209 protein-coding genes, 2 pseudogenes and 1 riboswitch (2 of these 212 cut by a window edge) are annotated in these 226,624 nt (G+C 73.5%); of the genes and pseudogenes, 101 read left to right on the top strand and 110 right to left on the bottom strand.

The window, feature by feature from the left end; translation table 11 throughout:
• The 6 genes from ABZ801_RS20375 to ABZ801_RS20400 form a co-directional block, all read right to left on the bottom strand.
• Positions 1-1,518: the 5' portion of an AMP-binding protein gene (locus ABZ801_RS20375; protein WP_360699746.1), read on the bottom strand. It extends 108 nt beyond the left edge of the window; only the first 1,518 of its 1,626 coding nucleotides appear in the window; the start codon lies at positions 1,516-1,518; its stop codon lies off the left edge, out of view.
• Positions 1,519-1,787: 269 nt separating this feature from the next.
• On the bottom strand, positions 1,788-2,237 hold the full coding sequence (locus ABZ801_RS20380; protein ID WP_360699749.1) for a nuclear transport factor 2 family protein: 450 nt from the start codon (positions 2,235-2,237) through the stop codon (positions 1,788-1,790).
• Between the two features lie 103 nt (positions 2,238-2,340).
• The gene (locus tag ABZ801_RS20385; protein WP_360699752.1) at positions 2,341-2,592 is read right to left on the bottom strand and encodes a hypothetical protein; all 252 of its coding nucleotides are present in this window, start codon (positions 2,590-2,592) and stop codon (positions 2,341-2,343) included.
• A gap of 15 nt (positions 2,593-2,607) precedes the next feature.
• Complete coding sequence (locus tag ABZ801_RS20390) at positions 2,608-4,785, bottom strand: hypothetical protein (RefSeq protein ID WP_360699755.1); 2,178 nt, start codon at positions 4,783-4,785, stop codon at positions 2,608-2,610.
• Positions 4,782-6,368: a peroxidase family protein gene (locus ABZ801_RS20395; protein WP_360699756.1), complete on the bottom strand. Its 1,587-nt coding sequence runs from the start codon at positions 6,366-6,368 to the stop codon at positions 4,782-4,784. Before ABZ801_RS20395 ends, ABZ801_RS20390 begins: the two co-directional genes overlap by 4 nt.
• Before the next feature lie 2 nt (positions 6,369-6,370).
• Positions 6,371-7,669 (bottom strand): cytochrome P450, encoded by a 1,299-nt coding sequence (locus tag ABZ801_RS20400; protein ID WP_360699759.1) that lies wholly within the window; start codon positions 7,667-7,669, stop codon positions 6,371-6,373.
• A 237-nt stretch (positions 7,670-7,906) separates the two neighbouring features.
• On the opposite strand from ABZ801_RS20400, the gene ABZ801_RS20405 reads away from it, so the two are divergent.
• On the top strand, positions 7,907-8,851 hold the full coding sequence (locus ABZ801_RS20405) for an acyl-CoA desaturase (RefSeq protein ID WP_360699762.1): 945 nt from the start codon (positions 7,907-7,909) through the stop codon (positions 8,849-8,851).
• A gap of 18 nt (positions 8,852-8,869) precedes the next feature.
• Here ABZ801_RS20405 and ABZ801_RS20410 read toward each other — a convergent pair whose 3' ends face one another.
• The 3 genes and pseudogenes from ABZ801_RS20410 to ABZ801_RS20420 all read right to left on the bottom strand — a co-directional run bounded on the left by ABZ801_RS20410 (position 8,870) and on the right by ABZ801_RS20420 (position 10,775).
• Positions 8,870-9,220, bottom strand: coding sequence for a hypothetical protein (locus ABZ801_RS20410; RefSeq protein ID WP_360700410.1), 351 nt, complete (start codon positions 9,218-9,220; stop codon positions 8,870-8,872).
• A 31-nt stretch (positions 9,221-9,251) separates the two neighbouring features.
• Positions 9,252-9,851 (bottom strand): annotated as a pseudogene (locus tag ABZ801_RS20415) (MFS transporter); the annotation flags it as partial.
• A gap of 330 nt (positions 9,852-10,181) precedes the next feature.
• Positions 10,182-10,775: a TetR/AcrR family transcriptional regulator gene (locus tag ABZ801_RS20420; protein WP_360699765.1), complete on the bottom strand. Its 594-nt coding sequence runs from the start codon at positions 10,773-10,775 to the stop codon at positions 10,182-10,184.
• A gap of 76 nt (positions 10,776-10,851) precedes the next feature.
• On the opposite strand from ABZ801_RS20420, the gene ABZ801_RS20425 reads away from it, so the two are divergent.
• Positions 10,852-11,268: a VOC family protein gene (locus ABZ801_RS20425; protein ID WP_360699768.1), complete on the top strand. Its 417-nt coding sequence runs from the start codon at positions 10,852-10,854 to the stop codon at positions 11,266-11,268.
• A 606-nt stretch (positions 11,269-11,874) separates the two neighbouring features.
• Here ABZ801_RS20425 and ABZ801_RS20430 read toward each other — a convergent pair.
• The 3 genes from ABZ801_RS20430 to ABZ801_RS20440 all read right to left on the bottom strand — a co-directional run bounded on the left by ABZ801_RS20430 (position 11,875) and on the right by ABZ801_RS20440 (position 16,207).
• Entirely contained in the window at positions 11,875-12,825 is a 951-nt protein-coding gene (locus ABZ801_RS20430; RefSeq protein ID WP_360699771.1) for a M56 family metallopeptidase, read from the bottom strand.
• Entirely contained in the window at positions 12,822-13,196 is a 375-nt protein-coding gene (locus tag ABZ801_RS20435) for a BlaI/MecI/CopY family transcriptional regulator (protein ID WP_344940052.1), read from the bottom strand. Before ABZ801_RS20435 ends, ABZ801_RS20430 begins: the two co-directional genes overlap by 4 nt.
• A 1,277-nt stretch (positions 13,197-14,473) precedes the next feature.
• Positions 14,474-16,207, bottom strand: a complete 1,734-nt coding sequence (locus ABZ801_RS20440; RefSeq protein ID WP_360699774.1) for a VanW family protein — start codon at positions 16,205-16,207, stop codon at positions 14,474-14,476.
• Between the two features lie 731 nt (positions 16,208-16,938).
• Between ABZ801_RS20440 and ABZ801_RS20445 the strand changes: the two genes are divergently transcribed.
• The 3 genes from ABZ801_RS20445 (at position 16,939) to ABZ801_RS20455 (ending at position 19,009) form a co-directional block, all read left to right on the top strand.
• Entirely contained in the window at positions 16,939-17,280 is a 342-nt protein-coding gene (locus tag ABZ801_RS20445) for a DUF5713 family protein (RefSeq protein WP_360699777.1), read from the top strand.
• Between the two features lie 314 nt (positions 17,281-17,594).
• The gene (locus tag ABZ801_RS20450) at positions 17,595-18,746 is read left to right on the top strand and encodes a serine/threonine-protein kinase (protein ID WP_360699780.1); all 1,152 of its coding nucleotides are present in this window, start codon (positions 17,595-17,597) and stop codon (positions 18,744-18,746) included.
• 5 nt (positions 18,747-18,751) lie between these two features.
• The gene (locus tag ABZ801_RS20455) at positions 18,752-19,009 is read left to right on the top strand and encodes a hypothetical protein (protein ID WP_360699782.1); all 258 of its coding nucleotides are present in this window, start codon (positions 18,752-18,754) and stop codon (positions 19,007-19,009) included.
• A 212-nt stretch (positions 19,010-19,221) separates the two neighbouring features.
• On the opposite strand, the gene ABZ801_RS20460 is transcribed toward ABZ801_RS20455, so the two are convergent.
• From ABZ801_RS20460 to ABZ801_RS20475, 4 genes are all read right to left on the bottom strand, one after another.
• The gene (locus ABZ801_RS20460; RefSeq protein ID WP_360699785.1) at positions 19,222-20,562 is read right to left on the bottom strand and encodes a helix-turn-helix transcriptional regulator; all 1,341 of its coding nucleotides are present in this window, start codon (positions 20,560-20,562) and stop codon (positions 19,222-19,224) included.
• A gap of 280 nt (positions 20,563-20,842) precedes the next feature.
• On the bottom strand, positions 20,843-22,276 hold the full coding sequence (locus ABZ801_RS20465) for a LuxR C-terminal-related transcriptional regulator (RefSeq protein ID WP_360699788.1): 1,434 nt from the start codon (positions 22,274-22,276) through the stop codon (positions 20,843-20,845).
• Positions 22,277-22,361: 85 nt separating this feature from the next.
• Positions 22,362-22,772, bottom strand: coding sequence for a cysteine/serine endopeptidase inhibitor (locus tag ABZ801_RS20470; RefSeq protein WP_360699791.1), 411 nt, complete (start codon positions 22,770-22,772; stop codon positions 22,362-22,364).
• Positions 22,773-22,868: 96 nt separating this feature from the next.
• Positions 22,869-23,093 (bottom strand): hypothetical protein, encoded by a 225-nt coding sequence (locus ABZ801_RS20475; RefSeq protein ID WP_360699794.1) that lies wholly within the window; start codon positions 23,091-23,093, stop codon positions 22,869-22,871.
• 618 nt (positions 23,094-23,711) lie between these two features.
• Between ABZ801_RS20475 and ABZ801_RS20480 the strand changes: the two genes are divergently transcribed.
• From ABZ801_RS20480 to ABZ801_RS20495, 4 genes and pseudogenes are all read left to right on the top strand, one after another.
• A complete protein-coding gene (locus tag ABZ801_RS20480; protein WP_344940077.1) occupies positions 23,712-24,317 on the top strand; it encodes an NAD(P)H-dependent oxidoreductase in 606 nt (201 codons plus the stop codon).
• 220 nt (positions 24,318-24,537) lie between these two features.
• On the top strand, positions 24,538-24,933 hold the full coding sequence (locus ABZ801_RS20485) for a hypothetical protein (RefSeq protein ID WP_360699797.1): 396 nt from the start codon (positions 24,538-24,540) through the stop codon (positions 24,931-24,933).
• Positions 24,849-25,700, top strand: a complete 852-nt coding sequence (locus ABZ801_RS20490; protein WP_360699800.1) for a hypothetical protein — start codon at positions 24,849-24,851, stop codon at positions 25,698-25,700. Before ABZ801_RS20485 ends, ABZ801_RS20490 begins: the two co-directional genes overlap by 85 nt.
• A 699-nt stretch (positions 25,701-26,399) precedes the next feature.
• Positions 26,400-26,921 (top strand): annotated as a pseudogene (locus ABZ801_RS20495) (hypothetical protein); the annotation flags it as partial.
• Between the two features lie 68 nt (positions 26,922-26,989).
• Here the strand turns inward: ABZ801_RS20495 and ABZ801_RS20500 are convergent.
• Positions 26,990-27,571, bottom strand: a complete 582-nt coding sequence (locus ABZ801_RS20500; RefSeq protein ID WP_360699802.1) for an XRE family transcriptional regulator — start codon at positions 27,569-27,571, stop codon at positions 26,990-26,992.
• Between the two features lie 80 nt (positions 27,572-27,651).
• Here ABZ801_RS20500 and ABZ801_RS20505 point away from each other — a divergent pair, with 80 nt between their 5' ends.
• On the top strand, positions 27,652-28,284 hold the full coding sequence (locus ABZ801_RS20505; protein ID WP_360699805.1) for a class I SAM-dependent methyltransferase: 633 nt from the start codon (positions 27,652-27,654) through the stop codon (positions 28,282-28,284).
• 346 nt (positions 28,285-28,630) lie between these two features.
• Positions 28,631-29,569, top strand: a complete 939-nt coding sequence (locus tag ABZ801_RS20510; RefSeq protein WP_360699807.1) for a helix-turn-helix domain-containing protein — start codon at positions 28,631-28,633, stop codon at positions 29,567-29,569.
• Positions 29,570-29,871: 302 nt separating this feature from the next.
• On the opposite strand, the gene ABZ801_RS20515 is transcribed toward ABZ801_RS20510, so the two are convergent.
• The gene (locus ABZ801_RS20515; RefSeq protein ID WP_344940095.1) at positions 29,872-30,483 is read right to left on the bottom strand and encodes a TetR/AcrR family transcriptional regulator; all 612 of its coding nucleotides are present in this window, start codon (positions 30,481-30,483) and stop codon (positions 29,872-29,874) included.
• Between the two features lie 189 nt (positions 30,484-30,672).
• On the opposite strand from ABZ801_RS20515, the gene ABZ801_RS20520 reads away from it, so the two are divergent.
• The 3 genes from ABZ801_RS20520 to ABZ801_RS20530 all read left to right on the top strand — a co-directional run bounded on the left by ABZ801_RS20520 (position 30,673) and on the right by ABZ801_RS20530 (position 34,367).
• A complete protein-coding gene (locus ABZ801_RS20520; RefSeq protein WP_360699811.1) occupies positions 30,673-31,821 on the top strand; it encodes an NAD(P)/FAD-dependent oxidoreductase in 1,149 nt (382 codons plus the stop codon).
• Positions 31,822-32,152: 331 nt separating this feature from the next.
• Entirely contained in the window at positions 32,153-32,836 is a 684-nt protein-coding gene (locus tag ABZ801_RS20525; RefSeq protein ID WP_360699814.1) for an SGNH/GDSL hydrolase family protein, read from the top strand.
• Between the two features lie 157 nt (positions 32,837-32,993).
• Positions 32,994-34,367 carry an MFS transporter gene (locus tag ABZ801_RS20530; RefSeq protein WP_360699817.1) on the top strand — a complete coding sequence of 458 codons (1,374 nt, stop codon included), beginning with the start codon at positions 32,994-32,996 and terminating at the stop codon, positions 34,365-34,367.
• 3 nt (positions 34,368-34,370) lie between these two features.
• Here ABZ801_RS20530 and ABZ801_RS20535 read toward each other — a convergent pair whose 3' ends face one another.
• Positions 34,371-35,015, bottom strand: a complete 645-nt coding sequence (locus tag ABZ801_RS20535; RefSeq protein ID WP_360699820.1) for a TetR/AcrR family transcriptional regulator — start codon at positions 35,013-35,015, stop codon at positions 34,371-34,373.
• A gap of 167 nt (positions 35,016-35,182) precedes the next feature.
• Here ABZ801_RS20535 and ABZ801_RS20540 point away from each other — a divergent pair, with 167 nt between their 5' ends.
• The 4 genes from ABZ801_RS20540 (at position 35,183) to katG (ending at position 40,692) form a co-directional block, all read left to right on the top strand.
• On the top strand, positions 35,183-36,250 hold the full coding sequence (locus tag ABZ801_RS20540) for a hypothetical protein (RefSeq protein WP_360699823.1): 1,068 nt from the start codon (positions 35,183-35,185) through the stop codon (positions 36,248-36,250).
• A 134-nt stretch (positions 36,251-36,384) separates the two neighbouring features.
• Positions 36,385-36,969, top strand: coding sequence for a hypothetical protein (locus ABZ801_RS20545; protein ID WP_360699826.1), 585 nt, complete (start codon positions 36,385-36,387; stop codon positions 36,967-36,969).
• 1,055 nt (positions 36,970-38,024) lie between these two features.
• Positions 38,025-38,423 (top strand): Fur family transcriptional regulator, encoded by a 399-nt coding sequence (locus ABZ801_RS20550; protein WP_360700389.1) that lies wholly within the window; start codon positions 38,025-38,027, stop codon positions 38,421-38,423.
• 37 nt (positions 38,424-38,460) lie between these two features.
• A complete protein-coding gene (katG, locus tag ABZ801_RS20555; RefSeq protein ID WP_360699829.1) occupies positions 38,461-40,692 on the top strand; it encodes a catalase/peroxidase HPI in 2,232 nt (743 codons plus the stop codon).
• Positions 40,693-40,831: 139 nt separating this feature from the next.
• Here katG and ABZ801_RS20560 read toward each other — a convergent pair whose 3' ends face one another.
• Positions 40,832-41,272 (bottom strand): Fur family transcriptional regulator, encoded by a 441-nt coding sequence (locus ABZ801_RS20560; RefSeq protein WP_360699831.1) that lies wholly within the window; start codon positions 41,270-41,272, stop codon positions 40,832-40,834.
• Positions 41,273-42,429: 1,157 nt separating this feature from the next.
• Here ABZ801_RS20560 and ABZ801_RS20565 point away from each other — a divergent pair.
• Entirely contained in the window at positions 42,430-42,621 is a 192-nt protein-coding gene (locus tag ABZ801_RS20565; RefSeq protein ID WP_360699834.1) for a hypothetical protein, read from the top strand.
• Positions 42,622-42,769: 148 nt separating this feature from the next.
• On the opposite strand, the gene ABZ801_RS20570 is transcribed toward ABZ801_RS20565, so the two are convergent.
• From ABZ801_RS20570 to ABZ801_RS20580, 3 genes are all read right to left on the bottom strand, one after another.
• Complete coding sequence (locus ABZ801_RS20570; protein ID WP_360699837.1) at positions 42,770-44,182, bottom strand: MFS transporter; 1,413 nt, start codon at positions 44,180-44,182, stop codon at positions 42,770-42,772.
• Positions 44,183-44,625: 443 nt separating this feature from the next.
• Positions 44,626-45,843 (bottom strand): M14 family zinc carboxypeptidase, encoded by a 1,218-nt coding sequence (locus ABZ801_RS20575; protein ID WP_344940126.1) that lies wholly within the window; start codon positions 45,841-45,843, stop codon positions 44,626-44,628.
• Positions 45,844-45,851: 8 nt separating this feature from the next.
• Positions 45,852-46,781 (bottom strand): M14 family zinc carboxypeptidase, encoded by a 930-nt coding sequence (locus ABZ801_RS20580; RefSeq protein ID WP_360699841.1) that lies wholly within the window; start codon positions 46,779-46,781, stop codon positions 45,852-45,854.
• Between the two features lie 833 nt (positions 46,782-47,614).
• On the opposite strand from ABZ801_RS20580, the gene ABZ801_RS20585 reads away from it, so the two are divergent.
• A complete protein-coding gene (locus ABZ801_RS20585; RefSeq protein WP_360699844.1) occupies positions 47,615-48,562 on the top strand; it encodes a DUF5996 family protein in 948 nt (315 codons plus the stop codon).
• Between the two features lie 44 nt (positions 48,563-48,606).
• Here the strand turns inward: ABZ801_RS20585 and ABZ801_RS20590 are convergent, their stop codons facing one another.
• Entirely contained in the window at positions 48,607-49,560 is a 954-nt protein-coding gene (locus tag ABZ801_RS20590) for a LysR family transcriptional regulator (RefSeq protein ID WP_360699847.1), read from the bottom strand.
• A 240-nt stretch (positions 49,561-49,800) separates the two neighbouring features.
• Between ABZ801_RS20590 and ABZ801_RS20595 the strand changes: the two genes are divergently transcribed.
• From ABZ801_RS20595 to ABZ801_RS20655, 13 genes are read left to right on the top strand one after another with little or no spacing between them, the layout of a single operon-like run.
• Positions 49,801-50,280, top strand: a complete 480-nt coding sequence (locus ABZ801_RS20595; RefSeq protein ID WP_360699849.1) for a cobalamin-dependent protein — start codon at positions 49,801-49,803, stop codon at positions 50,278-50,280.
• Entirely contained in the window at positions 50,270-51,577 is a 1,308-nt protein-coding gene (locus tag ABZ801_RS20600) for a methylaspartate mutase (RefSeq protein WP_360699852.1), read from the top strand. The genes ABZ801_RS20595 and ABZ801_RS20600 overlap by 11 nt, the downstream gene beginning before the upstream one ends.
• A gap of 53 nt (positions 51,578-51,630) precedes the next feature.
• Entirely contained in the window at positions 51,631-52,638 is a 1,008-nt protein-coding gene (locus ABZ801_RS20605; RefSeq protein ID WP_360699855.1) for a hypothetical protein, read from the top strand.
• Positions 52,635-54,206 carry an amino acid adenylation domain-containing protein gene (locus tag ABZ801_RS20610; RefSeq protein WP_360699858.1) on the top strand — a complete coding sequence of 524 codons (1,572 nt, stop codon included), beginning with the start codon at positions 52,635-52,637 and terminating at the stop codon, positions 54,204-54,206. Before ABZ801_RS20605 ends, ABZ801_RS20610 begins: the two co-directional genes overlap by 4 nt.
• Positions 54,203-54,484, top strand: coding sequence for an acyl carrier protein (locus ABZ801_RS20615; RefSeq protein ID WP_360699860.1), 282 nt, complete (start codon positions 54,203-54,205; stop codon positions 54,482-54,484). The genes ABZ801_RS20610 and ABZ801_RS20615 overlap by 4 nt, the downstream gene beginning before the upstream one ends.
• Positions 54,481-56,046, top strand: coding sequence for an AMP-binding protein (locus ABZ801_RS20620; protein WP_360699862.1), 1,566 nt, complete (start codon positions 54,481-54,483; stop codon positions 56,044-56,046). Before ABZ801_RS20615 ends, ABZ801_RS20620 begins: the two co-directional genes overlap by 4 nt.
• On the top strand, positions 56,043-57,383 hold the full coding sequence (locus ABZ801_RS20625) for a type III PLP-dependent enzyme (RefSeq protein WP_360699865.1): 1,341 nt from the start codon (positions 56,043-56,045) through the stop codon (positions 57,381-57,383). Before ABZ801_RS20620 ends, ABZ801_RS20625 begins: the two co-directional genes overlap by 4 nt.
• Positions 57,380-57,652, top strand: a complete 273-nt coding sequence (locus ABZ801_RS20630; protein WP_344940160.1) for a phosphopantetheine-binding protein — start codon at positions 57,380-57,382, stop codon at positions 57,650-57,652. The genes ABZ801_RS20625 and ABZ801_RS20630 overlap by 4 nt, the downstream gene beginning before the upstream one ends.
• A complete protein-coding gene (locus tag ABZ801_RS20635) occupies positions 57,649-58,836 on the top strand; it encodes an acyl-CoA dehydrogenase family protein (RefSeq protein ID WP_360699868.1) in 1,188 nt (395 codons plus the stop codon). The genes ABZ801_RS20630 and ABZ801_RS20635 overlap by 4 nt, the downstream gene beginning before the upstream one ends.
• A gap of 5 nt (positions 58,837-58,841) precedes the next feature.
• Entirely contained in the window at positions 58,842-59,873 is a 1,032-nt protein-coding gene (locus ABZ801_RS20640) for an LLM class flavin-dependent oxidoreductase (protein ID WP_360699870.1), read from the top strand.
• A complete protein-coding gene (locus tag ABZ801_RS20645; RefSeq protein WP_360699873.1) occupies positions 59,870-60,544 on the top strand; it encodes a 4'-phosphopantetheinyl transferase superfamily protein in 675 nt (224 codons plus the stop codon). The genes ABZ801_RS20640 and ABZ801_RS20645 overlap by 4 nt, the downstream gene beginning before the upstream one ends.
• Positions 60,532-61,599, top strand: coding sequence for a hypothetical protein (locus ABZ801_RS20650; RefSeq protein ID WP_360699876.1), 1,068 nt, complete (start codon positions 60,532-60,534; stop codon positions 61,597-61,599). Before ABZ801_RS20645 ends, ABZ801_RS20650 begins: the two co-directional genes overlap by 13 nt.
• Before the next feature lie 49 nt (positions 61,600-61,648).
• Positions 61,649-62,881 (top strand): MFS transporter, encoded by a 1,233-nt coding sequence (locus ABZ801_RS20655; RefSeq protein WP_360699878.1) that lies wholly within the window; start codon positions 61,649-61,651, stop codon positions 62,879-62,881.
• Positions 62,882-62,919: 38 nt separating this feature from the next.
• Here ABZ801_RS20655 and ABZ801_RS20660 read toward each other — a convergent pair whose 3' ends face one another.
• From ABZ801_RS20660 to ABZ801_RS20670, 3 genes are all read right to left on the bottom strand, one after another.
• Positions 62,920-63,876, bottom strand: a complete 957-nt coding sequence (locus ABZ801_RS20660; protein WP_360699881.1) for an aspartyl/asparaginyl beta-hydroxylase domain-containing protein — start codon at positions 63,874-63,876, stop codon at positions 62,920-62,922.
• A complete protein-coding gene (locus tag ABZ801_RS20665) occupies positions 63,873-64,640 on the bottom strand; it encodes a class I SAM-dependent methyltransferase (protein ID WP_344940179.1) in 768 nt (255 codons plus the stop codon). The genes ABZ801_RS20660 and ABZ801_RS20665 overlap by 4 nt, the downstream gene beginning before the upstream one ends.
• Positions 64,641-64,712: 72 nt before the next feature.
• Positions 64,713-65,789: a cytochrome P450 gene (locus ABZ801_RS20670; protein WP_360699884.1), complete on the bottom strand. Its 1,077-nt coding sequence runs from the start codon at positions 65,787-65,789 to the stop codon at positions 64,713-64,715.
• 486 nt (positions 65,790-66,275) lie between these two features.
• On the opposite strand from ABZ801_RS20670, the gene ABZ801_RS20675 reads away from it, so the two are divergent.
• Together ABZ801_RS20675 and ABZ801_RS20680 are read left to right on the top strand one after the other, a co-directional pair.
• Positions 66,276-67,445, top strand: a complete 1,170-nt coding sequence (locus tag ABZ801_RS20675; protein ID WP_360699887.1) for a cytochrome P450 — start codon at positions 66,276-66,278, stop codon at positions 67,443-67,445.
• Positions 67,445-67,636 (top strand): ferredoxin, encoded by a 192-nt coding sequence (locus ABZ801_RS20680; RefSeq protein ID WP_344941054.1) that lies wholly within the window; start codon positions 67,445-67,447, stop codon positions 67,634-67,636. The genes ABZ801_RS20675 and ABZ801_RS20680 overlap by 1 nt, the downstream gene beginning before the upstream one ends.
• Before the next feature lie 158 nt (positions 67,637-67,794).
• On the opposite strand, the gene ABZ801_RS20685 is transcribed toward ABZ801_RS20680, so the two are convergent.
• Positions 67,795-69,975 (bottom strand): TerD family protein, encoded by a 2,181-nt coding sequence (locus ABZ801_RS20685; RefSeq protein WP_360699890.1) that lies wholly within the window; start codon positions 69,973-69,975, stop codon positions 67,795-67,797.
• Between the two features lie 119 nt (positions 69,976-70,094).
• On the opposite strand from ABZ801_RS20685, the gene ABZ801_RS20690 reads away from it, so the two are divergent.
• The 3 genes from ABZ801_RS20690 (at position 70,095) to mptB (ending at position 73,349) form a co-directional block, all read left to right on the top strand.
• The gene (locus tag ABZ801_RS20690) at positions 70,095-70,394 is read left to right on the top strand and encodes a DUF664 domain-containing protein (protein ID WP_360699893.1); all 300 of its coding nucleotides are present in this window, start codon (positions 70,095-70,097) and stop codon (positions 70,392-70,394) included.
• Positions 70,395-70,397: 3 nt separating this feature from the next.
• Positions 70,398-71,537, top strand: coding sequence for an FAD-dependent monooxygenase (locus ABZ801_RS20695; protein WP_360699896.1), 1,140 nt, complete (start codon positions 70,398-70,400; stop codon positions 71,535-71,537).
• A gap of 306 nt (positions 71,538-71,843) precedes the next feature.
• Entirely contained in the window at positions 71,844-73,349 is a 1,506-nt protein-coding gene (gene mptB, locus ABZ801_RS20700) for a polyprenol phosphomannose-dependent alpha 1,6 mannosyltransferase MptB (protein ID WP_360699898.1), read from the top strand.
• An 82-nt stretch (positions 73,350-73,431) separates the two neighbouring features.
• On the opposite strand, the gene ABZ801_RS20705 is transcribed toward mptB, so the two are convergent.
• On the bottom strand, positions 73,432-74,199 hold the full coding sequence (locus tag ABZ801_RS20705) for a DeoR/GlpR family DNA-binding transcription regulator (RefSeq protein ID WP_360699901.1): 768 nt from the start codon (positions 74,197-74,199) through the stop codon (positions 73,432-73,434).
• A gap of 337 nt (positions 74,200-74,536) precedes the next feature.
• On the opposite strand from ABZ801_RS20705, the gene fdhA reads away from it, so the two are divergent.
• Positions 74,537-75,760 carry a formaldehyde dehydrogenase, glutathione-independent gene (gene fdhA / locus ABZ801_RS20710; RefSeq protein ID WP_360699904.1) on the top strand — a complete coding sequence of 408 codons (1,224 nt, stop codon included), beginning with the start codon at positions 74,537-74,539 and terminating at the stop codon, positions 75,758-75,760.
• Positions 75,761-75,817: 57 nt separating this feature from the next.
• A complete protein-coding gene (locus tag ABZ801_RS20715) occupies positions 75,818-77,203 on the top strand; it encodes a hypothetical protein (protein ID WP_360699907.1) in 1,386 nt (461 codons plus the stop codon).
• Here ABZ801_RS20715 and cydD read toward each other — a convergent pair.
• The 8 genes from cydD to mftA (ABZ801_RS20755) all read right to left on the bottom strand — a co-directional run bounded on the left by cydD (position 77,176) and on the right by mftA (ABZ801_RS20755) (position 85,545).
• Entirely contained in the window at positions 77,176-78,903 is a 1,728-nt protein-coding gene (gene cydD / locus ABZ801_RS20720; RefSeq protein WP_360699910.1) for a thiol reductant ABC exporter subunit CydD, read from the bottom strand. The genes ABZ801_RS20715 and cydD overlap by 28 nt on opposite strands.
• On the bottom strand, positions 78,900-79,991 hold the full coding sequence (gene cydB, locus ABZ801_RS20725; RefSeq protein ID WP_360699913.1) for a cytochrome d ubiquinol oxidase subunit II: 1,092 nt from the start codon (positions 79,989-79,991) through the stop codon (positions 78,900-78,902). Before cydB ends, cydD begins: the two co-directional genes overlap by 4 nt.
• A gap of 56 nt (positions 79,992-80,047) precedes the next feature.
• Entirely contained in the window at positions 80,048-81,436 is a 1,389-nt protein-coding gene (locus ABZ801_RS20730) for a cytochrome ubiquinol oxidase subunit I (protein ID WP_360699916.1), read from the bottom strand.
• A gap of 54 nt (positions 81,437-81,490) precedes the next feature.
• On the bottom strand, positions 81,491-82,531 hold the full coding sequence (locus ABZ801_RS20735) for a hypothetical protein (protein ID WP_360699919.1): 1,041 nt from the start codon (positions 82,529-82,531) through the stop codon (positions 81,491-81,493).
• 103 nt (positions 82,532-82,634) lie between these two features.
• Entirely contained in the window at positions 82,635-83,804 is a 1,170-nt protein-coding gene (gene mftD, locus ABZ801_RS20740) for a pre-mycofactocin synthase MftD (RefSeq protein ID WP_360699922.1), read from the bottom strand.
• Positions 83,801-85,036 carry a mycofactocin radical SAM maturase gene (gene mftC / locus ABZ801_RS20745; protein WP_360699925.1) on the bottom strand — a complete coding sequence of 412 codons (1,236 nt, stop codon included), beginning with the start codon at positions 85,034-85,036 and terminating at the stop codon, positions 83,801-83,803. The genes mftD (ABZ801_RS20740) and mftC (ABZ801_RS20745) overlap by 4 nt, the downstream gene beginning before the upstream one ends.
• A gap of 22 nt (positions 85,037-85,058) precedes the next feature.
• Entirely contained in the window at positions 85,059-85,397 is a 339-nt protein-coding gene (gene mftB, locus ABZ801_RS20750; RefSeq protein WP_360699928.1) for a mycofactocin biosynthesis chaperone MftB, read from the bottom strand.
• 10 nt (positions 85,398-85,407) lie between these two features.
• On the bottom strand, positions 85,408-85,545 hold the full coding sequence (gene mftA, locus ABZ801_RS20755; protein ID WP_344940245.1) for a mycofactocin precursor MftA: 138 nt from the start codon (positions 85,543-85,545) through the stop codon (positions 85,408-85,410).
• Between the two features lie 299 nt (positions 85,546-85,844).
• Here mftA (ABZ801_RS20755) and mdo point away from each other — a divergent pair, with 299 nt between their 5' ends.
• The 4 genes from mdo (at position 85,845) to mftM (ending at position 90,948) form a co-directional block, all read left to right on the top strand.
• Positions 85,845-87,137: an NDMA-dependent methanol dehydrogenase gene (mdo, locus tag ABZ801_RS20760; RefSeq protein ID WP_360699931.1), complete on the top strand. Its 1,293-nt coding sequence runs from the start codon at positions 85,845-85,847 to the stop codon at positions 87,135-87,137.
• Positions 87,138-87,260: 123 nt separating this feature from the next.
• Positions 87,261-88,466 carry a MoxR family ATPase gene (locus tag ABZ801_RS20765; RefSeq protein ID WP_360699934.1) on the top strand — a complete coding sequence of 402 codons (1,206 nt, stop codon included), beginning with the start codon at positions 87,261-87,263 and terminating at the stop codon, positions 88,464-88,466.
• Between the two features lie 14 nt (positions 88,467-88,480).
• Positions 88,481-90,001: a VWA domain-containing protein gene (locus ABZ801_RS20770; RefSeq protein ID WP_360699937.1), complete on the top strand. Its 1,521-nt coding sequence runs from the start codon at positions 88,481-88,483 to the stop codon at positions 89,999-90,001.
• Positions 89,998-90,948, top strand: a complete 951-nt coding sequence (mftM, locus tag ABZ801_RS20775) for a mycofactocin oligosaccharide methyltransferase MftM (protein ID WP_360699940.1) — start codon at positions 89,998-90,000, stop codon at positions 90,946-90,948. The genes ABZ801_RS20770 and mftM overlap by 4 nt, the downstream gene beginning before the upstream one ends.
• Before the next feature lie 10 nt (positions 90,949-90,958).
• Here mftM and ABZ801_RS20780 read toward each other — a convergent pair whose 3' ends face one another.
• From ABZ801_RS20780 to ABZ801_RS20790, 3 genes are read right to left on the bottom strand one after another with little or no spacing between them, the layout of a single operon-like run.
• Positions 90,959-91,651 carry a response regulator transcription factor gene (locus tag ABZ801_RS20780; protein WP_360699943.1) on the bottom strand — a complete coding sequence of 231 codons (693 nt, stop codon included), beginning with the start codon at positions 91,649-91,651 and terminating at the stop codon, positions 90,959-90,961.
• The gene (locus ABZ801_RS20785; RefSeq protein WP_360699946.1) at positions 91,641-93,008 is read right to left on the bottom strand and encodes a histidine kinase; all 1,368 of its coding nucleotides are present in this window, start codon (positions 93,006-93,008) and stop codon (positions 91,641-91,643) included. Before ABZ801_RS20785 ends, ABZ801_RS20780 begins: the two co-directional genes overlap by 11 nt.
• Positions 93,005-94,279 carry an iron-containing alcohol dehydrogenase gene (locus tag ABZ801_RS20790; RefSeq protein WP_360699948.1) on the bottom strand — a complete coding sequence of 425 codons (1,275 nt, stop codon included), beginning with the start codon at positions 94,277-94,279 and terminating at the stop codon, positions 93,005-93,007. The genes ABZ801_RS20785 and ABZ801_RS20790 overlap by 4 nt, the downstream gene beginning before the upstream one ends.
• A gap of 276 nt (positions 94,280-94,555) precedes the next feature.
• Here ABZ801_RS20790 and ABZ801_RS20795 point away from each other — a divergent pair, with 276 nt between their 5' ends.
• From ABZ801_RS20795 to ABZ801_RS20820, 6 genes are all read left to right on the top strand, one after another.
• Positions 94,556-95,587 carry a LacI family DNA-binding transcriptional regulator gene (locus ABZ801_RS20795; RefSeq protein ID WP_344940268.1) on the top strand — a complete coding sequence of 344 codons (1,032 nt, stop codon included), beginning with the start codon at positions 94,556-94,558 and terminating at the stop codon, positions 95,585-95,587.
• A gap of 173 nt (positions 95,588-95,760) precedes the next feature.
• Positions 95,761-97,143, top strand: a complete 1,383-nt coding sequence (locus ABZ801_RS20800; protein WP_360699951.1) for an extracellular solute-binding protein — start codon at positions 95,761-95,763, stop codon at positions 97,141-97,143.
• Positions 97,144-97,198: 55 nt separating this feature from the next.
• Positions 97,199-98,119: a sugar ABC transporter permease gene (locus ABZ801_RS20805; RefSeq protein WP_344940274.1), complete on the top strand. Its 921-nt coding sequence runs from the start codon at positions 97,199-97,201 to the stop codon at positions 98,117-98,119.
• A gap of 11 nt (positions 98,120-98,130) precedes the next feature.
• Positions 98,131-99,099 (top strand): carbohydrate ABC transporter permease, encoded by a 969-nt coding sequence (locus ABZ801_RS20810; RefSeq protein ID WP_360699954.1) that lies wholly within the window; start codon positions 98,131-98,133, stop codon positions 99,097-99,099.
• A 105-nt stretch (positions 99,100-99,204) separates the two neighbouring features.
• Positions 99,205-100,752, top strand: coding sequence for a glycoside hydrolase family 13 protein (locus ABZ801_RS20815; RefSeq protein WP_344941056.1), 1,548 nt, complete (start codon positions 99,205-99,207; stop codon positions 100,750-100,752).
• A 59-nt stretch (positions 100,753-100,811) separates the two neighbouring features.
• The gene (locus ABZ801_RS20820; protein WP_360699957.1) at positions 100,812-104,390 is read left to right on the top strand and encodes a discoidin domain-containing protein; all 3,579 of its coding nucleotides are present in this window, start codon (positions 100,812-100,814) and stop codon (positions 104,388-104,390) included.
• 611 nt (positions 104,391-105,001) lie between these two features.
• Here ABZ801_RS20820 and ABZ801_RS20825 read toward each other — a convergent pair.
• Positions 105,002-105,961: a hypothetical protein gene (locus ABZ801_RS20825; RefSeq protein ID WP_360699960.1), complete on the bottom strand. Its 960-nt coding sequence runs from the start codon at positions 105,959-105,961 to the stop codon at positions 105,002-105,004.
• A 139-nt stretch (positions 105,962-106,100) separates the two neighbouring features.
• On the opposite strand from ABZ801_RS20825, the gene ABZ801_RS20830 reads away from it, so the two are divergent.
• The 5 genes from ABZ801_RS20830 to ABZ801_RS20850 all read left to right on the top strand — a co-directional run bounded on the left by ABZ801_RS20830 (position 106,101) and on the right by ABZ801_RS20850 (position 111,101).
• On the top strand, positions 106,101-106,481 hold the full coding sequence (locus ABZ801_RS20830; protein ID WP_360699963.1) for a VOC family protein: 381 nt from the start codon (positions 106,101-106,103) through the stop codon (positions 106,479-106,481).
• 111 nt (positions 106,482-106,592) lie between these two features.
• Positions 106,593-108,023, top strand: a complete 1,431-nt coding sequence (locus ABZ801_RS20835) for a glutamate decarboxylase (RefSeq protein ID WP_360699965.1) — start codon at positions 106,593-106,595, stop codon at positions 108,021-108,023.
• A 27-nt stretch (positions 108,024-108,050) separates the two neighbouring features.
• Positions 108,051-108,920 (top strand): class II glutamine amidotransferase, encoded by an 870-nt coding sequence (locus ABZ801_RS20840; protein ID WP_360699968.1) that lies wholly within the window; start codon positions 108,051-108,053, stop codon positions 108,918-108,920.
• Positions 108,921-109,057: 137 nt separating this feature from the next.
• Complete coding sequence (argG, locus tag ABZ801_RS20845; RefSeq protein WP_360699971.1) at positions 109,058-110,518, top strand: argininosuccinate synthase; 1,461 nt, start codon at positions 109,058-109,060, stop codon at positions 110,516-110,518.
• Between the two features lie 394 nt (positions 110,519-110,912).
• Positions 110,913-111,101: a hypothetical protein gene (locus ABZ801_RS20850; RefSeq protein WP_360699974.1), complete on the top strand. Its 189-nt coding sequence runs from the start codon at positions 110,913-110,915 to the stop codon at positions 111,099-111,101.
• 102 nt (positions 111,102-111,203) lie between these two features.
• On the opposite strand, the gene ABZ801_RS20855 is transcribed toward ABZ801_RS20850, so the two are convergent.
• The 4 genes from ABZ801_RS20855 to ABZ801_RS20870 form a co-directional block, all read right to left on the bottom strand.
• Positions 111,204-111,710: a hypothetical protein gene (locus ABZ801_RS20855; protein WP_344940312.1), complete on the bottom strand. Its 507-nt coding sequence runs from the start codon at positions 111,708-111,710 to the stop codon at positions 111,204-111,206.
• Positions 111,710-112,039: a hypothetical protein gene (locus ABZ801_RS20860; protein WP_344940315.1), complete on the bottom strand. Its 330-nt coding sequence runs from the start codon at positions 112,037-112,039 to the stop codon at positions 111,710-111,712. The genes ABZ801_RS20855 and ABZ801_RS20860 overlap by 1 nt, the downstream gene beginning before the upstream one ends.
• Before the next feature lie 299 nt (positions 112,040-112,338).
• Positions 112,339-112,749 carry an STAS domain-containing protein gene (locus ABZ801_RS20865; RefSeq protein WP_360699978.1) on the bottom strand — a complete coding sequence of 137 codons (411 nt, stop codon included), beginning with the start codon at positions 112,747-112,749 and terminating at the stop codon, positions 112,339-112,341.
• A gap of 299 nt (positions 112,750-113,048) precedes the next feature.
• Positions 113,049-116,594 (bottom strand): indolepyruvate ferredoxin oxidoreductase family protein, encoded by a 3,546-nt coding sequence (locus tag ABZ801_RS20870; RefSeq protein WP_360699981.1) that lies wholly within the window; start codon positions 116,592-116,594, stop codon positions 113,049-113,051.
• An 8-nt stretch (positions 116,595-116,602) separates the two neighbouring features.
• Here ABZ801_RS20870 and ABZ801_RS20875 point away from each other — a divergent pair, with 8 nt between their 5' ends.
• From ABZ801_RS20875 to ABZ801_RS20895, 5 genes are all read left to right on the top strand, one after another.
• Positions 116,603-117,064: an Lrp/AsnC family transcriptional regulator gene (locus ABZ801_RS20875; protein ID WP_344940323.1), complete on the top strand. Its 462-nt coding sequence runs from the start codon at positions 116,603-116,605 to the stop codon at positions 117,062-117,064.
• Positions 117,065-117,171: 107 nt separating this feature from the next.
• Positions 117,172-117,402: a hypothetical protein gene (locus tag ABZ801_RS20880; RefSeq protein WP_360699984.1), complete on the top strand. Its 231-nt coding sequence runs from the start codon at positions 117,172-117,174 to the stop codon at positions 117,400-117,402.
• A gap of 88 nt (positions 117,403-117,490) precedes the next feature.
• Positions 117,491-117,937: a hypothetical protein gene (locus ABZ801_RS20885; RefSeq protein ID WP_344940328.1), complete on the top strand. Its 447-nt coding sequence runs from the start codon at positions 117,491-117,493 to the stop codon at positions 117,935-117,937.
• Between the two features lie 31 nt (positions 117,938-117,968).
• Positions 117,969-118,595, top strand: a complete 627-nt coding sequence (locus ABZ801_RS20890; RefSeq protein ID WP_360699987.1) for a GAP family protein — start codon at positions 117,969-117,971, stop codon at positions 118,593-118,595.
• A 102-nt stretch (positions 118,596-118,697) separates the two neighbouring features.
• Positions 118,698-119,498: a thioesterase family protein gene (locus ABZ801_RS20895; protein ID WP_360699990.1), complete on the top strand. Its 801-nt coding sequence runs from the start codon at positions 118,698-118,700 to the stop codon at positions 119,496-119,498.
• 13 nt (positions 119,499-119,511) lie between these two features.
• On the opposite strand, the gene ABZ801_RS20900 is transcribed toward ABZ801_RS20895, so the two are convergent.
• Both ABZ801_RS20900 and ABZ801_RS20905 read right to left on the bottom strand, forming a co-directional pair.
• Positions 119,512-120,399 carry a M48 family metalloprotease gene (locus ABZ801_RS20900; RefSeq protein WP_360699993.1) on the bottom strand — a complete coding sequence of 296 codons (888 nt, stop codon included), beginning with the start codon at positions 120,397-120,399 and terminating at the stop codon, positions 119,512-119,514.
• Positions 120,396-120,770, bottom strand: a complete 375-nt coding sequence (locus tag ABZ801_RS20905; RefSeq protein ID WP_360699996.1) for a BlaI/MecI/CopY family transcriptional regulator — start codon at positions 120,768-120,770, stop codon at positions 120,396-120,398. The genes ABZ801_RS20900 and ABZ801_RS20905 overlap by 4 nt, the downstream gene beginning before the upstream one ends.
• Before the next feature lie 351 nt (positions 120,771-121,121).
• On the opposite strand from ABZ801_RS20905, the gene ABZ801_RS20910 reads away from it, so the two are divergent.
• The 3 genes from ABZ801_RS20910 to ABZ801_RS20920 all read left to right on the top strand — a co-directional run bounded on the left by ABZ801_RS20910 (position 121,122) and on the right by ABZ801_RS20920 (position 125,020).
• Positions 121,122-122,252: a sporulation protein gene (locus ABZ801_RS20910; protein ID WP_360699999.1), complete on the top strand. Its 1,131-nt coding sequence runs from the start codon at positions 121,122-121,124 to the stop codon at positions 122,250-122,252.
• 133 nt (positions 122,253-122,385) lie between these two features.
• Entirely contained in the window at positions 122,386-122,784 is a 399-nt protein-coding gene (locus ABZ801_RS20915; protein WP_344940347.1) for a metalloregulator ArsR/SmtB family transcription factor, read from the top strand.
• Positions 122,785-122,869: 85 nt separating this feature from the next.
• Positions 122,870-125,020 carry a cation transporting ATPase C-terminal domain-containing protein gene (locus ABZ801_RS20920; protein ID WP_360700003.1) on the top strand — a complete coding sequence of 717 codons (2,151 nt, stop codon included), beginning with the start codon at positions 122,870-122,872 and terminating at the stop codon, positions 125,018-125,020.
• A gap of 22 nt (positions 125,021-125,042) precedes the next feature.
• Here ABZ801_RS20920 and ABZ801_RS20925 read toward each other — a convergent pair whose 3' ends face one another.
• Positions 125,043-125,612 (bottom strand): TerD family protein, encoded by a 570-nt coding sequence (locus ABZ801_RS20925; protein ID WP_344940353.1) that lies wholly within the window; start codon positions 125,610-125,612, stop codon positions 125,043-125,045.
• Between the two features lie 356 nt (positions 125,613-125,968).
• On the opposite strand from ABZ801_RS20925, the gene ABZ801_RS20930 reads away from it, so the two are divergent.
• On the top strand, positions 125,969-127,075 hold the full coding sequence (locus ABZ801_RS20930; protein WP_360700006.1) for a PQQ-dependent sugar dehydrogenase: 1,107 nt from the start codon (positions 125,969-125,971) through the stop codon (positions 127,073-127,075).
• A 61-nt stretch (positions 127,076-127,136) separates the two neighbouring features.
• Here ABZ801_RS20930 and mftR read toward each other — a convergent pair whose 3' ends face one another.
• Positions 127,137-127,739, bottom strand: a complete 603-nt coding sequence (gene mftR, locus ABZ801_RS20935; protein WP_360700009.1) for a mycofactocin system transcriptional regulator — start codon at positions 127,737-127,739, stop codon at positions 127,137-127,139.
• A 71-nt stretch (positions 127,740-127,810) separates the two neighbouring features.
• Here mftR and mftA (ABZ801_RS20940) point away from each other — a divergent pair, with 71 nt between their 5' ends.
• From mftA (ABZ801_RS20940) to ABZ801_RS20980, 9 genes are all read left to right on the top strand, one after another.
• Positions 127,811-127,936 (top strand): mycofactocin precursor MftA, encoded by a 126-nt coding sequence (gene mftA / locus ABZ801_RS20940; RefSeq protein WP_360700012.1) that lies wholly within the window; start codon positions 127,811-127,813, stop codon positions 127,934-127,936.
• A gap of 22 nt (positions 127,937-127,958) precedes the next feature.
• Positions 127,959-128,246, top strand: coding sequence for a mycofactocin biosynthesis chaperone MftB (mftB, locus tag ABZ801_RS20945; RefSeq protein WP_360700015.1), 288 nt, complete (start codon positions 127,959-127,961; stop codon positions 128,244-128,246).
• A complete protein-coding gene (gene mftC, locus ABZ801_RS20950) occupies positions 128,243-129,505 on the top strand; it encodes a mycofactocin radical SAM maturase (protein ID WP_360700018.1) in 1,263 nt (420 codons plus the stop codon). The genes mftB (ABZ801_RS20945) and mftC (ABZ801_RS20950) overlap by 4 nt, the downstream gene beginning before the upstream one ends.
• Before the next feature lie 3 nt (positions 129,506-129,508).
• The gene (gene mftD / locus ABZ801_RS20955; protein ID WP_360700021.1) at positions 129,509-130,702 is read left to right on the top strand and encodes a pre-mycofactocin synthase MftD; all 1,194 of its coding nucleotides are present in this window, start codon (positions 129,509-129,511) and stop codon (positions 130,700-130,702) included.
• On the top strand, positions 130,699-131,439 hold the full coding sequence (gene mftE, locus ABZ801_RS20960; protein ID WP_360700024.1) for a mycofactocin biosynthesis peptidyl-dipeptidase MftE: 741 nt from the start codon (positions 130,699-130,701) through the stop codon (positions 131,437-131,439). Before mftD (ABZ801_RS20955) ends, mftE begins: the two co-directional genes overlap by 4 nt.
• Entirely contained in the window at positions 131,436-132,251 is an 816-nt protein-coding gene (locus tag ABZ801_RS20965; protein ID WP_360700027.1) for a mycofactocin-coupled SDR family oxidoreductase, read from the top strand. The genes mftE and ABZ801_RS20965 overlap by 4 nt, the downstream gene beginning before the upstream one ends.
• Entirely contained in the window at positions 132,248-133,732 is a 1,485-nt protein-coding gene (mftF, locus tag ABZ801_RS20970; RefSeq protein ID WP_360700030.1) for a mycofactocin biosynthesis glycosyltransferase MftF, read from the top strand. The genes ABZ801_RS20965 and mftF overlap by 4 nt, the downstream gene beginning before the upstream one ends.
• Positions 133,733-135,004: 1,272 nt before the next feature.
• Positions 135,005-135,967 (top strand): NAD-dependent epimerase/dehydratase family protein, encoded by a 963-nt coding sequence (locus ABZ801_RS20975; RefSeq protein WP_360700033.1) that lies wholly within the window; start codon positions 135,005-135,007, stop codon positions 135,965-135,967.
• 5 nt (positions 135,968-135,972) lie between these two features.
• On the top strand, positions 135,973-136,782 hold the full coding sequence (locus ABZ801_RS20980; RefSeq protein ID WP_360700036.1) for a glycosyltransferase family 2 protein: 810 nt from the start codon (positions 135,973-135,975) through the stop codon (positions 136,780-136,782).
• Here the strand turns inward: ABZ801_RS20980 and ABZ801_RS20985 are convergent.
• The 4 genes from ABZ801_RS20985 to ABZ801_RS21000 form a co-directional block, all read right to left on the bottom strand.
• On the bottom strand, positions 136,689-137,228 hold the full coding sequence (locus ABZ801_RS20985) for a GtrA family protein (protein WP_360700039.1): 540 nt from the start codon (positions 137,226-137,228) through the stop codon (positions 136,689-136,691). The genes ABZ801_RS20980 and ABZ801_RS20985 overlap by 94 nt on opposite strands.
• 4 nt (positions 137,229-137,232) lie before the next feature.
• Entirely contained in the window at positions 137,233-137,985 is a 753-nt protein-coding gene (locus ABZ801_RS20990; protein WP_360700042.1) for a class I SAM-dependent methyltransferase, read from the bottom strand.
• Positions 137,986-138,002: 17 nt separating this feature from the next.
• Positions 138,003-139,169 carry an NAD-dependent epimerase/dehydratase family protein gene (locus ABZ801_RS20995; RefSeq protein ID WP_360700046.1) on the bottom strand — a complete coding sequence of 389 codons (1,167 nt, stop codon included), beginning with the start codon at positions 139,167-139,169 and terminating at the stop codon, positions 138,003-138,005.
• 336 nt (positions 139,170-139,505) lie between these two features.
• The gene (locus ABZ801_RS21000) at positions 139,506-139,937 is read right to left on the bottom strand and encodes a helix-turn-helix domain-containing protein (protein WP_344940402.1); all 432 of its coding nucleotides are present in this window, start codon (positions 139,935-139,937) and stop codon (positions 139,506-139,508) included.
• Positions 139,938-140,055: 118 nt separating this feature from the next.
• On the opposite strand from ABZ801_RS21000, the gene ABZ801_RS21005 reads away from it, so the two are divergent.
• Positions 140,056-140,913 (top strand): SDR family oxidoreductase, encoded by an 858-nt coding sequence (locus ABZ801_RS21005; RefSeq protein WP_360700049.1) that lies wholly within the window; start codon positions 140,056-140,058, stop codon positions 140,911-140,913.
• 14 nt (positions 140,914-140,927) lie between these two features.
• Here ABZ801_RS21005 and ABZ801_RS21010 read toward each other — a convergent pair whose 3' ends face one another.
• The 17 genes from ABZ801_RS21010 to ABZ801_RS21090 form a co-directional block, all read right to left on the bottom strand.
• The gene (locus ABZ801_RS21010) at positions 140,928-142,166 is read right to left on the bottom strand and encodes a molybdopterin dinucleotide binding domain-containing protein (protein WP_360700052.1); all 1,239 of its coding nucleotides are present in this window, start codon (positions 142,164-142,166) and stop codon (positions 140,928-140,930) included.
• Between the two features lie 60 nt (positions 142,167-142,226).
• On the bottom strand, positions 142,227-143,114 hold the full coding sequence (locus ABZ801_RS21015) for a CoA ester lyase (RefSeq protein WP_360700055.1): 888 nt from the start codon (positions 143,112-143,114) through the stop codon (positions 142,227-142,229).
• 10 nt (positions 143,115-143,124) lie between these two features.
• Positions 143,125-144,786, bottom strand: coding sequence for an AMP-binding protein (locus ABZ801_RS21020; protein ID WP_360700058.1), 1,662 nt, complete (start codon positions 144,784-144,786; stop codon positions 143,125-143,127).
• Entirely contained in the window at positions 144,783-145,625 is an 843-nt protein-coding gene (locus ABZ801_RS21025; RefSeq protein WP_360700061.1) for an enoyl-CoA hydratase/isomerase family protein, read from the bottom strand. Before ABZ801_RS21025 ends, ABZ801_RS21020 begins: the two co-directional genes overlap by 4 nt.
• An 11-nt stretch (positions 145,626-145,636) precedes the next feature.
• Positions 145,637-146,071, bottom strand: coding sequence for an OB-fold domain-containing protein (locus ABZ801_RS21030; protein ID WP_360700064.1), 435 nt, complete (start codon positions 146,069-146,071; stop codon positions 145,637-145,639).
• 28 nt (positions 146,072-146,099) lie between these two features.
• Positions 146,100-147,272 (bottom strand): thiolase family protein, encoded by a 1,173-nt coding sequence (locus tag ABZ801_RS21035; protein ID WP_360700067.1) that lies wholly within the window; start codon positions 147,270-147,272, stop codon positions 146,100-146,102.
• On the bottom strand, positions 147,269-147,739 hold the full coding sequence (locus ABZ801_RS21040; RefSeq protein WP_360700070.1) for an acyl dehydratase: 471 nt from the start codon (positions 147,737-147,739) through the stop codon (positions 147,269-147,271). The genes ABZ801_RS21035 and ABZ801_RS21040 overlap by 4 nt, the downstream gene beginning before the upstream one ends.
• Positions 147,736-148,347: a MaoC family dehydratase N-terminal domain-containing protein gene (locus tag ABZ801_RS21045; RefSeq protein WP_360700073.1), complete on the bottom strand. Its 612-nt coding sequence runs from the start codon at positions 148,345-148,347 to the stop codon at positions 147,736-147,738. The genes ABZ801_RS21040 and ABZ801_RS21045 overlap by 4 nt, the downstream gene beginning before the upstream one ends.
• On the bottom strand, positions 148,344-150,815 hold the full coding sequence (locus ABZ801_RS21050; RefSeq protein ID WP_360700076.1) for a CoA transferase: 2,472 nt from the start codon (positions 150,813-150,815) through the stop codon (positions 148,344-148,346). Before ABZ801_RS21050 ends, ABZ801_RS21045 begins: the two co-directional genes overlap by 4 nt.
• Complete coding sequence (locus ABZ801_RS21055; RefSeq protein WP_360700079.1) at positions 150,808-151,044, bottom strand: ferredoxin; 237 nt, start codon at positions 151,042-151,044, stop codon at positions 150,808-150,810. The genes ABZ801_RS21050 and ABZ801_RS21055 overlap by 8 nt, the downstream gene beginning before the upstream one ends.
• A gap of 3 nt (positions 151,045-151,047) precedes the next feature.
• The gene (locus ABZ801_RS21060) at positions 151,048-152,289 is read right to left on the bottom strand and encodes a cytochrome P450 (RefSeq protein WP_360700082.1); all 1,242 of its coding nucleotides are present in this window, start codon (positions 152,287-152,289) and stop codon (positions 151,048-151,050) included.
• A 57-nt stretch (positions 152,290-152,346) separates the two neighbouring features.
• A complete protein-coding gene (locus tag ABZ801_RS21065; RefSeq protein ID WP_360700086.1) occupies positions 152,347-153,867 on the bottom strand; it encodes a TRAP transporter large permease in 1,521 nt (506 codons plus the stop codon).
• Positions 153,864-154,484: a TRAP transporter small permease gene (locus tag ABZ801_RS21070; protein ID WP_360700089.1), complete on the bottom strand. Its 621-nt coding sequence runs from the start codon at positions 154,482-154,484 to the stop codon at positions 153,864-153,866. Before ABZ801_RS21070 ends, ABZ801_RS21065 begins: the two co-directional genes overlap by 4 nt.
• Before the next feature lie 54 nt (positions 154,485-154,538).
• Positions 154,539-155,828 (bottom strand): TRAP transporter substrate-binding protein DctP, encoded by a 1,290-nt coding sequence (dctP, locus tag ABZ801_RS21075; RefSeq protein ID WP_360700092.1) that lies wholly within the window; start codon positions 155,826-155,828, stop codon positions 154,539-154,541.
• Positions 155,829-155,945: 117 nt separating this feature from the next.
• A complete protein-coding gene (locus tag ABZ801_RS21080; RefSeq protein ID WP_360700095.1) occupies positions 155,946-156,734 on the bottom strand; it encodes an SDR family NAD(P)-dependent oxidoreductase in 789 nt (262 codons plus the stop codon).
• Between the two features lie 83 nt (positions 156,735-156,817).
• Positions 156,818-157,666 carry an SDR family oxidoreductase gene (locus ABZ801_RS21085; RefSeq protein ID WP_360700098.1) on the bottom strand — a complete coding sequence of 283 codons (849 nt, stop codon included), beginning with the start codon at positions 157,664-157,666 and terminating at the stop codon, positions 156,818-156,820.
• A 94-nt stretch (positions 157,667-157,760) separates the two neighbouring features.
• Complete coding sequence (locus ABZ801_RS21090; protein WP_360700101.1) at positions 157,761-159,218, bottom strand: aldehyde dehydrogenase; 1,458 nt, start codon at positions 159,216-159,218, stop codon at positions 157,761-157,763.
• A 165-nt stretch (positions 159,219-159,383) separates the two neighbouring features.
• On the opposite strand from ABZ801_RS21090, the gene ABZ801_RS21095 reads away from it, so the two are divergent.
• Complete coding sequence (locus ABZ801_RS21095; protein ID WP_360700104.1) at positions 159,384-159,860, top strand: nuclear transport factor 2 family protein; 477 nt, start codon at positions 159,384-159,386, stop codon at positions 159,858-159,860.
• A gap of 85 nt (positions 159,861-159,945) precedes the next feature.
• Here the strand turns inward: ABZ801_RS21095 and ABZ801_RS21100 are convergent, their stop codons facing one another.
• Complete coding sequence (locus tag ABZ801_RS21100) at positions 159,946-160,980, bottom strand: LLM class flavin-dependent oxidoreductase (RefSeq protein ID WP_360700107.1); 1,035 nt, start codon at positions 160,978-160,980, stop codon at positions 159,946-159,948.
• Between the two features lie 221 nt (positions 160,981-161,201).
• Here ABZ801_RS21100 and ABZ801_RS21105 point away from each other — a divergent pair, with 221 nt between their 5' ends.
• The 3 genes from ABZ801_RS21105 (at position 161,202) to ABZ801_RS21115 (ending at position 164,934) form a co-directional block, all read left to right on the top strand.
• Positions 161,202-162,842, top strand: coding sequence for an NAD(P)/FAD-dependent oxidoreductase (locus ABZ801_RS21105; RefSeq protein ID WP_360700110.1), 1,641 nt, complete (start codon positions 161,202-161,204; stop codon positions 162,840-162,842).
• A gap of 71 nt (positions 162,843-162,913) precedes the next feature.
• Positions 162,914-164,164, top strand: coding sequence for a CoA transferase (locus tag ABZ801_RS21110; protein ID WP_360700113.1), 1,251 nt, complete (start codon positions 162,914-162,916; stop codon positions 164,162-164,164).
• A 2-nt stretch (positions 164,165-164,166) separates the two neighbouring features.
• Positions 164,167-164,934 carry an FCD domain-containing protein gene (locus ABZ801_RS21115; RefSeq protein WP_344940470.1) on the top strand — a complete coding sequence of 256 codons (768 nt, stop codon included), beginning with the start codon at positions 164,167-164,169 and terminating at the stop codon, positions 164,932-164,934.
• A gap of 104 nt (positions 164,935-165,038) precedes the next feature.
• Here the strand turns inward: ABZ801_RS21115 and ABZ801_RS21120 are convergent, their stop codons facing one another.
• The 4 genes from ABZ801_RS21120 to ABZ801_RS21135 are packed head-to-tail and all read right to left on the bottom strand — an operon-like array spanning position 165,039 to position 168,942.
• Positions 165,039-165,842 (bottom strand): amidohydrolase family protein, encoded by an 804-nt coding sequence (locus ABZ801_RS21120; protein WP_344940472.1) that lies wholly within the window; start codon positions 165,840-165,842, stop codon positions 165,039-165,041.
• A 7-nt stretch (positions 165,843-165,849) separates the two neighbouring features.
• Positions 165,850-166,599, bottom strand: coding sequence for an SDR family oxidoreductase (locus ABZ801_RS21125; RefSeq protein WP_360700117.1), 750 nt, complete (start codon positions 166,597-166,599; stop codon positions 165,850-165,852).
• A complete protein-coding gene (locus ABZ801_RS21130; protein ID WP_360700120.1) occupies positions 166,599-167,744 on the bottom strand; it encodes an acyl-CoA dehydrogenase in 1,146 nt (381 codons plus the stop codon). The genes ABZ801_RS21125 and ABZ801_RS21130 overlap by 1 nt, the downstream gene beginning before the upstream one ends.
• Before the next feature lie 34 nt (positions 167,745-167,778).
• Positions 167,779-168,942, bottom strand: coding sequence for an acyl-CoA dehydrogenase family protein (locus tag ABZ801_RS21135; protein ID WP_360700123.1), 1,164 nt, complete (start codon positions 168,940-168,942; stop codon positions 167,779-167,781).
• Between the two features lie 102 nt (positions 168,943-169,044).
• Between ABZ801_RS21135 and ABZ801_RS21140 the strand changes: the two genes are divergently transcribed.
• The 3 genes from ABZ801_RS21140 to ABZ801_RS21150 all read left to right on the top strand — a co-directional run bounded on the left by ABZ801_RS21140 (position 169,045) and on the right by ABZ801_RS21150 (position 171,916).
• Positions 169,045-170,244, top strand: a complete 1,200-nt coding sequence (locus ABZ801_RS21140) for a thiolase family protein (RefSeq protein ID WP_360700126.1) — start codon at positions 169,045-169,047, stop codon at positions 170,242-170,244.
• A gap of 37 nt (positions 170,245-170,281) precedes the next feature.
• Positions 170,282-171,040 (top strand): SDR family NAD(P)-dependent oxidoreductase, encoded by a 759-nt coding sequence (locus ABZ801_RS21145; protein WP_360700129.1) that lies wholly within the window; start codon positions 170,282-170,284, stop codon positions 171,038-171,040.
• 93 nt (positions 171,041-171,133) lie between these two features.
• Positions 171,134-171,916, top strand: coding sequence for a crotonase/enoyl-CoA hydratase family protein (locus tag ABZ801_RS21150; protein ID WP_360700132.1), 783 nt, complete (start codon positions 171,134-171,136; stop codon positions 171,914-171,916).
• Positions 171,917-171,958: 42 nt separating this feature from the next.
• Here ABZ801_RS21150 and ABZ801_RS21155 read toward each other — a convergent pair whose 3' ends face one another.
• A complete protein-coding gene (locus ABZ801_RS21155; protein ID WP_360700135.1) occupies positions 171,959-172,687 on the bottom strand; it encodes an FCD domain-containing protein in 729 nt (242 codons plus the stop codon).
• Between the two features lie 61 nt (positions 172,688-172,748).
• The gene (locus ABZ801_RS21160; RefSeq protein WP_360700138.1) at positions 172,749-173,987 is read right to left on the bottom strand and encodes a GAF domain-containing SpoIIE family protein phosphatase; all 1,239 of its coding nucleotides are present in this window, start codon (positions 173,985-173,987) and stop codon (positions 172,749-172,751) included.
• Positions 173,988-174,085: 98 nt separating this feature from the next.
• On the opposite strand from ABZ801_RS21160, the gene ABZ801_RS21165 reads away from it, so the two are divergent.
• Positions 174,086-174,604: a MarR family transcriptional regulator gene (locus tag ABZ801_RS21165; protein WP_360700141.1), complete on the top strand. Its 519-nt coding sequence runs from the start codon at positions 174,086-174,088 to the stop codon at positions 174,602-174,604.
• A gap of 99 nt (positions 174,605-174,703) precedes the next feature.
• Here ABZ801_RS21165 and ABZ801_RS21170 read toward each other — a convergent pair whose 3' ends face one another.
• From ABZ801_RS21170 to ABZ801_RS21225, 12 genes are all read right to left on the bottom strand, one after another.
• Positions 174,704-176,491 carry a GAF domain-containing SpoIIE family protein phosphatase gene (locus ABZ801_RS21170; protein WP_360700143.1) on the bottom strand — a complete coding sequence of 596 codons (1,788 nt, stop codon included), beginning with the start codon at positions 176,489-176,491 and terminating at the stop codon, positions 174,704-174,706.
• Entirely contained in the window at positions 176,488-177,516 is a 1,029-nt protein-coding gene (locus tag ABZ801_RS21175; RefSeq protein ID WP_360700146.1) for a SpoIIE family protein phosphatase, read from the bottom strand. The genes ABZ801_RS21170 and ABZ801_RS21175 overlap by 4 nt, the downstream gene beginning before the upstream one ends.
• Before the next feature lie 8 nt (positions 177,517-177,524).
• Complete coding sequence (locus ABZ801_RS21180; RefSeq protein WP_360700393.1) at positions 177,525-177,908, bottom strand: anti-sigma regulatory factor; 384 nt, start codon at positions 177,906-177,908, stop codon at positions 177,525-177,527.
• A 41-nt stretch (positions 177,909-177,949) separates the two neighbouring features.
• Positions 177,950-178,336, bottom strand: a complete 387-nt coding sequence (locus tag ABZ801_RS21185; protein WP_360700149.1) for an STAS domain-containing protein — start codon at positions 178,334-178,336, stop codon at positions 177,950-177,952.
• Positions 178,337-178,345: 9 nt separating this feature from the next.
• Positions 178,346-179,203, bottom strand: a complete 858-nt coding sequence (locus ABZ801_RS21190) for an STAS domain-containing protein (protein ID WP_360700152.1) — start codon at positions 179,201-179,203, stop codon at positions 178,346-178,348.
• A 264-nt stretch (positions 179,204-179,467) separates the two neighbouring features.
• A complete protein-coding gene (locus ABZ801_RS21195; RefSeq protein WP_360700155.1) occupies positions 179,468-181,567 on the bottom strand; it encodes an MMPL family transporter in 2,100 nt (699 codons plus the stop codon).
• Positions 181,564-181,824 (bottom strand): hypothetical protein, encoded by a 261-nt coding sequence (locus tag ABZ801_RS21200; protein WP_344940515.1) that lies wholly within the window; start codon positions 181,822-181,824, stop codon positions 181,564-181,566. Before ABZ801_RS21200 ends, ABZ801_RS21195 begins: the two co-directional genes overlap by 4 nt.
• 122 nt (positions 181,825-181,946) lie before the next feature.
• Positions 181,947-182,606 (bottom strand): response regulator transcription factor, encoded by a 660-nt coding sequence (locus ABZ801_RS21205; RefSeq protein ID WP_360700158.1) that lies wholly within the window; start codon positions 182,604-182,606, stop codon positions 181,947-181,949.
• Positions 182,603-183,718, bottom strand: coding sequence for a sensor histidine kinase (locus tag ABZ801_RS21210; RefSeq protein ID WP_360700161.1), 1,116 nt, complete (start codon positions 183,716-183,718; stop codon positions 182,603-182,605). Before ABZ801_RS21210 ends, ABZ801_RS21205 begins: the two co-directional genes overlap by 4 nt.
• A gap of 20 nt (positions 183,719-183,738) precedes the next feature.
• Positions 183,739-184,185, bottom strand: a complete 447-nt coding sequence (locus ABZ801_RS21215; RefSeq protein WP_344940524.1) for a hypothetical protein — start codon at positions 184,183-184,185, stop codon at positions 183,739-183,741.
• Between the two features lie 79 nt (positions 184,186-184,264).
• Positions 184,265-185,173 (bottom strand): LLM class flavin-dependent oxidoreductase, encoded by a 909-nt coding sequence (locus ABZ801_RS21220; protein ID WP_360700164.1) that lies wholly within the window; start codon positions 185,171-185,173, stop codon positions 184,265-184,267.
• A 184-nt stretch (positions 185,174-185,357) separates the two neighbouring features.
• Positions 185,358-185,807: a hypothetical protein gene (locus ABZ801_RS21225; RefSeq protein ID WP_360700167.1), complete on the bottom strand. Its 450-nt coding sequence runs from the start codon at positions 185,805-185,807 to the stop codon at positions 185,358-185,360.
• 68 nt (positions 185,808-185,875) lie between these two features.
• Between ABZ801_RS21225 and ABZ801_RS21230 the strand changes: the two genes are divergently transcribed.
• Positions 185,876-186,400 (top strand): helix-turn-helix domain-containing protein, encoded by a 525-nt coding sequence (locus tag ABZ801_RS21230; protein WP_360700170.1) that lies wholly within the window; start codon positions 185,876-185,878, stop codon positions 186,398-186,400.
• An 81-nt stretch (positions 186,401-186,481) separates the two neighbouring features.
• Here ABZ801_RS21230 and ABZ801_RS21235 read toward each other — a convergent pair whose 3' ends face one another.
• Entirely contained in the window at positions 186,482-187,522 is a 1,041-nt protein-coding gene (locus ABZ801_RS21235; protein ID WP_360700173.1) for an NAD(P)-dependent alcohol dehydrogenase, read from the bottom strand.
• A gap of 276 nt (positions 187,523-187,798) precedes the next feature.
• Here ABZ801_RS21235 and ABZ801_RS21240 point away from each other — a divergent pair, with 276 nt between their 5' ends.
• The 4 genes from ABZ801_RS21240 to ABZ801_RS21255 all read left to right on the top strand — a co-directional run bounded on the left by ABZ801_RS21240 (position 187,799) and on the right by ABZ801_RS21255 (position 193,466).
• Entirely contained in the window at positions 187,799-188,047 is a 249-nt protein-coding gene (locus ABZ801_RS21240; RefSeq protein ID WP_360700176.1) for an ATP-binding protein, read from the top strand.
• A gap of 52 nt (positions 188,048-188,099) precedes the next feature.
• Positions 188,100-190,700 carry a DUF4118 domain-containing protein gene (locus tag ABZ801_RS21245; protein ID WP_360700178.1) on the top strand — a complete coding sequence of 867 codons (2,601 nt, stop codon included), beginning with the start codon at positions 188,100-188,102 and terminating at the stop codon, positions 190,698-190,700.
• Positions 190,697-191,371: a response regulator gene (locus ABZ801_RS21250; RefSeq protein WP_360700181.1), complete on the top strand. Its 675-nt coding sequence runs from the start codon at positions 190,697-190,699 to the stop codon at positions 191,369-191,371. The genes ABZ801_RS21245 and ABZ801_RS21250 overlap by 4 nt, the downstream gene beginning before the upstream one ends.
• A 79-nt stretch (positions 191,372-191,450) precedes the next feature.
• Positions 191,451-193,466 (top strand): APC family permease, encoded by a 2,016-nt coding sequence (locus tag ABZ801_RS21255; RefSeq protein WP_360700185.1) that lies wholly within the window; start codon positions 191,451-191,453, stop codon positions 193,464-193,466.
• Here the strand turns inward: ABZ801_RS21255 and ABZ801_RS21260 are convergent.
• Positions 193,456-194,403: an NAD-dependent epimerase/dehydratase family protein gene (locus tag ABZ801_RS21260; RefSeq protein WP_344940556.1), complete on the bottom strand. Its 948-nt coding sequence runs from the start codon at positions 194,401-194,403 to the stop codon at positions 193,456-193,458. The genes ABZ801_RS21255 and ABZ801_RS21260 overlap by 11 nt on opposite strands.
• 204 nt (positions 194,404-194,607) lie before the next feature.
• Here ABZ801_RS21260 and ABZ801_RS21265 point away from each other — a divergent pair, with 204 nt between their 5' ends.
• Positions 194,608-195,564 carry a histidine kinase gene (locus ABZ801_RS21265; RefSeq protein WP_360700189.1) on the top strand — a complete coding sequence of 319 codons (957 nt, stop codon included), beginning with the start codon at positions 194,608-194,610 and terminating at the stop codon, positions 195,562-195,564.
• Here ABZ801_RS21265 and ABZ801_RS21270 read toward each other — a convergent pair.
• From ABZ801_RS21270 to ABZ801_RS21315, 10 genes are all read right to left on the bottom strand, one after another.
• Positions 195,535-196,851, bottom strand: a complete 1,317-nt coding sequence (locus ABZ801_RS21270) for a beta-ketoacyl synthase N-terminal-like domain-containing protein (RefSeq protein ID WP_360700192.1) — start codon at positions 196,849-196,851, stop codon at positions 195,535-195,537. The genes ABZ801_RS21265 and ABZ801_RS21270 overlap by 30 nt on opposite strands.
• On the bottom strand, positions 196,848-198,167 hold the full coding sequence (locus tag ABZ801_RS21275) for a beta-ketoacyl-[acyl-carrier-protein] synthase family protein (protein ID WP_360700195.1): 1,320 nt from the start codon (positions 198,165-198,167) through the stop codon (positions 196,848-196,850). The genes ABZ801_RS21270 and ABZ801_RS21275 overlap by 4 nt, the downstream gene beginning before the upstream one ends.
• Positions 198,164-199,138: a cupin domain-containing protein gene (locus ABZ801_RS21280; protein ID WP_360700198.1), complete on the bottom strand. Its 975-nt coding sequence runs from the start codon at positions 199,136-199,138 to the stop codon at positions 198,164-198,166. Before ABZ801_RS21280 ends, ABZ801_RS21275 begins: the two co-directional genes overlap by 4 nt.
• A gap of 76 nt (positions 199,139-199,214) precedes the next feature.
• Positions 199,215-199,478: an acyl carrier protein gene (locus ABZ801_RS21285; protein WP_360700201.1), complete on the bottom strand. Its 264-nt coding sequence runs from the start codon at positions 199,476-199,478 to the stop codon at positions 199,215-199,217.
• Complete coding sequence (locus ABZ801_RS21290; protein WP_360700204.1) at positions 199,438-200,838, bottom strand: acetyl-CoA carboxylase biotin carboxylase subunit; 1,401 nt, start codon at positions 200,836-200,838, stop codon at positions 199,438-199,440. Before ABZ801_RS21290 ends, ABZ801_RS21285 begins: the two co-directional genes overlap by 41 nt.
• 13 nt (positions 200,839-200,851) lie before the next feature.
• Entirely contained in the window at positions 200,852-201,715 is an 864-nt protein-coding gene (gene accB / locus ABZ801_RS21295) for an acetyl-CoA carboxylase biotin carboxyl carrier protein (RefSeq protein WP_360700207.1), read from the bottom strand.
• Positions 201,708-203,381, bottom strand: coding sequence for an acetyl-CoA carboxylase carboxyltransferase subunit alpha (locus ABZ801_RS21300; RefSeq protein WP_344940580.1), 1,674 nt, complete (start codon positions 203,379-203,381; stop codon positions 201,708-201,710). Before ABZ801_RS21300 ends, accB begins: the two co-directional genes overlap by 8 nt.
• Positions 203,378-203,770: a TcmI family type II polyketide cyclase gene (locus ABZ801_RS21305; RefSeq protein ID WP_360700211.1), complete on the bottom strand. Its 393-nt coding sequence runs from the start codon at positions 203,768-203,770 to the stop codon at positions 203,378-203,380. Before ABZ801_RS21305 ends, ABZ801_RS21300 begins: the two co-directional genes overlap by 4 nt.
• 112 nt (positions 203,771-203,882) lie before the next feature.
• Complete coding sequence (locus ABZ801_RS21310; protein WP_344940587.1) at positions 203,883-204,578, bottom strand: response regulator transcription factor; 696 nt, start codon at positions 204,576-204,578, stop codon at positions 203,883-203,885.
• 291 nt (positions 204,579-204,869) lie between these two features.
• Entirely contained in the window at positions 204,870-205,259 is a 390-nt protein-coding gene (locus ABZ801_RS21315) for a SchA/CurD-like domain-containing protein (RefSeq protein WP_344940590.1), read from the bottom strand.
• Positions 205,260-205,486: 227 nt separating this feature from the next.
• On the opposite strand from ABZ801_RS21315, the gene ABZ801_RS21320 reads away from it, so the two are divergent.
• Positions 205,487-207,142 (top strand): FAD-dependent monooxygenase, encoded by a 1,656-nt coding sequence (locus ABZ801_RS21320; RefSeq protein ID WP_360700216.1) that lies wholly within the window; start codon positions 205,487-205,489, stop codon positions 207,140-207,142.
• Between the two features lie 45 nt (positions 207,143-207,187).
• Here ABZ801_RS21320 and ABZ801_RS21325 read toward each other — a convergent pair whose 3' ends face one another.
• The 5 genes from ABZ801_RS21325 to ABZ801_RS21345 all read right to left on the bottom strand — a co-directional run bounded on the left by ABZ801_RS21325 (position 207,188) and on the right by ABZ801_RS21345 (position 210,755).
• Positions 207,188-208,135 carry an EamA family transporter gene (locus ABZ801_RS21325; RefSeq protein WP_360700219.1) on the bottom strand — a complete coding sequence of 316 codons (948 nt, stop codon included), beginning with the start codon at positions 208,133-208,135 and terminating at the stop codon, positions 207,188-207,190.
• A gap of 41 nt (positions 208,136-208,176) precedes the next feature.
• On the bottom strand, positions 208,177-209,466 hold the full coding sequence (locus tag ABZ801_RS21330) for an AI-2E family transporter (protein ID WP_360700222.1): 1,290 nt from the start codon (positions 209,464-209,466) through the stop codon (positions 208,177-208,179).
• Between the two features lie 85 nt (positions 209,467-209,551).
• A complete protein-coding gene (locus ABZ801_RS21335) occupies positions 209,552-209,860 on the bottom strand; it encodes a transcriptional regulator (protein ID WP_344940602.1) in 309 nt (102 codons plus the stop codon).
• Positions 209,857-210,228, bottom strand: coding sequence for a hypothetical protein (locus ABZ801_RS21340; RefSeq protein ID WP_360700225.1), 372 nt, complete (start codon positions 210,226-210,228; stop codon positions 209,857-209,859). The genes ABZ801_RS21335 and ABZ801_RS21340 overlap by 4 nt, the downstream gene beginning before the upstream one ends.
• On the bottom strand, positions 210,207-210,755 hold the full coding sequence (locus tag ABZ801_RS21345) for a MarR family transcriptional regulator (RefSeq protein ID WP_360700228.1): 549 nt from the start codon (positions 210,753-210,755) through the stop codon (positions 210,207-210,209). Before ABZ801_RS21345 ends, ABZ801_RS21340 begins: the two co-directional genes overlap by 22 nt.
• Positions 210,756-210,859: 104 nt before the next feature.
• Between ABZ801_RS21345 and ABZ801_RS21350 the strand changes: the two genes are divergently transcribed.
• Positions 210,860-212,323: an MFS transporter gene (locus ABZ801_RS21350; RefSeq protein ID WP_360700231.1), complete on the top strand. Its 1,464-nt coding sequence runs from the start codon at positions 210,860-210,862 to the stop codon at positions 212,321-212,323.
• A 37-nt stretch (positions 212,324-212,360) separates the two neighbouring features.
• Here the strand turns inward: ABZ801_RS21350 and ABZ801_RS21355 are convergent, their stop codons facing one another.
• On the bottom strand, positions 212,361-212,930 hold the full coding sequence (locus ABZ801_RS21355; RefSeq protein ID WP_360700234.1) for a hypothetical protein: 570 nt from the start codon (positions 212,928-212,930) through the stop codon (positions 212,361-212,363).
• A gap of 4 nt (positions 212,931-212,934) precedes the next feature.
• Between ABZ801_RS21355 and ABZ801_RS21360 the strand changes: the two genes are divergently transcribed.
• From ABZ801_RS21360 to ABZ801_RS21375, 4 genes are all read left to right on the top strand, one after another.
• Positions 212,935-213,255 (top strand): hypothetical protein, encoded by a 321-nt coding sequence (locus ABZ801_RS21360; protein ID WP_360700237.1) that lies wholly within the window; start codon positions 212,935-212,937, stop codon positions 213,253-213,255.
• 313 nt (positions 213,256-213,568) lie between these two features.
• Positions 213,569-214,720 (top strand): hypothetical protein, encoded by a 1,152-nt coding sequence (locus tag ABZ801_RS21365; protein ID WP_360700240.1) that lies wholly within the window; start codon positions 213,569-213,571, stop codon positions 214,718-214,720.
• 39 nt (positions 214,721-214,759) lie between these two features.
• Positions 214,760-215,521 carry a peptidoglycan DD-metalloendopeptidase family protein gene (locus ABZ801_RS21370; protein WP_360700243.1) on the top strand — a complete coding sequence of 254 codons (762 nt, stop codon included), beginning with the start codon at positions 214,760-214,762 and terminating at the stop codon, positions 215,519-215,521.
• 170 nt (positions 215,522-215,691) lie between these two features.
• The gene (locus tag ABZ801_RS21375; protein WP_360700396.1) at positions 215,692-215,997 is read left to right on the top strand and encodes an aldo/keto reductase; all 306 of its coding nucleotides are present in this window, start codon (positions 215,692-215,694) and stop codon (positions 215,995-215,997) included.
• 9 nt (positions 215,998-216,006) lie between these two features.
• On the opposite strand, the gene ABZ801_RS21380 is transcribed toward ABZ801_RS21375, so the two are convergent.
• Positions 216,007-216,768: an SDR family oxidoreductase gene (locus ABZ801_RS21380; RefSeq protein WP_344940632.1), complete on the bottom strand. Its 762-nt coding sequence runs from the start codon at positions 216,766-216,768 to the stop codon at positions 216,007-216,009.
• 123 nt (positions 216,769-216,891) lie between these two features.
• Positions 216,892-216,955, top strand: a riboswitch (cobalamin riboswitch).
• 83 nt (positions 216,956-217,038) lie between these two features.
• Here ABZ801_RS21380 and ABZ801_RS21385 point away from each other — a divergent pair.
• The 4 genes from ABZ801_RS21385 to ABZ801_RS21400 are packed head-to-tail and all read left to right on the top strand — an operon-like array spanning position 217,039 to position 220,517.
• On the top strand, positions 217,039-217,989 hold the full coding sequence (locus tag ABZ801_RS21385) for an ABC transporter substrate-binding protein (protein WP_360700247.1): 951 nt from the start codon (positions 217,039-217,041) through the stop codon (positions 217,987-217,989).
• A 13-nt stretch (positions 217,990-218,002) separates the two neighbouring features.
• Complete coding sequence (locus tag ABZ801_RS21390) at positions 218,003-219,049, top strand: iron ABC transporter permease (RefSeq protein ID WP_360700250.1); 1,047 nt, start codon at positions 218,003-218,005, stop codon at positions 219,047-219,049.
• On the top strand, positions 219,046-219,834 hold the full coding sequence (locus ABZ801_RS21395; RefSeq protein ID WP_360700253.1) for an ABC transporter ATP-binding protein: 789 nt from the start codon (positions 219,046-219,048) through the stop codon (positions 219,832-219,834). Before ABZ801_RS21390 ends, ABZ801_RS21395 begins: the two co-directional genes overlap by 4 nt.
• The gene (locus ABZ801_RS21400) at positions 219,831-220,517 is read left to right on the top strand and encodes an adenosylcobinamide amidohydrolase (protein ID WP_360700256.1); all 687 of its coding nucleotides are present in this window, start codon (positions 219,831-219,833) and stop codon (positions 220,515-220,517) included. Before ABZ801_RS21395 ends, ABZ801_RS21400 begins: the two co-directional genes overlap by 4 nt.
• A 112-nt stretch (positions 220,518-220,629) precedes the next feature.
• Here the strand turns inward: ABZ801_RS21400 and ABZ801_RS21405 are convergent, their stop codons facing one another.
• Together ABZ801_RS21405 and ABZ801_RS21410 are read right to left on the bottom strand one after the other, a co-directional pair.
• Positions 220,630-221,856, bottom strand: a complete 1,227-nt coding sequence (locus ABZ801_RS21405; protein ID WP_360700259.1) for a chromosome segregation ATPase — start codon at positions 221,854-221,856, stop codon at positions 220,630-220,632.
• Positions 221,857-221,920: 64 nt separating this feature from the next.
• On the bottom strand, positions 221,921-222,526 hold the full coding sequence (locus ABZ801_RS21410) for a TetR/AcrR family transcriptional regulator (RefSeq protein WP_360700262.1): 606 nt from the start codon (positions 222,524-222,526) through the stop codon (positions 221,921-221,923).
• A gap of 89 nt (positions 222,527-222,615) precedes the next feature.
• On the opposite strand from ABZ801_RS21410, the gene ABZ801_RS21415 reads away from it, so the two are divergent.
• The 3 genes in view from ABZ801_RS21415 to ABZ801_RS21425 are tightly spaced (at most 7 nt apart) and all read left to right on the top strand, a layout consistent with a single transcriptional unit that may run on beyond the window.
• A complete protein-coding gene (locus ABZ801_RS21415; RefSeq protein ID WP_360700265.1) occupies positions 222,616-224,229 on the top strand; it encodes a carboxyl transferase domain-containing protein in 1,614 nt (537 codons plus the stop codon).
• A gap of 7 nt (positions 224,230-224,236) precedes the next feature.
• On the top strand, positions 224,237-226,189 hold the full coding sequence (locus tag ABZ801_RS21420) for a biotin carboxylase N-terminal domain-containing protein (protein WP_360700268.1): 1,953 nt from the start codon (positions 224,237-224,239) through the stop codon (positions 226,187-226,189).
• 2 nt (positions 226,190-226,191) lie between these two features.
• Positions 226,192-226,624, top strand: partial view of a hydroxymethylglutaryl-CoA lyase gene (locus ABZ801_RS21425; RefSeq protein ID WP_360700399.1) — the beginning only. Its footprint extends 491 nt past the window's final position; 433 of the gene's 924 nt are visible here — the first part of the coding sequence; it begins with the start codon at positions 226,192-226,194; its stop codon lies off the right edge, out of view.

Here is a 226,624-nt window from a genome sequence, read left to right on the forward strand (position 1 = left end):
CAGCGCCGGAACGACGGCCAGACGGGCGGGCAGGTCCTTGTCGCCCATGCGCCGCTGACGCAGGAACGCGCACAGCTCGTCCAGGGTCGGCCGGGCGCTGCGCGGGACGACGACGGCGCAGGCGGCTTCGTGCCCCTGCCGGTCGGGCACCCCGATCACGGCGACGTCGGCGACGGCGGGGTGGCCGAGCAACTGGCTCTCGACCTCCGCGGTCGGGATCATGGGCCCCCAACCGACCCGGTCGCAGGCGCGCGACAGGTAGTGCAGCCGCCCGTGCTCGTCGCTCCGGACCAGGTCGCCGGTGTCGTACCAGCCGTCGTCGCGGTCCGGGGTCCACGTCGTCCGGCCGGACCGGACATCGAGGATGCCGAGGCACATGCTCGGGCCGCGGACATTGAGGCTGCCCGCCCCGGAGGCGTCCTCGCCGCGTATCTCGACCTGTGTGCCTCCGACGGGCCGTCCCATGCCCAGCTCGGCGGGTTCCGACGGGTCGTCCGGCGCGGTCACGCAGAGGGGGCCGCCTTCGGTCATCCCGAATACGTTGATCAGGCCGGTGCACAGGTGAGCGCGTATGCCGACCGCTGTCGGGGCGGGGAGGGGCGCGCCGATACTGACGACGCGGCGCATGCCGGACAGGTCGCGTTCGCGTCGGCGCTGGGCGGTGACCAACTGCCCCAGGAGGGCCGGAAGGCCGACCAGACAGCTCACCTCATGGTGAGCCACCAGATCGAGCCACTGGTCGGGGCCGTGGAGGTCGTCACTGGTGAGCAGCACCGCACGCCCCCCGGTGACGAGCGGCATCAACGCCAGGTATTTCAGCCCCGACGCATGAGTCAATCCCGCGGCGCTCGTCAGGACCGGCCGGGGCGGCAGGAACGCGGCGGCCGCCCGCAGTGACGCGTACAGGGTGTTGCCGGAATGCACCACCGCTTTGGGGCTCCCGGTCGTGCCGGAAGTGAGCGCCACGTGCCGCGGGTCGTCCGGCGAGACCTGTGGTCGCTCCGTGGCGGGCAGCGGCTCGGCGGCGTGCGCGCTGTCCAGCAGTTCCCCCAGGTGGACCGTGCGGGGCGCGAGGCCCGCGGCATCCGGCGCGCACGCGTCCCCGATGACCAGCAGACGGGCCGGGATGCCGGTGAAGGCGATCTCCGCCTCGCGGGCGCCCGCCCAGGGCGACAGCGACATGGTCACCGCTCCCACCCTGCCGCACGCCAGCCACAACGCCGCGGCCTCCCACCGGTTGGGTGATCGAAGGGCCACCAGATCGCCGGGCCGCACGCCCAGCCCCCACAGCACCGCCGCCAGCCGCTCCACCTGTTCGGCCAGCTCACCGAAGGTGACCGTCGCCGACTCGGTGGCGCCTCGCAGCGACCGCACGTTCACGTAGGCGACCGACGCGGGCATCTGACGAGCACGGGCGTGCAGATCGTCGACGAAGCTCTCTCGCCGCCACCACCCCTGGCGGTAGAAGCCACCTGCCGCCGGAGGCATGGCTGACGGCAACTCGGTCACACGGCTCATAGCGTCCCCCCCGATGAGCCAGGCGACCAGCCGGCCACCATTCGCTCACCAACAGTACATGAACCATGACTCTGAGCAATGAGAGGTGTGGTCGTCAACCCCCTTGCCACCGAGATCACGACCGGTCGGCGACGCGACCTGCCGCAGGCGACCGCCCCAACGCACCTTCCGGGCCGTGGCAGGGGCCTGCGCCGAGCTCGCCGTCCGCGGTCAGGACACCGTCCTCGTCGCGGCCATCCAGTGGGTGACGCACGGGCTCACCACTGATCTCAGCCGGTCTCGTCCGGCACCGCGCAGGCGGCGGCGATCGCGGCGGTGTCCCAGTAGAAGGGGCGGACCTCGGCTATCCGCCCGTCCTTGATCGCCACCGTCTGCAGGATGGGGAAGGCGAGCTCGCGGCCGGTGGCACGCGCGCGAGCACGGACCCGGGTGAGCACCACGGCGGTCTCGCCGGTGGCGAGGAACTCCTGTTCCACCATGTCGAACGATTCCCACGTGTGGCTCATCGCGAGGAAGAACCGCTCCATGCCCGCGTGCCCACGCCAGACGCCGCCGTAGGGCAGGGCGTCGGCCTGGTGCAGCACGACATCGGACGCGAAGAACGGAGCGAGCAGATCGAACGAGGCCTCGCCCGGCCCCCCGGCGGCCAGGTACTCCGCCTCGGCCGCGTACATGCCGGTGAGGACGGTCAGCGAGTCGGTCGTCAGCGAATCGGTCATGCCGACAGCCTGGTCGGCCACGTCGCGACACGCTGGCGGCATTGCGACATCACGTTCCAGCCGGGCCGGCGGGGATGCGGGAACGCGGCCGCGGCCCGGGTGATCAGCGGGTGGGGCCGTCGGAGATCGCCGCCGCGGCGTACTCGTGCAGCCGTTCGGCGGCGTCGGCGAGGTCGGCGGAGGCCACCACGCAGGCGGTGATGTGGTCGTTCAGCGCGTGGTACAGCCAGGGCGGTGCGGCGTCGTGCGCACGGAGCCGGGCCGCGAGCCGGCGCAGCCGTGCGGCGCACTCGGCCAGCACGTCGGCGTCGGCGCCGAGGACCCGGGCGTGGGCGGAGACAGGGTTAATGGGCATGTACTGGCTCCGGGGTCAGCGGGCGGGCAGGGGGACGGCCGGCGTCCGCAGGCCGCTGCGGGCGGGCGCGGTCAGGCACAGCACCGGGCGGGCGCCGTCGAGGCCGAGCGCGTCCAGGGCCCGCGCGAGGGGGTTGGCGGAGGAGCCGACGGTGAGCCGCATGCCGGGAGACGGGTGAGCCCGCCGGCGCCCGCGTTCGCGGATGTGCGAACGCAGCGGGGCTCCGTCCCGCCGGGAGTAGACGACGACGTCCCGTCTGACGAACGGCAGCCCGCGGCCCAGCGGCCCGGCCAGCGTCAGGATCGTGCCGTCGGTGTCGACGACCGTCACGGACGCGGAACGCCCGTCGCCCGCCACGCGCACCGCGCCCACCGAGGCCGGATGCCCCCACGCCTCGCCCGCCACGGCGCACGCCAGGTCGGTCGTGAGCACCGAGTGCAGGAAGCAGGTGCCCAGGCCGCGGTGTTCACCGGACGGCAGCAGTTCCCGCCACACGCGGGACGGGCGCGGACCGTCCGGGTCGGCGACGACGACCCCCAGGTGCGCCTCACCGTAGTCACCGAGCGGTGTCCCCCGGTTCTCGAACGCGTGGAGGGCGATGAGCGCGCGGCCGCCCAGCCGCACCGCGCGCCCGTGCTCCCCCAGCAGCCGCGCGGCGACGGCCGGGTCGGCGGTGAAGTAGGCGGTGAGCGCGCGCCCCTCCGGGGAACGCAGCGGCAGTTCGACGGTGTCTCCGGCCGTGGTGACCACGGTGGTCGTCGGGGGCACGGTCGTCGGGGCCGTGGTCGTCGCGGCCGCGGGCCTGCGGTCGTACAGCCGGTACAGCTGCGACCGGACGACCGGGCCCTGGTAGGGGCTCAGCCGCTCCTCCAGGCGGGCGCGGACCTCCGGAAGGTCTTCGGCGATGTTGGCCCGGTAGTGCTCCATGCGGTGGCAGGCGGGGAACACGTGGGCGGGGTCGGTGTAGTCGACCGCGTACCAGTCGGGGTGCAGGTCGAAGCAGGAGCCGGCGCCCTGCCCGTCCAGGCTGGGGATGAGGTCGTGCTGGTTGGTGATGCTGGCCACCCACGTGTGGGGTGAGACGGGCCGCTTGAAGTCGATCGGCGACCCGACGGCCACCACGTGGGCGACGGTGTGGCGGGCGCAGAACTCCGGGTCCTGCGCCAGATTCATGATCGCGGCGCCGCCGGCGCTGTGGCCGATGAGGGCGATGTCCTCGCCGGGCGGAACGCCGTAGTCCTCGACGGCCCGGGCCAGGGCGCGGCTGAAGGGGGCGCTGTCCATCAGGGTGCTGCTGAACGCGCCGAGCAGGTCGGCGGGCGAGTCCAGGTCGGGGTTGCCGATCCGCATGCCCGGCACCTGCACGACGTGCCGGCGGACGCCGTCCGGGCCGGTCACGGTCTGCACCAGGACCCGGCCGGTGGGGCCGACGACGCAGATGTTGGTGAGGAAGTCCAGCAGCGATCCGTGCGTGCCGAGCCGCGCGAGCTCGCCGGGTTCGGGGGCGGTGCGGCGGGCGGCGCCCTCCCCCACGTCCAGCACCGCGATCGCCCGGTTGCTCAGGCCGGTGATGGGGTCGGCGGTGGCGGCGGCCTCGCCGCTGGCGATGAGCCAGGCGGTACGGTCGTTGAGCGGATTGCGGTCCAGCAGGGCGCGCAACGCCAGGAACTCGCCGAAGATCGGGGCGATCGCGGTGAGGGTGCGGGCCGTGCCCCGGTCCTTGATCAGCGCGCACAGGGCCCGGACCGCGTCCATCTCCCGCTCGGCCGCCACCGCCTCGTGCAGCCGCGCCAGCAGCGGATCGGTGACCAGTTCGGGGTTGTCCAGGCAGACGGCGGCGATGCGCAGCCGCAGCGACGTCGTCATCATCCGGACGGCCAGGCTGCGCGTCCCGGCCATGCCGCCGAGCTTGGCGCCGAGGGTGCCGATCGGCCCGCCCGCGACGGTGTAGCCGAGCCCGCGCCGGTCGGTGACCGCGCGCAGCACGGCCCGCTGCGCCCGTGCCCCGGCGGCGGGCGCCCGGCGCAGCGAACCGTAGACGGCGCCGTCCGTGGCGGCGGCGGTGGCGTGCCGGGACACCTCGCGCAGCGTGGTGGCGATGTCGGCCAGTTCCCGCGCGGCCTCGCGCAGGACCCGGGCGGCGGGCTCGGCGTCGTGCTCGGCGTCGTGCTCAGTGTCGTGCTCGGCGGTCATCGGGCGCCTCGCCAGGTCATGCTCACGAACCGGGGCCGCGGATCCTCCGGCACGTTGCGGTGCAGCACGTCCGAGACCGTCCGGGTGGTGCCGATGATCCGCATCCCGACCGGGGAGAACGTCTCGGCGTTGCACACCCGGGGCGCCAGCAGCGGATTGGTCAGGGCCTGGGAGAACGCGTCGATCGCAATGATCTTGGTGAGCAGCGGCGGGAGGATGGCCCTGGCCGAGCCCGGCTCCTCGGCGAACAGGCCCACGTACAGGTCGACGTCGTCCACGTCCCGGTACAGCTCGCGCAGGGCCCCGTGGACGCGCGGATCGCCGGAGATCTGCTCGAAGCGGCGGACGCGCGGGAAGCGGCAGTGCGCGCGGTAGTCGTTGTAGGGGGCCAGGTCCACGGCGCGCGAGCCGGCGATGCTCGCCACGTCCACCTCCCGCAGGGCCGGGTCGGTGTTGAACAGCCCGATGCGTCCGGCCCGCTGCTCGGAGGCGTCCTCGAACAGCCGTCCCAGCCCCGCCTCGGGCAGCAGCGCGCTGCCGAACAAGGTGGCCGGCAGCGGCAGCTCCCGCCCCGCGACGACCAGTTCGGACGGGACCAGGCTGTGCCAGCGGTAGACCAGGTTGAACTCGATCGACGCCCAGTTCTGCCGGTGCCAGGGCGCCCTGGCCAGCCGGGTGCTCAGCCGGGGGTCGAGCAGGAAGCGGAAATGGTAGGGGGTGATGTGGTTGATGTACTCCTCGACCACCAGCTTGATGACGATGGCGATCACGATGTTGCGGGCCGTCTGGAACAGCCGCTCGTCGTCCCATTTCGGATAGGCGTCGGCCAGCACCCGCGCCACCCGGTTGTGCTCGCGCAGGAAGAGCACGGTGAACATGGTGAATCCGACCTGCGCGTTGCCCCGGTCGCCGCCGGTGGCGAACAGGGTGTCGCGCCGCGGCTCGTCGACCCTGTCGAACAGGGCCACGCTCAGCGCCGAGAACTCCGATTTGATCTTTCCGTTCTCGCACAGGTACGGCGGGAATTCTCCGCCGTTGACGAGCCGGCTCTTGAGCCGGCCGCCGTCGAAGGCGCGGATGGCGTTGGTCTGGTCCTCGGTGATCCCGTAGACCGGGTTGACGTCGATTTCGTGGTTGGAGCTGTTGCGACGCGGATCCCGGGGAACGTTGGTGTCGCCGCGCAGGAATCCGTCGGTGAACCACTGGGCGAAATAGGCGAAGAGCACCGTCGACCGTGGGCAGGGGATCATTTCGCCGCCCCGGGCGAACAGGTCGGCGGCCCGCTCCGCCGACGGCCGTGCCTCGTCGCGGCCGGGCACCGGCGGCAGGTGCCGGGCCATGTAGGTGCGGTCGGTCAGGGACGCCCACGAGGTGTAGTCGGACCTGGTGCTCAGCGGTTCCGGCCGTCCGGGCATCTCCCGGATCGCGCTGTCCATCAACGCGGCGTTCAGGCGCAGCCGCAGCCTGGGGTCGGCCTCGGCCAGCCGCCACAGCGGGCGGCCGTGGGTGAGGGCCAGGTAGCGCAGCCGGTTGGCCGCCCCGTCGGTGGCGATGCCGCGTGCCTTGGTCCGCTCGTTGCGCATGCTCACCTCTCGTCGCCGCCGAGCCCCAGCCAGAACCGGTCGGGGAAGACGTCCCGGTCGCGCACCACCGTCCCGTCCGGCGGGTCGAGCAGCCGCAGGCCGGGCCGCCGCAGCAGGCGGCGCACCGTCTCGGAGATCACCGCCGCGCCGGGATGCACGCCCACGCACGCGTGCGGGCCGTGACCGAAATGCAGCCGCGTGTGCGGCGGCCGGTCGGTGCGGAACCGGTCGGGCTCGGGCACGGCGGTCTCGTCGAACATGGCCGAGGCCACGGCGGCCAGGACCAGGGTGCCGGCGGGCACGACGGTCTCACGCGGGGTGCCCGCCGCCAGGACGTGCTCGCGTGCGCACACCCGAGTGATCATCTTCAGGAACGGGTCGAACCGCAGCGCCTCCCAGACATGGCGGTCGAACTCCGTCGTGTCCGGCTCGGTCGCGGCCCGGACGGCGGCCCGGTGGACCTCCGGGCGCAGCAGCAGCTGCCGCACCAGGTGGGTCGTCGAGCCGACGGCGTTCTCCAGGAAGCCCAGCAGCAGCCCCGCCACGTTGATCACTATGCGGTCGTCGTCCCAGGCCGGCTCGCCGGGCAGGACGGTGCCCAGCAGCCGGGCGAAGACGTCCTGGCGGTGCGCCGCGCCGCCGTCGGCGCGGCGTTCGGCCGCCACGCCGCGCAGATGGTCCATCATCTCCCGGCCGGCCGCCAGCGACGCGGCGTGGATCTCGGGGTCGCCGGCGAGGTTGGCGGTGAGGTCGGTGATGATCGCCCTGGACCAGCGCGCCGGCGTCTCGGGGTCCGGGCCGGAGAAGCCGAAGTACTCCGCGCACACCGTGGTGCAGACGGGCCGCGCCAGCTCGCCGACCAGGTCGATCCGGCCGCGCGGCACCGCCGCGTCCAGCGCCCGGTCGGCGGTGCGGGCGACCAGGGCGCGTACCCGGGGCACGTCCTCGGGGGGCAGCATCACCTGCATGAGCCCCTTCTCCCGCCAGTTCAGCGGGGTGCCGTCGCGGGTGAGCATGACCGGTCCGCCGACGGCCGGGTCGAGCCGGGAGGCATATCCGCTGACCGTGAATATGTCGCCGTTCTGAAGCACTTCGGTGACGTCCGGAAATCGGGTCACCAGCGTGAAGGCGGGGGTGCTCAGAATCGGCCGACGGGCGCGCAGTTCGGCGAAAAGGGGACGCCATTCGGTGCGCAGCCACCCCGCCAGCAGCGCCAGCCCCCGCATCGGATCGCGTTCGGCGGCCGCCTCGTATCGGTCGAGATAACCGTCCGCGGTGAGGTGCTGCGGCGCATCGCCCACGCGGTATCTCCATTCCGCTCGGAAAAGGGCATGCGTCATCCGCCTGAGAAACAGGTTCGTGACGCGAGGTATCTGGAAGCTAACCATCCATAGCCGGGTCCACAAGCGTTCGACGCAGAAAGTACGGATGTGGCTACATCCAGAGATATTTCCCTGGCTGCGGGGTTACTGGCGAGGGACGCGGCGCATGCCCTTCAATCGGGCAGGCGTCCGTCGCCCGGACCCGAAGGAGACGGCATGTCCACGCGCACCCGCCGGCCCGAACCGCCGGTGACCGGCACCGTCGCCGTGTCCACCGGCCGCCGCACCGCCTACCTGCTCGTGCTGGTGGTGCTGCCCCTGCTGGCGCTGGCCGCGGCGGTGGCCGTGGTGTGGGGGCGGGGCATCGGTCCACGCGACCTGGTGATCGCGGCCGTCATGTACGCGGTGAGCATCTTCGGTATCAGCGTGGGCTACCACCGGCTGCTGACGCACCGCTCGTTCCGGTGTCGCCGTCCGCTGCGGATCGCGCTCGCCGTCGCCGGCGGCCTGGCGCTGCAGGGCCCCGTCACCCTGTGGGCGGCCGAGCACCGCAGGCACCACAAGTACGCCGACCGGCCCGGTGACCCCCACTCGCCGTGGGCGTACGGCGGGGACGGACGGGCCCTGCTGCGCGGGCTGGCGCACGCCCACGTGGGCTGGTTCTACACGGCCCGCCGCCGTTCGGACCGCCGCCACTGGGTCCCCGACCTGCTGGCGGACCCGGACATCCGGCGGCTCGACGCGCTGTATCCGGTGACCGTGGCGGCGTCGTTCCTGCTGCCCGCCGCCGTGGGCGGGCTGTGGTCGGGCTCGTGGGCCGGCATGTGGACGGCGCTGTTCTGGGGCGGCCTGGTCCGCTACGCGGTCGTGCACCATGTGACCTGGTCGGTCAACTCCATCGCGCACACGTTCGGCGAACGCGAGTTCGGCACGCGGGACCGCTCCTCCGACGTGTGGTGGGTGGCGCTGCTGACGTTCGGCGAGGGCTGGCACAACTGGCACCACGCCGACCCCACCTGCGCCCGCCACGGGGTGCGCAAGGGGCAACTCGACGCGAGCGCACGCCTCATCCGGTTGTTCGAACGCGCGGGCTGGGCCTTCGACGTACGCTGGCCCGACCCCCGGCGAATGGCCGCCCGCCGCAGCCAAGCCGCCGACTAGCCGGACGACGGCTCACCGCTACCTCTCCCCCGCAGCATCGGCATCCGACGGCGGTTTCGTCGCAGCCCTCGGCCCCGTAGCCGCCCGCCTGTGGAAATCAGGGGGACGGCGGGCCTTCCTCGTTCCCGCGAAGACGCCGAGGAGGGACGGCAGCGCGCCGACGGTGAAGCAGGCGGCCAGGGGGAGGTGGCCGATGAGCAACCCCACGGCGGCCGAGCCCGCGACGTTTCCCGTGTTGAACGCCGTGTTGACCCACGCACCGGCCTGCGTCCTGGAGCCTGCCGCCGCGGCCTTGTCCGCCACCATGTAGGCCGTGGTGAGCACAGGCGCCACGAACAGTCCGGTGACGCCGATCAGCAAGGCGAGCACGGCGATCCGCCCCCTCGGCTTGCCGGGACCGCTCGCGGGCATCGGAACGTGCGGCGGGCGAGGACGCCAGCGCCAGTGAGCCCACGGTCACCAATCCGGCGCTGGCCGCGACCCCGAGAGAAGGCTGGGCCAGCCCTGCCAGCATGCCCGCGATCAGCGGTCCGGCCACGTAGAGCAGTTCTTCGGCGACGGTGTCGACTGAGTAGGCGCGTTGCAGAAGCGCGCCGTCAGGGAGCAGGTCGCTCCACAACGCCCGCATGATGGGGCCGAGCGGTGGAGCGAACGCTCCCGTCAGTCCCGCGACGAGCCACAGCAGAGATCCCGGTGTCCCCGGGCGCCAGGTGAGGGCTGCGAGGAGGGTCAACAGCAGCGCGTACGCGACCGCCATCGGCGGAAGCACGCGGCGGACACCGTGCCGATCGACCAGCCGTGCGCGTACCGGGGACAGCAGCGAGCCGGCGAGTCCGAACAACGCGATGGCACCGCCTGCCGTCGCGTACGACCCCGTGGCCTGTGTGCATGCCAGGACGAGCGAGAGAAAGACGGTTCCGTAGGACAGTCTTCCGACCAGCGCCGCGACGAAGGTACGTCCGGCCAGAGGAGTGCGGAGAACAGCGTGGTAGGACGCCACCTGCTGCGAAGAGATCAAGAATCCCTCGAAAGGGCAGCGTCAGGCCGGTATGTGCGGCGGGACGCTGCGAACCTGAGAAGCCCGCTTCCGCGTCAAGCCCATGCTGGACGGGCGACGCGGTCAGCCGGTCTCTAGGCACGAGGGTCGAACATGCGCCTCAAGCTAACACAACCCCGTGCTGTGTCATGAGATGCCGTTCGGGTGCCGCTCCGTTCGTGCTTGGGTGCGAGCAGGGCATGCCCGCCATCCGCGCTCGGTTGAATCCGGCGTCAGGCACCAGCGGTTCGGTATCGGTGCCGCAGTCCACTCGCGGGTCGCGACGACAGCCCGCTATGTGCCGTCTGTGGTGCGGAGGGACTCCAGGAGCTGGGTGAGGGCGGCCATGGTGTCGCGGAGGTCGTCGGGGTTGCTCGATCCGGCGAGGAAGAGCGCCGCCTCGTTCATCGCTCCCGACAACAGGTGAGTCAACGGCTTGACGGGCCGGCGCGCTATGAGGCCCTTGTCCATGAGGTCGGTGAGCGCCTCGGCCAGGTGCCGGGCGGAGGCCGCTTCGTCCATGGCCCGCCACTCGTTCCAGCCCAGGACCGCGGGGCCGTCGATGAGCATGATGCGCTGGACGTCGGGATCGGTGCTGGCGGACAGGAAGGCCTGGCATCCTGCCGTGAACTGCGTCCAAGGGTCGTCGTGCGCGTCGGCGGCCGCAGCCACCTTCCTGCCGACCTCGTCCTGAACCTCCCGCAGGACGGCCCGGAAGAGGTCCGCCTTGCCGTCGAAGTGGTGGTAGAGCGCACCCTTGGTGACCTTGGCGGCGCGGACGATCTCCGACAGGCCCACCTCGCCGTAGCCCCTGGCGGCGAACAGCCTGCGGCTCTCGGCCACGAGCGTCCGCCGGGTCTGCTCACGCTGCTCCACCCTGCTGGTCATGGGCACTCCGTTGACATACCGATGGTACGCCAAATAGCGTACTTGACATACCATCGGTATGCGAAGGAGGAGCTTCGTGAAGCTGACCAGCTTCTATCCCGTCATCGGCGTCACCCGCCTGCGGGAGTCGCGCGACTTCTACACCCGCCTGTTCGGGTTCGAGGTGACGTTCGAGGCGGACTGGTACGTCAGCCTGCGCCGGCAGGGCGACCGCCCGTACGAACTCGCGCTGCTCGACTACGGCCACCCCACCGTGCCCGAGGCCTACCGCAAGCCCGCCCAGGGCGTGCTGCTCAACTTCGAGGTCGAGGACGTGGACGCCGAGTGGGAACGCCTCGTCCTCGACGAGGGCCTGAAGGCCGAACTGGACCTGCGCACCGAGGATTTCGGCCAGCGGCACTTCATCGTGACCGACCCCAACGGCGTCCTCATCGATGTGATCAAAGAGGTGCCGCCCACCGACACCTACGCGGACAGCTACCTCGCACGCTGACTGCGGAACGGGCCGCGCACCACCATGTCGGTGCCCTTGCATCCGCCCCTTGTACGGACGAGATCGGCGGGCTGGACAACACCAACCAGGACGCCGGGTGGGGCCGCATGTTCGGCTACGCCAACGGCGGCCAGATCTCCTGGCTGCTGCCCGCCGCGTCCGTCGGTGCCGTGTCGGTCGTCCCGCCCAGGACGCCCACTACGGTTTGCGCCGTCATGGCGGACGCGCTTGTTGTGAGCGGCTTCGTGCTGGCCGAGGTTGCGCAGGGGCGTCCGCTGGTTGGCTCGTCCACGGCGGTCGTGGAGCCGGGCAGCCCTCCCCACCAGCGCCGGCGTGGGCCGGCCCACAGCCGCCATACCCGCTCGACGGGCGCGTCGAAGTCGGCGACCACGGTGAGGGTGAGGGCGTCGTAGTCCTTTGCCGGTCGGGCGGCCGGACGGTGCAGCGACGCCGCAGGGGCTGCGGCCGCGCCCAGAGCACTGCCCGCAGCACATCACCGGCCAGCTGATCGGATCTGCCGCACCTGGGCTGGTCCTCCGTGCGGACAGGACGGTACGGGACGGGACGTCGGCGGCAGCGACCCCGCTGCTGCGTGTGCCGGTGCCGTCACGTCGGCAGGTGGCAGTGCCGTTGGAGGAAAACGATGATCGCTGGGTTGGCCGCCAGGACGATCGGCAGGATCATCAGCAGGACCACGCCGAGGCCTCCACCCAGCCGGGCGGGACGTGACAGCGGGCGATGCGGGGCCAGCAGCCGCCGCACACGGTGAAGCGCCAGGGAACCGCTCGCACCGAGCGCACCGGCGGGCGCTCGTCCCGCGGCCAGTGTCACGAGCGCTGCGGCCACCGTCGCCCGGTCGTGCCGGCGGGCGGCCGCGTCGTCGGCGACCAGTTCGACCAGGTGGGCGATCTCCTGATGCGCCGCACGGAACAACGGGACACCGGGGAAGGCGCGTTCGATGGCGGCGGCCACGGTGACCGCCAGGTCATGCCGTCCGCGAAGGTGCGCCCGTTCATGCGCGAGAACGGCGGCGAGCTGCCCTTCGTCCAGGCAGTCAAGGGCACCCGTGGTGAGCACCACGCAGCGGTGCCGGCCGGGCAGGCAGTACGCCATCGGCTGGCGGTGCTCGAGCACCAGCGCCTGCAGGTCGGGGCGAGGCCACGCCACGACGGCGAGCGCCCGCAGATGGCCGCGTCTGCGACGCGCGGTCAGCAGCAGCGACACGGCGACGCGGACGAGGATCCATCCGGTGACGCCGATCGCGACCACCATGCCGGCATAAGCGCCGACGGGCTGCTTCACGCCACCGTAGTGCGCCTGGAGTATCGCCTGGCAGGCGTCGAGAAGCTGAGCCAGCCCGTGGGACGCGCGCGTGGTCGACGCCGTCAGGACGACGCCCGCCAGGACCAGCGCGCCCAGCGCGGACGCGGTGGCCGCCTGCCACACGATGACGCCCAGCCGAGGGGCCCGCTCGGTCCAGGTGAGGCGTCGCAGCGGCCACGTGCCGAAGAACGCGAGCACTACCGCGTAGACCAACAGCGCGACGGCAGCGGTCATGTACGGCTTTCCGGCGGAATGATCTTCAATGCGGCGCGCAGCGCCTCGGTCTCCTCGGGGGACAGTTCGGCGAGGAAGTGCACGAAGGCGGCGGCCTGGTTGTCGCTGGTGGCCAGGGCCTCGCGCATGAGCTTGGCCGTGTAGCCCTCGCGTGTGGCGGTCGGTTCGTACACGTAGGCCCGGCTGACCATCTCACGGCGCAGCCAGCCCTTCTTGTACAGGTTGTCCATGACCGTCATCACGGTGGTGTAGGCGATCTTCCGGTCGTGCCGCAGGTCCTCCAGGACCGTCCGCACGTTGACCGGCCGGCCGTACGTCCACACCCGCTTCATGACGGCGGCCTCGAGCTCACCGAGTCGCGGCAGGGCCATCTTCCACCACCTTCCTACGCGCGATAGTAGCCCGCCACCCACCCGCGACCGATGGGCGTGCGCCGCTTCCGACCCCCTGGGAGATACCGGTAGACCACCGCCATTGGAACGTCCGGGAGGCGCTTGACGGCCTTCGGGCTTGCGCACTCTCGCGCAGCGCCGCTCGGATGCTTGCGAGTCGGAGGTTGGAACTATTTCACCTAGTAGTTCTGTCGGCGATCGGCGGCGGACGGGGGAGGGAGGGTTGGCACTGCGTTCGCCCGAGCGGAACCCGGGCCGCGAGGGCCGAGCGCGTAAGGCGCGCAGCCGCCCCTCGGCTTCTCTGGCTTGCCACTACTACATGGCGCCCGGCTCGAATCGGAAGTCGCTCTGTTCGCCAGTGACGATTTTCGGTGCGCCGTGGATCTTCGGGGTCTCTCAGGCCTGTAACTGCAACGACTCCGAGGCCATCGGGGCCGCTCGTCAACGCAGCGATGTCCCGCGCTGGCATGCCCCCCGCAGGCGGGGCTCGGCCCACTCGACTGCTCTGGACCTACAGCAGGGTCGACATGAATCTGCCCACTACTGTACTGGCTGCTCAATAGGCGGTGCCGTCCGGATCCTCCCGTCGGACCGCCACGTATCGCAGATCACCCTGAGCCGACGTCTACTACGGTTTTTAGTAGCACAGCTCACCTGGGTGCGGTCGTGCCGGTGGAGTCCATGCGCAGACGTGTCAACACCGCCTCGGTTTGCAGTCATCCAACCCGTGCCCTTTACGTTGTAGATTCCGAGCGGGTGCGGCGCCCCGGGTGACGGCTGTGCGGGGCCGCGCTGTTGTCAGGCGCCGCTTGGGGCCGGGCGGTCGCTCGGAAGGCGGCATCGCGAACTCCGGCCTGCACATCGGCGGGTCGTTTCGCAACGCCCCGCTTCCGCCTTGGCGCGCTCAGCACCACGGATCAGGGGCTACGCGCAGGGCGCGCGATGAGACAGGCCTCCTCTGAGGGATGCCTGTGGCATGGTGCCGAACAATTGCGACATCCGCATGTCAGTCGGGTAGCCGCGGGCGTGGCGGGCGGGCGTGGCCGACCACGATCGGTGAGGCGTCGGGCGCGGTGGCGCGTCGTGACCGTCGGCCTGCCCGTCATCGGTACTGAGCACGCCAGGGGGAGCGGGGCGTCACGCGCGAGGACCCGGCCGGACATGCGGGGCTTGGTCTCGGGCTCGCGATCCGCGACGGCCCGTCCGTCACGGCGCATGACGACGCCCCACGCCATGGGCGGGCGCGGGGCGGCCGTTCATCGGCTCGGGGTTTTGGTGCAGGTCAGCTTGGGTTCGGGCTGGTAGACGGTGTGGAACTTCTGCCTGCGCACGACCCGGCCGTCCTTCTTGAAGATCCGCCACACGTCGATCGAGAACCCCTCCGCGCCGGGCATGGGGATGCACCGCGGCCCCGAATCGGTGATCGACTCGAAGGGGCGCACGTTGTAGCGACCGGAGCTGCGCGACTCGATGTCGAACCGCTTGGTGCTCCAGAACGCCACGGTGATCGACGTGGCCGTGTACGAGGTCTTGATCAACACCCCGTACGGGGAGTCGTTGCGCCACCGGAAGTCCGGCTCGGGATAGGAGACCGTCGACTCCCGCCCGGCCGGATACCGGGAGATGTAGAAGGAGTGGGGGGTGTGCTGGACGTCCTGCAGCCCGCCGAAGAACACCGCGTTGAACATGGTGGTGACGAACTGTGAGACGCCCCCGCCCACGTCGTCGACGTACCGCCCGTTGAGGATCATCGGCGCGGGGACGAATCCGCGGGCTCGGTCGCGCCTGCCGACGACCCCGTTGAGCGAGAACGTCTCCCCCGGCCTGACGATGTACCCGTCCAGGATCCTGGCGATGGTCTGGATGTTGGTCACCCGCGGCGCGCAGCACGGGTGGTCGGTGGTGAAGCCGCTGATCTTTTCCTTGATCCCCATCGCCTGGGCCTGCTCGGTGGTGATCCGGGGTTGCGTGGTGACCACGTCCACCGGCACGGTGCGGTCTCCGCCCGTGGTGAGCACCCGGCCGAGGGCTTGGCCGAGTTTGGCGGCGTCCACTCCCTGACCGGCGCGGGAGGGCCGGAGCTTGAGGCCTCCCGACCTGCTCACCGTGAAGGTCGCGTCCCGGGGCGCCTGGGCCGCGGGCACGAACCGCTTCTCCACGCTCCTGGCCACCGCCGCCGCGTCGAACTCGGGACGCAGCGAGCCCCGCCCGTCTGCCACGAACCGCAGATTGCGGGCGATGTCCGTCGGGGACACCGCGACCCGCCGGTCCCCGCGGGTGAGAACGAGCGGACGGGCGACCGCCTGACGCGCCGTGGTCTGCGCGACACGCCGCACCTCCTGCGCCGACACCGTGGGAGCCGCCGGTCGCGGCGCCACGGTCACCTGAGGCCGGGGGTCGAGGAAGGCGTCCTTGACCGCGCGCTCGGCCGCCGCGCGATCGATCTCGTTCCCCGGCCTGGGCAGCACCGGAACCGGTTGCGTGCCCTGGTAGCGCACGCCGCCTTCCCGGCGCGGGGTGTCGACCTCCTTGGCGACGCCCGCGATGGCGGACGACAGCCGTCCGGCGTCCACCTTCACCCGGGGCGTGACCTCCCGGCCCCCGATCCAGGGACGCAGCAGGTCGGACGGGGTGGGAGCCCCGCCGCCCGCCGCGGCGACCGTGGCCCGCACGTCCAGCGACAGTCCCGCCTCCGCCGGAGCGATGGTGAACCGGTGCCCGGCGGCCGTCACCACGATCGGACGTTCGGCGTCATCCGCCAGTTCGCGGGCGAGCTTGGCCTCCGCGTCCGCCGGCGACAGCCCTCCGATGTCGACGCCCGCGACCCGTGTGCCCCCGGGGACCTTTCCGGCGACCGTCACGGTACGCACGACACCGGCCACCAGTACCAGGGCCAGCCCGGCGGCCGCCACCGGCAGCAACCGGCGCCGCAGCCGCCGGGCCTGTCCGGCGCGAGCCCGTGTCTGATCACTGCTCGGGATGTTCGACATCGCGTCCGATTCCACTCGCTCTCACAGCAACCCGGGACGTCTCCTAGGAAAGCTAGTAGATGGGCGAGCGTGGTACGGCACAACGGTCGAGGACGACTCGAAGAGGCTGCCGCTCGTCGGTTTCGGCGGCGGTGAGCGAGGCTCCCTGCTGACCGGCGGGTCGTGTCACGGTGGGTTCCGCTTCTCCGAAGCCGAGGCCGTCACTGGGCGTCATCGTGAAACGCACGAAATGTCCTGACTCCCGCGTCGCGCATGTTCCACGAGCCGGACCGGCAGGCAGAGGGGGCGTGCGGCCGGTTGCGCCCGCCTGCACCGCAGCCACCGTCGCTCGCCGCTGAAGCCGCCTGGTGGTGGGCACGTCGGCGGCCGGGACGCACGTCCGCAGGACGACGAGCACGCCGTGGAGATGGCCGTGGCGCGGCTGCGGCGCGGGCTGGGTCGGTCGGGCATCGTGGAGGGTCAAGCGCGGCCATCGGCTGGCGTGCGACCCGGTCCGGTGGAGCTGAGCGGCTGATGCGCGCGGGCAGCGGTATCAGCGTCACCACGAGGGCCACGGGGTGGCGCCGATTCGGTTCGGCCGTGGAGCAGCAGAGTTGCCGGGGTTGCGTCACGGGGCCGGGACGAACCGCCCTGCCGGGGGTTCTGGTGTTGTCCAGCGGTGCTCCTCCGGATCCGTCAGTCGCTCGCTCTAGGGTCGTGGCGGCGGGTCGTCGGAGAAGGCGGAGGTCATCGTGGCGATCGAGAACCAGCGGGTCGCGGGGTATGCGTTCCTGCAGGGGATGTACTCGGACGCGTTCTTCCCGGATCACCTCGTTGACAAGGGAAAGGCGATCTTGCTGAGGCTGTGCGAGCGGATCGAGGCGGAGCGGCCGGCGGATCTGACGGCGTTGTACGCGTTGACGCACGCCGCGACGGAGGAGTTCAACGCGCTGGACGAGGAGTTCGCGGCGGCCGGAAGCGAGATCGAGACCTTTGCCCGGGAGTCGATAGCGGACGACTTCGGGTTCGTGGCCTCCTCCTACGGATTCGAGGACGCGGATGCGGAGCAGTTGATCGCCACCCGCGACTGGTGATCGGGACGCAAGGGGCGACTTCCCGGGGAAAGCGTGTGTTCCCTTGAGCTGTTCGCGGCTTCAGTCGGTGGGAGGGCTGGGGGGAGGTCGCCTGGACGATGGCGTCGATCCGTGCGGGTGAGCAGCCGGCCCGGCGTTGGACTTGCCGATTTACAGCGGTACTCGGCGGCCAGGCGACAGTCTCCATTCCAGCGGCGATAACCGGGAATGAGATCGACGACGAAGCGTAGGTGTTCGGCCCCTCTTCGGCTGCACACCTCGCGTTGTCCATTACAGTTCGCGGGCCGGTAAGCAGATCTCTCGGCCGGTTGAGAATGGGCGCGAAAGCCCCTGACCTAGAGAAGGTGGTTGATCGTCTTGGATGGCCGGGACAGGACGGCGCGGGAACGCGGGTGGCGGTCAAGATCCTGCACGCCCGGCTGGCCGGTGACGACCGCGCCCGCCATCTGTTCCTGAGGGAGAGCGCCCTCGCTCGCGAGGTCGAGCCGTACTGCACGGCCCGGGTCCTCGCGGCCGACGTCGAAGGCGACCGCCCCTACATCGTCAGCGAGTACGTCGAGGGCGAGTCGCTCAGCGACCTGGTCCGCCGCGCCGGTCCGCGCGACCACGGCAGCCTGGAGCGGCTGGCCATCGGCACGGCCGCCGCGCTGAACGGCATCCACCGGGCGGGCATCGTGCACCGCGACTTCAAGCCGTCCAACGTTCTGCTGGCCACCGACGGGCCGCGGGTCATCGACTTCGGGATCGCCCGTGCGCCGACCTCCACCACCACCCTGTCCAGCGGGATCGTCGGCACCCCCGCGTACATGTCGCCCGAGCAGGTGGCGGGGCGGGAGATCGGGCCGCCGTCGGACGTGTTCTCGTGGGCGGTCACGCTGACCTTCGCCGCGACCGGCGGCCCCGTGTTCGGCACCGACAGCATCCCGGCCGTCCTGCACCGCATCCTGAACGTCGAGCCGGACCTGTCGGCGATGCCGCCGCACCGGCGCGCCCTGCTGGCGGCCTGCCTGGACAAGGTGCCCGAGCGGCGGCCGACGATGTCGCAGGTGCTGGCCGAACTGCTCGGCGAGGCGCCCGCGCCACGGCCGCACGTGCCTCCGCCGTCCACCTACCGTCCGCCCGCCGCCACGGGCGGGCCGCCCACGCCTCCGTTCGGCGCACCTCCGCCCGAGGCGCCTCCCTACGGCGCGCATCCGCCCGCCGTGCCTCCGCCTGCCACCGCACGGTTCGCGGACCACACGAATCCCGCGTTGCCGTTTGAGCCGCCGGGCTCGTCCAAGCCGCTGCCCATGGGCGTCTTCTTCGCCGGGACGCTGCTCCAGTTGCTCGTCGGCGTGGCCATCACCGTCTACGCGGTGAACTACTCGTCCAACCTGAACAGCGTCATCGCCGTGGAGGCATTTCTCCTGGCGCTCGGCGCGCTCGTCGTCGTGGTCCGGCGGTTCAGAGCACACGGGGACGGTTGAGAGCGTTGGGCGTCCTGGCGTTGCCGGTACTGGTCCTCATCGTGGTGACCTACGTCGCGATCCTGAACACGCCCGGCGGGCTCCGCCTGCGGGCGCGGTTTCCCTCACTCGTGGGTGCGGTGCTGCCCGCGCTGGTGTGCCTGCCGCTCGCCATAGGTTTCATCGCGACCGGCATGACGGAGGAAGGCGTCGTCGTCCTCCTGGCGTACGCCGTCATCGTCGTCATCTTCGCCATCCTGGCGGACCTGCTGCGCCAGAATTGAAGGTCCGCCGCGTCCTGGAGGCTGCACGCACTCAGCGCTGGGCTGCGCTCTGAGGCGCGTCCCGCCCCACCTACGCCCCCTCCACCTGCCCTGACTCGGCATCGATCCGCTCCTGGGCGCGCACGTACAGGCCACCGACCGGGACTACGGCGGTGCGGCCAAGCCGGTCCTCCACCGGGCGGCCGCGCTCGGGTCACGCGAACTGTGGAAGGTCAGAAGATGGCGGCGCGCAGTTCCTCTCGACCGGAGATTCCGAGCTTGCGGTAGACCCGGGAGAGATGGACCTCCACGGTGCGCAGGGCGAGATACAGGTGTCCGGCGATCTGCTTGTTGGTCATTCCGGCCTGTGCCAGCCGGGCGATTCTCATTTCCCGGCTGGTGAGTGCCTCCCCGGGACAGGACATGCCCATTGCGCGCAGGGCCCGCTCGACCTCGTCGGCCCGGTGCTGGAGGCCGATGCGGGTGAACAGGAGGCGCGCCCGCTCCAGTTGCCCGCGTCCCTTCGTCCGCTCGCCCTGCTCGACGAGCCGTACCCCTAGCTCGTAGGACACGGCGCCGAGTTCGACCGGGGCGGCCGCCACCTCCAGCAGTTCGGCCGCCTCGGTGAGCAGGTCGATCTCCTGGCCCTTCCCGTCCACGAGCGCGACGGCGGTCAGGGCGCGTCCGATGGTGCGCGGTTCGCCCCAGCGCATCGCGGCCGCCTGCTCCTGCCAGGCCAGTACGGCCGCGAGCACCGGTCGTCCGGCGGCCCGCGCGGCGAGCGCCGCCCTGCCCCGCCACGGCAGCACCGCCGGGTTCGTCACGCCCCGGGCCACCAGTTCGCGCCCGCTGGCGAGGTGGTCGCCGAGTGCCCGTTCGGCATCACCGGTCGCCATCGCCACCGCGCCGCGGGCCCCGAGCAGGTCGGCCGCGCACGGGGCGCCGGACCGGATCGCCCCGTCGATGTCGTGCTCGGCCAGCAGTTCGCGGGCACGCCCCGTGGCGCCGGCTTCGACCAGCAGCTCGGCGGTGTGGGCGACGGCCAGCAGCCGCGTGACCGGCTTTGCCTCGGGGTGCAGCAGCGTGGCGAACAGTTCTTCCGCACCGGCCAGGTCGCCGCACAGCTGCGCGATCCGTCCCCTGATCAGGGTGACGTTGTCCATCAGCCCGTAGCGGGAGCCCGCCGACGCCTCCTCGGCGATCCCGCGGCTCAGCGCGTCCGCCACGACCAGTTCGCCCGCGAGCACCAGCGTGTTCAGGGCACGGGAAACGCACAGCGGCATGTATCGGCACGGCACGTCGTCGAGCGCCTCCTCGGCCAGCCGGACCGCGAGGGGCCAGTCCCGGCCGGTTCTCAGACACAGGACGGCCTTGGCGGCGCGGCATTCCGCCGCCCACGGGTGGGGTGAGGCGAGGGCGACGTGCCGGCCGGCGGACGGTACTCCGACGATCCCGGCGAACCGCCTGTCGGCGGGGTTCGGTTCGCGCCTCGCCGCCCGTCCCGCCGGGGAGAGCTCTCTGTCCGGCGGCGCGGAGACGACGTCCACGCGACTCCGCTGTCGGCCGGTGCTCATGCGACACCTCCCGTGGACTTCTCAGGACGGTTCCAGTCGTCGGACACAAGGCGTGGGGCGCTGCGGTGTTCTGGCATGACTGTCGTGTCGAACGGTCGGAAGAAACCGGGGTGCCACTGGAATGAGGTGCGCGGATAAACATGGCCGGTGCCGATGCGGACCGCCGTGCGTGGGCGTTTACCCGGGCCGACCGGACGGCAGTTTACAGATCTCTTGACAGTCTGGTCCAGAGTTTGCGGAGTGATGTGATCCACCGTCGCGGACCATCGCGGGCCGCACCTCAGCGGAGGGGGCTGAGAATGGTCCGCAGCTCGCGTCGGCCCTTGATTCCCAGCTTGCGGTAGACGCCGGTGAGATGGAACTCCACGGTGCGCTTGGTAAGCGACAGTTCCCCTGCGATCCGCCCGTTGCTCAGGCCGGCGCGGGCGAGTTCGGCGATCCTGCGTTCCTGCGGCGTCAGCCGGTCGACGCCGTCCGGCCGCACCATGCAGGCGAGCGCGGTGTCCGCGCGGTCCGCCCACAGGCGGTATCCGGTGCGGCGCGCCAGGTCGCGGGTCCTCTCCAGCACGCGGCGGGCCGCGCGGTACTCCTTTTCGGCGTCCAGCGCCCGGGCGATGTCGTAGCGCGCACGCAGCAGCTCACCGGTGGCCTTCGACCGTTCCAGGACGGCCTCGGCCTCCCGCAGCGCGTCGGCTCCGCCGTCCAACACCAGTGCGGCCGCGTGCATCGCGACGCCGACCGAACGCGCGCCGCCCCAGCGGCTCGCGGCGACCAACTCCTGTCTGGCGAGGGCGTCGGCCACGGTCTTGCGCCCCAGCAGGTGCCCGCACAGGGCAGCGCGCGAACGCCACGGCACGACCGCAGGGTTCACCACCCCCCACTCCAGGAGGATCCGGCCGCACGCGCGGAAGTCGTCACCAGCCAGTTCGACCCGTCCGGCGGCGAAATGCAGCCCGCCCCTGGCCGCGAGCAGTTCGACCCGGGCGCCCACCCCCGCGTCCTGCCCGTCGACGTCGCACTCCATGAGAAGGCCGTGGGCGCGGTCGAGCTCACCCAGGTCGATCAGCGCGGCAACCCGCCAGGCCGTGGCCAGCCCGCTGAACTGGGGGTGCACCCCGCGCACGGCCGCGTCGGCCAGCAGTCCGGCGGCTGTGTCAGGGGCGCCGCGCAGCCAGGCCAGGCGTGCGCGCAACAGCGTCAGCGCGTCACGGTGCCGGGGCGTGGCCGTCCAGTCGGCGGCGCGGACGGCTCGTTCGCACTGCTCGTGCGCCTCGTCGAGTTCGTCGGCGTAGGCCAGCGCGACCACCGCGTGCCAGAACGTGCCGACGTCACGCCAGGCCGATCTGGCGAGCACATGCGTGGCGAGGCGGACCACCTCCTCGCGGTTCACGCCCTGGTTGGCCAGCCGCACGGCGTGTATGGCGTCCCGGCGTTCCACCGGGATCGCGCGACGTTCCGTGTCCGGCCGCGACGCCCCCGGCAGGTAGACCAGCTCGGCCAGGTCGGGACCGCGGAGCGCGATCGGCGCGGGCAGGGTGTCCGCCACATTCTGGGTGACCGGCTCGTCCGCCGCGTCCCAGCTGCCCCGCCGGACCAGGTGTGCGCGGCGGTGCGGCGGCCGGTCGAGCGCCTGCCGTACCTCACCGACGCCGGGCGCGGCCGGAACCGACCGGGAGACCTGCCGATCGCGTCCGGGGCCTGTTTCGTGACCCATGGGGGAGCTCCTGTCGGTCGAGCGGCAGGCCGTATCAAAACACGAGAGTGCCGTCCCGGGGAGAGGGACGGCACTCCCACCATTGTTAGCGGACGAACTTCCAGGTGACGGGGATGTTGCCCTGCGCCGGGTCGGCGAGCTGCCGGAATGCGGGCAGGCTCAGGTCGATGTGCGAGGGCGAACAGCTCGGGCACTTGTCCTTGACCGGGACCCTGACCGTCCGCCCGTTGGCGGTGACCTCGACGAAGACGCCCTGGCAGAGCAGGTCGTTGTTCGGATTGGGCGTGGTCCAGTACGAGGCGGAGACGGCCACGAGCATTTCCGTGGCCGCGTTGATCTGCGTGCCGCAGGCGCCGTAACCGGCGGCGTCGTAGTACGTGGCGTTGCCCTGAATCGTCTGGCCGATCGGGATGTCCGCGTATGCCGTGCCCTGCGCGACCAGGGGAATCGTCATCGCCGCGGCCGCCGTGCCCAACGCCTTCGCGATCTTGCCCATGCTGAATCTCCTCGCCTTTCACGCGGAACTTCGGAATGGGACCGATAGGGTGCAGGGGCCGATCCGGGAACCGGCCCGTCCGCGCCGCCTCGATGATCAGGCGATGGCCGGGCCGCGGTCTTTACGGTGGTACCGCATGAGTGCGACGCCCTGTCCCGTCCAGCGAATGCCGACCGAGTGTTCGCAGGCCCCACCCCCGTCGGACCGATAGGCGGCACCGGAGACGTTGGCAGTGGCGTCGGAGTAGAGGCCGGTCGGGCTCGTCCTGGTGGACAACGTGAACCAGGCGGAGCGCTCCACGAACGGCAGCCCGTCCAGCATCGCGGTGGGCCTGCGCACGCCACATGAGGTGGCAGTTGGCGCCAACGTCGCCCAGCGCAGCGGTAACGCCGACGACGTTCCCCGCACTGCCGCCCTTCTTCCGCCTGATCGTGTCCGCCGCCGCGCGCGCTTACAGACGCACAGACGCCAAGTCACAAACGCGCGGCCCCTGGTCGCGCACGCGCGGGCCCCAGGTGGCAGACACGCGGGCGGCAAGTCGCGGACGCACCCGCGCCAAGTCGCGGACGCGCGGGCGGCAGGGCGCGGACGCGCGAGCCCCAAGCGGAGGTGGTGCGAGCCCAAGTCGCGGGGGTGGGCCCCAAGTCGTGGGGGTGTGGGTGTCAGGTTGCGGGGGTGGCTGGGGCGGGGTCGGCCGTGGGGTAGGCGGCGGTTTGGGGTGGGTGGTGCGTTGGACGGTCGGGACGTGGTTCGTCGGTTAGTTCGCGGAGGGCAGGCTGCGGCGGGGGGCGCGACGGCGCTGCTGGTTATCGGGGGCTCCGGCGGCCATCCCCCGGGGGGGAGAGATTGCGGGTGTCAATTGGCGGCCGACGTTTCGGGGGGCTGACGCGGGTAGGTGGGCGCTGTCCCCTACCCCCGAGCACCCGAGGAGGCCGGCGGATGCGCGCCGTCGTGATCAACTGCACGCTCAAACCCTCGCCCGAGCCGTCCAACACCGAGGCCCTGGCCGCGGTGGTGATCGACGAGCTGCGGGCCAGGGACGTGAAGGTCGAGACGATCCGGGCCGTCGACCTGAACCTGCCGCCGGGCGTGCAGACCGACATGGGGCCGGGCGACGACTGGCCCGGGGTGCACGACCTGCTGGTGCGGTCGGAGATCCTGGTGATCGCCTCGCCGACGTGGGCGGGGCATCCCTCGTCGATCGCCCAGCGGGTGCTCGAGCGCATGGACGCGATGCTGTCGGAGACCGACGAGGAGGGCCGCCCGGTGGCCTTCAACCGGGTCGCGGGTGTGGTCGTCACCGGCAACGAGGACGGGGCGCACCACGTGATCAGCGAAATCAGCGGGGCGCTCAACGAGTTCGGTTACACCGTCCCCGGGCAGGCCTGGACGTACTGGAACCAGGGCCCCGGCCCGGGTCCGAGCTTTCTCGACGCCGACCAAGGCAAGGACTGGGCGGTGAGCACGGGCCGCGCGATGGCGCACAATCTGGTCGCGGTCGCCGCGGCCCTGGCCGAACGCCCCATCCCCGCACCGCCCAGCTGAGGGGTGGGTCGGCACCGAGCCCCGCCCCCGGTCCCCGCGAGCACATGCGGCCGTCCGGCCGGGCCGTACCGGGCCAGGTGGCCGTATGCGGACTTCCGGTCTCGCCAAGACGAGGCGGACGCGGCGAGGGGCCTACGCTCGGAACGGGATGATCTTGCGAGCGACGGCTGTGTCCGAGGCGTCCGCGGGGCTCTTCGGTGCCGGCGAGGGGCGGGAGGCGATGGGCATTCGCAGCATCCTGGCCGGGACGGTCGAGCGCTCCGGCGAACTGGGCGTCGCGGAGCCGGAGTACTTCCGGGACCTCAACCTCGACCAGGTCGTCCGGGCGGTCACGGAAGCGGCCGGCCTGCCGGAGGTCGCCGCGTACTTCCACCGTCCGCTGCACGACGCGGACCTGGTCGTCTTCCGGCAGGAAGTCTTCCGCGACCTGGAGGATCCGGTGGTGCGCCGGGTCGCCGAGCGTTTCACCGCGTCGATGGCCAGGACGCGCGCCCGGCTGGAGGCGCTGGCGCGCAGGAAGCACCCCCTCAGGTGCACCGCTGGTTCCTGGAGATCGCGCTCGACCACACCGCGGCGGTCAGCGCCCTGGCCGAAGGGCTGGACGCGGCCCGCGTGACCTCGTCCGGCCTGCGGGCGCTCCGCGACGACGTCTACCTCGGCTACCTGGCGTTCCTGGATCCGGTGCGCGAGGCGGGCCTGCCGGTGTGCTGTCCGGCGGTGCCGGCCAGCGACAAACGGCTGCTCGCCCGCGACGTCTACGATCTCGCGCTGGCCGCCAAGCTGACCACCGACGGCGGACGGGTGGTGACCAACGACCTGCGACTGGACGGCGCCGAGCGTGTCCTGGTCGTCTCCGGGCCCAACCAGGGCGGCAAGACGACGCTGGCGCGCGCGTTCGGGCAGTTGCACCACCTGGCCGCGCTGGGATGCCCCGTCCCGGGCCGGGAGGTGCGCGTCTTCCTGCCGGACCGCGTCTTCACCCATTTCGAGCGTGCGGAGCGCCCCGACGACCTGGCCGGCAAGCTGGAGGAGGAACTGCTGCGCATGCGGGCGATCCTGGAACGGGCGACCTCGCGGAGCGTCATCGTCCTCAACGAGGTCTTCAGTTCGACGACTCCCGGCGACGCGCGCGGGCTCAGCGAGTCGATGCTCGCCTCGATCGTCCGGCTGGACGCGCCGTGCCTGTGGGTGAGCTTCGTCGACGAGCTGTCCCTGATGAGTCCCACGGCGGTGAGCATGGTCGGAACCGTGGCCGACGACGGCCGCTCGACCCGCACGTACAAGGTGGTCCGGCGGCCCGCCGACGGATGCGCCCACGCGCTCGCCATCGCCGAGCGGCACGGCCTGACGTACGCCCGGATCATCGAACGGGTGCGCCGATGAGGCCCGGGCTGCTGTTCGCCGACGACACCGACGGCGTCCACGGCGAGGTCCACGGCGGCGCGGGAGCGCAGGCCGCCGTCGACGCCGAGGAGCTGCGGCTCGATCTGCGGCTCGACGGCCTGTGGGCGGCCATGGCACGGGGCGACCAAGCCCTGTACCGCACGGCACGGGCGGTCACGCTCGCACCGCTCACCGATCCGGCGACCATCGTCCACCGGCAGCAGGTGCTCGGTGACTGCATGCGGAACGCCTCCGCCGTCCGGTCCCTGCACCGGCTGGCCGCCGAGGCGGTCGCCGAGGACCAGAAGATCTTCCGTGGCGGCGCCACCAGCCTGCTGAACCGCTCGTCGCGGGCGCTGGGACAGGCGCTCGGGCACCTGCGGCGGCTCCGTGACCTGACGGCCGGGCATGCGGGCGCGTTCCGCTCGCCCGGTTTCACCCGGCTGTTCGCGTCCCTGCGGGACGAGCTGGGCTTCTACGTCGGCTGCCTCAACCTCGCCGAATCCCTCACCGGGCTCGGCCTGCCGATCTTCGTGCCGCAGGCGGGGGCCGCCCCCGACCCGGACCCGCCGGAGCCGGTCCTGTCCGCGCGGAACCTGTACGACCCGTGCCTGGCGCTGCTGCTCGGCGGAGCCGTCGGCAACGACCTCGACGCGGGCACGGCCACGCTGATCATGGTCACCGGCGCCGAACCGGGGCGGGAAGTCGACCTTCCTGCGCGGCATCGGGACGGCGCAGCTCATGATGCAGTGCGGGATGTTCGTCGCGGCGCAGCGCTTCGCGGCCCCGCTCGCCCACGGGGTCCTCACCCACTTCAGGCGCGAGGAGGACCGCTCGATGTCCAGCGGCAGGCTGGACGAGGAACTGGCCCGGATGAGCGCGGTCGTCGACCGGCTGCGTCCGGGCGCACTGCTGCTGTGCAACGAGTCGTTCGCCTCGACCAACGAACGCGAGGGGTCCGAGCTCGCGGCCGAGGTCATCCGGGCGCTGACCGACCTCGGCGTGCGCGTCGTGTTCGTGACGCACCTGTACGACCTGGCCCACCGCATGCACGCCGACGCCGGAGCCGACCGGCTGTTCCTCACCACCGAGCGGGGCGCCGCGGGCGCGCCCACGTTCCGGATCGTCCCCGGCACGCCGTCCCCCACCGCCCACGCCCGCGACCTGTACAACCGCGTGTTCGGCAACGGCCGGTCCTCCGGGACCGCCTTCCGTCATTGACAGGGTCACCCGCCGGGGCTCGACGACCACGGCTCACGGGGGCCGCGCAAATCGCTTGGCCGCCGCCGTCACGTGGGGCGGTAGCGGGCCCGTATGTGGAAACGCTCGCCTTGGGGGCCGAGGATGCTCAGGTACTCGACCGGTTCCGGTTCCGCGTTGCCGAACCAGTGGGGCAGGTGGGTGTCGAACTCGGCGACCTCGCCGGCGGTGAGGATGAGGTCCTGGTCGCCGAGGATCAGGCGCAACCGCCCGTTCAGGACGTAGAGCCAGTGGTAGCCCTCGTGCGAACGCGGGTCTGGCTCCAGGTTGCCGGGGCCAGGGCGCAGGATCTGTTTGAACGCCTGCAGGCCGCCGGGTTTGCGGGTCAGGGGAATGACAGTCATGCCGTTGCGGGTGATCGGCCGCGGGTACACGCGCGGGTCGCCGCTGGGCGGGGCGTTGACGAGCTCGTCCAGCGGCACCTGGTACGCCTTGGCCAGGGGGAGCAGCAACTCCAGGCTGGGCTTGCGGTGCCCGGTCTCCAGCCGGGACAGGGTGCTGATCGGAATGCCCGTGGTCTGCGACAGCGCCGCCAGGGTCATGCCGCTGCGTCGCCGCAGTTCGCGCAGGCGTGAACCGACCGCATCGAGTACCCCGTCGAATTCCCCCATGGTTCCGCCATTGCAGTTTCGGCAACGAACTTTGTCAAGTCGGCGTCGTGCGGGTCAGTGTGGGCGCGGAGGTGGTCAGGATGACCCGACAGCCCCGCGCCGGGCGAGGCACGACAACGGACACACAGTTCTGGGACGAGCGCTACCGCAGCCGCGACCGCCTCTTCAGCGGCGCCCCTAACGGAGTGCTCGTCACCGAAGTGGCCGACCTGCCACCGGGGCAAGCACTGGACGTGGGATGCGGCGAAGGCGCCGACGCCCTCTGGCTGGCCCGTCGCGGCTGGCTGGTCACCGCGGTCGACATCTCCCGTGTCGCCCTGGAACGCGCCGCCGCCCAGGCCGCGGGCGTCACCCCCAACGTGGCTTGGGCACGCGCCGACCTGACCACGACGGCCCCTCCCGTCGGCGCCTTCGATCTGGTCTCGGCCCAGTATTTTCCGCTGCCGCGCCGGCCGGACCACGCGGCATTGCGCAGCCTGCTGAACGCGGTCGCCCCCGGCGGCACTCTCCTTGTGGTCAGCCATGACCTCGCCGACCTCCCGCCGGGTGACGAATTCGACCCCAGTTCCTACTACCAGCCCGCCGAGATCGCCGAGCTGCTCGACGCCACCTGGACCGTCCTGGTCAACGAAACCCGCCCACGAACCACCCCACCACCCGCGGGCACCCGCCACACCCACGACACCGTCCTGCGAGCACAACGGTCGCTGTGACCAGCCGGCATGCGGGGACGGCGGGGACCCGACACCGCCGTGGCGGGCCGCAGACGCCCCTCGACGCAGGCGAACGGCGCACCGCCGGGCGGCATGATCTCCCAGCCTGTGAGGCGCGCGCCGTCCCCACGGCGAAGGGTTCCCGCCAGGCCCCACCGCGCGGTCGCCTGCTGTCGCCCCGCAGATTTGGAGCCCTGCGGTGGCCTGGATGGCTCTACGTGGCGGCAATGACATTGTCCACCGGGGTCTCGCCAAAGCGCTCACGTGGCGACTGGCCTGGTACGGAACACCTCACATTGCCTCGTGCCAGGCGTGGCGTCATGGAGCGGGCATATAGGTTTCCGCCATGCACACCGTCGCCGTGCTCGCGCTGGACCAGGTGATCCCGTTCGACCTGTCCACGCCGATCGAGGTCTTCACCCGCACCCGGTTGCCCGACGGGCGCCCCGGCTACCAGATCCGGGTGTGCGCGCGGCAGCCGGAACTGGACACGGGTGCGTTCACGCTGCGTTCGCCCTGGGGGCTGGAAGGGCTGAGAGGCGCGGACACGATCATCGTGCCCGGAACGGCCACTCCGACGGCGCCGCTCCCCGGCGACGTCCGCGACGCGCTGCGAGAGGCGGCCGAGGACGGCACTCGCATCGCCTCCATCTGCACGGGCGCCTTCCCCCTGGCCGCGACCGGTCTGCTGGACGGTCTCCGGGTCACCACCCACTGGATCGCGGCCGACCTGCTGGCCGCCGCCTATCCGCGGTTGCAGGTCGCCCCGGACGTGCTGTACGTCGACAACGGGCAGTTCCTCACCTCGGCCGGCGCCGCCGCCGGACTGGACATGTGCCTGCACATGATCCGCCGCGACTACGGCTCGGCCGTCGCCGCCGACGCCGCGCGCCTGTCCGTCATGCCCCTGGAACGCGAGGGCGGGCAGGCCCAGTTCATCGTCCACGACCGTCCGCCCGTCCCGCAGGGATCCGAGCTGGAACCCCTGCTCGCCTGGCTGCAGGACAACCTTGCCCGGAGCCTCACCCTGGACGACATCTCCGCCCAAGCCGGGATGAGCACGCGGACCCTGATCCGCCGCTTCCGTGAGCAGACCGGCACCACACCGCTGCAGTGGCTTCACCGCGCCCGCATCCGGCAGGCCCAGCACCTCCTGGAGACCACCCGCCACTCCGTCGAACGCATCGGCGCCCAGGTCGGCTTCGGCTCCCCCACCGCCTTCCGCGACCGCTTCAAGAAGACCGTCGGCGTCAGCCCCAACTCCTACCGGCGCACCTTCAGCTGAAGCGCACGACCGGCCGCCGAGCACTGATGGAGACGGTGGCGCAAAGAGAGCATCGCAAGCTGCGGGGAGCCGTAGTAGATGTGGGGCTCGTAGCCGGGCGCGATGTGGGGCTCGTAGCCGGGCGCGATGTGGGACTCGCCGCGGTGGTCGGAGAGCCGGCGGCGGGCGCCCAGGTGCATCGCGGTGGCGACGCGGGCGGCCGCCTTTGCCGTGCGTGGTGCGGCACGGCGAGGCGGGCGGCGCGGCGCAGGTGGACATCGGGCAGGTGGCTGCCTAGGAAACGGTGTGGAGCGACCGGGCGCTCACTCACTCGCCGGCGGTGAGGCGCTGGCGGATTGTTGTGACCGCCAACCGTGGATCAGCAGGTCGAACACCGTCTCCACAACCGCGCGTGGATCGTGCCGGCCCCTGGGCAGGGCCCGGGTCTGCAGGACGAAGCGCGCGAGTGCCGAGCATGCGAGGTCGTCGGCCTCCCGGCCGAGTTCTGCCGCGATCGCGGCGCCGAGGGCGGCCGCATGGCGCATCCACATGCGCTCGGCGTACTCGCGGAGCGCGGGCGTTCGGTCCACCAGCGCTGTCAGTCGCTCCAGACGCGGATCCGATGCGAGCGGCACCCATGTGCTCAGCGCGTGGGCGCGGAGCGCCTCGACCACGTCCTGGCCCGCGGGCCGCTCACGGACCGCGGCGATCAAGGCCGCCTCGACGTCCTCCTCACGGTCGAAGACCAGCGCCTCCTTGCTCGGGAAGTGCGCGAAGAGGGTCGTCGTCGATACGTCGGCCCGTTCGGCGATGTCGCGGACGCCCACCTGTTCGAAGCCATGCTCCAGGAACAGTTCCAGGGCGGCGTCGGCGATGGCCTGCCGCGTCGCGGCCTTCTTGCGCTCGCGACGGCCAACGGTCGGAGAGTCGGGCATGGCGCCACTGTATCCGACGACTGGAACAGAGCAGAATCCGCAACAGGTCCGTATCTGTAACTGTTGCAGTTATGGATCGGTTTCTGCTTTGGTGGTGTCGTGTTCGGGTGCCGCCCCGTGGGGGGGTGAGCACCGGTCGTCGCCGCGTCATGGCGGCACCGGAAGCCCGGCCGACGAAGGGAATCCACCGTGAACGCTCCGACGCCCGCGAACGCGCGGATCAGCATCATCGGCGCCGGCCCGGGAGGCCTCACGTGCGCACGCATCCTGCAGCGGCACGGCATCGCCGTGACGGTCTACGACCGCGATCCGGACGGGAACTCCCGCGACCAGGGAGGCTCGCTCGACCTGCATGAGGAAGACGGCCAGCTCGCACTACGCGAAGCGGGCCTGCTGGAGGAGTTCTTCGCGCTCGCCAGGTTCGAGGGACAGGAAATGCGCCGCCTGGACCCGGCGGGGCGCGTCCTGGCCCACCATCTGCCGGACGAGAGGGAAACGAGCAAGCCCGAGATCGACCGCGGACAGCTTCGCGACCTCCTGCTGGGCTCACTGCCCGCAGGGACGGTCCAGTGGGGACGCACCCTGGAATCAGTGAGCGGACCGGCCGACGGGCCGCGAACGCTGACGTTCACCGACGGGACGGCCACCCAGGCGGATCTCGTGATCGGTGCGGACGGCGCCTTCTCCCGCGTCCGCGCCGCCGTGTCCCCCGCGACGCCGCGCTACACCGGGGTCGGCTTCCTTGAAGCATGGTTCGACGACATGGAGAACGCGCACCCGGAGCTCTGCGAACTGGTCGGCCAAGGCAGCGCCCACGCCGCCGACGGAGAACGCGGCCTGTTCGCACAGCGCAACAGCGGCGGCCACATGCGCGTCTACATCATGCGGCGCGTCCCGGTGGACTGGATCGCGGCGAACCGGCTTCACCCCGAGGACACCCAGGGCATCCGCGCGCTCCTGCTCGACGAGTATGCGGACTGGTCACCGCGGATGCTCCGAATGATCACCGACAACGACGGCGCCTATGTCGACCGTCCACTGTTCGCCCTGCCGGCGCCGCACACATGGGAGCACTCGCCCAGCGTGACTCTCCTCGGAGACGCCGCGCACCTCATGCCGCCGCTGGGCGTCGGCGTCAACCTCGCCATGCTCGACGCCAGCGAACTCGCGCTCGCACTCGCCCACTCCACCACCATCGACGACGCCGTACGCGGCTACGAGAAGACGATGCTCGCGCGCTCGGCCGAGATTGCCCAGCTGCTCGAGGACGGCGCCGAGGCCCTCCTCGCCGTGCCCGAGCCCGACGAGCTCGCGCCGTTCGGTCACGCCGAATCCTGAAATACCGCGCTCCCGATGCGTCGGGCTCTGGTCATCGGAGCCTCTCGAGGGCTGGGGCGCGTCCTGGTCAAGCAGCTGACGCGCGGTTCCGCCGCCCGCCATGCCGACGACGGACACACCACGCCGCTCATCGACCCCGGCCACGACCAGACCCGGCGCGCCCCTCACCCCCAGGCCCGACGATCGGCGAAAGACCCCTCATCTGTCCACCCCGACCGCAGCTGAGCTGGGCGAATCCCATCGCGTGCACCGGGTTGCACGAGTCCCTTCCCGCTGATCACCCGAGCCTGGCGCCTTGATCTAAACATACGGTCGACCGTATGCTTCCGCGGTGAGTCATTCCCCGCACGTCCTCATCGAAGAGTCCGACCCGTTCTGTCTGGGGCCGGTGGAGGCCGCGACGTTGCTCGCCGGGGCCCCGTGGCGCCGGTACGCGGTGATCGGAGACAGCCTGTCGGCCGGCACCGGAGACGCGAGTCCCGGCTACCTGGACCAGGGCTGGTCCGACCGGCTCGCCGGCATCCTGCGGCGCGTCCGGCCCGAGCTGGCCTACCTCAACACCGCAGAGATCGGGGCGACCACGGCCCGGACACTGGACGCACAACTGCACCCGGTGATCGAGTTCCGTCCCGACCTGCTGCACGTGCCGAGCGGCGCCAACGACATCCTCCGGCGCCACCCCGACTTCGGGGAGATCGAGGCGATGTTGCGGCGCATGTACGAACTGGCGGCCGGGACCGGCGCTCTGCTCACGACGTTCACCCTGGGCAGGGCCTTCGTCGTGGCGGTGTTCCCCGACTGGCACGAGCGGGTGACCACGCTCAACGGCATCGTCCGGCGGCTGGCCGCCGAGTACGACGCCGTGGTGGTGGACATGTGGGACCACCCGGTCAACGACCGCGACACCCTGCTGAGCGCGGACCGCATCCACTTCTCGACCTCAGGCCAGGCGGTCATGGCGGCCGAGATGGTCAAGGCGCTGGCCTCGCGGCTCGGCCGCACCGCACCCGCCTGACCGCCACCCGCCTGGCTCCTCCCCCTCCATGTCCCCACCCGCGCCCGGCCGGGAGCCTCCGGGCGCGCATTCACAGGAGTCCCTCGTGACACGTGCACGACAAGCAGCAACCGCCACCGTGGCCAGACCAGGTCCGGCGGCCGTTCCATGGACCGCGATGGCGGTCGTCATGATCGGCAACTTCATGGCGACCCTCGACTCGTTCATCGTCGTGGTGGCGGGCCCCGCGATCCGGGCCGACCTGCGGGCCTCGGCCGGCGACGTGCAGTGGGTGCTGGCGGCATACCAGCTCAGCTACGCGATCTTGTTGATCACCGGCGGACGGCTGGCGGACCTGTACGGACGACGGCGGCTCTTCACGCTCGGCACGGCGGTGTTCACGCTGTCGTCGATCGCGTGCGCCCTGGCCCCGGATCCCGGCACGCTCATCGCCGCGCGCGCCGTCCAGGGCGCCGGGGCCGCGCTGATGGTGCCCCAGGTGTTCGCCCTCATCACGGTGCTCGTTCCTCAGGCCCGGCGGCACAGCGTCTACGGGGTGCTGGGCATGGTGCTGGGCATGGCCACCATCTGCGGTCAGCTCGTCGGCGGCCTGCTGATCAGCGCCGACCTGTTCGGCTCCGGTTGGCGGGCGGTGTTCTGGATCAACGTGCCGATCGGCGTCGCCACGATCCTGCTCGCGCTGCGACACGTCCCGGAATCGCGGTCGGCGGCCGCCCGCACGCTGGACATCCCCGGCGTCCTCGCCCTCAGCGTCGCGCTGCTGCTGACCGTCTTCCCGCTCATCCAGGGACGAGAGCAGGGCTGGCCGTGGTGGACATGGGCCTGCTTCGTCGCCGGCACCGTCGCGTTCGGCGTCCTCACCGTGATCGAGCGCGCCGTGGACCGGCGCGGCGGTGACCCGCTCATGAGGCTGTCGCTGTTCCGGCAGCGCTCGTTCTCCCTCGGTCTGATCCTGGTACTCGCCGTGTACGCGTTGATCAGCTCCTACTACCTGACCCTGTCGACAACGATGCAGGACGGCCTGAACATGTCGGCGTTCGGCGCGGGCCTGGTGTACGCCCCGGCCGCGACGACCTTCTTCGTCTTCAGCCTGGTCGCCGGTCGGCTCGTGCCCAGATTCGGGCGGCGCGTCCTGGAGGCCGGGGCGATCATCATGGCGGCCGGCTATCTGACCACCGCGGTCGTGCTGCTGTCGGGCCCGCGGATCACCCCGCTGCTGGTGATCCCGACGCTCATGCTGCAGAGCGTCGGCGGCGGGCTGCTCATCACGCCCGTGCTGAACACCGTGCTCAGCCGGATCAAGCCGGAATCGGTCGGCATGGCATCCGGGGCGCTGTCGACCGCGCAGCAGGTCGGCAGCGCGGTCGGTGTCGCCCTCATCGGTGCGGTCTTCTTCAACTCCTTCCACCCGGCCACCGACGGACGGGTGCATGCCGCAGGCCATGCCTTCGCGATGGCGTCGATCGGCGCGTGCGTCATCGCCGTCCTGGCGGCCGTCCTGGTCTTCCTGCTGCCCAGGGCGCGCGGCTGAGCGTCACCGCACGGGAGGCCGCAACATCCCCTCGACGATGCGGTGGACCTTGTCCACCGCATCGTCGTCCCCCATGCGCAGGGCCGTGTTGGCCGCGCAGAGCAGCGCGTCGATCTGGAAGGCGGCGAGCTCGGCGTCCAGCTCAGCAATCTCGCCCACCGCCATCGCGTGCCGCAGTTCACCCGCGATCGTCGCGTTCCACTCCTGCTGCTGACGGAACAACTCGTCGCGGACCGGGCCCGGTCTGCTGTCGAAGTCGGCCAGGTTGGCGGCCCGGAAGCACCCCCCGGCGAACAGCGGGGCGGTGGCGTACGTGGTCCAGTGCTCCAGCAGAGCGCGCAGGCGGGCGACTCCGGGGGAGGCGGAGCGGGCCGGCCGGATGACGGCGTCGATGAACATGCGGCGCGCGTACTCGACGGTGGCCAGCTGCAGCGCCTCCTTGCTCTTGAAGAGGGTCTGGACGCCGGCCTTGCTGAGCCCTGCCTCCGCCGCGAGCCGTCCGAAGGAGAGGTTGTCCAGTCCCTCCAACGAGCCCAGGTCGACCGCATGCCGCAGGATCGACTCCCGCGTCCTCGCGCCGCGCAGGAGGCGCTTGTCGGTGATCTCAGCCTCGCCATCCGGCAGGGCGGAACCCTCGAAACTCCCCATACGGCCGACCGTACACCTCCACCTCGCCGCGTGCAGCCCGCGAGGAGGCCGGGTGCCGTGCGGCACGCGCATCGCTCCCCCGAGCGGGGGACGTGGATCGGCTTCCAGCGGGAGGTTCCTGATGCGGCGGCCCGGAAGGGTCGGCTCATGACTCCAGAGGGGCATCGATGACCGTCGCGCTCGGCAGAACGATCGCAGGATTCGTGGGGCAGTGGCCGCGCTGGTCCGGGTACGCGGCCGGAGGGTGGGCGCTGATCGGAATCGCGCCGGCCCTGTGCTGGGCCGCCGGCCGGGAGACCGGCTCTCCGTTGCGGGATGTGCCCGGCGGCCGGGCCGCGGCCGGGCTGATCGCCTGCTGTCTGCTGACGGGCGGGATCGCCGCGGCGGCGAGCATGGTGCGGCGGACACCGCGCCGGTGGGTGCTCGTCGGTCTCTGGACGTGCTGTGCGCTGGCCGCGGCGGGCACGTTCTCGTTCGTCATGAACGGGCTGCAACTGGTCTTCACCGGGACGGTCGACGACTGGCCGGCCTTCGGTGTCGAGGTGTTCTGCGCAGTCGGGGCGGCGCTTTTCGCCGGAGCGGCGCTGGCGTTCCAACGTCGCACGGCGGACACCTGTCCGCGATGCGGCCTCGCGCACGCCGGACGGGACACGGGCAGGATCCCGGCACCGCCCGTCCCCGCGCCGCGTGCGGTACGTCTGATCGCCTATGCCGGGTCCATGGCGTTCGTCCCGTACATCGTCATGAAGACGACGTGGGCGCTCGGCGGGACGTTCGCCGGGGTGCCCGCGGACGAGGTGGTCGCCGAGTTCGAGCGCAACGGCGCCTCCGGTCTCATCCTGACCTTGGAGAGGTACGGGCTGGACTTCACCACGCTGTCGGCGTTGGTCGGCATCGTGCTGCTGCTAGGGCTCACCCACAGGTGGGGCCAGGTCTTCCCACGTCGGGTACCGCTGCTGGCGGGACGCCGGGTGCCGCGCTGGCTCCCCCTGACCCCGGCCTGGCTCGGGGCTCTGACGCTCGCGCCCTACGGCGTCATCGGCGCGATCTTCTACCTGCTGCCGCCTGTTGTGGGCCTGGGCGACCTTCCCGACGACGGCATCATGACCGGCTGGTCGGGCTGGACGGTCGCCGCTTGCGGGATCGGCGCGTTCGGCCCGTACGGCATCGCCTTGGGCGTCGCCGCCTGGTCGTACCAGCATCAGACTCGCCCCAAGTGCGACACCCAGGCGTGAAATCCTTCCCGGCTTTGAAACTCCCACTGAATCGCAATGCCGGAACCGCTGCCCCGCGCCCATTTCTCCAGCGCTGGGGAGGACGAGAAATACACCATCGTGATCAACGATTCCCACATGAAGGAGCCGTCATCGTGATCAAATCGACTGCCGTTCTGACCTCTGCCCTGGTGTTGGCGGCCGTGACGACGACCGTGTCCGCCGTCTCGGCCGCCAACGCCGCGTCCGCCCACAGCACCCCGTCCGCCGGTTCCACGTCCAGCATCAAAGGAAAGGCCCGAATGTACTTTCCCGCGCCCGGACACAACATCTGGGTAACGGTCGACGCGCACAGCGAATTCACCAACAGCCCCAGCATCCCGACCCGCTCCTGGGGGACGTTCCGCATCTATCACGGGGTCGACCAGCCGGGCGTCCCCGCCAATTGGGGGGATTTCGAAGTCGACTGCCTCACCACCGGCGGCCCCACCGCCACAGTGACCGGACGACTCGTCCGGACCACTCCCGGCGGCCCCTGGGAGCAGGCGGGCTACCTGGAACGGCATGTCCGCATGGGCGTGAGCTTCTACGTCGCCGAAAAGGGCGCCGGTCCCAGCCGAATCGGGCTGTCCGGGGGCACACCGGAAGGCGAGCCGCTGCTGACCAAGTGCATGGCCCCGGCCGCCGACGCACCGGTGCTCCATGGCGGCTACACCCTCAAAGACAGGCGCCCCTCCTAGAGTCGAAATCCCACAAAGCCCTCCTCGATATCACAGAATGGGTATTGGAAGCGCCGTCGGCAGTTGAACGTGGGCCTTGCTGTCGTCGGCGCCCATACGCGGCCTGGCATTGCCGCCGACACCATCAACGGTTCGACGTGTTCGGAATCGATAGCACGCACCCGGTCAGCCCGCCCCTTGGCGGGCTGCCATCCAAAGCGTGGCACTCGAACCCGAACGATTCCTGCTCGGGACGTGGGCGCCGCGGGAGGCATCGATGGACTGGGGGGACGGTGCGGCTGGTGGTGTTGTCGCTGTCGGACAGCAGCGCGATGTGGGGCGGGCGGGGGTCGCCCTGCCCGGCCTGGCGTTGAAGGAGATATGCCCTCAACGGAAATCCGCGCGTTGACTCGGATCGGGTTTCCTTGACAAAACAGCAGTGGCCGAGCGAGCCGCATGTGCCCACGACCGCAATTGCGAAATACAAGGCAGACTTTCCCAGCGCGATCACCGTGGCGGCCCTATATCTGCGGAGGCGAGTGGCTCGCGGGCGTCGGCCACCAGGTCGGGCGTGTTAGGTCGGCGAAACCACCGGGTGCGTGGTCGGCGGTCATCGCGTCACCTCCGGAGCGGGCTCGAGAGGGCGAACGCACGGGCAGATGGTTCGGCGGCCCGGCGGTTCCGTGTCGCCGAGAGCAGCAGGCAGCGGGCCCGACCGGCCGGGCGGCCTCGGCTCTGATCGGCGCCCCGACGTCGATCGGACTGCCGCGATCGCAACCGCGTACCCGATGCTCGCGCCCGCCCCGGCAGCCCGAGGTACGGCCCGGTACCGCGTCGGACGCCCTGCCGACCGCCGCCTCGGGCTCCCGGCCGCGTTCGGGGCGGTGGTCCGTCGGCTTGGCTGACCTGCACTTTCTCGGCAGGCCGTACTGGCGGCAGGCGGAGGGGTCGCGCCGGGGAGCGCGGGCCTGTCGTGTCGCACTGTAGGAGCTGATCTTGGTCGACACAAGTTCTTGACTGATTCCAGAAAGTGGGCCAGTCTCTGGGGCGTGGTCGCACCCTTGGACTTCCAGCAGATGCTGCGCGGGGCCGCTTTGCGCGTGACCCGTCCTCGGGTGGCGGTGCTGAGCGCGGTGCACGCGCATCCGCACGCCGACACGGACTCGATCATCGCTGCCGTGCGCAGGGATCTTCCGAAGGTGTCCCACCAGGCCGTGTACGACTCGCTGCACGCGCTGACGGCGGCGGGTCTGGTGCGGCGGATCCAGCCGTCCGGTTCCGTGGCGCGCTACGAGTCGCGGATCGGAGACAACCACCACCACCTCGTGTGCCGGTCGTGCGGGGCCATCGCCGACGTCGACTGCGCCGTCGGTGAGGCGCCGTGCCTGACCGCGTCCGACGACCTCGGCTTCTCGATCGACGAGGCCGAGGTCATCTATTGGGGCCTGTGCCCCGACTGCTCCACCGCCCAGTAGTTCCCGATCCCCCCGCTCAGCCCCTGGAAGGAATCGCATGGCCGAGAACAACGACGCCGTCCTCGCCGAAGTTAACGAGAGCGAAGCCGGGTGCCCGGTGGCGCACGACCGCGCCCCGCACCCCACGCAGGGCGGCGGCAACCGCGGCTGGTGGCCGAACCGGCTCAACCTGAAGATCCTCGCCAAGAACCCCGCCGTGGCCAATCCCCTCGGCGAGGACTTCGACTACGCCGAGGCGTTCAAGAACCTCGACCTGGCCGCCGTCAAGCGGGACATCGCGGAGGTGCTGACGACCTCGCAGGACTGGTGGCCCGCCGACTTCGGCCACTACGGCCCGTTCATCATCCGGATGGCGTGGCACAGCGCGGGCACCTACCGCATCAGCGACGGCCGCGGCGGCGCCGGGTCCGGGCAGCAGCGCTTCGCGCCCCTCAACAGCTGGCCGGACAACGCCAACCTCGACAAGGCGCGCCGGCTGCTGTGGCCGGTGAAGAAGAAGTACGGCAAGAACCTGTCGTGGGCCGACCTGCTGATCCTGGCCGGCAACGTCGCCCTGGAGTCGATGGGCTTCAAGACGTTCGGCTTCGCCGGTGGTCGCGAGGACGTCTGGGAGCCGGAGGAGGACGTCTACTGGGGTCCCGAGACCACCTGGCTCGGCGACGAGCGCTACACCGGCGACCGGGAACTCGAGAACCCCCTGGGCGCGGTGCAGATGGGCCTCATCTACGTCAACCCGGAGGGTCCGAACGGCAACCCGGACCCGATCGCCGCGGCCCGGGACATCCGCGAGACGTTCCGCCGCATGGCGATGAACGACGAGGAGACGGTCGCCCTGATCGCCGGGGGTCACACCTTCGGCAAGACGCACGGCGCGGCCAACGCCGACGAGCACGTCGGTCCCGAGCCCGAGGGCGCGCCCCTGGAGGAGCAGGGCCTGGGCTGGAAGAACAGCTTCGGCACCGGCAAGGGCGGGGACACGATCACCAGCGGGCTGGAGGGCATCTGGACGCCCACCCCGGTGACGTGGGACAACAGCTTCTTCGAGACCCTGTTCGCCTACGAGTGGGAGCTGACGAAGAGCCCCGCCGGGGCGCACCAGTGGAAGCCGAAGGACGGTGCCGGCGCCGGGACCGTCCCCGACGCCCACGACCCGTCGAAGACGCACGCCCCGACGATGCTCACGACCGACCTCGCGCTGCGCTTCGACCCGGTGTACGAGCCGATCTCGCGGCGCTTCCTGGAGAACCCCGACGAGTTCGCCGACGCCTTCGCCCGGGCGTGGTTCAAGCTGACCCACCGCGACATGGGTCCGGTCACGCGCTACCTCGGCCCGGAGGTCCCGGCCGAGACGCTGCTGTGGCAGGACCCCGTCCCGGCGGTGGACCACGAGCTCGTCGACGCGCAGGACGTCGCCGCGCTCAAGGCGCAGATCCTCGCCTCGGGGCTGTCGGTCTCCCAGCTGGTCTCCACCGCGTGGGCGGCGGCCTCGTCGTTCCGCGGCAGTGACAAGCGGGGCGGCGCCAACGGCGGCCGCATCCGCCTCGAGCCGCAGAACGGCTGGGAGGTCAACGACCCCGACGAGCTGGCGACGGTGCTGCGCACCCTGGAGGGCGTCCAGGAGGCCTTCAACTCCGCCCAGACCGGCGGCAAGAAAATCTCGCTCGCCGACCTGATCGTGCTCGGCGGGTGCGCCGCGGTCGAGCAGGCCGCCAGGAACGCCGGCTTCGACATCGAGGTGCCGTTCACTCCGGGACGCACGGACGCCTCGCAGGAGCAGACGGACGTGGAGTCGTTCGCCGCGCTGGAGCCGACCGCGGACGGGTTCCGCAACTACGTCGGCAAGGGCAACCGGCTGCCGGCCGAGTACCTGCTGATCGACAAGGCGAACCTGCTGACCCTCAGCGCGCCCGAGATGACCGTCCTGGTCGGTGGTCTGCGGGTGCTGGGCGCGAACTACCGGCGCTCGCCGCTCGGCGTCTTCACCGACACCCCCGGGACGCTGACCAACGACTTCTTCGTGAACCTGCTCGACCTGGGCACGACGTGGCGGCCGACGTCCGAGGACGCCGAGACGTTCGAGGGCCGCGACGCCGCCACCGGAGAGGTCAAGTGGACCGGCAGCCGCGTCGACCTGGTCTTCGGTTCGAACTCGGAGCTGCGGGCGCTGGCGGAGGTCTACGCGAGCGACGACGCGCGGGAGAAGTTCGTGCGCGACTTCGTCGCCGCGTGGGACAAGGTGATGAACCTGGACCGGTTCGACCTCGTCTGATCCTCATCTGGTCCTGACGTCCAGGCCGGTCCGCACGGGCCGGCCTGGACGTCCGCTTTTCCGCGGATGCCGGCCGACGTCGCGCCCGAGGCGGGGGTGCGGTCGAGTGGAGGGCGGGCCGGTGAAGGCGCCCGCGGGGTCAGCCGTTCTCGGCCCCGGGACGGCACTGCGGGCACAGCCCCCAGAACGTGACGTCGGCCTCGTCGACCAGGTATCCGGCGTCGTCAACCGGGTCCAGGCAGGGCGGATGCCCCACGGCGCAGTCGACGTCCTTGACCGCTCCGCAGTTGCGGCACACCAGGTGGTGATGGTTGTCGCCGACGCGGCCCTCGAAGCGGGCGGGGCTGCCGGCCGGTTCGATGCGGCGTACGAGTCCCGCCGCGGTGAGGGCGTGCAGGGCCTCGTACACGGCTTGAAGGGAGATGTGGCCTACGCGGTCGCGCACCCCGGAGGCGATCGCCTCGACGCCGAGGTGGTCACCGTCCCGGACGGTCTCGAGCAGCGCGACGCGGGCGGCCGTCACCCGCAGACCGGCACCGCGCAACTGCTCGGCGGTGGTCGGGGTCTGGGATGCGGTCATGGCACCGAACCTGCCTTCATGAACGCGAACGATTCGAGACAACGAATGATGCAAGTCTAGTCAAGACGCGGCATGCCCACAGTAAACTACATGCTCGGTCCCGTGTGTGAACACGGAGGGTAGCGTCGCCCTCCCGGCGCCGGCTTCGCGGTGCGGTCTCAGAACACCGGTGCGGGCCAGGTCGCCCCAGTACCCGCAGGCCTGTCGTGTCCGGGCTTGATCGCCGTCTTTCGGCGGTACCCGGCCACCGCGATGTCTCCTGAGTTTCGAGGATCGCCCGCAGGCCGTGGCGGACGACGCGGTCGTCGTGATGATCATCACGGTGACGGGGCGTCACCGGAACGCATGCCGACGGCCTCGCCATGGGCCCGGCATGGTCGCGACGCCCCGGAGACCAGCACACGACGGACACGTCCGCGCCCGCGTGGCCTGCGCTGCGCCGCCACGCCCGGTGGCGGTCGCGGCGCCGACCGGTCCGCACGTTGCGGCGATGCGCGCGGCGCCGCCCGGCGGCTGCGATGGCGCCGTGCCGCGAGCTCGTCCGGCGATTTGTCACGCCTTCTGTTCGGGCGCCACGCCTGAACGCGCTCGGCTGTCCGCGCCGCCGACCCGGCCGGCGGCGGCATTACTCCGGCCTGGCGGACGTGCACGCCGTCGTCTGCCCCGCCGATTCGGCTCCGGCCAGGTCGCCCGGCTGGCCGAGCGCGGCCCCCACCCCCCTCGTCCTCGGGCTGCTGCGCCGTGTCGTCGTGCCGCTTTTCGGCGGCAATGTCGCCTCCCTGGGCGTTGTTCTGTCTGCCACGTCGTGCGGTTCGGCGGTGTCGCGGCCGACCGGGTCGGGACTGGTGGCCCATCCACCGGCACAGCACCCCACCTGTGGCGCGACCGAGACAGTCTCGTGGCCCCTCAGAGAACCGACTACATCGCAATGGCAAGACCCGCCCAGCGCCCGCCCCTGCGGCTCGACAGGACTCCCCCGTTGCTCCCACCCCCGCACGCCCGTCCCGTAGGCGCACCGGCACGTCCCGCGGGACGCCATACGTGCATATGCCCCCAAGTGGATCAGTAGCCGACGAGGCCGACCATGATCAAATACTCTGTGTTATCAAGTAACTACTCATCGGAGTTGGTGAGATGCGTAGAGGAAAGGACTGAACATGACACGATGCGCTCGGGTCGTCCTGACGGCGACGATGACGGTGGTGACCATGGCCGGGCTGGCGACCACGGCCACGGCGGCGGTCAGCTCGGGACACGGCAAATCGGGCATCAAGTGCAACAAGGTGCTCAGCGATCTCATCACGCTGAATATGCCGATCCTGAGCCCGGGTTCGTCGGACGTCTGCTGACCGGACGGCGCGGGGGACGAACCTGTGGAGGGGGCGTCCCCCGCGTTGCCGTCTGCCCTCTGAGCTGCTCACCCGCGCGGACGGCCGTCACCGAGTGCGCCGCACCAAGCGGACTCCCCTGGGCCGACGAGCGGATACGGGAAAATGCTCACTCCTTTGACGCGCGATTATCGGCCGAGCCAGTAGAGGCGGGTCGGCGGCGGGCGGCTTTCATCTCGTGCCGGCGGGCGGGCTTGAGGGGAGCCCGACGGTTGCTGACTGCGGCCACAAGGGCGGCGGCGACGCAGACGGACGCGGTCGCGTACAGGACGGGTGTCGTCGCCGACGGGGCGGTGTCGCCGTTCATGGCGGCTCCGGCGCACGCCACGCCCAGGCCGGCGGCCAGGGTGATCGCGGTCTTGGTGACACCGGAGGCCTCGCCCGCCCGTCCGGCGCGGATGACGGACTGTGTCGCGGTGAGGGTCAGCGCGTTGGCGGTCCCCAGCACCGCGCCGGCGACCGTGGCCGCCGCCAGGTACCAGGCCGGCGTCGGCGCGGCGGCGAGGACGGCCAGTGCCGCGGCCGACGCCGCGAGGCATGCGCACATCACCGCCGGGGCGGCGCGAGGACGGACGCGTCCGGCGACGGGTCCGCTGACCGCCATCACGGCGGCCGGGGCGAGAAAGGCCGCGCCCGCGTCGCCGACCGGAAGGTGCCACCGGTGCTGAAGGCTCAGCGGCACGACGAACAGGAAGACGACCGTGGCGGTGTTGGCCACGGCGCCGGTGATCGTCAGCACCGTGTAGGGACGGTTTCGCAGCAGGCCGAGATCCACCAAGGGGTTCCCGGCACGTTTCTGCCGGCGCAGGAAACCCGTCAGCAGCACGGCGGCGAGCAGCGCGGCGGCCGCGGTGGCCGGCGGTGGCCAGGCGGGCGCACGGTCCACCGCGAGGGCGAGCACGCCGAGCGCCGCGGTCGCCCACAGCAGGCCGGGCCAGTCGATCCGCGCTTCGGCGGACTCGTCGCGGCTCTCCATGGTGCCCGCGGCCCACCGCGACGCCAGCGCGCCCAGCGGAACGTTCAGCCAGAACACCGCCCGCCAGGAGAACGTCTCGGTGAGGAGGCCGCCGAGGAGGGGGCCGCCGGCGGTGGCGACGCCGCCGAGGCCCAGTGCCCAGCCGATCGCGCGGCCCCGCCTGCCGGGCGGGTGGAGGTTGGTCAGCAGCGCCAGTCCCGCAGGCATGATCATCGCCGCTCCGGCTCCCTGGGCGACGCGGGCCGCGACGAGCAGGGGCAGGGACGGCGCGAGCGCGCACCCCAGCGACGCGGCCGTGAACAACGTCAGCCCGCACAGGAGCAGCCGGCGCCTCCCGAGCAGGTCGCCCAGGCGTCCCGCTGTGAGCATGAGGGTGCCGGTGGCGAGCAGATAGGCGCTGAGCACCCATTGCAGATCCGCCTCCGCGCCTCCCACGTCCCGGCCGATGGCGGGAAGGGCCAGATTGAGTGCGAACGAGTCGAACTGGATGCAGAACACCCCTGCCGCCACCGCCCACAACGCGCGGCGCCGCACGGCCACTGTCACGTTCTCCGCCTCCTTGGATCACGCCATCCTGAGCTGGTGCGTGCTGGGAAAGAGACGGCTGACGGCCGAGATGTCCGGAGTCGCGTCCGGAACGGAGAAATGGAGAAGCGGGACGTCCCGCTGGGAAAGCGCCGGCCCTGACGGTCCGTCAGAGGGCTCTGGCGGTTCGGCGAGCCCTTCCGGCCGGCCGACGGGTTGCGATCCTAGCGCACGGCGGCGCGACGCATGACGCCCCTCAACGCCAGGTGCGGACGCCCGACCCATGCGCCTTTCGAAGGCCGCACGAGCAGTTGTGCCGCGTGGAGGTCTGGATGTCCGGCGAGCCGACGCGCTTGGGCGCGCTACGGCCCTGGACCGGGCGGCGCGCCGAGTGGCGTGCTCGCGGGGGGCGGCCGTGCGCCGGGTGAGCCGTCGCGGGGACGGCCCACCCGGCGAAACGGGGTCTAGCGAGCGGTCTCGGGGATGTCGTCGTATCGGTCGGGGTCGATCTGGTGCGCCGCGCCGGAGCCCACGGCCTCGATGATGCCGGTGAGCCCGTGCTCGACCGTCTTCACCAGCTGCCCGCGCTGCCGGGCTCCCCACGTCTGGGTCTGCCCCCGCACCTCGAACAGGACGGTGCCGGAGCCGTTGAGCGCGAACGCGCCCAGCCCGGTGCCCGGCAGGTCGATGTCCTGCGGGTAGAGGGTCAGCGAGCCGAACGGGGACTGGCCGTAGCCCGACAGGGTGTCGTACGCCGCCAGGGTGAGCTGCTTGGAGTAGTCGAGCCGGTAGCCGCGGTTGTACTGCTGGTGCTTGTCGACGTCGACGAACTTGCCCGAGAGCGACATGGTCACCAGGGCGTCACCGTTCTCGTCGAGGTAGCAGGGGGCCTGGTGGTGCAGGTCGATGTAGCTGTCGACGGCGCCGAACTCCGCCTTCAGCGACTTGTACAGGTCCCTGACGGCCTGCGACTCCGGATTGATGTACCAGCCGGGGCCCGCCGAGGAGCCCGGGAAGTCCGCGGCCCGCGGCACGTAGTTCAGGTCCGGGTGGTAGTCGCGGTTGACGTCGAAGCCGGGCCGCGTCGAGTAGTCGTCGCCCTGCTGCGGCCTGGTGTAGTAGTTCCACGACGGGCGCGCGCCCGCCAGCTGCGGGAAGTCCGCGACGACCTCGGCCCAGGTGCGGTCGTTGCCGCGCCGGTCCAGCTCGGCGGCGTCCGGGTTCATCTTGGGCACCGCGACCAGCGTCACCTGCGAGCGCAGGCGCCGTGCCGCCGGCGTGTCGGCCGTGGCGGTGCGCAGCAGGGACAGGACGGCCTCGGTGCCGGTCTTCTCGTTGCCGTGGATCTCGCTGGTGACCAGCACCACCTTCGGGCCGGTGCCGGTGCGGGCCGCCCAGATGTCCCGGCCGCGGTTGGAGGTGCCGATCCGCGTCACGTCCAGGACGCCGGAACGCTGCGACTCCAGCCGCTGCAGTTCCTTCCCCAGCTCGGCATGGCTCGTCCACGCGGACGTTCCGGTGTCGCCGGTGGACGTTCCGCAGTTCGCGACCGCCGGCTGCGCGGCGGCGGGCGGCGCGAGCGCGACGGCCGGGGCCATGAGCGCCGTCACCGCCAGGCCCACGCCGGCCAGCTTCCTGCCGGTCAGCGCGCGGGTGGAGGTCGTCCGGTTGTGCTTCGTCATGCCGTCGCTCACTCGCTCTCGTGCTGGTCGACCGGCTCGCCGCGGGCGGGGATGGTGTCGGCGACCGCCGGATCGGCGGCGGCGAGGCTGCCGTCGGCGGCGGACTGCAGCAGCGTCGCCATCGAGGCGTAGGCGGTGCGGATCAGGTAGCCGGCGGACTTCTGGCCGATGCCGCCGCGCAGCTCGACCAGGAGGCTCGCGCTGCCCTGCAGGCCGAACGAGTTGCGGGCGATGCCCGCGATCGACTCGCCCGGGTAGAGGCTGACGTCGGCGAAGCCGTAGTCCTCCAGGGAGCCGTACACCACGGCCGCGACCCGCTTGCTGTCCGCGAGCACCTGCGGCGTCACCCCGGAGTTGGTGGGCCACAGGATCGACGCGGTCGCCATCGAGCCGTCGGGCTGCCGGTAACTGCCCTGGTGGTGGTAGTCGACGGTGACGTCCGGCCGCCACGAGCGCACCAGCCGCTGGATCGCGGCCGACTCCGGCACGGGGTTGGCCTCGGGGCTCATCGCCGGGTCGTGGTACCGGTTGATGTCGAAACCCACCCCGGTGCGGCAGTAGGCGCCGGAGCAGTCGGGGTCGACGTTCTGCCGCTGGTACCGCTCGGTGCCGTCGGGGTTCGCGCGGACGACGACGCGCAGCGTCACGTCGTCGAGCACGTCCTTGGCCCAGGCGGCCTTGGAGGTTCCGATCCGCTGCAGCAACTGCAGGGCCGCCTCCGTGCCCAGGGGCTCGTTGCCGTGCTGCTGCGTGATGTAGAGGACCTTGGTGGATCCGGTGCCCACCGTCGCGGACCAGATGTCGCGGCCCTCATGCGTCTTGCCGATCGACTCGACGTCGACGGCGCCCTTGGAACGTTCCTCCAGGCTGTGCAGTGCGGTGGTGAGCTCCGCGTAGGTGTGCAGGCGCTCCAGCGAGACCTGCTGCGCATCCTGCACCCAGGGGCCTCCGGGCGTCGTGCGGTCGGCAGACGCCGTGGCCGTCCCTGCGAACGTGAGAGCCAGGCTGGTGGCCAGGACAACCGCTGCTCGTCGTTTTCCGAGCAAAACAACCTCCTGCAGGGGATTGCATGTTGGCGGAATTCTTAGCACCCGCGACGGAGGCGGCACAATACCTGGGCGCATTTCCCGCCGGGCCGGTCCACAATGGTTCGGAACCTTGATCGTTTGGCGGGTGGACTTGTGACCCAATCCCTCGCGTGGACCGAATCTCCGGCTTACCCGGCAGAAAAAACGTAGACCAAGATCACTCGGCCCCGGTCTCGCACGGGACGGAAATTGTTCACCGTTGAGGCGGCCGTTTCCGGGACGGCTCCGTCTCCTTCCTGGACCTCTGCCGAGCCCACGCTGGTTCCGGTGACGGCAATCCGCCTCGAACTTCCAGTGAGCCGCCGCGTACATTCATGCGTGTCACTCGTGTGCCGATTCGGGGCTTCCTTTTCACCTGGCGTTCCGGTCATCAGGAGGCCGGCGGCTCGGGCCGGTGGGCACGAACGCCGGCGTCGGAACCGTGTGCCTTATCGAGAACGACGGCATCGGATTTTTTGCCCGGCGATCCAACCGCGCTTGAGACGGTCGCCGTGGAAACCAAAACCACGCACCGCCATTTGTCATGGACTCTGATCCGGGAGGTGGTGAACTCGATCGCGGGGTCGGCGCCGGCGGGTGCGGTTAGGCGACGCTGGTGCGGGGAAGTCCTCGCAGCAAGTGCCGGTGGTGCGGTCGTCTGGACGGCGCGGGGCCGCCGGCCGGGGGGATATCGGGGTAACGCTGTGACTGAGCTGAAGGCACGGCAGACGGGGTGGCCGCGACTGAGCGTGGCGGACTGGTCCGAGACGCGGGACACCCTGCACATGTGGACGCAGATCGTCGGCAAGATCCGGTTGGCCCACTCGCCGTTGGTCAACCACTGGTGGCAGGTCACCCTGTACGTGACGCCGCGGGGGCTGAGCACTTCGGCCATCCCGTGCGGGCACGGGGCGTTCGACATCGAGTTCGACTTCCTGGACCACCGGCTGCACGTCCGCACCAGCGACGGAGGCGACCGGCAGGTGGCGTTGGAGCCCAAGCCGGTGGCCCGGTTCTACACCGAGGTCATGCGGACGCTGGACGAGCTGGGCGTGCCGACGCGGATCCAGGCCCGGCCGAACGAGGTGGAGCCGGCCATCCCGTTCGCCGAGGACGAGCGGCACGCCTCCTACGACCCGCACGCGGCGCAGCTGTTCTGGCGGCAGTTGATGCAGGCCCATCGGGTGATCAGCCGGTTCCGGTCCCGTTTCGTCGGCAAGGTCAGCCCGGTGCACCTGTTCTGGGGCGCGCTCGACCTGGCCTGTACCAGGTTCTCCGGGCGGCCGGCCCCAGAGCATCCGGGCGGCGCTCCGAACTGCCCGAACTGGGTGATGGTTGAGGGCTATTCGCACGAGCTGTCCAGCTGCGGGTTCTGGCCCGGCGGGGCCGAGGAGGGCGCGTTCTACGCCTACGCCTATCCCGAGCCGGACGGTTTCGGTGACCATCCCGTCGGGCCGGACGCGGCGTTCTACAGCCGGGAGAACGGCCAGTTCCTGCTTCCGTACGAGGCGGTGGCCACCGCGGCGGCCCCGGACCGGGCGCTGACCGAGTTCCTCGAAACGACCTACGCGGCGGCCGCGGACCTGGGTGGCTGGGACCGCGCGGCGCTGGAGGCCGACCCGCACCGCTGGGATGAGGACCGCCGCCGGTAGCGCCGCCGGGCATCGGTCCCGTCACCGGTCAGGAGGCGGCCGGCTCACAGGGCGAGGGCTTCGACGTCGGCCTGTTCGGTCTGCGGCAGCCAGTGCCGGTGCTTGTCGTAGCGGAGCCAGGCACGCTGCCGGATTGCGGTGTCGACCCTGCGGAGCAGGGCGTCGAACTCGGGATGGCGTTGGGAGGGGCTCCACAGCAGGGACGATCCGTACAGCGGCGTCGGGTCGACGAGCGGGATCAGCCGCAGGAACGGTTCGCCGAACGACTCCAGGTGCGCCGGGACGACCGCGGCCTGGTGCGGCTCCTCGCGCAGCAGCCAGGGGATGTGGTACGGGCCGAGGTCGACGCCGCCGAACCGGCCCTCCAGCCCGAAACGCTCGACGAACTGGCGCAGGAAGTCGAGCGATTCGAGGGGGGCCGGAAGCCACAGCGGGGTTCCGCGCAGGTCCCGCGGGGTCAGCCGGGCGTGCCCGGCCAGCGGGTGCTCGATGTTGACGATCACCGCCATGGCGTCGAGCCGGATGAGGCGGCGCGCCAGGGACGCGGTGTCGGCCCCGTGGGACACCCGTCCCAGCGCGACGTCGATCGTGTCGTCGTGCAGGGCGGCGACCGCGTCCGGCAGGTCGCGGCAGACGCCGACCTCCAGCCGCGGCCCCGACTCGCCCCCGGCGAGGGCGCGGATGGTCGGCGAGGGGAACAGCAGGCTGCCCCAGACGTTCATGCGCAGCGGCCCGGCGCCGGACCGGGTGGACGCGACCGCCTGGTCGCCCGCGAGCAGCAGCCGCCGCGCCGGGTCGAGGAAGTGCCGTCCCGCGGTGGTGAGGCGGACCCCGCGGGCGCCGCGGACGAACAGTTTCACGCCGAGGCCGCCCTCCAGCCGGGAGATCCGCGCGGACAGCGCCTGCTGCGAAAGAGAAAGATCCTTTGCGGCCCGGCCGAAATGCAGGCGGTCGGCGGCGGTGACGAAGGCCCGAACGTGAGCTAGATCCAGATCCATGTCTCTCACCTGGCCTGACAAGCCTTCGCTGTCGGACCGCCAGCGATTTGTTGTTGGACTGGGCCCGACGGACTCGGGTTGGCTGTGTGCCACAAGTGGTGACAGCGGATGTTATGGAGCGGGAGTTTCGTTGTCAATGTCACTGCACCGCACTTTCCGCACCCGGCCGTTTTCGCGCGCGACGGTGTTGGAACGTGCTCACCGGATCGGGCGTCCGCCGTACGGGACGCGGGGATCTCGATGAGCGAGGCTCCGCCGCGACCGGGCGCCGCGCCGCCGTTCCCGCCGACGTCCCGCGAGCGGCCCCGGAAGACGGCCGTGGTCGCCTCGACGCCGTCGGACTCCCACACCTGGGGCCTCGTCGTCCTGCAGTGCGTGCTGGAGGAGGCCGGCTTCTTCGTCCGCAACCTGGGCGCGTGCTGTCCCGTCGACGTGCTGCTGGACGAATGCCGCGCCGCTCCCCCGGCGCTGGTCGCGATCAGCACGGTCAACGGGCACGGACGCGTCGAGGGCGCCGAACTGATCTCCGCGTTCCGCCGCGTGCCCGGGCTGTCGGACGTCCCCGTCGTCATCGGCGGGATGCTGACGACGGGCGGGACCGGCCGGCGGGAGGTCGTGGCGGAGCTCACCGGGCTCGGCTTCACGGGCGTGTTCGTCGGCGACGCGGCCCTGCGGGAGTTCCGCGACCACCTGGCGTGGGCGGACGCGCATGCACGTTGAGGCACCGCCGGAGGCGTCCCCGCCGTCGTGCGCCGCGTCGTTCGGCGAGTTCGTGGCCGGGCACGCGCGCGCGGGACGGCTGGTCGTCCAGCCGAGGATGGGGTTCGGTTCTGCGGAGGCGATGCGCCGCGGCCTGCTGGCGGTGCGCGCCGCCGACGCGTGCGCCGCCGGGACGATCACGCTCGACAGCTACACCCGCGTCGGCGCGCACGACCGGGCGGCGCGGGCGCTCGCCGCCGGCAGCGACCTCAACGGCTATCCGCTGGTCGCCCATGCCGTGGAGACGACGACGGCGGTCCTCGACGGCGTCGCGGGCGGCGGTTTCCCCGTCCAGGTGCGGCACGGGTCGGCGCTGCCGTCGGCGATCGTGCGCACCGCGCTGCGCTGCGGCCTCAACGCGACCGAGGGCGGTCCGGTCTCCTACTGCCTGCCCTACAGCCGGGTCCCGCTGGCGGACGCGATCGCGGACTGGCGGACGACCTGCGAGCTGCTGGCGCGGACGCCGGGCGCGCATCTGGAGAGTTTCGGCGGCTGCATGCTGGGCCAGCTCTGCCCGCCCTCGCTGCTGGTCGCGTTGAGCGTGCTGGAGGGCCTGTTCTTCCGGCAGCACGGCCTGCGCAGCGTGTCGCTCAGCTACGCCCAGCAGACCCACCACGGGCAGGACGCCGAGGCCGTCGCGGCGCTGCGGCTGCTGGCGGCCGAGTTCCTCGGCGACCTGGACCGGCACGTCGTCCTCTACACCTACATGGGCCTGTTCCCGCAGACCGCGCGGGGCGCGGCCGCGCTGCTGGAGGAGAGCGTCCGGCTGGCGGTCGCGACGCGGGCGGAACGGCTGATCCTGAAGACCAGGGCGGAGGCGACGCGCATCCCCGCCATCGAGGACAACGTGGTGGCGCTGGAGGACGCCCATGCCGCCGCGCTGCGCCTGCGGGCGTCTGCCCCGCCGGTGCCCGCGCCGGACCGGGTCCGCGGCACGGAGGTCTACCGGGAGGCGCGGACGCTCGTCGAATGCGTGCTGGACCTGTCCGAGGACCTCGGCGAGGCTTTCGCGGCCGCCTTCGCGCGGGGTTACCTGGACGTTCCGTATTGCCTGCATCCGGACAACAGGAACCGCGCCCGCACCTTTCTCGACGACACCGGCCGGCTGCGTTGGGCGGCGGTCGGCGGAATGCCGCTGAAACCGTCTCCGCCGGGCCGGAATCGGCGTGGCACGGCACCGGAGTCCGTGGAACTGCTGCGAATGCTCCATTGGATGCGCGAACGATTCGACAACGCGCCGCCCGGTCCGCGCGAATGATGCCGGACCGTTCCACTGTTCACCGTTCGGTCCTCGGGCGCAGGAGAAAAACGATGGAAGGTACCCCGGCGGGCGTGTCCGCCTCCGTCCTCGCCGGCGCGGGTCTGGACACCGGCCTGCTGGACTGCTGGGAGGTGACGCTGGCGATGGCGTTGCTCGTCCAGGGATGCCGCGACGTCCGCTCGGTGCTGGGCTCGCAGTGGTGGTTCGCCTACGAGCCGGGCGGCGGGGCGGCGCCCCTCCTGGACTTCGAGGCGCAGCAGGACCGGTGCGCGTCGCTGGCCGGGCTGCGTCCGCGTTCCGAACGCGCCGCGGAGGGCGGGCTGGCGGCGGCGTGCGAGCGGGCGCTGGCCTCCGGCCGCGTCCCGATGGTGGTCACCGACGCCTACCTGCTGCCGTGGTGTCCCTACGCGGGCCGCAAGCACGTCGAGCACAGCTTCGTCGTCACGGCCGTCGACGGGTCGCCCCCGACGCTGCGGGTGGCCGACGGCTACGACAACCGCACCGAATGGGGCGACGCGCGTCCCCTGGACACGACCGTGGACGCCGCGTTGACGGCCGTACTGGAACGGGACCCGGCGACGCGGCTCGTCACTCTCGTCCCCGAGCCCCCGGACGCGGGAGTTCCCGGACGGGCCGAGTTGTTCCACGCCAACCTCGCCGTGCTCGGGGACTGGGCGGCGTCCGAGCCCTACAAGGCGTTCGTGGAGGAGCACTGCCGCGCCGACGTCGACCTCGCGGCGTTCGACCGGTTCTGCGAGGCCTGCTGGACGATCGAACGGCGCCGGGGCCTGTACGCGACGTGGCTGGACGACCTCGCCGCCGAGCCCGGCGCCCCGGTGCCGGCGGAACTCGGCGGCCGTTTCCGCGAGGAGGTCGTCGCGCGGTGGTCCGAGGTGAACCGCTTCGCCTACCTGGCGCTGCGCCGCCTGCGCGCGGGCCGCCGTCCCTCCGGCGGCCTCGCGGACCTGGTCACCGCCGCGGCCGAGGCCGAGCGGGCGCTCGCCACCGCCCTCGCCGCCGGGCGGGCCGGGGCGCCCGCGGAAGGGGAACGCGCATGAGGGCGGAGTACGACATCGCGGACCGGTTCACCCGGGCGGCCCGGGAGCGGCCCGACGCGACCGCCGTGCGGGACGGCGCCACGGCCCTGAGCCTGACGTACGGGCAGTGCCTCGCGCTCGCCTCACAGGTCGCCGAGGTGGTCGCCGCGCACACCGGCGCCGGGCAGTGCGTGGGGCTGAGCGTCCGCAAGAGCCCGCAGGCGATCGTGCTGATGCTCGGCTGCCTGCTCGCGGGCGTCCCGTACGTCCCGATCGACCCGCACGCGCCGCCCCGGCGACGGCGGCAGATCGTCGCCGACGCCGACCCCCGGCTGCTGTTCGCGTCAGCCGACACCGCCGAGAACTGGCCGGAGGAGGACCTCGGCGCCCTCACCGGCCTGGCCCCCGCGGGCACCGGGTGGTCGCGGCAGGCCGAGGAGATCCTGGCGGGCGAGCTGCTCGTGGCGCGGCGCGACGCGGCGGGATCGCCCGACATCGCGGCCAACGAGCTGGCGTACGTCCTCTACACGTCCGGGTCCACCGGCGTACCCAAGGGCGTGATGATCAGCACCGTCAACGCGGGCTACTTCGTCGACTGGGCCGCCGCCGCGTTCCCGCTGCGCCCCGGCGACCACGTGGCCCAGCACGCGCCGCTGCATTTCGACCTGCCGGTGTACGACGTGTACGTGGCGCTGACGTCCGGCGCGTGCCTGCACCTGATGGACGAGCGCACGGTGATGTTCCCGGCCGCCGCCTACCGGTTCCTGCGCGACCGCGGCATCACGGCGCTGTACGCGGTGCCGTCGGCGCTGAACGCGCTCACCCGGCGGTCCCGGCTGGTGGACCACGGGCTCCCGCGGCTGCGCCAGCTGCTGTACGCCGGGGAGGAGTACCACGTGCCGCAGCTGCGAACGCTGGTGTCGGCGCTGCCGGAGGGGACGCGCGTCGCCAACCTCTACGGCCCGGTCGAGACCAACGTCGTCACCTGGGCGGACGTGACCCCGGAGCTGCTGGCCGGGAGCCGGATGCCGATCGGCGGGCCCGTCCCCGGGACGGACGTGCGGCTGCTCGGCGACGACGGCGTGCCGCGCGCCGCGTCGGCCGAGGGCGAGCTGATCGTCTCCGGACCGTCCGTCACCCCCGGCTACCTCCACGATCCCGGGCGCACCGCGCGCGCCATGCTCGGCCTTCCCGACGGCGACGGCCGCCGCGTCTACTACCGGACGGGCGACTTCGCCGAGGCGGACGCGGCCGGCGTCCTGCGGTTCCGGGGACGCCGCGACGGCCTGGTCAAGACGCGGGGGTTCCGCGTCGAGCTGGGCGAGGTGGAGGCGGCGATCCTCGCGCACCCGGGGATCGCGCAGGCGGTCGTCCGGCCGGTGCCGCATCCCGAGCACGGCACGGTGCTGGAGGCGCACGTGGTGCCGGACGGTCCGGGCGCGGCGCCGGAGGCGTCCGCGCTGCGGCACTGGCTGACCGGCCAGGTGCCCGGCTACATGGTCCCGGCGACCGTGACCTTCCACGAGGAGCTGCCCGTGACGTCCACCGGCAAGATCGCCCGTTCCGCGGTGGGGGGTGCGGCCGGATGACCGCCGACGCCAACACCGCCGCCGTCGGGCTCGTCCTGACGGTGCTGCGGTCGGTGCTGGGCGAGGAGCCCGCCCTGACGCCCGGCACCGCGCTGTTCGAGGTGCCCGGGTTCGACTCGCTGGCGCTCGCGGCCGTCGTCGAGCGCCTGGAGGACGAGCTCGGGCCCGTCCTGCCCGACGAGCTGCTCGTGCCGGAGTCGTTCGCCACGCCGGACGACATCGCCGCCGTCCTCGTCGCCCCGGCCCTGCGCGCGCAGCATGGAGGAGTGCCGTCATGACCGCCCACCCCGAGCCGGAGGCGTCGCTGCTGCACGACCTGCTCGACCGCGCCGCCGCCCGCTGGCCGGACCGCACGGCGCTGGTCAGCGGCGACGTCCGCGGCACGTTCGCCGAGCTGCGGGACGCCTCGCTGGCCGCCGAGGCGGGCCTGCGGCGCTGCGGCGTGCGGCGCGGCGACCGCGTCGTGGTGGTGATCGACGAGTTCACCGACGCCATCGCGGTCATGTTCGGGGCGTCCCGCCTCGGCGCCGTCTACGTGCTGATGAACGGCGACACCACCGGTTACGCCGCCGAGCACGTCATGCGCGACTGCGCCCCGGCCCTGGTGGTCGCGGGCCGCGACACCGAGGCGCGGCGGTGCGCCGGGACGCTCGGGCTGCCCGTCGCCGACCTGCCGTGCTTCACCGCCCCGCCGCCCCGCGACGGGCGGGGCGGGCCCGTGCCGCCCGCGGCGCGGCCGATCTCCTGGGACCTGGTCAGCGTGCTGTACACCTCCGGGTCGACGGGACGGCCGAAGGGCGTGGCGGGCACGCACGCGAACATGGTGTTCGCCGCGCGGATGATCGCCCGGCGGCTGCGGCTGCGCGAGGACGACGTGATCGGCTGCGTGCTGCCGCTGGCGTTCGACTACGGCGTGTACCAGATCCTGCTGAGCATGCTGTCGGGCTGCTCGCTGGTGTGGGGCAAGGGCACCGACGCCGGGCCGGGGCTGCTGGCGTTCCTCAACCGGCACCGGGTCACGGTGCTGCCGTCGGTGCCGGGGCTCGCGCACAACCTGGACCGGCTGTCGCGGCGCACCCCGGACGCGCTGCCGCCGCTGCGGGTGCTCACCAACACCGGCGCGGCGATGTCCGCCGACCTGCTGGAACGGCTGCGGGCGAGCTACCCGGACCTCGGCGTGTACCTGATGTTCGGGCTCACCGAGTGCAAGCGCATCTCGATCCTGCTGCCCGAGGAGCTGCCGCACAAGCCGGGCTCGGTCGGCCGCCCGCTGGACGACACCGAATGCGTGATCGTGGACGCCGGCGGGCGGCCGCTGCCGCCGGGCGAGATCGGCGAGCTGGTCGTGCGCGGCCCGCACGTCACCCAGGGCTACTGGGGCGACCCGGAGCGCACCGCGCTGCGGTTCCGGCCGTGGGGCCCGTTCGGCGAGCGGGCGCTGTTCACCGGGGACCAGTGCTGGCTGGACGAGGACGGCTACCTGTACTTCCACGGCCGCGACGACGACATCTACAAGTCCAACGGGTTTCGCGTGTCGGCGACCGAGGTGGCGATGGCGGCCGAGGAGGTCCCCGGGGTGCACGAGGCGTTCTGCGTGGGCGCGCGGGGCGACGACCCGCCCGTCCTCGCGGTCGTCACCGAGCTGACGGCCATGCGGGTGCGGACCGAGCTGCAAAGGCATCTGGAGTGGTTCAAGGTGCCGGACCTGATCGTCCCGGTGGAACGGCTTCCGCTGAACCGCAACGGCAAGGTCGACCCGGTCGCGGTGCGCGCCCTCGGCGCGGCGGCGGCAGGCCCCGGCAAGGTGAACGCCGCCGGTGACGCGGGGAGGCCGGCATGAACGTCCCGGCGCGGACGCTGCGGAGGCTGGCCGCCGAGTACGGCACCCCGCTGTACGTCTACGACCTCGACGTGGCACGGGCGGCGCACGCCGAGCTGGCCGGTTCCGTCCCCGCGGGCAGCCACCTGTTCTACTCGCTCAAGGCCAACCCGTTTCCGCCGCTGGTGGGCGCGCTGCTCGACGCCGGGGCGCGGGCCGAGGTCTGCTCCCGCGGCGAGCTGGACACCGCGCTGGCGGCGGGTGCGGACGCCCGTTCGTGTCTCTACACGGGCCCGGCCAAGACCGAGGGCGAACTCGCGCACGCCCTGTCGCGCGGCGTGCGTCTGTTCTCCGTCGACTCCCCGACCGACCTGGCCCGCCTGGGGTTGTGCGCGCGGCGGGCGGGGGTGCCGGCCAAGGCGATCCTCCGGTTGAACCCGTCGGCGTACCCAAGGGGGGCGGGCCTGGCGATGGGCGGCGCGCCGTCGCAGTTCGGCGCGGACGTCGCGTGGGTGCGCGACCGGCCCGGGCAGTTCCGGGCGGACGGGGTCGAGCTGGCCGGCTACCACGTCTACGTCGGGACGAACATCGACGACACCGACCGGCTCATGGACTGGTTCGAGCTGGCGGTGGACGCCGTCCGGCAGGCGCAGGAGGCGCTGCGGCTGCGCGTGGAGATCGTCGACCTCGGCGGCGGCTTCGGCCACCCGTACGCGCGGCCCGGCGCCCGTCCGGCCTGGCCCGGCCTGGCCGAGCGGCTCGCCGGGCTGCTCGCGCGGCTGCCCGGGGCGGCGGCGTCCCCGGGCGGGCCGGTCGTGGCGTTCGAGTCCGGCCGTTACCTGGCCAGTGGATGCGGCACGCTGGTGCTGGGCGTGCAGGACGTCAAGCGCAGCAAGGACACCCGCTTCGTGATCGCCGACGGCGGCGTCAACGTGCTGGGCGGCATGCAGGGGCTGCGCCGCGTCCCGCCGATCATGGCGGAGCCGCTGCCGCTGCCGTCGGCCGTGCCGGCCGGGGACGGCGGGCGGGACCGCGACGGCGAGGCGGTGCTGGCCGGGCCGCTGTGCACGGCGCTGGACCTGCTCAACCAGCGCGCCCGGCTCCCCGGCGCCGCCCCCGGCGGGCTGCTGGCCGTCCCGAACGTGGGCGCGTACGGGCTGACGGCGGCGCTGGTGGCGTTCCTCGGCCGGGACGCGCCCGCCGAGGTGGCCGTGGACGCCGGCGGCGTCCGGGCGGCGCTGCGGCTGGAGACGGCGTACCGGCCGCTGTCCGCCGCACCACACGGCGTGAACGGCGATTCCACGGGCGAAAGAGCCACGGGCGAAAGGGCCACCGGCGAAAGGGCGGAGACGCGATGACAGACCGGCGCGAGGAATTCCTGCGCGTGCTGCTCGGCCACCTGGGAGCGGTCCAGGACACCGCGCAGATCACCCCGACGGCGAACCTGCGGTCGCTCGGGCTCAACTCGATGCGGGCCGTCGACCTGGTGATGGATTTGGAGGACGCGTTCGGGTTCGTCTTCCCCGACTCGGCGTTCACCGACGAGGTGTTCGCGACCGCCGACAGCATCTGGGCGGTCGTGTCCGAGCAGGTGTCCGGGCACCCCGCCGAACGGGCCGAGCCGTGACCGCCCGCCCCGACCTGGCCGGGGCGACCGCGCGGCTCGCCGAGCTGGCCGAGGTCATCGACGCCACCGGCGACCCCGACGGCCGCGGCGTCGGCGTGCTGCGCGACCACGGCCTGCTGGGCTACACGGTGCCCGCCGACTGCGGCGGCGCCGGCGCGGACACCGCCGCCTTCCTGCACGCCGCGGCGGAGCTGGGCGGGCAGTGCCTGGGCGTGGCGGTGCTGTGGGTCATGCACTGCCAGCAGGTGGCGGTGCTGGCCGAGTACGCGCCCGAGCCGCTGCGGTCGCGGGTGCTGCGGTCCGTCGCCGCCGAGCAGACGCTGCTGGCGTCCATCACCACCGAGGCGGGCAAGGGCGGCCACATGCTGACCGCGATGGCGGCGATCGACGACCGGGACGGCGTCGTCCGGTTCCACCGCGACGCCCCGGTGGTGTCGGGCGGGGCGCAGGCGGGCGCGTTCCTGGTGACGATGCGCCGCACCGAGGACGGCCCGGCCGACGACGTGGTGCTCGTGCACTGCCCGCGCGAGCTGTCCGACCCCAAGGTGATCGCGCCGCTGCGGATGCTGGGGATGCGCGGCACCTGCAACGTGTCGATGACCGTGGACGTCGAGGTGCCCCGCGACCACGTCATCGAACCGCCCGGCGGCTTCGCACGGGTGACGGCGCGGACGATGGCGCCGCTCGGGCATCTCGGCTGGGCGGCGGCGTGGACGGGCGCGGCCCGCGCCGCGCTGCGGCACGTCGTCGGCCACGCGCGCCGTCCCGCGGGCGGCGGCCCCGCGATCCGCCGCGACGACGACACGCTCGACCGGATCGCGCTGGCCCGCCGGGACCTGGACATCGCCGAGGCGATGGTGGCCGCGGGCCTGCGCGAGTACGAGGCGCGCACCGGTGCCGGGCGGGACCGTCCCGCCTTCCAGATCATGATCAACAATGTGAAGGTCGCGGCGTCCGAACGCTGCTTCGCGGCGGCCGACGGGCTGCTGGAGGTCGCCGGGCTCGGCCTCGGCTACCGCCAGGGCGACGGCCTGGTGCTCGAACGGATCTTCCGGGACCTGCGGTCGGCGAGCCTGATGTACGGCAACCGGCGCCTGCTGCGCGCCAACGGCAGGCTCGGCCTGCTGGACACCGCCGCCTGCTCGTTCGCCGCGTCGGGCCCGCTGGGCCGGGACGAGGGGTGAGGACGATGGACGCCAGGATGGAGACGTTCACGGTCTGCCCCGGCCACGCCGACGTGTTCGGCGCCGGGGCGCACGGCCCCGCGCCGGGCGGCGGCTCCGGCGCGGCGTACCGGGCGACGGTGGCCGCGCACTGCGCGGCGGCCGAGCGGCTCGGCGCGTCGGCCATGCTCATCTACGACTTCTGGCAGTCGCTGGACCCGTGGCTGGCGGGGCAGCTCGTGCTGGCCGCGAGCACGACGCTGGAACCGATCGTGGCGGTGAACCCCGCGCTGGCGCACCCCGCGATCGCCGCGCGGGCGGTGGCGGGGCTCTGCCACCTGTACGGACGGCGCGTCAACCTGAACGTCGTCGCGGGCGCGAAGGCGGCGGAGCTGCAGGCTCTCGGCCTGGCCCCGGCCGAGGGCGGCAAGTACGAGCGGATGGCCGACTTCATCGACGCGCTGCGGGCCGTCCTGCGCGGCGAGCCGCACTCCGGCCCGTGCTACAGGCTGCGGTCCGCGCCGCCCGAGCCGCCGCCCGACCCCGCGCTGGCGCCGCGCGTGCTGGCGCCCGGCTCGCGCTCCCCCGAGATCGCGGCCGTGCTGCCGCGGCTCGACCGGGCCCTGGTGATGGCCAAGCCCCGCGCGGACATCGCCGCCGAGCACGAGCGGCTGGCGGCGGGGGGCCTGACCGGCGGGCTCGCCATGATCGTCGGCGTGGTCGCCCGGGACACCGACGAGCAGGCGTGGGACACCGCGGACCGGCAGTACGCGGCCACGCGCCGCGACGCGTTCACCCGCCGCCTGTTCGCCCGGCAGGTCACCTCCTCGCAGCACCGCGCCACCATCGACCTCGCCGAGGCAGGCGCCCTCCACGACGAGTGCCTGTGGTACGGGGCGGGCCGCATCGGCATCGACTGCCCGAAGCTTGTCGGCTCGTACAAGACGGTGGCGGCGGCGCTGGACGCCTACCGGGAGCTGGGCGTGCGCACCGTCGTGCTGGACCTGCCGTACGAACCGGCCGAGTACGAGCACGTCGCGAGGGTCCTGGAGACGTGACGGCGACGGCCGGGCCCGGGAACCCCGATCTGCGGGCGGTGGCGCTGCCCGACGTGGCGGCGGTCGTGCTGCTGTGCCCGTCCGGCGCCGGCACCGGGGACGGCCCGCTGCCGGCGGTGCTGCGGGCGGCGGTCGAACGGCTCGGGCTGCGCGCTCCCCGCCTGGTGCGGCGCGAACCGTCCGGCCGCCCGTACCTGGCCCATCCGGACGGGCGCCGCTGGGACGTCGACTTCAACATCTCCCACAGCGGTGGACTCGTCGGTGTCGCGGTCGGCGTCGGCGGCAGGCTGGGGCTGGACGTCCAGGAGGCACCCGGGCCCGGCTGGGAGCGCATCGCCCGGCGCTGGCTGCATCCCCGGGAGCGGCGGCGGATCGACGCGTTGCCGCCCGCCGAGGGCTGCCGCGAGTTCACGCGGGTGTGGGCCGTGCGGGAGGCGCGCTGCAAGGCCACCGGGCGGGGCCTGGCGGGTTTCCGGTCGCCCGGCGCGGTGGCGGACGCGGCGTGCGGGCACCTGGACGGGGTGACCTGGCGGGAGCTGCCCGTGCCGGACGGGTACGCGGCGGCGCTGGCCTTCGCGGGCGGGCACGGACGGGACTGGCTCGCCTGCCCGGTCGTCATCGCCCCCGCCGCCCCCGGCATGCCGCTCCAGGAGGTTCGATGCACGAGATGACGCGGCCCGCCGGCACCGGGGAGGTGCGCGGCGACCTGCTGTCCTGCTACAGCACCGCGGCGGCCGGGCTGCTGCGCGCGATCGGCGTGCCCGACGTTCTCGCGTTCGGCACGCAGCTCTTCCTCGGCGTCCGGCGCTCGGGTTCGCTGATGGAGTTCCTCCACTACCACACGCCGCTCACCGGCGACGGCGAGCTGTACCGCGTGGACCTGCACCGCCGGGGCGCCGCCGCCCCCGGGGAGGCGGCGGACGCGATCGTCCGGCACGCGCACGAGACGGGCGCGGCGATCGTCACCGGCCGCACCACGCACCTGCCCTGGATCGAGACCGGCGACGCCGAGCCCGCGCCGCACTGGTTCCTGGTCAGGCCGGGACCGCCGGGCAGGGTGGAGGTCGACGACCGGTTCCTGTGGACCGACGACGCCGGGCTGCACCCGGGGTTCGTCGGCACCGTGCCCGCCGCCGAGGTCGGCGCGTACGCGTGGTCTCCCCTGCCGCCCGGCCCCGAGCAGGCCAGCCGTGAACGCTGGGCGCTCGGCGACCGCCGGGACCGGCCGCCGTGGTCGCCGGAGCGGCCGTGGCAGTGGCTGGAGCTCACCGGACGCCGGGTGCCCGGCACCACCGGGTTCGCCGCCGTCATGCTCGCCCGCACCGCGACGGCGCGGATCGCCGACCCCGAGGTGGCGGCGCACGGCTGGGCGTGCGGACGGGCGGCCTTCGACGTGCTGCGGGAGTGGCTGGAGAAGGGCCTGGCCGACCCGGCGACCTACCGCCACAACAACGACTTCTGGGTCGCCTCACGCAACCGGAAGATGGTGGCCGCGTCGCTCCGCCACGCCCGCCTCCCCGGCCAGGGCCCCGAGGCGCTGGAGGAGCTGAGCGACTGGGTGGGCTCCACGCTCGTCCCGGCGTGGACCGCGCTTGTGCGCGCCCTGCACTACAACGCGCGGCGCGTCACCACCGGGGGCCGCCCCCGCCCGAACGCGCTGACCGCGTTGCACGCCGTCGCCGACCTGGAAGACGACTTCCGCACCCGCCTCGGCGACATCCTCTAGGCTCCCGCGGGGTCTGGTCGGGTTGATCAATGTCCCGCACAGTGGACGCATGACGTCGTTGGAGGGCGCGCCGCGCGCCACGTACCGGGACGTGCTGGCCGAGCCCCGCTTCCGCGTGCTGTTCGGCGCGCGCTGCCTGTGGATCATGGGCAGCGTGCTGCGGATGGTCGGGCTGTCCGTGCTGGTGTACGGGCGGACCGGCTCGCCGCTGCTGGCCGGGCTGGCGTTCGGCGTCGGCTGGCTGCCGCAGGTCGCCGGCGGGCTGCTGCTCGGCGCGCTGGCCGACCGGCTGCGGCCCCGGCCGCTGGTCGTCGGCGCGTACGCGGCCGGTGCGGTGGCGACGGCGGTTCCGGCGCTGCCGGGCGCGCCGGTCGCGGTGTCCCTGCTGCTGGTGGCGTTGGTCTCCGTCGTCACCCCGGTGGTGTCGGGCGCGTTCAACCGGCTGATCAGCGAGGTGCTCAGCGGCGACGCCTACGTGCTGGGACGCTCACTGACCATGGTCGCCGCCTCGGCCGCGCAGGTGCTGGGGCTGGCGTTCGGGGGGATCGTCATCGCCGCGCTCGGCGCCCGCTCCGCGCTGCTCGTCGCGACGGCCGCCTTCCTGCTGGCCGCGGCGCTCACCCGGGCACGGCTGCCCGACCTGCCCGCCGCGCCGCGCGCCGAGGGGATGCCGGGGTCGGTGCTGCGGGAGAGCTGGTCCGGCAGCCGCGACCTGCTCGCCGACCCGATCGTGCGGGCCCTGCTGCTGGTGCAGTGGCTGCCCCTGGTGTTCGTGTCCGGCGCCGAGGGCCTGCTCGTGCCGTACGCGGCGGTGCGCGGGTTCCCCGAGGGCGTGGGGGCGCTGCTGCTGGCGTGCTCGCCCGCCGGGATGATGGTGGGCAACCTGGCCGTCGGGCGGGGGCTGGGGCCTCGGGCGCGGGAGCGCATGGTCGTGCCGCTGCTGGTCCTGCTCGGCCTGCCGCTGCTGGGCTTGGCGCTGCCCGTTCCGCTGGCGGTCGTGGTCGTCCTGCAGTTCGCCGCCGGGGTCGGGTACGCCTACGAGCTGGGCATCCAGCGGCGGTTCGTCGACGCGGTGCCCGACGGCGCGCGGGGGCACGCGTTCGGGCTGGCCTCGACCGGGATGATGACGTTCCAGGGCATCGGGCCGGTGCTGTCCGGGGCCGTCGCGGAGTTCCTCCCGGTCGGCGGCACCATCGCGCTCGGCGGGGCGGCGATCCTGCTGACCGCGCTGCTGCTGCGCGGCGGGCTCCGCCGCGCCCGCCGCCTCGGCGAACGGCCATAGCGGCGGGCGGCGCGGCGCCGGGGTATGCGGGTTCGGGGTCAGGGTTCGGAGGGGCGTTCCCAGCAGGTGAGCCGCCGTCCGGCCCGTACCCACATGCGGACGCGTCCGTCGGAGGCGATGTGCAGCGTGCGCTCCTCGCTCCAGCCCCGCAGCCGGAACTCGCCCGCGCCCAGGTGGACGAGCCCGAAGGCCGGCTCGCCGGCGACCTCCAGCACCGGTTCGCCGTCCACGGCCACGATCCGCGCGGGCAGGTCCGCGCCGGACGAGACCTCGTCCTCCGACCATTCGCGGAACGCGGCGGGCAGCATGAAGCTCCGGCGCAGCCCGCCGAGCTCCCGCTCCGGCAGCGGCACGGGCGGACGGGCGAACAGCACGTCGCCGATCGGCAGGCGGTCGCGGACGTCGTCCGGGAACAGGCCCAGCAGCTCCGGCGTGACCAGCATGTCCAGGACGAGGTGGATCCTGGCCTCGTCGCCGGAGTTGCGCACCAGGTGGGGGCGGCTGAAGTCGCCGTACCAGAGCCGTCCCGGCTCCCAGTGGTACTCCACCCCCTCGATGACGACGACCGCGCCGGGGCTGGTGGTGATCGGCACGTGCAGGCGGAGCGTCCCGTAGGGCAGGCCGATCTTGGAGTCGCGGTGCTCGGGGGATTCGGCGCCCGGTCCCAGCGCCATCAGCCGCACCGACCGCAGCGGCGCCGGCACGGCCGCCATCACCGCGCCGAGCGCGGGGCAGGCCGCCAGGTGCGGGGTGTCGGCGAACTGCGCCAGCCCGGCGCCGCCCGGATCGGTGCGTGCCGGGTCGCCCCCGGGGCTGCGCAGGGACAGGATCGTCCAGTCCGCGGCCGTCGTGGACATCAGCCCGTCCTGGCCGTAGGGCCGCTGCGCCTTCCAGGCGCGCTCGCGCAGCCGGCGGACCTCCGCCGCCAGCGGCTCCACGTCGAAGCGCAGGTCCAGCGCCGTCACGGCCGGCGCCGCCGTCATCGTGCCGGTCACGGCCGCCCCGCGACGGCGCGTGCCACCAGCGTGCCGGGGTTGTCGTCCTCTTCGGGACGGTAGGTCGGCGCGTGGAGCACCGAGCCGCCCACCGCCTCGAACCCGGCCGCCTCCAGGTCCTTCAGCACGGGCTCCCTGCGGTGCAGGTTGTGGTCGCGCTCCACCGTCTCGGTGGAGAGCAGCTCGTCGCCGAGGTAGGTGCGGTAGACGTAGCGGAGCCGCCCGAGGTCGGGGCCGAGCTTGCGGACGGCGGTCGACAGCTCGTACCGGCAGTCGCCCGCACGCACCTCGCCCCGCACGTGCTCGTCCCATTCGGGCACCGGCTCGTCCAGGACCATGTCCATGGCGAGCAGGCCGCCGTCCACCAGATGCTCGCGGATCGTGGTGAACAGGCGCAGCCGGGCGTCGGTGGGGATGTGCTCCAGCACGCCGCCGAAGCAGACCAGGTCGAAGCGCCGGTTCAGCTTGAAGTCCGGGGCCGCGCCGTCCAGGACGGTCACCCGGTCCAGCAGGTGCGGCCGCTGCGCGAGCTTGGACAGCAGCACGGCCCGCATCGTCGCGGACCGTTCCAGGCAGTAGACGCTCGCCGCCCGCTCCGCGACGGCCAGGGTGATCCGGCCCGTGCCCGGGCCCAGCTCCAGCACGCTGCCGCCCTCGGGGACCAGGTCGGTGAAGAAGCCCACCGGCGGCCACCCGTCGGGCCCGGCGGCGGTGCGCAGCAGCTCGTAGTAGCCGGCGGAGAACGCGTACGGCTCAGCGGACATCGATGCTCCCATCGGAGGTCGGATCGGCGCGGTCGGCGAGAAGGGAGGGGGCGGGACGGGAGGCCGTGGCGGTCATGCCCGGGGCCCGTCCGCCACGGGAAGCCGGACGAGCGAGCGCAGCGTCGCCACCGGGACGCGCTCGGGTTCGCCGGCCAGCGTCAGCTTCGGGCGGACGGCGACCAGGGCCGTGAACGCCGCCCGGAACACCAGCCGCGTCAGGGCGGCGCCGAGGCAGACGTGCGCGCCCCGGCCGAGCGCGAGATGCGGGTTGGGGGTGCGGTCGAGCCGGATCTCGTCCGGCCGTTCGAACACCTCGGGGTCCCGGTTGGCCGCGGCGACGAGGGCGATGACCTCCTCCCCCCTGGACACCCGCCGGCCGCCGAGGGTCAGGTCCGCCACGCAGATCCGCGTGACGGCCTGCACCGGGCCGTCGAACCTGAGCAGTTCGTCGGCCGCGCGGTCGAGGCCGGCGCGGTCGAGCGGCGCCAGCACGGCGAGCCCGTCGCGGCCGCGCAGCAGCGCCAGCAGCGCGTTGCCCACCGCGGCGGCGACCGACCCGCAGGTCGACAGGGCCATGAAGCGCACGGTGCTCTGGAAGGCGGCCTCGGACACGCCCGCCTCGCCGCACCACCGTTTGAAGAACTCCAGCGGCGACCCCTCGGCGGGCGCGGCGCACCAGCCGGCGACGAGCCGCCCGATGTACTCCCTGGACGGCGCCGTGTCCGCCACCACCTCCGGCCGCAGCCCGGCGTCCATGAGCCGTTCCACCTCGACCAGGTGGGGCACGAAGGTCGCCCGGTCGGGCTCGGGCACGCCCAGCACCAGGTGCACGGCCCGCAGGACGAGCGGACGGACGAAGTCCTCGATCGCGTCGAACGCATCGGAGCCGCGCGCGACGAGCAGCTCGGCGGCGCGGTCGGTGAGCGCGGGCTCGGCCCCCGCCTCCTCGACCCCGCGCAGGGCCTGGCCGATCGCGCCGCGGAACGCCTGGCTCTCCGGCGGGTCCATGCCCTGGACGCCGGGCGGGGCCGGCTCGTCCGGCCGCACCCGGGACGGGTCGGCGGCGAACAGGCCGGTGTCGCGCAGCACGAACCGGCAATCCTCGTACCGGGTCACCACCCACGCCCGCAATGGCGCGAACCAATGCACCGGGTCATGTTCCCTGAGCACCGCGTACACCGAATAAGGATCTTCGAGAAAATCAGGTGAGCGCGGATCGAATAGCGGCTTGCTCGGCATCGGCGACCACCAGAGGATGATCCGGCACCGAAATCCGGCACCGGCCGGAATGACGAGGAGAATGCCCGGCCTGGATGATCCGGTGACCACCCAGGCCGGCCGCTGTCATCACCAAATGTACTTCATGACCAGGCTCCTCTCGCATTTGACAAGATCATTTGATCTGGTCAAGAGTAAATCCGCCCGCACCCACGGTCAATTGTCGAGATCTGCCAAGGCCGCATCCCCGCTTTGCCGGACACAGAATGCGCGCACCGCGTCACGCCCCGTCGCCGTGGACACCCCCCGAGATCGGGGTTACAGTGGCGCGGGGGCCCTTCTGGCAGTTATCTCGGCACATCTTCTCCGTGGAGCCGCGCATTGAACGACGATTCTTCTCCGCTGCCCACTTTTCCGATGCCGCGACGCTGTCCCTTTTCCCCGCCGCCCGAATACGAGCGGTTGCGCGCGGCGGGGCCGCTGGCGCGGGTGTCCTTCCTGGACGGCCCGGTGTGGGTGGTGACACGCCAGGCGGAGGCGCGGCGGCTGCTCACCGACCCGCGGTTCAGCACCGACCCGAGCACGCCCGGGCATCCGCTCGCCGGTTTCGCGGGCTCGGCCGACGAGCAGGCCGGCCAGTTCCTCGACATGGACCCGCCCGAGCACGGCCGCTACCGCCGGATGGTGATCCCCGACTTCAGCGTCAAGCGCGTCCGGGAGATGCGGCCGCGGATCCAGCGGGTGGTCGACCGGCTGGTCGACGACATGCTCCGCGGCGACGGGGCCGACCTGGTCACCGCGTTCGGGCTGCCGCTGGCCTCCCTGATGATCTGCCAGATCCTGGGAGTGCCGTACGAGGACCACGACTACTTCCACCGCTGCACCCGCAGGATCGCCGAGGCGTCCGGCGAGGGCGCCGAACAGGAGACGGCCGCCGCCCGCACCGAGCTGATCACCTACCTCGGCACGCTGGTCGACCGCGCGGCACGGCACCCCGGCGACGACATCGTCAGCCGCCTGGCCACCACGCGGCTGGCGACCGGTGAGCTGTCCCGCGACGAACTGGTCGGCATCGCGTTCCTGCTGCTGGTGGCGGGCCACCAGACCACCGCCAACATGCTCCCGCTCGGCGTGTTCACGCTGCTGAGCCATCCCGCGCAGCTCGCCGACCTCACCGCCGACCCCGGGCTGTGGCCCGGCGCCGTGGAGGAACTGCTGCGCTTCCACTCGGTCGTGGACTGGGCCGCCTTCGACCGGGTCGCCACCGAGGACGTGGAGCTCGGCGGCCAGGTGATCCGCGCGGGCGAGGGCATCTTCGTCCTCGGCGCGTCCGCCAACCGCGACGAACTCGTCTACGAGCGTCCCGACGAGTTCGACGTGCACCGCGGCACCCGGCACCATCTGGCGTTCGGATACGGCTTCCACCAGTGCCTGGGGCAGCACCTGGCCCGGGCGGAACTGGAGATCGGCCTGCGCACGCTGTTCGAACGCATCCCCTCCATCCGCCTCGCCGTCGGTCCGGACGAACTCCCGTTCAAGTACGAGAACCGCACCTTCGGCCTCTACCGCCTCCCGGTGACCTGGTGATGTCGATATCCGCCGACCGCGACCGGTGCATCGGCTCCGGCCAGTGCCTGCTGTCCGCCCCGCACGTCTTCGACTCCGACGACGAGGGCCTCGTCGTCGTGGTGGAACCCGGCCACACCGGCGACCCGGCCGTACGAGAGGCCGCCGCCCTGTGCCCGGTGCGCGCCATCACGGTGACCGGGGAGACCTGACGCGGCGCCGGTGACCTGGGCGGACGGGCATCCGGCCGGCCGGGCCACCGTCGCGCACGCATCACGGTGGGGCGAGGAGAGCGAGAGGGCTGGTTGCGTTCGAAGCGTGAGAAGGAAGCCCCCTCATGGCCTCGCCCCGCCGTTACGGTAGCAGCCGGTCAGGCGGGGATCAGGTCCCTCAGCCGGTCGGGGGTGAACACCCGCGACGCCTCGTGCAGGCCCTCGGGGCGTTCCAGGCCGATGAAGGTGACCGGCCCGCCGGGGATCGTCCTGCCGTCCCAGGTCGTCACCGATCCGGCGCGTTCCGCCAGCAGGCCGATCAGGTGCCGGACGGTGAGGTACCGGCGTTCCACGGTGGCGCGGACCAGCCTCGTCGTCGACAGGCGGTTGCCCTCGACCCGGTTGAACGCCGGACGGCCCTTCAGGTGCAGGTGCAGCCACTTGGCGCGCCAGCGGCCGTCGTCCCCGCGCATGAACACCAGCGGCAGCGCGACGCGGCCGGGGCCGCGCAGCTCTGACTTCATCCGCACGGTGCGGGGTTCGAACGGCCGCCCGGCCTGGTCGGCGTCGCGCAGCATGAACCCGAAGAACGACTCGGCGACCTGGTCGAAGCCCTCGCCGGAGTAGATGTTGACCTGCGGGATGACGAACCGGGCCGGTACCCGGTCCAGGCGCAGGTTGATGAACTCCGTCGCGCCGTCCGGCGCCACGACGACGTCGCCGGAGTGCTCGCCTCCCACCTGCGTGAGGGACGTGTACGACAGCCAGGTGGGGTTGCGGTAGTCGCCGTCGAGCATCAGGGCCGACAGGTCGAAGTCGGTGTCGTGGTCGCGCTGCCTCCAGTGGACGAAGAACCGCAGCAGTTCGCCGTCGACCCGGGTCACCGAACCCCGCGGCAGCACCCCGAGACCGTCCGCCGTGGCCTTCCCGCTGAGCGGCAGCGCGACGTCCAGCACGTCGGGGGCGACGAGCAGACGCCCGATCGGGGGCAGGCGGCGTTGGATCTCGGCGTCCAGGAACGCCGCCAGCCGCTCCACCGTCTGCTCGTCCAGCGGCGGGCGGGTGTCGGGCGCGGTGATGCCGCGGCCCAGGCGGTTGGCGAAGACCCGGGTGCCTCCCCCGGCGGCACGGTTGAGCAGATGCTCCCGGACGGACAGCACGACACGGCCCGACACTCGCCCGGCCACCGTCTCGGCGATCTCCAGGACGGCGTCTCGTTCGGCCGGCGTGGACGCGGTGCGCAGGAGCCGGTCCAGTGACCGGAAGAGCAGGCCCGGCGCACCCTTCAGCAGGGTCGCCGCACCCGGCACGTCGCCGGCGGCGAGCCGGGCCTCGACACGGGCCGCGAAGGAAGGCGCCGTCCGCTCCCCTCGCGCCACGGCGAACACCTGGGCCGCGTGCGGCCATCGCGGGTACTCGTGCGGATGCAGCCGCTCCCCGAGGCGCTTCCACTGCTCCCGGCGGGCGGCCGCGTCGCCCAGCTTGCCGGGGTCGGCGCGTACGACGTCGTCGAGGCCGGCGAGCAGGCTTCGCCGTACCGACCGTGACAGGGACGCGAACCGGGTCGGTTCCTGCAAGGTCACGTCGCCGCCGGACAGGGCGCAGGCCAGGCGCAGCACGTCGGTGACGGTGTCCAGCAGCGAATCGGCCCCGGCCGCCAGACGCGCCTGGTTGACGACGGCCCGGTTCTCCCGGATCGGGATGGTCTCCGGTTGCGGGCCCGTCGCGCACTGCCCGGCCAGCCGCCGCAGCGCCCGCAGGTCGTCGTCGCCGAGCGGGGTGACGCTCCCGGCCAGCCGCAGGTACAGGTCCTGGACCTCCTCGGCGAGGCCGCGCCCCAGGTGCAGGACCGTCACCCTGTCCGCGGCCTTGGCGATCAGCTCGTCGTGCGCGGCCAGCATCTCCTCGTAGGTGTGCTGGTAGCGGCCGTAGGCGGGCAGGGCGAGCAGGTTCAGCACACCGTGTCCCGCCTCGTCGGCCACCGTGGCGGCCGTGCCCGGGGACGCCCCGGGATCGGCCAGTGCCTGCCGGAGGCATCGCAGCCAGAAGTCGAGAGTGTCGGGGACGTCGCGGGGGAAGTCGCGGAAGTAGGCGTTGTGCTGGACGTGCCCGCCGACCATGGCGCGCACGGCCGGCAGCACCCGCACCGCCGTGTCGATGACGGTCCCCTCCGACAGGCCCGACAGATGTGCCAGCAGTTCGGACGACAGCTTGAAGCCCACCGTCATCAGCACCGCGTCGAACTGGCGTGCCGCCACGGCCCCCGACCCGGCCGGCCCCTCGGGCAGAGGAACGCGGCACGTGTGCTGGACGACCAGTTTCGTCAGGCTGCTGTTCACGACGGCCATGCTGCCAGGCCGGCCAAGGCACCGCACTTCCGTTCACCGAGACGGCGATACGCGAATTATCGAGGAATTCCCTCTGCGGTACACGCCCCACGGAAAGGCAGCGGTCCTTTATGCCGTACCGCCGCCCGCGCCAGACACTGGCCATGCAAGGATCCGGGCTGACCGCCGGACAGCTCAAGCGCAAGGCGGTTCCCGCCTCTGTCCTGTCTCTGCTCGGGCTGGTGCGGCACATGGCAGAGGTGGAGCGGGTACGGTTCCAGGTCGTCATCAATGACGAACAACCGGCCAGATACTGGCAGCCGTTGCCCAATGGCGGTTGCGTGAACGCATCGACGGCGCCGCCGCAGAATAGAAGCCGTCCGTATGGCGTTCCGGTGGAGAGTGTGGTGGCGCCGGCTCTGGCGAGGTGAGAGATGGCGCGGAGAGCGGTGGTCGTCGGGGGCGGGATCGGCGGGTTGGCCGCGGCGGTGGCCCTGTGCCGCCGCGGCTGGCACGTGGAGGTCTGTGAGCGCGCGGCGGAGTTCACCGAGATCGGCGCCGGGCTCACTCTGTGGCCCAACGCGCTGCGGGCCCTCGAGACGCTCGAACTGGCGGGCCGCGTCCGGGAGATCGGGGCGGTCGAGAACGCCGGGGGTGTGCGCGGGCGCTCGGGGCGTTGGCTGTCGCGGGTCGACAACGCCGAGATCGAGCGCCGGTTCGGGTTTCCCGTGCTGATGGCGCACCGCGCCGACCTGGTCCGTGTCCTGGCGGACGCGTTGCCGCGGGAGGTGTTGCGTCCGTCCACCGCGGTGACCGGGGTACGCGACGACGGTGACGCGGTGGTGGTCGAGCACCAGGCCGGTGACCTGCGGGCCGATCTGGTGATCGGCGCCGACGGCCTGCACAGCACCGTGCGCCGCCTGCGATGGCCGGCGGCCGGGGCGCCCCGGTACGCGGGGTTCACCGCCTGGCGGATGATCGCGGCACCGCTGCCCGAGCCGATCGCCGACGGTGCCGTGACGTGGGGACGCGGCGAACTGTTCGGCTTCACCTCGATGACGGGCGGCAGAACCTACTGCTTCGCCAGCGCGTCGGTGCCGCCGGGCGGGGCCGCCCCGGACGGGGAGGCCGCGGAGCTGCGGCGGCGGTTCGCGCAATGGCCCGACCCCATCCCGCGGCTGCTCGCCGCCGTTCCGGTGGACGGGGTGCTGCGGCATGACGTCTACGACCTGCCGCCGCTGCCCGGCTACGTCAAGGGCCGGATCGCCCTGCTCGGCGACGCTGCCCACGCGATGACGCCGAACCTGGGGCAGGGCGCCTGCCAGGCCCTGGAGGACGCCGTCGTCCTGGCCGCCTGCCTCGACCAAACCCCGGACATCGGGTCCGCGCTGGTCCGCTACGACCGGCGGCGCAGGCCCCGCACCCAGCGCGTGGCGCGCCGCTCCGCGCGCATGGGGGCGCTGAGCCTCGCGGCGTGGCCACCGGCCGCGACGGCGCGGAACCTGGTCGCCCGGCTCGCGCCCGGCGCGGCGACCGTGCGCACCATGGCGCCCGTCCTCGGCTGGAGACCCTGACACCGGCGCCCGCAGGTCAGGGGAACGCACGGGTCGGCGGCGGGTACGCGGCGACGGCCATTACGCGAAAAGGACGCCGGCCATTTTCGGCATTCCCCGAGAGAATTACAGTACGTGTCAGGTTGGCGACAAATAGTGAGTGAACTAGGTCGTAGAGTATGTGTTCCGCATACGATCCACTGCTCTCCCCCGCCGATGTGCCCGGTTCCGCGCGTGCCGCTTGGCCGGGCCATTGGTCGCCGACCGAGGTCTTACATCTTCATGAACTCCCCACGACAGCACCGAGGATCTCCTACAGTTCCGCAGGTGTCGATCTTGACTGGGCCGCCCGGTGTCCGCGGCACGACGCAGGCAGCGGGCGGGCGCCGCGGCCGGGTCACGGCGCTGCTGGGGCTCGGCCTTCTCGGGGTCAGCGTGGCGGTGTTCGCGGCCGGCATGGCGGCGGGGCCGTCCGGGCTGGTGGCCCGCTGGGGTCCCGGCGGCCCGTTCCTCTACTGGGCGGCCGAGCTCTCCCGGAGCACGGTCACCCTGGTGAGCCGCGGCGCCGCCGTCTGCGCCGGGCTCGGGATCGTGCTGGTCCTGTGGGCGCTGAGGCGGGGATGGAGCGGCGTCCGGCCCCGGGTGCTGCTGCTGGCGGGAGCGCTCACGGCGGTCCTGTTCACCCTGCTGCCGCCGGCCGGTTCCATCGACATCCTCAACTACGCCGTCTACGGCCGCATCACCGACCTCGGGCTCGACCCCTATGTGATGACGCCGAACGAGCTCCACCACACCGGTGACCCGGTGGGGCTGCTGCGTCCCCGGGCATGGGCGAAGCAGCCGACGGTGTACGGGCCTGTCGCCACCGCCGCACACGCCCTGGCGGCCCATCTCGGCGGCGCGTCCATGGCCTGGATCGTCTTCTGGCTGAAGGTCACCCACCTCGTGGCGTTCCTGGCGACCGCGGTGATGATCGACCGGCTCAGCGGCCCCGAGCCCGCCGCCCGCGTCCGGGCGGCGGTGCTGTGGACGGCCAATCCGCTGGCGCTGTTCTGGATGGTCGCCAGCGGCCATGTCGACGTGCTGGCGGTGGCGCTGCTGACCGGCGCCGTCTACCTGCTCGCCAGGCGGGCGCACACCGGCGCGGCCGTCACCGTCCACGGTCTGGCCGCGGGCGCCCTGGCCGGAGCCGCGGTGGCCGCCAAGGTGACGTTCCTGTTCCCGGTCCTCGGGCTGGCGCTGGCGTGTCTGCGGCGGCCCCGGACATCGGTGACCGGCGCGCTCGGCGCCGCCGCCACCGTCGCGATCGGCTACCTCGTCGCCGGGCGCACGGCGATCGCGTCGCTGACCCAGCGGATGGCCCACGACAACGACCTGTTCCTTCCGATCCCCGAGATCCTGAGGGAACGCTCCACCGTCTACAGCGCGACGATCCTGCTGAGCACCCTCGTGACCGCCGCCGTGCTCTGGTGGCGGCTGCACCGCGACACCTCACCGGCCGCCGGGCAGGACCGGCCGCTGGACGTGCGTCCGCTGGTCGCGTTCGCCCTCGCCTGTGTGGTGATGTCGCCCGTTCAGTACCCCTGGTACGACGCGGCCTTCCTGCCCTTGCTCGCCCTGCTGCCGCGCACGCGTTTCGACGAGGCCGTGGTGGTGCGCGGCGCCGTGCTCAGCGTCGTTCTTCTGCCGGGCATCGGCACCGCCACCTCCCAGTACGAGGCGGCGCGCGTCGCCGTCCTGCTCTTCTCCGCCGCCCTGGTGCTCCTGTGCCTGTTCACCGCCAGGCCGCGCACCCCCGGCCCTGCCCCGCGTCACAGCCCCGCGGAGGCGTGAACACGCCGGTGGTAGCCCCGGCGTCCCACCGGCGTAAGGCGGGGAGGCGGCGGTTCACCGGCGGAGCGCGACGGCGGCGGCGTCACCCGGCCACCACGACGGCGCCGCCGGCGTCCTCGATGGCGGCGCGCAGCGTCGGGGGCGGTGTCTCGTCGGTGATCAGTCCGTCGATCTCGTCCAGCCCGCACACCCGGTGCGGCGCGACGCGGCCGAGTTTGCGCGCGTCGGCGAGCACGTACGAGCGCACGGTGTTCGCGATCATCACTCGGCGGCCGGCCACCTCGTCGAGATGGAAGTCGGTCAGTCCCGCGGTGGCGTCCACCCCGCCGGAGCCGAGGAACGCCACGTCCGCGTTCAGGTCGGCGAAGAACCCGGTGGCGTGCGCGCCCGAGCAGGCCAGGTCGCCGGCGCGCAGCCGGCCGCCCGACACCAGGACCTCGACGCCCGGCCGGCCGGCCAGCTCCGCGGCCGCCAGCAGCGAGCAGGTCGCGACGATGCCGCGGTGGTTCTGCGGCAGCGCCCGGGCCACCTCCACCGCCGTGGTGCCCACGTCGATGATCACGGTCTGCCCCGGCCGTACCAGCTCGGCGGCGGCGCGCCCGATGGCCACCTTGGCCTCGCGGTCCGTCGTGGACCGTTCCGCGAAGGACGCCTCCTCGCCGAACCCGCCGGCGGTGCTGGTCGCGCCGCCGTGCACCCGCACCAGCGACCCGCGACGTTCCAGCACGACCAGGTCGCGGCGGACCGTCTCCGCCGAGACGCCCAGCATCCTGGCGAACTCCTCGGTCCGCACCACGCGCTTGTCCCGCAGCGCGGCGCAGATCCGCCGATGACGCTCAGCCGCGAGCATCGCGACTGACCGGGTCTGTGGGGAACTGACCGAACATGAGGAAAAGTGTGGATAACGTGGGAGTATCCGTCAAGAGGCCGGCTCCCGGAACCGCAAGATTACCGTGCTGTGACCACCCCGAACCTAGACGCCGCCCGCCCCTGCTCCGCCCGGACCGCGATCACGAACCCGCAGGTCACGCCGACAGCACGCACCACCGCCGGGGGCGAGGCCGGGCCGGGGGCAGCGGTTGGTGGGCGCACAGGGGGTAGGGGTCGTGGCGACGGCGTGAGGGCCGCCGGGCACCACGGTCGCGGTGCCGGGAGCCGTCGGCGGTCAGGAGAATCGGGGTACGGCCATGTCAGGCAACAAGGGCGTCGTGTACGTCAAGCCGGGTCAGGTGGAAGTGCACACCACCGAGTACCCGACGTTCGAACTGAAGGACGGGCCCGGCGTCAATCCGGCCAACGTGGGCCGCAAGACGCCGCACGCGGCGATCGTCAAGTGCGTCGCCACCAACATCTGCGGCAGCGACCAGCACATGGTGCGCGGCCGCACCACCGCGCCGGCGGGGCTGGTGCTCGGCCACGAGATCACCGGCGAGGTCGTCGAGACCGGGCCCGACGTCGAGTACGTCAAGGTCGGAGACCTGTGCTCGGTGCCCTTCAACATCTCCTGCGGCAGGTGCCGCAACTGCAAGGAGGGCAAGACGGGGATCTGCCTCAACGTCAACCCCGACCAGCCCGGGTCGGCGTACGGGTACGTCGACATGGGCGGGTGGGTCGGCGGCCAGGCCGAGTACGTGCTGGTCCCCTACGCGGACTGGAACCTGCTGAAGTTCCCCGACCGGGACCAGGCCATGGACAAGATCCTCGACCTGGCGATGCTGGCGGACATCTTCCCGACGGGCTACCACGGCTGCGTCACCGCCGGCGTCACCACCGGTTCGACGGTCTACGTCGCCGGCGCCGGTCCGGTCGGGCTGGCCGCGGCCACGTCCGCCCTCCTGCTGGGGGCCGCCGCGGTCATCGTCGGCGACCTGAACGAGGACCGGCTCGCCCAGGCGCGCAGCTTCGGCTGCGAGACGGTGGACGTCGCGCGGGGCGACCCGAAGGACCAGATCGAGCAGATCCTCGGGACGCCGGAGGTCGACTGCGGTGTCGACGCGGTCGGTTTCGAGGCGCGCGGGCACGGCGCCGAGGCGCGCACCGAGCACCCGGCGGCCGTGCTGAACACCCTCATGGACATCGTCCGAGCCGGCGGCGCCGTGGGGATCCCCGGCCTCTACGTCACCGGTGACCCGGGGGCTCCCGACGAGGCCGCCAAGGTCGGGTCGCTGTCCATCCGGCTGGGGCTGGGCTGGGCCAAGTCGCTGTCCTTCGCCACCGGCCAGTGCCCGGTGATGCGCTACCACCGTCAGCTGATGATGGCGATCCTGCACGACCGCGTGTCGATCGCCGAGAACGTCAACGCCACGGTGATACCGCTGGACCGGGCGCCCGAGGGCTACGAGGAGTTCGACCAGGGCGCCGCGCGCAAGTACGTCCTCGACCCGCACGGAATGCTCGCCGAGGCGAGCTGACGGCGGCCTGCGGCCGAGGCGGACACGGGCGCCGCGGGTCTTACTAGGATGCTCCCCGTGAACGGAGATCAAGACGGCCGGGATGGGCATCTCCCCAGCGACGTGGAACCGACGGCGCCCATCCGGCCGCCGGCCGAGGGACTGGTCGACGAGGACGACCTGTCGCCGGAGGCGGTCACGGCAGGCGTGATCCCCGAGGAGCACGATCGCCGGCGCTGCGCGTACTGCGGAGGGCCGGTCCCGGCCCGGGCGGGGCGCGACGCCCGGTTCTGCGGCGACGCGCATCGCGTCGCCTACGCCCGGGAGGCGGCCCGCGGCGACGCCGACGAATCCGCGCCGGTCCGGGCGCTGGCCGAGGACGTCGACCGGCTGGCGGTCCTGGTGGCCGAGCTCGCCGAGACCGCCGCCGTGCTGGGCGAGCGGCTGGACGACGAGGTCCGCGGTGTCATCGGCAGGGCCGAGGAGGCGCTGGCCGAGGCGCGCAGCGCCCGGGTGGCGGTCGCCGAGGCCGACAACCGCACCGAGCTGGCCGAGGCCCGCGCCGAGGCGGCCCGGCAGGAGGCCGCCGACGCGATCGAGGAGCTGCGCGCGGGCATGGCGGCCGCGAAGGCGAGCGTCGTGGCCGCCCAGAACAGCGAGGCCAACGCGTGGAAGGAGGCCGGCGCCGCGCAGCAGGCCCGGGCCGCCGCCGCGAACGAGGCCGCCCACGCCGAAGGCCTGCGCAAACGCGCCGAGGCGGCGTGGAACACCGAACGCCAGGCCCGCGTCCAGGTGGAGAGCGAACGCGACGACCTGATGGCGCGGCTGGCCACCGAGCAGAGCGCGCTGGCCATGGCGCGCGCCGAGCTGGAGGACGCGCGCGCCGAGGCCGACGACGCCTTCGCCCGGCTCGAGGCCGCCGCCAAGACCGAGCGGGATCTGCGGGCCGAGCTGGCCGCCGCGCAGAGCGAGAACCAGCGGCTGACCATCGAGCTCGACGCCGCCACCGCCCGCGCCGACGAGCAGGCCGCCCGCGCCGACCGCGCCGAGCAGCTCGCCGACGACGCCATCGCCCGCGCCGACGACGCGCTGGCCCGTGCCGACCGCGCCGAGCGGCGCGTGGACGCCGCCGTCGATCGCGCCGACCGGGACGCCGCCGCCCTGCGCGCCCTGCAGGACACCCTGCGCTCGGCGCTGGACCTGCCGTCGGTCGAGGACCTCGGCGACGACCGCGGGGTCCGGGTCGGCGGGCCCGGCGAGTCCGGCGCGGTGCTCGCCCTGCCCGGCGGCCTGATCGGGCTCGACGACGTGCCGGACGTCCTGGACGGCGAGACGGCGGCGCGGTTCGCGCGGGCGGTCCTGGCGGTGCGCGTCCACCAGGCCACGCGGCGTCCCCTCCAGGACGACGACGAGCCCGCCGGGCAGGTCGACGCCGATCACGAGGACGGCGGCGGGGAGGCCTGACCTTCCGCGTCGCTCCGGGTCCACATGCGGCGGTAGAGGCCGTCGCGGCGCACCAGGTCGCGGTGCGTGCCGCGCTGCACGATCCTCCCGCGGTCGAGGACGGCGATCTCGTCCACGGCGTCCAGGCCGGTCAGGTCGTGGGTGATCAGCAGGGTGGTCCGGCCGCGGGTGACGCGTAGGAGGTCGGCCGTCAGGGCCGCGCGGGCCGCCGGGTCCAGGTGCGCGGTCGGCTCGTCGAGCACGAGCAGCGCCGGGTCGGCCAGCAGGGCGCGGGCGAGGGCCAGCCGCTGCCGTTCGCCGCCGGACAGGCGGGCGCCGTGCACGCCGACCGGGGTGTCGTACCCCTGGGGAAGGGCCCGGACGAACTCGTCCGCCCCGGCGAGGCGGGCGGCGCGCCGTACGGCGTGGCCGGACGCCCCGGGGTCGCCGAGCCGGATGTTGTCGGCCACGCTTCCGGCGAACAGGTAGGGGTCCTGCGGCACCCACGCGATGCGCTCGCGCCACCGCTCGGCCGGTACGTCCTCGAAGCCGGTGCGTCCCTCGGTGGGGTGGACGAAGCGCAGCAGCAGGGCGAGCAGGGTGCTCTTTCCCGCTCCGCTCGGCCCGACGACCACGAGCCGCTCCCCCGGCGCCACCTCCAGGGACACGTCGGACAGCGCCGGAAGATCCCGTCCGGGATGGCGCACCGTCACCCCGTCCAGGCGCACGCGTCCGCCGGCGGCGCCAGCGGCGGCGGCAGTGCCGTCCTCCGGCACGCCGCCGTCCAGGACCTCGAAGACGCGCCCGGCGGCGGTGACGCCCTCCATGCTGGCGTGGAACTGGGCGCCCACGTTGCGCAGCGGCAGGTACGCCTCGGGGGCCAGCAGCAGGACCAGCAGCGCCGTCTCGTACGGCATGCCGCCGCCCAGCAGGCGCAGCCCGATCTCGACCGCGACCAGCGCCACCGCCAGCGTGGACAGCAGCTCCAGCACCAGCGCCGACAGGAACGCCACCCGCAGCGTGCGCATGGTGGCCCGCCGGTGCGCGCCGGTCACCTCGCGGATCACCGCCGCCTGGGCCCTGGCGCGGCCGAACACCTTGAGCGTCGGCAGCCCCTCCACCACGTCGAGGAAGTGGCCGCCCAGCTTTTCCAGCAGCGACCACTGCCGCTCGGTGCGGGCCCGGGTGTGCAGGCCGACCAGGATCATGAACACCGGGATCAGCGGCAGGGTGGCCGCGATGACGCCGGCGGACAGCGGGTCGGCGCCGCCCACCACGGCGAGCACGGCGACCGGCGTCAGGCAGGCCAGGACGAGCTGCGGCAGATATCGCGCGAAGTAGGGGTCCAGCGCGTCCAGCCCGCGGGTGGCGAGCGTCGCCAGCTCACCGGGCTGCCGTGACGCGTCCGGGGCGCAGCGCAGGACGTGGCCCACCAGCCGCAGCCGCAACTGCGACTTGACCGCGCCGGCCGCGCGCAGGGCCATCGCCTCCCCGCCGTAGGCGGCCAGGGCGCGTCCGGCCGCCACGGCCAGCAGGAGCAGGAACGCGGGGGTGAGGTCCGCGACGCCCTGCCCGTCGAACGCCCCGGCCAGGATGCGGGCGAGCAGCACGGCCTGGGCCAGGACCAGCCCCGTCGTGACCAGGCCCAGCGCCACCGTGCCCGCGAGGAAGGCACGGGCGGCGCGGGCGTGGTGCAGCAGTCGCGGGTCGAGCGGTCTCACCGTGCCGCCCCTGCTCCGGGTGCCGCCTCGGCGCCGGGGGCGGGCTCGGCGGGGGCGACGGCCTGCCGGGTGAGGCGGCGCCGGAACACCCAGTACGTCCACGCCTGGTAGGCCAGGACCACCGGCGTGAAGATCACCGCGACCCAGGTCATGACCGTGAGCGTGTACGGGGAGGAGGCGGCGTTGTGCACGGTGAGGCTGAACGCGTCGTCGGTGCTGGACGGCATGACGTTCGGCCACAGGTCGCCGAACAGCGTCGCGACCGTCGCCGCGATCGCCACGGCGGTGCCGGTGAACGCCCAGCCCTCCCGGCCGCGCAGCCCGGCCGCGATGCCGCCGAGCAGCGCGGCCGCGGCGACGGCGGCGGTGACCCAGGTCAGCGGCCTGCCGTGGCCGATCTGGGTGACGGCCAGGAACGCCGCGGCGAGCACCGCGACCGGCACGGCCAGCCGGGTCAGCAGCGCCCGAGCGCGCCACCGCACCTCGCCGTCGGTCTTGAGGGCCAGGAACACCGCGCCGTGCAGGGTGAACACCGCCAGTGTGGTGAGCCCGCCGAGCAGCGCGTACGGGTTGAGCAGGGTGAACAGGGTCCCGGTGAAGTGGTGGTCGGCGTCGATCGGGACGCCGCGGACGATGTTGGCGAAGGCCACGCCCCACAGGAACGCCGGGACGAGCGAGCCCCAGAAGACGGCGCGGTCCCAGTTGCGCCGCCAGCGCGCGCCCTCGGGGCCGGACGCCGGGCCCTTGCCGCGGTACTCGAACGCCACGCCCCGCACGATCAGCGCGACCAGGATCAGCAGCAGCGGCAGGTAGAAGCCGCTGAACAGGGTGGCGTACCACTCGGGGAAGGCGGCGAAGGTGGCGCCGCCGGCGACCAGGAGCCACACCTCGTTGCCGTCCCACACCGGCCCGATGCTGTTGATCATGACGCGGCGGTCGGTCTCGGCGTGCGCGCCGCCGTCGGCCGCGCCGTGGCGCGGCGCCAGCACCGGCAGCAGCACGCCGACGCCGAAGTCGAACCCCTCCAGGACGAAGTAGCCGGTCCACAGCACGGCGATCAGCGTGAACCAGACGGTGGTCAGTTCCATGAGCGTCTCCGGGAATGCGGCTCGGTACGAGCCTTGGTACGAGCCTTGCTACGGGCTCAGTAGGAGAAGGCGGGCAGGGGCTCGTCGGCGGCGGGCGTCTGGTCCTGCGGCGGCGGTCCCTTCCGGGCGTGGCGGGCCATCAGCGCCCCGGCCACCACCGCCAGCACCGCGTACAGCACCGTGAACACCGTGAGGGAGGTGATCACCTCGCCGGTGGCGACGTCGGGCGAGACGCCGTCGCGGGTGCGCATCAGGCCCATCACCACCCACGGCTGGCGGCCCATCTCCGTGAAGATCCACCCCATGGTGTTGGCCAGGAACGGCAGCGCGATCCCCGCCAGCGCCGCGCGGTGGAACCACGGCCCGCGCGGCACCCGTCCGCCCCGGGTCAGCCACAGCCCGGCCACGGCCAGCAGCCCGGCCAGGAACCCGAACCCGATCATCAGGCGGAACGTCCAGTAGGTGACGGGGATGACGGGCGTGTAGCTGCCGGGCCCGTAGCGCTGCTCGTACGCCTGCTGCACGTCGTTGACGCCCTCGACGGCGCCGTCCGGCGCGCCGGTGGCCATGAACGACAGCACGTGCGGCACGCGCAGGCTCCACAGCTCCTCGCCGCCGTCCAGCGAGCCGATGGTGAACAGGGAGAACGAGGCGGGCGCGGACGTCTCGTACAGCGCCTCGGCGGCGGCCATCTTCATCGGCTGCTGCTCGGTCATCACGCGCGCCTGCAGGTCGCCCGACACGGTCACGCCGATCGCCGCGACCAGGGAGAACACCAGGCCCGCGCGGGTCGCCCGGCGGAACAGCGGCACGTCGCGTCCCCGCGCCAGGTGCCAGGCGCCCACCCCCGCGACGAACAGGCCGCCGGTGAGGACCGCCGCGAAGATCACGTGGGGGAAGGTCACCAGCGCGGTGGAGTTGGTGAGCACCCGCCAGATGCTGGTCAGCTCGGCCCGCCCGGTCTCGGGGTCGATCCGGTGACCGACCGGGTGCTGCATCCAGGAGTTGGCGGCCAGGATGAAGTACGCCGACAACATGGTGCCGATCGAGGCCAGCCAGATGGTGGCCAGGTGCAGCCGGGCCGGCAGCCGGTCCCAGCCGAAGATCCACAGGCCCAGGAACGTGGACTCCAGGAAGAACGCCAGCAGTCCCTCCATGGCCAGCGGCGCGCCGAACACGTCGCCGACGAACCGCGAGTAGTCCGACCAGTTCATGCCGAACTGGAACTCCTGCACGATCCCGGTGACCACGCCCATGGCGAAGTTGATCAGGAACAGCTTCCCGAAGAACCTGGTCATGCGCAGGTAGAGGGGGTTCCTCGTCCGGTGCCAGGCGGTCTGCATGCCCGCCACCAGGACCGACAGGCCGATGGTCAGCGGGACGAAGACGAAGTGGTAGACGGTGGTGATCCCGAACTGCCATCGGGACAGGTCCAAGGTGTTCACATGTCTTCCTCGGGGTCGGGGGGTGCGCCGCGGGGGACGGGGTCGGGCGCCGGCTCAGGGCTCGTCGACGATGACGGCGGTGACGGAACGGCGCACGGTGACCAGTTCCGGGCCGACGGGCTCGCCGAGCCGCATCAGGATCTGCGGATGCAGCCCGTGGCAGAAGCGGGACCGGATGAACGCCCGCAGCTCCGGCACCTCCAGCGCCTGCGTGTGGAAGGCGGCCGCCAGCCCGTCTCCGGCGGCGCGCAGCAGGACGCGCTGCAGCGCCTGCCCCGCCCGCAGCCAGTCGGCCGGTGCGTCCCCGGCCGTGACGATCATCAGGACCACCCCGGTCACCGGCTGCCGGGCCCCCTCCTCCTCCGGGCACGCCGCCTCGGGCGGCACGCCCCAGCCGAAGCCGCGCGCGAAGTCGCGGCCGGGGAAGTACGGCTCGGTGTGCGGCTCCTGACGCGGATACGCCTCGTGGTGGACGCCCTCCTGCCGGGTGTTGCCGGGGGCGGGCGCCCAGCGGGCCGCCTCGGCGGCGCACGCGGGGTCGAGCCGCTGCACGTGCTCGGCGACCTGCGTCAGCGCCGCGAGGGCGCCCTTGGTGTGCGGCTCCACGGCCTGGATGAGGCGCGCCCCCTCCGCCTCGGCGTCCCAGCGCAGCGTCGACAGCAGCGCGGCGCGCACCTGGGTCGGGCGGAACCCGCCGCGGTGGGTGTGCCGGTGGCGCACGTGCGCCACCAAGTGGTCGGGCTCCTCGCGGTCGGCGGACGGTTCGCCGGGAAGCACGTCCGCGAGCAGGTGCGGCCGGTCGGGATCGGGCAGCAGCCGGATCTTGGGGGCGTATCCGAGCCCCCGCAGCGCGATCCGCAGGGTGAACAGCGCCGCCCCGCAGCTGATCAGCATCTCGCGGCCGTCGGGGTCGGCCGCGGCCAGCCGCCGGTCCGGGTCGGCGCGCAGGCTGACGCGGCTGCCGTGCAGGGCGAACGTCCACGGCTGGGTGTTGTGCACCGACGGCGCCCACACGGCCGCCTCGATCGCCTGCCGCACGTCAAGGGCCAGTTGGTCCGGAGGCACGGTGGTGCCGGACGGCCGCGTAGGGGTCATGATGGTGCTCCTGGTGCAGTCCTGTACGGACTTTCAGCGCACCACCGGGACGGTCACCCTCGACAGGGACCAAGGTCCATTCTGCGGCGGCCCTCCGGCCGGTTCACACGCCGAGGGCCCGGGTGAAGCCCGGGGGGATCACCACGTCGTCCCGGGTCAGCTCGCGGACCGACGAGCGCCCGAGGCCGAGCAGCGCCGCGTCGATGCCGCCGCGCAGGATGTCCAGCACGTTCTCCACCCCGGCCTGCCCGTTCGCCGCCAGGCCCCACAGGGAGGCGCGGCCCACCATCACCGCCCTGGCGCCGAGCGCCAGCGCCTTGACCACGTCGCCGCCGCGCCGCACACCGCCGTCCAGCAGCACGTCGACCCTGTCGCCGACCGCGTCGGCGATGGACGGCAGCACGCGGATCGGCGCCGGGGTCGAGTCGAGGTTGTTGCCGCCGTGGTTGGACACCGAGATCGCGGTGACTCCCGCGTCGACCGCGCGCAGGGCGTCGTCGACCCGGCACACGCCCTTGAGCATGAACGGGCCGTCCCACTGCTCGCGCAGCCACCGCACGTCCTCCCAGGACGGCGGCGGGGTCTGCATCCACTCGCCGTACGCGCCGAAGAACGTGGGGGCGGCCTGTCCGGGCTCGGCCATGTTGGGCGTGGTCAGGTCGGGCAGGGTCCGGGACCGCAGGTAGCCGGCCAGCCAGCGCGGGCGGGCCAGGGCCTCGGGCGCGAAACGCGCCATCTCCCTCACCGTCAGCCGCTCGGGGACGCGGGGGCTCCCCCAGTCCCGGCCGTGGGAGAAGGACCAGTCGAGGGTGACGATCAGCCCCTTGACCCCGGCCTCGCGGGCGCGGTCGACGCGGCGCCGCATCGCGTCCCTGCCGCCCGTCCAGTACATCTGGAAGAACGTGCGCGGGTTGGCCGCCACGACCTCCTCCAGCGGCTTGCTCGCGAACGAGCTGAGCCCCATGGCGGTGCCGCGGGCCGCCGCCGCCCGCGCCACCGCCACCTCCCCGCCGGGGTGCACGGCCTGCACCCCGGTCGGCGAGATGATCACGGGCAGCGAGATCCGCTCGCCCATGACCGTCGTGGTCTGGTCGCGCTTCTCCGGCAGGCCCGCCACGTGCGGCGCGAACCCCAGTTCGGCGAACGCGGCGGTGTTGTCGCCGTAGGACACGCCCTTCTCCGAGCCGGCGAGCAGGGCGCCGTAGACCGATCGCGGCAGCCGCTTCCTGGCCAGGCGCTGCGCGTGCGCGACCGTCTCGAACCAGCCGCTCATGACCGCTCTCCCATCGGGTGCGCCGGCTCCATCCCGGCCAGCGGGCTCTCGTCGCAGAAACGGTCCGGGCGGGCGGCCCGGACGGCGGGCATGCCCAGGGCCACGGTGGGGCGCGAGTGGTCGTTGCCCTGGCGCGGCAGCGCGGCCGGGTCGACCGCCCGCAGGGCCTCCTCGCCGTGGCCCTTGACGCACTCGGGGTCGGGGCCGTCGAGCGGCAGGCCGGTGAAGAACTTCGCGGCCATGCACCCGCCCCGGCACGCGTCGTAGGCCGAGCAGTGCGCGCAGGCCCCGCCGGACGACGGCCGCCGCAGCTCGGCGAACAGCGACGACTCGCGCCACACCCGCTCGAACCCGCCGGGCGAGCGGACGTTGCCCGCCCTGAACGCGTCGTGGATGGCGAACGGGCAGGCGTACACGTCGCCGACCGGGTCGATGAGGCACACCACCCGTCCCGCGCCGCACAGGTTCAGCCCCGGCAGCGGCGCCGGGCCCAGCGCGTTGAGGTGGAAGAACGAGTCCCCGGTGAGCACCCGGTCGCCGTGGTCCAGCAGCCAGGCGTAGATCTCGCGCTGCTGGGCGGCCGTGGGATGCAGCTCGTCCCACACGTCGGCGCCGCGGCCGGACGGCCGCAGCCGGGTGATCCGCAGCTGCGCCCCGTACCGGTCGGCGATGGCGGCGAAGGCGTCGAGCTGGGCGACGTTCCGCCGGGTCATCACCACCGAGATCTTGAAGCCGGAGAACCCGGCGGCGGCCAGGTTCTCCATGGCCCGCACCGCCATGTCGTACGCGCCGGGTCCGCGCACCGCGTCGTTGACGTCGCGGGTGGCGCCGTCGAGGGAGACCTGCACGTCCACGTAGTCGGTGGCGGCCAGCCGCCGCGCCCGCTCGGGGCTGAGCCGCACCCCGTTGGTGGAGAACTTCACGCCGACGCGGTGGTCGATCGCGTAGTCCAACAGGTCCCAGAAGTCGGGCCGGACGGTGGGTTCCCCGCCGCCGACGTTGACGTAGAAGACCCGCATCCGCTCCAGCTCGTCGATGACGGCCTCGATCTCGGCGGTGGACAGCTCGCGGGGGTCGCGCCGCCCGGACGAGGACAGGCAGTGCGCGCAGGACAGGTTGCACGCGTACGTCCACTCCCAGGTCAGGCAGATCGGCGCGGCCAGCCCGCCGGTGAACTGCTCGGCCAGGGCGGGGACGCGCCCGGCGTGCGAAGGGTCGTGAAGGGTGGTCATCACCGCACTCCCGTCGGGCCCCTCAGCGGGGGACGATCATGCCGGCCGCGGCCAGCGAGGCCAGCGCGCGCAGGAAGGCGCCGCGCCGTGCGCCGGGGACGCCCGCGAGGGCGTCCCGGGCGCTGGGGTACCGCTCCAGCGTCCGGACCAGCTCCACCAGTTCGGGCGCCTTCAGGAACGAGAGCCGCCGGTTGCCGAAGTGGTACGCGAGCGCTCCGAACGGCTCGGGCCGCAGCGCGACCGACGGGCTCAGCCGGTACGGCCGGGCCGGGTCGAAGGTCGCGTCCGCTCCGCCCGCCGCTCCGGCCCCGGCCGGAGCGGCGGGCGTGGCCCGTGCCGCGGAGGGTGTGGGGGAGGGCATCGTCCGGCCCTCAGTAGACGCCGCACATGCCGTCGATGGAGACCTCCTCGACCAGCAGTTCCTCGGTCAGGTCGTCCAGGTCGGCCACGGCGGCGCCGTCGGCGTCGGCGTCGTGTGCCCGCTCGGCGTCGCGGATGTCCCGTTGCATGGAATGCCTCCCAACGTGTGAGCCGGCCGGGGTCGGAACCCGGTGGGTCCGGCGGCGGGACACGACGTTAGGCCGGGCGCCGGCGGGCGGTCGCCCTGCTTCCGGCCGTCCCGTCCCCCTCCGATCGGGCAGGTGCGCCGCCGCGGCCGGGGGTCACCGGCCCGAAACCGTCCGGTCGGACGGGGCGCGGCCCCTCCCCCCGCGCCTCCGCTTCCGCCCGGACGACCGGTACCGGCGCGGCCCCGCGTCCCGGAAGGTGAAGCACACGCAGCCCACCCCACGGAGAGGAACGTCACGCCATGCGAGTCGAGGAGCTTCTCAAGCCGTTCCCCATCAAGGAGTTCCACCCCTTCCCCCGGGCACTGCTCGGCCCCGGCGCGCACGAGCTGATCGGCCCCGAGGCCAAGAAGCTGGGCTTCCGGCGGACGCTGGTGATGACCACGGGCCTGCGCGGCAGCGACACCGTGCACAAGATCGTCGAGTCGATGAAGTACCACGGGCTCGAGGTCGTGGTGTACGACCAGGTCGAGTCGAACCCCAAGGACTACAACGTCATGGACGCCGTGGCGCTGTACCAGGAGAACAGGTGCGACTCGTTCGTGTCGATCGGCGGCGGGTCCTCGCACGACGCCTGCAAGGGCGCGCGGGTCTCGGTGGCGCACGACGGCCGCAGCGTCAACGAGTTCGAGGGCTTCAACAAGTCCGAGAACCCGCAGAACCCGCCGCACATCGCGGTGTCCACCACGGCGGGGACCGGGTCGGAGACGTCCTGGGCGTACGTCATCACCGACACCACCACCGACCCGGACAACCCGCACAAGTACGTCGCGTTCGACGACGCGTGCGTGGCCACGCTGGCGATCGACGACCCCACGCTCTACTACGACTGCCCGCTGGACTACACCGCGCAGTGCGGGTTCGACGTGCTCGCCCACGCCTCCGAGCCGTACGTGTCGCGGCTGGACTTCCAGCCGTCGCTGGGCAACGCGCTGCACGCGATCAGGCTCACCGCCCGGCACCTGCGCCAGGCGGTGTGGAACGGCCAGGACCTGGCCGGACGCGAGGGCATGATGTACGCGCAGTACATCGCGGCGCAGGCGTTCAACTCCGGCGGCCTGGGCATCATCCACTCCATCTCGCACGCGGTCAGCGCGTTCTACGACACCCACCACGGGCTCAACAACGCCATCGCGCTGCCCCGGGTGTGGGCGTTCAACATGCCGGCGCACTACGAGCGGTTCGCCGACATCGCCGAGGCGATGGGCGTCGACACGCACGGCATGACCAAGGTGCAGGCCGCCGAGGCGGCGCTGGCCGAGGGCATCCGGCTGCTGCGCGACGTCGGCATCCCGGAGAGGTTCGTCGACGTCCGGCAGGACACCTACGGCAAGAACCGGCTGGGGCAGGGTCCGACGAAGTTCTACGAGCGGGCCAAGGAGATCAAGGGCGACGCGGCCGACATCGACCGGATCACCAACCACGTCCTCGGTGACGCCTGCACGCCGGGCAACGCCAAGGAGTGCACGTTCGAGACGGTCCGGCCCGTCGTCGAGCACTGCATGACCGGGGACCTGGACGACCTGCTCGGCTGACCGGCCGTCGGGCCACACCCCGCACCCCCTGCACGTGGGAGGGGAGGTGAGAACGGCGCCCCGTGCACCTCCCCTCCCGCCCGCACACCCAGATCCCAGCGCCCATCCCCGGACGGAGGAGCCGTGCCCGACACGCCCCAGCATCCCGACGCCACGCCGCAGGAGTTCGGCTCGGTCGACGAGGTCGCCGAGCGGTTCGCCGCGCACGGCTACATCACCGACCGCCGCCTGGCCACGACCGTGTTCCTGCTGTCCCGCCTGGGCAAGCCGGTCCTGCTGGAGGGGCCGGCCGGCGTCGGCAAGACCGAGCTGGCCAAGACGCTCGCGGCCGTGACGGGGCGCCGCCTGCTGCGCCTGCAGTGCTACGAGGGGCAGGACGAGAGCCGCGCGCTGTACGACTGGGACTACGGCAAGCAACTCCTCTACACGCAGATGCTGCGCGACAAGATCGGCGACCTGACCGCGGACGCCCCGGACCTGGCCACGGCGGTGCGGCGGATCGAGGAGCAGGACAGCGTGTTCTTCTCCGAGCGCTTCCTGGCCCCGCGCCCGGTGCTGGAGGCGATCCGCGGCGAGCGGCCCGCGGTGCTGCTGGTGGACGAGGTGGACCGCGCGGACGAGGCGCTGGAGGCGGTGCTGCTGGAGTGCCTGGCCGAGTACCAGGTGTCGGTGCCGGAGATCGGCACGTTCACGGCGAAGGTCCCGCCGCTGGTGGTGCTGACGTCCAACAACACGCGGGACCTGTCGGCGGCCCTCAAGCGCCGCTGCCTGCATCTGTTCCTCGACTACCCCGACGCCGAGCGGGAGCTGGAGATCCTGCGCGCCAAGGAGACCGGGCTGCCCGAGGCCGCGGCGCGGCATCTGGTCCGGGTCGTCCGCGGCCTGCGCGAGCTGCGGCTGCGCAAGAACCCCAGCATCTCCGAGACCGTGGACTGGGCCCGCACCCTGGCCGTGCTGGGCGTCGAGGAACTCGACCCGCGGGTGCTCGCGGAGACCGCCAACGTCGTGCTGAAGTACGAGCGCGACCTCAACCAGGCCCTCGACGTGCTGCCGCGCCTCGTCGACCCCAACCGCACCCTCCCCGAACCCGATCACGGGCACGGTCACGGGCACGGTCACGGTCACGGGCATGGGCACGGGCACGGGCACTCCGGCAACGGCCAGGACGAGGGGGACGGGCGGGCGGTGCGCGTCGCCAAAGATCAACCCGGCCGCCACGACGAGGGCTACTACGGGGCGCCGGGGGCGGGGCCGGCGCACCGTGCCGCTCCGGGCGGCGGCCAGGGCGCCCGCGCGTTCGCCGCGATCACCCGCCGCCGCAACGGCTGACCGGAGGAGGCGGGATGCAGGCCGCGGTTCACCGGTTCGTGCGCGCGCTCCGGCTGTTCGGGATGCGCGTGTCGGTCACGGAGGCGATGGACGCCATGCTCGCCGCCGCCCAGCCCGGCGTGCTCGACGGGCGGGCGGCGCTGCGCGAGGCCCTGCGCATCACCCTGGTCAAGGACCGCCGCGACGACGCGCTGTTCGACGAGTTGTTCTCGGCGTTCTTCTCCCTGCGCCCCCTGGACGGCGGTGCGGACGGGCACGGCCACGGCCACGAGCACGACGGCCTGACCGACACCGGCGCCCTGGAGTCGTTCACCGTGTCCGACGAGCCGTCGCAGACGCCCCGGCAGGGCCACAGCCACGGCAAGCCGGCCGACATCCGCGACCTGTTCGACCAGCGGGACCTCGCCCAGCGCTACAACCTGCACCAGGAGGCCAACAAGGTCGACCTGACCTCGCTGACCGACGAGATCGTCCTGTCGCAGGACGGCGGCGCCGCCGGGCCGGGCGGCACGCCGTCGGTGCAGTTGGAGATCGAGCGCCTGCACGGGGCGGGGATCCCCGGGCGTCTCGCGCCCGGAACCGGGCACCGGATCGACTCGGAGCTGGCCGTCGCACAGCACGACGTCCCCGCACGTCCCGACGGCGGCGCCGACGGCACCGACGACCCGAACCCGCTGCTGGCCGGGATCGTCGATCACCTGCCGGAACTGCTGAAACGCCATCTGGACCGGCTCGCCGAGCTGGAGGACATGGCGGTGGAGCCGGCCCGGATCGCCGAACGCGCGCGGGTCGAGTCCGTGGACGAGCACGAGCGGACGCGGCTCGAGGAGGCGCTGCGCCGGGTGGGCCGGTCCCTGAACGGCGCCCCGACCAGCCGCAGGCGCGACACCCCGCGTGGACGCGTCCACCCCGCCCGCACCATGCGCAGGAACATGCGCTACGACGGGGTGCCGTTCCGTCCCGTGACCGTGACCCGTGCCGAGGACCGGCCACGCCTGGTGGTGCTGGCGGACGTCTCCCTGTCGGTGCGGGCGAGCGCCCGGTTCACGCTGCACATGGTGCACGGCCTGCAGGCGCTGTTCGGGCAGGTCCGCTCGTTCGCGTTCGTGGACGAGCCCACGGAGATCACCGAGTTGTTCGCCGAGCACCCCCTGGAGAAGGCGCTGGGGCTGGTGTTCGACGGGCTGCCGGACGGGGGCCTGCTCGACACCGACGCGCACTCCGACTACGGCCGGACGTTCGAGGCGCTGCTGGCCGAGCACTCCCCCGCGCTCGGCAGGCGGACCACCCTCCTCGTCCTCGGGGACGGCAGGGGCAACGGCAAGGATCCGGCGATCGGCGCGTTCGAGGAGATCACGCGCCGGGTCCGGGAGACCGTCTGGCTCACCCCCGAGCCCCGCTACTCCTGGGGCCTGGGCGCCTGCGACCTGCCGCGCTACGCCGAGCACTGCGACCGCGTACACGTGGTCGCGGACCTGTCCGGGCTGGAACGCACGGCCCACCGGATGGCGGCGAGGGTGGCGGGCCGGTCATGAAGGACCCCGCCCAGTCCCTCGCCACGGCGGCGCGGCGCATCGACCCCCTGGCTCCGCATCCGCCCGGGGTCTACGCGGACCACCTCGTCCGGGTCGTCCGCATCGCCCCTCCCCGCGACGACGCCGACGCAGCCGACGCAGCCGCCTCGGCCGCCGCGCCGGTGGCCCGGACGGAGCACTTCCGCCTGCGCCGCCGCGGCGGCCGGATCGAGCTGGACCACTGGCTGCGCCCCGGGCGGCTCGACAACGACCTGGCCGGGCTGCTGGCCGAGGAGCTGTTCGCCCCCGGCTGGCTGTCCGGCCCCGACATCTTCGAACGGGTCTTCACCGGGGTCGTGCGCACCTGCGTGGACGGCCCGCTGACCGCCTGGTCCACGTTCTACGCCAACACGCTGGCGCGGACCAGGCGGTACTGGCGCATGCCCGCGCCCGCCACCCGCTCGTCCATCGCCGGGTTCGCCCCCGTGTACCGCCGCGCCCTGGACCTGGTCCCGCCGGGCCCGGTGCTGGACGTCGGCTCCTGCTTCGGCTTCCTGCCCCTGCTGCTCGCCGAGCGGGCCGCCGGCCGGGTGATCGCCTCGGACCTGTCCCGCGGCACCATGCGGCTCCTGGCGGCGGTGGCGGGCGCGCGGGGCCTGCCGCTGGAGACGCTGACCTGCGACGCCGTACGGGTGCCACTGCCGGACGGCTGCGTGGACACCGTCACCGCCGTCCACCTCCTCGAACACCTGGACGGCGCGCAGGGCGAGGCCGTCGTGCGGGAGGCGCTGCGGCTCGCCAGGCGGCGGGTCGTGGTGGCCGTGCCGTACGAGGAGGAACCCACCGCCGCCTACGGGCATGTACGGGTGTTCGACCGCGCCGCCCTGACCGCCCTGGGGCGCGCCACGGGCCGCCGCTTCCGGGTCGACGACCACCACGGAGGCTGGCTGGTCATCGACACCGGCTGACCCGGGGGGCTCAGATGACGCCCAGCTTGGTCGCCTCGTAGACGACCTCCGCCCGGCTGCCCGCGTCCATCTTCCGCATGATGTTGCGCACGTGGAACTTCACCGTCGTCTCGGAGATGTACATCATCGCGCCGATGTCGCGGTTGCTCAGGCCGCGGGCGAGGTGCCGCAGCACCGTCAGCTCGCGTTCGGTGAACCGCGGCCGCTCGGGGGCCGTCCGCATCGACCGCATCATCGCCTCGGCCGAGTGCGAGTCGAAGGCGCACTCGTTGCGGGCGACGGCGCGGATCGACCGCAGCAGCTCGGTGGTGTCCACGTCCTTGACCACGTAGCCGCGCGCACCGTGCCGGACCGCCTCCACGACCAGGGAGTCGTCCAGGAAGGTGGTCAGCACCAGCACCGCGGTGCCCGGGTGGCCGCCGGTCAGCCGCGCGCACAGCTCCAGGCCCTCGGTGTCGGCCCCGGTGGACAGCTTCAGGTCCAGCAGGACGATCGAGGGCCGGGTCCGCTCGACCACCACCAGGGCCTCGGCGGCCGTGCTCGCCTCGCCCACGACCCGCAGATCGCTCTCGCGCTCCAGGATCGACCGCAGCCCGTGCCGGACGATCGCGTGGTCGTCGACCAGCACGATCCGCACGGGGCCGGCGCCGAGCGCGGCCCCGGCCGCGGCCTCCACGGCGGTGTCGGTCCCCTCAGCGTTCATCGTCCGCCTCCCCCGCGGTCCGCACCGGCAGCGGGATCTCGACCCGCACCATGACGCCTCCCATTCCCGACCGGACGATGGACAGCCGGCCGCCCAGCTCCTCCGCGCGGGCGACCATGTTGGTCAGCCCGCGGTGCCGTCCCGACAGGTCGGCCGCCCGCGACAGCCGCAGCGCGCGCCGCAGCTGGGCCGGGTCGCCGCCGCCGTCGTCGGACACGCTGACGGTGACGGCCCGCGGCCGGTACCGCAGCCGCACCAGCGCCCGGCCCGCCCGGCCGTGCGCGGCGGAGTTGAACAGCGCCTCGCCGACCAGCCGCAGGATGGACTGCTCGGCGTGCGGCGGGAGCGGCACCGGGCCGCCCTCCACCCGCACCCGCACGTCCAGGTCGGTCGGCAGGTGGACGGTCGACAGCCGTTCCAGCATCACCGGCAGCGGCCCGGCGGGCTCCTCCGAGGTGTGGTGGAGGGCGTAGATCGCGGCGCGCAGCCGTTCCACCGCCTGCCGGTTGAGGTCCTTGGCGGTGGCCAGGCGGCCGGCGATCTCGGCGGCCGGGCCGCCCTGCGCCTCCAGCTCCGCACGGCACACCTCGACGGTCATGCCCGCGCTGAGCACGTACTGCGTGACGCTGTCGTGCAGCTCCCGTGCGATGCGGTGCCGCTCGTCGTCCAGCGCCTGCCGACGCATCGCGCCGAACAGCCGCTCCTGCGTGGCGGCCAGCTCGGCGTTGCGCGCGGCCAGGTCCCGGGCCTGCCGCTCGGCCGCCTCCGACAGCGCCTCGGTCCGCCCGCGCAGCGTGGTCGCCGCGTGGAACAGGTAGGAGTTGTGCAGCGCGACGGCCGCCTGGTTGGCCAGCACCCGCAGGATCGCCAGGTCGGTGTCGGCCACGTCCACGCCGAGCCCGGGGCGCGCGGCGATGCCGCCGACGGGCTCGTCGTCCAGGGTCATCGGGGCCCGCACCCAGGCGCGGTCGGGGGCCGAGGTGGCGGCCTCCCACGGCCGGGACCGCAGCACCGCCAGATGCTCGCGCGGTTCGGCGGGCAGCCGGGCCTCGTCGTCGATCAGCACGTCGTCGGCGTACAGCAGGAACCGGGGGCGGGCGGCGCGCAGGGCGCCGTCCGCGACGACCAGCAGCAGCCAGTGCGCCTGCAGGTGCTCGGCCGCCGCCCGAACCACCGCCTCGACCAGGGCGCGCGGGCCCTCGGCGGTGCGGACGAGGGCGCGGGAGATGCCGTCGAGGGCCGCCACGGTGCGCTCCAGGCGTTCGGTGGATCGCACGTAGGCCGGGTAGAAGGAGCGCTTCCCCGAGCGCAGCCCGGTCAGGACGCCCAGGTCGTGCTCGGGGTTCGGGGCGTTCACAGCGCCTCGTGGAACAGCGTCCGGACGTCGTCCACGTCCAGTTCCCTCGGGTTGGTGGCCATGCAGGCGTCCTTGAGGGTGGTGCGCGCGAGCCGGGGGACGTCGCTCTCGGCGACGCCGAGGCTGGCCAGCCCCCTGGGCACGCCGACGTCGTCGGCGAGGGCGCGGATCCGGTCGGCGAGCCGCTGCGCGGCCTCGCGGGGCGGCATGCCCTCGACCGGTATGCCCGCCGCCTCGGCCAGGGGCACGAACCGCTCCGGCCACGCCTGGGCGTTCCAGCGGATGACGTGGGGCAGCAGCACGCCGTTGACCACGCCGTGCGGCGCGTCCAGCAGCCCGCCGACCTGGTGGCTCATCGCGTGCGTCGCGCCCAGGATCGCGTTGGTGAAGGCCATCCCGGCCTCCAGGGACGCCTGGGCCATGGCGAGCCTGGCGTCGAAGTCCCTGGGCCGCACCTGGGTGCGCGGCAGGTTCCCGACGATGAGCCGGACCGCGTGCAGGGCGTGGTTGTCGGTCAGCGGGTTGTGCGCCCGCGACACGAACGCCTCGACGGCGTGGGTCAGGGCGTCCAGGCCGGTCGCCGCGTTCAGCCAGCCCGGCATGGTGGTCAGCAGCCGCGGGTCGATCAGCGAGGTCTCCGGCACCAGGGTCCGGCTGACGATGGTGATCTTGATCTGCTCGGCGGTGTCGGTGACGACGGCGAACTGCGACACGTCCGCCCCGGTGCCCGACGTGGACGGCACCATCACCGTCGGCGGGATCGGGTGGACGACCCGGTCGACGCCCTCGTAGTCGAGGATCCGGCCGCCGTTGCCCGACAGGATCGCCACGCCCTTGGCCGCGTCGACGCAGGACCCGCCGCCCAGCCCGATGATCACGTCGGCGCCGCTCTCGGCGTACCGCTGGAACCCCTGCTCGATCTCGTGGTCCTTGGGGTTGGGCGTGAGGTCGTGCCAGAGCACGGGCCGCAGCCCGGCGCGGCGCAGGTGGCCGATCGCCTCGTCCGCCCAGCCCGCCTCGATCAGCCCGGGGTCGGTGACCAGGAACGGGCGGCGGCCGCCGAGGCGCAGCGCGCAGTGGCCGATCTCGGCCAGCGACCCCGGCCCGAAGACGATCTCGGGGACGTGGAACTTGGCCAGCCGCGCGGACGGCTGGACGGCCTCGGCGCCCGCCCGCCGCGGGCCCGCCAGCTCGCCGTGGCGGGCGTCCGGGCTCCAGTCCGCGCTCGGCTCGTCGCCATGAGCGACCGTCATGCCTGCCATCAGCGACATGCCAACCTCCCGAGCCGTCCGCGCCCTGACGCCCGCAACGCGCCGTCATCCGAATCTTACGAAGTGATGAGCCGGATATCGCGTACGTCACATTCAGCGCCCAAGCTAGACGGGCGAGCACGCCCGGGGCACCTGTCCGATCGGACGGGGCGGCCCCCTCCCTCCGCAGGGGCACGGGATTCCGCACCGCGTCCGATCATGACGCTCCCCCGCCGCTTGCGCTCGCTTACGCAAGAAACCGGCCTCGCTTGCGCGACTCTGTCGTATGCTTGCGCAATGAGTCAGTCAGGGGAGTCCGCGCGGACTCGGCGGCTCGCCGAGGTCGCGAAGAAGGTCGGGGTCAGCGAGGCGACGGTCAGCCGGGTGCTGAACGGACGGCCGGGGGTGTCGGAGGCCACGCGGGCGGCGGTGCTCACCGCGCTCGACGTGCTGGGCTACGAGCGGCCCACGCAGCTGCGCGGCGAGCGGGCCCGCCTGGTGGGCCTGGTGCTGCCGGAGCTGGGCAACCCGATCTTCCCGGCGCTGGCCGAGGTGATCGGGGGCGCGCTGGCCCAGCGGGGGTTCACGCCCGTGCTGTGCACCCGGACGGCGGGCGGGCTGTCGGAGGCCGACTACGTCAACATGCTCGTCGACCAGCACGTGTCGGGCATGGTGTTCGCGGGCGGGCACTACGCCGAGCTCGACTCCCCGCACGAGCACTACTTCCGGCTGATGGAGCTGGGGCTGCCCGTGGTGCTGGTGAACGCGTGCGTGCCCGAGCTGGCGTTCCCCCGGGTGTCCACCGACGACGCGGTCGCCGTCGAGCAGGCCTACACGCATCTGACCTCCCTGGGGCACGAGCGCATCGCGCTGCTGCTGGGGCCCGAGGACCACGTCCCGTCGCAGCGCAAGCTGGCGGCGTTCCGGGCGGTCGCGGGCGAGGTCCCCGACGAGGCGGTGCGGCACGCGATGTTCTCGCTGGAGGGCGGCCACTCGGTCACCACGCGGATCATCGCGGCGGGCTTCACGGCCGTGATCTGCGCGAGCGACGTGCTGGCGCTGGGCGCGGTGCGGGCGGTGCGCCGGGCCGGCCTGTCGGCCCCCGAGGACCTGTCGGTGGTCGGGTTCGACGACTCGGCGTTCATCAACTGCACGCACCCGCCGCTCACCACGGTCCGCCAGCCGATCGAGGCGATGGGCAGGGCCGCGGTCACCATGCTGGTGAACCAGATGGAACGCGGCTCGGTGCCCGCCGAGGAGCTGCTCTACGAGCCCGAACTGGTGGTCCGCGGGTCGACCGCGCCGCCGGCGCGCGCCGACGCCGGCTGATCGCACCGCGCCGTCGCCGAAGCCGCCGCCCTCCCGGGCGGCGGCTTCGTCGTTTGGGGGGCGCGACTCACTTGCGATCTTGTCGTCGAGTTTTTGCGTTCTGAAATTCGGGCCTTGCGACGTGATGTACGTCTCTGTATCTTCCTCGCAATCCCCCGAGGAGGAAACCCCCGATGAGACTCCGTCCAGTGGCGGTGCTGCTGTCCGCGGCGCTCGCCGTCACCGGCACCGCGTGCGGTGCCAAGTCCAGCAGGCAGGACGACCGCGGAGCCGCCGCGACGGCGGGGCCGCTGGATCCCGGTACGAAGGTGACGATCACGGTGGGCTGCCAGCCCCCGAAGACGGCCAAGTCCGACCGGGCCGCCTGGGACGCCGACGTCAAGGCGTTCCAGGCCAAGTACCCGAACATCACGATCGTCAGCAAGGACGCCTTCCCCTGCATCGTCCCCGAGACGTTCCAGGCCAAGCTGGCCGGCGGGCAGATGGAGGACGTCTACTACGTCTATTACACCGACGCCCAGAAGATCATCCAGAACCGGCAGGCCGCCGACATCACCCCGTACGTCGGCGCCCTCAAGCGGCTGAAGGACGTCAACCCGCAGTTCGTCAAGGCGCTGCAGGACGGCAAGGGCCGCGTCTACGGCGTGCCCCGCAAGGGCTACACCACCGGGCTGGTCTACAACCGCAAGCTGTTCACCCGGGCCGGGCTCGACCCGGACAGCCCGCCCAAGACCTGGGCGGAGGTCCGCGAGGCGGCCAAGAAGATCGCCGCGCTGGGTCCCGGGTACGTCGGGTACGGCGAGTACAGCGCGGGCAACACCGGCGGCTGGCACTTCACCGCCGAGCTCTACGGGCGGGGCGGCGACGTCGTCACCCCCGACGGCAGGAAGGCCGCGTTCAACAGCCCCGCCGGGCGGGCCGTCCTGCAGACGCTCAAGGACATGCGCTGGACCGACGACTCCATGGGGAGCAAGCAGCTGCTGCGCTGGGAGGACCTCATGCGCATGATGGGCAGCGGCAAGCTCGGCATGATGGTCGGCGCGCCCGACGTGGCCGTCGAGACGTTCCTCAACTTCGGCGCCGAGATCGAGGACATCGGCGCGACGACGCTGCCGGAGGCCAGGGCGTCCCTGCTCGGCGGCGACGCCTACATGATCAACCCGAAGGCGACCCCGGACCAGATCAAGGCCGCGATGCTGTGGCTGGACTTCCGGAACCTCACGCCGGGGCAGGGCCAGTTCGACTACCGGCGGTTCAAGTCCGACGGCCGCCCGGTCGGCGTGCCGGAGAACCTGCTGTGGGGCGCCAACGCCAGCGGCTCGCAGGAACGCGCGCTGCGGCGGCAGTACGCCACCGTGCCCGTGGACAACTTCGCCCCGTACGAGAACGGGTCGCCCGCCGTCGCGCCCAAGGTCGAGCCGCCGAACGCGCAGGCCGTCTACGCGATCCTCGACGGAGCCATGTCGGCCGTCCTGACCAGGAAGGACGCGAACATCGACCAGCTGCTGGCCGACGCCGAGAAGAAGGTCAACGCCCTGCTGGCCCGCAGCAACTGACGCCCGCCCCCGGGGGCGCCGCCCGGCGCCCCCGGGACCACCGGAAAGGGAGACGATGACCGTCTCGCACAGCAGGCGCCTCGGCCCGGCGGGGACACGGCCACGGCTGCTCGGCCTGGCGGCACGGCGCAACCTCACCGCCTACGGTTTCCTCAGCGGGGCGCTGATCTGCTTCGCGTTCTTCTCGTGGTATCCGATGGCCCGCGAGGTCGTCCTGAGCTTCCAGAAGAACAACTTCGTCGACCCGCCCGAATGGGTCGGGCTCGACAACATCCGGGCGGTGGTGCGGGACCCGGCGTTCTGGCCCGCCTGGCGCAACACCGCGATGTTCACCGTGCTGGCCCTGCTGTGCGGGTACGTGGTCCCGTTCGTGATCGCGCTGGTCCTGAACGAGCTGCGGCACGCCCGCGGCTACCTCAGGTTCGTGGTGTACCTGCCGGTCATGCTGCCCCCGGCGGTGTCGGTGCTGCTGTTCAAGTGGTTCTACGACCCCGGGCCCGGCCTGTTCAACCAGCTGCTCGGGCTGGTGAACCTGCCCGGCCTGAGCTGGCTGGACTCCCGGGACACCGCGCTGATCTCGCTGGTGCTCGTCTCCACCTGGATGAACCTGGGCACCGGCACGCTGATCTACCTGGCCGCGCTGCAGACCGTGCCGGGCGAGCTGTACGAGGCCGCCGAGCTGGACGGCGCCGGCACCTTCCGCCGGATCTGGCACGTCACCATCCCGCAGACCCGGCTGATCCTGCTGGTGATGCTGCTGCTGCAGATCATCGCCACCATGCAGGTGTTCATCGAGCCGTACCTGCTGACCGGCGGCGGACCGGAGGACGCGACGCTCAGCGTCGTCTACCTCATGTACCAGTACGCCTTCAACTACCAGAACTTCGGCGGGGGCAGCGCCCTCGGGCTGATGCTCATGCTCGTACTGATCGTCTTCTCCGCCGCCTACCTGCGCCTTTCGCGCGACAACACCTGAAGGCCGCCACGATGCCCCCTCTCACCGCCACACGCCCGCCCGCGACGTCCGCGCCCGTGCAGCGGCGCGCCCCCGGGCGGCGGCGCCGCCCGAAGCCGTTCCCCGCCGGTCAGCGGACGATCCTGTCGCCGCACCAGCTCGACTCGCCCTGGGGCCGCCGGATCTACTGGCTGGTCCTGGTCTCGACGGTGCTGCTGTTCACGGCCGTCTTCGTGTTCCCGCTGTACTGGATGGTCACCGGGGCGATGAAGTCCGGCGAGGAGTTCGCCCGCATCCCGCCCACCTACATCCCGTCGAGCTTCTCCCTCGACGGCTACCGGCAGGCGTGGACGCTGATGAACCTCGACCGGTTCCTGCTGAACACCGTGCAGTACGCGGCGGGCGCCTGGGCGTTCACGCTGGCCTTCGACGTCGCGGCCGCCTACGCGCTGTCCAAGCTGCGGCCCATGTTCGGCAACGTGATCCTGCTGGGCATGCTGGCCACGCTGATGATCCCGCCGACGGTGATCCTGCTGCCGGCCTACCTGACCGTCAAGGACGTGCCGATCGTCCGGCTGGACCTGCTGAACACCCCGTGGGCGATCTGGCTGCCCGCCGTCGCCAACGGGTTCAACATCTTTCTGCTCAAGCGCTTCTTCGACTCGATCCCCTCGGCGCTGCTGGAGGCGGCGCAGGTCGACGGGGCCTCGCCGCTGCGGATCCTGTGGTCGATCGTGCTGCCGGTGTCCCGGCCGATCCTCGGCGTGGTGTCGATCTTCACGGTGGTCAACGTGTGGCGCGACTTCGCCTGGCCGCTGCTCGTCCTGCAGGACCCGGAGAAGATGACGATCAGCGTGGGCATCGCCTCGCTGCGGGCCAACATGCCGCAGACCACGATGACCGCGGCGCTGGTGATCGCCAGCATCCCGACCATCGTCGTGTTCTTCCTGTTCCAGCGGCACATCATGGCCGGCCTGACCGCGGGCGGCCTCAAGGGCTGACGACCCGCCCCTTCCCTCTCCGTCCGGCGGTCCGCGCCCGGACGGCACCGAACACACCGAACAGCATCCGAACAGCACCCAGACAGTTCCGAGGAGCGCGTGAGCATGCCCGAAGCATGGTGGCGGGGAGCCGTGATCTACCAGGTCTACCTGCGCAGTTTCGCCGACGGCGACGGCGACGGCGTGGGCGACCTGGCGGGGCTGCGCTCCCGCCTGCCCTACCTGTCCGAGCTGGGGATCGACGCCGTCTGGCTGAACCCCTGGTATCCGTCGCCGATGGCCGACGGCGGCTACGACGTCGCCGACTACCGCGGCATCGAACCGGTCTTCGGCACCCTCGCCGAGGCCGAGGCCTTCATCCGCGAGGCGCACGCCCTCGGCATCCGGATCATCCTGGACGTGGTGCCCAACCACACCTCCGACCAGAGCGCGTGGTTCCGGGAGGCGCTGGCCGCCGGGCCGGGCTCGGCCGAGCGCGCCCGGTTCTGGTTCCGGCGCGGCGAGGGCGACGCGCCGCCCAACGACTGGCAGTCGATCTTCGGCGGCCCGGCCTGGACGCGGGTGCCCGACGGGGAGTGGTACCTGCACCTGTTCGCCCCCGAGCAGCCCGACTTCAACTGGACCCACCCGGACGTGCACGCCGAGTTCCTGGACGTGCTGCGGTTCTGGTTCGACCGGGGCGTGGACGGGTTCCGCGTCGACTCGGCCGCGGTGCTGGTCAAGGACCCCGACGCCGCGCCCGACGGCCTGGACCCGTACACCGACCGCGACGGCGTCCACGACGTCTACCGGCAGTGGCGGCGCCTGGCCGACACCTACCCGGGCCGGATGCTGGTCGGGGAGGTGTGGCTGCCCGACCAGGAGCGGCTGGCCCGGTACCTGCGCCCGGACGAGATGCACACCGTCTTCAACTTCCCGTTCCTCGGCGCCCCCTGGGACGCCGCCGCGCTGCGCGCCGTCATCGACGACACCATCGCCACGCTGGCGCCGGTCGGCGCCCCCGCCACGTGGGTGCTGTCGAACCACGACGTGACCCGCACCGTCACCCGCTACGGCCGCGCCGACACCTCCTTCGACCACGCCGACCGCAAGCACGGCATGCCCACCGACCCGGCGCTCGGCCTGCGCCGCGCCCGGGCCGCCGCCCTGCTGTCGCTGGCCCTGCCCGGCAGCGTCTACGTCTACCAGGGCGAGGAGCTGGGCCTGCCCGAGGTGGAGGACCTGCCGGACGAGCTGCGGCAGGACCCGATCTGGCACCGCTCCGGCCGCACCGACCGCGGCCGCGACGGCTGCCGGGTGCCGCTGCCCTGGTCGGGCGTCGAGCCGCCGTTCGGGTTCGGCACCGGGACGCCCTGGCTGCCGCAACCCGCCGAATGGAAGGACCTGACGGTGGAGGCGCAGCAGGCCGACCCGTCCTCGATGCTGTCCCTCTACCGCGCCGCCCTGCGCCTGCGCGCCGCCGAGCTCGGCGACGGCACCATGCGCTGGCTGCCGATGGGCGACGACGTGCTCGCCTTCACCCGTGACACCGGCCTGACCTGCGTGGTGAACCTCGGCGCCGACCCCGTCCCGGTCGACGGCGAGATCCTGCTGGCCAGCGAACCGCTGCACGGCGACCTGCTGCCGCCGGACACCGCCGTCTGGCTGCGCTGACCCCCCGCTCCTCCCCTGCTGGTGCCCCACCCCCCACACACCGAGGGAGCAGAACAGCGATGAGACGAAAGTTGACCCGGCTCCTGCTGGCCGTGGCCCTGGCCGCGTCCGGCACCCTCCTCGGCCCGGCGGTCACCCCCGCCGCCGCGGCCGAGACCAACCTCGCGGCGGGCAAGACCGTGTCCGCCAGCAGCTCCAACGCCGAGTACGTCGCCACCAACGTCAACGACGGCGACCAGGCCACCTACTGGGAGAGCGCCAACAACGCCTTCCCGCAATGGATCCAGATCGACCTCGGCGCCTCCGTCGACACCAACAAGGTCGTCCTCAAGCTCCCCGTCACGAACTGGGGCAGGCGAACGCAGACGCTGTCCGTCCAGGGCAGCACCAACGGCACCGCCTACACCGACCTGGTGGGGTCGCAGGGACGCGTCTTCGACCCGTCCTCCGGCAACACCGTGACACTGACGTACGGCACCACGCTCACCCGCTACGTGCGGATCCTCATCACCGCCAACACCGGCTGGCCCGCCGGGCAGCTGTCGGAGCTTGAGGTGTACGGGCCCACCACCGGCGACCAGCAGCCGCCGACCGCGCCGTCCAACCTGGCCTTCACCGAGCCCTCCCCCGGGCAGATCAGGCTGACGTGGAACGCCTCGTCCGACGCGGTGGGCGTCACCGGCTACGACGTCTACGCCAACGACACGCTGCGCGCCAGCGTGGCGGGCAACGTGCTCACCTACACCGACACCCAGCCCGCCACGGCGACCGTGTCGTACTACGTGCGGGCCAGGGACGCGGCGGGCAACGTCTCGCCCAGCAGCAACATCGTGACGCGGCAGGGTCAGGGCGGCGGCACCAACCTCGCCGCGGGCAAACCCGTCACCGCCTCCTCGCACGTGTACTCGTTCGTTGCGGCCAACGCCAACGACAACAGCACCGCGACCTACTGGGAGTCCGGCTCGGGCGCCTACCCGGCCACGCTCACGGTCAGCCTGGGCGCCAAGGCCGACCTCACGTCCGTCGTGGTCAAGCTGAACCCCGACGCGGCCTGGGCGACCCGTACCCAGACCTTCGAGGTGCTGGGACGCGCCAGCCGCAGCGGCTCGTTCACCACCATCAAGCCCTCCGCCACGTACACGTTCAACCCGTCCACGGGCAACACCGTGACGGTGCCGGTGTCGGCGAACGCGGCCGAGGTGCAGCTGAAGTTCACCGCCAACACCGGCGCGCCCGGCGCGCAGGTCGCCGAACTGCAGGTCATCGGCACCCCCGGCCCCACGCCGGACCTGACCGTCACCGACGTCTCCTGGACCCCGGCCTCCCCCACCGAAACCGACGCGATCACTCTGCGGGCCACCGTGCGCAACGCCGGAACCGGCGCCGCCGACCCCGGCACGCTCGACTTCGCGATCGACGGCCAGAAGGTCGGCTCCGCCTCCGTCGGCGCGCTGGCGGCCGGGTCGTCCACCACGGTGACGGCGTCCGCCGGAACCCGTGCCGCCGGCTCGTACACCGTCGCCGCCACGGCCGACGCCGCGGACGACAACATCGAGCTCAACGAGACCGACAACACCCGCACCGCCCGGCTCACCGTCGCGCCGGTGTCCAGCTCCGACCTGGTCGCCGGTGCGGTCACCTGGAGCCCCGGCAACCCGCGCGGCGGCGACACGGTCGCCTTCTCGGTGACGCTGCGCAACGACGGCACGCTGGCGGCCGCGGGCGGCGCGCACGCCATCACCCTGACCGTGCTGGACGGCTCCGGGAACGCGGTGCGCACGCTGAACGGCTCCTACACCGGGGCGCTCGCCGCGGGCGCGTCCACCGCGCCGATCGACCTCGGAACCTGGACGGCGGCCAACGGCCGGTACACCGTCCGGACGGTGATCGCCGACGACGCCAACGAGGTCCCCGTCAAGCGCGCCAACAACACCTCCACCCACTCGCTGTTCGTCGGACGCGGCGCCGCCATGCCGTACGACGTGTACGAGGCCGAGGACGGCGTGCTCGCCGGCGGCGCCACGGTGGTCGGGCCCAACCGCACCGTCGGCGACCTGGCGGGCGAGGCGTCCGGCCGCCGGGCGGTGCGGCTCACCACCACCGGCGCCAGCGTCGAGTTCACCACCAAGGCGCCCACCAACACGCTGGTGGCCCGCTACTCCATCCCGGACGCCCCGGGCGGCGGCGGCATCGACGCGACCCTGAACGTCTACGTCGACGGCGTCTTCCTCAAGGCCATCAACCTGACGTCCCGCTACACCTGGGTGTACGGCGACGAGGCCAGTCCCAACGACTCGCCGAGCTCGGGGCCGCCGCGCCACATCTACGACGAGGCCAACCTGATGCTCGGCACCACCGTGCCGAAGGGCAGCAAGATCAAGCTGCAGAAGGACGCGGCCAACACCACCAGCTACGCCATCGACTTCGTCAACACCGAGCAGGTGGCCGCCAAGCCCAACCCCGACCCCGCGAAATACGCGGTGCCCGCCGGATTCACCCACCAGGACGTGCAGAACGCCCTGGACCGGGCGCGCCAGGACGCGAACCTGGTGGGCGTCTACCTGCCGCCGGGCGACTACGAGACCGCGCAGAAGTTCAACGTCTACGGCAAGGCCGTCAAGGTCGTCGGCGCGGGCCCGTGGTTCACCCGGTTCCGCACCCCGGCGAGCCAGCAGAACACCGACGCGGGATTCCGCGCGGACGCGTCCGCCAACGGTTCCACGTTCTCCGGGTTCGCCTTCTTCGGCAACTACACCTCGCGCATCGACGGCCCCGGCAAGGTGTTCGATTTCAGCAACGTCGCCGACATGACCATCGAGGACATCTGGGCCGAGCACATGGTGTGCCTGTTCTGGGGCACCAACGTCGACAATTCCGTGATCAGGAACTCGCGGATCCGGAACATGTGGGCCGACGGCCTGAACCTGACCAACGGCAGCAGCGGCAACAGGGTCGGCAACGTCGAGACCCGCACCACCGGCGACGACAGCTTCGCGCTGTTCCCGGCCATCGACCACCGCAACGAGCAGCAGACCGGCAACGTCTACGAGAACCTCACCTCCCTGCTGACCTGGCGGGCCGCGGGACTGGCGGTCTACGGGGGCGGCGGCAACACCTTCCGCAACATCCACATCGCCGACACCCTCGTCTACTCCGGCATCACCATCGGCACGCTGCAGTTCGGCGGCATTCCCGCACTGGGCTTCGAGTCCGATCCGCAGACGAAGTTCGAGAACATCTCGCTGGTGCGGGCGGGCGGCCACTTCTGGGGCCAGCAGACGTTCCCCGCCCTGTGGCTGTTCTCCGGCGAATTCCCGTTCCGGGGCATCCGCATCAGCGACGTCGACATCGTCGACCCGACCTACTCGGGAATCATGTTCCAGACCAAGTACAGCGGAGGACGGCCGCTCAACCCCATCACCGACACCGTCTTCACCGACATCGACATCTCCGGGGCGCGCAAGAGCGGTGACGCGTTCGACGCCAAGTCCGGCTTCGGCATCTGGGTGAACGAGCTGCCCGAACCCGGCCAGGGCCCCGCCGTCGGCTCGGCCACCTTCAACGGCCTGCGCCTGAGCAACAACCACCAGGACATCCGCAACAACACCACGACGTTCACCATCACCAGAAACCAGTAACTCCCAACCAGGGGCCGCGGGCAAAGGCCCGCGGCCCCGCCGAGGGCCGGAACGACGGCGGGCACTGACGGCGGGCTCTTCTCGCCGTCGTCCGGCGCGCGTTCTCCGGCAGGTGTCAGGCGCGTTCGAGGACCTCGAGGACCTCGGGGAAGCGGCCGGTACCCGGTCACCCGGATCGCCAGCCGCAGGTTGAGCAGCGCCGCCCCGCAACTGATGTGCAGGGCCCGGCCGCGCGGGTCCAGGACCGGCAACCGGCGGTCCTCGTCGGCGTGCAGTTCCAGGACCCGCGCGTCCTCGCACCGGAACCGCCAGGGCTGGGTGTTGTGCACCGACGGGGCCGCGATCGCCGCCGTCACCAGGCGCCGGATCCCGACGTGCGTGGCGAATGGGTGAGGCATGGCGCACCTCCACATGCTGCCGCTGTCACCGCACAGCCTCTCCGCGGCGGCCCCGGGCGCCCCAGGGACGAAGGTCCTTGATCAACGGGACCAACGCGGAGGCCCGCACGCCCGGAGTGAGGGGCGCCGGGGCGATCCTCTAACCTCGTGATGGCGCCCGGCCGACGGCGAACGGGCGCGTTTCAGCCCCCGCCTCCGGCGGCCGGCTGCGGCTCAGCCCCAGGGGACGGTCTTCACCTCCCCCAGGCGGTCGAGGGCCACTCGGTCCTCGCGGGCCAGGACGGCCACCAGGTCGTCGGCCTCGTCGGGGGTCACATGACGCCCGCGTGAGCAGCCGGCGGCCGGGTCGGGGCTCTCCAGCCACAGCCGGCGCCCTTTCTCCCAGCGCATCTGGACGACCCCGCCCGACCGGCCGTTGAAGACGGCGAAGTTGTTCTCCCTGGGGGTCAGGGCGTGCAGGACGGTTCGGGCCTCCGCCAGTGACACCGGCACGGGACGATCCTCGTAGCGGCCCCGGCGGTAGTCGCAGTAGCTGACGGACAGGCCGCCGGGGACGGGAGCGGCCGGCGCAGGGCCGTCAGGCCAGGCGGCGAACCGGCCGAAGCGCCGGCGGCGCCAGGTGAGGGGCACGCCGATCCGCTTGGCGGGATCCCCGTTCCAGTCCACCTCCAGGCCGTGGCGGCGAAGCGCCGCGGCCACCTCCGCGCCGATGCCGGCCTGGTCGGCGGGCAGTTGCCGGGCGGCGTCGGTGAAGACGCCGTAGGAGAGGAACAGCCCGTCGCCGCGCACGGCGCTCTCCATGTCCTGCCGGTGACAGAAGACGTAGCCGCGGTAGGCGTGCCGCTCGTCCTCGGGCACCTCCCCGCCTATCTCGCCGACGCCGCAGTTCTGGCAGCAGGCGAAGTCGGCCCTGGCCACGATCCCCGCGAGGTCGAGGTCGCGGAACGCGCGCAGCAGCCGGTCGGAGTCGAGCACCTCCGGCCAGGCCCGCTGGTCGGCCAGGTGTCCGGCGAACTCCTCCTCGGCGAACCGCCGCGCCAGCGACCCGGCACCGGGAGCGTCCTCCAGGTACTGCGCGCCCTTCTCCACGACGCCGTCGAAGTCGTCGTCGCCCAACGCCAGCAGGAGCCGGACGTACTGCCGCAGGTCGCCCCGCTGAATCTCATCGATCACGCCGCCGATTATGGCGCCTCGCACCGACACCCGATCGCCTCGCCGTCCCCGGTACCAGCCCCGCCGTCCTGGTTGACCTCGACCAAGGTCGAGGTCGCAGACTGGTGGCAGAGACGCCGGCCGACGGAAGGTGACGATCATGTCGGTACAGCTCAACCACATCATCATCCCCGCGCGTGACAGGAAAACGTCGGCGGAGTTCCTCGCCCACGTGCTCGGCGTGGAGACGGGCCCGCCGCTGGGCCCGTTCGTGCCCGTGACGACGAGCAACGGCGTCACGCTCGACTTCATGGACTCCACCGACTTCCGCTGGCACCACTGCGCGTTCCTGGTGACCGAGGAGGAGTTCGACGAGATCTTCGGCCGGATCACGGAGGCGGGCATCCCCTACTACGCCAACCCCGACCACAGCGGCCCCGGAGAGATCAACCGCCGGGACGGCGGCCGGGGCGTGTACTTCGACGACCCCAACGGCCACAGCATGGAAGTGCTCACCGTCCCCTACGGCGGCTGGAAGTAGGGCCCGCCTGGTCAGGGGCCGGGTGCTCCGGACCCCCGGGAGGGTGTCCCGCACCGTCCGGCGGGAAGGCATCCCCTACCACGACGAACGCGTCGGGTCGGGGGTGCAGCGATGGTCTTGAAGCAACCGCGGCACAACGGGCGGGGCAGCCGTGATCTCGAGGCCAATCCCATCTTCAGCCGGGAGCCGGTGCGGGTTCCCCGGTACGCGCTTCCGGCGCGGGAGATGGATCCCCGGACGGCCTACCAGATGGTGCACGACGAGCTGATGCTCGACGGCAACGCACGGCTGAACCTGGCGACGTTCGTCACCACCTGGGCCGAACCGCAGGCGCAGCGGCTCATGGCCGAGTGCGCCGCCAAGAACATGATCGACAAGGACGAGTACCCGCAGACGGCCGAGCTGGAGCTGCGGTGCGTGCACATGCTGGCCCGGCTGTGGCACGCGCCGGACCCGCGGCGGACGGTGGGCTGCTCGACGACCGGGTCGAGCGAGGCGGCGATGCTGGGCGGGCTGGCGCTCAAGCGGCGCTGGCAGCACCGCCGCCGCGCGCAGGGCCGGCCGGCCGACCGGCCGAACCTGGTGATGGGCGTCAACGTCCAGATCTGCTGGGAGAAGTTCGCCGACTACTTCGAGGTGGAGCCCCGGTACGTCCCCCTGGAGGGCGACCGGTACCACCTGAGCCCCGAGGCGGCGGTGGCGTTGTGCGACGAGAACACCATCGGCGTGGTGGCCATCCTGGGGTCGACGTTCGACGGCAGCTACGAGCCCGTGGCCGACCTGGCCGCGCGGCTGGACGACCTGCGGGAGCGGACCGGCCTCGACGTGCCCGTCCACGTCGACGGCGCGTCCGGGGCCATGATCGCACCGTTTCTCGATCCGGAGCTGGAGTGGGACTTCCGCCTGCCGCGGGTGGCCTCGATCAACACCTCCGGCCACAAGTACGGGCTGGTCATGCCGGGCGTCGGCTGGGCTCTGTGGCGGGACGCCGAGGCGCTCCCCGACGACCTGGTGTTCGACGTCACCTACCTGGGCGGGCAGGTGCCCACGTTCGCGTTGAACTTCTCCCGCCCGGGCGCCCAGGTGGTCGCGCAGTACTACAACTTCCTGCGGCTGGGCTTCGAGGGCTACCGGCGGGTCCAGCAGACGTGCCGGGACGTCGCCACCCGCCTGGCGGGGCACATCGCCGCCCTGGGCCCGTTCGAGCTGGTCAGCGACGGCGGCCAGGCACCGGTGTTCGCGTTCCGGCTGCGGGAGGAGATCGGCGGGTTCACCGTGTACGACGTCTCGGCCGCCCTGCGCGAGCACGGCTGGCTGGTGCCCGCCTACACCTTCCCGCCGAACCGCACCGATCTGGCGGTGCTGCGGATCGTGGTCCGCAACGGTTTCAGCCACGACCTGGCGGACCTGCTGCTGGACGACCTGCGCCGGGTCCTGCCGCGCCTGCGACGGCAGACCCGGCCGTGCCGGACCCGCGAGGACGCCGCCTCCTTCGCCCACGGTGCCGAGGCCAGGCGACCCCGGCGCCACAGCGACCACTGACCGTTCACCCGACGAGGAGCCCTGTCCATGTGCCGTCTCTTCGGGATGAGCAGCTCTCCGCGGCGCACCCGCGCCACCTTCTGGCTGCTGGACGCCCCCGACAGCCTCAGCGACCAGAGCCACCGGGATCCCGACGGCACCGGCCTGGGCTTCTTCGACACCGACGGCACCCCGCGGCTGCACAAGGCGCCCATCGCCGCCTACGCCGACAGGGCGTTCGCCGAAGAGGCCGAGCAGGTGAGGTCGGCGACGTTCCTCGCCCACATCCGCTTCGCCTCCACCGGTGGGCTGGAGCGGCGCAACACCCACCCCTTCGAACAGGACGGGCGGCTGTTCGCGCACAACGGGGTGATCGAGGGCCTGGACCGGCTCGACGCGGAACTGGGCCCGGCCCGGTCGCTGGTCGGCGGCGACACCGACTCCGAACGGTTCTTCGCCCTGATCACCCGCGAGCTGAGGTCCGGTGACGGCGACGTCGCCGGCGGCATCGTGCGCGCCGCCCGCTGGATCGCCCGGAACCTGCCCGTGTACGCGCTCAACATGGTCCTGACGACCCCGCAGGGGCTGTGGGCCCTGCGGTATCCCGACACCCACGCGCTGTACGTGCTCGAACGCGGGCGCGGCGGCCACCACGGCGACCGGCATCTCGATCACAGCGGCACCGCGGGCCGCATGCGCGTCCACTCCGCCGACCTGGCCGCCGCGCCCGCGGTGGTGGTCGCCAGCGAACGCATGGACGACAACCCGGGCTGGCGGCCGATGGAGTCCGGCGAGCTCCTCCACGCCGCACCCGACCTGCGCGTCACCAGCACGATCGCGCTTCCCGACGAGCCCGCGCACCGCCTCGGCATCCGGGACCTGCGCCCCCAGGCCGCCGCCTCGCAGAAGGCCCGGTAGCACCGCACCGTCGCCCGCATTGCCGAGGTCACGTCGTCCGAGGTCACGTCGTCCGAGGTCATGGCGGCGGCGACGCGGGCGGCGATGTCACGCAGCGGGTTGCATGATCATGCATTGGTGTGCATATACTTGTACTCGTGTCCAAGGTGCTCACTTCTCTGCCTGTCGGTGAACGTGTCGGGATCGCCTTCTCCGGTGGCCTCGACACCTCGGTCGCGGTCGCGTGGATGCGCGAGAAGGGCGCGGTCCCCTGCGCCTACACCGCCGACGTCGGCCAGTACGACGAGCCCGACATCGCCTCGGTGCCCGGGCGCGCCACGGCGTACGGCGCCGAGATCGCCCGGCTGGTCGACTGCCGGACGGCCCTCGTCGAGGAAGGGCTGGCGGCGCTGGCCTGCGGAGCGTTCCACATCCGCTCCGGCGGCCGCGCCTACTTCAACACCACCCCGCTCGGACGGGCCGTGACGGGCACCCTGCTGGTGCGCGCCATGCTCGAGGACGACGTGCAGATCTGGGGCGACGGCTCCACGTTCAAGGGCAACGACATCGAGCGGTTCTACCGGTACGGCCTGCTCGCCAACCCGTCCCTGCGCATCTACAAGCCGTGGCTGGACGCCGACTTCGTCAGCGAGCTCGGCGGCCGCACGGAGATGTCGCAGTGGCTGCTCGCCCACGACCTGCCCTACCGCGACAGCACGGAGAAGGCCTACTCCACCGACGCCAACATCTGGGGCGCGACCCACGAGGCCAAGAGGCTGGAGCACCTCGACGCCGGCATCGAGATCGTCGAGCCGATCATGGGCGTGCGGTTCTGGGACCCGGCCGTCGAGATCGCCGCCGAGGACGTCACCATCGGCTTCGAGCAGGGCCGGCCGGTGACCATCAACGGCAAGGAGTTCGCCTCGGCCGTCGACCTGGTGCTGGAGGCCAACGCCATCGGCGGGCGGCACGGCCTGGGCATGTCCGACCAGATCGAGAACCGGGTCATCGAGGCCAAGAGCCGCGGCATCTACGAGGCGCCGGGCATGGCGCTGCTGCACGCGGCCTACGAGCGGCTGGTCAACGCGATCCACAACGAGGACACCCTCGCCATCTACCACAACGAGGGGCGGCGGCTCGGCCGGCTGCTGTACGAGGGCCGCTGGCTGGACCCGCAGGCGCTGATGCTGCGCGAGTCGCTGCAGCGCTGGGTGGCGGCGGCGGTCACCGGCGAGGTGACGCTGCGGCTGCGGCGCGGCGAGGACTACTCCATCCTGGACACCTCCGGGCCGGCGCTCAGCTACCACCCCGACAAGCTGTCCATGGAGCGCACCGAGGACTCGGCCTTCGGGCCGGTCGACCGCATCGGCCAGCTGACCATGCGCAACCTCGACATCGCCGACTCGCGCGCCAAGCTCGAACAGTACGCCGCGCTCGGCATGGTCGGCAGCGCCCACCCGGCGCTGATCGGCGCCGCGCAGGCGGCCTCGACCGGGCTGATCGGGGCGATGCCCGAGGGCGGCGCCGAGGCGATCGCCTCCCGCGGCGCCGTCCCGACCACGGTCCCGGCCGACGACGAGATGCTCGACCACGCCGCCATCGAGTCCGGCACCGACTGACCCGCGCGCCCCGACGCGCCACTCCGGCCCGGACGTCCCGCCTCACAGCGGGACGTCCGGGCCGGACGCGCTCTCGGGGACGGTCCAGGGACGATCCTGACGCCGCCCCCGGTGGCCGCGCGACGACGATCGTCGTCATGAGATCCGCAGGTGCACGACTCGTCCGCACGGTGGTCACGGCCGTCGCCGCGCGCCCGGCTACGTCACCGTCCGGCGCGACGGCCGTGACGTCACCCTCGGCATGACGGCGCTCAGCGGCGGTGTCGTCCGGAGAGATCCTGTCGACCACCGCCGACCTGAACCGGTTCCCGGTCGCGCTGGTCGGCGGCCGCCTCCTCCGGCCCGGCCTGCCGGTCGCGATGACGGCGGGCGACGACGCCTCGGCGCCGAGTCGATGCCCCTGGGCTGCGGCCTGCGGTGCCACGGCCACGGCGGCGTCTCCGGCTGCCTCACCGTGGCCTTCACCTCCTCCGGCGGCCGCCGCCGGGCGGCGGTGTCGGCCGACCGGCACCGGGCCGCCGCCCCGTCGCCGGCGCTCCTGTCGCCCCTGGAGACCGCCTTCTGCTCCGGCACCCGGCGCTGAGCCGCGGTGTTCGTTCGCTCCGCCGCGCGTGTGAGCGGCCACGCGCGGCGGTGTCGATGACACGCGGCGTCATCGGCGTGGGGCCCGGCGGTACCGCCTCTGTCAGGCGGCGCGGGGCGGTGCCTGGGGACCGGTGACCTCGGGCAGCGGGTGACCGACGCGGTGCGCGTGGGTCGTCCGGCCGTGCTCGTTGGGGAACGCCAGGCCGCAGGAACAGCTCCACACCTCGGTGACGTCGTCACCGAAGTACCAGGCGATCTCCTGCGGATCGCAGCCGTGGCTCGCGCGGCTGTGGCTGCCGCGGTTGCGCAGCGCGATCTGCGTGTCGCACTGCCCGCAGCGCACGGAGACGTCCGGTCGGACCCGGGCGGGGCGCTGCTCGGCCCCGTTGCCCGTGCCCGCGGCCTTCTCCAGGGCCCGCTGCGCGGGACCGCGGGTGCGCAGCAGTTCCCGCAGCGGCGCGAGCAGTTCCTCGTCGCAGCGCGGGCACAGGTCGAGCCGGGCCTGGTCGGTGCCGACGCTCACCTCGACGGTGACCTCGGCGTCGTTCTTGGTCTGATCGTCCTGGTAGCAGCGGTCGCAGTAAGTGACGATCAACACTTCCTGCATCAGGCGCCACCGATTCGCTTCAGCGACTCCATCCGGATGGCGGCGAGCCCGCGCTGCCCGATCCGGCCGATGCCACCGGACTGGTAGCCCTCGGGGTAGCTGTAGCGGTTCCCGACGATGCCGCCGCTGGGTGTCATGACACGGGTGCGGATGGTGCCGCAGGTGGAGCACTCCACCGTCCAGTGGATGCGGCCGTTGGCGCGCTGCACCGCGGAGGTGCGCGGGTCCCACGCGTGCGCCCACGTGCGGCACATCAGGTAGTCGTTGGTCAGTCCCTCGGCGAACTTGGTGACATCGTCCAGCTTCGCCATCTGCGGTCGCGTTGCCATGTGTTCGGATCCCTTCGACTGTGCACTTCCACTGTGCACTCGGTCCAATGTTCCCACGCAAGATCACGGCGTGGCCGGTGCCCGTCCGGTCGGACACGCTGTGACAAGGATGGACCAGTGACCGCCACTGGTCAGGTGAACACGTACCACATGTGTCGTCGTGTCGGCACACCGGGTTCGTCCGTGGTCAGCCGCGAGAGGGCGGTATCGACCGCCGCCCGGCGTCAGGCCGGCTCGGTCCGCGGCCGTTCCGGCCGTCCCCGAGGCACGAAGAAGTGATCGTCGCGGATGGGCGCGGATCAGTCCGGGAACCGGTCGTGAATGGGCAGGCGCCGGTCCAGGCCGGTGATGGTCAGCATGCGCGTCAGTTGCGCGGACGGGTTGAGCAGCACCAGTTCGCCGTCGGCCTGCCGCGACAGATGCCAGCCGCGGACGAGCGCGTTCAGCCCGGACGAGTCACAGAACGACAGGCCCGACACGTCGAGCACCATTCTCGGGGTTTCCCCGGCGTGCTCCGTGGCGGCGAGCCGGTCCTTCACGGCGTCGAGAAGCCGGTCCGCGGTGGTCATCTCCAGTTCGCCGCGCACCGTGAGCACCGACCAGCGACCATGACGCCGCTCCGCGATCGTCAGGGGCGCGACCGCGCTTCCGGCGTCGAACGGGCGCCGTGAAGCGGGCCCCATCCCACGATGCGGTGACGTCGTGGTCATCGCTTCGCTCCTTAACGCTCGACCATTGTCCACACCGGAACTCATCTGTGCCCGCGAGTCCTTGGACCATGCATCGGCATCGGTCGTCGCGCAATACCGGCGACTTCACCAGAGCCTGTTATGGGAGCGTTCCGAGAGGCGTACGACGCCGATTCGCGTCCCGGTTCACCGCCTGCGGAAAGACGGTGCACCCATTCCGCGATCGGCGTCGCAAGGAGCGCGCCCCGGGTCCGGGAAACCGGAAGGCGATGACGGCGCACGTGCCCCATCTTCAACGCCGCCCCGGGGTCCGCGGCGGGTCAGGACGACGAAGCGTTCGCCGGCCGCCTGTCGCCGGACTCGATGGCGGCCAGCAGCTCGGCCTGCCGGGCGCGGTACCGGGCGACGTTGCCGAGCTTGATCTCCTCGTAGCCGCGGACCAGGTCCGGCAGTTCGGCGAGCTCGGCCAGCAGCGGATGGTCGGGCGCGATGTCGAGGGCCCGTTCGATCGCCCGGCGGTACTCGGCGACGAGCGCGCGCTCGGTGCGCCGCACCCGGGTGTGGCCGAAGGGGTCGAGGGGGGTGCCGCGCAGCCCGCGCATCGCCCGCAGCGTCCGGAACACCCCGCCGAACCACGGGCCGAACGCGATCTTGCGCTTGTAGCCCAGGGCGCGCAGGATCGGCGGGTGCAGGCGGTAGGCCACCCGCGAGCCGTCGCCGAAGCGCTCGGCGATCTCGGCCCGCAGCCGCGGATCCAGGCTCAGCCGGGCGACCTCGTACTCGTCCTTGTACGCCATGAGCTTGTACAGGTTGCGCGCCACCGCCTCGGCGGCGTGCGGGGCCCTGCCGCGCACGTGCTCGACGAACCGGGCGTACTCGGCGGCGTAGGCCGCGTTCTGGTACTCGACGAGGTCGGGGACGCGGACGTCGAGAATCCGGGCCAGTTCGGTGCCGGGTTCGGCGGCGACCAGGGACCGGACCTCCGGCGCGCTCGCCGGTTCCTCCCGCGGCGCCTCCGGTTCCAGTTCCCGGCGCAGGCCGTCGGGGTCGGCCACGGCCTGGCGGCCGCGGCGGAACGCCTGGACGTTGGCGGCGACGGCGGTGCCGTTGAGCTCGATGGCCCGCTCGATGCTCGCGGCCGTGACGCCGAGCGCACCGGTCTGGTACGCGGCGCCGAGCTGGAGGATGTTGGCGAACTGGTCGTCGTCGAACAGCGCCTCGGCCAGGCCGCGCGCGTCCAGGTAGTACGCCCGGGCGGTCGCGGCGTCCAGGGACGAGCGGATGCGCGAGGCGTCCGGGAACGACACGGACGGGTCGACGATCATGCGTCCGGTCGGGACCTCGGTGGTGGACACCACGGCGGTGGTCCGCGACGGGTCGGCGGCGCCGAGGTAGGCGGGGTCGGCGCCGACCAGCGCGTCGCACGCCAGGTACAGGTCGCATTCGCCCGCGGCGAGCTTGGCCGCCTGTTCCACCGGGGCCGCGGTGACCTTGACGTCGGACACGACGGCGCCGCCCTTCTGGGCGAGCCCGGTCTGGTCGAGCGTGCGCACGTGCCGCCCGTCCAGGAACGCGGCGGTGGCCAGGATCTGCGCGACGGTGACGACTCCGGTGCCGCCGATGCCGGTGATGCGGACGGTGAAGTCGCCGCCCGCACGCCCGGGTTCGGGAACGGCGTCCGCGGAGAGCTCCGCGAAGGTCCGGCGCGGCCGCCGTCCGCCCGGCACCACCGTCAGGAAGGACGGGCAGTCCCCGTCGAGGCAGGAGTAGTCCAGGTTGCACGACGACTGGTGGATCGCCGTCTTGCGGCCGAACTCGGTCGCGACCGGCTGCACCGAAAGGCAGTTGGACTTGCCGCCGCAGTCGCCGCAGCCTTCGCAGACGCGTTCGTTGATGAACACCTTCTCCGCGGGTGCGGGCGCCTTGCCGCGGCGCCTCTTGCGGCGCTTCTCCGCCGCGCACTCCTGCTCGTGGATGAGGACGGTCACCCCCGGGATCGCGGCGAGCTCCTCCTGGGTGCGCCGGAGCTCGCTACGGTGGCGCACCTCCACGCCCTTGACGCGCCCGGCCCGCCGCAGCCGGCGCGGCTCGTCGCTGGTGATCACGACCTTGGCGGCGCCTTCGAGCAGCAGCAGCTCGGCGACCTTGTGCACGGGCAGCGCGCCGACCGCGTCCTGCCCGCCGGTCATCGCGACGGCCGAGTTGTAGAGCAGCTTGTAGGTGATGTTCACGCCCGCGGCGACGGCCGCGCGGACGGCGAGGCTGCCGGAGTGGGTGAAGGTGCCGTCGCCGATGTTCTGGACGAAGTGCGAGGCGTCGACGAACGGCGCCATGCCGATCCACTGCGTGCCCTCGCCGCCCATCTGGGTCAGTCCCACGACGTCGCCGACGGTTTCGGGGTCCATGAACAGCGCCATGGTGTGGCACCCGATCCCGGCTCCGACGATGGTCCCCTCCGGGGTCCTGGTGGAGGAGTTGTGCGGGCAGCCGGAGCAGAAGTACGGGGTGCGGGCGAGCAGCGGAAGGGCGATGCGCTCGCGCTTGTCCGGCGGTGCCGGGGCGAGGTCGGCGTGACGGGCCAGCCGCCCGCGCAGCCCCTTGGCGATCAGGTCGGGGTCCAGCTCCCCGAGCGCGCTGAAGAGGTCCTTGCCGTGGACGTCGGGGGCGTCGCGGTGGCCGTAGAGCACCTCCTTCACCGCGGGTTCGAGGAACGCGCGCTTCTCCTCGACGACCACGATCTCGTCGAGCCCGGCGGCGAACTCGCGCACGATCCGCGGTTCCAGCGGGTGGATCGCGCCGAGCTTGAGCAGGCGGATGCCGTGGCGGGCCAGGTCGGCGTCGTCCAGCCCGAGGATGCGCAGCGCCTGGCGGACGTCCAGGTAGGCCTTCCCGGCCGTGACGATGCCGATCCGGTCGCGGTCGCCGCGGTGGACGATCCGGTTGAGCCCGCTCGCCCGGATGTACTCCAGCGCCAGCGGCAGCCGCACCGTGTACAGGCCGCGTTCCATGCGCGCGAGGTCCTGGCCGAGCAGCCGGCCGCTGGGCCTGTGCCGGTAGGCGTCGCCGGGCATCGCCGGGGGCGTCCACGCGCCGTCGACCGTGACCGTCGCGGCGGCGTCGGCGACGTTGGCGACCACCTTCAGCGCCGACCACAGCCCGCTCGCCCGCGACAGCTCCACCGCGTGCAGGCCGAAGTCCACGATGTCCTGCGGGTCCGCAGGGAACAGCACCGGGATGGACAGGTCCGCCAGGGCGAGTTCCGAGGCCGAGGGGATGGTCGAGGACTTGGCGTTCGGGTCGTCGCCGACCAGCGCCACCGCGCCGCCGTTCGGATCGGTCCCGGCCATGTTGGCGTGCCGCAGGGCGTCGGTCGCGCGGTCCAGCCCCGGCGCCTTGCCGTACCAGAACCCGGTGACGCCGTCGGTGCGCAGGCCGAGCCCGGCGGCGAGCTGGCTGCCCATCACCGACGTGGCGGCCAGTTCCTCGTTCAGTCCGGGCCGGTGCACCACGCGGTACTCGTCGAGCAGGCGGCCGCGCCTGGCCAGCTCCAGGTCGTACCCGCCCAGCGGGGAGCCCTCGTAGCCGGAGACGAACACCGACGTCGTCTTCCCCCCGGAGCGCCGGTCGTGCCGCACCCGGTCGAACAGGACCCGCACCAGGGCCTGGACGCCGGTGAGGTAGACCTCGCCGTCCTCGCGCAGGTAACGGTCTTCCAGTGTGAACGCGCCCACGACCGGACTCCTCTCGTCGGTGAGAGAACAGCAAACGACGATCGCCGCACGCAACACCACACCGGACTTCACGGTCAAAGACGCAAAGATCGGGACCATATCCGCGTTCCGCACAGGGATCCGTTGCGTTAGCATGCCGCACCATGGCCGCCGCGCGTCTGGATTCCACCGATCACGAGATCCTGTCGCTGCTGCGGGAGGACGCGCGGCGCACCCTGGCCGACATCGCCGAACGCGTCACCCTGTCCACCGCGGCGGTCAAGCGCCGCATCGACCGGATGCGGGACGAGGGCGTCATCACCGGGTTCACCGTCCAGGTCGACCACGCCAGGCTGGGCTGGGGCATCGAGGCGTTCACCGAGCTGCGCTTCCTCGGCACCACCAACGTCCACGACATCGTGCAGACCGCGACCCGGATGCCCGAGACGCAGGCGGTGTTCACCATCGCCGGCGACCCCGACGCGCTGGTGTGGCTGCGCGTCCGCGACATGGCGCACCTGCAGCGCACGATCGACGAGATCCGCCGCAGCCAGCGCGTCACCAGCACCAAGACCCTGATCGTCCTCGAACGGTGGACCCGCGACCGCGGGCCGAGGCCCCGCTAGCCGTCCCCGCCCCAGCCGTGTTCCGCGACGGCCCCGTCCGTCCGGCTAACTCCCCGAACTGGGGGTAGATGAGACAGAACGGCTGCTCGACGGGGGGGGAGAGAGCCGTGCTGTACGAACGCGGCCCGCACGACGCGCGGCGCGAGCACGTCCCGCGGACGGCCGCGGCCCGTCCCGTCCAGGCCGTGCACGTCGACCGGATCGCCACCCGGCACACGGGGATGCGGGCCGGCCCCGTTCCCACACCGGCCGCCGAGGCGCCCGCCACCGGGCCGGCCCCGGCCGCCGGGCGGGTGCCGCTCGCCGACGGCCGGCGGACCGGCGCGGGACGCCGGTGACGCGGCAGGACTGCAGCACCGACGTCGTCAGCACCTGCAGGGAGACCGAGAGCAGCTACAGGGAGATCCTCGCGGAAGGAGACCAGCCATGGCGGAGAAGACGCACACGACCACGACGACCGAGGAGAGACGGACCGAGTGGGCCCTGGGGGTCGTGCTGTTCGCGGGCATCCTGCTGATCACGGTGGGGATCTTCCAGCTGGTCGCCGGGATCGCCGCGCTCGTCCGGCGCGAGTTCTTCGTGGTCACCGCCAACTACGCCTTCTCGGTCAACGTGACCGCCTGGGGGTGGATCCACATCGTGATCGGCATCCTGCTGATCCTGACCGGCTGGGGGATCATGGCCGGCCGGCTGCTGGCCCGTATCGTCGGCGTCGGCATGGCGGTCATCAGCGCGGTGGCGAACTTCCTGTTCCTCCCGTACTACCCGGCGTGGTCGATGCTGATGATCGCCCTCGACGTCTTCGTGATCTGGGCGCTGTGCGTGTACGGCCAGCGCGAGGCCATCCGCATGGGCATGCGCTCGGGCCCGTGACGGCCGCGCCTTCGGGAGGGCCCGGGACGTCGTGAACCTCAACGTGCTGCCGCTCGCCGTCACCATGATGGCCGGGCCGCAGATCATCTCCGCGATCATCCTGGTGACCGCCGACCGCGCGGTCCGGGTGTCCCTGGCCTTCCTGTGCGGGGTGCTGGCCGCCACCGTCGCCGGGGTGGCCGTGGCGCGCGGCCTGGCCGGGCTGCTCGGCGGCGCGCCGCAGGGCACCGCGCCCGGCGGGGGCCCCGTCGCGCGGATCGTCGAGGCGGTGCTGGTCGCCCTGCTGGTGGTCCTGGCGATCAGGAGCTTCCTGGGCCGCCGCACGGCCGAGCCGCCGCGCTGGCTGGCGGAGCTGATGGGCGCGGCTCCCCGGCAGGCGCTGCGCACGGGGCTGCTGGTGATCCTGCTGATGCCCTCGGACATCATCGTGATGCTGACCGTCGGCGTGCACCTGCAGCGAGCCGGCATGCGCCTGCCCGCCGCGGCGCCGTTCGTCGCGGCGACCGTACTGATCGCCGCCCTTCCGCTGCTGGCCTACCTGCTGTTCCACCGGCGCGCGGTGAACGCCATGCCGAAGGTCCGCGACTGGATGAACGCCAACAGCTGGCTGGTCAACATCATCGCCTACCTGGTGTTCATCGTCCTCATCGTCGGATGAGCCACCCCGTCGGATGAGCCACCGCGCCCGCCCGGCGGCGGGCCGGCACTCAATTGGCGAAGGGTCGCTAGAATGGCGTTCTGCCCAGTGGGAGGAGATCAGGTGGACACGCCGCCGGCCGAGACGTTCTACGAACCGCTCGACGAGGACCGCTTCGCCAGCACCCCCGCCACGGCCGGGCCGTGGTCGCCCGGCTTCCAGCACGGCGGCCCGGTCTCGGCGCTGCTCGGACGGGCCTTCCAACGGCACGACCCCGTCCCGGGGACGCGGATCGCGCGGGTCACGGTGGAGATCCTCGCCCCGGTGCCCGTGGCGCCCCTGCGGGTGACCGTCCGCACGGTACGCCCGGGGCGGCGGGTCAGCCTGCTGGAAGGCGAGCTGTTCCACGAGGAGCGCCCGGTCGCCCGCGCCACCGGCTGGCGGATCGCCGCCGCCCCCGACCACGTCGAGCCGACCGACCACGCGCCGGCCCCTCCCCCGCTGCCCGCCACGGGCCAGGCCGTGACCGCCTGGCCCGGGGCGTACATGGACGGCTACCTGTCCGCGATGGAGTGGCGCTACACCGAGGGCTCGTTCACCGGACGCGGCCCGGGCCGGACGTGGGCGCGGCCGCGCGTCCCCCTGGTCACCGGAGAGGCCGACACGCCGCTCGTGCGCGCGCTCGTGCTGGCCGACAGCGCCTCGGGGGTGGGCGCCCAGCTCGACTTCGCCAAACTGCTGGTCATCAACACCGACGTCACCGTGGCGCTGCACCGCGATCCGGTCGGCGAATGGATCTGCATGGACGCCCGCGTCCATGCCAGCCCGCACGGCAGCGCCCTGGCCCAGGCGTCCCTGGCCGACCCCTCCGGCGAGTTCGGCCACGTCCTGCAGACCCTTCTGGTGGACGAGCACCGCCCCTGACGCGCCCGGCGCGTCACAGGATGTTCACGCCGAAGGCGTGGTCGAGCTGCCAGGCGGCGGAGGCCAGCAGGCCGGTGGCGGTGCCGACGCCCGCCAGCAGGACCGGGCCGGTGACGGTGTTCTTGCTGGGCGGGGCGGACAGCAACGCCTGCACGCGCTGGACGACGCCCGAGTCGGTGAAGGCGGGCAGCGACGAGGGGGACGACTCGGCCTCCGCCCGGGCAAGGGCGACGCGGGCGATGGTGTGCGCGACCAGCGTGCGGTCGGCGACGGCCTCGGCGGCGTCCTCGTCGGCCCAGCGTTCCAGCGCGAAGCGCAGGCGGGCGTTCAGCCGGCGCAGCACCGGCACCGTGCCGGCGGCCAGCGCCCCCGCCGCCAGGTAGCGGTGGTGACGGTGCCGCAGGTGCGCGGCCTCGTGCTCGAACACCACCCGCAGCTCGACGCTGTCGAGGGTGCGCAGCAGCCCGCGCGAGACGAGCACGCCGCCGTCCCGGCCGGGGACCGCCAGCGCCATCGGGACACCCGACTCCACCACCTGGCGGGCGGTGCGCTGGGCATGGCGCACCTCGGCGGTCCAGCGGACCGCCAGCCGGGCGGCGACGGCGACGCTCAGGGCCGTCAGCGCCAGCGCCGGGACGCCGAGGGCGGCGTGCACCGGCTGGTCGTCGCCGAACAGCGCCCACTCGGGCAGGTACCGGTCGGCCACCCCCGGGGCCAGGGTGGCGGCGTAGTTGACGCCGACGAACACCAGCGTGCCGGTGACGGCCACCGCGGTGGTGACGGCGATCACCGCCAGCACCCGCGCCGACCAGGCCGGATGCAGCGGCAGCGGCACCACGCCCATGACGACGCCGAGCACCAGCGCCAGCGCCGCGGGCAGGAACGTCAGCAGCCAGATCACGCCGGGGCCTCGGGCTCGCCGCCGGACCGCCGCAGGACCGCGCGCAGCGCGTCCTCCTCCTCCGCGGTCAGGCTCTGCACGAAGCGGCTCAGCACGCTGGACGGGTCGCTGGCGTGCCGCAGGTGGTCGCGCATCCGGTCGGCCACCAGGCGCGACTCGTCCACCGCCAGCCGGTAGAGGTAGTGCCGGCCCTGCCTGACCCGGGTGACCAGGTTCTTGGCGTGCAGGCGGAACAGGATGGTGTTGACGGTCGTGTAGGCCGGTTCCCCGGGGATGCGGGCCCGCAGGTCGGCGGTGCTGACCGGACCACCGGCGGCGGCGAGGGCGGCCAGCACCTCGGCCTCCAACTGCCCCAGCGGTCGTCTCGCCACGGGTCCACCTCCAAGGTCGAATGCGTACGGGGAAGGGTAACCGCCCATGCGCCGCCCGTTCACTTCGTGCCGTCGCATCCGCCGGCGGGGGGCCGGTCGAAGGCGATCGCGCGCAGCGCGGTGGCGGCCGCGCGGTCCAGCAGCACGACCGAGGCGCAGCCGCCGGGGAGCCGTCCGGCTTCCGCCCCGGCGACGAGCCGTCCGACCGCCCGGCGGCGGCATCCCCGCGCGGCGCAGGGTGACGGCGCCCACAGCGGAATCGGTGGTTGGTTCCCGGCCCTTGTGCTACAAGTGTCGTAGATAATTGTCGGCGGGCCCGCGACCGTCAACGGACAACAGAAGAGGGGAACCATGGTGTTCAAGCGGCTGCTCGGAGCCTTCGGGGTGGGCGGGCCTTCGGTGGAGACGGTGCTGCACGGCGGGCACGGCCGTCCGGGCGGGCACCTCCCCGGAGAGGTCACCATCCAGGGCGGGGACCACGACGTGCACGTCCAGCAGGTGGTGCTGAGCCTGGTCACGCACGTCGAGTACGAGCACGGCGACCACGAGGGCACCGCAGGCGTGGAATTCTACCGGGGCGCGATCGCTGGCGGCTTCCACCTGGGGGCCGGGCAGTACCACACGATCCCCTTCCAGATGCCGCTGCCGTGGGAGCTGCCGCTCACCGAGGTGCACGGCCGGCATCTGCACGGCATGGCCATGGGCGTGCGCACGGAGCTGGAGATATCCGGGGCGATGGACTCCGGCGACCTGGACCCGGTCTCGATCGGCCCGCTCCCGTCGCAGCAGCGCGTGCTCGACGCGTTCGCCGCGCTGGGCTTCCAGTTCAAGAGCGCCGACGTCGAGCAGGGCCACATCGCCGGGGTGCACCAGGAGCCGCCCTTCTACCAGGAGATCGAGTTCTATGCGCCGCCGCAGTACGGCGGGCAGATCAACGAGGTCGAGCTGACGTTCGTGGCGAGCCCGCACGGCCTGGCGGTAGTGCTGGAGGCCGACCGCCGGGGGAACATCTTCGCCGAGGGCGACGACGTGTTCGGCCGCTTCCACGTGTCGCACGACGAGGCGCTGCACATGGCCTGGGAGCAGGAACTGGAGAACTGGCTGCGCGCCGTCGCCGGGCACCTGCACGGAGGCCACGGCGGATACGGCCACGGCGGGTACGCGCCCGTCGCCCACCATGACGCGCACCACGGCCACCACGAGTCGCACGGTCACGGCGGCCCGGGCTGGGGCGGGGTCGCGGCCGGCGCGGCGGGCGGCCTGGCCGCCGGTTTCGTGGCCGGCGCGGTCGTCAACGAGCTGCTCGATGACGACGACGATGACGAGGACGGCGGCGACGACGCGTTCGCCGAGTCCATGCTCGAGGCGCAGCAGCAGGCGGTCCAGGACGCCTACCAGCAGGCCGCCTACGAGGCGGCGTACGAGCAGGCGTACGAGGACGCCTACGAGGAGGCCGTGGAGACCTTCGACGACGAGGACTGACGCCGTGCGCCGAACCTGCTCGTCGCCGTGATGGTGCGGGCGGCGCCTCCGTGTCCCGCTGACCGTTCGTGAGGCGCCCCCGGGGTGCGACACTGAGGTGATCGCCCCCTACGGCGCTCCGGGAACCGGGGGCATGAGCGGAGCGGAGGCCATGGCGGGACGCGGGGACGACCGGACGGCGCCGGCGGCGCTGCCCCCGGCGCTGTTGCAGCAGGCGGCGGGCCTGTTCGGGATGCTCGCGGCCACGACCAGGCTGCACATCGTGTGGTTGCTGACCCACGGCGAGCGGGACGTCAGCTCGCTGGCCGAGGAGGTGGGCGGCACGGTGGCGGCGGTCAGCCAGCACCTGGCCAAGCTGAAGCTGGCCGGGCTGGTGCGGGCGCGGCGCGAGGGTCGTCACCAGTACTACGTGGTCGACGACCAGCACGTGGCGTCGATCGTCCGGCAGATGGTCGCCCACCTGCGCGGCGAGGCGGCCGACGGCGGCGGCAGGGCCACCGGCACCGGGCGCGCCCGCGGTGTGGGCGCCTGACCCGCCTCTGGACGAGCGATCCCCGGCCGCACCCGCGCCAGGGGCGGCGGCGCGGGGACGGCCGGACGGCGGCTCCCTCGCGTCCGTGCGGGCGGCGCTGGCCGGGTACGCCGGCGAGCCGGCGCTGGCGGTGCTGCGCCGCTGGGACACCTCTCCGCGCGGGCTGGACGAGAACGAGGCCCAGGACCGCCTGCTGCGGTTCGGGGAGGGCGCGGACGGGTCCGCGCGCGGCGGTGGGACGCGGCGCCTGGTGCGCGCGGCGGCGGCGCCGTTCGTGGTGGTGCTGATCTGCCTCGGCCTGGTCTCGGCGCTGGTCGGCGACGCACGCGGCACCGTCCTGATCTGCTGCCTGGCGGTGCTCAGCGGGGCGCTGCGGTTCCGGCAGGAGGCGCGGTCGGACCGGGCCGCGGCCGCGCTGCGGACGATGGCGACCACCACCGCCACGGTGCTGCGCCGCGCCGCGCCGGGCGCGGACCCGGTCCCGCGCGAGGTCCCAGCCGAGCAGGTGGTACCGGGCGACATCGTCCTGCTGGGCCCCGGCGACGTGGTGCCCGCCGACCTGCGGCTGCTCAGCTCGTCCGGCCTGACGGTCGACCAGTCGGCGCTCACCGGCGAGTCGCTTCCGGCCGGCAAGCACGCGACCTGGGCGGAGGGTCCGCTTCCGGCCCCGCCCGCGGGCGGCCCGGAGCCGGACGTGTTCGGCCATCCCCGGCTGTGCCTGACGGGCACGACGGTGGTGGCCGGCACCGGCACGGCCGTGGCGGTCGCGACCGGCACCGCCACCTACGTCGGCGCCACCGGTGACCTGCCCGCGCGTCCGCCCGAGACGGCGTTCGACCGCGGCGTGCGCGCGGTGTCGTGGGGGCTGGTGGCGGCGATGCTGACCGCGCTGCCGCTCGTGCTGGCCGCCGGCGGGGCGCTGCGCGGCGACTGGTCGCGGGCGCTGCCGACGGCCGTCGCGGTGGCGGTGGCCGTCACCCCGGAGATGCTCCCGCTGGTGGCGACGGCGCTGCTGGTGCGGGGCGCGGCGGGCCTGTCCCGGCGGCAGGTGATCGTCAAGCGGCTGCCGGCGGTGCACAACCTCGGCGCGATGGACACGTTGTGCGTCGACAAGACCGGCACGCTGACCGAGCGGCGCCTGCGGCCCGCATGCCATCTCGATCCGGACGGCGGGGCCGATCCGGGCGTGCTGCGCTGGGCGCGGCTCAACGCCCTGTGGTCGGTGGAGCTGTCGGGAAGCCCGGACGGTGACGCCGTCGACGAGGCCCTGCTGCGCGACACCGGCGACCTGGCGGGTTTCGAGGGCGCCGACGTGATCCCGTTCGACTTCACGCGCCGCCGGGCGACGGTGCTGCTGCGGCCCGACGATCCCCGTCCGCGCAGCCGGGCCGCGCATGTCCTGGTCACGAAGGGCGCGGTCGAGGACGTCCTGGAGGTCTGCGTGCGCGTGCGCACCCGCGACGGCGAGGTCGCGCTGGACGCCGTCGAACGCGCCCGGCTGCTGGCGATGGGCGACCGGTGGGCCGCCGACCCGGCGCGCGCCGCGGCCGACGTCATCCTCGCCCGCGGGGAGCTGGGCGCGCTGGAGCAGGCCGTCGTCGCCGGACGGCGCACGTTCGCCAACACGGTCAAGTACATCAAGATCGCGCTGACGTCGAACGTGGGGAACGTGGCGTCGATCCTGGCGGCGGCCGCGACGCTGCCCTTCCCGCCCATGCCGCCGCTGCAGGTGCTGGTGCGGAACGTGTGCTTCGACCTGTCCCAGCTGGCGCTGGTGCACGACCGGGTGGACGAGTCGCAGATCCTGCGTCCGCGTACGTTCGACCATCTCGACCTGGCCCGGTTCGTCGCCTGCGTGGGACCGGTCGGCGCGCTGTTCGACCTGGCCGTGTTCGGGCTGTTGTGGCGGGTGCCGGCCGCGCACGGCCCCGGCGGGCAGCAGCTGGTGCACACCGGCTGGTTCGTCGCGAACCTGACCGCGCAGGGCCTGGCGATGCTGCTGCTGCGCAGCCGCGGGCGCGGCGCGCCGCGCGCGGCGTGGCCGGTGCTCGCGGCGGCCGCCGCGCCCGCGCTGTGCGGGCTGCTGCTGCCGTTCTCGCCGCTGGCCGCGACGCTGGACCTGCGTCCGCTGCCGCTCGCGGCGCTGCCCCCGCTCGCGGTGGTGGTGACCGGCTACCTCGCCGCCACGATCGGCGTCCGGGCGCTCTACCAGCGCCTGTTCGGCCGCTGGCTGTGACCGGCGCCCGGACCGCCGCCGGTCACGCGTGGGCGCTGATCGCCGGCAGCATGTCCTGCAGCGTGCGGCCGTGGCAGGGCTCGCCGATCGCGTTCATCTTCCAGCCGTCGCCGTGCCGGTACAGCCGCGCCATCACCAGCGCGGTGTGGCCGCCACCGCCGCCGAGCCGGTAGTGGGCCAGCTCCTGCCCGGTGGTCTCGTCGACGAGCCGGCAGAAGGCGTTGTCGACCTCGTCGAAGGTCTGGCCGCTGAACGAGCTGACCGTGAACACCAGCGCCGTCACCTGCGGCGGCACCCGGGTCAGCTCGACGATGACCGACTCGTCGTCGCCGTCGCCCGCGCCGGTCAGGTTGTCGCCGGTGTGCCGGACCGAACCGTCCTCGCTGGCGAGCTTGCCGAAGTAGACCACGTCGGCGATGCCGCCCTGGGCGAACAGGACGCAGGAGGCGTCCAGGTCGATCTCCTGTTCGCGCTTGCCGAACAGTCCCTTCTTCTTCACCGCGTCCCAGCCCAGGCCCATCCGCACGACGCTCAGCGTCCCGCCCGGCTTCTCCAGCGAGATCCGCTGCCCCTTCACCAACGACACCGTCACGGTCGTTCCCCTCCCGGTTCGCGCTCCGCCGCGGCCCTCCGGCCGCCGCGCAACTACACTTGTAGCAGAAGATCTCCCGCCGCCACAGCCGACAGACCGGGCCGCTCCCACCCGATGCCTCCCGGCCGAATTGACGACGCCCCGCCGCCCAATGGCCGCCGCGGAATCACGCGGCGATTTCCGGCGGGCCACTGAAAACGGCCGGGCGCCGCTCACCTGGACGGTTGCGGAAACGCCTGGAAACCGAGGGTTCCCAGCGCCGGAGGAGGCGGGTACCGTCAAGGCGACGCGGGCATGCTCCCGCCCGCGGCTAGGGGCCGAAACCGACCTGCCCGTCCAATGGCGAAAGGAATGCAGTGCCCCTGAACAAACGCATACTGGCTCCCACGGCGGCGTTCGCCGTCACCTTCTCCCTGGTCGCCGTTCCCCCCGCCCCGGCGCCGCGCGCGGCGGCGAACCGGACGACGGCGGCCGTCCCGTCCTTCGACTTCTCCGCCCCCCAGGTCCTGGCGACCGGCCTGCAGGTGCCGTGGGGCCTGGCCTTCCTGCCCGACGGCAGCGCGCTGGTGTCGGAACGGGCGACCGCCCGCATCCTGCGGCTTCGCCCTGGGTCGGCGCCCACCGAGGTGGCCCGGCTGTCCGGCGTGCGGCCCGCGGGCGAAGGCGGGCTGCTGGGCCTGGCGGTCTCGCCGTCCTACGCGCAGGACGGCTACGTCTACGCCTATTACACCGCCGCGTCCGACAACCGCGTCGTCCGCTTCCGGCTGGCCGCCTCGCCGCAGGAGCAGGTCGTCTTCTCGGGAATTCCCAAGTCGACCATTCACAATGGCGGCCGCATACACTTCGGCCCCGACGGAATGCTGTACGTCGGCACCGGTGACGCCGCCCAGACCGCCAACGCGCAGAATCCGAACACCCCGGCCGGGAAGATCCTGCGGATGCGTCCCGACGGATCCCCGGCACCGGGCAATCCGACGCCGAATTCGGTCGTCTACACCCTCGGGCACCGCAACGTGCAGGGGCTCGCCTGGGGCGGCGGCCGGATGTACGCCAGCGAGTTCGGGCAGAACACCTGGGACGAGATCAACCACATCACGCCCGGCGGGAACTACGGCTGGCCGCAGGTCGAGGGCCCCGGCGGCGCGCCGGCGTACCGCGCCCCCATCGTCACCTGGGCGACGTCGGAGGCCTCGCCGAGCGGCGCCGCCGTGGTGGGCGACACGCTCTACGCGGCCGGGCTGCGCGGCCAGCGGCTCTGGCTAGTCCCGCTGAACGGCAGCGGCGGGACGGCGGGCAGCCCCACGGCGGTGCTGACGGGCGCCTACGGGCGGCTGCGCACGGTGGCGCTGGGGCCCGACGGCTGGCTGTGGGTGATGACGAGCAACCGCGACGGCCGCGGCACGCCCGCCTCGGCCGACGACCGCATCGTCCGCTTCCCGCCGACCACCTCGCGCACCGGCTGACCCGGTAGCTCCCCCGGAGGCGGGGCCGGGCCGGCGGCCCCGCCCGCCCGGCTTCCGGGGGCTAACCGACCGTGCCGGCGAAGTAGGCGCGCAGGCCGGACAGCGCCTCGTCGAGGCACTCCTCGATCGTGCGGTCCTCGCGCTCGAGCCACTCCTCGTAGGCGGACAGGGTCAGGGCGAGGCTGACGTTGCCGACGGCGCGCGGCAGCAGGGCGTCGCAGGGCAGGCCCAGGCGGCCGGCGACGTAGGAGGTGATGACCTCGCACCACTGCCGGTACTTCAGGGCCGAGTGGGCCTGCAGGGCGGGCGTCCGCAGCAGCAGCGTCATGCGCTGCCGGTGCTGGGCCACGGCCGCCTCGTCCACGTGGTTGAAGGCGAGCACGGCGCGGTGCACGGCCTCGTGGACGGGAATGTCGTCCGGCATGGCCGCCAGCGACCCGCGCAGGTCGGCCAGGCTCTCGTCGAACCGCCCCCACGGGATGTCGTTCTTGGACGGGTAGTAGCGCAGCAGCGTGCGCCGTCCGATGCCCGCGGCCTCGGCGATCGCGTCCAGGGTGGTGGCCTCGAAGCCCCGCTCGGTGAACAGCGCGAACGCCGCCCGTTCGATCGCGGCGTGATCGGTGGCGGGCGGACGGCCCTTCGGACGCCGGGATACTGACCGCACATCGCCCCCTTCTTTTTGACCCTCAGTGCCATTAAAGTCCATGACACGTCCAGCCGAGCCGAGGAGGCGTCATGCCGGAGCCCATGATGTCGGTCGAGGAGACCGTCCCGCAGGTCGACGAGGCGACGGGCCAGGTGTTCGAGGAGGAGTCGCTGATCGAGGAGGTCTCGATCGACGGCATGTGCGGCGTCTACTGACACCCGGGCCGGGGAGCCGATCGTGACCGAGATCCTCGACCAGGCATGGGAGCTGTCACCGTCGGTGGCGCTGCGCCCCGAACCGTTCGGGGCGCTGGCCTATCACTTCGGTAACCGGCGGCTGACCTTCCTCAAGCGCCGCGAGCTCGTGGAGGTCGTCCGGGGCCTGGGCGGCGCGCCCGACGCCCGGACCGCGCTGGAGCGGGCGGGCGTGCCCGCCGCCCAGTGGGGCGCCTACGCCAGGGCGCTGCGCGGCCTCGCCGACGCCGACATGATCCGCCATCGCGACACCACGGGAGAGGCACCATGACCGACACGACGGCCGCGGGGAACGGCGCGGTCGGCTCCGCCTCCGGCTCGCTCATCGAGATGTTCGAACGCGGGCTGGACGCGCCGATCTGCCTGACCTGGGAGCTGACGTACGCCTGCAACCTGTCGTGCGTGCACTGCCTCTCGTCGTCCGGCAGGCGCGACCCGCGCGAGCTGACCACCGAGCAGTGCGAGGCGGTCATCGACGAACTGCAGGCGATGCAGGTGTTCTACGTCAACGTCGGCGGCGGCGAGCCGACCGTCCGCCCGGACTTCTGGCACCTGCTGGAGTACGCCGTCGACCACCAGGTGGGCGTGAAGTTCTCCACCAACGGCGTGCGCATCGACCCCGCGCGCGCCCGCCACCTGGCGTCCACCGACTACGTGGACGTGCAGGTGTCGCTGGACGGCGCCACCGCCGAGGTCAACGACCGGGTGCGCGGGCCGGGATCGTTCGACACCGCGATGCGGGCGCTGGACAACCTGGCCGCGGCCGGGTTCCGGGACGCCAAGCTGTCGGTCGTCGTCACCCGGCACAACGTGCCCCAGCTCGACGAGTTCAAGCGGATCGCCGACGAGCACGGCGCCACGCTGCGGCTGACGCGGCTGCGCCCGTCCGGCCGGGGCGCCGACGTGTGGGACGAGCTGCACCCCACGGCCGCCCAGCAGCGCGAGCTGTACGAGTGGCTGGTGCGGGCGGGCGAGAACGTCCTCACCGGCGACTCGTTCTTCCACCTGGCCGGGTTCGGCGAGAAGCTGCCGGGCCTGAACATGTGCGGGGCCGGGCGCGTGGTGTGCCTGATCGACCCGGTCGGCGACGTGTACGCCTGCCCGTTCGCCATCCACGACACCTTCCGCGCGGGCAACGTCCTGACCGACGGGGGCTTCGGCCGGGTGTGGCGGAACTCGGAGCTGTTCGCGCGGCTCCGCGCGCCGCAGGACGGCGGCGCCTGCTCGTCCTGCCGGTTCTACGACGTGTGCCGGGGCGGGTGCATGGCGGCCAAGTTCTTCACGGGCCTGCCGCTGGACGGGCCCGACCCCGAGTGCGTCCAGGGCCACGGCGAGGCGGCGCTGGCCGACCCGCGGCGCGTCGTGCCCGCGCCCGGCCAGGACCACTCCCACCGCACCGAGCCCCGGTCGCGGCGCGCCCCCGGCCCCGTGCCGGTGCGGATCGGCAGGCGCCCCGACCCGGCGGCGCCCCCGGCGTCCCCCTGCGTGGAGAGCCCGCTCGCCGGATTCACGACATCGACTGAGAGGTAGGGCATGGGCAACGCGTGGTTCGAGACGGTCGTCGAGGCGCAGCGGCGGGCCCGCCGCAGGCTTCCCCGGTCGGTGTACTCGGCGCTGCTGGCCGGGTCCGAGCGGGGCGCGTCGTACCGGGACAACATGGCCGCGTTCGCCGAGCTGGGCTTCGCGCCGCACGTCGCGGACCTGTCGGCCAAGCGCGACCAGGAGACCACCGTCATGGGGCAGCCCGTCTCGCTGCCCGTGATCATCTCGCCGACCGGCGTGCAGGCGGTGCATCCCGACGGGGAGGTCGCGGTGGCGCGGGCCGCCGCCGCGCGCGGTACGGCGATGGGGCTCAGCTCGTTCGCCAGCAAGCCGGTCGAGGAGGTCGTCGCGGCCAACTCGCGGACCTTCTTCCAGATGTACTGGATGGGGTCCAAGGACTGGATGGTCCGCCGGATGGAGCGCGCCCGGGAGGCCGGCGCGACCGGCCTGATCGTCACGCTGGACTGGTCGTTCTCCCACGGCCGGGACTGGGGCAGCCCCTGGATCCCCGAACGGCTCGACCTCAAGGCCATGGCGCGCCTGGCCCCGCAGGCGCTGTCGCGTCCCGCCTGGCTGGCGGAGTACGCGCGTTCGCGCCGCCTGCCCGACCTGACGGTGCCGAACCTGGCCGAGCCGGGCGAGCCCGCGCCCACGTTCTTCGGCGCGTACGGTGAGTGGATGCAGACTCCCCCGCCGACCTGGGACGACATCGCCTGGATGCGGCGGCAGTGGGACGGGCCGTTCATGCTCAAGGGCATCTGCCGGGTGGACGACGCCCGGCGCGCCGTCGACGCCGGGGTCACCGCCATCTCGGTGTCCAACCACGGCGGCAACAACCTGGACGGCACGCCCGCGCCGATCCGGGTGCTGCCCTCCGTCGCGGCCGCCGTCGGCGACCAGGTGGAGGTGCTGATGGACGGCGGCGTGCGGCGGGGCGGCGACGTGGTGAAGGCGCTGGCGCTGGGCGCCCGCGCCGTCATGATCGGCCGCGCGTACCTGTGGGGGCTGGCCGCCGGCGGGCAGGCCGGGGTGGAGAACGTCCTGGACATCCTGCGCGGCGGCATCGACTCGGCCCTGCTCGGGCTGGGCCGCTCGTCGATCCACGACCTGACGCCCGACGACGTGCTGGTGCCCGAGGGCTTCACCCGCACGCTCGGCGCCGCGCCCGGACCGGACCCGCGATGAGCGACCGGGCGCTGCTGTCGCGGCGGTCCTGGCCGCAGGTCCCCGAGGGGGCGCTCGTCCTGGTCCCGGTGGGGTCGTTCGAGCAGCACGGGCCGCATCTGCCGCTGGACACCGACACCGCGATCGCGGTGGCGGTGGCCGAGGGCGCGGCGGCCGAGCTGGCGCGCCGCCGTCCGGACGAGCCGGTGCTGGTCGCGCCGCCCGTCACGTACGCGGCCAGCGGCGAGCACCAGTCGTTCGCCGGGACGATCTCCATCGGCCACGAGGCGCTGCGGTCGATGCTGGTCGAGCTGGTGCGCTCGCTGTCCGCCTGGTGCGGGCGGATCGTGTTCGTCAACGCGCACGGCGGCAACCTGCCGAGCCTGTCGGACGCCGTCGCGCGGATGCGGCACGAGCGGCACCGGGTGGCGTGGGCGCCGTGCCAGGCGGAGGCCGCCGACGCGCACGCCGGGTTCACCGAGACCTCGCTCATGCTGCACCTGGCCCCCGACCGGGTGGACATGACCCGCGCCGCGCCCGGCAACACCGCGCCCGTCGCCGAGCTGCTCCCCGCGATGGCCGCCTCGGGCGTCGCCGCCGTGTCGCCGTCGGGCGTGCTCGGCGACCCGACCGCCGCCACTGCTGCCGAGGGCGAACGGATGCTGCGGCGGATGGTCGAGGACGTGTGCGCGCTGATCGACGCCGGCGAGCCCGGCGCCGACGGCCGCCTGCGCCGCGTCCGGGAGGCCCGGCGATGAGCCCCGGGTCCGAGGCCGGGCGGGTCGCGCTGGTCACGGGCGCCGCCCGGGGCATCGGCGCCGCCACCGTCCGGGCCCTGTGCGGACGCGGTTACCGGGTCGTCGCCGTGGACTGCTGCACCGGGGACGTGCCCGACGACCTGCCCGGGGTGACCTACGCGCTCGCGGGCAAGGACGAGCTGGACGCCCTGCGCGACGAGCACCCCGACCAGATCGTCGCGCTGGTCGCGGACGTCCGTGACCGCGCCGCCCTGGACCGCGCGGCGGCGACGGCCGTGGAACGGTTCGGCCGGATCGACGCCGCCGTGGCCGCCGCGGCCGTGATCTCCGGGGGGCGGCCGCTGTGGGAGACGCCCGAATCCCACGTGCGGGCGCTGTGGGACGTGGACGTCATGGGGGTGTGGAACACCGCCGCTGTCACGGTGCCGCGCATGCTGGCCGGCCCCGACCCCGGCGGCTGCCGCTTCGTGGCGGTCGCCTCCGCCGCCGGGACGCGCGGGCTGTTCCACCTGTCCGGCTACGGCATGGCCAAGCACGCGGTGGTCGGGCTCGTCCGGGGCCTGGCCGCCGACCTGGTGGGCACCGGCGCGACCGCCGTGGCCGTCTCCCCCGGCTCGACCCGCACGTCGATGCTGTCGGCCACGGCGGGCCTGTACGGGCTGGACGACGTGGAGTCGTTCGCCCCGTCCCAGCTCACCGAGCGGCTGATCGAGCCCGCCGAGATCGCCGAGGTCATCGCGTTCTGCTGCTCGCGGGCCGGCGGCGTCGCGACCGGCACCGTGATCGGCGCGGAGGGCGGGTTCCGGGGATGAGCCGCACTCCAGCCCCGTCCGGCCTGCCGCGCGGCTTCGTCGTGGAGCTCGGCCGGCGCGTCCGCGTGTACGACGGCGGCCGGACCCTGGTGGGCGGCGCGCCCATGCGGCTGCTCCACCTGAACCGGCGGGCGGCCTCGCTGCTGCGCGGCCGCCGCGTCGAGGTCACCGACCGGCTGTCGGAACGGCTCGCCGAGCGGCTGCTCGCCGTCGGCGTGGCAGACCCGGTGGTCGCCGAGCTGCCCCCGGTGGACCTGTCGCAGGTGACGGTCGTCGTCCCCGTCCGCGACCGCGCCGCCGCGCTGGACCGGCTGCTGACGGGCCTGGCGGGCCGCGTCCGGGTCGTCGTCGTGGACGACCTCTCCGACGACCCGCAGGCCGTCGCCCGGGTGGCGGCCCGGCACGAGGCCGAACTGGTCCGCCTGCCCCGCAACCTCGGCCCCGCCGGGGCGCGCAACGCCGGACTGGAGAAGGTCGACACCCCGTTCGTGGCGTTCGTCGACTCGGACGTGGTCGTCGCTCCCGAGGCGATCGCCACGCTGCTGCGTCACTTCCGCCATCCTCGCGTCGCCGCCGCCGCACCCCAGATCCTGGGGTTGCGCAAGCAGGGCAAGCCGAACTGGATCTCCCGCTACGAGGACGCCCGGTCGTCCCTCGACCTCGGCCCGGCGCCCGCGCTCGTCCACCCCCGTTCCGCGGTGAGCTGGGTGCCCAGCGCGTGCCTGGTGGCCCGGGTCGACGCCCTCGGCGAGGGCTTCACCGACGGCATGCGCGTCGCCGAGGACGTCGACCTGGTGTGGCGCCTGGCCGCGCGGGGGCTGCAGGTCCGGTACGAGCCCGCCGCCACCGCCTGGCACGACCACCGCACCCGGCTGACGGCGTGGATGCGCCGCAAGGCGTACTACGGCACCGGGGCGCACCCGCTGGCCCAGCGGCACGGCGCGTTGGTGGCCCCCGCCGTCCTGTCTCCGTGGAGCGCCGCCGTCGCGGCGGCGGTCCTCGCCCAACGGCGCTGGTCGGTGCCGGTGGCGGCGGGTGTGGTGGCCGTCGTGTTCACGCGGCTGTCCCGCACCGTCTCCGGCAGCGACCACCCGCGCCGTCTGGCGGCCGACCTGACCCGGCTCGGGCTGGTCGGCACCGCCGGGCAGACCAGCGCCCTGCTGCTGCGGCACTGGTGGCCGCTCAGCCTCACCGCCTGCCTGTTCTCGCGGCGCGCCCGGCGCGCCGTGGCGGTGGCCGCCGTCGCCGACGGCGTCGCCGAGTACCTCCGCGTCTCCCCCGACCTCGATCCGGTGCGCTTCGTGCTGGCCCGCCGTCTGGACGACCTCGCCTACGGCGCGGGCGTCTGGGCGGCCGCCCTCCGGGCCCGCTCGCCCCGTTCACTGCTTCCCGACGTCCAGGGGACGCCGAGGTCGCGGGGCGGCAGCGCGCGTACGAGCAAGGCGATGACGACCAGCGAGGACAACGCCCACCACACGTGAGCGTCGCGCCAGGCGAACTCGTCCAGGCGGGTGGTGTAGAGGTAGCCGAACCCCGCCCAGAGCCCCGACGCGGTGACGACGGGCCAGGTGGCGCGGCCGGCCAGGGCGATCAGGTACGGCATCGGCCAGGCCAGGTACTGCGTGCCGAACCGGTGCGTGGTGATCAGGAAGGCCAGCAGCAGCGCGAGCGTGAGCACGGCGGGGTCGGCCCTGCGCCACCACCACGCCGCGGCGAGCACCCCGCCCGCGAGGATCAGCAGCCCGGGACGGGCGTAGGCCGGATCGACGACCTGCTGCCCGCCCGTCGCCACCGCCGTCCAGCCCCAGTCGCCGACCACTGGACGCGTCGACAGCGACTCGGCGAGCGTCGCGGGCAGGTCGCCCACCGGCGTGCCCAGGAACACGCAGCCGCTCAGCAGGAACACCAGCGGCACGACGCCCGTCCAGACGAGCGCGACGAGCCGGTGCCGGACCCCGGACAGGGCGAGCAGCACGCCGGGCAGCATCAGCCCCGACCAGCTCGCCGAGGTCACCGCGAACCCGACGAGGATCCCGGCGGCGTGCGGGCGGCCCGCCCACCGGCCGCCGCCCCGCGCCACCACCAGGGCCGCCACCCCGAACAGCAGGGTGATCGGGGCGAACTGGCCGTGGATCGCGCTGACCATCACCCCCACCGGGGCGCAGGCGTACTGGAAGGCGCGCAACCCGCTCCTGTCCGGGTCGGCGGCCAGCCTGCCCACGAGCGGGATCAGCGCGAGGTCGCACAGGATCGGCACCGTCCGGCCGACGACGCTCCACGGCACGCCCAGCAGTTCGCCGAGCTCCCGCTGCCCGGCCAGGACGTAGGCCAGGAAGGGCAGGAAGTGCCAGCCGCCCTCCCGCAGGTGCACCAGCGGGTCGCGGCCGTCGAGCACGGTGTCGGCGGTGGAGCGGAAGTCCTCGGCGAGGTCGTAGGGCTGCCAGCCGTCCCGCGCGGCGATCACCAGCAGCACCAGCCGCAGCAGCGCGCCGACCGCCAGCGCCGCGGTCAGCGACGGCCGCCACCCCGCGCGCGCGGCGGTCACGGCCAGGACCAGTCCGATCGTCAGCGGCAGGCCCGCCGCCAGCACATGGGTCACCGGGTGTCCTCCCCTCCGCCGGTCATCATGCCGAACCGGGGCGCCGGCCGACGAACCGGGCACGCGGCGACGCGCCCGCGCGGCCGGAGCTGCGACCAAGGTCCATTAGGGTCGACCTCGTAGAGGTGCACGCGAGCGTCGCGGGTGAACGCAGGTGAGGGAGAAGTCGCCGGTGGAGGGGTTGGAGTCGCCGGACGAGGCGAAGCTTGAGGGCGCGCGGGTGCTGGTCACCGGCGGCGCGGGGTTCATCGGCGGCCGCGTGGTGGCCGCCCTGCTCGATGCCGGGGCGGAGGTGGTCGTCGCCGACCAGCGTCCCCATCCGGATCCCGCGGTCCGCTCGGTGGTGGGCGACCTCTGCGACCCCGACGTGCGCAAGCGGGCGGTCGGCACCGGACCGGACGGCATCGTCCACCTGGCGGCCGCGACCTCGGTGCTGCGGTCGATCGAGGACCCGGCCGGGGTGTACCGGCTGAACGTCGAGGCCACCGCCGGGCTGCTGGAGCTGGCGCGCGAGCACGGGGTGCGCCGGGTGGTGTTCGCCTCGACCAACGCCGTCACCGGCGACGTGGGCGACGCGCCGATCAGCGAGCGGATGCCGCTGCGGCCGCTCACCCCCTACGGGGCGACCAAGGCGGCCGCGGAGATGCTGCTCAGCGCCTACTCGGGCGTGTACGGCATGCGGGCGTGCGCGCTGCGGTTCGCCAACGTGTACGGCCCGGGGATGCTGCACAAGGACAGCTTCGTGCCCCGCCTGATGCGCGCCGCCGCGGCCGGGAAGGGCGTCCAGGTGTACGGCGACGGCCGCCAGATGCGCGACTACGTCCACGTCGACGACATCGTCCAGGCGGTGCTGCTGGCCTGGCGCACGGGCCTGACCGGGCCGCTGGTCGTCGGGTCGGGCCGGTCGACGAGCGTCAACGACCTGATCGAGGCGGCCCGGGAGGTCACCGGCGCGCCGATCCCCGTCGAGCACGTGCCGGCCAAGGCCGGGGAGATGCCCGCCGTCGTGCTGGACATCTCCGCCGCCCGCGCCCTGGGTTACGAGCCGCGTCACGACCTGCGCTCCGGCCTGGCGACCGTGTGGCCCGACTTCGCCCCTGCGGGGGCGGGGTCGTGACGGCGGTGAACGAGAGGGTCGAGGACGTCGACGAGGCGGCGCTGGCGGCGTTCCGCGCCGAGTACGGGACGCGGCTGCCGCCGGTGGCGATCGTCATCGCCGCCTACAACGAGGAGGACGGCATCGGCGAGGTCGTCGGGGCCGTCCCCGCGACGGTCGGCGGGCACGAGACCGCGACGATCGTGGTGGTGGACGGCTCGTCCGACGCCACCGCCGAGGTCGCCCGCAAGAACGGCGCGATGGTCTGCGACGTCCCGGTCAACCGGGGGCAGGGCGCGGCGCTGCGCCTGGGGTACCGGATCGCGCGCGAGGGCGGCGCCGAGTACATCGTCACCACCGACGCCGACGGCCAGTACGACCCGGCGCACATCGAGCGGGTGCTGGTTCCGGTGCTGCGCGGCGAGGCCGACTTCGTCACCGGGTCGCGGCGGCTGGGCCGCCAGGAGACCTACGACCGGGTGCGGCGCGCGGGCGTGCACGTGTTCGCCTGGCTGGTGAGCCTGCTGACCGGGCAGCGCGTCACCGACACCTCCTTCGGCCTGCGCGCCATGCGCGCGGAGGTCACCGCGGCCGTCACCCTGCGCCAGCCGCAGTACCAGGCGTCCGAGCTGCTGATCGGCGTGATCTCCCGGGGGTACCGGGTGAAGGAGGTCCCGGCGACGATGCGGCTGCGCACGGCCGGGACCACCAAGAAGGGCGGCAACCTGGTGTACGGGTACCGCTACTCCCGCGTCGTGTTCGGCACCTGGTGGCGCGAACGGCGCGCCGGGCGCGGGCGGCGCCCGGAACGCCCGCCGTCCGCGAACACCAGGTAGTGGAACAGGACGAACTTCACCACGAACATCACCCCGTAGACGGCGAGGAACACCCCGCCCACCAGGGCGGCCCGCAGCGCGCCGGACTCCACCAGCCGGTCGACCTGCCGGTCGGCCGCGCCGGTGGCCCACGCACTGAGGGCCATGGTGGTCAGCGCGATCACCCAGTACGGCAGCAGCTCGCGGCGCAGGTCGGCGCGGCCGCGGCGGCCCCACGCCCACCACCGGTTGAGCCCGTAGTTGAGCGCCGCGCCCGCCGCCCACGCCGCGACGGAGGCGGCCTGCGGGCCGAGCAGCCCCGGCCCGTAGGTGAGCAGCAGCACCGCCTCGCTGGCCACGGCCGCCAGCACCGAACCGATCGTGTACCGGGTGAACACGCGCCGGAACGAGCGGCCGCGGCCCCGCGCCGCGGGGTCGGCCGGCCGGGTCGGCGCGGTGGCGGTCATCGCCTCACCGCGCCTTCCTCGCCTGCGGGCCGTCGTCCGGCACCCGGGCGACGGCCAGAACTGACTGCCCGAACGGGATCGGCAGCAGCCGGTCGAGCACCCGGGTGGCCGGGACGAGCACGCGGTCGTACACGCCCACGGCCCCCGTCCTGGGCCCCTGCACCTTGCCGAGCCGCATCGCCGCCCACCAGGCGACGCCGCCGAGCAGGTTCACCGGACGCGACAGCTCGCACGCCAGCCCGGCCCGCCGGATCGCGTCCCGCAGCGTCGTGGGCGTGTACCGGCGGAAGTGCCCGACGCGGCGGTCGAACTCGCTGAACAGGCTCTGGTAGCCGGGCACCCAGAGCACGATCGTGCCGCCGGGGACGACCGAACGCGCCAGCACGGCGAGCACGTGCGCGTCGTCCTCGAAGTGCTCCAGCACGTTGATCGCCACGGCCGTGTCGACCGGCCGGTCCAGGCGCTGCGGCCCCGCCAGGTCGAACTGGTGGGCCTCCACCTCGGTCCGGTCGGCGAAGCGGTTCTTCAGCAGCGTGACCGCGTCCGGGTCGACGTCGGTGACGACCAGCCGGTCCAGCCCGGTGAACTGCGCGGCGAACTCGCCGAGCCCGGCGCCGACCTCCAGCACGCTGCGGCCGCAGTGCGGGGCGATGAGGTCGTACTGGTAGCGCCGGTAGCGGGGCTTGTCGGCGCCGCCGTCCTCGGCCGGCACGGTGCGGCCGGTGGCGCGGGCGAACGCGCCCTCGGATGAGGTCATGGGCGGCTCCCGGTCGGTCATGTCTCCTGCACGGGGCTGGCGTGGCGGCGCCAGTCGACCTTGGGCGTCAGGGCCTCGGTCCGCACCCGGTGCGCGTGCCGCTTCGTCACGTCGAACAGCGAGGTGATCAGCGTATCGGAGAGCAGGTGCGGGGTCAGGCCCAGCTCCAGCAGCCGGGTGTGGGTGACGTTGTAGTAGTGGTCCTCGTGCTCGACCCGCGGGTTGTCCAGGTGCTCGACGCGCGCGTCGCCGGGGAAGCAGCGGACCACGGTGTCGGCGATCTCCTGGACGCTCATCGCCTCGGTCATCTGGTTGAACACCCGGAACTCGCCGCGCTCGGCCGGGTTCTCACAGGCCAGCTGGACGCAGCGGACGGTGTCGCGGATGTCGATGATGCCGCGGCGCTGCCCGCCGCCGCCGTAGACGGTCAGCGGGTGCCCGAGCACGGCCTGGATGACGAACCGGTTGAGCACGGTGCCGAACACCGCGTCGTAGTCGAAGCGGGTCGCCAGCCGGTCGTCGAGCGCCGTCTCGGGGGTCTGCTGCCCGTACACCACGCCCTGGTTGAGGTCGGTGGCGCGCAGGCCCCAGATCCGGCAGGTGAACTCGATGTTGTGGCTGTCGTGCACCTTGGACAGGTGGTAGAAGGACCCGGGCCGCTTGGGGAACAGCACCCGGTCCTTGCGCCCCTTGTACTCCAGGTCGAGCCAGCCCTCCTCGATGTCGATGTTGGGGGTGCCGTACTCGCCCATCGTGCCGAGCTTGACCAGGTGGATGTCACGGTCCACCTCGGCGATGGCGTAGAGCAGGTTGAGCGTCCCCACGACATTGTTGACCTGGGTGTAGACCGCGTGCTTGCGGTCGATCATCGAGTAGGGCGCGGCGCGCTGCTCGGCGAAGTGCACCACGGCCTGCGGCCGGAAGGTGCGCAGCATGTCGTAGGTGAAGTCGGCGTCGGTGAGGTCGCCGACGAACACCTCGATGGACGCACCGGTCACCTCCCGCCACGCCGCGACGCGCGTCTGCAGCGTCTCGATCGGCACCAGGCTCTCGACGCCGAGCTCGAAGTCGTACTGGCGCCGCGCGAAGTTGTCGGCGACCGCGACGTCGTGGCCGCACCGCGAAAGGTGCAGCGCCGTCGGCCACCCGAGGTACCCGTCGCCGCCGAGGACGAGAATCCGCATGCATCACTCCTGACCTGTCCGAACCGGTTCGTCGGGTGAGCGCGGAACACGGCCGGCCCGCCGCGCGGCGGGCCGCCCGGGGGCGTGCGGGCGGCCCCGGGAACGGCATGGTGGGGGGCCATGACGGCAGCCGGTGCGAACGATCGCCGGCACGGGACCACACCCTTCTGACATGCGCCGATTCCGTGCCGACCAGACTTCCCGGCTCACCCGGCCGCTCACCTTACCGGGCGAAACTGAATGTCAGCTGGAAGCCTCCCGGCCGGGCACCGCGCCCGGGCCGGCGCCTCAGTTCGCGCCTCAGTACGTGCCTCGGTCCGCGCCTCGGTCCGCGCCTCAGTCCGCGGCGCGGGCCCGGTCGTAGCGGGCGCGGGCCGCCAGCACCGCCGGCATCTCGTCCTCCACCAGGTGGATCAGCTCGCGGAGCTTGGCGGCGACGCGTTCGCCGAGCGGCGTCAGGCTGTACTCGACGTGCGGGGGGATGGTGGCGCGCACGTCGCGCACCACAAGGCCGTCGCGTTCGAGCACGTGCAGGGTCTGCGACAGCATCTTCTCGCTCACCCCGTCGACGCGGCGGCGCAGCGCGTTGAAGCGGTGACTGCCGTCGGCGAGCGCGGCCAGGGCGAGCGTGCCCCATTTGCCGGTGACGTTCTCGAGGGTGCGGCGGGACGGGCAGGCGCGGGCGAACACGTCCGCGACCAGTTCGTCGGTGATGTCGGCCTCGGTGCCGGAGGCGGGACCGGTCACGTCCGGGCTCGTGCTGGTCATGTCTCAACGGTAACCGCCCGGGCGGCCCCTTCACCGTGACACCTCTCACCCTTGGTTAGTGCTGTCGATTAGTTAGTGCATGATGGCCAGTACGTACTCACCGTTGAGAGGAGCCCTTGTGATCACCGTTACCGGAGCCACCGGCAGGCTCGGCCGGCTGACCGTCGCGGCGCTGCTGGAGCGCGGCGTGCCCGCCGGACGGATCGTCGCCGCCGTGCGGAGCCCCGCCAAGGCCGCCGACCTGGCCGAGCGCGGCGTCCAGGTACGCCGGGCCGACTACGACGAGCCGGCGACCCTCGCCACCGCCCTCGCCGGAACCGACGCGCTGCTGCTCGTCTCCGGCAGCGAGGTCGGCCGGCGCCTCCCCCAGCACCGCAACGTGGTGGAGGCCGCCGTCGCCGCGAAGGTGGGGCTCGTCGCCTACACCGGCATCCTCAACTCCGACACCACGAAGATGGCCCTCGCCGAGGAGCACAAGGCCACCGAGGCGCTCATCCGCGAGTCCGGGCTGCCGTACGTGTTCCTGCGCAACGGCTGGTACGTCGAGAACTACACCGGCGACCTGGCGCCCGCCCTGGAGAGCGGCGCGCTCATCGGCGCCGCCGGGGACGGCAAGATCGCCGCCGCCACCCGGGCCGACTACGCCGCCGCCGCTGCCGCCGTCCTGGCCGGGGACGGGCACGCGGGCAAGGTGTACGAGCTGGGCGGCGACACCCCGTTCACCATGTCCGAGCTCGCCGCCGAGCTGTCCCGGCAGACCGGCGGGCGGATCGAATACCGGAACCTGTCGGAGGACGAGTACGCCGAGGCGCTGGTCTCGGCGGGTGTGCCCGAGCCGTTCGCCAGGATCCTGGCCGACAGTGACACCGGCATCGCGCGCGGCGACCTGACCACCGGCTCCGGTCACCTGCGCGCCCTCATCGGCCGTCCCACCACCACCCTCGCCGACGCGGTCGCGGCCGCCCTGAAGGGCTGACCGCGGCGCGCCGGTCAGCGGATCGGGGCGATCCGCACGGGCACGCCGTTGAGGTGCGCCATGCCCGCCAGGGGCTCCAGGTCGCCGGGGTCGGGTGAGGCGAGCAGGTTGACGTTGACGCCCCCGGCGGCGTTGGCGACCCGCCAGCCCCCGCGATGACCCCAGCCGTGCGGGACGGCGACGGTGCCCGGCGTCATCTCGTCGGTGACCTTCACCGGCAGCTCCACCGAGCCGTGCGGCGACGAGATGCGGCAGCGGTCGCCGTCCTGGAGCCCGTGCCCGGCCGCGTCCTCGGGGTGCACGCGCGCGACCTGCTCGCGCGTGCCGCCCTTGGCGCGCATGAGCGCGGGCGCGTTGTGCATCCAGGAGTTGTGGGACCGCTGCTCGCGGATGCCGATCAGGCGCAGCGGGTACCCGGGCGGCGGCTCGGGGGCGGCGGCGAGCCGGTCGATCTCGGCGGCGATCTGCGGCGGGGCCAGGTGGACCCGCCGGTCCTTGTGCCAGACGCGGCGGCGCAGGCGGCCGGTGCGCTGGTGGTCGGCCAGGACGATGCCGTGCGGGTGGGCGCGCAGCCGTTTCAGGCTGAGGCCGCCGCGCCGCAGCCCGTACCAGTCGCCGTACGGGCCGGTGCGCAGCAGCGCGTCGACCAGGAAGCGGGGCGTGGGCCGCACGCCGAGGCGGTGCGCGAGGCGCTGCGCCCGCAGGGCGCCCACGCCGAGCCCCATGCGGCGGGCCAGCTCGTCGAAGATCTGCCATTCCTGGCGGGCCTCGCCGCGCGGCGGCACGACCGGCTCGGTCCAGGTCACGTACGGGGTGAGGTGGAGCTGCAGGAACGGCAGCGGAAGGTCCTCGCGTTCCAGGAACGAGGTGGCCGGCAGCACGTAGTCGGCCTTGCGGGCGGTGTCGGAGACGTACATGTCGACGCAGACCAGCAGGTCGAGCCGGTCGAGGGCGGCGTCGAGCGCGGCGCTGCCCGGCACCGTCAGCACGGGGTTCCCGGCGGCCACCAGCAGCGCCCGCAGTCGCCCCCGGCCGGGCGTGGTGATCTCCTCGGCCATCACCCCGGCGGGGAAGGTGCCGAGGATGTCGGGGTAGCCGCCGATGCGCGAGCGGGCCCTGCCGTAGGTGGCGCGGCCGGACAGCCGCAGGATCTCGTCCACGCGGATGGGCGACTCGCCGAAGATGGCCCCGCCGGGACGGTCCAGGCTGCCTCGTCCCAGCTCACCTCGTCGAACCCGACAGTAAGTGGTCACTTGCGTCGTCCCCATGGAGACGATTATGCGCCACCCTCCGCTGTCCGCCACCCCCTCGGGCTAGGCGCCGGCGCCCCGGACCATGCGGGCGTGGGCCAGCCAGTGGCGGGCCTTGTCGGCGTGGGCGAGGTCGATGTGCTGGCCGCGGAAGCGGACCGCGCCGTGACCGTCCGCCGCCGCCCGCTCCACCGCGGCCACCAGCTCCTCGTGGTAGGCGACCTCGTCGTCGGTGGGCGTGAACACCTCGTTGACGACGGGCACGTGCGAGGGGTGGATGACGATCTGCCCGCGGAAGCCCAGCTGCAGGCCGTAGTCGGCGAACGCGCGCAGCCCCTCCAGGTCGCCCAGGTCCTCCCACAGGCCGGTCAGCGCGTGCAGGCCGTGCCGGCGGCAGGCCAGCAGGACGCGGCTGCGCAGGTAGAGCGACTCGCTGCCCTCCGGCGACCAGCGAAAGCCCACCGCGCGGGCGATGTCGGCGTGCCGCGAGGTCGGGCCGATCATCGCGCCGACCCGGGGCGAGGCGCCCGCGATCTCGCCGCAGTTGTCGATGGCCTCCACCGTCTCCACCGGGACGATCATCTCCAGGCCGGACGCGCCGTTGCGCGCCTCGAACCAGTCGATGAGGGTCTCCCAGCGCAGCACGTCGGCGGCGTCGCGGATCTTGGGGGTGAACAGGCCGGTCAGCTCCGGGCCGACGACGCGTTCCAGGTCGGCCCCGGCCAGCCGGGTGTCCAGCGCGTTGGGCCGGACGAACAGCCCGGCGCCCGGGGCCTCGGCGCGCAGTTCGGCGAGCGTGGCGCGGACGGTGTCGCGGCTTTCGGCCTTGAGGTCGTCCGGGACCGAGTCCTCCAGGTCGAGCACGATGGCGTCGGCCCCGGACGCCAGCGCCTTGCGCGCCCACGCGGGTTTGTGTCCGGGGACGAACAGGACCGATCGGTAGGGATGCATCGCGTGCCTTTCAGCGGCTCGGCGCGCGGCCGGCGGCGTCGGGGGTGCGGTCGTGGGTGTCGGGGGTGATCCCGGCGGCGCGGAGCTTGGCCTTCTGGACGCGCTGCGACGGCGTCTTGGGCAGCGCGTCGACGAACCGCAGGTAGCGGGGGACGGCGAAGGCCGGCACGCGGCCCTCGCACCACCGCCAGACCTCCTCGGGCGTGACCTCGTCGCGGGTGACCAGGTAGGCCATGACCTCGTCCTCGCCCGCCTCCGACGCGGCGGGCACCGCGATGACCGCGCACTCGGCCACGGCCGGGTGGCTGAGGACGGCGGTCTCGACCTCGTAGGAGCTGATGTTCTCGCCGCGCCGGCGCAGGGCGTCCTTGAACCGGTCGACGAAGTAGAACCAGCCGTCCTCGTCGCGGCGCAGCGCGTCGCCGGTGTGGAACCACAGGTTGCGCCACGCCTCGACGGTGCGGTCGGGCATGTTGAAGTAGCCGTTGCTGGAGATGAACGGCACCTTCGGCCGGACGACCAGCTCGCCGACCTGCCCGACCGGGACCTCCTCGTCGGTCTCCGGGTCGACCAGCGTCACGTCGAACCACTCGTCGGCCGCCAGCCCCGCCGCGCCCGCCGGGCGGTCCTCCCCGTACGGCGACAGGATCGGCGCGGACGTCTCGGTCAGGCCGAACACCTCGACGAACGCCTCGATGCCGAAGCGCTCCCTCATCGGCGTCAGGATCGAGGCGGCCGTGGGCGCGGCGAACACGCAGCGCAGCGGGTTGTCGGCGTCGTCGGGACGGCGCGGCTGCTTCCAGACGAAGTCCATCATCACGCCGATGAAGTTGGTGACCGTGACGCGGCCGTCGCGGATCTGGTCGATCCACCGGCTGGCGCTGAACCGGCCGCGCAGCACGAAGCGGGCGCCCGCGACCATCGCCGGGTAGGCGGCCATGAACTGGGCGTTGCCGTGGAACAGCGGGGTGACCGCCATCCACGCGTCGTCCGCGGTCAGGCGGGTGAGCGCCACGCACTCCTGGGCGAAGAAGTACATCTGCGCGTGCGGCATGGCGACGCCCTTGGACGGGCCCGTCGTCCCGGAGGTGAAGAACACGGCCGCGAGATCCTGGGGGCGGACGGCGGGCAGTTCGGCGGGGCCGCCTTCGAGCAGCTCGTCCCAGGGAGCGGCCTCCCAGCCCGCCGCGCGCAGCACCTCGATCGCCTCCGCCTGCCGCCCGGTGTCGATCACCCAGAACCTGCGGATGTCCGCGGCGGCCTCGGCGACGGCGGCGAACCGTTCGGCGTGCACGTCGTCGATGACGGCCAGCCGCGCCTGGACGGTGCGCACCTGGTGGGCGAGGAAGTCGTGCTCGTAGGCGGTGTTGATCGGCACCTCGGCCAGCCCGGCGACGGCCGTGCCGAGCCAGGTGCGCACGAACCGGGAGGAGTTCGCCGCGAAGATCACGACCCGGTCGCCGGGCCGCGCCCCGGCCGCCAGCATCGACACGCCGATCGCCTCCGCCTCGGCGAGCGCCCGCGCGTAGGTCCAGGTCGCGTTCTCCTCGGGGGCGTCCAGCCAGACGGCGTCGGGGCGCCGTTCGGCATGGTGCCGCAGGACGGTGGGCAGCGCCCAGTCCCGGCGGTCCGGGAAGGTGGGGTGGATGTCGCGGTAGTAGCGGAAGGTCACGAGCGGCCCCCTTCACGTGCGGCGTCGGTCGCGGCGCGGGCGGCGCCCTCCCGGGCGCGGGCGCCGCGGAAGTCGGGGGCGCGCTTGTCCAGGAAGGCCCGGGCGCCCTCGCGCATGTCCTCGCTGCCGATGGCCTGGACGAGCATGCCCAGGCCCGCGTTCATGTTGTCGGCGGACTGGTGCCACCACTGGTTGGAGCTGATCTTGGCGATCTCCAGGTAGCGGGGGCTGAGCGCGCGGATCTCGGCGATCCAGCGGCCGACCGCCTCCTCCAGCCCGTCGTCGTCCACGACCTCGTTGACCAGGCCCAGCGCCAGGGCCTGGTCGGCGGTGTAGCGGCGGCACAGCATCGCCATCTCCTTGGCGCGCTTCTCGCCGATCTGGACGGTGAGCATGTTCGTCGCGCCCAGCACCCCGGCCGAGCCCACCTTGGGGCCGGTCTGCCCGAACGTGGAGCGGCGGGTGGCGATGGCGAAGTCGCAGGCGACGACGAGCTCGTTGCCCCCTCCGGCGGCGGGTCCGTCCACCGCCGCGATCACCGGGCGCGGGCAGGCGCGGATGGCGTTGACCAGCCGCAGCGAGGCGGCGAACAGCGCCCGCAGCCGCCCGGGGTCGGGGTCGCCGAGCTGGTCGAGCGCGCCGCCCGCGCAGAACGCCCCGCCCGAGCCGGTGAGCACCACCGCGTCGGCGTCGGCGGCGTCCTCGAACGCCCCGATCATGGTGCGGGCCATGGCGAGGTCGTAGGCGTTGCGCCGCTCCGGCCGGTCGATCCGGATCCAGGCGACCGGGCCGCGACGCTCCACGTGCACCCCGCCCGCCGATCCATTCGTACGATTCATAATCATGAACTCTAGCCGTGGACGCGGCCGACCGGCAGGGGCTCGCTGCCCTCGGGACGGACGAACTCCACGCGCACCGGGAGGCCCGCGCGCAGCTCCGGGCCCTCGGCGTCCACCAGCCGCAGCGTCAGCCACGGCCCCTCGGTCAGCTCCACCAGCCCGATGACCCGGTCGGGCGCCGGGACGCCGTCCGCCCCGCGCCGGCCCGGCTTGACCGTCCAGGACACCAGCTCGCCGGTGCCGGCGGCGGGCCGCCACTCCAGATCCCGCGCCTGCGTCACCGAGCACACCACCGCGGACGGCTCGGACCACTCGCCGCTGCTGGGCGAGTAGCGCAGCAACAGCGTGCCCTCGGCGGCGGCGTCGAAGAACGGGGCCGAATGCTCGTCCCGCACGACGGGGGTAAGGCTCAGCCCTGCCGCCCCACTTGCGTCCGGCTGGCTCATGTGTGCGCCTTCCTTCTCCGGCATCGCGTCACGTCCTGGCGTGCGGGCTGAGGATGAGGGTGGAGTGGAAGTCCAGCACTCCCCCGTTGCCGCTCACCATGATCAGGTCGTGCTCGGGCACCTGGCGGTCGCCGCCCTCGCCCCGCGCCTGGATGATCGCCTCCGACAGCGGCGTCATCCCCCACATGTAGAAGGACGACAGCTCGCCGCCGCCGGTGTTGACCGGCAGGCTCCCGCCGGGCGCGATCGCGCCGCTCGCCACGAACGCGCCGCCCTCGCCCTTGGCGCAGAACCCGTAGTCCTCCAGCGTGACCAGCGTGGTGTAGGTGAAGCAGTCGTAGATCTGGCAGAGGTCGATGTCGCCGACGCCGACCCCGGCCATCTTCAGCGCCTCGGCGCCCGACCGCGCCGCGCCCGTGACCAGGCCGAACTCACTGCCGCGCCGGTTGACGTAACCGGGGTGCGCCTGCCCCCAGCCCCACACGTGCACCGGGGGCCTGCGCAGCCCCGCGGCCCGCTCGGCGGTCGTGAGGATCACCGCGACGCCGCCGTTGCTGACCAGGCAGCAGTCCAGCAGCCGCAGCGGGTCGGCGATCATGCGGGAGGCCTGGTGGTCGGCCGGCGTGATCGGCTCGCGCATCTGCGCGCGCGGGTTCATCGCCGCCCACTGCCGGGCGGCGACCGCGACGGCGCCGAACTGCTCGCTGGTCGTCCCGTAGGTCTCCATGTGGCGGCGGGCCGCGACCGCGTACCGTTCGGGCGCCGCCCTGAGCCCGGCGGCGGCCGGCAGCGCGCCGACGCCGCGCATCGGCCGCTTCTGCCCCGCGTACGAGGCGCCCGCGCCCTTGCCCTCCTTCAGCGGCGCGTCCGCGTAGACGCAGGCCACCACGTCGGCCATGCCGGAGGCGATCGCCATCGAGGCGTACTGCACCATCTGCCCGGCCGACGAGCCGAACCCCTGGACGGTCGCCAGCAGGCGGGTGTCGCGCATCTGCAGCGTCGACTGCAGGCGCAGGTCGATGTCGCCGCCGACACCGGGGTTGACGAGCAGGCCGTCGATGTCGCCCAGCGTCAGGCCCGCGTCCTCGGCGGCCCGCGCGATCGCCTCGACGGCGAAGTCGGCGGACGTGCGCCCGTAGATGCGGCCGAACTCGGTCAGTCCGAGGCCCGCGATGACCGCGGTGCGTCCCCCGCCGCTCACGCGTCCTCCCCCGTCCGGCGCGGCAGGACGACCTCGACGACGCCCGGCCCGACCGTCACGCCGCCGGAGTTCTCGCAGCGGATCGCGATCTCCACGACGCCCCGGCCGTACTCGTCGACGCGCGCGTCCTTGACCTCGGCCCGCACCCGCATGGTGTCGCCGACGACGTTGAACGACCGCATCCGGAAGCCGCGGATCGCGCGGATCTGCCCGGCCAGGCCCATCCAGTCGCGGACGCAGCGTTCCCACGCGCCCAGCAGGAACTGGGTGTTGGCGTACATCTCGGGCGCGCCCGTGCCGCGGGCGTACTCGGTGTTGTGGTGGATCGAGTTGAAGTCGCGGTTGGCGCCCGCCGCCATCACCAGCCGGTAGACGGTCAGGGGGTAGTCGGCGCCGGGCAGCTCCTCGCCGACCGTCACGTCCTCGAACCTGCGCCCTTCCAGGGCCGCCGTGTCCACCTGGCTCACCCCTCCCTGCCTTCGTTCCGGGGGACGTAGGCGTAGGTGCCGATGCGGATGCGCGCCACCACCTCGCCGGACGTGGTGACGATCTCGCTCTCCCAGGTCATGAAGGCGCCCCGGCCCACCGAGGTCTCCTTCGGCGCGCACGACACCAGCCGCCGCCCGCGCCGTCCGATGCGCTCCCCCGCCACCACCGGGCGCAGGAAGTCGACCTCGATGTCGGTGCCGAAGAAGCCGGTGGTCTTCGGGCCGATCGGCATGTCCTGGTTGTTGATGGGGCTGTGCACCGGCTGGGCGTCGCGGTCGTCGCTGTCGAACAGCGTCTCGCCGGGCCGCCACATCGGCGGCAGCGTCCACGACATCAGGCCGGTGTAGGGCATCGTGACGTCCTCGAACCCGGCGCGGCGCGCCACCACCGGATCGGTGTGCAGCGCGCAGCCGAGCTCCAGCGGCTCCAGGTAGCGGCGGATCGCGCCGCGTTCGACGGCGTCGGCGCCCCAGACGGTCTCGCCGTCGGAGAAGTCGCGGCCGACCGCGTCGACGACCGGCCGCCACTCGGCCTTCCAGTCGTCCGGCCCGGCGGCCACCCTGTTCGTGCTCGCCTGTGCGCTCAACGGAGCGCCCCTCCCTCCAGCAGTCCACGCACCCGCGCCTCGGGGTAGCCGAGGATCTCCCGCAGGACGGTCTCGTTGTCCTGCCCCAGCGTCGGGGCGGGACGTTCCACGACGCCCGGCGTCGCCGACAGCAGACAGCGCGGCCCTTCCACGTACGCCGTGCCGTGCAGGCGATGCGGGAGCGCCACGACGTGCCCCCGCGCGGCCAGCTGCGGATCGGCGACGAAGTCCGCGCTCGCCTGGGACATGTGGGCCGGGACGCCCTCGGCCTGCAGCAGCCCTTCCACGTCCTGGGCGCGGTGCCGCGACGTCCACTCCGCGATCGCCTCGTCGAGCAGCTCCTCGTGCTCGCGGCGGCCCCGCGCCGTGGCCAGGTCGTCGCGTCCGGCCAGGTCGGGACGGCCCATGGCGGCGGCCAGGCGGCGCCACTCGCCGTCGGTGCGCACGGCGATCGCCACGAACCGGTCGCGGCCGTCCTCGGGCCGGCACGGGTAGACGCCGTGCGGGACGAACGCCTCGTCGCGGTTGCCCCGGCGCCGCGCGACCGTCCCGTCGAAGCCGAACCGCGCCACCTGCGGCGACAGGAAGAACACCCCGGCCTCGATCTGCGCCACGTCGATGTGGCGGCCGCGTCCGGTGCGGCGGCGGTCCTCCACCGCCGCCAGCAGCGCCGCCAGCGCCAGCCGCGGGCCGATGTAGTCGGTGTACGGGCCGAACGGCCCGAGCGGCAGCCGGTCCTCCCAGCCGACCAGGCCCTGCAGCCCGCTCAGCGACGAGCCGACGTTGCCGTACCCCGCCAGCCGCGCCAGCGGGCCGCTCTGCCCGGCGATGCTGGTGCTCAGCATGATCAGGGACGGGTTGGCCGCCGCGAGCGCGGCGTAGTCGAGCCCCCACCTGGCCATCTGGCCGGGCGAGAACGACTCGACCACCACGTCGGCCCAGCGCGCCAGGTCGCGGACGACCGCGCGCCCGTCCTCGCGCTTGAGGTCGACGGTCAGGCCGAGCTTGCCCGCGTTGCAGTTGCCGAACAGCGCCGAGTTCTCCGGGCCGGGCACGCCGCCGTAGAACGGCTGCATGAGCCGCGCCGTCTCGACGCGCGTGCTGGACTCGGCCCGCACGACGCGGGCGCCGAAGTCGGCGAGCGTCCGGCCGATGAGCGGCCCGGCGACCACCCACGACAGGTCCAGCACCTTCAGCCCGTCCAGAGCCCGCGCGCCTTGCGGACGGGCCGGCGGGGCGGCGCGGCCGGCGCGTTCCCGGGGAAGCCATTCGCGGATCACCTCGTCGGTGTGCTCACCGACGCGCGGCGCGCGGCGCCGCACGCGCGGCCCGTCGTCGCCCGTGACCCGCGCGAAGCGTCCGGGGATGCGGACCCGGCGGCCCTCGATCTCGACCTCGGACCAGAAGCCGCGCGCCGCCAGGTGCGGCGCGTTCGCCACGTCGGCCATGTCGAAGATCGGCACGCAGAGCAGGCGGCGGCGCAGCGCCGCGTCCAGCACCTCCGCCTTGGTCCTGTCCTTGAGGAAGGCGCGGACGGCGGCGCGGGCGTCGTCCAGGTCGGCGGGCGTGAGCGTGCCGTCCGCGAGCAGGCCGGGAAGGGTGCGCCAGTCCCAGGACGCGATGCGCTCGTCCACCGCGCCCTCGTCCCGCAGCCAGGCGAACAGGTTGTTGGTGAACGCTCCGGCGGCCGGGCCCATCGACAGGTGCAGCTCGACCATGCCGTCCCTGACGTGCCACTTCTTCATGGCGTTGGGCGTGGCGGCGCCGCTGCCGCTCTGGTCGGAGCGCGGCGCGGGCTCGCGGTGCCATTCGGGCTTGTCGTCGCCCACCGCGTGCGCCAGGACGCGCGCGAGCGTCGCCACGCCCAGGCACGCCTGCGCCGAGACGTCCACGACCTGGCCCTCGCCGGTGACCGTCCGCGCCAGGACCGCCAGCAGCGTGCCCGCCGCCGCGTCCGCCCCGGCCTGCAGGAACGCCTGCGGCGCGCTGATGCGCAGCGGCGGCCGGTCGCCGTCGCGGTGCGGGTCGAGGGGGCCGCCCGCCGCCCAGACGACCAGGTCGCTGTCGGCGTAGTCCGCCTTGGGGCCGGCCGCCCCGAACGCCGTGATCGCCGTGACGACCAGCCGGGGACGCCCGGCGCGCAGCGTCGCCGGGTCCAGGCCCCGTTCCCGCAGCCACGCCGCCGGGGCCGAGGTGACGACGACGTCCGCCGCGTCCGCCAGGCGGCGCACCAGCGAGCGTCCCTCCTCGGTGTCCAGGTCGGCGACGACGCCGCGCCGGCCGGCCGCGTAGGTCTCCCAGAACAGCGACGGGCGGCCCGGCCCGCCGGCGAGCGGCGGGGCCGACCGGGCGCGCGACCCGCCCGGCGGTTCGACCTGCACCACGTCCGCGCCCAGGTCGGCGAGCAGCCGCCCGCACATCAGGCCGCGCTCGTCGGTCAGGTCCAGGACGCGCAGGTGCTCAAGCATCGGCACCGGCGTCGCCGCTCAGCGAGGGGGAGGCCGCGCGCAGGGAGATGGCCCGCTCGGGGCAGGCGCTGGCGGCCTCGCGCGCGTCGGCCAGCAGCCCGTCCGGGACCTCGATGGTCTGGCCGCGCTGGGCGACGAAGCCCTCCTCGTCGTCGGTCAGCAGCCGCTCGGCCACCGAGTAGCAGCGGCCGTGCCCCATGCACCGGCCCGCGTCGATCGACAGGAACATCTCTCAGACCTCCCATTCCAGGGGCAGCGTCGGCATGGTGAGCTGGCCGCCCCGCTCGGTCAGCGTCACGCCCGGCCGGATCCGGTAGTCGGGGATGCGGCTGTGCCACTCGCGCAGCACCACGGCGAGCTCCAGCCTGGCCAGGTGCATGCCCAGGCAGCGGTGCGGGCCGGCGCCGAACGCCAGGTTCTGGTTGACGCCCTCGCGGCCCAGGATGAACCGGTCGGGGTCGGGGAACTTGCGGGGATCGCGGTTGGCCGAGCCGATGCCGAGCCAGACGATGTCGCCCTTCTCCAGCGGCAGGCCGTGGAAGTCCTGCGGCTCGCGCACCTCCCGGCCCGCCTGGATCACCAGCGGGTACATGCGCAGGAACTCCTCGACCGCGGCGGGCGCCAGGTCCGGCTCGGCGATGATCCGCCGCCGGTCCTCCTCGTGCGTGGCCAGGTGGGTGAAGATGAAGCCGAGCGCGCTGCGGGTGGTGTCCAGCCCCGCCAGCATCAGCGTCATGCAGATGGTGAGGATGTCCTCCTGCGAGATCGGCTCGCCGTCGATCCGGGCCTGGACCAGCCGCGTCACCATGTCCTCGGACGGGTCGCGGGGGTCGGCGCGGCGCTCGTTCACCGCCTCGTCGAAGTACTCCAGGATCCTGCGCTTGGCCTCGGCGGCCGCCTCGGGGTCGCCGCCGAAGAACCCGGCGAACAGCGTCTCCGACCAGGGCAGGAAGAACTCGCCGTCGCTGACCGGAAGGCCCAGCAGGGCCAGGAACAGGTCGGTGGGGTAGCGGATGGCGAACTCGGCGACGAAGTCGCAGCCGCCCTTGGGCCGGACCTCCTCCACCAGTTCCACGCAGCGGCGGTGCGCCAGCGACTCCATCCGCCGCACCGCCGCCGGGGAGAAGAACGGGTTGAGGACGCGCCGCAGCTTGGCGTGCTCCTTGCCGTTGAGGTCCTGCGGCAGCAGCGCGATGCCCGGCTCGGGGTTGAGCGCGCTGCGCGCGTGCGTCGTCCAGACCGCGTGGTTCTGGAAGCCCTCCAGCACGTCGTCGTAGCGCTGCAGCATCCAGAAGCCGCGCGGCCGGGTGTCGTTGAAGTGGAACCGGGCGGCCTCGCGTTCGGCGTCCAGCAGGGCGTAGTGCCCGTACAGCTCCGAGTCCTCGCCGTACTCGGTGTGGCTGACGGGGCAGCCGCGCATCGTCCGGGCCCCGGGCTCGCCGTCCGGCCCGGTCCGCTGCCTGGTCTCGCTCATCGGGGGAATCCTTCGTCGTTCGGATGTCGCTCGGGGGTCGCGCGGGGCGGCCGCTCGTCACTCTCCCGACGCCAGGTCGGGGATGAACGTCGCGATCTGCGGGAAGAAGATCAGGACCAGGGTGACGATGATCGCCATCGGCATGAACCACCACACCGCCCGGAACACGTCGTTCATGCTGATGTTCCGGCCCTGGTTGACCTGCGGGTCCTTGGTGATGCTGTAGATGATGAACGCCAGGATGCCGACCGGCGGCGTCACCACGGCCAGCTCCCCCATGAACACCGCGAACACCCCGTACCAGAGCAGGGAGATGTCCAGCGCCTTGAGCGTCGGCATCAGGATGGGGATGGTCAGCACCATCATCGGCAGCGGCTCCATGAAGGTGCCGAGCACGATGTAGATCACCGTCATGAGCAGCAGGAAGCCCACCCGGTCGAGGTTCAGCCCCTCCACCAGCCCGGCGAACCCGTTGCTGATGCCGGTCAGCGTGAGCATCCGCGACAGCGCCTCGACGCCGATCAGCATGAAGAAGATCGCGCCGACGCTGGCCACGGTGGCGGTCGCGGCCTCGGCCACCGCCCGCCACGCGCCCGAGCCGCGCCGCCACACCAGCGTGACCAGCAGCGACACCAGCGCGGCGACCGCCCCCGCCTCGGTGGCGGTGAACACGCCGGAGAACATGCCCGCCACGATCAGCACGATCAGCAGCGGGACGGGCCAGATCCGCACCAGCCCGGCGAACCTGTCCCGCCAGGTCACCGCGGGACCGGCGGCCGGCTCGGAGGCCGCGCCGGAGGCCGCTTCGGCCGCCGCCCAGCGCCGCGCGAACAGCACGATCATCACGGTGAACAGGGCCGCGACCAGCAGCCCGGGGCCGATCCCCGCCAGCAGCTGCGGCCCGATGGGCACCTCGGCGATCCCGGCGTAGATGACGAGCATGATGCTCGGCGGGATGAGCTGGCCCGGCAGTCCCGCGACCACGACCGACCCGAGCGCCAGCCGCTTGTCGTACCCGGCCTTGAGCATCTCGGGGATGCCGATGCGGGCCAGGGCGTAGGTCGTCCCGACCGAGGAGCCGCTCACCGACGCCAGGCCCGCGCCCGCCAGGTTGGTGCCGACGGCCAGCCCGCCCGGCAGCCAGCCCAGCCACATCCGGCCGACCGAGTACAGGCTCTCGGTGAGCCCGGCCCGCCACAGCAGCAGCCCCATGAGGATGAACATGGGCACGACGCTCAGCGTCCAGTTCGCCACCTGCTGGTAGGGCAGCGTCGTCAGGGTGCTCTCCACCAGCGGCCGTCCGCGCAGCGCGTACACGCCGAGCAGCGCCGGGATCGTCATCGCGATCGCCACCGGCATCCGCAGGAAGATCAGCACGAGCATCAGCGCGCAGGCCAGCGCGCCGATCGCCTCGGGCACCAGCGGCAGGAACAGCGCGCAGGTGGTGCCCGCCACGGTCGCCACGATCAGGCCGAGGACGATCCAGGACCGGACGTCCGAGGTGCCGCCCCGGGCCCGCCCGCCCGGGTCCTCGGCGCCGGCCGGGGCGTCGGCGGTGCGCGTGGCCGGTTCGGTCATGACCGGGCCTCCTTGTTCTCGGCGGCCGACAGTTCACGCAGGACGGCCGCCTCGTCGGGGTCGGCGGCGGCGTGCTCGGTGACCGGGCGCACCGCGGCCCGCACGGCGGCCGCGGCGAACTGCGCGGTCAGCCCGGCGAAGGCGAGCGGGACCAGGAAGTACGTCGGCCAGGCGGGAAGGTCGCTCACCCCCGCGGTCTTCCTGATCTCGTAGGCGTGCAGGGCCTCCTGCCAGCCGAACCAGGCGAAGCCCGCGGCCAGGGCGCAGCAGGCGGCCAGCACCACCGCCAGCACCGGCCGCCGCGCCGCCTCGGGCAGCCGCTCGAACAGCAGGTCGGCCGCGATGTGCTGGCCCCGGTGCTGGGCGGCGACGAAGCCGAGGAACGCGACGATCGGCAGGTACCAGTACTGGACGATCTCCAGCGTGTTCGGCATCGGCCGGTCGGCGAACGACCGCAGCAGGGCGTTGGCCGTGATGTGCAGCATCATCACGAAGGTCACGGCCACGGCCGCCACCTCGATCACGGCCACGTCCAGCCGGAACGTGCGGGAGCTGTCGTCCGGCGCGCGGTCGCCGGCGGGCGGGCCGTCGGTGGCGGGGTGGGATGGTGCGCTCATGGCGGCTCCATGGCGAGGGTGGGATGGGTCGCCGCGGCGGGGCGCGGCGGGCGGTCAGGAGGGGCGGTGCGGCAGGAAGACCTGCTCGTAGACCTTGCCGACGTAGCGGTTCGCGTCCACCTTGCCGGGCTTGTACCACTGGTCGAAGTCGGCGTGGGCGACGTCCTCCCCGGGCCTCGCGGCCCGCGCCTCCTTGAGCCACCTGTCGGCGGCCGCCTGGATGTTCGTGACGAACGCGCCGGGGTCCTTGACCTTGGCCTCGCGCCGCATCGTGTCCAGCATGCGGGAGTTGGCGCCGGTCATGGCCTTGCGGGCGTCGTCGGAGAACGGGCCGACCGAGCCGCCCGCCGCCTTGGCCTGGGAGACGGCCTGCGCGATGTTCGGCCAGATCTTGCCCTCGATGTTGGAGGCCAGGAAGACGTCCAGGCGGTCCCACAGCAGCTGGCGGGCGACCAGCGGCAGCCCGTCCCAGGTGCGCTGGTTGATCGCCATGCCGCCGGGGGCCAGGGCGAACCCGGCGGCGGGGTCGATGGTCACGTTCGGCGCGACCTTGACGAACCCGCCGAGCACGCCGACGGTGAAGCTGGAGACGGTGCAGTCGACCACGCCGCGCTGCAGGCTCTCGAACTGCTCGGTGTAGGGCACCGACGCGGGCGCGGCGCCGAGCGCGGTCAGCTCGGCGTTCTGCGCCTGGCCGCCGGAGGCGGTCTGCACGCCCTTGAGCGAGGCCAGGTCGCGGCGGGGCTTGCGGCAGAACATCACGTTGGCGCCCGAGTCGTAGTACGGCACCATCAGCTTGATGCCCTTCTTCTCGAACTCCTCGGTGATCTCGGGCGTCTTGAAGGCCACCTCGTTGGGCCAGGCGTTGGACTGCAGCGTCCCGGCGACCGGCGTCTGGTCGGACACGAAGCTCGCCTGGATCAGCGCGGCGTTGGCCGGATACTCCGAGGGTTCGTAGATCGGCAGCACCTGGCCGATGTCCAGCCGGCCGTCCACCAGGGCGTCGTCCACCTCGGCGGGCGGGGCGACGCCGTTGGAGTAGGTCACCTCGAAGGTGATCTTGCCGCCGGACCACTCGGTGACGGCCTTGAGGTAGTCCTCGACGTTCTTGCCGGTGACCGAGCCCTTCGGGGACGGGGACTGGGTGGTCAGCTTGATCGGCCGGACGTCGGCGAAGGCCGCCTTGTACTGCTCGATGGTCGCCCCCTGGGGGACGCCCTGACCTCCCCCGCCACCGGCCCCGCGGCCTTGGGTGTCGGCGCAGGCCGACAGTGCGAGGACGCTGCACGCGCCCAGGGCGAAGGCGAGCCCGCGCACGCCCCGGCCACCGCTGAGTGCGACCATGTTCCACTCCGTCGCTCGGGAAAAGATGATGAATATGATTCGCCTGTATTACGCCCAGGTCAAGAGTTCTATGCGCATGAATCGAAGGAAATATGTCCTGGTGGGGACGTCCGCACGCTAGGTGCGCAGGCCGCGCCAGGCGGTGGTGCCGCCGTCCACCGGGAAGATCCCGCCGGTGACGAACGAGGCGTCGTCGGAGGCCAGGAAGCAGACGACCTTGGCCACCTCCGCCGCCCGCCCGAACCGGGGGATCAGGTGCGCGCCCGTCATCTCCCGCAGCCTGACCTCCCGGTCCGGCGCGGCCTCCAGGTGCGCGCGGCTCATCGGCGTCTCGATCGAACCCGGGCAGTAGGCGTTGCAGCGCACCTCGGGCGCCAGCGCGATCGCGGCGGCCCGGGTGAGCTGGATGACCGCGCCCTTGCTGGAGGCGTACGCCGCGGCCGGGTAGCCCGTCATCCCCGCGACGGACGCGGCGTTCACCACCGAGGGGCCGCGCCCCGACGCCCGCAGGTGCGGGGCCGCCGCCTTGGTCGCCGCCCACACGGCCTTGACGTTGATCGCGTACACCCGGTCCCAGGCGTCGTCGGGCAGCGTCTCGAACGTGGCGCCGGGGGCGACCGCGCCGTCCAGCACCCCGGCGTTGTTGACCAGGGTGTCCAGGCCGCCCGCCGCCGCGGCGGCCGTCTCGACCATGCCCGCGACCCGCGCCGCGTCCGCCAGGTCGACGTGGATCGGCAGGCCCCGCGCGCCCGTCTCGCCGACGGCGGCGGCGGTCTCCTCGGCGGCGGCGAGGTCGATGTCGGCCACGGCCACGAACGCGGCGCCCTGCCGGGCGGCCTCCACGGCGATCTCCCGTCCCATGCCGGCGCCCGCGCCGGTCACGAGCACACGCTTGTCCGTGAGCATGTCGGTCTCCGTTCTGCGGTTGGAAATGTGCGCGCCGCGCCGGCGACCGTGCGCCACGCCCCGCGCTCACGGTGAAGGGCTGATCAATCCGGGGCGACAGTGCGGCGTCCGGCTTCGAGCAGGCCGGTCGGCTCCTCGTAGCGGCCGGTGGCGAAGGGCGAGGGGCCTCCGGCGCCGGTCATGCCCGCGTCGACCGGCAGCACGATCCCGGTGACGTGGGACGCCTCGTCACTGGCCAGGTAGAGCGCCCCGGCGGCGACGTCGGCGGGACGCAGCGGCCGGTCCATGTACGCCGTCTCGCCCAGCGCGCGCTCGGCCCCGCCCAGGTCGTCGGCGCCCCCGGCCACCAGTCCGGCGGTCATGGCCGACACGACGGCGCCGGGCACGATGACGTTGCACCGCACCCCGAACCGGCGCAGCTCTGCGGCGACCGAGTTGGACAGCCCGATGATCCCGGCCTTGACCGCGCTGTAGACGTGCGGGCCGACGCCGCCGAGCACCCCGGCGGGGCTGGACGTCGACAGGATCACGCCGCTGCGCCGGGGCTTCATCACCCGCGCGGCGTGCTTCATCCCGCACAGCGCGCCGCGCAGGTTGACGGCGATGGTCAGGTCGGCGTCCGGCATGCGGGTGCGGTCGATCGGGCCGAGGGCGCCCATCACCCCGGCGTTGTTGAACATGACGTCCAGGTGGCCGAAGCGTTCGACGGCGGTGTCGACCAGGGCGGCCACGTCGTCCTCGCGGGAGACGTCGGTGCGCACGAACGCCGCGCCCTCCCCCAGCTCGGCGGCCAGCGCCTCGCCGGGGCCCTCCTGCACGTCGGCGATGACGACGCGGGCGCCCTCGGCGTGGAACAGGCGGGCCGTGCCCTCGCCGATCCCGCTCGCGCCGCCGGTGATGACCGCGACCTTCCCGGCCAGCCGTCCGGACATTGACCCTCCTCGGTCGGTCTGAACGCGCGCAGGGGCGTCACGCGCGGGGGCGCGTCAGACAGGGGTGTGCGAAAAGTGGCCGTGCCAGGCCTCGTCAGGGGGCGACGGCGATGGACTTGGTCTCCAGGTAGGACCGGAACCCCTCCGGGCCCATCTCCCGGCCCACGCCCGATTCCTTGTAGCCGCCGAACGGGGTGCCGAACGCCTGCGCGCGCCCGTTGATGCTGACCATGCCGGTGCGGATCCGCCGGGCGATCGCCAGCGCCCGCTCCTCGTCCGGCGTCCACACCGACCCGGACAGGCCGTAGCGGGAGTCGTTGGCGATGGCCACGGCCTCGTCGTCGCCTTCGTACTCGATGACCGCCAGGACCGGCCCGAAGATCTCCTCCTGCGCGACGCGCATGCCGTTGTCGACGCCGTCCAGCAGGGTGGGCGGGACGAACCAGCCGCGTGCCAGCTCGCCGGGCAGGTCGGCGTGCTCGCCGCCGACGACGACGCGGGCGCCCTCGGCCCGGCCGGTCGCGATGTAGCCGGTGACGCGGTCGCGCTGCCGTTCGCTGATCAGCGGCCCGATGGTGGTGGAGGGGTCGGCGGGGTCGCCGAGGCGCTGCGCGCGCAGCGCCTCGGCCAGCGCCGCGACGATCTCGTCCCGGCGGCGGCGCGGCACCAGCACGCGGGTCTGGGCGATGCACGCCTGGCCGTTGACCAGCAGCGCCATCGGCAGCAACGCCGGAACGACGGCGTCCAGGCCGGCGTCGTCGCAGATGATCGCGGCCGACTTGCCGCCCAGCTCCAGCGTGACGCGGGCGATCCGCCCGGCCGCCACCGCCATGATCTTCTTGCCCGCGGCGCTGCTGCCGGTGAAAGCGATCTTGTCGACCTGCGGATGCGCCACCAGACGCTCCCCGGCGTCCCGGTCGCCGGGCATCACGCTCAGCACCCCCTCCGGCAACCCCGCCGCCGCCAGCGCCTCGGCCAGCGCCCGCACCGTCAACGGCGTCTCCGGCGGCGGCTTGAGCACCACCGAACACCCCGCCGCCAACGCCGGAGCCACCTTCAACGCCGGGGTGCTCAGCGGACCGTTCCACGGCGTGATCGCCGCCACCACCCCCACGGGCTCCTGCGTCACCACACTGGCGTTCACGCCGTCGGTCCGCCGCTCGTCGTAGGGGAACGACTCGGCCAGATCGGCGTAGTAACGCAGATGCCGGATCGGGTTGGGAACATGCGCCCGCTCACTGAACCAGATCGGACACCCCAGCTCGGCCGTGATGCTCGCCGCCAGCTCGGGGGCGCGTTTCTCCAGCAGGTCGGCGGCGGTGCGCAGCACCCGCGCCCGCTCGGCCGGATCGGCGCCCGCCCACACGCCCGCGTCGAACGACGCCCGCGCCGCCGCCACCGCCTCATCGATGTCGGCCGCCGACGCCAACGCCGCCGACCCCGCACACCGGCCCGTCGCCGGATTGCGCACCTCCACCGCACCGCCGTCCCGCGCCGGAACCCACCGGCCCCCGACGAACAGTTCCAGTGGTTGGCTCCGCGACGCCGACATCTGCGCTCCGATCCCGCCCGACCGTCCGAATCTGTGATAATGAACATAAGGTATCGGTCAACGGGAGGTCAAGGACCCGACCCCCCGGACCTGCGCGGACCATGATCAACCGGACGGGCGGCGGTTCGCGTGCGCGGTACGGGCGGCCCGAGCGAAGGAGCGACCATGACGAGCCAGAGCGAGATCGCCGCCCTGCTGCGGCGGGTGCGCCGCCTGGAGGAGACCGAGGCGGCGCGCAACCATCTGCACCGGTACGCCGAGGCGCTCGACGATCCCGTCCCGGAGGCGGTGGCGGCCCTGTTCACCGAGGACGGCGCGCTGCACACGCGGCTGGGCGGCCGGCCGGGGCGGACGATGGCCGGACGCGAGGCCATCGCCGCCTTCTACCGGGAGCGCGGCGCGGCCGACCCGGCGGAGAGGCGGCACTTCATCGTCAGCCCGAGGACCACATGGGTGGAGCCGGGCGTGGTGGAGATCGCCTCGTACTTCCTGTTCACGGCGCGCGCCGACGACGCGTCGGTGATCGGCTGGGGCACCTACCGGGACCGGCTGCGGGTCGACGGCGACGCCGCCCTGTTCACCGGCAAGATCATCGACCTTCATGTGGGGACCGACCTGGCGCAGGGGTGGGCGCGCTCGTGACCGCCCGGCCGGACGCGGCGGCGGCTGCTCACCGGCGTGGCGCCCATCGGCCGCGTCGTGCGTGGCGCCGCCCTGCCCCGCCTGGTCAGCGGAAGGCCGGCAGCACCTCGTCCCTGAACAGCTCCAGGGTCCGCAGCACCTGCTCCTGGGGGAGGTCGTACCACTGGGCGCGCAGGATGACGTGGGTGAACCCGTCGGCCTCCAGCGCCTTGAGCGCGGCGATCGCCCCGGCCGGGTCGGTGAACAGGTAGGAGGCGTCGGCGACCTCCTCGGCCGCGCGGTCGCCGCGCAGGTGCCGGTACGCCTCGCCCTGCTGCGGCGCGTTGTGCTCGGCGTACTTGCGGGTGAGGGCGCCGCGGGCCGCGACGCCGACGGCCCGCGCGCGCTCGCGGTCGTGGTCGAGCACCAGCTCCCGGCGGACGACCAGCTCGGACGGCCCGCGGCCGAGCCGTTCGCGTTCCCCCCGGTAGTGGCCCAGGAGCGTGCGCAGTTTCGCCGGCGTGACGTGGGGCGGGACGATCCAGGCGTCCCCGAGCCGGGCGGCGCGCAGCGCTCCGGTGCGGTGCGGGCCCGCGCCGATCCACACCGGCGGCCCGCCCGGCTGGACCGGCGGCAGGCTGATGTGCTGGTCGTCGACGCGGAAGTGCGCGCCCTGGAACGTGACGCGCTCGCCGGTCCACAGCCGCCGGATCAGCTCGACGGCCTCCTCGTAGCGGCCGAGCCGGTGGTCCATCGGGATGCCGAACGAGGCGAACTCGTTCTCCCGGTAGCCCATGCCGAAGCCGGCGACGGCGCGTCCCCCGGTCAGGTGGTCCAGGGTGGCGAACTCCTCGGCGACCTCGACGGGGTGCCGCAGCGGCAGGATGAACATGTTCGTGCCCAGGCGCATGTCGCCCGCGTCGTCGGCGAGCGCGGCCAGCAGCGGGATCGGCTGCAGGGTCGGCATGCCGCCGAGGTAGTGCTGCAGCACCCAGACCGAGGAGATCCCCGCGTCGCGGGCCGCCCGCACCTGCTCGCGGATCAGCGGGACGCGTCGCGCGGGCACGACGTCCGGGGGAAAGTCGTTCATGACGGCGAGGCCGAACCGCAGCACCTCGGCACCTCCACACGCCCGGATCACCCTGGGCGACATCGTACGGACCAGCTGGACAGGGGACGTCAGGGCGAAGAAACCAGGTTCATCATGCGCCTGGATTTCTTCTCGGGTCAAGCGGCCCGGCCCGCCGGGCGACCTGGCCCGTAGCGCCCGGAGGGCCGTCGCCCCGGCGGCCGCTTGACGGAGTGACCATCCACCAAATACCTTCATTTCATTATCAGAGTTAAGGGTAGGAGCGCCTGGCAGTGAGCACGCCCACCGCATCGAACGAACGTCCCGGGCCGCCGCCCGGGGAGCTGGACGTCCTGGTCGTCGGCGCGGGCTTCGCCGGGCTGTACGCCCTGTACCGGCTGCGCGAGCTCGGCCACCGGGTGCACGCCGTGGAGGCGGCGGGCGACGTCGGCGGCGTCTGGTACTGGAACCGGTACCCGGGGGCGCGCTGCGACATCGAGAGCGTCGACTACTGCTACTCCTTCTCCGACGAGCTGGTCCAGGAGTGGAACTGGACCGAGCGTTACCCGTCCCAGCCGGAGATCCTGCGCTACATCGACCACGTCGCCGACCGGTTCGACCTGCGCCGCGACATCACCTTCCGCACGCGGGTGACGGCGCTGACCTTCGACGAGGCGGTGGGCACCTGGACGGCCGCCACCGAGCACGGCGACCGCGTCACCGCCCGCCACGTCATCATGGCCACCGGCCAGCTGTCGGTCGCCAAGCCGCCCGAGATCGAGGGCGTCGGCGACTTCGCCGGCGACTGCCACCACACCGGGAACTGGCCGCACGACGGCGTCGACTTCACCGGCAGGCGCGTGGGCGTGATCGGCACCGGCTCGTCCGGCGTGCAGGTCATCCCGCAGATCGCCCGGCAGGCCGCGCACCTGACGGTCTTCCAGCGCACCCCGCACTACATCGTCCCGGCCGTCAACCGCCCGCTCGACCCCGAGTACGTCGCCGACCTCAAGTCGCGCTTCGAGGAGTACCGCGAGCAGGCCCGCAACCATCCGGGCGGGACGCACCGCGTGCTGCACGAGGACCTGGCGGTGGAGGCCGCCCCCGAGGAGTTGCGCGCACGGCTGGAGGAGTACTGGCGGCGCGGCGGACCCGACATCCAGGCCGCCTACAGGGACATCACCCGCGACCCGGCGGCCAACGACAGGGCCGCCGAGTTCGTCCGGTCGAAGATCCGCGAGATCGTCCGGGACCCGGAGGTGGCCGAGCGGCTCACCCCGCGCGGCTACCCGTTCGGCAGCAAGCGCCTGGTCCTGGAGATCGGCTACTACGAGACGTTCAACCGCGACGACGTCCGCCTGGTCGACCTGCGCGAGACCCCCATCGAGCGCGTCGAGCCCGAGGGCGTGCGCACCGGCGGCGCGCGGCCGGAGCTGCACCGGCTGGACGTGCTGGTGTTCGCCACCGGGTTCGACGCGCTGACCGGCGCCGTGCTGAAGGTCGACATCCGCGGCCGGGGCGGGCGGTCGCTGCGGGACAAGTGGTCGGCGGGCCCCCGCACGTACCTGGGGCTGGCCACCCACGGGTTCCCCAACCTGTTCTTCATGGCCGGGCCCGGCAGCCCCTCGGTCATCAGCAACGTGCTGGTGTCGATCGAGCAGCACGTCGAGTGGGTCACCGACCACCTGGAGTACCTGCGCAAGAACGGGCTGACCCGCTCCGAGGCCGTCCTGGAGAAGGAGGACGCCTGGGTCGAGCACGTCAACGACGTCGCCGCGCAGACGCTGTACCCGCGCGGCAACTCCTGGTACCTGGGCGCGAACGTGCCGGGCAAGCCGCGCGTGTTCATGCCCTACGTCGGCGGGGTCGGACGGTACCGGCAGATCTGCGCCGACGTGGCCGCACGTGACTACGACGGCTTCGACCTGAGCTGACCCCGAGCCGTCCCACGAACCGATCGCGAGCGGGAGGGTCCCGCACGTGAACACACCTGGAGGTCCGGCGCGTGAGCCCTGCTGACATGCGCGACGACAGTCCGCCCCCCGCCGACGGCCCGCTCGCGGGCGTGCGCGTCATCGAGCTCGGTTCGATGTACGCGGCGCCGACCGCCGGCCGGATGCTGCGCGACTTCGGCGCGGACGTGGTCAAGGTCGAGGACCCGGCGAGCGGCGACTTCGCCCGCCAGTGGCAGCCCGCGCACAACGGCCTGGCGATCGGGTTCTCGAGGCTGAACGCGGGCAAGCGGTCGGTGGGCGTCGACCTGCGGCGGCCCGCCGGGCGCGACATCGTCCGGCGCCTGGCCCGGGACGCCGACGTGCTCATCGAGAACTTCCGGCCCGGCCGGATGGAGGCGTGGGGCCTGGGCTACAAGGAGCTGTCGCAGGACAACCCCGGCCTGGTGCTGACGCGGGTGAGCGGCTTCGGGCAGACCGGCCCGTACCGGGAGCGTCCCGGGTTCGGCACCGTCGCCGAGACCGCCAGCGGGTACGCCTTCCTCAACGGCTGGCCGGACTCTCCCCCGACCGCGCCGCCGTTCGGGTTCGCCGACTCGATCGCCGGGATCGCGGCGGCGTTCGGCACGACCATGGCGCTGTACCGGCGGGAGACGGGCGACGGCGCCGGCGGCGAGGTGGACGTGGCGCTGTACGAGCCGCTGATGTTCATCCTCGGTGACGCGGTGCTGCGCTACACCGCCTCCGGCGAGATCATGCAGCGCTGCGGCAACGCGTCGGGCGCGGCCTCGCCGCGCGGCATCTACCAGGCCGCCGACGGGGCGTGGCTGTCGATCGCGGCGTCCAACCAGAGCATCGCGATGCGGCTGTTCGACGCGATGGACCGGCCCGACCTGCGCACCGACGAACGGTACGCCACCAACGCGGCGCGCATGGCCAACAACGAGGCGCTGCAGAAGATCGTGGCGGACTGGGTGCGGTCGCGGCCGCGCGCCGACGTGCTGGCCGTGCTGGACGAGCACGAGGTGGTGGCGGCGCCGGTCAACGACGCGCGCGACATCACCCGCGACCCGCACTTCGCCGAGCGCACGCTCGTGGAGCTGGCGGGCACCGTGCTCGGCCCGGCCGCCGTGATGCCCGGCCCGGTCCTGCACGTCAAGGACTACGCGGGGCCGGCGTACGAGGGCGTGCCCGGCGTCGGCGAGCACACCGGCGAGGTGCTGGGCGGGGAGCTGGGGATGCCCGCGGACCGGCTGGCCGAGCTGGCCGCGGCGGGCGTGATCAGCGCCCCGGGAGGGTCCTGACGATGACGGCACCGGTGGCGCCCGGCCCGGCGGCCCGGGGCACGCCGCGGCCGAAGAAGACCGCCGAGCTGCTGGCGCAGCGGATCGTCGCCGACATCAACCGGCGCGGCAACACCGTCGGCGACCGGCTGCCGCCCGAGCGGGAGATGCTGGAGCACTACAGCGTCGGCCGCGGCACGCTGCGCGAGTCGCTGCGGTTCCTGGAGCTGCAGGGCGTGATCGCGCTGAAGCCGGGGCCGGGCGGCGGCCCGGTCGTGCAGCGGCCGGACGCGGGGACGCTGGCCACCACGCTGACGCTGCTGCTGCAGTTCGGCAACGCGCCGTTCCGCACGGTCGCCGAGGCGCGCGGCGGGCTGGAGCCGATGATGGCGCGGCTGGCCGCCGAGCGGATGAGCGCCGGGCACCTGGCCGACCTGCGCTCCAGCGTCGAGGTCATGGGCGACCACCTGCACGACCAGGCGGTGTTCCTGGAGCAGAACAAGCGCTTCCACGACGTCATCGCGCACGGCTCGGGCAACGAGCTGTTCGGGCTCGTGGTGGACGCGCTGCTGGGCATCCTGGACGGCTCGGCCATCGGCATCGACTACCCGGAGGTGCGGCGCCGCGCCGTGCACCGGGCGCACCTGCGGATCTACGAGGCGATCGCCGCGCGCGACCCGGCGGCGTCGGCCGAGGCGATGACCCGGCACATCGACGAGTACATCCGCTACGCCGAACGCAAGTTCCCCGAGGTGCTGGCGGCCCCGATCGTGTGGAGCGACGGCCCGTAACGCCCCCTGCCGCACCGGCGCTCGCACACTCCGGCGCTCCGCATGCTCCGGGAGGCCGCGCGGGACCTCCCGGAGCGTCCGGTCCCCGGTTCACCTCGACCGGTTCATCTGGCCCAGGGCGAGTCGATCCCCAGGACGCGGGCCATGGTGCCGCCGAGCACGGACTTGGTCTCGTCGTCGGTCAGGCCGAGCGCCCCGATCGCGGCGATCTCCTCGCCCGGGTCGGTCATCGGCCAGTCCGAGCCGAACACGATCCGTTCCGCGCCGTGCCGCCGCACCAGCCGCCGCACCCGTTCGGGCGGCAGCTCCGCCAGGCTCGGCGGCCAGGACGTCTCCAGCACCACGTCGGCGCCGTCGAGCATCTCCTCGGCCTGGTCCAGGATGCGGTAGCCGCCGAAGTGGCAGGCCACCAGCCGCAGGTCGGGGAACCGCCGCGCGATGTCGGCGATCATCCGGGGGCTGGACAGCGCGTTGGTGCGGGCGTCGCCGCCCTCCCCCACGTGGGCGATGACGGCGACGTCGGAGCCGAACGCCTCGAACAGGTCCCACAGGCGGGGGTCGTCCAGGGCGAAGTTCTGGAACAGCGGGTGCAGCTTGACGGCCCTGACGCCGTGCCGCCGCAGGCTGGCCATGTTCTCCTCGACGGGCAGGTCGACGTGGACGGTGCCGACGCCGATCCGCCGCTCCCCCGCCAGCCCGGCGACGAACGCGTTGACCTTGTCGACGTGCCGGGCCTGGTTGGCGATGCCCAGGCAGCAGCTGACGTCGACGCCGGTGCGGTCCATCGCCGCGGTCAGGCCGCCGACGGTGCCGTCGCCGCGCGCGGTGAGGCCGGGCACGCGGTTGCCGCCGAGCGCGGCCGCGGCGATCCGGTCCGGCCAGACGTGGCTGTGCGCATCAATGATCATGTTTCCCTCACAGCTTGCCGGACTCGCCGCCGTCCACCACGAACGTCGCGCCGGTGGTGAACGACGACAGCGGGGACAGCAGCAGGCACGCCAGCGGCACCAGCTCGACCGGGTCGGCGATGCGCCCGGCGGGGATGCGGGCGACGCGGCGGCGCAGCAGGTCGGGCGACTCCAGCACGGCGCGCTGGGCGTCGGTGCGGAACGCGCCCGGCGCCAGGCAGTTGACCTGGACGTTCTTCGCGGCCCACTCGGCGGCCAGGGCCTCGGTGAACCGCACCACCGCGCCCTTGGACGTCGAGTAGGCGACCAGGTGGGGCTTGCCCCGCACGCCGGTGGTGGAGGCGACGTTGACGATGCGGCCGCCGCCCTGGGCGATCATGTGCCGTCCGGCGGCCCGCGCGAGCAGCATGGGCGCGATGACGTTGACCGCCATCGTCTCCTTCCACACGGCGGGGTCCTGGTCGGCGAACCTGCCGGCCGGGGCGACGCCCGCGTTGTTGAGCAGCGCGTCGATGCGTCCGTGCCGGGCGACCACCTCGTCGGCGAGCCCGGCGACGGCGTCCTCGTCGCGCATGTCGGCCTCCACGGCGGTGATACGACCGCCGCCGCGCCCGGCCAGCTCGTCCAGGGCGTCCTTGGAGCGGGCGGCGCCGACGACATGGGCGCCCTCGGCGGCGAGCCGGAGCGCGATGGCGGCGCCCAGGCCCCGGCTCGCGCCGGTCACCAGGACGACCGCGTCCCGCAGCCGCAGATCCATCAGGAGACTCCCTTCGCCAGGCGGCGCGCGAGCGAGTCGAGCAGCACCTCGGTGGCGCCCTCGTAGACGCGCAGCGGACGCGCGTTGCGGTACAGCCGTTCGATCTTCGAGCCGCGCACCAGCCCGAAGCGGCCCATGACCTGCAGGGACCGGTCCACGACCCGGCCGGCGGCCTCGGTGGCGCCGACCTTGGCGATCGAGGACATGTCCAGGCGGGCCAGCGGGTCGGAGCCGGCCAGCGCCGCCGCCCGGTAGGCGATCGCGCGGGCCGTCTCCACCTCCGTCCACGACAGGGCGACGTTCTGCGCGACGGCGCCGAGGTGGATCAGCGGCCTGCCGAACTGCTCGCGGGTGGTGACGTGCCGCAGCGCCTCGTCCAGGGCGGCCTGCGCCAGCCCGACCGCCGAGCCGGCCACCGACACGCGGAACACCGCGAGGGTCTGCAGCATCAGCGAGAACGCCTTGCGGGGGACGCCGAGCCGGTTCTCCTCGGGCACCACGACCCCGTCGAAGTCCAGCTCGCCGAGGATGTGCGGGGCGATGAGGTCGCTGCCCCGGGTGACGGTCAGCCCGGGCGCGTCGGCGGGGACGAGCACCATCGAGTACCCGTCGTCGCCCTCGCGGCCGAGCACGCAGTAGAAGTCGGCCGCGCCGCCGTTGGTGATGAACGACTTGCGGCCGTGCACCCGCACGCCGCCCGCGACGCGGTCGACGGTGGTGGTGACGGCGCGAAGGTCGGACCCGACGTCCGGTTCGGTGAGCGCCAGCCCGGCGATCGCCTCCAGCGCGGCCACCCGGGGCAGCCACGCGCGGCGCAGCTCGTCGGTCCCGCCGACGGCCAGCGAGTAGCTGCCGATGCCCTGCATGGCGAACAGCGAGTCCAGGTGCGCCGAGGAGTACATCAGCGCCTCGCGCACGACGGTGATCGTCAGCGGGTCGAGCGTCTCGCTCTCCCCGCCGTGGGCCGCGGGCACCACGTGCCGGGCCAGGCCGGAGGCGCGCAGGGCGTCCAGGACCCCGGCGTGCACCTCGGTGCTCTCGTCGGCCTCGGCGGCGAACGCGTCCACCCGCGCCGCGACCTCCCGCGCCGCCTCCCGCACCTTGCGGTGACGCGGGCTCAGCTCGAACAACTGCCCTTCTTCCACGATGCTCCTCGGGGTCGGTGTCGGGGGCGGACGGTCAGCGGCGCTGGTCGAACCTGCGGCCGAGCAGCTCGGAGGCGATGCGGATGCGCTGCATGGTGGGGGTGCCGCCCGCGATGGCCCAGCCGTGCGCGTCGCGGTGCAGGCGCTCGATCCCGTACTCCTCGGTGTAGCCGTTGCCGCCGTGCAGCTGCATGGCCAGGTCGGTGACGCGCTTGGCCATCTCGTTGGCGGCGCACTTGGCCAGCGAGGTGTGCAGCGGGTCGGGCAGTCCGGTGCCCGCGCCGGCGGCGGCGCGTTCGACCAGCAGCCGGGCCGACTCGACCTGCAGCAGCATGTCGGCCAGCGTGAGCTGCACGGACTGGAACTCCACCAGCGGCTTGCCGAACTGCTCGCGCCGGCGCACGTACTCGCGGGTGCGGTCGAGCGCGGCCTGCCCGATCGCCAGGCTCATGGTGGAGTTGCCGAGCCGTTCGATGGAGAAGACCCCGAACAGCCTGCCGAAGCCGCCGGCGGGCACGACGACGTTCTCCTCGGGCACGCGGACGCCGTCGAGGATCACGTCGGCGGACGGGATGCCGCGGAAGCCCATGAGCCTCTCGGGCGGGCCGAAGCTCAGGCCGGGCATGCCCTTCTCCACGACGACGGCGCCGATGCCCTTGGATCCGGGGGCGTCGCCCATCCGGCAGTACAGCAGGTACCGGTCGGCCTCGCCGCCGTTGGAGATCCAGCGCTTGACGCCGTTGACGACGTAGCCGCCGGGAACGGGTTCGGCGCGGGTGCGCATGTCGGTGGCGGCCGACCCGGCGTCCGGTTCGGAGATCGCGACGGCCATGGTGCTCTCGCCCCGGATGATCGGCGGCAGCCAGCGCGCCCGCTGCTCCTCGGTGCCCAGATGGTTGATCACCTGGGCGGGCCCGGTGTTGGCCTCGAAGATCTGGAACGCCGCGGGCCGGGACACCTTGGCGAACTCCTCGATCACGGCCAGCGCCTGCGGCAGCGGGGCGCCCGCGCCGCCGAACCGCTCGGGCAGCGCGATGCCGAGGAAGCCCAGCTCGCCCAGGCGGCGCCGCTCGGTCTCCGGCACGGGGGCGCGGGCGGCGTCGCGCTCGGCGGCCGACGGGCCGAACACCTCGGCCGCCACCCGGGCCGCCAGCGCGCGGATCTCGTCGATCTCGGGATGCTCGGCAACGGCAGTCATGGAACCCGCCTTCTCCCTAGTAATGATGAACCTGGTTTATGGGCGAGCGGCGGTCACCGGCGCTCGTGGACATACTGATGCATATCATGATAATCAATTGCCATGCAGCAGGGACACCCGCCGGCCGAGGCCGTCATCGTCGACGCGGTCCGGACGGCCAGCGCGCGGGGCCGTCCGGGCGGCGCGCTCGCCGACGTCCACCCGGTCGACCTCCTGGCCCGGACGTTCACGGCGCTTCTCGCCCGGCACGACCTCGCCCCCGGACTCGTCGACGACGTGCTGGTGGGATGCGTGTCGCAGGTCGGCGAGCAGTCGGCCACGCCGGGCCGGATGGCCTGGCTGGCGGCCGGGCTGCCGCCGCACGTGCCCGCCGCCACCATCGACCGCAAGTGCGGGTCCAGCCAGCAGGCCCTGCACTTCGCCGCGCAGGCCGTCATGTCCGGATGCCAGGACGTCGTCGTCGTGGCGGGCGTGGAATCCATGAGCAGGGTTCCGATGGGCTCGGCCCGCGCGGGCGCCGACCCGTACGGCACCGCGGTCGGCGAACGGTACGCCCCCGGACTGGTGCCGCAGGGCGTCGCCGCCGAGCTGGTCGCCGCCCGCTGGAAGCTGGGACGCGACGACCTGGACGCCTACGCCGTCCGCTCGCACCGCCTGGCCGCCGCCGCGCGCGACTCCGGCGCGTTCGACCGCGAGATCGTGCCGGTCGGCACCCCGGCGGGCGCGTTCGCCCGCGACGAGACGATCCGCCCCGACAGCACCGTGGAACGCCTGGCCGCGCTGCGGCCCGCGTTCGCGCGCGACGACGTCGCGGCCCGCTTCCCCGAGATCGGCTGGCACGTCACCGCCGGGAACTCGTCGCAGATCACCGACGGGGCCGCCGCCCTGCTGGTGATGAGCGCCGGCCGCTGCGCGGAGCTGGGGCTGACGCCGCGCGCCCGCGTCCACGCGATGGCGGTGTGCGGGGACGACCCGCTGCTGATGCTCACCGCGCCCATCCCGGCGACGCGCCGGGTCCTGGAACGCTCCGGGCTGACGCTCGCCGACATGGACCACATCGAGATCAACGAGGCGTTCGCGTCCGTCCCGCTGGCCTGGCTCGCCGAGTTCCCGGACGCCGACCCGGCCCGGGTCAACCCGCGCGGCGGCGCCATCGCCCTCGGCCACCCGCTCGGCGCGTCCGGCGCCCGCCTGACCGCCACGATGCTGCACGCCCTGGAGGACGGCGGCGGCCGCTACGGGCTGCAGCTGATGTGCGAGGCGGGCGGCATGGCCAACGCCACCGTCATCGAACGCCTCTGACCCCCGCCTTCGACCACCGCGAAACGGAGACACCCGCGTGGACGTCAACGGAACATCGGTCATCGTCACCGGCGGCGCCTCGGGCCTGGGCGCGGCCACCGCGGCGCGGCTCGCCGAGCGCGGCGCCCACGTGGTCGTCCTGGACCTGCCCGAGTCGGACGGCGAGGCCGTGGCCGGGCGGCTCGGCGGCACGTTCGCCCCCGCCGACGTCACCGATCCCGGCGGCGTGCAGGACGCGCTCGACGCCGCCGAGGCCGCCGCCCCGCTGCGCGCCCTGGTCCACTGCGCGGGACGCGGCGGGCCGGTGCGGCTCGTCGGCCGCGACGGCAGCCCCGGCTCGCTGGAGACCTACGAGCGGATCGTGCGGATCAACCTGATCGGGACGTTCAACGTGCTGCGGCTGGCGGCGGCGCGGATGGCCCGCAACGAGCCCGTCGGCGGCGAACGCGGCGTGTGCGTGCTGACCGCGTCGGTCGCCGCGTGGGAGGGGCAGATCGGCCAGATCCCGTACGCGTCGGCGAAGGCGGGCGTGGTCGGCATGACGCTGGTGGCCGCGCGCGACCTGGCGTCGCGGCTGATCCGGGTCACCACGATCGCGCCCGGGCTGTTCGACACCCCGATCCTGGCCCGCCTGCCCGAGGACGTGCGCGAGTCCCTCGGCAGGAGCGTCCCCCACCCCAACCGGCTCGGCGTCCCCGACGAGTACGCCTCGCTGGCCCTGCAGATCATCGAGAACAGGATGCTGAACGGCGAGACCATCCGCCTGGACGGCGCGCTGCGCATGGCCCCGCGCTGACGCGACCGCAGCGACGCGAGGATCGCGTCGGCGCGGCATTCGGGGGGTGAAGGGGGTCGTCCCTCCTCAATGGTTCGAGGAGACGAGGAGAGCATGAACGAGACCGCCGGCGCGGAGCCGGAACTGCTGGTCGAGGAGCGCGGCCCGGTGCTGGTGCTCACCATGAACCGGCCCGCCGCCCGCAACGCCGTGACGCGGAACATGGCGCACCGGATCGCCGAGGCGCTGGACCTGCTGGACTCCCGCGCCGACCTGGCCGTCGGTGTGATCACCGGGGCGGGCGGGACGTTCTGCGCGGGCATGGACCTCAAGGGGTTCGCGCGCGGCGAGCGTCCCGTCGTGGAGGGACGCGGCCTGGCCGGGCTGGTGCGGCGGCCGCCGCGCACGCCGCTGATCGCGGCCGTGGAGGGTTACGCGCTGGCCGGGGGCTTCGAGATCGCCCTGGCCTGCGACCTGATCGTGGCGTCGCGCGCGGCCACGTTCGGGCTGCCGGAGGTGAGACGGGGCCTGACGGCGGCCGCCGGGGGCCTGCTGCGGCTGCAGCGGCGCGTGCCGTACCACCTGGCGATGGAGCTGGCCCTGACGGGACGGATGTGGCCCGCCACCGACGCCGCCGAGGTGCGCCTGGTCGGCCGGCTCACCGATCCCGGCAGGGCCCTCGCCGGGGCGCTGGAGCTGGCCGAGGAGGTCGCCGCGAACGCGCCGCTGGCGCTGGCGGCGTCCAAGCGGGTGCTGGTGGAGTCGGCGGACTGGACGCTGGACGAGCAGTTCGACCGGCAGGAGGAGATCGTCGGCCCGGTCCGCGAGTCGGCCGACGCCAAGGAGGGCGCGCGGGCGTTCGTGGAGAAGCGCGCCCCGCGCTGGACCGGAGCCTGAGGGGCGGCTCCCCGAGGCGCGGAGCCGGGGCCCGGCGCGCCGTCAGCGCCAGCCGACGACCTCGTTCATCAGCGCGGGCTGCTTGCGCCGCACGTAGGTGGCGTACTCCTGCATGTGGTCGCGCATCAGCCTCTCGGCCGCGTCGGCGTCAGAGTCGGCGATCGCCTGCGCGATGGCGGCGTGCGCCTCGCGGACCTTGGCGCGGCGGGCCTTGGGGAAGAACATCCCGCTGACCCGGTCGTGGAAGATGTGCCCGAGCGAGGCGCTGTAGAGGTTGAGCATGCCGTTGCCCGACATGGACGCCACCAGGCGGTGGAAGTCGCCGCTGTGGCTGAGGTAGCCCGCGTCGTCGTCCAGCGGCGTGCCCTGCGCGATGCGCTCCAGCAGCTCGACCTTGTCGGGCTCGCGGCGCTCGGCGGCCAGCCGCGCCATGACGGGCTCCATCACCAGCCGGGCCTCCATCAGCTCCCGGAAGGTCATCCGCGCCGCCTGGAAGTACAGCGACGCCATCTGGCCGAAGGCGGCCGCGCTGACCTCGGCGACGATCGGCCCGCCGCGCGGCCCCGGCTTGATCGAGATGAGGCCGTGCACCTCCAGGATGCGCAGCGCCTCGCGCAGCGACCCGCGCCCGACCCCGTACTCCTCGATCATCTGGGCCTCGGACGGCAGCGGCGTGCCCGGTGCCAGTCCCTCCGCGCCGATCTTCCGCACGATGTCCTGCGCGATCGCCTCGCCGACCTTCACCCCCCGTTTGATATGCGGCTGCGCCACCTTGTCCTCCCGTAATCAATGACAACCATCATTATGGTCCATAGGAAGGGCCACGGCACCGTCAGTGGCCGGCGGGGCGCGCGGCGGTCTGGCCGCTCTTGCCGGTCCAGTCGAGGCAGACGACCACGGCGTCGTCGGCGAGCTCGGTGTTCTCGTGGTAGTGCAGCAGCTCGCGGATGAGGGTGCGGACCGCCTCCGGCGGCCCCTGCAGGCGCGTCTGCCGCAACGCGCGCGGCAGCGCGCTGGCGCCGTAGACCTCCCCGCCGGGCGACTGGGCCTGGTGGACGCCGTCGCTGACGAGGACGAGCCGGTCCCCCGGCTGCAGCCAGAACTCCTGCTCGACGTACCGGGTGTCGCCGAACATGCCGAGCGGGAGCTGCGCGTCCAGCGTGACCGGCTCGACGGTGGTGCCGCGCAGCCGGTACACCAGCGGGGACCCGGCGTCCACGGCGGTGACGCGCCCGGTGCCCAGCTCGAACCGCAGCAGCAGGGTGGCGGCGGTGCGGGCGCCCCGGTGGTGGGCGTGCAGGATCTCGTCGGCGAGCACGGCCTGGTCGACCAGGCCCGCCCCGGAGCGGCGCGCGTTGCGCAGCGCGCTGACGGTCAGCTGGGTCAGCAGCGCGGCCTCGATGCCGCGGCCCGTGCCGTTGGTGACGGTCACGGTGAGGTGCTCGGCGTCCAGCGACCAGTCGAAGTTGTCGCCCCACACCGCGTAGGCGGGCTCCAGCTGCCCGGCGAGGCTGAACTCGTCGCTCTCGCACGACCGCCCCGGCAGCAGGTCCCACTGGATCTCGGCGGCCAGGGTCATGCGGACGCGGCGCCGGGCCCGCCGGTAGACGTCGGTATGGCCGTCGGCGACCTTCAGCGCGCGGGCGACCATGGTGGCCACGGCCTCCAGCGCGGGATGGTCCTCGGGCCGGGACGGACCGGGCAGGTGGACGCTCAGCACGCCGATCCGTTCACCGTGCACGGTCAGCGGCAGGTGCAGCCGGCACGCCGCGCCGTCGTCCACCGGTTCCACGATCGTCTGCTGGGTGGCGAAGGCGCGGCCCTCGAAGGTGGCGTCCAGCGGCACCGGCTCGGCGTCGCCGCCGGCGTCCGGCCCGATGTCCGGCCCGGTGTCGGGGCCGGTGTCCCCGCCGACGGGCACCAGGTGCGCCATGCGGTAGTCCACCAGCAGCGTCACGGCGTGGTCGGCGCCGAAATGGGTGGTGAGAATCTTGGCGGCGGCCGCGGGTACGCCGTGCGGACGGGCCTTCCAGATCGCCTGCTCGACGGCGGTGAACGGGTCCTCGGTCATGGTCGCCTCACCTGGACGGGCGGCAGGTCGCCGGTGACCCGGGCGGGCGGAGTCGCAGCGCGTGCCGGAGATCGGACGGATGTGTAACAGTTGGGGGCATGACAGTGCCGCACAGTGATCCCGCGCAACCGGTCGAACCCGACCGGCTGCACCGGCTCGCCGCGGCGATGGACGAGGCGGTGGGCACCCTCGCGGCGGTGTGGGGCGGGACCTCGGAGGCGTCCGTGCCGGTGCCCGCCACGCAGCTGCGGGTGCTGTTCATCGTGGAACGGCACGGCAGCATCAACCTCAGCGGCCTGGCCGCCGAGCTGGGCGCGCTGCCGTCGTCGGCCAGCCGGCTGTGCGACCGGCTGGAGGCGGCGGGGCTGCTGGTGCGCGTGCCCGGGCGGGACCGCCGGGTGATCAGCCTGCGGCTCAGCCGGGACGGCACGCTGCTGCTGGACCGGCTGCGCGAACGGCGCCGCGCCGACCTGGCCGGCGTGCTGGCCAGGATGTCCCCCTCGGCGCGCACCGCGCTGCTGACGGGCCTGCTGCAGTTCCACACCGCGGCCACCGAAGGCAAGGCCACCGAGGGGAAGGCCCCCGACGAGCCCGCCGACGTCTCCCGCCCGGCCTGACCCCGCCGGTGCCCCGGGCACGGCGACGGGCACGGCGACGGGCGCGGCGAGACGGGCCGACGCGGATCGGCGGGACGAGGGAATGGGGGCCTCCGGATGTCAGGGCACGGTGCGTGCCCGGTCGCGCGCGTCCGAGGCCGAGGCACGGGACCGCACGAGCGTCCTCATGGCGGGGCCGTCGCCGTCCGTCGCGACCGGCCGCGCCCGGCACAGCAGCAGGCAGGTGTCGTCCTCGCGGGCACTGTCGATCAGCATACGGTCCAGCAGGACGTCGGCGACCCGGTCCAGGCCGCCGCCGACGTCGGCGGCGGCGAACGCCTCGGCCAGCCGGTCCGTGGTGGCCTCGAACGAGGCGGTGCGGCGCTCGACCAGGCCGTCGGTGTAGAGCAGCAGGGTGGCGCCGGGCGGCAGCTCGACCTCCCGGTCGGTGAGCGGGCCGTCGTGCAGCGGCATGCCCAGCAGCACGTCGCCGCCGTACAGCACCCGCACCGTGCCGTCCGGGGCGCGCAGCAGCGGCGGCGGATGCCCGGCGTTGGCCCAGCGCAGCCGGCCGTTCCCGGCGTACTGCAGCAGCACGGCGGTGGCCAGGTCGTCGGGCTGCAGGTGGGTCAGCAGCCGGTGCATGCGGGCCAGCACCTCGCCGGGGCCCGCCGAGTCCAGGGCGTAGGCGCGCAGCGCGGTGCGCAGCTGGCCCATGAGGGTGGCCGCGCGCAGCCCGTGCCCGGTGACGTCGCCGATCGCGGCGATCACCTGCCCGTCGGGACGCTGGAACGCGTCGTACCAGTCCCCGCCCACGTTCAGCCCGGCCTCGGCGGGCAGGTAGCGGGCGGTGAACTCCAGCGGCGCGGCGGGCGGCAGGTCGGTGAGCATGGCGCGCTGCAGGCTCTCGGCGACGCCGCGTTCGTGCTCGTAGCGGATGGCGTTGTCCAGCGCCGCCGCGCCCAGCCGGGTCAGCTCCCGGAACACGGCGATGTCGTCGGCGGTGAACGGGTGGCCGGCGGGCGTGTAGGCGACCACGCCGAGCGCGCGCCCGCCGGAGATGAGCGGGACGGCCAGCAGCTCGGCCGGGCCCGGCCGCACCTCCACCCCCGGCATCAGGGACGACGGGGACGGCGTGACGTGCCGCGTGCGGCCGCTGTCGTGCGCGGCGACCACGGCCTCGGGCGGCGCGGCCCCGGGGGCGTCCTCGTCCAGCGCTCCCGACGGGGTCAGCGCCCGCTGGTCGCGGGAGATCCACACCTCCATGGCGGCGGCGTGCCGCGGCACCACCAGGCTGTGCAGCTGCTTGATGACCTGCTCGTGGTCCAGCCAGGCCGACAGGGTGGCGCCGGCGTGGGCCAGGAACGCCAGCCGGGACCGGGCCGACTCCGCCGCCGCGCGGGCCTCCCGTTCGGCGTCCAGCAGGCGGGCCTGCTCGGCGTTGGCGGCGCGCAGCCGTTCGGCGGCCTGGGCCAGCTCGGCGTGCAGCGCCAGCACGCCCTGGTCGGTGCGTTCCAGCTCCTGCTGGTGCCAGGCCAGCCGTTCGTGCTGGGCGGCGAGCAGCTCCAGCAGCCCGTCCCGGTCACCGGCGTCGCCGTGGGAGTCGGCGGACGGGTCGGGGACGGCGATCGTGGCGACGGTCTCCGGCGCCCCGTCCGGCCCGCCGGGGACGACCTCGGCGGTCAGCTCCCCGCCGTCCCCGTCCCCGGCCGCCGCGAGGGTCAGCGTGAGGCGCGCGGGCTGCGACGCGGCGGCGCGCTCGCGCAGCGTCCTCGCCACCGCCAGGGTGAAGCGGGCGCGTTCCTCGGCGTCGACGCCGTGCCGGGCGGTGGCCGCCGCCACCGCCGAGCAGACGTCGTTCAGGTCGTCCGGGCCGCCGATCGCCCGGCTGAGGATCTGCCGTGTCATGCCGTGCCTCTCGCGGGGGACCTGGAAGCGACCACGACGGTGGCGTCGTCGGTGCCGCGCCACGCGTCACGCCAGATCAGCGCGGCCGCGATGGCCGGATGACGCCGCTCGACTCCGGGGTAGCGGCCGAGGTCCCAGCCGCCGACGCCGTCCGTGCTCATCACCAGCATGCCGGGATCGTCCCAGGAGACGGGGCCACGCTCGTAGGGACGGGGACGTTTCCCCATACCGAGGATTCCGGGACGCGACACCAGCACGTCGACGCGCGGCCCCCGGTGCAGCCGTGCGGTCAGGTTGCCGACGCCGCCGAACCGCATGCCGCCCGACCGCGTGTCGAGCTGCGCGACGGCGCCGGCCGCGCCGCGGGTGCCGCGCAGGGCGGCGTCCAGCTCGTCCAGCATCCCCTGCGGTTCGGCGTCCGGGCGGCGCCGGACGGTCTCCAGCGCGACGTGCCGCGCGTCGGCCGCCTTCACGCCGTGCCCGAGCCCGTCCACCACCGCGAGCGTGAGCAGGTCCCCGGACCGGACCGCGCCCCACCCGTCGCCGATGGCGGTCTCCGCCGGATGCGGGGTGACCACTCCCCCGACGCGGACCGCCGGTTCCGCCGGTTCCGCCGCGTCCGCCCGGCCGATCTGGACGAGCACGGCGGTGCCCTGCCCCGGCAGGCTGTACAGGTCGAACACGGCGGCGATGCGCCGGCAGGCGCCCAGGCCCGCGCCCAGCGAGTCGCCGGTGGTGGAGTAGCCGTCGACCATCGACGCGCCCACGTCCCCGATGCCCGGGCCCTTGTCGACCGCGACGAGCTGCACCATGCCCGGCTCGGGCCCGAACGCGTTGATCAGCAGCCGGCCCGCGTCGGCGTACCGGGTGAGGTTCGTCGCCAGCTCCACGGCCGCCAGCTCGCAGGCGGCCACGTCCCGCGCGGCCAGCCCTGCCGTGAGGCCCGCCAGCCGCGCCGCCGTCTCGGCTCCGTGGATCCGGCTCGGATCATCGACCTCCAGGTTCCACCCCGCAGTCACGATCATCCGGCGGCTCACCCCGGTCCGGCCGGGCGGACCGACCACAGCACCGCCGTGACCGTGGTCCCCCGGCCCGGCTCGGTGTCGATGGTGAAGTCGTCCACCAGCCGCCGCGTCCCGCCGAGGCCCATGCCGAGCCCGCCCGCGCTGCTGTAGCCGTCGGACAGGGCGCGCGCCACGTCGGCGATGCCCGGCCCCTCGTCGGTGAACGTCAGCCGCACGCCGCGCCGCCCGTGCCGCTCCACCTCGACGATCTCCACCCGTCCGCCCCCGCCGTGCACCAGCGTGTTGCGGGCCAGCTCGCTGGCGGCGGTGATCAGCTTGGTCTGTTCCACCAGGCTCATCCCGATCCGGATGGCCGACTCGCGCACGGCCTGCCGGACGGCCGCCATCTCCATGTCGCTGGTGATCGGCAGCACCGCCCCGGCCGCCGGGCCTCTCAACGCCCGTCCTGATCATGTGCGCCGGGCGCCGCCGGCGCGGCGCCCAGCAGGTCCAGCGCGTGCGGCAGCGACCGCGCGGTGGTGACGCCGGGCAGGTCGAGCCCCATCTCCACCAGCGTCGCGGCGACCGGCGGCCGCATGCCCGCCACGACGGTGCGGGCCGCCAGCAGCCGCACCGACAGCGCGATCTCGGTCAGCACCCGGGCCAGGAAGGAGTCGACCACCTCCACCGCGGAGATGTCGATGATCACGCCGCGGGCGCCGGTGGCGGCGGCGCGCTCCAGCAGCTCCTCCTGCAGCGTCAGCGCGAGCTGGTCGGTCAGCTGGGTCTGGATCGTGGCCAGCAGCACGTCCTGCAGGTCCAGGATGGCAACGCGTTCCATCGTCGCCTCTCAGCCCGGCAGCGGTGCGCCGATCCGCCGCAACGCGTAGCCGAGCGCGTCGGCGAGCGTTGCGCGGGTGCGTATCTCACCGAGGTCGATGCCCAGTGAGGCGATGGTCTGGGCGATCTGCGGGCGGATGCCGCTCACCACGCACTCGGTGCCCATCAGCCGCACCGCCAGGGCGGTCTTCATCAGGTGCTGGGCCACGACGGTGTCGACCATCGGCACGCCGGTGATGTCCAGGATCGCCACCCGGGCCTGGTGCTCGACGATCGACTCCAGCAGCGTCTCCATCACCACCTGGCTGCGGGCGCTGTCCAGGGTGCCGATCAGCGGCACCGACAGCACGCCGTCCCAGAGCTTGAGGACGGGCGTGGCCATCTCCAGGATCTCCTGCCGCTGCCGCGCGACGACGGCCGCGTCCTTGTCGACCGCGGTGTCCATCACCACCAGCCGCAGGGTGCCCAGCAGCTCGACGGCCGCGGCCCGCGCCGCCCACCGCCGTTCGCCCTGGCCGTCCAGCTCCTCGTCCACCGCCGTCAGGACGGGTTCGCGCAGCTCGGCGACGTCCGTCAGCATCCGCGTGAGCGGGCTGCCCGCGGCCGTGCGCGCGGCGATCGTCTCGCCGAGCTGCGTCCGCACGCCCTCGAACCCGGCGGCCCAGGGGTCGTCGCCGCGCCCGCCGTCGGCCACGTCCGCGAGCGCGTCGGTCAGCCGGCGCGCCGCCTCCACGGCCGCGTCGCGGCCGGAGACGTACACGGTCCGGAAGAACGCCTGGTCCGCCCAGCGCTGCGCGATCTGCTCCCGCCGCGCCCGCAGCACCTCGGCCACGGTCCGTTCGGCGCCGTCGAAAGTCCCTTCGCTCACGCGGATGCCCTTCTAGCCGCAGCCGTACGCACCGGCGCACGCCCGGACGGGGTCGGCGGCCCGCGGGCGGCGCGCTCGATGACGGAACACCACCGCCACCGGGATCCTTGTCATCCGGCAATAGTAATGAAGAGCGGTACCCGAACCAAACTTCCCCCTTCCGCCGCCCCACCCTCCCACGGCCGCGCGCCTTTACGTTGTAGATCATGACTGTGCCGCCCCGGGGCGTTCGCCCGGGGCGGCACGCGCGGCTCGGAAGGGCGCTCAGCCGGTGGGGCGTTCCAGCGCCACCTCCGGAAGGCGCCTGGCCAGGGGGCCGGGCAGCCACCAGGCGCGGCGGCCCAGCAGTTGCATGACGGCCGGGACGATCAGGCAGCGGATGACCACGGCGTCCAGCAGGATCGCGACCGCCAGGCCCAGGCCGAACTGCTGCAGCATCCGGCTCGGGCTCAGGACGAACGCGGCGAACACCACGATCATGATGGCCGCCGCGGCGGTGATGACCTGCCCGGTCGCGGTGAGGCCCTCGCGGACGGCGCGTCCCGGGTCGCGCGTGGCGGTCCACTCCTCGTGGATCCGCGACAGCAGGAACACCTCGTAGTCCATGGACAGCCCGAACACGATCGCGAAGATCATCACGGGGATGAACGCCTCGATCGGGCCCGGCGGCACCCCGAACCAGCCGTGCTGGAACACCAGCGTGATCGCGCCCAGCGCGGCGGCGATGCTGAGCAGGTTGAGCAGCGCCGCCTTGACCGGGATCAGCACCGAGCGGAACACCACCAGGAGCAGCAGCGCCGACAGGCCCACCACGATCGTGACGAACAGCGGCAGCCGCGAGGCGACGGTGTCGGCGAAGTCCTGGGTGGCGGCGGTGGGGCCGCCGACCAGGAAGCCGTCGGGCAGCACGTCCTCGCGCAGGGTGTGCACCAGGTCGGCGGTCCGCTCGTCCTGCGGCGCCGCGTCCGGGAAGACGATCAGCGTGTGCACCGCGCCGTCGCGGGACGGCAGCGGCGGGGTGGTCGCGGCGACGCCGTCGGTGCGGGCCAGGATCTGCTGCACGCGCTGCGCCTCCCCCGCGCCCGTCTCACCGACGACGACCAGCGGCCCGCTGAAGCCGGGCCCGAAGCCCTCGGCGAGCAGGTCGTAGGCCTTGCGGGTGGTGGACGAGGCCGGGTCGTTGCCCGCGTCGGCGAAGCCGAGGCGCATGTCCAGGGCGGGCGCCGACAGCGCCAGCAGTGCGGCGAGCGCCACCAGCAGGGCGGGCAGCGGACGGCGCTGCACCGCCGTGGCCAGCCGCCGCCAGCCCGCGCCGGGCTCCCTGCCGCGCGCGGCGGTCCGGCTCGCGCGCCTGCGCACGTGCCGCTGGATGCGCCCGCCGAAGAAGCCCAGCAGCGCGGGCAGCAGCACCAGCGCGGCGAGCATGGTGACCAGCACGGTCAGCGCGACCGCGACGGCCACGCCCTGCAACGCGCCGAGGCCGAGCGCGATCAGGCCCAGCAGCGCGATGACGACGGTGCAGGCGGCGACGAAGACGGTGCGGCCCGCGGCGTCCAGGGCGCGGCGCGTGGCGTCCCGCGGTTCGGCGCCCTCCAGCAGCTCGTGCCGGTAGCGGTAGAAGACCAGCAGCGCGTAGTCGACGCCGACGCCGAGGCCGACCAGCATCAGGATCGGCGGGGTGAAGTCGGCGACCGTGGCCAGGTGCGAGGCCAGCCCGATCAGCCCGATCGCCGAACCGACCGCGAACAGCGCGGTCACCAGCGGCAGCGCGGCGGCGACCAGCGAGCCGAACAGCAGCACGAGGATGACCAGCGCGGCCAGCATGCCCGCGCCCTCGGCGCCGCCGCCGCTCTCCTCGGCGCCGCGCGCCGCATCCCCGCCGACCTCCACCTGGAGCCCGCCGGACGCGGCCGACCGCGCGGTGTCGACGATGCGGACGACGTCGTCGCGCGGGACCTCCTCCGCCTTGCCGGTGAGCGTGACGGTGGCGTACCCGATGGTGCCGTCGCGGGAGATCGCGGCGCGGTCGTCGTAGGGGGCGCGGACGGCCGCGACGCCCGGCAGGCCGCCCACCCGCCCGACCACGTCGCGGACGCGGCGTTCGGTGTCCGGCGCGCGCAGCCCGCCCGGCGCCTTCACCACGATCTGCAGGGAGTCGCCCGCCTGCGCGGCGCCGTGCTCGGTGAGCAGGTCGCCCGCCCGCTGCGACTGGGTACCGGGCAGGGTGAAGTCGTTGCGGTAGTCGGTGCCCACGGCCCGCGCGGCGACGGTGACGGCGACCAGCACCAGCGCCCACAGGCCGAGCGCGATCCAGCGGCGCCGGTACGACCAGGCGGCCAGGCGTCCGAACAGTCCGGTCGTCACCGGCGGCCTCCGTTCTCCCGGGCCGCCACGCGAACCCCCACGAACGCGCCGACCACCGCGAGCAGCGGCGGCAGCCCCGCGAACAGGACCAGCAGGGCGGGCGTGTCCTCCACGTCGAGGGTCACGCCGAGGACGAAGTGGCAGAACGCGGCGAACGCCTCCGTCGCGAAGAAGCCCCCCGCCCCGCCGACCAGGAAGCCGACCACGGCGGCCCCGGCCTTGCTCGCCGGCGAGGGACCGGATTGGTTGTCGTTCATGCTCACAGGCTGCTGCCGGGGCATGGCGGTGCGCATCGGCCGCGAGGCGCCGGTCCGGTACCCCGTTTGTTGCGCGCGCCGGCCGCGCCCCTACACCCCCGGTTGCGGCGGGCGGCGCCGCGTCAGCCGGCCCAGCCGGGACGCACCAGGCCGCTCTCGTAGGCCAGCACGACCAGCGCCGCGCGGTCGCGCACGTCCAGCTTGGTCATGACGCGGCTGACCTGGCTCTTGACGGTGGCCGGGCGCAGCTCCAGCCGCGCCGCGATCTCGTCGTTGGAGTGGCCCTCGGCGACCAGCTCGACGATCTGGCGTTCGCGCGGGGTGAGGGCGTTCACCCGCGGGCCCGGCTCGGGCGCCGCCTTGCGGCCCGCGTACTCGGCGATGAGCCGCCGCGTCACCGACGGGCTGATCAGCGCGTCGCCGCGGGCGGCGACCCGCACCGCGCGCAGCAGCTCCTCCGGCTCGGTGTCCTTGACCAGGAAGCCCGCCACGCCCGCGCGCAGCGCGCCGTAGACGAACTCGTCCAGGTCGAAGGTCGTCAGGATCACCACGCGCACCGACGGGTCGGCGGCGGCGATGCGGCGGGCCGCGGCCAGGCCGTCCATGCCCGGCATCCGGATGTCCAGGAGGACCACGTCGGGCCGCAGCTCCCGCGCCGCCTCGACCGCGCCCGCGCCGTCGGCCGCCTCGCCGACGACGGTGATGTCGTCCTCGTCGTCGAGCAGGGAGCGGAATCCGGCGCGCACCAGCCCCTGGTCGTCGGCGAGCAGTACCCGGATCATCCGTCCGCCCCGTAAGGCAGCCGGGCCCGCACGCGGAACCCGCCGCCCGGCACGGGCCCGGCGGTCAGCTCGCCGCCCAGCGCCCGCGCGCGTTCCCGCATGCCGCGGATGCCGCTGCCGTCCCCGCCCGTGTCCACGGCGGCGCCCCTTCCGTCGTCCTCGACCTCCACCAGCAGGTCCGCCGTACCGTAGCCGATCCGCAGGGTGACGCGGCGGGCCGCGGCGTGCCGGGTCACGTTGGTGATGGCCTCCTGCAGGATGCGGTAGGCGGCCAGGTCCACCCCGGCGGGCAGCGGACGCGGGTCGCCCTCCACGCGCACCGCCGTCTCCAGCGACGCCAGCTCGGCGTGCCGGACCAGGTCGTCCAGCCGGTCCAGCCGCCCGGCGGGCTCGGTGCCCGGCTGCTCGTCGACGGCGCGCAGCACGCCGAGCGTGGCGCGCATCTCGCGCAGCGTCTCGCGGCTGGCCTCCTTGATCACGCTGAGCGCCCGCCCCGCCTGCTCGGGATCGCGGTGCAGCCGGTGCAGCGCGGTGCCCGCCTGCACGTTGATCATCGACAGGTGGTGGCCGACGACGTCGTGCAGCTCGCGCGCGATGCGCAGCCGTTCGGCGGTGGCGCGCCAGCGCGCCTCCTCCTCGGCCCGCCGCACCGCCGCGCGCAGCGCCTCCTGGCGGCCGTGCCGGACGGCGCCGAGGGCGACCAGCGCCACCACCCAGCCGGTCATCATGATGATCGCGACGCTGTTGACGTCCTCGTTCCCGGCGAGCGTGCCGAGCCCGGCGGCGATCACCAGGACCGCGCCGAGCGCCGCGGCGGTGCGCACGCGCCCGCCCGCGGCGACCACGTACAGCGTGAGGATCGTCACGACGATCAGCGGCCCGTCGACCGGGCTGAGCACGTAGTACACGCCGGTGGCCACCAGCGCGTACACGCCCCCGGCCACGGGACGGCGCCGCAGCAGCGGCAGCGTGCCGCACACGCTCAGCACCAGCACCCCGTCCACGACCGCCCGCCACGGCGGATGGGCGGGCGCGCGCAGCCACATCGCGACCGTGCTCCCGACGACCAGCACCGTCAGCGCGGCGGCCGCCGCCCCGTGGCGAGACAGCATCACCCCAGCATAGGGAGCGATCAGCCGCCTTCCGCAGCGCCGCCGGTCGTGGCGCGGCGTTCGGAGGCCGCGTCCGCCAGCAGGCCGAGGCCGATGCCGAGCAGCCAGACGTCCTTGCTGACGCCGATGCCCGCCTGGCTGGGCCAGACGCTGCCGGGCTTGCGCAGGCCGGGAGCGCGCAGATAGAACGCGACCAGGGAGCCGCCGAACCCGGTGAGGGCCGTCCCCGCCAGGGCGTTCGGGACGAACGGGGCCAGCAGCGCGGCGCCGGTGGCGATCTGCCCGGCGGCCAGCAGGCGCAGGAACCTGCGCGGTGGGACGCCCTTGAGGAACGGGAAGGCGGCGGCGGCCATGCCGTGCGTGGCCGTGGCCTGCTCCTCGTCCCCGTTCCACAACTCCAGCCCGCTGTGCAGGATGTACGCGCCGCTCGCCAGGCGGCTCGGAACGGTCCTGAGCTTCAGCTTCATCGCATCCTCCTGGTGGACGGACGGTCGGGCATGCGATGGGGGGCCGGGTCGGGTTCGGGCGCCGGGGGCGGCGCCGGGGTCAGGTCCGGCTGGCGGACGCGCGGGCGGAGGCGACCAGCTCGCGGGTCGCGGGGGCGACCTCCCCGCCGAACGTCCGCAGGACGGCGGGGTCGTCGGCCATGACGATGTAGCCGCTGACGCCGTACTCCAGGGTCAGCCCGGCCAGCTGCTCGGCCCACCGCCCGGGCGGTCCGGAGAACAGCTCCTCGCCGCCGGGCCCGAACCGGCCGCCGACGTTGAGCAGGCGGCGCACCGCGGCCGGGTCGCGTCCGGCCGCGGCGGCGGCCTCGTCGATGATCGCGTTGCCGTCGGCGAGGCGGCGCACGTCGCTCAGGTACGGCAGCGAGGGCAGCCAGCCGTCGGCCTTGCCGCCGACCAGGCGCAGCATCCTGGGCTTGTAGGCGCCCAGCCAGATGCCGATGTCGTGGGCGGGTGCGGGGCCGCGCTTGGCGCCGTCCACCTGGTAGTACGTGCCGTCGATGCGCAGCCGCGCGGTGTTCCCGGCGTCCCAGACGCCGCGGATGACGTCGATGGCCTCGCCGAGCGCGTCGACGCTCTGCGCCGGGGTCAGGCGGCGCCCGCCCATGGCCTCGATGGCCTCCCGGAACCCGCCGGCGCCCAGGCCCAGCTCGAAGCGGCCGCCGCTGAGCAGGTCGAGGCTCGCCGCCGCGCGCGCCAGCACCGCCGGGGGACGCAGCGGGAGGTTCAGCACGTTGCCCGCCAGGCGGACGCGCTCGGTGCGCGCGGCCACGTAGGTCAGCAGCGTCCAGGTGTCCAGGAAACGCGGCTGGTAGGGGTGGTCCTGGAACGTCACCAGGTCCAGGCCGGCGGCCTCGGACGCCTGCGCGAGGTCGAGCACCTGTTTCGGGTCGGCGCTCCCCGGGGTGATGAACGAACCGAACATCAGGTCGTGGCCGTAGTCGGGCATGGCTCCCCTCGCTCCCCGCCGCGCGGACGTGTGGCCGTGCGGTCCCCATGTGATCAGGGATGTGCCGTGGAACCGCGCGTCTCGGGACGGTATTCCGCTCCTGCCGTGGGGGAAACGGCACGGCGCGTGCGACGCGCCGGAGCTTGTCACGGAACGCCGCACGCTCGGGAGTGACCGGCTCGTCTCAGCCGGCGGCCGCGGGAGCGCCCGTGGTGAACTCGATGATGTCGGGCAGGCGGAACACCCGGCCCATGGCGCCCCAGTTGCCGTCCGGGATCTCGACCAGGTGCACCCAGGCGACGGGGGCGGCATAGAGGCGGCCGGCGTCCTCCTCGGCCTCGGCCAGGACGCGGGTGACGCGTTCGACCATCTCGCGGCGCTTGCCGTCGTCCAGCGACCCGGCCGGGACGCTCACCCGCACCAGGTAGCGCGGGGGCTCGTCCGCGCCGGCGGCCCGGCCGCCGACGAACCACTCCGCCGGCTCGGTGACCACCAGCCAGGAGATGTCCCGTGCGGCCTGGGTGTCGGGCGCGCCCTCCACCGCCATCACCTCGGCCACCAGCCGCTGCTTGGCCCGCGTGCCGCGCTCGCCGTCCAGCGCGCCCCGGGGCGCGAACAGCTCGACGAAGGGCATGGCCCACCTCCAGTGAGTACTTGTATTGAACTGACCCGTCGTGAGCGACCCTAGGACGGGTGCGTTCAATGAGTCAACCGACTAGCCTGGAGGCCGTGCAGAAGACCAGCTTCGCCGACATGCACTGCTCGATCGGGCGGACCCTGGAGGTGGTCGGGCACTGGTGGAGCCCGCTGATCGTCCGGGACGTCCACCTCGGCCTGCACCGCTTCGACGACATCGCCGGGAACCTGGGCATCTCCCGCAACCTGCTCACGCGGCGCCTGGACGACCTGGTCGCCGCGGGGATCCTCGAACGCAGGCGCTACCAGGACCGTCCGCCCCGGTACGAGTACCACCTGGCCGAGGCCGGCCGGGACCTGGTGCCGGTGCTGATGGCGATGATGGCCTGGGGCGACAAGTGGCAGACGCCGCCCGGCGGTCCGCCCGCCCTGCTCGTCCACGACGCCTGCGGCCGGGAGTTCACGCCCCGGGTCTGCTGCTCCGAATGCGGCGCGGAGATCACCGCCGGCACGGTCACCGCGCGATCCGGCCCGGGGGCGGCCGCCGGGCCCGGCACGCGCCTGCTCGGCGGCCGCGTCCACCGCACCTGACCACCGCGCCTACCAGCGGGCCCGACCAGTGCGCCCGGCCACCGGGCGCGGTGGCCGGGCGCGACGCGGCGGACGGGGCCGTCAGATCGTGGCGGCGTCGATCACGAACCGGTAGCGCACGTCGCTGTTCAGCACGCGCTCCCACGCCTCGTTGATCTGGTCGGCGCGGATCAGCTCGATCTCGGCGCCGAGGCCGTGCTCGGCGCAGAAGTCGAGCATCTCCTGCGTCTCTGCGATGCCGCCGATCGCCGATCCGGCCAGGCTGCGGCGGCCGAAGATCAGCGAGAACACGTTCAGCGAGACCGGCTCCTCGGGGGCGCCGACGTTGGCCAGCACGCCGTCGGTCTTCAGCAGCCCCAGGTAGGCGTCCAGGTCGAGCCGCGCCGAGACGGTGCACAGGAGCAGGTCGAACCGTCCGGCCAGCTTCTCGAAGGTCGCCGGGTCGCCGGTGGCGTGGTAGTGGTCGGCGCCCAGCTTCAGGCCGTCGTCCTTCTTGCGCAGCGTCTGGGACAGCACGGTCACCTCGGCGCCCAGCGCGTGCGCGATCTTGACGGCCATGTGGCCGAGGCCGCCCAGCCCGACGACGGCGACCCGCTTGCCCGGCCCGGCGTTCCAGTGCCGCAGCGGCGAGTAGGTGGTGATGCCGGCGCACAGCAGCGGCGCGGCCTCCTGCAGCGACAGGCCGTCGGGGATGCGCAGGACGAAGTTCTCGTCGACCACGATGTGCGTGGAGTAACCGCCGTGGGTCGGGTTCCCGGCGCGGTCGGTCCCGTTGTAGGTGTCGACGAACCCCTCCTGGCAGTACTGCTCCAGCCCCGCCCTGCAGTTGTCGCACTCGCGGCACGAGTCGACCATGCAGCCGACGCCCACCCGGTCGCCGACGGCGAACCCGGTCACGCCCGGGCCGGTCGCGGTGACGACGCCGGCGATCTCGTGCCCCGGCACCATCGGGAAGATCTGGTTGCCCCATTCGCCGCGGGCCTGGTGGATGTCGGAGTGACAGATGCCCGCGTACTTGATCTCGATCTGGACGTCGTGCTCGCCGACGGGACGGCGCTCGATCGTGGTGCGCTCCAGGGGCGCCCCGGCGGAGGGCGCCGCGTAGGCGGCGACGGTGCTCATATCGCGGTTCTCCTCAGCGGTCGGAAAGGTGGTTCCGAGGGACGTCACCCATCGTGGTGGGCCACGGCCGGCCGACCCAGGCTCTGGTCGTCCCTGGGACCGCCAGGACCCCCTTGGCGCCGGCCGCCCCCGGACGGCCAAGGGGCGTTAGGGACGTGTTAAGAGCGCGGGAGCGCGCGCTAAGAACGCGTCAAGACAGCACAGAAAGCACCCGAAACAGCGCTTTACTCCTAACGCGGCAGACACCTGGCCGCACGGGAGGGTGCCCGGGACCGGGTGTTCCTGCCGTTCCAGCGGCTGGACGACCGGTCGGCCGGGAGCGGGGTCGGGCTCGGCCTGGCGCTGTCGCGCGGGCTGACCGAGGCGATGGGCGGCACCCTGACCCCCGAGGAGACCCCCGGCGGCGGCCTCACCATGATCGTGTCGCTGCCCGCCGCGGGCACCGCCGAGGACGGCGCCGCCCTGCCCGGCCCGTACCGCTTCGACGCGGACCGCGCGTCCGGCCGTGCGGCGGGCGACCCGTAGATTTCGCATAGCCACAAAACGGGGATGATCCGGGCCTGGGGGGTGAACGGGCATGGGCAAGCGGGGCACCTGGCGCATCTACCTGGGCGCCGCGCCCGGCGTCGGCAAGACCTACGCCATGCTGAACGAGGGACGGCGGCGCGCCGCCCGCGGCACCGACGTGGTCGTCGGGCTCGTCGAGACGCACGGCCGCGCCCGCACCGCCGAGCAGATCGGCGACCTGGAGGTCGTCCCCCGCCGGGAGATCCGCTACCGGGGCCGGACGTTCACCGAGATGGACGTGGACGCGGTGCTGGCCCGCGGACCGCGGGTGGCGCTGGTCGACGAGCTGGCGCACACCAACGTGCCGGGCTCGCGCAACGCCAAGCGCTGGCAGGACATCGAGGAGCTGCTGGAGGCGGGCGTCGACGTGATCTCCACCGTCAACGTCCAGCACCTGGAGTCGCTGAACGACGTGGTCGAGCGCATCACCGGGGTGCGCCAGCGCGAGACCGTCCCCGACGAGGTGGTCCGCCGCGCCGAGCAGATCGAGATGGTCGACATGACCGCCGAGGCGCTGCGGCGCCGCATGGCGCACGGCGCCGTCTACCCGCCCGAGGAGATCGACGCGGCGCTGGCCAACTACTTCCGCGCCGGGAACCTGACCGCGCTGCGGGAGATCGCGCTGCTGTGGGTGGCCGACCGGGTGGACGAGGTCCTGGCCCGCTACCGGCACCGGCACGGCATCACCCGGCCCTGGGAGGCGCGCGAGCGGATCGTGGTGGCGCTGACCGGCGGCCCGGAGGGCGACACGCTGATCCGGCGGGCGGCGCGGCTGGCCGCGCACGCCGGGCACGCCGACCTGCTGGCGGTGCGGGTGGTGCGCGGCGACGGCCTCACCGAGCGCTTCCCGCGCGAGCCGGCCCGGCAGCGGGCGCTGCTGGAGAGCCTGGGCGGCACGTACCACCAGGTGGTGGGCGACGACGTCCCGACGGCGCTGCTGGAGTTCGCGCGCGGCGTCAACGCCACCCAGCTGGTGCTGGGGTCCAGCCGCAGGCCAGGCTGGCAGTTCGTGTTCGGGCCGGGCGTGGGCACCACCGTGGCGCGCGAGGCCGGGGACCTGGACGTGCACATCGTCACCCACGAGCACGTCGGCAAGGGCCGCGGACCGGGCCGGATGGCCGGGCCGGCGCTGAGCCGCCGCCGCCGCGCCGCCGGGTGGGCGCTGGCCGTGACGGGCCCGGCGCTGCTGACCGCGGTGCTGACGAACCTGCGCGGCGAGTCGGGGCTGACCACCGACATCCTGTTCTACCTGGCGCTGACGGTCGGGGTCGCGCTGGTGGGCGGGCTGTGGCCCGCGGTGGCCGCGGCGGTCCTGGGCTGCCTGCTGGCCAACTGGTTCTTCACCCCGCCGTACCACACGCTGAACGTCGCCCGTTTCGAGCACGTCGCCGCGCTGGTGATCTTCGTGGGGGTGGCGGTGGCGGTGTCGTCCGTGGTGGACCTGGCCGCCCGCCGCACCGCGCAGGCCGCGCGCAGCGGCGCCGAGGCCGAGACGCTGAGCATGCTGGCCACCAGCGTGCTGCGCGGCGAGCAGGCGCTGCCCGCGCTGCTGCGGCGCGTCCGCGAGACGTTCGGGGCCGGGTCGGTCGCGCTGCTGGAGCGTTCCGGCCACGGCTGGGTCACGCTCGGCGCCGCCGGTCCCGGCCCGTGCACCGACCCCGAGGACGCCGACGCGCACGCCGCGGTGCCCGCCGGATCCGGGCCGGACGGGCGCGGCGAGACGGTGCTGGCGCTGCGCGGACGGGTGCTGCCCGCCGCCGACCGGCGCGTCCTGACGGCGTTCGCCGCGCAGGCCGCGGCGGTGCTGGAGTGGCGGCGGCTGGCCGAGGAGGCGGCGCACGCCCGCCGGCTCGCCGAGGGCAACCGGATCCGCACCGCGCTGCTGGCCGCGGTCTCCCACGACCTGCGCACCCCGCTGGCGTCGATCAAGGCCGCCGTCAGCAGCCTGCGTTCGGCGGACGTGACCTGGGACCCCGAGGACGAGGCCGAGCTGCTGGCCGCCATCGAGGAGTCGGCCGACCGGCTCGACGGGCTGATCGGCAATCTGCTGGACATGAGCCGCCTGCAGACCGGCGCGGTGACGCCGCTGACCCGGCCGGTCGCGGTGGACGAGGTGCTGCCGAGGGCGCTGCGAGGCGTCCCCCCGGGCCGCGTCGTGGTGGACGTGCCCGACACGCTGCCGCCCGTGCCCGCCGACGCCGGGCTCCTGGAGCGGGCACTGGCCAACGTGGTGGAGAACGCGGTCCGGCACAGCCCCGGCACGGTGCTGGTGTCGGCGGACGAGCTGCGTTTCGGCGGCGGCCCCGGCCGGCTGGAGATCCGCGTCGTCGACCGGGGGCCGGGCGTGCCGGACGTCGACAAGGAGCGCGTCTTCGGCCCCTTCCAGCGGCTGGACGAGGGCAGGCGCGGCACCGGGGTCGGCCTCGGGCTGGCCGTCGCGCGCGGGTTCGTCGAGGCCATGGGCGGCACCCTGGACGCCGAGGACACCCCCGGCGGCGGGCTGACCATGGTGTTCGCGCTGCCGCTCGCGCCCGCACCGTCCGCCGTACCGGACGGGCCGCCCGCGCCGGAACACGGACCCGCTCGGGAACCGCAGGGAGGCACACGGTGACGCGCGTACTGGTCGTCGAGGACGAGCCGCAGCTCGTCCGGGCGCTGCGGATCAACCTGCGGGCCCGCGGCTACGAGGTGGACGCCGCGCCCGACGGCCGCACCGCCCTGGACCTGGCGGCCCGCCGCCACCCGGACGTGGTGGTGCTCGACCTGGGCCTGCCGGACATGGACGGCGTCGAGGTCATCCAGGGGCTGCGCGGCTGGCTGAACGTGCCGATCATCGTGCTGTCGGCGCGGCAGGCGTCCGCCGACAAGGTGGAGGCCCTGGACGTCGGCGCCGACGACTACGTCACCAAGCCGTTCGGCATGGACGAGCTGCTGGCCCGGCTGCGCGCCGCCGTCCGCCGCGCCGCCCCCGCCGGGGAGCACGCCATGGTGGAGACCGCCGCGTTCACCGTCGACCTGGCCGCCCGGAAGGTCACCCGCGGCGGCGCCGGCGTGCGGCTGACGCCCACCGAGTGGCACGTGCTGGAGGTGCTGGTCCGCAACTCCGGGCGGCTGGTCGACCAGAAGCGGCTGCTGCGCGAGGTGTGGGGTCCGGCGTACGAGAAGGAGACCGGCTACCTGCGCGTCTACCTGGCCCAGCTGCGCCGCAAGCTGGAACCCGACCCGGCCCGTCCCCGGCACCTGATCACCGAGCCCGGCATGGGCTACCGCTTCGACCCCTGAGCTTCGACCTGGACTCTTCGGCCGGACCTCGCCGTTAGGCGGGGGCCCGGCCGGGTACGCGGCGGATGAGGTGGTCGCCGTGAAGGCCGTCCTTAGACTCCCCAAGCGCTTTCTGGTGGGGCGCCCGCTGCGCACTCAGCAGATGGGCGAGACCCTGTTGCCCAAACGCCTGGCGCTGCCGGTGTTCTGCAGCGACCCCCTGTCGTCCAACGCCTACGCCACCGAGGAGATCCTGCTCGGGCTGGGCCTGGGCGGCATGGCGCTGCTGCACCTGACGCCCTGGGTGGCCGCGGCGGTGATCGTCCTGCTGGCCGTGGTGGTGCTGTCGTACCGGCAGACCTGCCGCGCCTATCCCAACGGCGGCGGCGCGTACGCGGTCAGCCGCGCCAACCTGGGCGTGAACGCCTCGCTGGTCGCCGCCAGCGCGCTGCTGATCGACTACGTGCTGACGGTGGCGGTGTCGGTGGCCGCCGGGGTCGCGAACATCGTGTCGGCGCTCCCCGTGCTGCACCCGTACGCGGTGCAGCTGTGCGTCGCGATGATCGCGGTGCTGACGGTGATGAACCTGCGCGGCGTCAAGGAGTCGGGCACGGTGTTCGCGATCCCCACCTACGGGTTCGTCACCGTGGTGTTCGCCATGCTCGCCTGGGGCGCGGTGCGCGCGCTGACCGGCCACGTGCCGGTGGCGGAGTCGGCGTCGCTGCGCGTCGAGCCGACCCACCAGGCCGCCGGGCTGCTGGCCGCGGCGATCGTGCTGCGCTCCTTCTCCCAGGGCTGCACAGCGCTGACGGGCGTGGAGGCGGTCAGCAACGGGGTGCCGAACTTCCGGCCGCCCAAGCCGGCCAACGCCGCGGCCACCCTGGCGCTCATGGGCGCGATCACCGTGACGATGTTCGCGGGCATCACGGCGCTGGCGATGGCGGCGCGCGTGCACGTCGCCGACGCCCCCGGACGGCTGGCGGGCGCGCCCCCGGGCTACATGCAGAAGACCGTGATCGCGCAGGAGGCGGCGGCGGTGTTCGGCGCCGGCTCGCTGCCGTTCTTCCTGGTCGCGGCGTTCACCGCGGCGATCCTGGTGCTGGCGGCCAACACCGCGTTCAACGGGTTCCCGATCCTGGCCTCGATCCTGGGCGAGGACGGCTACCTGCCGCGCCGGTTCGGCCGCCGCGGCGACCGGCTGGTGTTCAGCAACGGCATCGTGCTGCTGGCGCTGCTGGCGATCGCGCTGATCTGGGCGTTCGACGCCAGTACCACCCGGCTGATCCAGCTGTACATCATCGGGGTGTTCGTCTCGTTCACCCTCAGCCAGTGGGGCATGGTGCGGCACTGGACCCGGACGCTGCGCACGGACGACGCCGCGCCCCGCGGCCGCGTCCACCGGTCCCGGCTGGTCAACGGGCTGGGCGGCACGCTGACCGCGCTGGTCCTGGTGATCGTGGTCGTCTTCAAGTTCACCCACGGCGCCTGGATCGTGTGCGTGGCGATGCCGCTGGTGTTCTGGATGATGAGGGCGATCCGGCGGCACTACGACCGGCTGGACGCCGAGCTGCGGCCGGGCGACGAGCCGGTGCCGCTGCCCAGCCGCATCCACGCGGTGGTGCTGGTGTCCAGGCTGCACACCCCGACCCTGCGGGCGCTGGCGTTCGCCCGCGCCACCCATCCCAGCACCCTGACCGCCGTCACGGTGGACGGCTCCCCCGCCCAGGTGGCGGAGCTGGAACGGGAGTGGCGGGAACGCGACATCCCGGTGCCGCTGGTCGTCCTGGACTCCCCGTACCGGGACATCACCGGCCCGGTGCTGGACTACGTGTCGCGCGTCCGCCGCAGGAGCCCCCGCGACGTGGTGTGCGTGTTCATCCCCGAGTACGTCGTGGGGCACTGGTGGGAGCAGGTGCTGCACAACCAGAGCGCCCTGCGCCTGAAGACCCGGCTGCTGTTCCGCCCCGGCGTCATGGTCTGCAGCGTCCCGTGGCAGCTGGACTCGGCCGGCACCGAGGCGCAGGCCCGCACCGCCGAACGCGCCGCCATGAACAGCCGCCACCGCGTCCGCAAGGTCGTGCCCCTGCCGCGCCGCCACTCGGGCGTCACCCGGTGACGGCGGCCGTCAGGTGCTCCCACTGGCGGGCCAGGCCCTCGGCCAGGCCGGTGGCGGGGACGTGGCCGAGCAGATCGCGGGCCTTGGCGAGGTCGGCGCAGGTGACGGCGACGTCCCCGCGCTGCGGCACGTCATCGATCACCGGGACCGGGCGGCCGGTGACCTCGGCGGCCAGGTCGAGCAGCTCCCGCAGGGACACGCCGGCGCCGCCGCCGACGTTGACCGCCTCGGCGCGCGCCGCGACCGCCCCCGCCGCCAGGGTCGCGGCGACGGCGTCGCCGACGTAGGTGAAGTCGCGGCGCTGGGTGCCGTCGCCGTACACGCGCACGGGCTCGCCGGTGAGCGCCGCCCGCAGCACCCGGCTGATCATCATGTCGGGGCGCTGGCGGGGGCCGTAGAGGGTGAAGTACCGCAGCGCCACCACCGAGGTGCGGGCGTCCGCCTCGCGGGCGTGGGCCAGGCACAGCCGTTCGGCCGCCAGCTTGGTCATCCCGTACGGCGAGGCGGGCAGGGTCGGGTCGTCCTCGCGTGAGGGCAGCCCCGTGGTCGTCCCGTACACGCTGGAGGAGGACGCGAACACCAGCCGGGGCGTCCGCACACGCGCGCAGGCGGCCACGACGCGCCGCGTCGCCAGCACGTTGGACGCCACGTAGGCGCCGAACCGCGGCCCCCACGAGGCGCGCACCCCGGGGACGGCCGCCAGGTGGTAGACGGTGACGGCCTCGTCCAGCAGCGGTTCCAGCGGCGTGTGGTTGAGGTCGGCGACGACGAGGCGGAACCCCGGCCGCTCCAGCGCACCGGCCAGGTTGCGCGCGGCGGTCTCGTCCAGGTCCGGGGAACGGCGGTCGACGCCCAGCACCGTGTGCCCGCGGGCCAGCAGCGCCTCCGCCACATGGGATCCCAGGAACCCCGCCACCCCCGTCACGACCGTGCGCATCCGCCCAGATTGTCACATTCGCCGCGGCCGGCACGTCGCGAGCACCGTCACGGACATCGTGATCTACCGCCTGCGACGGCATTCTTGACATTGATCTTCTTGATCACCTGCTTCGGCGCGCCTACCATCCTGACTGGTCAGTGGCGGTGCAGGGGGTCGGCGGGGCGACATCTTCGGGGGCGAGTTGACAAGGGACACGGGGCCGTGACGCGGCCGCGGACGGCGCTGCCCGCGAACGGCGGGCCCGCCGCGCAGGCACCCGCCCGATGGCGCGACCGCCGGATCGGCCTGCTGGCGGGCGGCGCGGCGATCGGCGTGCTGGCGGGGGCGGCGCTGGGTCACCGGGTGGTGCAGCGGCACGGCCGCTTGGGCCGGGGGGAGGCCGACGGGGTCACCCTGGCCGTGCAGCGCGAACGCCAGCGCATCGCACGCGAGCTGCACGACGCGGTCGGCCACGGGCTCGTCGTCATCGCCATGCACTCGCGGCGGCTGCCGGCGGTCAGCGCGCAGGCGCAGTCGGTGGCCCGGCTGATCGACGAGACCGCCCAGGCGACGCTGCGGGACATGCGGCAGATCATCGGCACGCTGCGCGGCGCGCCCGAGCCCGGCGGCTGGCTGCTGTCGCAGCGGGCCGCCGAGCTGATCGGGCGGATGCCCGACCGGCGCGCCGTCGAGCTGGAGGTGACCGGGCGCGAGCCCGCGCTGCCGCTCGACCTGCGCACCACCGCGCTGCACATCGTCCAGGAGAGCCTGGCCAACGCGCTCAAGCACGGCGGGGGCAGGCTGCGCGTGCTGATCGAGTACGGCGACGAGCTGCGCATCACCGTGACCAACGAGGGCGGGCACCCGCCCGGGGACGGCTGGGCCGGTCCCGGCGGGCAGGGCCTGCGCGGACTGGTCGAGACCGTCACCGCGCGGGGCGGATCGTTCACCTTCGGGCGCCCGCCCGGCGACGGCTTCCTGGTGCGCGCCCGGCTGCCGCTGCCCGCGGCGCGCCGCCCGCCCGGCGCCCCGCCCGGAACCCCGGCCGACGCCGGGACCGACGCACCGGGCGGGGCGCCGAACGAGGTTCCGAACGAGGTCGCGAACGAGGCGCCGGGCGACGCACCGGGTGAGGCTTCGGGCGGGGCGTCATCCGACGTCATGGCGCACCGTCCGTAGCACGGCGGCGGCGTTGAACCCGCCCGACCCGCGCGCCACCACCAGCGCGTGGCGCAGCGCGGCGTGCTCGCGGGGCTCGCTGACCAGGTCCAGGCCGTAGCCGCCGTCGGCGTCCAGGTTGACCGACGGCGGGATCGTGTCGTGGTGCAGCGCCAGCGCCGCCCAGGCCAGGTCGAGCGCGGCGGCGCCCGAGCCGAGCCGCCCCGTCATGGTCTTGGGCACCGTCACCGGGATGGCCCCGACCGCGTGCGCGAACACGTCGTTGATCGCCGCGGCCTCCAGCGCGTCGCGCGCCGGGTCGCCCGCCCCGTCGGCGAACACCACGTCCACGTCCTGCGGGGTGAGCCCGGCGCGTTCGATGGCCAGGCGCATGGCCCGGGCGAGCTGCCGGTGGTCCGGCGGCGGCCCGGCGGGCCGGTGCGCGTCGTGGGTGGACGCCGTGCCCGCCAGCTCGGCGTAGATCGTGGGCGCGCCGCGGCGCAGCGCCCGCTCGCGCTCCTCCACGACCAGGATCGCGCCGCCCTCCCCGGGCACCGCGCCGCTCGCCGACCGCGCGAACGGGCGGTAGGCGGTGCGCGGGTCGTGCCCGCCGCTCATCTCCCGCGTCCCGTGGCAGGTGATCGCGTACGGGGACAGCGGCGCCTCGGTGCCGCCCGCCAGCACCGCCTCGGCGCCGCGCCGGATCAGCCGGCGGGCCTGCGCCACCACGTCGATGCCGCCGGCGCCGTCGGACATGACGACGCCGCACGGCCCCTTGATGCCGTGCCGGATCGACAGCTGGCCGGTGCTTGCCGCGTAGAACCAGGCGATCGACTGGTAGGCGGTGACGTCCTGCGGGCCCTGCGCGTACAGCGCCTGGATCTCCCGCTGGCCGAACTCGTTGCCGCCCGACGCGCTGGAGGTCAGCACGCCCAGGGCGAACGGGTCGTCCTCCGCGGCCGGGTCCAGCCGCGCGTCGGCCAGCGCCATCTCGGCGGCGGCCAGCGCCATCCACGTCCACCGGTCGGTCTGCACCCGCAGCCGGTCGGGGACGAGCCGTTCGGCGTCGAACCCGGTCACCTGCCCGGCCACGTGGATCGGCAGGTCCGCGGTGTCGAACGCGGTGATCGGCGCCAGCCCGCACGTGCCGCGCAGGGTCGCCGCCCAGTGCTCGGCCACGCCGATGCCGGTCGGCGCGACCACGCCGATCCCGCTGATCACCGTCACGCGGCCGCCGTCCGCGCCGCCGGCCCCGCGGGTCCGCCCGTGGCTGAGGGTCGCGGCCGTGCGGCCGCCTCCCGCGCTCATGAGTCCGCCCGGCCGCCCGCGAGCCGGGAGAAGATCATGGCGGACTGGAAGCCGCCGAAGCCGCTGCCCGCCGACAGCGCGTGGTCCACCCGCGCCTCCCGGGCCGTGACGGGCGTGTAGTCCAGGTCGCAGTCGGGGTCCGGAGTGTGCAGGTTGGCGGTCGGCGGGATGACCCCGCGCTGGATCACCAGCGCGCACGCGGCCATCTCGATCGACCCGATCGCGCCGAGCGAGTGCCCGACCACCGACTTGATGGAGCTGATCGGCACCTGGTAGGCGGTGTGGCCCAGCGCGCGCTTGTAGGCGGCGGTCTCGTGCCGGTCGTTCATCTTGGTGCCGGACCCGTGGGCGCTGATGTACCCCAGGTCGGCGGGGTCGAGCCGGGCCTGCCGCATGGCGTCGCGGATGGCCTCGGCCAGCTCCAGGCCGTCGGGCCGCAGCCCGGTCATGTGGAAGGCGTTGGCGCGGGTGCTGTACCCGGTGATCTCGCAGTAGATCTCGGCGCCGCGGGCCCGGGCGTGCGTCAGCTCCTCCAGCAGGAGCACCGCGCAGCCCTCGCCGAGCACGAAGCCCCGCCGGTCGGCGTCGAACGGCCGGGACGCGCCCTCCGGGTCGTCGTTGTGCGGGGTGGTCGCCCGGATCGCGTCGAACGCGGCGGCCGAGAACGGCGTGACCGGCGCCTCCGACGCGCCCGCCACCATCACGTCGGCCTCGCCGTCGACGATCAGCCGGTGCGCGTGCCCGATGGCGTCGATGCCCGCGGTGCACCCGGTGGAGATCACGGCGGCGGGCCCGTGCGCGCCGTACCGCACCGCCAGCTCGCTGGCGCCGCTGGACGGCACCAGCGCCTGGTACAGGAACGGCATGACGTGCTCGGCGTCGACCACCCAGTGTCTGCCGTGGTCGCTGGCGACCACGTACTCGTCCTCCAGCGTCGCGGCGGCGCCGGTGGCCGTGCCGAGCGACACCCCCATCCGGTCGGTGTCGACGCCCCGGGGGTCCAGGCCGCTGTCGGCGACCGCCTCGTCGGCGGCCGCCATCGCCAGCTGCACGAACCGGTCGGTGCGCCGCACCTCCCGGGGCGTCAGCCCGTAGTGGGCCGGCACGAAGTCGCACTCGGCCGCCACCTGGGACCGGAAGCGCGCGGGATCGAAGAAGGTGATGCGCCGGATGGCCGGTTTGCCGTTGACGATCCGCCGCCAGAACTCCTCGCGGTCGCCGCCGCCCGGCGCCACGACGCCGATGCCCGTGACGACGGTCCGCCGCGCCCCGGCGGCGGACCGGGAACGCCTCGCCGCGCCCTTTTCGGGCCTCACGACGTCTCCCTCACGCGCGGCTTCGGGCCCGTCTTCGCGCCCGTCTTCGCGCCCGCCCGGCCCGACTTGGCCCCGGCGTTCCCCGGCCCGGCGTTCCCCGGCCGGGCTTGCGCGACGGCGGACGCGGCGGGCGCGGCGCTGCCCGCGGCGCCCGCCGGCTCGTCCTCGGTGTCGACGTGGCCGAGGTCGGGACGCGGCGCGAGCGGGCTCAGGTGGAACACCACCAGCGACTCGCGGTCGCCGCCGGTCACGCGGTGCCGCACGCCGCGCGGGATGAGCATGGCCTGCCCCGCGCCGATGGTCGTGGGCCGCCCGTCCAGCTCGACGCGCATCTCCCCGGACGTGACGAACAGGAACTCCTCCGAGTACGGGTGGTAGTGCTCGCGGGTGCGCTCGTGCGGGCCGAGGCGCATCGCCCCGCCGAACGCGAACGCCGAGCCGATGGTGCTCGGGGCCAGCAGCGTGCGCATGTCGCCGCCGCGCCGGGTGTTGGACGGCACGTCGTCCAGCCCCATCACCGTGCTGCGCCGCGCCTCCAGCCGCTCCTTGATGATCCGCATCTGCTCGACCGAGTTGCGGTTGATGTTGCCGGTCATCCACTCGTCGTCCACGGGCGCGTCCGGCTTCATGCGGAAGTGCTGCACCCAGCGCATCCGGGTGCGGTCGGGTTCGAGCTCCTCGAACGTCCAGATGATGTCCATGAACTCGAACGGGCCGGTCTCCACGCGGCGGGCCCGCACGGTGCGGGTGCGCGGGTCCCACTCCCGGCGCGACACCCACGACCAGGACGTGCCGTTCTCGTCGGGGTGCATGGTGAGCCGGAAGGTGACCGCGTGCTCCTCCTCGTCGAGCACCTCCACACTGGCGTACTCGGTGAACAGTTCCGGCCAGCCGCGCACGTCGTTGGTCCTGGTGAAGACGTACCCGGCGGGCGCGTCGATGACGATCGAGTTGTCGGTGGTACCGATCATGTCGTCCTCTCCTCTGCGGGCCCGCTCGCGGGCCGGCGCGTTGCCCCCGCGGGGCCCGGGCGGGCCCCGCGGGCCCTCAGGCCCCGGCGAGCCTGCCGTTGACCAGGTCGCGCACTCCGGCGGGACTGGTCTCGGCGGTGATGTCGTCCTCGATGTCCACGCCGTAGCGGTTCTTGATCCGGCTGGCGATCTCGAAGCGCGCCAGCGAGTCCAGGCCCAGTTCCTCGAAGGACCTGCCGTGGTCGCCGGCCGTCACGCCGGCGGACGCGCCCACCGCGCGCAGCAGCGTCAGGACGTCGTCATCGGTGAGCACCGGTGCGGACGTCGTCTTCTCGGACATCGCTGTCTCCTTTCGAACGGGTCATCTGGTCGACGAGATTCGTGTGGTGCCGTCCCGCGGCGAAGTCCGGATGCGCCAGCAACTCGCGCAGCAGCGGGACGGTGGTCGCCACGCCCGGACCGTGGACGGTGAACTCGGCGAGGGCCCGGTCGGCTCGGGCGACGGCCTGCTCCCGGGTGGGCGCCCAGACGACCAGCTTGGCGATCAGCGAGTCGTAGTGGGAGGGCACCCGGTCGCCCTGGGCGAAGCCCGAGTCGACGCGCGTCCCCGGCCCGCCGGGCGGGCGGAACACCTCCAGCACCCCGGGCGTGGGACGGAAGTCGGCGTCGGGGTCCTCTGCGTTGATCCGGCACTCGATCGCCCAGCCCGAGGGCCGCACGTCCCGCTGGGTCAGCGTGAGCCGCTCCCCCGCCGCGACGCGGATCTGCTCGCGGACCAGGTCCAGGCCGGTGATCATCTCGGTGACCGGGTGCTCGACCTGGATCCGCGCGTTCACCTCCATGAACGTGGGCCGGCCCGAGTGGTCGACGAGGAACTCCACCGTCCCGGCGCCCTCGTAGCCCAGGGCGCGGGCCGCCATGACCGCGTACTCGCCCAGCCGGGCGCGCAGGTGCGGCGACAGCCCCGGGGACGGCGCCTCCTCGATCAGCTTCTGCCGGCGCCGCTGCAGGGAGCAGTCGCGCTCGCCCAGGTGGAGCGCCGTGCCGTGCCCGTCGCACAGCAGCTGCACCTCGACGTGCCGGGCGGCGGGCACGTACCGCTCCAGGTACACCTCGCCCGACCCGAACACGGTGCGGGCGACCGCCGTGGTCTCCCGGTAGGCGCGGCGCAGCGCGGTCGGCGAGTCGGCCACCGCGATGCCGCGTCCCCCGCCGCCCGCGGCCGCCTTGACGATCACCGGGTAGCCGACGGACCGCGCCACCTCCTGGGCGTCGTCGAGGGTCGGCAGCGTGCCGTCGCTGCCGGGCAGCACCGGCAGCCCCGCGTCGGCGAGCAGGCCGCGCACCCGGGCCTTGTCGCCCGCGACCTCCATGACCTCGGGCGGCGGGCCGATGAACGCGATGCCGTGCTCGGCGCAGATCCGGGCGAAGTCGGGGTCCTCCGACAGGAACCCGTAGCCGGGGTGGATCGCGTCGGCGCCGGTGCGCAGCGCCGCCTCGATGATCGCGGGCACGTACATGTAGCTGCGCCGCGCCTGCGGCGGGCCGATCTGCACGGTCTCGTCGGCGTACGCCGCGGCGCGGCCGTCCCGGTCGGCCGTGGAGTGCACCGCGACGGTGGCGATGCCCATCTCCCGGCAGGTGCGGGCGATCCGCACGGCGATCTCGCCTCGGTTGGCGATGAGGATCTTCTGGAACACCGCGGGCCCCCGGTCAGTCCTGCCGGTGGTCGGCACGGTGGTCGGGGCGCTGGTCGGGGCGGATGCGCACCAGCGGCTGGCCGAACTCCACCGGGGCGGCGTCGGGGACGAGCACGTCCACGACCTCGCCCGAGCACGCCGCCGGGATCTCGTTCATCAGCTTCATCGCCTCGATGATCCCGACCGGCTGTCCGGCCTCCACCCGGTCGCCGACCTCCACGAACGGCGCCTCGCCCGGCGCCGGGGACCGGTAGAACGTGCCGACCAGCGGCGCGGCGCAGGTCTCCAGCTCCTCGTCGGCCTGCGCGGCGTCGACCGGCCCGGCCGGCGCGGGCACCGCGCCCCCGCCGCCCGCGGCGGCGACCTCGCCGTTCACGCCGCCCGCGGCGGGCCCCCCGGCCGGCCCCCAGGTGATCTCGAACGAGCAGTCACCGGCGCGCACCGCGAGCTGGGCCAGCGGCCCGGGCACGGTCTTGACCAGGCAGGCGACCTCCTCGCGCAGGACGCGCAGCAATCCCTCCCAGTCGGGCCGGGCCGCGGTGCCGGCCGCCCGCGCGGCGTCGCCGCCGGGCCGGCTTCTGCCCAGGCCGTTGCGGTGCCGCTCCTTGGCGGCTCCGTTCCCGGCGGCCTTGGCGGCGCCGTTCCCGTTGGGACCGCCCTTGACGGCCCCGTTCCCGGACCCGTTCCCGGCTCCGTTGCCCGACCCGTTCCCGTTTCCGGACGGGCCGGTGCCCGCGCCGTTCGGGGCCGGGTCCTGCGCCAGGTTCGTCCCATTACGGCCGTGCGTGACGTCCCCGCGGGAACGGCCCTTGACCACGCCGTTGCCGGCGGCGCGCCGCGCGTCGTCCGCCGCGGCGGGTGCGAAGTGTTCAGACATCGGCGACCACCCCCAGGTCGCGGAAGCGGGCGTGACGCCGGGCCACCAGTTCGGCCCCGTCCAGCCCGTCCAGTTCGTGCAGCGCGGCCAGCACGGCCGCCTTCAGTGCGTCGGCGGCGTCCTCGGGCGCGCGCTGGGCGCCGCCGCCGGGTTCGGGCACCACGCCGTCGACGACGCCGAGCCGCATCAGCTCGGGCGCCGTGACGCGCAGCGCCCCGGCCATCGCCGCCGCCCGGCCCGGATCCCCGCACAGGATCACCGAGCAGCTCTCCGGGCTGATCACCGAGTAGCAGGCGTGCTCCATCATCAGCACCCGGTCGGCCACGGCCAGCGCGAGCGCGCCGCCGCTGCCGCCCTCCCCGATCACGGTGGCGACGACCGGCACGGTCAGCTCGGCCATCGCGGCGATCGACTCGGCGATCGCCCACGCCTGGCCGCGCTCCTCGGCCCCCACGCCCGCCGCCGCGCCCTGCGTGTCGACCAGGGTGACGACGGGCAGGCCGAGCCGCTCGGCCAGCCGCATCAGCCGCACCGCCTTGCGGTACCCCTCGGGGTGCGGCATGCCGAAGTTGCGGGCCACCAGCCCGGCGGTGTCGTGCGCCTTCTGGTGGCCGACGACCATGACATTGCGGCCGCCGAGCCGGGCCGGGCCGCCCACGATCGCCGGGTCGTCGCCGTGCGCGCGGTCGCCGTGCAGTTCGACGAAGTCGGCGCACATCATGCCGACGTAGTCCAGCGTGGTGGGACGGTTGATGTCGCGGGCGAAGCGCACGGTCTCCCAGGCGTCGCGCTCCGGCGCGTCCGGCCGGCGCGGCGCCTCGTACCGCCCGGCGTCCGCGGCGCGCGGCGCGCACAGCGACAGGACGCGGGCGAGCACCGGGCGCAGGTTGGCGCGCGGGTCGACCCGGTCGACCATGCCGTGCTCGCGCAGGTACTCGGCGGTCTGGAAGCCCTCGGGCAGCGCCCGGCCGGTGGCCGACTCGACCACCCGCGGCCCGGCGAACCCGATCAGGGCGCGCGGCTCGGCCAGCACGATGTCGGTCAGCGTGGCGAACGACGCGGTGACCCCGCCGAACGTGGGGTCGGTCAGCACGCTCACCGTCAGCACCCCGGCGCGCGCGCAGGCGCGGACCGCCTGGGCGGTCTTGGCCATCTGCATCAGCGACAGGCAGCCCTCCTGCATGCGGGCGCCGCCGGAGGCCACGACGAGCAGCAGCGGCGTGCGGGTCGCCAGCGCCTCCTCGGCCGCCCGCGTCACCGCCTCGCCGACCGCCGAGCCCATGCTGCCGCCCATGAACGCGAAGTCCATGACGGCCACGACGACCGGAGCGCCCTGCACGGTGCCGCGTCCGCGGACGACCGCGTCGTCCAGGGAGGTGCTCTCCCTGGCCCGCGCCAGCCGCTCCGGATAGGGCATCCGGTCGTGGAAGCCCAGCGGGTCGGCGCTGCGGACGCGGTCGGGCGCGGCGGCGAACGACCCCGGGTCGAGCAGGTGGTCGAGGCGCTCGGCCGCGCGCAGGCGGTGGTGGTGCCCGCAGTCCGGGCACACGCCCAGCGATCTGGTCAGCCTCGGGACGTACACGGTCGTGCCGCAGCCCGCACACCGCACCCAGCGCCCGGCGACCTGGGCACGCCTGTCCGACGCGGCCAGGGTGCCGCCACTCATCCGTCCCCCCGCGCGGCGGTCCCGGGCGGCGCGGGCTCCCGGAGCGCGGGCCCCCGCGCGCCCTCCTCCGGCGTCCACCGGTAGAACTCCTCGGCCATGGCGTCCTTCGGGGCACGCCACGTCGCCGGGTCGTAGGCCATCACGTAGGCCTGCAGGTCGTCGCTGAGCCGCTTGAAGTCGGCGCGCCCGCGGGCGCTCTCCACCGCCGCCCGAGCGTCCCCCTCGAATTCCACGTAATGGAAATACAGTCCGTGGAACTGGTAGAGGTGACGCCGGACGACGCCCAGCGCGCGGGGCAGTTCCGACGCGTCCGAGTCGGCGAATAGCCGGGCGACGCCGTCGGCTCCGCCTGGTTTGAGACGGGCGACGATGAGGGTCCGATCAGGCACGGCGGCTCACTCCCCGATTTCTCCGAAAAACACGACGCCCATCACGTTAGAGCCGTATTTCACCCGGCGTCTTCCCACGCCGACATGAATTGCCGCGTCCCCCGCGTGGTGGTCAGCTCATCCGCTCGGCGGAGGTCATCGCGACGCCCGGGCGCAGCAATCCGCACTCGTAGGCGTGAATGACCAACTGGACGCGGTCGCGCACGCCGAGTTTCTGGTAGAGATGCTGCACGTGCGATTTCACGGTGCTTTCCCCGAGGGAGAGCAGCCGGGCGATCTCCTCGTTGCCGTAACCGCGCACCAGCAGCTTCCACACGTCGGTCTCGCGTGCGGTCAGCCCGTCCAGCGCGGCCGCCGAGGCGGGCGTGACGGTCGGGCGGCGGGCGAACTCGGCGATCAGCCGGCGGGTGACGGCCGGGGCCAGCAGGGCGTCCCCGGCGGCCACCACGCGCACCGCCTCGACGATCTTCTCGCCGGGAACGTCCTTGAGCAGGAAGCCGCTGGCCCCCGCGCGCAGCGCGCCGAACACGTGCTCGTCCTGGTCGAACATCGTGAGCATGATGATCCGCACGCCCGGCACGCCGTCGGGGCCGCACAGCCGCTCGGTGGCCTCCAGGCCGTCCAGGCCGGGCATGCGGATGTCCATCAGCACCACGCCCGGACGCGTCGCCTGGGCAAGCCGCACCGCGTCCAGCCCGTCGCACGCCTCGCCGACGATCCGGAGGCCGTCCGCCTGCGCGAGGGTGGCCCGCAGCCCCTCGCGCACCAGCGGCTGGTCGTCGGCGATCAGCACGCGCACGGGTTCCACTGCCTGCGCCTCCGTTTCAGGGCACCGCGAAGTGACGGTAAAAGCGGGGAGCGCCGCCGGACGCGAGCCCCCGGATGATGTCCGCGCGCCGGTGGCGAGATGGTCCGGCGGCTCGACACGTCGTACGGCAATGGACATATACCGCCGGACGCTCACTGAATTCCCATGCGTTCACCAAAGGCGAGCCACTTCCCCGGCGATCATCATCGAGTCGTCTTCTCCGCGGGTCATGGGAAAGGATCGCCGGCGCCCTTCTCGCCAACGCGTGCGGGCGCCGGTCCGGCGGCGCCGTCAGTGTCCGCTGAGCGCGGGCTCGGGCGGCGGCGCCATACGGGTCGTGACGGTCTCCATCATCGCCTTGCGGAAGTACTCACTGGCGCCCTCGGGCGTGCTCATGTCGCGCTTCTCGGCCAGGTGCCGCTCCAACTCCCGTTCCAGCTTCTGGATGTTGGGATCCTGGGACAGGTGCCGCATCAGCGTCGGCAGGTCCCCCTCGATCTCGATCATCCGCACCACGATGTCGTCCTTCATGAACACCGACGTGCTGATCAGCCGGGACTTGCCGTCGGCCAGCTGCCTCGGGGCCCGGTACCCCGACATCAGCTTGCGCACGGCGTCCTGGCTGCCCGGCTTGATCCGGAACATGACCGCGTGGCGTTGCATGGCGTCCCCCTCTGTCATCGGAAGCTTTCCGTGCGTCACATCCTTCGCCGGGACGGTGCGCGCTGTCTCCCGTCGGCCGGATGAACATGCGTCTCCGCCACGCGAGGGGGGACCCGCCCGCGGTGAGGAGACCGCCCGCCGCCGCGGGCACGCGGGCGGGCCGCACCGCGACCAGCTGATGGACTATCCCAGGATGTCGCTTTATGTAATCGAACATACGCTGTGCGTAGTCGAAGGGGGACATCATGGGCGAGACGCAGGTGCCGGTTCTGATCGCGGGCGGGGGCACGGTGGGGCTGGCCATGGCCGTGTTCCTCGGCCATCACGGGGTCCGCGCGCTGGTGGTGGAACGGCGCGCGGGACTGTCGGACCATCCGCGCGCCACCGGGCTCAGCGGACGCACGCTGGAGCTGATGCGCGAGGTCGGCCTGCAGCAGGCCGTGGAGAAGGAGTGCTTCGTGCCCGCCGACCGGATCTGGCGGCGCACCGTCCGCACGCTCGCCGAGCTGCGGACCGCACCCGGCGAGTTCACCGTGCCGGAGACGCATCCCATGCTGGCCGCGGGCGGGCCGTCCGACCTGCTGACGCCCGCGCCGGTCCCCGGCAGCTGCCCGCAGGACCACCTGGACGCGGTGCTGCTGCCCGCGGCGGCCGAACGCGGCGCGACGGTGACGTTCGGCACGGAGCTGACCGGCCTGCGGCAGGACGCCGACGGGGTGACGGCGACCGTGCGCGGCCCGGCGGGCGAGCGGCGGGTCCGCGCCGACTACCTGGTGGCCGCCGACGGTGTGGGCAGCACGGTGCGCGGGCTCCTCGGCATCGGCTCCGACGGCCCCGGACAGGTCGGCCGCCGCACGCTGAACATCCTCTTCCGCGCCGACCTGTCGGCCGTCGTCCCGCACGTGCCGGTGCTGACCGACATCACGCATCCGGACGCCGCGGGCCGCCTGGCCACGCTCGACGGCCAGCGGCGGTGGGCGCTGCACGTGATCGTCGGCGACGGGGAGGGGTACGACGAGGAGCGCTGCCGGTCGCTGATCCGCACCGCGGTCGGGGTGCCGGACCTGGACGTCGAGGTGCTCAACGCGCTGCCGTGGCGGCCGACCGCCCGCGTGGCGCGCCGATTCCAGGACGGCCGCGTGTTCCTGGTGGGGGACGCGGCGCACACCGTCCCGCCGCAGGGCGCGTTCGGGCTGAACTCCGGTATCGCCGACGCGCACAACCTGGCGTGGAAGCTGGCCGCCGTCCTGCGGGACCATGCCGGCGCCACGCTGCTGGACAGCTACGACGCCGAACGCCGTCCCGTCGCCGTGTTCACCATGGAGCAGGCGCTGCTGCGGCACCACAACCCGAAACTGCACTGGAACCCCAACGCGGTCGCCGAACGGGCGGCGGCGGGCGCGGCCAGCGCACCCGTCGTGCACCTGGGGTACCGGTACGCGTCGTCGGCGGTCGTCGGCGGCAGCCGGGACCTGCCGTCGCTGGAGGACATCACCGGCCTGCTCGACGGCACGCCCGGTTCGCGGATCCCGCACCGGTGGCTGCGGCTGAACGGCGCCGACACCTCCACCCTGGACCTGATCGGCTCCCGGTTCACCCTGTTCGCGGGCCCGGACGCGCCCGGCTGGACGGAGGCCGCGCCGGCCGCCGCCGCCCGCGTCGGCGTGCCGGTCAACGTTCACCGGGTCGGCTCGGCGGACCTGGCCGACCCGTCCGGAACGTGGCACGAGGACGTCGGCATCGGCGCCCGGGGCGCGCTGCTGGCCCGTCCGGACGGATTCGTCGCCTGGCGGACCGACACGTACCCGGTCGACGCCGCCGAGGCGGTCCAGGCCGTGCTGGCCCAGGTCACCGGCCGTACCGCGATGCTGCCGCGGCGCCTGGCCACGGCGTCACGCTGAGCCGGGCGTCGCGCTGAGCCGGGCGCCGGGCCGGGCCGGTGGCGGTCAGCCCGCCGGGCGGCGTTCGCCGACGGTGACCAGCAGGACGCCGACGGCGGACACGGCCATCCCGGCGGCGACGCCGGCGGTGACGTCCTGGCCCAGGATCGGCACGGCCAGCAGCGCGGTCACGGGCGGGACGAGGTAGAGCAGGCTCGTCGCCGCCCCGCCGGAGCTGCGCCGCAGCAGGACGAACAGCAGGAGCAGCGCGACGATCGAGTTGACCGTCGCCAGCCACGCCAGCGAGCCCAGCGCGGCCGCCGTCATCGGCAGGTCCAGCCCGCCGTACGCGGCCGCCAGCGGCAGGCAGGTGACCGCGGCGCCCAGCAGCTGCACGGTCGTGCCGGTGCGCAGGTCCACCGAGTGGCCGAACCGCTTCTGGTAGAGCGTGCCGACCGCCAGGCCGACCAGCGCGAGGCCGGTGAAGGCGTACCCGGTCAGCTCGCCGCCGCCCGACAGCCGTCCGCTCACCGCGACCAGCACGCCGAGCAGGCCGACCACCAGTCCGGCCCACTGCCGCGCGGTCAGCCGTTCGGCGAACAGCGGCACCGCCGCGGCGGCGACCACCAGCGGGCACGCGCTGAGGATCAGCGACGACAGGCCCGCCGGGACGCCGTGCCCGAGGCCGAGGAACACCCCGCCGAGCTGGACGGTCTGCAGCAGCACCCCGCTGACCAGCAGGTGCGCGTACACGGCGCGGCCGCGCGGCCAGGGCGCCCGCGTCACCACGGCGATCACGCCCAGCACCGCGGCCGCCAGGACGAACCGCCACGCCACCAGCGCCAGCGTCGGCCCGGCGTGCGCGCCGATGGTCCCGACGATGTAGCCGCTGCTCCAGATCGGGACGAACGCCACCGGCACCGCGGCCGCCGCCGCCCGGCCGGCCGCCCACGCGCGACGCCGCCCCTGGACGCCTCCCGCCGGACCCTCCGTGCACGCGGCCTCGGACGACACAGCCCCACCTCCCGAACCGGCCCCACCCGTGACGACAAGGGTCAACCGCCGCGCTCCGGCGGATCATCCCGGGAGCGGCCCTCGCTCGCCGCGTCGGAAGGGGCCGGGTCGGCGCCGGCCGGGTCGGCGGGGGCCGCGCCGGCGCGGGGCGGGTCGGCGGGGGCTGCGCCGACGCGGGGAGGGGCGGCGGGGGTGGGTTCCGCGGCGGGTCTCGCGGGGGCGGAGTCCGCCGGGGCCGTGTCGGCGGTGCCGGGTTCGGGTGAGGCGCGCAGCGCGGGCCAGGCGCGGTAGATGACGGCGGCCAGAGGCACGGCCAGGGCGGCGCCGGGGATCCCGGCGAGGACGCCGCCGACGGTGAGCGACACGATGATCGCCAGCGGATGCAGCCGCACCCAGCGGCCGACCACCAGCGGCTGCAGCAGGTGACCCTCGATCTGCTGCTCGACGAGCAGGATGCCGAGGAAGATCAGCGCCGCCCACAGTCCCTTGGCGCTGAAGGTGACGGCGACGGCGAGCGTGCCGCTCACCAGGATGCCGATGATGGGGATGAAGCTGCCCAGGAAGATGATCATGGCGAGCGGGGCGACCAGCGGCACGCCCAGCACCGTCAGCACGATCGCCAGCACCACCGCGTGGATGGCGGCCACCGTGACGGTGCCGTGGACGTACTGCGACAGCGTCCGCCAGGCCGCGCGGCCCGCGCGGTCCACGCGCGTGCGGTAGGAGCCGAGCCCGCCGATCAGCCAGTCCCAGATCTGGCGGCCGTCCTTGAGCAGGAAGAACAGGACGAACAGCATGAAGATGAAGGCGACGAGGAACTCGACGGTCATCCGCCCGGCCTCGACCGCGGTGCTGGCCAGCTTGCCGCGGCGCGCCTCCAGGTACTTCACGCCCTCGTCCACGTACCGCTGCAGCTGCGAGGTTTTAAGGTGCAGCGGCCCGTTGACCAGCCAGCTCTGCACCTCCCGGCCGGTCTGCTGCACCTCGGTGGCCAGCCGGGGGAACTGCGCGTTCGCCTCGATGACGATGTAGGTGCCGACCCCGCCGAGCACGACCAGCGACAGCAGCAGAGTGATCCAGGTGGCGGCCAGCGGCGGCAGCCCCCGCCGGGACAGCCACGCCGTGACCGGGTGCAGCAGCGCGCACAGCAGCAGCGCCACGATGATCGGGAGCACCACGATGGTGAGCCTGGTGCAGATCCAGACCAGCCCGTAGACCACGGCCGCGAGGACGAGCAGCCGCCAGCCGTAGCCGGCGGCCGTGACCAGCGACGGGGGCACCTGCCGTGCCCCCGTCGCGCGCGCGTCGTCGTCCCTGCGTTCCTCGTTCACGGCCCCGCCTCGACCGCCGCCGATGCCGAGAGGCGGCCGGTCCAGCCAGCAGCCTGCCCCTTGCCGCGGCCGGGAAACCCGGGACTCAGCGAACGGCCGCGTCGCCTTCTCCCACGATGGCGCGCAGTGCCGCGACGTGCGCGCGATACGCGGCGCGGCCGGCGGGGGTCAGCGAGAGCCACACCCGCTGGCGGGTGTCGCGCACGGCCTTGGTCTGCTCCACGTAACCCGCGTCCATGAGGACGGCGACGTGCTTGCTCAGCACCGAGGCGCTGACCCCCAGGCGGTCGCGGACGACACCGAACTCCACCCGTTCCGCGGGGTCCAGCAGCGCGCAGATGCGCAGCCGGTTGGGCGCGTGGATGGTGGCGTCGAACCCGTCGCCGCCGGTCATTTCGCCGTCCGGACGCGCCGGGCGTGCCGGCGCCCGTAGCCGATCGCCCAGCAGGCGAGGACCACGCCGGCGACCGCCCAGACGCCGCTCCACCGGTCGTCCAGCAGCTCGCAGGCCAGCACCGCCACGGGGAGGGGCGCGCCCAAGGCCACGCCCTGTCGCGCGGTGAGCCTGCGCGGCTCGATCCCGGCGTCATCGACCTTGGGGATGCCGACGCACAGGACCCGCACGTCCCCGGCGCTCGCGGGGCGGTGGACCGTGCAGGCCCGGGAGGTGTCCTGGGTGTGGATGTCGTACAACGGGCCGTACGCGGCGTGCCGGTCGCCGGCCGGGGCCCGCGGGTGGCTCAGCCCGGGCCCTCGGAGCAAGGCATCTGACGGTGCTCGGCGTGCGCGAGGAAGTCGTCGACCATGCGGTTGAACAGGACGGCGAGCTGCTCGCGCTGCGGCGGCGGCCATTCGGCGAGCGCGTCGTGCATCCACTGCCGTCCCACCTGGCGGATGCGGTCGGCCGCGTCGCGTCCCCGCGCGGTCAGCCCGACGCGGAAGGCGCGGTGGTCGTCGGGGTCGGGCAGGCGTTCCACGTACCCCACCTTGACCAGCCGCTGCACCTGGCGGGTGACGTGCGAGGGCTCGACCGCCAGCCGGCCGGCCACCTCGCCGAGGCGCAGCGGCTCGGTGTCGGACAGCAGCCGCAGGACCGGGACGGCCGCGCGGTCGACCGGCACCCCGGCCTCGGCCATCACCCGGCCGTGCTGGCGGCTGCGGTTGAGCAGGTAGGAGATCCGGGCCAGCGCGCGCTCGATCTCCATCACGTCGGCCGGCACCGGAGGCACCCCGGCGCACGGGGCGGGCCGGGCGGGGTCGACGGCTTGTACGGGCCGTTGCGTGGACATGCCTCCCATCCTATGAATTATTTGCTTAACTTAAGCAAGTTGTATCGCGCCCGCGGTTCGACCGCGCCCACCCCGGCGCTCTATGCCATCCGGCAGGAGGTCTCATGTCAGGCACCGGTACCAAGGGGACCGGACCGGTCAAGCTCACCGATCACGCGGAGGCGGGGACGGCGCGCGCACCGGCCGCGCTCACCCTGCTGGCGCTGGCCGTCGCGGGGATGGCCGTCTCCGTGCAGCAGACGCTGGTGCTGCCGCTGCTGCCCCGGCTGATGAACTCCTTCCAGGTGTCGGTGTCGGCGGTGACGTGGGTGTTCACGGTGTCGTTGCTGGCCGGGGCGGTCGCCACCCCGTTGCTGTCGCGGTTCGGCGACATGTACGGCAAGAAAAAGATGATCATGGTGACGCTGGGGCTGCTGGTCGCCGGGTCGGTGGTGTGCGCACTGTCGACCTCGCTCGGCGTGCTCATCGCCGGGCGGGCGCTGCAGGGCGCCTCGGCGGCGCTGATCCCGCTGGCCATCGGCACGATCCGGGACGCCTTCCCGGCCGACCGGGTCACCACCGCCATCGGGATCGTCAGCGCGACGATGGGCGTGGGCGGCACCATCGGCATGCTGTTCACCGGTGTGATCGCCGACCACACCACCAGCCACCACCCGGTGTTCTGGACGGCGGCCGCGCTCGGCGCGGGCGCGCTGGTGCTGGTCGCGGTGTGCGCCCCGGCCGGGGGCGGACGCACGGGCGGCAGGCCCGACGTCCTCGGCGCGCTCATGCTCGGTTCCTGGCTGGTCTGCCTGCTGCTCGGCATCAGCCAGGGCAACTCCTGGGGCTGGGGCTCGGGCCGGGTCGTCGGCCTGTTCATCGCGGCGGCGGTGCTGTGCGCGGCGTGGGTGGCGGTCGAGCTGACCGTCCGCGAGCCGCTGGTGCGGCTGAACCTGCTGGTCGGCCCCAGGTCGCTGTCGGCGAACCTGGCCTCGCTGGTGCTCGGCTTCTCGATGTTCGCCGCGTTCACCTTGGTCTCCAACTTCGTGCAGACGCCCGAGGAGCGGGTGGGCTACGGGCTGAGCGGCTCGGTGCTGGACGTCGGCCTGTACATGCTGCCCAGCACCTTCACCATGCTGATCTTCTCGGCGCTGGCCGGGCGGTTCGAGGCCCGGCTCGGCGCCGCGTACACACTGTCGATCGGCTCGGTGTTCGCCGCGCTCAGCTACGTGTGGCTGGCCCTGTTCAACGACTCGGTGGCCGACATGCTGGTGTTCAGCGCCGTCCAGGGCATCGGGTTCGGCATCGCGTACGCGGCGCTCGGCACCCTGGCCGTGCAGCACGTCCCGATGCACCAGAGCGGCATCGCCAGCGGCATCAACTCGCTGGTCCGCACGGCCGGGGGCAGCACGGCCAGCGCGGTGACCGCCTCGGTGCTCACCGGCAACGTGATCCGGGGCACGTCGGTGCCGAGCCTGCACGGGTACGTGCTGTGCTTCGTGCTCGCGGCGATCGGCGCGGGGTTCACCGCCGTCGTCGCGGCCCTGCACGGCCTGCGGCACGGCCGCCGCGCCACGGCGGCCGCCTGACCCGGCGGCCCGCCCGGCCCCCGGCTCGCCGGGCCGCCTAGGACGCCGCCGGGGTCGGCGAGGGTGATCCGCCGCCGCGCTGCGGGAGCAGCGGACGGCAGGTCTCCAGGGCCTTGGCCACCGTGGGGTCGGACGTCTTCACGTCCGCCACACGGGTACCCTCGGCCGCCTCGGCGCCGTTCTTGGACATGCAGTCGCGGAAGGCCGCCGGCACCTCGCCGTCCGGCGGCCCGCCGTTACCGCGCCGTCCGTTCGGCGGCGAGGGACGCAGCGAGGCGCACGCCTGGAACGCCTCCTGCTGCTCGGCCGACAGCGAGGCCATGCCACCTCCGGGGCCGCCGGTGGGCCGTCCGGACGGGGTGCCCTGCGCCCGCTGACCCGCTGGACGCTGCGGCAGGTCCACCCCCCGCTTCCGCAGGCACTCCTGGAAGGCACTGCGATCACCGGCCTGACCCCCCTGAGCGGGGGCGCCGTAGCCACCGCCGGGCATGCCCGCACGGGCCCCGCCGGCGAACAGCCCGCCGCCGACCCCGCCCGAGCCCCACCGCTCGTGCGCCAGGACGCCGCCGAGGAAGCCGGCGGCCAGCAGGACCGCGCCGACCAGCACAAGGGTGAGGGACGGGCCGGCAGCGCTGGGAGACCGCACCGGAAGCGGGAAGCGTGTCGATCGACTATTCGATCTGGACGATCCCCGGTCGCCGGGGCTCGGCAAGGACGGCCGGCCGTATTTCCCCGCCCACGCCATCGACCTGACGCATGACGAATACGTCACCCTGTCGATGGACTTCCGGGCTGAACGGGCCGCCCACCGCTGGGCCGTCTCGCTGGACTACAACGACAAACGCGGCAGTGCGCACATCTTCGTGCGCGGTATGGCCGCTAGATCCCTGAGCAGCGCGCCGGTGTTGTCGACGTGGACGGTGTGCCCCTGACCGGCCCGGCAGGAAATACCGGGTCGACTAACGGTCGAACTTTCCCGCGGAGGGATATCACGTGCGTTGATCCCGGGAGGCGGTTCGGGGCGGTGGGTGAACGGGTGGGCGCGGCGTGGTTAAGCAGGGCGCGCCGGTCGGTGAAAGTCGGGGCCGCCGTGCCGGGTGGGCCGGCGCTTAGGAACGTTCCTAGCTGGAGCGGGTGCACGGTAGCCGAAATACGAAGGTTGCTTTCGTAAATCTTTCACGCTTGCCGAGACGATCACTCGCGCTCACTCTCTTGGTCATGCTCCCGCTGATCCGTAAGGGAACCGTGGCTCTCGGAGTCGTCGCGTCCCTCGTCGCCCTGCCCGCCACCGCGGAAGCGGACACCGCCTGGACACCGGACCTGTCGGTCATCGACAGCGACGATGTCAACGTCCGTCACGACGGTCACGCCCTCCGTCTCCGCGACAACCGCACCGGACCCGCCTCCCTGGACGGTGCCGTCGCCTCGGGCCTGCTCCTCCTCGCCCCCAAGGACCTGCCGGAACCGGTCAACCGGGTGAGCGCGCAGGTGTCGGGCGCCGGAACCGTCGAGGTGCGGGCGCACCTGGGCGGCACCGCGTGGACCGAGTGGCATCCCGCCGGGCAGGTGCTGCCCGCCTCGTCCAAGCGGATCCAGGTGCGGGTGGTGCTGTCGACCGCCCCCGGCGGCGCCTCCCCCGCGGTGTCGTCCGTGCGGCTCACCGGCGAGCAGGTCGCGCAGCGCCGGGTCGCGGCCGCGGCCGCGCAGACGTACCGGATCTACGCCACCCGCGAGGGCCTGGTCGGCGGCACGACGGCCAACGGCCACGTCATCACCACCAGGGACCACTTCGTCGCGCTGCCGTCCCGCCGGGGGCTGTCGGCCAACAACGCCGGCGAGTACTCGGTGCGCGTGTGCACGACGTCGGGTTCGCGTTGCGAGTACGCGCCCGTGTGGGACGTCGGCCCCTGGAACACACGCGACGACTACTGGAACCCGTCGTCCGTCCGGCAGATGTGGACGAACCTGCCCCAGGGCAAGCCCGAGGCCCAGGCCGCCTACCAGGACGGCTACAACGGCGGCAAGGACGAGTTCGGCAGGACGGTCGCCAACCCCGCGGGCATCGACCTGGCCGACGGCACCTTCTGGGACGGGCTGCGGCTCACCGACAACTCCTGGGTGAACGTCACGTACCTGTGGACGGGCAGCGGCCCCAAGGGCGTCGTCCGCACCAACGGCACGCCCCTGAACGTGCGGTCGTCCGCCAGCACCTCCGCCGGCATCGTGGGGCTGGCGGCCAACTACGCCAACGTCGTCGTCGAGTGCCACGTCCGGGGTCAGACGGTCACCGGCACGTACGGCACCAGCGATCTGTGGAACCGCATCGGCCCAGGCCACTTCGTTCCCGACGTCTACCTCTACACCGGGTCCGACAACCCGGTGGCCCCCGCCTGCTGACGTAGTCGCCCCCGTCCGACGAGGAAACGGAGCCGTCCCATGAGAGTGCCCGCACGCTCGACCGCCGTCCTGCTCGCCGCCGCCCCCGTCCTGGCCCTGCTGCCCGCCACCCCGGCGATGGCCGCGCCCGCGTTCCAGATGCCGTTCCCCTGCGGGCAGGTGTGGTCGGGGCAGACCCGCACCAACCACAGCCCGGCCAACTCCGTGGACTTCAACCGCACCAACGACGAGGGCGACGCGGTCACCGCGTCGGCGGCGGGCACCGTCGCCCGCGTGGAGAACACCGGCAGCACCAGCTACGGGCTGTGGATCGAACTGGACCACGGCGGCGGCTGGCGCACCCGGTACGCGCACCTGTCCGGCGAGTTCGTCACGGTCGGGCAGAGCGTGGCGGCCGGGCAGCAGATCGGCACCGTGGGCACCACCGGCGGCTCCACCGGCCCGCACCTGCACTTCGAGCAGCGCCTCAACGGCGTCGACCAGAAGATCACGTTCAACGGGTCGCAGATCACCTACTGGGGCACGGCCAACTACACCAGCCGCAACACCTGCATCGGCCCGTCCGGCACGGTCAACACCTCCGGCATCGCTCTGACCGTCCGGTCCAGCGCGAGCACCAGCGGCTCGTCGATCGGCTCGGTGCCCGACGGCGGGACGGTGTTCATCTCCTGCTACCGGCGCGGCACCTCGGTCACCGGCACGTACGGCACCAGCGACATCTGGAACAAGGTCGGCGCCGGGTACATCGCCGACGCCTACGTCTACACCGGCTCCGACAACCCGGTGGCACCCGCCTGCTGACCCCGGCGCCTCGCGCCCGTAGGGTCCGCCTTCGCCGCGACGGCGGCCGGCTCACCGCCGCGATCCCCGGTGGGCCGGCCGCCGTCGTCCGCAGCGGCCGCCGATGATCAGCGGGGGCGGAAGCCGTCGAACATGAACGACAGCGTGCGGGTGCGCGTCGCCTCGTCCCACTGGCCGCGTTCGGCGGCCAGGCAGGCGGCGGTGAGCAGGGCCGGCAGGTCCGGCATGGCCAGGTCGCGGCGGAGCTGGGCGCCGCGCCCGCGGCGGTGGCGATGGCCTGGGTGCGGGGCCGGCCCGGTGTCACGTCGGTCATCGTGGGGCCGCGCAGCGTGGAGCAGCTGCGCGGGAACCTGGACGGCCTGGCGCTGGACCTGCCCGCCGAGGCCGCCGCCCGCCTGGACGAGGCGTCCCGGTCCACGACCATCTCCCCCGTCAACGGCATGAACGACCCGACCCGGTCCGCCTTCCGGCCGTGACGTCCGGGGCTAGTCGATGGTGTGGCCGCCGTTGACGGTGACGCGCTCGCCGGTGATGAAGCCGGACGCCTCGGAGGCCAGGAAGCAGACGGCGGCGGCGACGTCCTCGGGGTCGCCCATGCGGCCGAGGGGCACCTCGGCGGTGTAGGCGGCGCGGTCCTCGGCGGGGACGTCGGCGTGCCGCTCGACGGGGATCCAGCCGGGCGCGACGAGGTTGACGGTGATGCCGTGGCGGCCGAGCTCGCGCGCCCACGACCGGGTCAGCCCGATCTGCGCGCCCTTGGCGGCGACGTAGGCGGACATGCCGGGCAGCGCGCGTTCGAACATGTCCGAGCCGATCTGGATGACCCGGCCGCGTCCCCGCTCCTTCATGCCGGGCAGCACCGCCTGCAGCAGCAGGGTCGGGCTCTTGACGAAGAACCGCAGCTGGTCCAGGTGGGCCTCCCAGGTGAGGTCCTCCACGGCGACCTCCGGCTGGGGACCGGTGGCGTTGACGACCAGCACCTCCACCGGGCCCAGGCGTTCGGCGACCCGTTCCACCAGGCCGGACACCTCGGCCTCGTCGGTGACGTCGGCGGCGAACGCCTCGGCGGCGCCGCCCGCCGCGCGGATGTCCCCGACCACCCGCCGGGCCTGCTCGGCGCCGGACCGGTAGCAGACCGCGACGGCCCACCCGTCGGCCGCCAGCCGCCGCGCGATGACGGCGCCCAGCCCGCGCGACGCCCCGGTGACCAGCGCGACACCCTGCCGCCCGTCCTGTTCCCCAGCCACGAGCACTCCCCACCCGTCGTCGATCACGTTCGCGGGGCCGACGATAGCCCAGGGACGGACGTCCGTTGCCGGAAGCGGACGAACGGCTGATAACGTGACCGGTCGAGCGCGCGACGGAGCGAAGTCCGGTGTGATTCCGGCGCTGTCCCGCAACTGTGATGGCCGTGCCCCGCACGGCCGAGCCAGGTCGCCTCCCGCGCGCGGATGACGTCGACCCTCGCGGAAGGGCGGCCCGTCGCGGGCGGCCCCTCCGCCCCCCTGGAGGCTCCGTTGAGACCGCTACGTGCCCTGGGCGCGGCCGCCCTGACCGTCGCGCTGACGCTGACCGCGGCGTGCGGCGGCGCGAACGACGACACATCGTCCGGCCGGGACGGCGGGGACGGCGCCGCGATCACCGTCCAGGCGGCCAACGGCACCGTCACGCTGCCCGGCGTGCCCAAGCGGATCGTGTCGCTGTCGCCCACGCACACCGAGACGCTGTTCGCCATCGGGGCAGGCCCGCAGGTGGTGGCGGCCGACGAGTACTCCGACCACCCGGCGAACGCGCCGAAGACCAAGCTGTCGGGGTTCAAACCGAACGCCGAGGCCATCATCGGGTACAAGCCCGACCTGGTGGTGCTGTCGGACGACATGGACGGCATCGTCAAGGCGCTGGAGAAGGTCAAGGTGCCGGTGCTGCTGGAGCCCGCCGCCACCCGCATCGAGGACGCCTACGACGAGATCATGGACCTGGGCACGGCCACCGGCCGCGCCGAGCAGGCCCGCAGGCTCACCGACGACATGCGCCGCCGGATCCAGCAGACGGTGGACTCCGCCAAGAAGGCCGCCGCCCCCGGCGGCGAGCCGCTCACCTATTACCACGAGCTGGACGAGCAGCTGCACACGGTGACGTCCAAGACGTTCGTCGGGCAGGTGTACGGGCTGTTCGGCCTGCGCAACATCGCCGACGACGCGCAGTCGTCGGCGGGCGCCTACCCGCAGCTGTCGCGCGAGCACCTGCTCAAGAGCGACCCCGACCTGGTGTTCCTGGCCGACACCAAGTGCTGCGGGCAGAGCGCCGCCACGGTGGGCGAGCGTCCCGGCTGGGCCGGGCTGGGCGCGGTGAAGCGCAAGAACGTCGTGGAGCTGGACGACTCCATCGCCTCCCGCTGGGGTCCGCGGCTGCCGGAGTTCGTGAAGGTCATCGGGGACGCCGTGCAGAAGTCGTCGGCGGCGCAGTGAAGCCGTCGCTTCGGTGAGGACGCAGGAGGCGGCGCGGCTGCGTCCCGTGCCGCTGGCGGTGACCGTGCTGGTGCTGCTGGCGGCGATGCTGGCCGCGCTGCTCATCGGGCCCGCCGGCCTGCCGGTCGCCGGGGTGCTGAAGGCGCTGGCCGACCGGCTGCCGTTCGTGCACGTCGACTCGGGGCTGGCCGCCGTCGACCAGAACGTGCTGTTCGAGCTGCGGCTGCCCCGGGTGCTGCTGGGCGCGGTGGTGGGCGGGCTGCTGGCCGTCGCCGGGGCGGGCTACCAGGGCGTGTTCCGCAACCCGCTGGCCGACCCGTACCTGCTGGGCGCCGCGGCCGGGGCGGGCGTCGGCGCCACGCTGGTGATCGTCGTGCTGTCGGACCGGCCGACGCTGGCGGTGCCGCTGGCGTCGTTCGCCGGGGCGGTCGGCGGGGTCGCGCTGGCATACGGGCTGGGCAGCACGGCCGGACGCGGCGGCGGGTCCGGCACCGCGACTCTGGTGCTGGCGGGCGTGGCGGTGTCGTCGTTCCTGGCGTCGGTGCAGGCGTTCCTGCAGCAGGCCAAGGCGGAGGAGCTGCAGCGGATCTACTCGTGGATCCTGGGCGGGCTGGGGTTGGCCGACTGGCCGACCCTGGCGATGATCGCGCCGTACGCGGCGGTGGCGGTGGTGACACTGCTGCTGCACGGGCGGCTGCTGGACGTGCTGAGCGTCGGCGACGAGGAGGCCGCCTCGCTGGGGCTGTCGGCGGCGCGGGTGCGGCTGACCGTGCTGGCCGCCGCGTCGCTGGCCACCGCGTGCGCGGTGGCGGTCAGCGGGCTGGTCGGGTTCGTCGGCGTCGTGGTGCCGCACGTGGTGCGGCGGCTGGCGGGCGGCTCGTACCGGATCGTGCTGCCGCTGTCGCTGCTGGGCGGCGCGGCGTTCCTGACCGTCGCCGATCTGGTGGGCCGCACGATCGTGGCGCCGGGCGAGCTTCCGCTCGGCGTGGTCACCGCGTTCGTCGGCGGCCCGTTCTTCGTGCTGGTGCTGCGCGCCGTCCGCGGGCGGGCGGACACGTGAGCGTCTCGGTGCGCGACCTGGACGTCGACCTGGAGGGGCGGCCCGTGCTGCGGGGCGTGTCGCTGGAGGTGCCCGCCGGGGCGTGGACGGCGATCATCGGTCCGAACGGCGCGGGCAAGTCCACGCTGCTGCGGGCGGTGCTGGGGCTGGTGCGGCCGCGCGGCGGCACGGTGAGCGTCGCCGGCGCGGACCCGTGGTCGCTCAAGCCGCGACGCCGCGCCCGCCTGGTGGCCTACGCGCCGCAGAACCCGAACCTGCCGCCGGGGATGACGGTGTTCGACTACACGCTGCTGGGCCGCTCCCCCTACATCCCGCATCTGGGCCGCGAGAGCGCCCGCGACCGGGCGGTGGCGGCGCAGGTGCTGGAACGGCTCGACCTGACCGGCCTGGCGGCGCGTCCCCTGGACCGGTTGTCGGGCGGGGAGCGGCAGCGGGTGGTGCTGGCGCGGGCGCTGGCCCAGCAGGCGCCGGTGCTGCTGCTGGACGAGCCGACGACCGCGCTGGACATCGGCCACCAGCAGCAGGTGATGGACCTGGTGGAGCGGCTGCGGCTGGACGACGGGCTGACCGTGCTCACCACGATCCACGACCTGACGCTGGCCGGGCAGTACGCCGACGCGCTGGTGCTGCTGTCGGACGGCCGGGTCGCGGCGTCCGGCCCGCCCGGCGAGGTGCTCACCGGCGAGACGGTCGGCGCGCACTTCGGTGCCCGGGTGCACGTCGCACGGGGCCCGGACGGCCGTCCCGTGCTGTCCCTGGAGCGCTCCTCCGGTGAGGACCGATGAGGCTGGAGACGCACTGGCGGGAGGAGGACGGCGCGCGCCTGGCGGCGACGGTGTGGCGGACGGGGGCGGGCCTGCGGGCGATCTCCTCGGCGCTCCTCGGCGGCGGGATCGGGCCGGTCGGGTGGGTGCTCAACGCGCAGGTGCCCGGCGGGTACGCGCGCCTGGATCCGCAGGCGCACCTGCGTGAGCTGGCGGACGCCTACGGGTTGCGGGGACGCGGCGTCGCCATGATGACCGCCGCGCCCGTGGGCCGCACCGTCCAGGCCGAGGACGAGGGCGTGGCGGTGTCCGCGACGGTGGGGCTGCGCGTCCCGACGTGGGCGGCCGCGCCCGCGGACGCCGCCGACCCCGAACTGGCGCCCGTCCACCTGGACGGGACCGTCCCCGGGACGATCAACATCGTGGTCGCGGTACCCGTGCCGCTGGGCGACGCCGCCCTGGTCAACGCGGTCGTCACCGCCACCGAGGCCAAGACGCAGGCGCTGCTGGAGGCGGGCTACTCCTGCACCGGCACCGCGTCGGACGCGATCTGCGTGGCCGCGCCCGTGGTGCCGGGGTCCGGCGGTGAGGAACCGTTCGCGGGGCCGCGTTCGACGTGGGGGGCGCGCGTCGCCCGCGCCGTGCACGCCGCCGTGCACGCGGGGGCCGTCGACTACACGGCGCGGCTGCGCGAACGGGGCTGAACCGCGGCCGGTCGCACAAGGCGGCCGGCCGCCGCGCCGTCCCGGTACGGCGCGGCGGCCGGTCTGACAGGGCCAGTGCTCTGCGGTAGGGGCCTCACCTCCTCCTCGTCGTTCAGCCCGCGTGGGGAAGCCGGAATCCGTTCAGGGAGTGCAGCCCGGTGGGCGGTTCCGGCTCGGCGGCGGGTCGGGTGCCGTTGACCGGGCGGCCGCCGGCGGTTCGGCCGGCGGGGGCGTCCGGGACGGCGGAGCCGGTCAGCGCGTCGATCTGGCGGCGGGCGCGTTCGGCCTCGGCGCGGGCCGCGTCGCGTTCGCCGGTCAGCGCGGTCAGCGCGGCGCGCAGCTCGTCGACGGTGCGCGACAGCTGCCAGTTCTGCTGCTCGCACTCGTGCAGGCGCGCCTGCATCTGGTCGCGGTCGGCCACGGCCTGCCCGCGTTTGGTCTCGGCCTCGTGGAGGGCGGCGCGCAGGTCGTCGGCGGCGCGGCGGGCGGCGGCGGCCTCGATCCGCTGGCCCTCCACGATCGTCTCCGAGTCCGACAGCCGCGAGTGCAGGGTGACCAGCTCGGCGCGGGCCGACTCCAGCGCCGCCAGCAGCTCGCTCTCGCGCTCGACGACGCGGTCGCGTTCGTGCTCGGCGGCGAGCCCGGCGGCGGCGGACCGCTCGGCGGCCTCGCGGGCCTCGGCGGCCTCGCGGCGCGCGGCGTCGCGTTCGGCGGCGACGCGGTCGGTCTCCTCGCGGGCGGCGGCGGCCTCGCGTTCGGCGGCCTCCATCCGCTCCTGGGCGGCGGCGGCCTGCCGCCAGGCGGCCTCGGCCTGCCGCTGGGAGGCGTCGCGTTCCTTCTGCGCGACCGCGATGCGGGCGGCGGCCTCGGCGTCGGCGTCGGCGATGCGCCGTTCCACCCCGGCGACGCTCAGCTCGGAGGCCAGCGAACCGGCCAGCCGCCCGACGGCCTCCTCCATCCGTTCGACGATCTCCCAGGCCCAGGCGACCTGCCCGGTCAGCCCCGGGGTGTCGCGGCCGCGTTCGCGGCGCCGGCGGGCCTCGGCGGCGCACGCCCCGTCGCCGTCCTGGCAGTAGCGCACCGACCAGGTGCCGGGCACCGGCTGCGGGACGGGCCTGCCGCAGTTGGCGCACGGCCACACCTCGATGGAGTTCGCCGCCCGCGCCGCCGTCCGCGCGGGTGACCGTCCGGCGCGTTCGGACCAGTCGGCGCCGGCCACCTTGACGTCGGTCGGCGTCTCCGGCCGGGCGTCGTCGTCCGGGGACGTCGACGCGTGCGCCGCCCTGCGACGACCGTCAGCCGAACCGTTACCGAGGGGCGCCACCTTCTGGTCCGTCATGCCCAGTCGTACGCACCGCCCGCCCGCGCCGTTCAACGCCCACCGGAACGACTTCCCAGGGCCGCTAGGAGACCTGGTGGAGGGCGGCGCGCGCCATCGCGTACAGCAGGTCGCCCATCGCGGAGCGGTCCACGGCCGCGGCGCTGTAGGGGGTGGAGTTGAGCAGGCCGAAGCAGGCGTGCACGGCGGCGCGTGCGCGGTCCTCGGGGGGCGGGGCGTCGGGACGCATGCGGCGCAGCACGCCGACCCACTCCTCCACGTACGCGCGCTGCAGGCGGCGGATCTGGTGGCGCTGCGGCTCGGGCACGTTGTCCAGCTCGCGTTCGTGGACGGTGATCAGCGCCGGGTTGTCGAGGGCGAACGCGATGTGCCAGCGCAGCAGGGCGTCCAGGGCCCGGGCGGGGTCGGGGTCGGCGGCGCGCCGCGCGCCCTCGGCCCGCAGCCGCTCGCTGATGTCGAGCAGCATCTCGGCCAGCACCGCCTCCTTGCCGCGGAAGTGCCGGTAGAGGGCGGGGCCGGTGAGCCCGACCGCCCGGCCGACGTCGCCGATGGAGGCGCCGTGGAAGCCGCGCCGGGCGAACAGTTCGGCGGCCGCGGCCAGGATCTCCGCCCGGCGCGGGGAGGTCACCGTCGCCCGGCCGCCCGCGGGGCGCACGGGTTCCGAGGTCATGAGGGAAGTGTAGGGGGGTGGACGTCCGATGTTAATGAGTATTAACATCGGCGTTGTTAACGGTCATTAACACGACGAGGACGCGACTGATGGCCGGACCTGTGCTGCCCACCCGCGCCGACCCGGCGGACCCGGCGTTCAAGGCCAACGCCGAGCACAACGCGGCGCTGGCTGCCGAGCTGCGCGACCGCATCGACCGGGCCGGGCGCGGCGGTCCCGAGCGCGCCCGCGAACGGCACGTGGCGCGCGGCAAGCTGCTGCCGCGCGACCGGGTGGACGCCCTGCTCGACCCGGGATCGCCGTTCCTGGAACTGTCGCCGCTGGCCGCCCACGGCATGTACGACGACGAGGCTCCCGGCGCGGGAATCATCACCGGGGTCGGGCGGATCTCGGGCCGCGAGTGCGTGGTCGTCGCCAACGACGCCACCGTCAAGGGCGGCACCTACTACCCGATGACGGTCAAGAAGCACCTGCGGGCGCAGGAGGTGGCGCTGCACAACCGGCTGCCCTGCGTCTACCTGGTCGACTCGGGCGGCGCGTTCCTGCCCCGCCAGGACGAGGTGTTCCCCGACCGCGAGCACTTCGGCCGGATCTTCTACAACCAGGCGACCATGTCGGCGCGGAGCATCCCGCAGATCGCCGCCGTGCTCGGCTCGTGCACCGCGGGCGGCGCGTACGTCCCGGCGATGAGCGACGAGGCGGTGATCGTCCGCGGCCAGGGCACGATCTTCCTGGGCGGCCCGCCGCTGGTGAAGGCCGCGACCGGCGAGGTCGTCACCGCCGAGGAGCTGGGCGGCGGGGAGCTGCACGCCCGCACCTCCGGCGTGACCGACCACCTGGCCGAGGACGACGCGCACGCGCTGGCGATCGTCCGCGACATCGTGGCGACGCTCGGCCCGCGCGAGCCGCGCCCCTGGGACGTGACGCGGCCCGAGCCGCCCGCCGCCGACCCCGGCGAGCTGTACGGGGTCGTGCCGCCCGACCCGCGCACCCCCTACGACGTGCGCGAGGTGATCGCGCGGATCGTGGACGGCAGCCGGTTCCAGGAGTTCAAGAAGGAGTACGGCACCACGCTGGTGACCGGCTTCGCCCGCGTCCACGGCCATCCGGTCGGCGTCGTGGCCAACAACGGCATCCTGTTCGGCGAGTCGGCGCTCAAGGGCGCGCACTTCATCGAGCTGTGCGACCGCCGCTCGGTGCCGCTGCTGTTCCTGCAGAACATCACCGGGTTCATGGTGGGCCGGCAGTACGAGTCGGGCGGCATCGCCAAGCACGGCGCCAAGATGGTCACCGCCGTGGCGTGCGCCCGCGTCCCCAAGTTCACCGTCGTGATCGGCGGGTCGTTCGGCGCGGGCAACTACGCGATGTGCGGCCGGGCGTACTCCCCCCGCTTCCTGTGGATGTGGCCGAACGCGCGGATCTCGGTGATGGGCGGGGAGCAGGCCGCCAGCGTGCTGGCCACCGTCCGCCGCGACCAGCTGGAGGCGCGCGGCGAGCGGTGGCCGGACGAGGCGGAGGAGAAGTTCAAGGCGCCGATCCGCGAGCAGTACGAGGAGCAGGGCAACCCGTACTACTCCACGGCGCGGCTGTGGGACGACGGCGTGATCGACCCGCTGGACACCCGCCGGGTGCTGGGCCTCGCGCTGTCCGCGGCGGCGAACGCGCCGCTGGAACCCGTCGGCTACGGCGTCTTCCGGATGTGAGGCCGTGATGTTCGAGAGCGTTCTGGTGGCCAACCGCGGCGAGATCGCGGTCCGGGTGTTCCGCACGCTGCGGCGGCTGGGCGTCCGCTCGGTCGCCGTGCACACCGACGCCGACGCGGGCGCGCGGCACGTCCGGGAGGCGGACGAGGCGGTGCGCATCCCGTCGTATCTGGACGTGGACGCGGTGGTCGCGGCGGCCCGCGCGGCCGGCGCCGAGGCCGTGCATCCCGGGTACGGCTTCCTGGCCGAGAACGCCGGGTTCGCCCGCGCCTGCGCGGCCGCCGGGCTGGTGTTCGTCGGCCCGCCCGCCGCGGCGATCGAGGCGATGGGCGACAAGATCCGCGCCAAGCGCACCGTCGCGGCGGCGGGGGTCCCGGTCGTGCCGGGCCGGGACGAGCCGGGCCTGTCGGACGAGGAACTCGTCGACGCCGCGCTGGACGTGGGCCTGCCCGTGCTGCTCAAGCCGTCGGCGGGCGGCGGCGGCAAGGGCATGCGGCTCGTCCGCGACGCGCCCGACCTGCCCGACGCAATCGCCGCCGCCCGCCGCGAGGCCCGCGCGGCGTTCGGCGACGACACCCTCCTGGTGGAGCGGTTCGTCGGCAACCCCCGGCACATCGAGATCCAGGTGTTCGCCGACGCCCACGGAAACGCCGTCCACCTGGGCGAGCGCGAGTGCAGCCTGCAACGCCGGCACCAGAAGATCGTGGAGGAGGCGCCGTCCCCGCTGCTGGACGCGGCCACCCGCGAACGCATGGGCGCGGCGGCCGTCGCGGCGGCCGAGGCCGTCGGCTACACCGGCGCCGGGACGGTGGAGTACATCGTGTCGGCCGACCGTCCCGGCGAGTTCTTCTTCATGGAGATGAACACCCGCCTGCAGGTCGAGCACCCCGTCACCGAACTGGTCACCGGCCTCGACCTGGTGGAACTGCAGCTGCGCGTCGCCGCCGGGGAGCCGCTCCCCCTCACCCAGGACGACGTGAGCCTGAACGGACACGCCGTCGAGGCGCGCGTCTACGCCGAGGACCCGGCGCGCGGCTTCCTGCCCACGGGCGGCCGGGTGCTGCTCCTGGACGAGCCGTCGGGCACGCGCGTCGACTCGGGCCTGGAGGAGGGCGACGAGGTCGGCGGCTCGTACGACCCGATGCTCGCCAAGGTGATCGCCTGGGGCGCCGACCGCGCCGCCGCCCTGCAGGGCCTGGACCGCGCCCTCGCGTCGTACACGCTGCTCGGCGTCCCCACCAACGTGGCGTTCCTGCGGGCGCTGCTCAGGCACCCGGACGTGGCGGCGGGCCGCCTCGACACGGGACTGGTCGAACGTTCGCTGACCGACCTGACGGCGGGCGGCTCCGTTCCCGGCGAGGTCCTGGCCGCCGCCGCGCTGGAACGCATGCTCGCCCTGGAACCGCGCGACGACGCCGACCCGTGGGCGATCCCGGACGGCTGGCGTCCCGGCGCCCCCGCCTGGACCCCGTGGATCATCACCCCGTCCGGCGGCGACCCCGTGGAGGTGCGCGTCCAGGGCCGCGCCCATGACGCACTCGTCTCGATCGACGAGGCCGCGCCCGTCCGCGCGTCCCTGAAACGCGACGGCCGGACGCTGACGCTCGCCTACGGCGACCGCACGCTGACGTACCGGCACGCCCGTGACGGCGACACGCTCTGGCTGGGCCGCGACGGGCACGCGTGGGCGCTGACCGAGCACGTGCGCGCCGAGGCCGGGAGCGGCGCGTCGGCGGCCGGGGACGGCGTCGTCCGCAGCCCGATGCCCGGCACCGTCCTGGCCGTCAAGGCGAGCGAGGGCGAGCGGGTCGACGCGGGCCAGCCGCTGCTGGTGGTGGAGGCGATGAAGATGGAGCACACCGTGACCGCGCCGGTCGCCGGCACGGTGACGAACCTGCCGGTCCGCGCGGGCGCGCAGGTCGCCTTGGACGCGGTGCTGGCCGTCATCGAGGAGGCATGACGATGCGGGTGCCGCTGGACGGCCTGCCCGACCGGGTCACGATCTACGAGGTCGGACCGCGCGACGGGCTGCAGAACGAGAAGACGATCGTCCCGGCGGAGGTCAAGGCCGAGTTCGTCACGCGGCTCGCCGACGCCGGCCTGCGCACGATCGAGACGACCAGCTTCGTCCACCCCAAGTGGGTGCCGCAGCTGGCCGACGCCGAGGAGCTGCTGGGCGCCCTGCCCCCGTCCCCCGGGGTGCGCCGCCCCGTCCTGGTGCCCAACGAGCGGGGCCTGGAGCGGGCGCTGCGCAACGGTGTCACCGAGATAGCGATCTTCGGCAGCGCCACCGAGTCGTTCGCCCGGCGCAACCTCAACCGCACCGTCGACGAGTCGATCGCGATGTTCGCGCCCGTCGTCGAGCGCGCCCTCGCCGAGGGCCTGTGGGTGCGCG

The sequence above is a fragment of the Actinomadura sp. NPDC047616 genome, from assembly GCF_040642915.1.
GTDB classification, from domain to species: Bacteria; Actinomycetota; Actinomycetes; order Streptosporangiales; family Streptosporangiaceae; genus Spirillospora; species Spirillospora miaoliensis.

What these genes read in the sequence shown, in the direction of transcription:
- ABZ801_RS20380 (WP_360699749.1), bottom strand. Translation starts at nt 2,237, where the DNA reads ATGACCGATTCGCTGACGACCGACTCGCTGACCGTCCTCACCGGCATG.
- ABZ801_RS20385 (WP_360699752.1), bottom strand. Translation starts at nt 2,592, where the DNA reads ATGCCCATTAACCCTGTCTCCGCCCACGCCCGGGTCCTCGGCGCCGAC.
- ABZ801_RS20390 (WP_360699755.1), bottom strand. Translation starts at nt 4,785, where the DNA reads ATGACCGCCGAGCACGACACTGAGCACGACGCCGAGCACGACGCCGAG.
- ABZ801_RS20395 (WP_360699756.1), bottom strand. Translation starts at nt 6,368, where the DNA reads ATGCGCAACGAGCGGACCAAGGCACGCGGCATCGCCACCGACGGGGCG.
- ABZ801_RS20405 (WP_360699762.1), top strand. Translation starts at nt 7,907, where the DNA reads ATGTCCACGCGCACCCGCCGGCCCGAACCGCCGGTGACCGGCACCGTC.
- ABZ801_RS20420 (WP_360699765.1), bottom strand. Translation starts at nt 10,775, where the DNA reads ATGACCAGCAGGGTGGAGCAGCGTGAGCAGACCCGGCGGACGCTCGTG.
- ABZ801_RS20430 (WP_360699771.1), bottom strand. Translation starts at nt 12,825, where the DNA reads ATGACCGCTGCCGTCGCGCTGTTGGTCTACGCGGTAGTGCTCGCGTTC.
- ABZ801_RS20435 (WP_344940052.1), bottom strand. Translation starts at nt 13,196, where the DNA reads ATGGCCCTGCCGCGACTCGGTGAGCTCGAGGCCGCCGTCATGAAGCGG.
- ABZ801_RS20440 (WP_360699774.1), bottom strand. Translation starts at nt 16,207, where the DNA reads ATGTCGAACATCCCGAGCAGTGATCAGACACGGGCTCGCGCCGGACAG.
- ABZ801_RS20450 (WP_360699780.1), top strand. Translation starts at nt 17,595, where the DNA reads ATGGGCGCGAAAGCCCCTGACCTAGAGAAGGTGGTTGATCGTCTTGGA.
- ABZ801_RS20460 (WP_360699785.1), bottom strand. Translation starts at nt 20,562, where the DNA reads ATGAGCACCGGCCGACAGCGGAGTCGCGTGGACGTCGTCTCCGCGCCG.
- ABZ801_RS20465 (WP_360699788.1), bottom strand. Translation starts at nt 22,276, where the DNA reads ATGGGTCACGAAACAGGCCCCGGACGCGATCGGCAGGTCTCCCGGTCG.
- ABZ801_RS20470 (WP_360699791.1), bottom strand. Translation starts at nt 22,772, where the DNA reads ATGGGCAAGATCGCGAAGGCGTTGGGCACGGCGGCCGCGGCGATGACG.
- ABZ801_RS20475 (WP_360699794.1), bottom strand. Translation starts at nt 23,093, where the DNA reads ATGCTGGACGGGCTGCCGTTCGTGGAGCGCTCCGCCTGGTTCACGTTG.
- ABZ801_RS20480 (WP_344940077.1), top strand. Translation starts at nt 23,712, where the DNA reads ATGCGCGCCGTCGTGATCAACTGCACGCTCAAACCCTCGCCCGAGCCG.
- ABZ801_RS20485 (WP_360699797.1), top strand. Translation starts at nt 24,538, where the DNA reads ATGGGCATTCGCAGCATCCTGGCCGGGACGGTCGAGCGCTCCGGCGAA.
- ABZ801_RS20500 (WP_360699802.1), bottom strand. Translation starts at nt 27,571, where the DNA reads ATGGGGGAATTCGACGGGGTACTCGATGCGGTCGGTTCACGCCTGCGC.
- ABZ801_RS20505 (WP_360699805.1), top strand. Translation starts at nt 27,652, where the DNA reads ATGACCCGACAGCCCCGCGCCGGGCGAGGCACGACAACGGACACACAG.
- ABZ801_RS20510 (WP_360699807.1), top strand. Translation starts at nt 28,631, where the DNA reads ATGCACACCGTCGCCGTGCTCGCGCTGGACCAGGTGATCCCGTTCGAC.
- ABZ801_RS20515 (WP_344940095.1), bottom strand. Translation starts at nt 30,483, where the DNA reads ATGCCCGACTCTCCGACCGTTGGCCGTCGCGAGCGCAAGAAGGCCGCG.
- ABZ801_RS20530 (WP_360699817.1), top strand. Translation starts at nt 32,994, where the DNA reads ATGGCGGTCGTCATGATCGGCAACTTCATGGCGACCCTCGACTCGTTC.
- ABZ801_RS20535 (WP_360699820.1), bottom strand. Translation starts at nt 35,015, where the DNA reads ATGGGGAGTTTCGAGGGTTCCGCCCTGCCGGATGGCGAGGCTGAGATC.
- ABZ801_RS20540 (WP_360699823.1), top strand. Translation starts at nt 35,183, where the DNA reads ATGACCGTCGCGCTCGGCAGAACGATCGCAGGATTCGTGGGGCAGTGG.
- ABZ801_RS20550 (WP_360700389.1), top strand. Translation starts at nt 38,025, where the DNA reads ATGCTGCGCGGGGCCGCTTTGCGCGTGACCCGTCCTCGGGTGGCGGTG.
- katG (WP_360699829.1), top strand. Translation starts at nt 38,461, where the DNA reads ATGGCCGAGAACAACGACGCCGTCCTCGCCGAAGTTAACGAGAGCGAA.
- ABZ801_RS20560 (WP_360699831.1), bottom strand. Translation starts at nt 41,272, where the DNA reads ATGACCGCATCCCAGACCCCGACCACCGCCGAGCAGTTGCGCGGTGCC.
- ABZ801_RS20565 (WP_360699834.1), top strand. Translation starts at nt 42,430, where the DNA reads ATGACACGATGCGCTCGGGTCGTCCTGACGGCGACGATGACGGTGGTG.
- ABZ801_RS20575 (WP_344940126.1), bottom strand. Translation starts at nt 45,843, where the DNA reads ATGACGAAGCACAACCGGACGACCTCCACCCGCGCGCTGACCGGCAGG.
- ABZ801_RS20590 (WP_360699847.1), bottom strand. Translation starts at nt 49,560, where the DNA reads ATGGATCTGGATCTAGCTCACGTTCGGGCCTTCGTCACCGCCGCCGAC.
- ABZ801_RS20595 (WP_360699849.1), top strand. Translation starts at nt 49,801, where the DNA reads ATGAGCGAGGCTCCGCCGCGACCGGGCGCCGCGCCGCCGTTCCCGCCG.
- ABZ801_RS20600 (WP_360699852.1), top strand. Translation starts at nt 50,270, where the DNA reads ATGCACGTTGAGGCACCGCCGGAGGCGTCCCCGCCGTCGTGCGCCGCG.
- ABZ801_RS20605 (WP_360699855.1), top strand. Translation starts at nt 51,631, where the DNA reads ATGGAAGGTACCCCGGCGGGCGTGTCCGCCTCCGTCCTCGCCGGCGCG.
- ABZ801_RS20610 (WP_360699858.1), top strand. Translation starts at nt 52,635, where the DNA reads ATGAGGGCGGAGTACGACATCGCGGACCGGTTCACCCGGGCGGCCCGG.
- ABZ801_RS20615 (WP_360699860.1), top strand. Translation starts at nt 54,203, where the DNA reads ATGACCGCCGACGCCAACACCGCCGCCGTCGGGCTCGTCCTGACGGTG.
- ABZ801_RS20620 (WP_360699862.1), top strand. Translation starts at nt 54,481, where the DNA reads ATGACCGCCCACCCCGAGCCGGAGGCGTCGCTGCTGCACGACCTGCTC.
- ABZ801_RS20625 (WP_360699865.1), top strand. Translation starts at nt 56,043, where the DNA reads ATGAACGTCCCGGCGCGGACGCTGCGGAGGCTGGCCGCCGAGTACGGC.
- ABZ801_RS20630 (WP_344940160.1), top strand. Translation starts at nt 57,380, where the DNA reads ATGACAGACCGGCGCGAGGAATTCCTGCGCGTGCTGCTCGGCCACCTG.
- ABZ801_RS20640 (WP_360699870.1), top strand. Translation starts at nt 58,842, where the DNA reads ATGGACGCCAGGATGGAGACGTTCACGGTCTGCCCCGGCCACGCCGAC.
- ABZ801_RS20650 (WP_360699876.1), top strand. Translation starts at nt 60,532, where the DNA reads ATGCACGAGATGACGCGGCCCGCCGGCACCGGGGAGGTGCGCGGCGAC.
- ABZ801_RS20655 (WP_360699878.1), top strand. Translation starts at nt 61,649, where the DNA reads ATGACGTCGTTGGAGGGCGCGCCGCGCGCCACGTACCGGGACGTGCTG.
- ABZ801_RS20665 (WP_344940179.1), bottom strand. Translation starts at nt 64,640, where the DNA reads ATGTCCGCTGAGCCGTACGCGTTCTCCGCCGGCTACTACGAGCTGCTG.
- ABZ801_RS20675 (WP_360699887.1), top strand. Translation starts at nt 66,276, where the DNA reads ATGCCGCGACGCTGTCCCTTTTCCCCGCCGCCCGAATACGAGCGGTTG.
- ABZ801_RS20680 (WP_344941054.1), top strand. Translation starts at nt 67,445, where the DNA reads ATGTCGATATCCGCCGACCGCGACCGGTGCATCGGCTCCGGCCAGTGC.
- ABZ801_RS20690 (WP_360699893.1), top strand. Translation starts at nt 70,095, where the DNA reads ATGCCGTACCGCCGCCCGCGCCAGACACTGGCCATGCAAGGATCCGGG.
- ABZ801_RS20695 (WP_360699896.1), top strand. Translation starts at nt 70,398, where the DNA reads ATGGCGCGGAGAGCGGTGGTCGTCGGGGGCGGGATCGGCGGGTTGGCC.
- ABZ801_RS20705 (WP_360699901.1), bottom strand. Translation starts at nt 74,199, where the DNA reads ATGCTCGCGGCTGAGCGTCATCGGCGGATCTGCGCCGCGCTGCGGGAC.
- fdhA (WP_360699904.1), top strand. Translation starts at nt 74,537, where the DNA reads ATGTCAGGCAACAAGGGCGTCGTGTACGTCAAGCCGGGTCAGGTGGAA.
- cydB (WP_360699913.1), bottom strand. Translation starts at nt 79,991, where the DNA reads ATGGAACTGACCACCGTCTGGTTCACGCTGATCGCCGTGCTGTGGACC.
- ABZ801_RS20735 (WP_360699919.1), bottom strand. Translation starts at nt 82,531, where the DNA reads ATGACCCCTACGCGGCCGTCCGGCACCACCGTGCCTCCGGACCAACTG.
- mftD (WP_360699922.1), bottom strand. Translation starts at nt 83,804, where the DNA reads ATGAGCGGCTGGTTCGAGACGGTCGCGCACGCGCAGCGCCTGGCCAGG.
- mftC (WP_360699925.1), bottom strand. Translation starts at nt 85,036, where the DNA reads ATGACCACCCTTCACGACCCTTCGCACGCCGGGCGCGTCCCCGCCCTG.
- mftB (WP_360699928.1), bottom strand. Translation starts at nt 85,397, where the DNA reads ATGCCCTCCCCCACACCCTCCGCGGCACGGGCCACGCCCGCCGCTCCG.
- mftA (WP_344940245.1), bottom strand. Translation starts at nt 85,545, where the DNA reads ATGCAACGGGACATCCGCGACGCCGAGCGGGCACACGACGCCGACGCC.
- mdo (WP_360699931.1), top strand. Translation starts at nt 85,845, where the DNA reads ATGCGAGTCGAGGAGCTTCTCAAGCCGTTCCCCATCAAGGAGTTCCAC.
- ABZ801_RS20770 (WP_360699937.1), top strand. Translation starts at nt 88,481, where the DNA reads ATGCAGGCCGCGGTTCACCGGTTCGTGCGCGCGCTCCGGCTGTTCGGG.
- mftM (WP_360699940.1), top strand. Translation starts at nt 89,998, where the DNA reads ATGAAGGACCCCGCCCAGTCCCTCGCCACGGCGGCGCGGCGCATCGAC.
- ABZ801_RS20780 (WP_360699943.1), bottom strand. Translation starts at nt 91,651, where the DNA reads ATGAACGCTGAGGGGACCGACACCGCCGTGGAGGCCGCGGCCGGGGCC.
- ABZ801_RS20790 (WP_360699948.1), bottom strand. Translation starts at nt 94,279, where the DNA reads ATGTCGCTGATGGCAGGCATGACGGTCGCTCATGGCGACGAGCCGAGC.
- ABZ801_RS20795 (WP_344940268.1), top strand. Translation starts at nt 94,556, where the DNA reads ATGAGTCAGTCAGGGGAGTCCGCGCGGACTCGGCGGCTCGCCGAGGTC.
- ABZ801_RS20800 (WP_360699951.1), top strand. Translation starts at nt 95,761, where the DNA reads ATGAGACTCCGTCCAGTGGCGGTGCTGCTGTCCGCGGCGCTCGCCGTC.
- ABZ801_RS20805 (WP_344940274.1), top strand. Translation starts at nt 97,199, where the DNA reads ATGACCGTCTCGCACAGCAGGCGCCTCGGCCCGGCGGGGACACGGCCA.
- ABZ801_RS20810 (WP_360699954.1), top strand. Translation starts at nt 98,131, where the DNA reads ATGCCCCCTCTCACCGCCACACGCCCGCCCGCGACGTCCGCGCCCGTG.
- ABZ801_RS20815 (WP_344941056.1), top strand. Translation starts at nt 99,205, where the DNA reads ATGCCCGAAGCATGGTGGCGGGGAGCCGTGATCTACCAGGTCTACCTG.
- ABZ801_RS20820 (WP_360699957.1), top strand. Translation starts at nt 100,812, where the DNA reads ATGAGACGAAAGTTGACCCGGCTCCTGCTGGCCGTGGCCCTGGCCGCG.
- ABZ801_RS20830 (WP_360699963.1), top strand. Translation starts at nt 106,101, where the DNA reads ATGTCGGTACAGCTCAACCACATCATCATCCCCGCGCGTGACAGGAAA.
- ABZ801_RS20835 (WP_360699965.1), top strand. Translation starts at nt 106,593, where the DNA reads ATGGTCTTGAAGCAACCGCGGCACAACGGGCGGGGCAGCCGTGATCTC.
- ABZ801_RS20840 (WP_360699968.1), top strand. Translation starts at nt 108,051, where the DNA reads ATGTGCCGTCTCTTCGGGATGAGCAGCTCTCCGCGGCGCACCCGCGCC.
- ABZ801_RS20850 (WP_360699974.1), top strand. Translation starts at nt 110,913, where the DNA reads ATGCCCCTGGGCTGCGGCCTGCGGTGCCACGGCCACGGCGGCGTCTCC.
- ABZ801_RS20855 (WP_344940312.1), bottom strand. Translation starts at nt 111,710, where the DNA reads ATGCAGGAAGTGTTGATCGTCACTTACTGCGACCGCTGCTACCAGGAC.
- ABZ801_RS20860 (WP_344940315.1), bottom strand. Translation starts at nt 112,039, where the DNA reads ATGGCAACGCGACCGCAGATGGCGAAGCTGGACGATGTCACCAAGTTC.
- ABZ801_RS20865 (WP_360699978.1), bottom strand. Translation starts at nt 112,749, where the DNA reads ATGACCACGACGTCACCGCATCGTGGGATGGGGCCCGCTTCACGGCGC.
- ABZ801_RS20870 (WP_360699981.1), bottom strand. Translation starts at nt 116,594, where the DNA reads ATGCTAACGCAACGGATCCCTGTGCGGAACGCGGATATGGTCCCGATC.
- ABZ801_RS20875 (WP_344940323.1), top strand. Translation starts at nt 116,603, where the DNA reads ATGGCCGCCGCGCGTCTGGATTCCACCGATCACGAGATCCTGTCGCTG.
- ABZ801_RS20885 (WP_344940328.1), top strand. Translation starts at nt 117,491, where the DNA reads ATGGCGGAGAAGACGCACACGACCACGACGACCGAGGAGAGACGGACC.
- ABZ801_RS20910 (WP_360699999.1), top strand. Translation starts at nt 121,122, where the DNA reads ATGGTGTTCAAGCGGCTGCTCGGAGCCTTCGGGGTGGGCGGGCCTTCG.
- ABZ801_RS20915 (WP_344940347.1), top strand. Translation starts at nt 122,386, where the DNA reads ATGAGCGGAGCGGAGGCCATGGCGGGACGCGGGGACGACCGGACGGCG.
- mftA (WP_360700012.1), top strand. Translation starts at nt 127,811, where the DNA reads ATGCCGGAGCCCATGATGTCGGTCGAGGAGACCGTCCCGCAGGTCGAC.
- mftC (WP_360700018.1), top strand. Translation starts at nt 128,243, where the DNA reads ATGACCGACACGACGGCCGCGGGGAACGGCGCGGTCGGCTCCGCCTCC.
- mftD (WP_360700021.1), top strand. Translation starts at nt 129,509, where the DNA reads ATGGGCAACGCGTGGTTCGAGACGGTCGTCGAGGCGCAGCGGCGGGCC.
- mftE (WP_360700024.1), top strand. Translation starts at nt 130,699, where the DNA reads ATGAGCGACCGGGCGCTGCTGTCGCGGCGGTCCTGGCCGCAGGTCCCC.
- ABZ801_RS20965 (WP_360700027.1), top strand. Translation starts at nt 131,436, where the DNA reads ATGAGCCCCGGGTCCGAGGCCGGGCGGGTCGCGCTGGTCACGGGCGCC.
- mftF (WP_360700030.1), top strand. Translation starts at nt 132,248, where the DNA reads ATGAGCCGCACTCCAGCCCCGTCCGGCCTGCCGCGCGGCTTCGTCGTG.
- ABZ801_RS20985 (WP_360700039.1), bottom strand. Translation starts at nt 137,228, where the DNA reads ATGACCGCCACCGCGCCGACCCGGCCGGCCGACCCCGCGGCGCGGGGC.
- ABZ801_RS20990 (WP_360700042.1), bottom strand. Translation starts at nt 137,985, where the DNA reads ATGACCTCATCCGAGGGCGCGTTCGCCCGCGCCACCGGCCGCACCGTG.
- ABZ801_RS20995 (WP_360700046.1), bottom strand. Translation starts at nt 139,169, where the DNA reads ATGCGGATTCTCGTCCTCGGCGGCGACGGGTACCTCGGGTGGCCGACG.
- ABZ801_RS21000 (WP_344940402.1), bottom strand. Translation starts at nt 139,937, where the DNA reads ATGACCAGCACGAGCCCGGACGTGACCGGTCCCGCCTCCGGCACCGAG.
- ABZ801_RS21015 (WP_360700055.1), bottom strand. Translation starts at nt 143,114, where the DNA reads ATGCATCCCTACCGATCGGTCCTGTTCGTCCCCGGACACAAACCCGCG.
- ABZ801_RS21025 (WP_360700061.1), bottom strand. Translation starts at nt 145,625, where the DNA reads ATGAATCGTACGAATGGATCGGCGGGCGGGGTGCACGTGGAGCGTCGC.
- ABZ801_RS21030 (WP_360700064.1), bottom strand. Translation starts at nt 146,071, where the DNA reads ATGAGCCAGCCGGACGCAAGTGGGGCGGCAGGGCTGAGCCTTACCCCC.
- ABZ801_RS21050 (WP_360700076.1), bottom strand. Translation starts at nt 150,815, where the DNA reads ATGCTTGAGCACCTGCGCGTCCTGGACCTGACCGACGAGCGCGGCCTG.
- ABZ801_RS21055 (WP_360700079.1), bottom strand. Translation starts at nt 151,044, where the DNA reads ATGTTCCTGTCGATCGACGCGGGCCGGTGCATGGGGCACGGCCGCTGC.
- ABZ801_RS21060 (WP_360700082.1), bottom strand. Translation starts at nt 152,289, where the DNA reads ATGAGCGAGACCAGGCAGCGGACCGGGCCGGACGGCGAGCCCGGGGCC.
- ABZ801_RS21065 (WP_360700086.1), bottom strand. Translation starts at nt 153,867, where the DNA reads ATGACCGAACCGGCCACGCGCACCGCCGACGCCCCGGCCGGCGCCGAG.
- ABZ801_RS21070 (WP_360700089.1), bottom strand. Translation starts at nt 154,484, where the DNA reads ATGAGCGCACCATCCCACCCCGCCACCGACGGCCCGCCCGCCGGCGAC.
- dctP (WP_360700092.1), bottom strand. Translation starts at nt 155,828, where the DNA reads ATGGTCGCACTCAGCGGTGGCCGGGGCGTGCGCGGGCTCGCCTTCGCC.
- ABZ801_RS21080 (WP_360700095.1), bottom strand. Translation starts at nt 156,734, where the DNA reads ATGCTCACGGACAAGCGTGTGCTCGTGACCGGCGCGGGCGCCGGCATG.
- ABZ801_RS21085 (WP_360700098.1), bottom strand. Translation starts at nt 157,666, where the DNA reads ATGTCCGGACGGCTGGCCGGGAAGGTCGCGGTCATCACCGGCGGCGCG.
- ABZ801_RS21090 (WP_360700101.1), bottom strand. Translation starts at nt 159,218, where the DNA reads ATGTCGGCGTCGCGGAGCCAACCACTGGAACTGTTCGTCGGGGGCCGG.
- ABZ801_RS21095 (WP_360700104.1), top strand. Translation starts at nt 159,384, where the DNA reads ATGACGAGCCAGAGCGAGATCGCCGCCCTGCTGCGGCGGGTGCGCCGC.
- ABZ801_RS21115 (WP_344940470.1), top strand. Translation starts at nt 164,167, where the DNA reads ATGACGGCACCGGTGGCGCCCGGCCCGGCGGCCCGGGGCACGCCGCGG.
- ABZ801_RS21120 (WP_344940472.1), bottom strand. Translation starts at nt 165,842, where the DNA reads ATGATCATTGATGCGCACAGCCACGTCTGGCCGGACCGGATCGCCGCG.
- ABZ801_RS21125 (WP_360700117.1), bottom strand. Translation starts at nt 166,599, where the DNA reads ATGGATCTGCGGCTGCGGGACGCGGTCGTCCTGGTGACCGGCGCGAGC.
- ABZ801_RS21135 (WP_360700123.1), bottom strand. Translation starts at nt 168,942, where the DNA reads ATGACTGCCGTTGCCGAGCATCCCGAGATCGACGAGATCCGCGCGCTG.
- ABZ801_RS21140 (WP_360700126.1), top strand. Translation starts at nt 169,045, where the DNA reads ATGCAGCAGGGACACCCGCCGGCCGAGGCCGTCATCGTCGACGCGGTC.
- ABZ801_RS21150 (WP_360700132.1), top strand. Translation starts at nt 171,134, where the DNA reads ATGAACGAGACCGCCGGCGCGGAGCCGGAACTGCTGGTCGAGGAGCGC.
- ABZ801_RS21160 (WP_360700138.1), bottom strand. Translation starts at nt 173,987, where the DNA reads ATGACCGAGGACCCGTTCACCGCCGTCGAGCAGGCGATCTGGAAGGCC.
- ABZ801_RS21165 (WP_360700141.1), top strand. Translation starts at nt 174,086, where the DNA reads ATGACAGTGCCGCACAGTGATCCCGCGCAACCGGTCGAACCCGACCGG.
- ABZ801_RS21170 (WP_360700143.1), bottom strand. Translation starts at nt 176,491, where the DNA reads ATGACACGGCAGATCCTCAGCCGGGCGATCGGCGGCCCGGACGACCTG.
- ABZ801_RS21175 (WP_360700146.1), bottom strand. Translation starts at nt 177,516, where the DNA reads ATGATCGTGACTGCGGGGTGGAACCTGGAGGTCGATGATCCGAGCCGG.
- ABZ801_RS21180 (WP_360700393.1), bottom strand. Translation starts at nt 177,908, where the DNA reads ATGGAGATGGCGGCCGTCCGGCAGGCCGTGCGCGAGTCGGCCATCCGG.
- ABZ801_RS21185 (WP_360700149.1), bottom strand. Translation starts at nt 178,336, where the DNA reads ATGGAACGCGTTGCCATCCTGGACCTGCAGGACGTGCTGCTGGCCACG.
- ABZ801_RS21200 (WP_344940515.1), bottom strand. Translation starts at nt 181,824, where the DNA reads ATGAACGACAACCAATCCGGTCCCTCGCCGGCGAGCAAGGCCGGGGCC.
- ABZ801_RS21205 (WP_360700158.1), bottom strand. Translation starts at nt 182,606, where the DNA reads ATGATCCGGGTACTGCTCGCCGACGACCAGGGGCTGGTGCGCGCCGGA.
- ABZ801_RS21210 (WP_360700161.1), bottom strand. Translation starts at nt 183,718, where the DNA reads ATGCTGTCTCGCCACGGGGCGGCGGCCGCCGCGCTGACGGTGCTGGTC.
- ABZ801_RS21215 (WP_344940524.1), bottom strand. Translation starts at nt 184,185, where the DNA reads ATGAAGCTGAAGCTCAGGACCGTTCCGAGCCGCCTGGCGAGCGGCGCG.
- ABZ801_RS21220 (WP_360700164.1), bottom strand. Translation starts at nt 185,173, where the DNA reads ATGCCCGACTACGGCCACGACCTGATGTTCGGTTCGTTCATCACCCCG.
- ABZ801_RS21225 (WP_360700167.1), bottom strand. Translation starts at nt 185,807, where the DNA reads ATGCCCTTCGTCGAGCTGTTCGCGCCCCGGGGCGCGCTGGACGGCGAG.
- ABZ801_RS21230 (WP_360700170.1), top strand. Translation starts at nt 185,876, where the DNA reads ATGAGTCAACCGACTAGCCTGGAGGCCGTGCAGAAGACCAGCTTCGCC.
- ABZ801_RS21235 (WP_360700173.1), bottom strand. Translation starts at nt 187,522, where the DNA reads ATGAGCACCGTCGCCGCCTACGCGGCGCCCTCCGCCGGGGCGCCCCTG.
- ABZ801_RS21245 (WP_360700178.1), top strand. Translation starts at nt 188,100, where the DNA reads ATGGGCAAGCGGGGCACCTGGCGCATCTACCTGGGCGCCGCGCCCGGC.
- ABZ801_RS21260 (WP_344940556.1), bottom strand. Translation starts at nt 194,403, where the DNA reads ATGCGCACGGTCGTGACGGGGGTGGCGGGGTTCCTGGGATCCCATGTG.
- ABZ801_RS21270 (WP_360700192.1), bottom strand. Translation starts at nt 196,851, where the DNA reads ATGAGCGCGGGAGGCGGCCGCACGGCCGCGACCCTCAGCCACGGGCGG.
- ABZ801_RS21280 (WP_360700198.1), bottom strand. Translation starts at nt 199,138, where the DNA reads ATGATCGGTACCACCGACAACTCGATCGTCATCGACGCGCCCGCCGGG.
- ABZ801_RS21285 (WP_360700201.1), bottom strand. Translation starts at nt 199,478, where the DNA reads ATGTCCGAGAAGACGACGTCCGCACCGGTGCTCACCGATGACGACGTC.
- accB (WP_360700207.1), bottom strand. Translation starts at nt 201,715, where the DNA reads ATGTCTGAACACTTCGCACCCGCCGCGGCGGACGACGCGCGGCGCGCC.
- ABZ801_RS21300 (WP_344940580.1), bottom strand. Translation starts at nt 203,381, where the DNA reads ATGAGTGGCGGCACCCTGGCCGCGTCGGACAGGCGTGCCCAGGTCGCC.
- ABZ801_RS21315 (WP_344940590.1), bottom strand. Translation starts at nt 205,259, where the DNA reads ATGACAGAGGGGGACGCCATGCAACGCCACGCGGTCATGTTCCGGATC.
- ABZ801_RS21320 (WP_360700216.1), top strand. Translation starts at nt 205,487, where the DNA reads ATGGGCGAGACGCAGGTGCCGGTTCTGATCGCGGGCGGGGGCACGGTG.
- ABZ801_RS21335 (WP_344940602.1), bottom strand. Translation starts at nt 209,860, where the DNA reads ATGACCGGCGGCGACGGGTTCGACGCCACCATCCACGCGCCCAACCGG.
- ABZ801_RS21345 (WP_360700228.1), bottom strand. Translation starts at nt 210,755, where the DNA reads ATGTCCACGCAACGGCCCGTACAAGCCGTCGACCCCGCCCGGCCCGCC.
- ABZ801_RS21350 (WP_360700231.1), top strand. Translation starts at nt 210,860, where the DNA reads ATGTCAGGCACCGGTACCAAGGGGACCGGACCGGTCAAGCTCACCGAT.
- ABZ801_RS21370 (WP_360700243.1), top strand. Translation starts at nt 214,760, where the DNA reads ATGAGAGTGCCCGCACGCTCGACCGCCGTCCTGCTCGCCGCCGCCCCC.
- ABZ801_RS21400 (WP_360700256.1), top strand. Translation starts at nt 219,831, where the DNA reads ATGAGGCTGGAGACGCACTGGCGGGAGGAGGACGGCGCGCGCCTGGCG.
- ABZ801_RS21405 (WP_360700259.1), bottom strand. Translation starts at nt 221,856, where the DNA reads ATGACGGACCAGAAGGTGGCGCCCCTCGGTAACGGTTCGGCTGACGGT.
- ABZ801_RS21410 (WP_360700262.1), bottom strand. Translation starts at nt 222,526, where the DNA reads ATGACCTCGGAACCCGTGCGCCCCGCGGGCGGCCGGGCGACGGTGACC.
- ABZ801_RS21415 (WP_360700265.1), top strand. Translation starts at nt 222,616, where the DNA reads ATGGCCGGACCTGTGCTGCCCACCCGCGCCGACCCGGCGGACCCGGCG.
- ABZ801_RS21420 (WP_360700268.1), top strand. Translation starts at nt 224,237, where the DNA reads ATGTTCGAGAGCGTTCTGGTGGCCAACCGCGGCGAGATCGCGGTCCGG.